The sequence below is a fragment of the Thermaerobacillus caldiproteolyticus genome (genome assembly GCF_015326725.1).
Classification (GTDB): Bacteria; Bacillota; Bacilli; order Bacillales; family Anoxybacillaceae; genus Thermaerobacillus; species Thermaerobacillus caldiproteolyticus.
In genome coordinates this window covers 1,495,404-1,726,089 of record NZ_CP064060.1, presented here as the reverse complement: position 1 = coordinate 1,726,089, position 230,686 = coordinate 1,495,404, and the positions used below count along the sequence as shown (strand labels likewise).

The following is a 230,686-nucleotide window of genomic DNA, read 5'->3' as shown; positions in this document are numbered from 1 at the left end:
GAAAGTGAAAGCAATTTTTGGCTTACATAATAAACCGGATTTACCGGTTGGAACAGTCGGTATTAAGAGAGGACCATTAATGGCGAGTGTTGATCGTTTTATCATTGAGGTTGAAGGTGTTGGAACACACGCCGCAGTGCCTCATGCAGGCATTGATTCTATTGTCGTTGCCTCACATATTGTTATTGCTTTACAAACGATTGTCAGCCGGCAATTAAGTTCGTTTGATAATGCGGTAATCAGTGTTGCTCACATTTCAGCAGGAAATACATGGAATGTGATTCCGAGAACGGTTTTCTTAGAAGGAACTGTTCGAGCGTTTTCTGCCGAAACGAGGGAAAAGATTCCGAAGTTTATCCAACAAATCATTACTGGTGTTGCCAATGCTCACGGTGCTCAAGCAACCCTTCGCTGGATGCCGGGTCCGCCTCCTGTTCTAAACGAAGAAAAGGCTACTGAGCTATCCGTTCAAACGGCTGAGCAATTGGGATTAAACGTTGTTGAGCCGACGCCATCAATGGCTGGAGAGGATTTTGCTTTCTATCAAAAGAAAATTCCGGGTTCGTTTGTTTTTATCGGGACTTCTGGAACACATGAATGGCATCACCCTGCTTTTACGTTGGATGAACGGGCTTTGCCTATCGCTGCGCGTTATTTAGCAGAAGTGGCGAAAAAGGCATTAAAGCATTTTAAATGAAACGGAGTGCTTGGGAAAATGAGAAAATTTTATGTATTGGTCTTATTCACGATTGTATTTGGTATTTTAATAGGTTGCGGTAAAAACGAAGCATCTGGTAATGGAAAGGATACAAAAGATAAAACTGAGGAGAAAACAGTAACATTAAAGATTGGAGCTTCATCGACACCACATGCGGAAATTCTTGAATTTATTAAACCAAAGCTAGAGAAAGAAGGCGTTAAGCTTGATATTAAAATCATTAACGATGGCATTCAAACGAATGAACAGACAGCAAATGGCGAGTTGGATGCAAACTATTTCCAGCATACTCCATATTTAAAACAGACAAACAAAGATAGCGGATTAAATCTCGTAAAAGTTGTTGGTGTTCATATTGAACCATTTGGTGTTTATTCAAAAAAAATCAAATCGATTGATGAGCTTTCAAAAGGAGCAAAAATTGCAATCCCAAAAGATCCTGTTAACTTCTCTCGCGCTTTGCGATTGTTTGCTGCTAACGGAATTATCGAATTAAATGAATCTTCAAATACAAATAAAAATTATACCGTACAAGACATTAAGAAAAATGATAAAAAGCTTCAATTTATTCCAGTTGATGGTCCGCTGCTAGTGCGTGCACTTGATGATGTCGAGGCTGCTGCAATCAATACGAACTATGCTTTAGAGGCCGGTCTTAAACCGAAAAAAGATGCTCTTATTATCGAGGGAGATCAATCCCCGTATGTCAACATTTTAGTAGCACGTCCAGACAATAAGGATTCAGATGCGATTCAAAAGCTTGCAAAAGCATTAACAAGTCCAGAAGTAAAGAAGTTTATTGAAGACAAATATGGTGGAGCTGTTGTTCCGGCATTTTAAGGCGGGGGGAGTAAAGTGATTGAGTTTCGGAATGCCTCGAAAATTTTTAAAAGTGAAGATCGAACGATCGAAGCGTTAAAAAATATTAATTTGACGATTGAGAAAGGGGACATTTTCGGCGTCATTGGCTTTAGTGGAGCGGGGAAAAGTACATTGATTCGAATGGTTAATTTGCTAGAAAAACCGACTTCCGGACAAGTTTTAGTCGATGGCCAGGATTTATCAAAACTATCGGAAAAGGAGTTGCGTCAAGCGAAAAAAAACATTGGAATGATTTTTCAGCATTTTAATTTACTAAGGTCCAAAACCGTTTTTGACAACGTCGCAATGCCTCTTAAGCTTAGTAAAACACCTAAATCTGTGATTGAAGAGCGCGTTCATGAATTGTTACACTTTGTCGGTCTCTCTGATAAGGCAAACAGCTATCCAGATCAGTTATCAGGCGGTCAAAAGCAGCGCGTGGGCATTGCCCGTGCATTGGCGACAAATCCATCGATTCTTCTTTGTGATGAACCGACTTCAGCACTTGACCCGCAAACGACGACGTCGATTTTACAGCTTTTAAAACGAGTGAATCAGGAATACAACGTGACGATTTTGATGATTACCCACGAAATGGAAGTGATTAAGCAAATTTGTAATCGCGTTGCCGTTATGCAGAACGGAGAGATTATCGAAGAAGGCACGATTTTAGATATTTTTTCAAAACCAAAAACAGAGACGGCACGCAATTTTGTTCGTTCGGTTTTAAGAGACGAAATTCCACAAAGTATTTTTCATATTTTACAAGCTAATGATAAGTTCAGCAAAATTTACAATATCGAGTTTATTGGAGAAAGTTCTGGCAAGCCGATTTTATCGCAAGTGGCAAAATCGTTCGCAGTGGACGTGAACATTTTATTTGGCAGCATCAATGAGTTACAAGGAGTTCCTTTTGGAAATTTGATTGTTGAGTTGCAGGGGGAAGAAGCAGAAATTGCCCGGGCCTATGATTTTATCGTACAGCAAAATGTGTTAGTGAATGAGGTGATTCGCAATGGAGGTTAGTCTGGATCTAATTTTGCAGGCGTGCTGGGAAACATTATATATGGTTAGCATATCGCTTGTATTTGGGTCACTAATTGGTCTGCCTTTAGGGATTTTATTAGTCGTTACTCGTAAAGGTCATATCTTGGAGAATGCGTTTGTCTTCTCGATTTTAAATCCGATTGTAAATATTTTACGATCGATTCCGTTCATTATTTTGCTTGTTGCGATTATTCCATTTACGAGATTTATTGTCGGTACGGCAATTGGGACAACGGCGGCGATTGTTCCGCTTGTACTTCATATTGGGCCGTACATGTCGCGCCTGATTGAAAATTCTCTCTTAGAGGTGGATAAAGGAATTATTGAAAGTGCACAAGCGATGGGTGCTACCCCATTGCAAATTATTTTTCGCTTTCTTTTGCCAGAGGCGCTGCCTTCTATTGTTTTGAGCATAACAACGGCAACTATTGGTCTCATCGGTGCCACAGCGATGGCAGGAGCAATTGGTGGCGGTGGTTTAGGCGACTTGGCGATTACGTATGGTTATCAGCGCTTCAGCACCATCACTATTGTTGTCACGGTTGTGATTCTTGTTTTACTTGTACAGGGCATACAATCACTTGGGAATTTGATCGAGCGAAAAATTAGAAGAATGTAGTCAGCATTAAATGAGAGAAGAGAGGGAATATGGTGAAAAAGGTATTTATATCTATTCTTGTTTTTATTTTATTTCTTAGTTTGATGGGGTGTGGAAAAACAACAGGGAGTGAAGCGAAAGATAAAAAAATTAAAGTCGGCATTCGTAGCTCGGAATTACGGACGTGGGAATTTATTAAAGAGAAGGCGAAAAAGGAAGGACTGGATCTTGAATTGGTTACTTTCAACGCATCGGTTGATCCTAATCAAGTACTAGCTGAAGGAGATATTGATGTCAATGCGTTTCAGCATATTGCATATTTAACAAGTTTTAACGAAAAAAACGGTACAGATATTGTCCCGATTGGAACGACGCTGATTGCCCCTTTAGGTCTTTATTCGAAGAAATACAAATCTCTTGACGAGCTTCCGAAAAATGCTAAGATCGCGGTGCCAAATGATGCATCGAACTGGGGGCGTGCCTTGTTATTACTACAAGAAGCAAAGCTAATCAAGGTAGTGGACAATTTTGATGGAAACGGTGGAGCTGACAAAATCAAAGAAAATCCAAAACACATTAAGATTGTTCCTGTTGATGGAGCGGCCACTCCACGAGTCATGGATGATGTTGATGCATCGGTTATTAATAACGGTGTAGCGGTAGAAGCAGGATTGTATCTGAAAGATGCCATTATTCATGAAAGTAAAACAGCAAAGCCTTATATCAACGTAATTGCAGCACGGAAAGAAGACGCCAATCGCCCTGAGTTAAAGAAACTGGTCAAAATCTATCAAACGGATGAAGTGGCGAATTTCATTAAGAAAACTTATAAGGGAAACTACATTCCAACGTTTATTTCGTTAAAGGAATTAAAAACATTTAAGGACGCTTATAAAAATTAAAAAAGTAATTTCATTCTTTGGGGGGGAGATGAAATTGACAAAGAAAAAGCAGATTAAATTGGCTGCTTACTTGATTGGAACGGGGATGCATATTGCTTCGTGGCGCCATCCAGACGCACAACCGACTGCAAGTATAGATGTTCAGCACTTTATCAAACTTGCACAAATTGCAGAACGAGGTAAATTTGATATGGTGTTTATCCCCGATAGCTTGGCGATTAACGAGGATTCTCATCCAAACATTTTAAATCGATTCGACCCGGTTGTTTTAATTACAGCGATTGCGACAGCAACATCAAAAATTGGTCTCGTTGCAACAGCTTCAACTTCTTACGGAGAACCGTATATCCTAGCACGGCAATTCGCCTCTGTCGACCATATTAGTAACGGACGTGTTGGCTGGAATGTCGTTACAACAGGAGATGCGACGGGCGCTACGGCACTAAACTTTAGCAGAACAGAGCACTATAAACACGATGAACGCTACCGACGAGCTGAAGAATTTGTTGATGTCGTTCAAGGGCTGTGGGATTCTTGGGAGGATGATGCCTTTGTCTTCGACAAGGAAAAAGGGGTATTTTTTGAGCCAGAGAGGCTCCATACGCTTGATTACAAAGGGCAGTATTTCTCCGTCCGTGGTCCTCTTAATATTGCGCGTTCGAAGCAAGGACATCCGGTCATCGTGCAAGCTGGATCGTCAGAACCGGGCCAGCGGTTAGCTGCAAGAACGGCAGAAGTCGTTTTTGCGCATCGCGATAATATAGAGAAAGCAAAGGAATTTTACAAAAGCTTAAAATCAAAAACGGCAGACTATGGCCGTCATCCAGATGAGCTTTCAATTTTAGTCGGCATTTCGCCAATCGTTGGCGAAACAGAAGAAATTGCGCGGCAAAAATTTGAAGAGCTGCAAAAGCTTGTTCTCCCATATGAAGCATTAAAATTCTTGTCCGGCTATATGGGAAATGTCGATTTCACGAAATATTCGCTTGATACACCGGTAAAAGAAGTGGATCTTCCAGAAGAAATAAATGGAATTCGGAGTCAGTATGAAGATATAAAACGAATTATTAACAAAGAAGACTTAACGGTTGGTGAGCTTTACTCACGCCTTTTCATCGGTGCAGGCAGACGTGACCACTTTGTTGGAACTCCAGAAAAAATTGCCGATGAATTGGAAAAATGGCTTACAGAGGAGGCGGCGGACGGCTTTATTCTTCAGGCACCGCTGTATCCAAGAGATTTAGAAGATTTTGTGAATTATGTAATTCCGATTCTTCAGAAGCGAGGTTTATTCCGACGCGAGTATGAAGGAGATACGTTGCGCGATCATTTAGGACTTCAGAAGCCTGTAAATCGCTATACGCAGGCGAGACAATCCAAACTAGCCATCCAATAGTGAGAGGGGAGAGAACAGTATGGCAGTGAGAGAGTTCGATCCCTTTATAAGGAACGAAAGAGAAGAGAAGCTTGCTCGTTATGCAGAAGCACTGGCAAGTCAAATTGCCAAAACGGCTCATGTATACGATGAAAGCGGAGCATTCCCGTTTGAACACTTTGATTTGCTGCGCAAAGAAGGCTATTTAAAGTTGACGGTACCAAAACAATATGGCGGAGACGAGATTTCCTTGTATGAAACATTGCTCGTTCAGGAAAGGCTTGCTCGCGGGGATGGTTCGACTGCGCTTGCTGTTGGTTGGCATCTTCTTACTTTTTTAAATTTGCGCAGCGTTCGCCCTTGGAAGGAAGAGGTGTTTGCGAGGCTTTGCAGAGCAGCAGTGAAAGAAGGAAAAATGCTGAATATCATTTCTTCCGAAAGAGAAACCGGCAATTTGGCAAGAGGCGGAATTCCTTCAACGATCGCCAAGCGCACATCTGGCGGTTATATGATCTCAGGAGTCAAGTCATTTGCCTCATTGGCGCCAATTCTCGATCACTTTACTATTAGTGCTTATCTGGAAGACGAAGATAAGGTAGCAGAGTTTTTGATTACGAAAAACGAAAATGTGAAGGTGATAGAATCGTGGAATACGATTGGCATGAGAAGCACAGGAAGCCATGATATCGAATTAAATGATGTCTTTGTTCCTGAAGAAGCCTTACTATCACACTTGGATGATAACCATATTAACCGTTTTACGGCAGACAGTCGCGCTTATTCACTGGAAGTACCGGCGGTTTATCTAGGAATTGCTTGGGCTGCAAGAGATTTTATCCTTGATTTTGCCGTTTCCAAATATTCTCGCAGTTTTGGCGGGGAAATTGCAGATATCCCGCACATCCGCGATAAAATCGGGAAAATTGAAATTTTGTTGAAATCTTCACGGCATACGTTGTATGCGATTGCTGAAAAGTGGGAAAACGATCCAGAGCATAAAGATCGTTTTTCAGACGAAGTTAGCATGGCGAAATATATCATATGCAACAATGCCATACGCATTGTTGAGCTTGCGATGCGCATTGCAGGAGGCCATGCATTATCAAAAAATCATAAATTAGAACGCCTTTTTCGCGACGTTCAGTGTGGCCCGTTTCATCCGCCTCAAGACGATATGGTGATTCATCAATTGACGGATTCTGTATTAGCGAAAGTAAAAGCTAAGAAAAGTAGAGTAGAAAACTGAGTTCGAAGGGACGGCATACACTGTCCCCTTTTCAGCTTCCATTCATTAAAACTGTACGTGAATTGTTCCCTAGTACCGCTTCCTGACGTTCTTTCGCATTTTTCTATTTGTCATACATGGAATCTTAAGGATTTAACCTCTGTATAACGATGGCTTATTTAATCGATAATGCTCCTAAATAGAAACGATTGAACGCCAAGAATACCCATTTTACAGCCCGGACGTTATGAAAGGAAGAACAGGAAGTCAAAGATGCCTTTTTATGCCGATGTATTGCGGTAGTTCGGTTGGTTATCGAAGGCTTCCTTGGTAAATAATAAAGCTCAAATAGTCAAACGAACTTTCAACGAAGCATGAAAAGTAGGCATTTATTGATGATTTCATTAGGGAGAGTGATTGGAACAGGGCTTTCCTAAGTTTCAGGCTATACTATAATCAAACAGAGCCCGCAGGAACGATTATTGTGTATTTAGTTGGCGGTTTTATTACGTATCTGGTTATCGTTATGCCTTTGATTCATCTATTTTGTTCATCCATTGCATAAGCATACGAACAAAAAGTGATAGAAGAAAGATGGTTATAAACGAGTGCATCCATGTCCATGTATGGTACTTAATTAAATCGGTATATTTTTCACAAAGAACCTCAATGATCGTTAGCGCAGCGGTGTACAATGCACATTGTAGAACAATGCCTAGAAATTTTGAATGATAAGTTGTTTGAAAAAAGTAAACACACATAATTGGATATAGAAAGGATTCAAAAATAATGCTGGTCTCGAAATATTTACTTAAAAACCTTACAGGGTATTCAATCATTTTTTCTGTTGCAACAAAAATGCCAATATATGTTGACAAATAAGCTTTCAATAAGAAAACTAAAATCGTGTCTTTGATTATCGGTTTTCTTTCTTTGATTAGTGGTTTTCTTAAAATGAAAAACAATAAGGCAAGTCCAATGATAAAAAATGACCATAAAATGATTCTGTCCATGGATTAATTACTCTCCCATTGTTCATTTGTTTATTATTTTTATTATACCCAAGTAAAAATTAAATATTTACCAATGCATAAAAAGAGCTTTTTTGCAGCAGCCAGATTTCAGGAACAGCAAATTATGAATTGATTAACAAATTAGAGCAAGTAGTACAGCAATTGATGAGACTCAGAAGAAATTAGCTGCTACTCAGGAAGAGAATAAGCAGAGATTAGAAAAATGAGATCAAAAACTATTAGTAAAAAATGGGAATTAACAAAAACAGGAATCAAAACGGGAACGTTTTTTCAGTTTTTTGATGCAGGAAGAGCAGCAATTAATCGTTGCTCTTTTTATATTGACTTATTAAGGTTTATTTTCGAGTGATACTATCTCTTTATAGAAAAGAAAATGCGATACTGTCTAACTATATAGAATTTTTTTAATAAACATCTGTTAAAGAATGTTGCTGATTTTTTTCAACTAACGGGCAGTAATAATTGAACAAAAGGTGTTTCAATTCCATGCTTATTGATTCCTAAATGCAATCATTCCGCAAATCATAGGAATTATCATTAACATTGCCACCGTTAGAGTAGGTATCAGTAATCGGTTCGCTAATATTGCACCTATCTCTCCAAGGAAACCGCCCATAATAAAAGGGATGGCGGTTTTTGTCTTGTCAGCATTTGGTTTTGCGTAATACCATGCGTCCCATACGCAATAAGCATAAAATCCAGGGTAAAATAACATGTATTCAAAATTGGTCGTCTCTACAGCCTGTTGGTGTAATCCGTTAAGATCAAGGTGAATGGCTTTGTTTATTTGGCCTAATGCATTATCAAAGTGTTCAGTTATTATAAAGAAGACACCTTTAATGAACTGACCATTATATATTTGTCCGAATCCAGGCATAAGTATTGAAAAGAATGCAGCAATATTCCTCATGATATCTCATTCCGTTCTCTTTTTTAGTGAAAAATGGTTACTATGTTGTTGGAAAAGATAGTTGATGGTTAAGTTATGCTATTGTTCCTTAGGTTTCTTTATTTTATTGATTTTTATGTATATGAAGTTGTGTTTCGATAAGCGATTTTCTCCATTAACGGGGCGATAGTTGAACGGAACAAGAAAAAAGACCAACTCTAAAAATCGGCGATAGCCTAAGGAAAACAGAGAAAAACTTATTCTACAAAATTTAAAATGGGCATTGTTCATAAGTACTTTTATGAGGGTTAGGGTAAAACAATTTCGTATTCATAACACGATGTTACAGAGATGGATGAATTATGATCAAAGAGAAGGAATCGATGGTCTAAAAGAAAAACGATGGAATCGAATGAAGGAAGATCGTGCAAAAATCCGGTCCAGAGGAGAAAATAAAGCCCTTGGCTTAGAGAAAGGAGCGGATGCGACAAAAAGAAACATCCTTTAGAATGTAAGATAATTCATGGATTAAGAGTTCCATTTCCAGTTGTTCTATTTATATGAGGTTACAGGTATTTCTACAGCTGGATATTATAAATGGATGAAACGTCAGACAGAATCATCGAAAAAACAATGTTGAATGAAACACAATTAAGCGATCCATTAGAGAAGGGATTGCTTTTTTATGTAATTCCATCCTCAACACCCTAATTTTGTATTATAATGATGTAGAGTTTTAATTATAGTAACGCTACATTTATCAGCGATACAGAAGGCAGTTTTAAAGGCGAATCTCACAAAGAAACGGGGGATCAACCAATGATCATTGCATTAGATATGGACGGAACGTTGTTAAATTCTGATGGCCAAATTAGCAAAAGAAATAAAGAAGCGATCATTCAGGCGCAAAGGGGAGGACATTTAGTGGCTATTGCGACGGGTAGGGCGTATAAGGATGCCTATTTGCCATTGCAGCGGGCTGGGATTGTCTGTCCGATTATAAGCTTGAATGGTGCTTCGATTACTCTTGCTGATGGGACTATCATCGACGATATTCCTTTAGATAAGCAAAAACTCGTTCCTGTTTTAGAGTGGGTTCGACAGCAACATGATTTATATTGTGAAATTTATACAAACAAGGAAGTCTACGTTGGTTTACATAATAGGGAGCATTTGGAGGCGCTAGCCGATCGTGTGGGTGAAGAGTATCCAGATTTAAAGAGGATTGTTCAGAAACAGTTTCAGCAGGCGCGCGTGACGTATGTAGACGACATTCAAGAAGTATGGTTGCAAAAGGATATCGTTTTTTATAAAGTACTTGTTTTTTCGCTGAATAAAGACATATTAAAAACTGCTGCCTCGAAGTTTGCAGAGGTTTCCAACGTAACCGTTACTTCCTCGCATCCGAATAATATCGAGATCAACCATGAACAGGCGACGAAGGGGCGTTCGCTGGCGAAACTTGCCTCTCATTACAACAACAATATGAAAGATACCGTTGCGATCGGAGATAGTCATAATGATCTTTCCATGTTTGCGGTAGCCGGATATCGTGTGGCGATGGGAAATGCAGCTTCTGAACTAAAAGAACATAGCGACTTTGTAACAGCGACAAATGATGAAGATGGAGTGGCGCTTGTTTTAGAGAAATTATTGCTACAATGAATAATTCTATATAAATTCAGTTTGAAATTCCGACATGTTTAACCAATGCCTATTCTTGTCTATACTGCTCCTAAACAGATGAATCAAAGGAGCGGATGAATGATGAAGAAAAAAGGATTACAAATTACGAACAATCATGGTTGGACCATCGAACGTCTTCAAGAACAGGAACGCAGAATGAAAAATGCGAACATGGCGAAACGAATGGCGGTGATTCGTCTGATTATGCAAGGCTATTTGGGAATCCAAGTCGCTGAGCTGTTGAACATCCATCGTGAAACCGTTTCGATTTACGTTCAAAAGTTTAATCAAGGTGGCATGGATGCGCTATTAGAACGCCATTATGCTCCCGGTAGAAAGCCGTATCTGTCTCCAGACGAAGAACGCGAATTAAGAAAGATGTTGGAAGAAAGCACCCCTGCCAATGAAGGATATGGCATCGAAACCAGCTGGAATACACGAATCATTCAACATGTGTTAGAAGAGAAATTTTCTGTCACCATGTCTCGCGGTGGGATTTGTGATATGCTCCATCGATGGGGATTTCGCTATACACACCCTACGTATACCCTCAAACGGGCGAATCCTCAAAAACAAAAAGAGTTTCAACAAGAAATGGAACTCATAAAAAAACTTGTCCGACAACACAGTCATAATCTATGAAGATGAAAGTCATATTCGCGACTACCAAGCTCTTCGTACCACATGGAGTGTCAAAGGGCGTCAAAAACAAATCCCTACGTATGGACACCACGCGACGGTTAGCTTATTAGGCGGTGTGAATATCGAAACGGGTGAATTTCTCTGTATGGAAACGGACCAATGTAATGCACAGGCTTTTCTGCAGTTTCTTCAATACACATTGGACCAGTATCCAGATCAACATGTCGTGATGGTCTTGGATAACGCAAAAATTCATCATGCCAAAGTTCTTCAGCCTTTTTTACAGGAGCACGAAGAACAGTTAACTTTTGTATTCTTACCCCCTTATTCGCCGAATTTAAATTTAGTTGAACGAATTTGGGGTTGGCTGAAAGAGAGTGTCATTGCCAATCGGTTTCATCCCAATCGAAAAGAGTTGCGAGAATCGATTGTTTCGTTCTTAGAGTACCTTTCTGAATTTCCAGAAAAAGTGCTCCAGCGCATCGGACAGGTGGTTATGTCGGAAAATTAATCTGAATCTATATAGGTACAAAATTTTATGCCAAAATCAGAAAAAAGGAAAAATTGTATCTTACTTCTGATCCAGAGCTGGTAAAAGATCGTGAGCTTGCAGGGAAGTTGACGAGTGAGTCGTCTATTCATTGTATGTTTTGTAACATGTTCAAAACTGAATTCTTCTTCGATTGCGTCATTTGTTGACAGCATTTTAAAGGTAAGATTATACTTTCTTTAATGATCTAACCATATAAATATAGATGTTTTGGTGGGGTTTCGTGTTATAGGAAGAAAGAAGCGGTCGCCTGTCACTTTGCAATAAGTGGCAGATCATGCTGGTGTATCTCGGTCGACCTGCTTTCTTAGTTATTTTGTGGCAGTGTAGAATGACAATAAAGTTATTTAATTTTAAAACCTCAAACACCCATACCCCCGTCCTGATTTTAGGAGGGGGGTAAAATAAAGTTGTTTAATTTTTAATAATAAATGCTTTACCGAACTAAAAAAATAACAATAAAGTCGTTTAAAAATCTAAGTTTTATTCCATAATAGCCCCCTTAAATGAAATAACTTAACAGGTGTTTTTAAACATTTTTATTGTTAATTAACACCTAATGCAATTTTTATAAGTAACCAATGCTTATGCCAGGAGTCAAAAACAACATAGGTAAAAAAACAGGACCAAATAGCACTCCATGACATGCTCTAGGGTTTTTAGGGGTAAAGTTTCTACACAAAAAGGAAATTGAAATAAATATTTAATTAAATGAGGTTAATTGTTTTGTTTTTTTGTTGTTTTTTATCTGTTGTTTCTAATGCTTTATAAATATTAGTGGGTTCTGTTGCAAAGTTGAAAATAGGATTTATGCTATGTAGCTATAGATGACATGTAGTTATATACTTTTAGACAGACCAGCTATCGCTGGCGATACAAGTCAGATACTTTTTAAAGCCTCTAATTTGCGTTTTAAGCCATTTTGACTATCCAGGTTGTAAAATATATAGTTGGAAATAGGTGTTGTTTAAGAACGTGTCTGAGCGGTTCTGTGAGGAGTTTTAACGACGAATGGATTTGAGGAACTTCTCTGAACGACATAATTTTTATTTTAGGAGGGAACAACATGGAAGTTTTTGCGAAATATTTAGCAGGTATCGATAACCCCGACCACCGCGACCGAACAGAGGAAATTTTGACGTGGGTTGCTAATAAATTCCCAAATTTGGAACCGCAAATCAAGTGGAACAAACCCACGTTTACCGATCACGGCACATACATCATTATGTTTGCCGCAGCAAAGAATCATTTGAGCATTTTACCCGAAGAAGAGACAATGGTGCATTTTGCCGATGAAATCGCCCGAGCTGGCTACAGCGCTTCTTCACGCTTGTTCCGAATTCAATGGACTGAACCAGTTAATTACGAATTGCTAGAGAAGATAATTGAATTTAATATCAAGGATAAGGCTGAGAATTCGAATTTTTGGCGGCAATAGCATAATATCGAAGGAGGAAGACATGGAAGTTTTTATAAAATATTTAGCAGGTATCGATAACCCCGACCACCGCGACCGAACAGAGGAAATTTTGGCGTGGGTTGCTAATAAATTCCCAAATTTGGAACCGCAAATCAAGTGGAATACGCCAATGTTTACCGATCACGGCACATTTATCATCGGCTTTTCCACAGCGAAGCATCATTTGAGCGTTTCACCCGAAGAAGAGACAATGGTGCATTTTGCCGATGAAATCGCCCAAGCTGGCTACAGCGCTACCAAAGGCTTGTTTCGAATTCCGTGGAATGAGCCGGTAAATTACGAATTGCTAGAGAAGATAATTGAATTTAATATCAAGGATAAGGCAGATTGTTCAACTTTTTGGCGGAAATAGAAAAAATAGGATATCCCTTAGAAAGCCTGTGAGGGCTTCTTAGGGCTTCTGAGAGGCTTTAAGGAGTTGATAGCTATGCAAAACTATGCCCCGCGCTTTTACATGCCCCAACACTTTTGTTGGGGACGCCCTGACATGGCGAATGTCAAAGTTTGGGGTGCGCCCTTTTTTAATAAGTGTAAATTATTACAGAAGCTAAGAAAATAATTCTCTTACTTATTCCAGAAAATGGCCCTTTAATTGAACAACCTGATGGACGTTTTTAAATAACTTTATTGTAAATGTAACAACTTTATTTGTATTTAAACGACTTTGTTGTCAATCAACAGGCAGTCCTCATATTCCCGAATCAACTTGTGAAAAAGTGCTAAAGTTCATGAGGGAGTTGGGTTACACCTATGACTGAGTTGCTGTTAATCTAAGATCGTAGCGTTTTTCAACTATAGGGCTAATTATTAGGGAAATCGGCAATCCATTTTTTTCTGAATTGTTAGTCGGTGTTCATGAAGCTTTAGATAAAGAAGGATATACGGTGATTCTGGGGACGACGTTTGACTCCCCGGAGAAACAAGATGCGCTTTTATCGACGATGCTCGAATACCGGGTAGGCGGCGTCATCATGAGCCCTGTGCCCGGATGTTCATTGGATGTGGTCGAGCGCCTAAAACAGTGGGAAATTCCAGTCGTATTAATAGCGAGGGAGTTGCCATTCGGGGAACAGTTTGATTACGTTGGAATTGATAATGTAGAAGGCGGACGATTAGCAACGGAACATCTAATTCAGCAAGGGCATCGCCGCATTGCTCTTTTAGGTGGTTTTGATGATTCATCTGTATGGAGGGACCGGAAAAAAGGCTATTGTCAAGCGCTAGAACAGGCGGGTATCGAAACGGATGAATCGTTATTCATACAAGCGCTTACAACAAGGCAGGGAGGAAAAGGAAGCGATGAAACAAGTGCTGCAACATCCTAACCCGCCAACAGCGGTATTTTGTTATAATGATGTTGTGGCGTTTGGGGCTATGCTAGGTTTAAAGGAAGCCGGAATGATGCCGGGCTGTGACATAGCTGTAGTCGGGTTTGACAATATTCAAGAATCCGCCTTATTTCATCCACCTTTAACCACGATTGCGGCGTTTCCTGAAAAAATCGGCATTCATGCGGCTGATATTTTGCATCAACGCATGACAGGCAAAATGGGCGAACCGAAACGGCTTATTTTACGACCGGAGCTTGTCGTGCGGCAGTCGAGTTCATCTAATTTTCATGATCTGTTTTAAAGGAAGGGCGTTGATATGGAGACATATTGTAACATTCCGCTTCGGGAAAGAAATATAGTGTTAATCGGCTTTATGGGAGTAGGAAAAACAACGATTGGCCAGCTTGTCGCCAAAAAGCTGTACCGGGATTTTATTGATGTAGATCAGGAAATAGAAAAAATTCATAATATGTCGATTCCGACAATATTTCAACAATTAGGGGAAGAATATTTTCGCAAAGTGGAGAAGGAGTTTATCGTTGACATTTGTACAAATACCCGCTTAAAGATTATTTCCCTAGGGGGAGGAGCTTATTTACAAGAGGAAGTCAGAAACGTTTGTTTATCTAAATGCATTGTATTTTTTTTAGACTTGTCTTGGGATTCTTGGAAAGATCGTATACCCCTCATTGTTAATAGCCGTCCTCTTTTGAAAAATAAAACGTTAGAGGAGATCGAAGAATTATTTTTTAAACGGAGAGATGCTTATTCCCTTCATAATTCCAGAGTTTCGACGAATGATCTTGATCCTGAGGCTGTAGCTGATCAGATTGTTAAATCCGTAAAATGGACTTGGGAGATTTATGAACCGAATGATTAAAAACTATATAAAAATGTGACAATTGATGGGCATTGTCGGAACAATCTCAAATAACTTTATTTGTAATATGAACGCAGTGGGATGTAAGGTTGTTTTTCATCCCACCACGTACTAGAAGTCTATGTTGTATGGTAAAACGAAACAGGTTCTTATGTTCTTTTAGATATTGATTAACAGCATAAGAAATGGAATCTTATATTTCCAATCTATGTAGTGAAGACACTTGCGAAAAACGAATAATGGTGTAAGAAACTGATTATAATTCGCTGTTTCAAAACATACGTTCATTTCCTGCTCAATGATATACATATTGTCACAAGCTGGTTATTTCAGCAAGTGATTGCTTACATTCAGGCCACTGCAAATCTAGATCTGGTTAGCTTGGTTTGAATGTCAATGTTTTGCTTCTTATTGCAATATCCCACGCCACTTTCACAAGGTAAATAAAGAAAATGACGTTCAATAGCGAAGTAAAAATTAACGTAAAATTGTAAGGGGCGCCCATCGAACGGTGAAACATAAATCGATCATAAAAAACAGAATAGGTATTTATAAAAGTCGTTGCGCTGAATCCGGCTGATAGCCAAAGCAGCCTTTTATCTTTCCGATAAATAAATGCGAGTATAGACAAGGAAGCGGCAGGGAACAAGTACCGTTCGTGCATGCTTACAGAAAAAGTAAATACGCCGGCAATTTGCAGAAGCGCTGCCAACGCTGCGAATTTGGTGTTTCTTCCTTTTATATAAATGAACCATGAAAAAGCGGTAATGATGACAATAAATATCATGCCCCATGTATGATAACTGAATAGAAACAATGTAGATGTATTCGGTACATAGTTGGCGCCGAGGAGACTGTAGAAATTAAAAGCGTTGACAGACGCGTAAGGGTACTCCCCGATTGTGCTCGAAAATAGTGTGAAAATCCAAAGCGGATCTTGCTTCAATGAAAACGGAAAGAGGATGATGAGCGCTGTAACGAAACTCGTGACGGCTGCTGTGAAAAAGCGTTTGATGCTTTTTAGCCTTACAAGTTCGAAGAAAAGAACGGGAAGAAAAATGATTCCTTGCGGTTTCATCAGTACCGCCGCTGTGAAAAGCGCAGTCGAAGCGTTCACTTTTTTCTCGGTTAACAAAAATATGGCCAACACAATGAGCAATGTAAAAAAGGAATCGACTTGTCCCCAGACGGTAGAATTCATAAAAACAGCTGGATTAAAGATGTAAAATGCAGATAGCCAAAGGCTCATTTCTCCCGATAAATATGTAACGGCCAACCTATATATGATGTATGCTGTTATGATATCCGCTAACATGGATGGAAGTTTGATGAGCAGAGTAACATAACAGCTCATGGCAGGGATCGACGCAATCTTACCGATCACAAACAAAATATAGATATAAAACGGAGGATAATCGCTCGAACTATTTCTATAAAATTGGCTAAAACCTTTGGTTGCAGAAATTGCCCAGTGTTTAAAGAGATTGACGTCTGTGTGCCCTTTTATCCATGGAGCGGCCGCAATCCTCAAGAAAAGCCCTATCGCTAATAATGTCCACAAAAGTATTTTTTTATTGCTGTCTTGAATGTTCATGTTTTTTTCAATCAACAGATAGTAAGTGAAAGCAAATAGACCGAAAAATAGCACGCTGTATACAGAAAGAAAAGGCGCATACTGTACATCTGAGTTTGCGATACCTCTGAACATCTGTCCGTTCTGTAAAGGTGGCACAGGTTTTTCTCGAAAAATGTGTTCAGAGAAAGAGCCCTTGCTGGTAGGAACTTGATTTCTATCATGGAAAAAATGATGTTCTCCTTCCCGGAAATCATGATGAAGTAAGCTGCTATGATAATTCCAAATGGAATAAAAGCTCAGTAAAACGGTCGTGAAAAGGATAAAGATTAAGCTTATTTTCAGCATATGATCTTTGAATGCGAACACTAGCACTACCTCCCCATGTAAATGTCGTTTTTCATCAACAAAAAAATTTCATGATTAGCTTTAATAAAAAACTAGTCATGAAAGAGGGGAACAAGTAACGATATTTACCATCGGTAAGTTGCACGCATTTATTTACTTTAATCTTGAATAGAGAAAAAACAGTGAAAAAACGATAAAAAAATGCTAAAAATTAAGCAGCCACAAAGCGCCTGCCCTGACGAGCAGGATTGCGATAGTTTCTGATTTTAACGTTTTAAGTTAGTTATGCAAAAGCCCTGCGGAGAGAAATTTTCCGCAGGGCTTTTTTCACTAAATTTTCACCATACTGTCGTATTCTTGAAGCAAGGCCAGAGACTGGGCAACAACGCAAGCGGCTATGCAGTTGATGAAATACAAAGAAAAGAGGAGTGTGAAGTGAAATGAAAGAGAAACGGAACGGACGTGTGGATATTTGGCTCGTCGCGATTCTTTTACTGTCTGTTTTTTTGAACTTTTATAACATAGGGAACGCCGGGTCGAACGTCTACTATACGGCGGCCGCAAAGAGCATGACGGCGAACTGGAAAGCATTTTTCTTTGCATCACTTGATCCGGAAGGATTTATTACGGTTGATAAACCTCCTGTTGCTTTATGGTTCCAGGCCTTGAGTGTTGCGATTTTGGGGGTGAGCGATTGGAGTGTATTGCTTCCAGAAGCGATCGCTGGCGTTTTGTCTACTTGGATTATTTACTTTATTGTTAAACCCATATTTGGACGTGGTGCGGCTTTATGGTCGAGTCTGATTTTTGCATGCACGCCAATATTTGTGGCAGTAACTCGGACGAATAACATCGACAGTATTTTAATTTTTACTCTTTTAGCTGCGACATGGGCGTTGATGAAATCCATACATAAGCAGAAAATATCATGGCTTTTAGTTAGCTTTGCTTTAGTCGGAGTCGGCTTTAACATGAAGATGCTGCAGGCTTATATGGTGTTACCGGCTTTTTATTTTTTCTACTTCTTGGCAAGCAAAGCAAATTGGAAAAAACGAATCAAGCACTTATCAGTGGCAACAGCTATATTAGTAGCGATTTCTGTTTCGTATGCGGCGATTGCGGATTCGATTCCGAAAGATAAGCGTCCTTATATTGGAAGCAGCCAGACGAATTCTGTCTTTGAGTTAGCATTCGGTTATAACGGAGTCGGACGTTTAACGGGTGAGGCTGGACCAGGGGGAAATCACCAATTTAATAGAAATGTGCCAAATACGAATTCTCAAACAAATGCTCAGAATGAAAAACAAGGAAATCGTCCGTCAGGTATTCCGTCGCAAGGAGTACCAAACATGAACTCTTCAAGTACCCAAGGAGGAAAAGACTCGTCAGACGTCTCACCTCGAGGAATGCCGAATATGAATCCGGAACAAATGGGGAAAAAATTCGGACCAAACGGAGGTCAGGATCCTGGAAGAATGGGAGGGATAGGAGGCGAAACGGGCGATCCGGGATTGCTTCGTCTTTTCAATAAACAAATGGCTGGGCAAATTAGCTGGCTACTCCCATTCGTTCTTTTTAGTATGATTGGACTCATCGTATCCATTCGCAAACAACGTGCATTTACTTTACCGCATCAATTTACCGTATTTTGGTTGGCTTGGCTTATTCCAATGATGGTCTTTTTCAGTATTGCTGGATTTTTCCATCGCTATTATCTCAGTATGATGGCACCGGCGATTGCCGTGCTTGTCGCCATTGGCAGTGTGATATTGTGGGAGTTTTACAAAGAGAAAAAAGATTGGAGTCAGTGGTTACTGCCGTTTGCTTTCTTGGCTACCTTTATATTTGAGGCGTATGTGTTGTTCCAACATCGTTCTTCGGTTAATATCGTCTGGATTTTGTGTATTGCTTTATTAGGATTCGCCATCTTTGCCTTTATGGTCGCTTTTCGGCATAAAGAGAAAGCATCGTATTATACAAAGATTGCTGGAATGATTGGCTTTCTCATCATGCCGTTTTATTGGTCGACGACCCCTGTTTTATATGGAGGAAATAGTGTGATACCTTATGCAGGTCCAGATTTAAAACCTTCCGGACAACACGGAGATCGAATGATGGGAAGAGGAATGGAAGGAGAAGCGGATTCAAGTCTCATTGAATATTTAGAGAAGAATTACAGCGGTGAAAAATATTTGGCTGCAACGTTTAGAGCGAACACGGCCGCGCAGATCATGCTGAAAACGGATAAAGCAGTCATGGCGATGGGGGGATTTTTAGGAAGCGACCCTGTGTTAACACCTGAAAAGTTAGAGCAAATGGTGAAAAAAGGGGAAGTGAAGTATTTTCTTATTTCTGGATTTGGTGGCGGTGGAGAAACAAATAACGAGTTAGTCCAATGGATTCAACAGAATTGTAAAGAAGTACCGCAAGAAGAATGGCAGAACAGTCAATCATCGGATGAACAGCAGCCGTTTGGAATGGACAGAGCAGAGAAACTTTATAAATACGAAGGATAGGAGGAGAGTCGTATGGTGAAGTATTCTGTCATTATTCCTGTGTATAATGAAGCGCTTGTCATTCGTGAGACGTATAAACGGTTAAAAACGGTGATGGAACAAACAGATGGACCTTATGAACTATTGTTTGTGAATGACGGCAGCGAAGATGAAACACTCTCCATTTTAAAAGAGCTTTCTGTTAAAGATGAAACGGTTAAATATTTGGATTTCTCCCGAAATTTTGGACATCAAATCGCCATTACTGCAGGCATGGATTATGCTGCAGGAGAAGCCGTTATCATTATTGATGCTGACCTGCAAGATCCTCCTGAATTGATTTTACAGATGATTCAAAAATGGAAAGAAGGTTACGAGGTCGTTTATGCGAAGCGGACAAAACGAAAAGGAGAAACAGTATTTAAAAAAGTAACCGCTCATGTATTTTATCGTCTTTTACGAGCCTCTACGGAAATCGATATTCCTTTAGATACGGGAGACTTTCGCCTAATCGATCGGAAAGTGTGCGATCAGTTAGTAAGTATGAGAGAACGAAGCCGTTTTGTCCGTGGGCTCGTTAGTTGGGTAGGGTTTAAGCAAACAGCGATTGAGTATGAACGTGATGAACGATTCGCAGGAGAAACGAAGTATCCGTTAAAGAAGATGTTGCGGTTTTCTATGGATGGGATTACTTCCTTCTCGTACAAACCTTTGAAACTAGCGAGTTTATTAGGATTTCTTCTTTCGTTTTCGAGTGTGATTTGGATGTTTGTTGTTTTATATTTGAAATTGTTTACAGATTCTACTGTGGCTGGATGGTCTTCGCTTCTGATGGCTACTCTCTTTTTTAACGGCGTTGTCCTTATTATGTTAGGTGTGATGGGGGAGTATATTGGCAGAATTTATGATGAGGTAAAACATCGTCCGCTATATATTTTGAAAGATTGTCGAGGAGTCGGACAAAAACATGAAAAGGTACCACAATATGCTGAATAAGCAAGAAAAAATAGGTACATTATTCAGGTTTTGCACGGTGGGAGTTGGAAATACACTCATTGATTTTGGAGTGTTTTTCCTTCTCGCTTCTATTGGTGTTCCGGTTTGGTTAGCACAAGGTTGTTCATATATAGCGGGAATGCTCAACAGCTATGTGTGGAATCGAGTTTGGACGTTTCGTATGAAACAACAAGCTACCATACAAGAGTTCTTTCGGTTTATTCTTACGAACTTTTTCTCGTTAGGAGCGACTTTTTTCTTTCTGTATGTATGTCAACAAATATGGGGATGGTCTTTATTGATTAGTAAAATGATTGCTACGTTCGGAGGAATCATGATCAACTTTATTGGAAGTAGACTTTGGGTGTTTCAACAATCAGCTAACGAAGGGAGTAAACAAGTATGAAAATCAGAAAAGCTGTCATTCCTGCCGCGGGATTAGGGACAAGATTTTTGCCCGCGACAAAAGCTCAACCAAAAGAAATGTTGCCGATTGTGGATAAGCCAGCGATTCAATATATTGTCGAAGAAGCGGTGCAATCAGGCATTGAAAATATAATTATCGTGACAGGGCGAAATAAGCGTTCCATTGAAGACCATTTTGATCGTTCCATCGAATTGGAACAGGCTTTGTTGGAAAAGGGCAAGTCTGATATTTTACAAGGGTTAAATGAAATTACCAATATGGCGAATATCCACTTTATTAGACAAAAGGAACCTTTAGGATTAGGACATGCGATTTTGTGTGCACGGCACTTTATCGGCGAGGAGCCTTTCGCCGTTCTTTTAGGGGATGATATTATTGTGTCTGAAAAACCGGCGTTGCGGCAACTCATGGATGTATATGAACAATATGGAACAGAAGTTATTGGCGTGCAATCTGTTCTGCTATCTGAAGTGAATCAGTATGGAATTATCGATCCTTGCCAGCAAATAGGGTCTGTTTATGAAGTTCATGATTTGGTAGAAAAGCCTTCTCCTGAAGAAGCACCATCTCGTATCGCGATTTTGGGGCGGTATATTCTAAAGCCTTCGATCTTTTCGATTTTGCAAACGGTTGAAAAAGGTGCCGGCGGTGAAATTCAATTAACCGATGCCTTGCGGAAAATTTGCGAATACCAACCGATTCATGCTTTGCAACTAGAAGGGAACCGGTTTGATATCGGTAATCAATTTGGTTACTTGAGAGCCAACATAGAGATTGGATTACAACGGAAAGAAATAAGAGAACCGTTGCTGTCATATTTAGAGAATGTATGGAAAAGAGAAATTTGCTAGTGATGAAGTTCAAAAGGATTCTAGGAGATTATATCACTATAAATTTTCTTGTATTTCACTTATTTTCTATTTAGTATAAAGGGAGAAAGACAATGGTGCTGGAGGAATAACAGTGATTCAATTATGGAGAATATTTGGAGATGTCGTTCCGCTGTTTTTTGTCATTTCTCTAATCGTTGTGACTTTATCCGTTTGGCGTTTTCGAAGTCAAAAGACTGCATGGGAGCAGAAGGTTCCTAAGATATCCTTATTACTGACAATGATCGCAATCTTATTGATTACCGTTTTTCCTTTTTATTACATACCAGATCAACCGAGGGTGCTCAATCTTGTTCCATTTGTCGGAATGTACCATTTAATTGTTTATTCGGTTGATATAGAGGTGCCGATCCGCAATATTTTGTTGAATGTATTGCTGTTTGTTCCATTTGGCTTTTTTCTTTCATGGAGTGCAAATCAGCTGTCGGTACGGAACATTACGATGACTGGATTACTGTTTTCATTCATCATTGAAGTATTTCAATATGTGCTCCCCATAGGACGGTCAGCAGATATTGACGATGTCATATTGAACACGTTAGGGGCATTTTTCGGGGCTGTTGTATGGAAAGGAATAGAAATGTATAGAAAACAGTCATCTGCGTCCTTCTAACTTGTTCCGTTTAGAGAAATGCGCCTCCGTCAAACTTTTGCTTGCGTCTTTCATTGGCAGAAAGAAATATACGTGGCTGTTGTATGGATACAAGGGAATGTGTTTGCCGGCTAAGTGTTTTTATTTGGAATCAATTATGTTGCTTTGTTCAGCTTGTTTTTACGATGTATTTGAACAGTAAAAAGTGATAATGCTGCGAGAACATGTGTCTTCTCTCATGTTGCCGAAAATTTATGCTGCCCAACATGTATCATCACCATCAGTTTAGGATCAGTCCGTTGTAAACGGATAGGATAGATTGTTGATCTGTATGGATCTTTTTAATTTCTGACGGTTTGTTATGTCTTTCTGTGCTTTTATGTTTCGTTAAGGGGGATATTTCTAGGAAATGAACGAGGGACAGCGTGTCCTTTCACAAAAAAAGATCTAGTGTGCCGCGAAAAGTGGAGACGGGAGGTTTGACAACAAGTGATGGAACGCTGAAGTTCGACAGCGATCCAAATTATCCTTTCTTCACTTTTTCAAGAAAGCCGAATCCTATGTTTGGGATTCGGCTTTTTTGCCATGGCTAATAGCGGTTGCGGGAAACTTCGTATTACGAACGAGTTTGGCCCGTACCGTAAACAAGTGATTTCGTCGTTGTAATGGCACGCAGTCCCATTGGGCCGCGGGCATGCAATTTTTGCGTACTAATGCCAATTTCTGCTCCGTAGCCAAATTGTTCACCGTCTGTAAAGCGGGTCGAGGCGTTATGGTAAAGAACAGCGGCATCCACAGTTCGGAAGAAGATGTTGACGTTTTCTTGATTTTCCGAAACAATTGCTTCGGAATGCTTTGTTCCGTATCGGTCAATATGGTGAATCGCTTCTTTTACATTTTTCACGAGTTTGACCGCTAAAATCGGTGCTAAATATTCCGTACTCCAGTCTATTTCGGTGGCTTGATGAACAAAAGAATATGAGGAGACAAGAGCATGGTCCCCGCGAAGTTCAACTCCATTGTTGTGTAATGTTTCTAATAGCTCCTGTGTATAAGGCCAGTTTTCGTGAATCAACACCGTTTCGACAGCGTTGCACACGGATGGGCGTTGTGTTTTGGCGTTTATGACAATGTCAATGGTCATTTGTTTTTGGGCGGATTCGTCAATAAAAATATGACAATTGCCGACACCGGTTTCTAAGACAGGGACGGTTGCGTTTTGGATGACAGACTGAATGAGGCTGGCTCCGCCTCGCGGAATTAATACATCTAAGTAGTTGTTCAGTTTAAACATTTGATTGGCTGTTTCGCGGCTCGTATCTTCTAAAAGCTGGATCGCATCGGCAGGAATAGGCGAATGGGTCAGCGCCTGTTGCATGACGTGAACGAGCGCTTTATTGGAATGAAGTGCCGATGAGCTCCCGCGCAACAGCACCGCGTTTCCTGCTTTTAAACAAAGGCTCGCCGCATCGACTGTTACATTTGGACGCGCTTCATATACCATACCGATGACGCCGAGGGGAACGCGAATGGTTTGAATCCGTAATCCATTTGGTCGGGTCCATTCTTCGGTAATTTCTCCAACTGGGTCAGGAAGGTTGATCACTTGATGTACGCCATCGACGATCTGCATGAGACGTTCGCTGGTTAACTGAAGGCGGTCAATCAAAGCAGGGGAAAGTCCGTTTTCTTTTCCAAGAGAGATATCTTTTTCGTTTTCCTGAAGAATCCATTCTTTTTGCTCAATCAGGGCATCAGCGATTCTGGCTAATGCTTCATTTTTTTCATTCGTGGATAGGGCCGCTAATGTTTTTGACGCTGTTTTTAATCGTTGTGCTTTTGTCAGTAACTCACTCATTTTATAGCACTCTCCTTTCTTAACGATACCCAGTTGTCGCGATGAATGACTTCTGCGCGGTGGTTGATCGAGTATGGTCTTGCTTGGTCGCTTGGACAGCCTTTTATTTTTTCTAAATCAGCCGAGGAGTAATATACTTGTCCTCTGCCAATAATGGCTCCTTTCTGATTTATGACTTCGACAACATCAAGGGCTTGAAATGTGCCGACAACACGGATGACTCCGGCTGGCAATAAGCTTTTGCCGCGTAGCAAAATTGCGGCTTCAGCTCCTTCATCAATTTCAATTTTTCCGGAAACTGGTGAATGATAGGCAATCCACTGTTTTCTCATTTGCATTTGCGATTGAAACGGAACGCCAATATACGTTCCATTTCCCTTTCCCTCTAAAATGTCATGAAGCTTTTCTTTTCCTTCACCGGTTCCAACAAACACGCTCACCCCAAACGAAAGAGCCTTTTGTGCCGCTAACAGTTTTGATTTCATTCCGCCGGTTCCGACCGCAGACCCGCTGCCTCCTGCTTTCTCAATTAAATCGTCGCTGATGTCAGGGAGGAAAGAATACTTTTTTGCATTTTTATTTGTTTTCGGATTACGGTCGTACAGACCATTAATATCGGTTAAAATAATCAGGGCATCGGCATGCAAGAAGCCGCTCACAAGAGCAGATAACATATCGTTGTCGCCGAAGGTTAGCTCTTCCACAGAAACGGAGTCATTTTCATTAATAATGGGCAGTACCCCGCATTCGAGGAGTTCAGATATAGTAGAAAATAAGTTTCGAAACCGCTCTCGGCTATAAAAATCTTCTCTTGTTAATAGAATTTGTCCTGTGACGATTCCAAATTGTTGGAAAGCAGAAATATAGCCTTGCATTAGTAAACCTTGACCAACAGCGGCAGCTGCTTGTTTTCCAGATGTTGTCTTTGGGCGCGATGGATAGCCAAGTGGACCGAACCCAGCGGCAACCGCGCCGGAAGAGATTAAAATGACCTCATGACCTAACTGCTTTAAATAGGCAAGTGCTTCAACATGATCGAAAAGTTTTTCTTGTGAAAGTGCGCCTTTTGCATCGGTTAGGGAACTGCTGCCAATTTTAACGACCACTCGCTGTTTCTTCATAACATCACCCTTTCTCAATTATTTATATACAAACATAAAAAAACGCTTTTCCTCCTTCTGTAAAAGGACGGAAAAGCGTTCCGCGGTACCACCTTTTTTGGTGCATGAGCACCCACCTTTCAACCCGTAACGAGGGTAATACGGCTTATGTTTGCATAAGCGGCCTTTTAGGGTAGGTTCAATCTACTTTCCGTGAGGAACCTTCCAGCCTATGAGTTCCACTCTCTTGCACGTTCCATAGATTTACTAGTCCCGTACCGTTTCCATATAAATGATTTTTTTGAACATTATCTATGGAAACAAAATGATTGTCAAGACCTATTGTATCGGTTTGGGGCGTAAATATGCTTCTGTTTTTCGATTTATTTTAAGAACAGAACTATTTATGAAAAAGTGGTTTGATCTCCACATTGAGGTTGGGAGCCTTTTGTTTGACGTCAAGTTTCGCCATGATCTGCATGATTGAAAGCAGTCTACCCATATTGTTCATCTTAAGTGAATTTCCAAATTAACTATGAAAGTGGATATCCCCACTTTGAGACAGTGATGTAGTGACTGTCGGGAAACGCTGTAATTCTGAATGGTGAAAAAGCGGTGAAATTGTAATATTTATTTGCCTTTGCGATCGGTGGAGAAATCCATCCGTGGTGAAGAGTCCCAAATTTGATGGAAGAAATATGATTAAAACTATAAATTTATTTTAAATAGTGTTACAATATTAAAAAAATTTAAATTAATAGAATTTTTTTGGGGGGATTCATGTTGAAAGAACTGCGCAGTAATATGATTAAAAAAGGATTTGATCGGGCACCACATCGAAGCTTGCTGCGTGCTGCCGGCGTTAAAGAAGAGGATTTTAATAAACCGTTTATTGCGGTTGTGAACTCATATATTGATATTATTCCCGGACATGTCCATCTACAAGAATTTGGGAAGATTGTAAAAGAAGCGATTCGCGAAGCAGGCGGAGTACCGTTTGAAATGAACACAATCGGTGTAGACGATGGTATTGCCATGGGGCATATTGGAATGCGCTATTCATTACCGAGCCGCGAAATTATTGCTGATTCAGTAGAAACCGTTGTATCTGCTCACTGGTTTGATGGCATGGTATGTATTCCGAACTGTGACAAAATTACTCCAGGTATGATGATGGCGGCCATGCGTTTAAACATTCCAACGATTTTCGTTAGCGGTGGCCCGATGAAAGCTGGAGTTACAAGCGATGGACGGAAAATTTCTCTTTCATCGGTGTTTGAAGGTGTAGGAGCCTATCAAGCTGGTAAAATTGATGAAAAAGGTCTTCAAGAATTAGAGCAATACGGTTGTCCAACGTGTGGTTCATGTTCGGGAATGTTCACAGCCAATTCAATGAACTGTCTTGCTGAAGCACTAGGTCTTGCTTTACCTGGAAACGGCACGATTTTAGCCATTGATCCAAAGCGTAAGGAACTAGTAAGACGTTCTGCGAAACAGCTCATGTATTTAATTGAGAATGATATAAAACCGCGTGACATCGTCACAGAGAAGGCGATCGATAATGCGTTTGCCCTTGACATGGCACTGGGTGGATCGACTAATACAGTACTACATACATTAGCGATTGCCAACGAGGCAGGGATCGACTATCCGCTTGAACGAATTAACGAAGTAGCGGCGCGTGTTCCGCATCTTGCCAAACTGGCACCGGCATCGGATGTTCATATTGAAGATTTGCATGAAGCAGGCGGGGTATCTGCTGTCTTAAACGAGCTAGCGAAAAAAGAAGGTACTCTCCATCTTGATGCGATCACAGTGACAGGAAAAACATTGGGTGAAAACATTGCTGGCTGTGAAGTAAAAGACTATCATGTCATTCGTCCAATTGACAATCCGTATTCTGAAAAAGGTGGACTTGCTGTTTTATTTGGAAACCTTGCTCCAGATGGAGCGATTATTAAGACGGGCGGGATTCAAGGAGGAATTACACGTCACGAAGGTCCGGCGATTGTGTTCGATTCCCAGGAAGAAGCGTTAGAAGGTATTGCAAGCGGAAAAGTGCAGCCGGGACATGTTGTCATCATCCGCTACGAAGGGCCAAAAGGCGGGCCAGGCATGCCGGAAATGCTTGCACCGACTTCACAAATCGTTGGGATGGGACTTGGACCAAAAGTGGCACTTGTAACGGACGGACGTTTCTCCGGTGCTTCTCGCGGTTTATCGATCGGACACGTATCACCGGAGGCAGCAGAAGGCGGACCAATCGCATTTGTTGAAGACGGTGACTATATTGTTATTGACATTAATAACCGTACGATTGATGTGCAAATTTCCCAAGAAGAATGGGAAAAACGGAAAGCAGAATGGAAAGGATTCGAACCAAAAGTGAAAACAGGATATCTTGCTCGTTACTCTAAACTTGTCACATCAGCAAGTACGGGAGGAATTATGAAAATCTGAATTTGCAAAACGATTCAAGGTCTGTAAAAAGTCTAACAGAATCAAAGACTTTTTGGCAGGCCTTTTTTGTCATATTATAATGTGTATCTTGCTTCCTTTTTGAGAAAGAACGCTCTTGTCCAAGCGCTCAATCCGCTTGTTTCTTGAATTGGCCTCAATGCAATATTTGCGTAAAGCATGACTGGAAACGAAATACTTTCGTAATACCAGGGGGAATCCGTTATCTAGGGGTGGCAAGCACCTCCACGGGGAAAGCACATGCGTCCATCACACTCCAAGGAGCATGTGTTTTTTTTTGAAAGTCATTGCTGTCCGGCGGATCTTCACACATGAGGGAAGAGACCTGTTGATTAAACGATGAAAATGCTATTACACGAATGATTTTTATTAGGACTTGAGAAAAAACGCCTGATTCATTCTACAATTTTTTAACTTAGTTTTTCGGAATAGTTTTGAAAACGTTTACACAATGAGGTTGTACAGGGGATATACTGAATATAAGGGAGGGTTTTTATGAGAGGTGCTGAAAAACAATTTGAGACGTTAGTGATTCATCATGGATATGATACAACTCAACATCTTGGGAGTCTGTCAGTCCCGATTTTTCAAACGTCGACGTTTACGTTTGATACGGCCGAACAGGGGGAAGCTCGTTTTGCAGGACAAGAGGAAGGCTATATTTATTCACGGTTAGCTAATCCGACTACACGAGCTCTTGAAGAGAAAATGGCATGTTTAGAAGGTGGAGAGGCAGCGCTAGCGTTCGGTTCGGGAATGGCGGCGGTGTCGGCTGTACTGTTTGCCTTAACGAAAGCGAATGACCATATCATTTGTTCACAAGGAGTATACGGATGTACATTCGGCTTATTGCAGTTTTTAAACAAGAAATATAACATTTCGCACGATTTTTGTTCGATGGAAACAGAAGAAGAGATTTGTCGTCTCATTCGTCCAGAAACGGTTTGTATTTATGTAGAAACTCCGATTAATCCAACAATGAAACTAATTGATTTAGAAATGATCGTAAGGACAGCTAAAGAGCATGGGATTAAAGTCGTTGTAGATAATACGTTTTGTTCTCCGTACTTGCAAAAACCGCTGTCGCTTGGATGTGATGTCGTCGTTCATAGCGCGACGAAATATATTGGCGGTCACGGTGATGTCGTTGCTGGTATTGCGGTTGGAAGGAAGGAGTTGATGGAGGAAGTTGCAAAGACAACACAAAAAGATATCGGTGGAATCATCTCCCCGTTTGATGCTTGGTTATTATTAAGAGGGATAAAAACATTGCCCGTGAGAATGGATCGTCATTGTGCAAACGCCGAAAAAATTGCACAACTATTAAAAAAGCATCCGCTTGTATCCAAAGTCTATTACCCGAACGATCCAGACAATCCAGATTATCGAATTTGCCAAAAACAAATGAAGCGTGGCGGAGGTCTCGTTGCTTTTGAAATCAAAGGAACAAAACAAGATGTTCAGCGCTTTTTAAACCGTCTTCAACTTATCAAAATTGCAGTAAGCTTGGGCGATACGGAAACACTCATTCAGCACCCCGCTACGATGACTCACGCCGTTGTGCCGGAGGAAATCAGAAAGAGCATGGGCATTAGCGATCAATTGATCCGCTTATCGGTTGGACTTGAGGCATGGGAAGATATTTGGCAAGACTTAGAGCAGGCGCTTTGTTCGATATCACAAGACACTTTTTCATAATTAGCTGTGATAGGGAGTACAAACGTTAAAGTAAATGTGAATAGACTTGAACTATCATTATCACTAAAACAAAGGGATCATGTCTTTTAACTAGCAAGGAGAAATGTTCGATAAGAAATCGGATTATGAAAAAGAGATTGATATGCTTCCAAGCGAAAGAGAGGAATAGCCCATGAATGATCTAGAAGCCAAAGATACTGGAAATAAAAATGTTTTAATGAAAGTCTGGTCCATTGAATCAAGCTCTAAATGGACTCCCGAGAACCTGGCAAAGGGACAGGGGGAGTAACTGCGTTAGTGGTTAACGATTTATTAGGTGGAGAAATGATGAAAACGAAGACTCATGAAGGCTGGCATTTTTACAATCAAGTCGACGGTCAGCGTTACGGTTTGACAGAGTCTCAATTTTCGGAAGCAATTGAGTATATGGATGTCCCTTCGAGTCGAGAAGAGGCATTCTTAGATACGAATGAAAGACAATACGTTAATTTAAAACAAAATGTATATCAAGATATTTTTAAGAATGACGAGCAATAAAAACAATGGATTTACAGGATGTAGGGATCGAATAAAAAAACGTTTGGAAATATAAAAAACCAAGCGTTTTTTATTTTGTTGATAAACATTCTTATGCGGAGCCAACTGTCCTCCTTACTTAAAAAGCTTGTCAAAACGAACACAAGCATGAAAGGGACACTTTAATGCAAGGAAACTTTCGTTGTGAAAGCATCTTTAGTTCAAGACATTTTGAAAGGTGAATTCATTGAACCTACACATTTGGTAAATAAGAATTCTCTTTTTATATGAATTAGCAATAAAACGGTTGACAATTTGGAATATTAACGATATTTTTAACTTTAGTATGATGATAAAATTTTATTACGTAATATAAACGTAATAAAATTTTATTTCTTCAAACAAAATGAAAGCGTTTTAAAAGGGGATGGGAGAATGATTTTACATGACATCGAAACGTCTTCAAGATGCGAAATGGAAACATTGCAGTTGGAGAGGCTGTGCCAAACCGTCAAACGAGTATACGAGAATGTACCGTTTTACCGGAAAAAGCTGACAGAACTTCGCGTTGAACCGGAACAAATTCGTTCGCTCGAAGATGTTCGAAAGCTTCCATTTACGACGAAAAAAGATTTGCGCGACAATTACCCGTTTGGTTTGCTGGCGGTTGATTTAAAAGCATGTGTCCGTGTCCATGCGTCCAGCGGAACGAGCGGGAAGCCGACGGTAGTAGCGTATACAAAAAACGACATTAATAACTGGGCAAATATTGTTGCGCGTGCGATTGCGATTGCCGGCGGGGAGCCGGGGAATGTATTGCATAATGCCTATGGTTATGGATTGTTTACGGGTGGGCTTGGCTTGCACTATGGCAGCGAACGATTAGGCATGGTGACGGTACCTGTATCGGGAGGAAATACCGATCGACAAGTGATGTTAATCGAAGATTTTCAGCCGGACGTCATTTGCGGCACCCCTTCTTACGTTTTAAACATTGCTGAGCGAATGAAAGAACTCGGAAAAGATCCGCGTCGTACCTCATTAAAATACGGCATTTTTGGGGCAGAACCATGGTCGGAAGAAATGCGGAGGACGTTAGAGCAAGAGCTTGCTATTAAAGCATGTGATATTTACGGGTTGAGCGAAGTGATTGGGCCCGGAGTGGCAATAGAATGTCATGAAGCGCAAAATGGGCTCCATATTGCTGAGGATCATTTCTTTGTTGAGGTCATTAACCCGCATACGCTTGAGCCGGTTGCTGATGGAGAAGAAGGAGAGTTAGTATTTACGAGCTTGACAAAGGAGGCGTTTCCGGTCATTCGTTATCGAACCGGTGATATTGCTTCCATTACGAGAGAACCATGTAAATGCGGGCGAACAACGACGAGGATGTCACGGGTCAAAGGGCGTGTCGATGATATGTTAATCGTTCGCGGCGTCAATGTGTTCCCATCCGAAATTGAACATTGCTTATTAACGGTTTCGGAGCTTGCTCCGCACTATCAAGTCCATCTTTTCCGAAAAGGGACGCTCGATGTGGTTGAATTGCAAGTGGAAGTGAACGAGCGGTTTTATCAAGAAATCGGTGGCAATTTAAACGATGAACGTATCGGTTTATTAGAAAAAAGAGTGCACCATTTATTAAAAAATTATTGTCTTGTTTCTATTGATGTGAAGGTACATGCCCCGAAAGCGCTTCCTCGTTCGGAGGGAAAGGCGATTCGTGTGGTTGATTATCGCAAAGAGAAAGCGACATTGTAGAAAATTATCACGGTCTGATGATTTTCATGATTGCAATATTTATAACATTATTTTATAATTACGTTAAATAAACGTTATATAATATAATTAGGGGGCAAGATGAAATGCCTGTTATGACATCGTTTGAGCGCTTATCAGAAGAAGAAAAATATAAACAGTTTATGGAAAGAATTGAAGCGGGAGAAAAAATTGAAGCTGATGACTGGATGCCGGAAGAGTATCGTATGACGTTAGTTAAGCTGATTGCGATGCATGGCATTAGCGAAATTATGGGAGCGCTTCCGGAGAAGGAATGGGTTCCGAAAGCGCCTTCGCTGCGGAGAAAACTTGGAATTATGGCGAAAGTACAGGATGAGATGGGGCATGGACAGCTTCTTCTCCGTGTCGCGGAAGATTTAATGGCACCGCTTGGAAAAACGCGCGAGGAAATTATGCAAGACTTATTTAAAGGAGATTTGAAGTTTCATAATGTGTTCCATATGCCTGCGCCGACTTGGGCAGATGCCGGTTTAATCGGTTGGCTTGTCGATGGGGCTGCCATCATTACGCAGACGAATATGCTTGACGCTTCTTATGGTCCCTACGCGCGCGCATTAAAGCGAATTTGTGCGGAAGAAGTCTTTCATGCCCAACACGGGGAATCGATTATTCTAGCGCTGGCAGAAGGAACAAAGGTGCAAAGAGACATGATTCAAGATGCATTAAATCGCTGGTGGGATGCATTATTAATGTTCTTTGGTCCTGATAATGCTTCCACAACAGGGACTTCGAAACAAGACATTACGATTAAATATCGCATTCGTACGAAAACAAATGAACAATTACGGCAAGATTTCTTTACAAAATATGTGCCGCGTATTTTATCGCTTGGGCTAAAGCTTCCGGATGAAACGATGTATTTTGACAAGAAACAAGGCAAATGGATTTATAAACAACCAGACTGGAATCAATTTAAAGAAATTATTCGTAACAATGGTCCAAAATCAAAAGAACGTCTTCGTTTGCGAGAATTATCGTATCGAAATAACGCTTGGGTTCGTGAAGCGTTAAGTGGTCAATCAGCAGCAGTGTGAGAAGTGGGGGAATTTCAATGAGTGATAGCGGAAAAGGTTTTTATCAAGTATTTGAAGTATTTAGCAGAAAAAATGATACAGCACCGCTCCAACATCAATTTAGCCTGCTTGCCCCAAACCATGAAATTGCGTTAGTGATGGCACAAGAAAATTTTATGCGGCGCGAACCTGTTTACGATATATGGATCGTCAAACGTTCAGATATCCGGCAAATGACTCAAGAAGAAAAAGAGTCGTTGAAGCGGTTAGATAATAAAGATTACCGCACGACAAAAGGATATGGGTATTTAAAAAAGAAATGGCGTCAATATGAACAAGAGATGCTCGATGAAAAAGAGATTCTTTCATGGAAGGGCGAGATTCAACGATGAAAATCATGAAACCAGAAGAGCTGATGCAACATCCTGAATATAAAGAGGTGCTGATTGAGCTATTGTTTCAGCTGGCAGATGATGATCTTATCATTGCGTATCGCGGATCGGAATGGCTTGGGCTTGCGCCACATATCGAAGAAGACGTCGCGTTCTCTTCGATTAGCCAGGATACGATGGGTCATGCGGCGATGTACTATCAATTGCTTGAAGAAATGGGAGTTGGAAACGCCGATGATTTAGCTCATGGCCGCAAAGCATCAGAGCGACGAAACGCGGTATTGTTAGAGGAGGTGAACGGTTCCGGTCACTATTTACACGAGCCCCGCTATGATTGGGCATTTACTGTTGTTAGGAACTATTTTTATACACAAGCGAAAAAAGTGCGCATCGATTCATTAAAGAGCTGTTCGTATGTGCCGCTTGCGCAAGTCGCAGTCAAAATCAATATGGAGCTTTACTACCACCTTATGCATTGGAAAACGTGGTTTATCCAGCTTGTAAATGCGCCAGGGGAAGCGCGTGAACGAATGAAAAACGCCGTGGCAAAAGTATTGGATGATTTCGCAGGTGTATTGACACTTGGCTCCAAAGGAAAGAAAATGGCCGAATTTGGGTTGATTGAAGATGAAGACCTGTTAAAACAGCGTTGGATTCAAGCGATGAAGCCTATTTTTGAACAGACAAATCTCAATTTGCCGAACAATTTTGGTATGAAACGTGGCAATGGCCGAAATGGCGAGCATACCGCTGATTTAGATGAAGCCATTGCTACATTATCAGAAGTGTACCGCCTCGATTCGCTAGCAAATTGGTAATCTTTTAATGAAGAAAGAAGGGATGTGAATGACCTTTGCTGGCCACATGATGGGAAAAATAAGGGAAAGGCTCGATTTCGTTAAAGATCCTGAAATTGATTCCGTCAGCGTTCTTGATTTAGGAATGGTTGAAGACGTTCAAATGAACAGTGGTGAAGTCGTTGTCAAGCTGCTTCCTACGTTTATTGGATGTCCGGCTCTTGATATCATTCGTCAACGTGTTGAAAGCGCTCTTTTAGAGTTGGATGGAATCGAGCAAGTCACAGTCAAATTTATTCACGATCCACCATGGACGTCTGACCGCATTACCGCAAAAGGGCGCGAGAAACTAAAAGAGTTTGGGATTGCTCCACCACCAAAACAAATGGGACCAAACGGAGAATGGCATGTCGAGTGCCCGTACTGCGGATCCGTCTATACAACAATCGAAAATGTATTTGGTCCTACTGCTTGCCGCAGCATTTTCTACTGCAAACAATGTAAAAATCCGTTTGAAGCCTTAAAGCCAATTTCTACGTGGATATAAAAAATAGAAAAGGAGAAGAGGAACATGGTAAAAATGATTGCCCTTTACAAACAGCCAAAAGATAAGGAGAAATTTGATGAACATTATTTTGAAACACATGCACCGATTACGGCGAAAATTCCTGGCTTACGCAAAATGGAAGTAACAAAGATCGTCGGCACACCGATGGGGGGAGATAGCGAATACTACTTATTATGCGAAATGTATTACGACAGCCATGAGGCGCTCAAAGAAGCAATGAAAACGAGCGAGGCAAAAGCCTCAGGAAAAGATTTAATGTCTTTTGCGGGCGATATCGTCACGTTAATGATTGGTGAGGAAGTCGAAAATGAATGATTTTCAGTATATTCGCATAAATATCGAAGAGCAGATCGCCGTTATCGAGCTGAATCGCCCTCACGTATTAAACGCGCTGAATCGAAACATGGTGATGGAACTTGTGCAGGCTATGGAAATGCATGACCGTGACGATGATGTGCGCGTCATTGTGCTAACCGGAAGGGGACGCGCGTTTGCAGCCGGTGCGGATATTGACGAAATGGCAAGTGACGATTCCATTACCCTTGAGCTGCTGAATCAGTTTGCAGACTGGGATCGTCTTGCACTCATAAAAAAGCCAACGATCGCGGCCGTTCACGGTTTTGCTTTAGGTGGAGGTTTTGAGCTCGCGCTTTGTTGTGACCTTTTGTTTGCTTCGGAAACGGCGGAGTTTGCTTTTCCAGAAGTCAATATCGGTGTTATGCCGGGAGCGGGGGGGACGCAACGACTGACAAAATTAATCGGCAAAACAAAGGCGCTTGAATGGCTTTGGACTGGTGAGCGCATGTCGGCCAAAGAAGCCTATGAATTAGGGATTGTCAATCGCGTTGTCGCACCGGAGTTGTTGCTTGAAGAAACGATGCGATTTGCCAGAAAATTGGCGAAGCAACCCCCTTTATCTGTCCGCTTCATTAAAGAAGCAGTTCATAAGGCTGTTGACTATTCGATTTATGAAGGCATGCAGTTTGAACGAAAAAACTTTTATCTGCTTTTTTCTTCAGAAGATCAAAAAGAAGGAATGAGAGCATTTATCGAAAAACGAAAACCGCATTTCCAAGGAAGATAAAAGGTGGGATGCTCGTTGTACGAAACAATCCGTTATGAAGTTCGCGACCGAGTTGTGTGGCTCACGTTACACCGACCTGATAAATTGAATGCGTTTACAGAACAAATGAATAAAGAGATCATCGCTGCGTTAAAACAAGTCTCGGTCGATGAAGAGGTTCGTTGTCTCGTCATTACAGGGGCAGGAAGATCGTTTTGTTCCGGTGAAGATCTTGGAGGCGTAACGGAAGAGATGAACCACGGTGAAGTTTTGCGAACACGCTATGCCCCGATGATGAAGCTTCTTCATCGTTTAGAAAAACCAGTCGTGGCTGCTGTTAATGGAGTAGCGGCTGGGGCGGGAATGAGTTTGGCGTTAGCGTGTGATTTCAGACTTGCCTCAGAGAAAGCCAGTTTCATAGAAGCGTTTATTCATGTCGGTCTCATTCCCGATGCGGGCAATCTTTATTATTTGCCGCGTTTAGTCGGTCATGCGAAAGCGCTGGAGTTGGCTGTGTTTGGAGAAAAAATCACCGCAAAGGATGCCAAGGAAATCGGGCTTGTCACCAGCGTTATTCCTGAACATTTATGGGATGAAGAGGTCCACCGCTTTGCGCAGAGATTAGCGAACATGCCAACGAAAGCAATCGGGTTAATTAAGCGTTATTTGCGTGAAAGCTGGAATTGCACATTTGAAGACTATTTAGAAAAAGAAGCGCATGGACAACGCATTGCCGGACTTACGGAAGACCATCAGGAAGGAGTTCGCGCCTTTTTTGAAAAGCGACAGCCTGTATTTAAAGGAAAGTAATCTTACTCATTGAAAAGGAGTGTGTAACGAATGTCTACGGTAAAAGAGAAAAAAATGGAAAAACTTGAAACAAAACGTGAGATGTATCATCTAATTATTAACGGTGAACGCGCCGAAAGCTCCTCTGGCGAAACATTTGCGACTTACAATCCAGCAACGGGTGAGCCGGTGGCGAAAGTAGCCAAAGGGACAAAAGAAGATGCGGAGCGCGCCGTTCAAGCAGCACGCCATGCCTTTGATTATGGGAAATGGAGACATTTCCCGGTCAACAAACGAGCGCGTATTTTAAATAAAATTGCCTCGATTATGCGCTCACGTTTTAATGAGTTAGTAGAATTAGAGATTTTAGATACAGGAAAGGCACTTTCGGCAGCACAAGGGCAAGTCATGCAGGCGATTGAAGACTTTGAGTTTTATGCAAGCGCAATCGTGAGTCATCGCGGTACCGTCAACAACATGCCCGGTGCTTTTCATAACTTTACAGAAAAAGAACCTGTCGGTGTATGTGCACAAATTATTCCATGGAACTATCCATTAATGATGGCAGCGTGGAAAATCGCCCCGGCGATTGCGGCCGGTTGCTCTGTTATTGTAAAACCGGCTTCATTAACACCATTGACGTGCATTGTGCTTGCGGAAATTTGCCATGAAGCGGGTGTTCCAGAAGGGGTTGTCAATGTTGTCACAGGTTCCGGTTCCGAAGTCGGCAATTATTTAGTAGAGCATCCGCTTGTCGATAAAGTCGCGTTTACCGGTTCTACTCCTGTCGGCAAAGACATTATGGAAAAGGCGTCAAAAACGTTAAAACGAGTCACGTTAGAGCTTGGTGGAAAATCACCGAACATTATTTTTGAAGATGCGGATCTCGATGCGGCTGTAGATGGGGCTTTATTCGGTATTTTCTATAATACGGGTCAATCTTGTGAAGCACGCTCTCGTTTATATGTACATGAAAACATTTACGATCAATTTGTGGAAAAATTTGTAGAGAAAACAAAAAAATTAAAGCTTGGTAATCCATTTGACCAAGGAACACATGTTGGTGCGATTATTAGCCGTGAGCAATTAGAAGTCATCGACGGCTATGTTCAATCGGCGATTCAAGATGGCGCAACGGTTGTCACTGGCGGAAAAGAAGCGAAAATCGAAGGATTTGAAAATGGGTATTGGTATGAACCAACGATTATTACTAATGTCCATCATGGAATGAAAGTCGTGAAAGAAGAAATTTTCGGCCCAGTTGTTGTCGTGATGAAATTCAGCGATGAAAAAGAAGTCATTAAGCTAGCGAACGATAGTGAATATGGATTAGGCTCGGCGATTTGGACAAAAGATCATGCGCGTGCACTTCGTGTTGCGAAACAAATTCAAGCCGGAATTGTCATGATTAACAGCCCATTCTCTGCCTTCCCAGGAACGCCGTTCGGTGGATATAAACAGTCTGGTTTCGGTCGCGAACTTTGTGTCGAAACACTCGATTTATATACGGAAACGAAAAGCATCCTTTCTTATTACGGAAGCCGTCCGCTCAATCCTTTCGGCGTGTAAAGAGCTTTTACGTTTGCGAGCACTTTCATCCGCGGATGGGTGCTCGTTTTCATTGATAGAACATAGAAGGAGAGGATTTTGATGATTCGTCGTATTGTAGTCATCGGTTCAGGGGTGATGGGAAGAGGCATCGCATATGTCAGCGCTGTTGGAGGATTTTTGACGACACTTGTTGATATTAAGGAAGAACAACTACAGAGCGCCAAACAAGAAATCGCTGATATTTTTGAAAAAGGCATTGCTCGCGGCAAACTGACTGAGACGCTAAAGAAAGAAGCGGAAGCGCGCTTATATTATTCAACCGATTTCATTCAGGCGGCAAAAGAAGCTGATTTAGTCATTGAAGCCGTTCCTGAAAAGCTAGAGATTAAAAAACAAATTTTTGAAACGATTGACGAACATGCACCAGAGTCGTGTTATTTTGCGACGAATACCTCGACGATGAGTCCAACAGAAATCGCTTCTTTTACGAAACGACCGGAAAAAGTCATTGCGATGCATTTTTTTAATCCCGTCCATAAAATGAAACTCGTTGAGATTGTTCGCGGGTTAGAGACAAGTGATGAAACGGCTGAAGTCATTCAGCAAGTGGCTGAACAAATGGGAAAAGAAACGGTTGTCGTCAACGAGTTTCCGGGATTTGTGACAAGTAGAATTAGTGCATTGGTCGGGAATGAGGCGTTTTATATGCTGCAGGAAGGCATAGGGACGCCGGAAGAGATTGATAAAGCGATTAGGCTTGGATTGAATTATCCGATGGGACCATTTGAATTAGCGGATTTAGTCGGACTTGACACGCGATTGAATAACTTAAAATACTTGCATGAAAAGCTAGGTGAGAAATATCGGCCAGCTCCGCTATTAGAGCAATATGTCAAAGCAGGACGGCTCGGGCGAAAAACAGGAAAAGGTGTTTACGATTACACAAACAAAGAATAGGAAGGTGCGCGTATAAATGAAAGAAGTCGTCATTATCGATGCGGTGCGAACGCCAATTGGAAAGTATAAAGGGGCGTTAAAAGATGTTCGTCCCGATGATTTAGGGGCGATTGTCATTAAAGCGTTAGTGGGGCGCAACCCAAATCTCCCATTAGAGCAAATCGAAGAAGTCGTTCTCGGAAATGCCAATCAAGCTGGAGAGGATAACCGGAATGTGGCACGTATGTCAGCGCTTTTAGCTGGATTGCCGGTTGAGGTAGCGGGAACAACCATCAACCGGTTATGCGGCTCAGGTCTTGATGCGGTGAATTACGGAGCACGGATGATTATGACAGGAGAGGCGGAGATTGTCATTGCTGGAGGAACGGAAAGTATGACGCGCGCACCGTTTGTCATGGCAAAGCCGGACGAAGAGTTTCCGCGCGGCAATTTAGAAATGTTTGATACGACGATCGGTTGGCGGTTTATTAATCCAAAGCTCCAACAAATGTACGGAACAGACAGCATGCCGCAGACAGCGGAAAATGTGGCGAAACGGTATGGAATTTCCCGGGAAGCACAAGATGAATTTGCCTATGAAAGTCAAATGAAGGCAAAAAGAGCGCTCGAACTTAATCGTTTCGCCGATGAATTAGTTCCGGTTGTGTACCATGATCGCAAAGGAAATATCGTCGTTGTAGATAAAGATGAGCATCCTCGTCCTGATACGACGCTAGAAAAACTGGCAAAATTGCGCCCGTTATTTGAAGGTGGAACCGTGACAGCTGGGAACGCTTCGGGCGTAAATGACGGTGCTTCCGCTTTGTTGCTTATGAGTGCGGAAAAAGCAAAAGAGCTTGGAATGACGCCGCTTGTGAAATATACAACATCGGCAGTGGCTGGTTTGGAGCCAGCTGTCATGGGGCTTGGTCCGATTTATGCAACGAAAAAAGCACTAAATCGGTCTGGATTAACGATCCGTGATATCGGGTTAGTCGAATTAAATGAAGCTTTTGCTTCCCAATCATTAGAGTGCATCAAACAGCTTGAACTTGATCGGGATAAAGTGAATGTGAACGGCGGAGCGATTGCATTTGGACATCCGCTAGGGGCAAGTGGTGCTCGAATTTTAACGACCCTCATTTATGAAATGAAAAGGCGCGGAGTCAAATACGGTCTTGCTACGATGTGCATTGGTGTTGGGCAAGGAATCGCTACGATTGTTGAAAATATGGATTCGTAATGAAGGGAAGAACAGGAATGGCAAACGTGTTGTTTGAAAAGCGAAATCATATTGGCTATGTCACGCTGCATCGCCCTGAAGTCATGAACTGCTTTAATTATGCCACATTGCAACAGTTAGGAGAGGTTGTTGAACAGATTCACATCGACCGTGACGTTCGGGTTGTGATTTTTACAGGATCTGGAGAAAAAGCATTCAGCGCGGGAGCGGATCTAAAAGAACGGAAAGCATTAAGTGACATGGAAGTACGACGCAACGTGAAAAAAATCCGCGATGTCTTCGATGCAATTGCCAATTTGTCGCAGCCAACGATTGCTGCGGTAAACGGTTATGCATTTGGAGGCGGTTTTGAGCTTATGCTTGCTTGCGATTTTCGCATCGCCGTAAAGGAGGCGGTGATGGGATTAACGGAAGTGAGCTGGGCGATTATTCCGGGAGCTGGAGGAACGCAACGGTTGCCGAGATTAATTGGCGAAGCGAAGGCAAAAGAATTGATTTTTACCGCGCGGAAAATTTCTGCCGAACAAGCATACGAATATGGTCTTTTAACAAAAGTGGTGACAAAAGACGAATTGTTGCCAAGCTGTGAGGCATTAGCGCATGAAATGATGAAAAACGGCCCAATCGCCTTGCAACAGGCGAAATATGCAATTCAACAAGGAATGAACGTCGACTTGCAAACAGGGCTAGCCATTGAAGCAAAAGCATACGAATTGACGATTCCAACAAAAGATCGCTTCGAAGCATTAGCGGCATTTAGTGAAAAGCGACAGCCGCGTTTTACAGGGGAATGACGAAAAGGGAGACTCATGTGTCATGGGCCTCCTTTTTTTATCCGATGAACAATTTAACGTTTTTTTACCGTTCGGGTTGTCATTGTTATAAAAATTTGTTACGATTATATCTTGAAAATGACATAAAGGGTGTCAAAAATGAGCATGAATACGCGATCAATGATTTTTACAATTTACGGGGATTACATCCGTCATTATGGCAATCAAATTTGGATCGGTAGCTTAATTCGCTTATTAAAAGAGTTTGGGCATAATGACCAAGCGGTACGCGCTGCGATTTCCCGCATGAGCAAGCAAGGATGGGTAAAAGCAGAGAAAAAGGGAAACAAAAGCTATTATTCGTTAACAGAGCGCGGCGTGAAACGCATAGAAGAAGCGGCGAAGAGGATTTATAAAATCAGACCAGAAAAATGGGATGGAAAGTGGCGGATTTTTGTCTATACGATTCCGGAAGAAAAGCGGAATTTGCGCGATGAGTTGCGCAAAGAACTTGTATGGAGCGGATTCGGGACGATTTCCAACAGCTGCTGGATCTCCCCTAATAATTTAGAGAAACAAGTGTATGACTTAATTGACAAATATGAGATCGAACCATATGTCGATTTTTTTATCGCTCAATATGACGGACCGCATACGAACGAGCGACTTGTCGAGAAATGTTGGGATTTGGATGCCATTAATCAAAAGTATGAAGAATTTATCTCTATTTACAGTCAAAAATACATCATTGATAAACACAAAATCCAGCGTGGGGAAATGTCCGATGCTGAGTGTTTTGTCGAGAGAACGAAACTTGTACACGAATATCGGAAATTTTTATTCGTCGATCCGGGGTTGCCGGAAGAATTGTTACCGAAACAGTGGATGGGAAGTCATGCCGCTTCGCTATTTAGCGAATATTATAAAGAACTAGCGAAACCAGCAAGCCGCTTCTTTGAATCGGTATTTATGGATGGGAATGAATTAGAGAAAAAAGATGCAGGGTATGATGTATATGATCATCCTTTTATTGTGGAATAACACTTTTATCGTGCAACGCGAAAAAGCACTGTAGATGTAAGCAGTGCTTTTTTTGTTAACAAGTTTTTTACTTGTTATCTTGTATTTTTTGATTGGCTAACAGCTTACGATATTCTTTTCCCTTTTGAACATAGGAGTCAATGGAGAGTTGAATGAGCGCTAAGTCTTTCTCAGTAATTTCGCGAACGACTTTTCCCGGTGCGCCCATGACAAGCGAACGAGGAGGGATTTTTTTGCCGGAAGGAATAAGTGTGTTTGCTCCAATAATGCATTCTTCACCAATTTCTGCCCCATCTAAAATCGTCGAGCCCATTCCAATAATGGAGCGTTTCCGAATCGTGCATCCGTGAAGAATCACGTTATGGCCGACCGTCACTTCATCTTCAATGATAAGCGGAAATCCCTCGTATAAATGACATGTCGAATTATCTTGAATGCTGCAACGTTCTCCTACAATAATGGGAGCCTCATCCCCTCTTAAAACAGCGTTAAACCAGACGGTTGATTCCTTTCCAATGGCGACATCGCCAATAATATGGGCACCGGGAGCGATAAACACGGTATCATCAATGCTCGGAGTCTTCCCATTATAACAATAAATCATTTTCATCCTCCTTAAAGTATGATAAGGTTATGATAAGTATAACACAATTTTAACGGGGTGGGAATTTAATGAATGATGTTTGCCGTTTACTCAATATTCGTTATCCGATTCTTCAAGGGGGTATGGGGAATATTAGTAACGCCCAGTTAACGAGTGCAGTTTCAGAAGCAGGGGGACTTGGAACGATCGGGGTGGGAACGATGCCTCCTGACGAGGTGGAAGAAATCATTGTTGAGACAAAAAGAAGAACGAATCAACCGTTTGCCGTCAATATTCCGATTCAAGTGACACCGTATGTAGAGGAAATGGTATCGTTAGTGTTGAAACATCGCGTACCTGTTGTATCGTTATCAGCAGGAAATCCGGCTCCTATCGTTCCGAGATTTGCTGAACAAGGGGTGAAAGTTATCGTTGTTACGGCTTCGGTAAAGCAGGCGAAAAAAGCAGAAGAAGCAGGAGCCGATGTACTTGTCGCGGAAGGATACGAAGCGGCAGGAATTAATTCAAGTATGGAGCTGACGACAATGACGTTGATTCCGCAAATTGTTCGGGCCGTTCATGTACCGGTGATTGCAGCTGGAGGAATTGGTGACGGACGAGGAATGCTTGCTGCCTTTGCCCTTGGTGCCCAAGGAGTACAATTAGGGACGCGATTGATCGCGACAAAAGATGCGCCATTCCATGAGGTGTACAAGCAATTAATTACAGACGCAGACGAAAATGAAACGGTCATTGTTGGCCGCTCAGTAGGAAGGGTGCGAAGAATTATGCGCACTCCTTATGCCGAGAAATTGCTGCAATATGAGAAAGCAGGAGTGACATTGGAGAAGTTCAACGAATATACGTCAGAATATTATCATCGACGCGGGGCGCTCGACGGCGACTTTGCGGAAGGATTTGTTAATGCTGGCCAAATCGCTGGACTGATCGAAGACTTACCGACCGTTGCAGAATTATTTCAGAATATGATAGAAGAAGCGAAACAGCAGCTACACCTTTTATACCATACCGCTTTTTGTCAATGACATCTTTGAATCAAAGGGAACATCTTATTAACAAGATGTTCCCTTTTTATCGTTTCATTTTTTAGAAAATTATTGACTTTTCGTTACATCAGCTGATAATATTTATTTAGTATAACGTTATTTTAACGTTATTAAATATTTTTATGATGTTAATGAGATATTTGTTTTTTGTATTTTTATGTAAGCGTTTGCAAATAAAGCGCGCCTAGTTTTGTTTGAAGTGATAGAATACTAATTTTTTATAAAAAATAAGGGGGAGTAAGGATGGTAAAAGTTATGAAAAGACTAGCAGTGCCAATGTTGGTCGGCATATTAGCGCTTTCCGGCTGTGGGAAGGAGACATCAACGAGTGATCAGAAAGAGAATGGAAGTGAAAAGCAAACCGCAACAATTGGGGTGACGCAGATTATTGAACATCCGTCACTCGATGCAGCCTTTAAAGGATTTAAAAAAGCGCTGGAGGATGGCGGATTTAAGGAAGGGAAAAATGTCAAGTACGATGTGCAAATCGCACAAGGGGATCCGAACAATAACCAAACGATTGCCAACAATTTGGTCGGAGATGGTGTTGACCTCATTTTTGCGAACTCTACACCGAGTGCTCAAAGTGCTTTAAATGCTACCAAAGACATTCCAATCGTGTTCACTTCCGTAACAGATCCTGTCGGCGCAAGCTTAGTTCCATCAATGGACCAAGCTGGTGAAAATATTACCGGAACAACGGATAGCCACCCTGATGCCATTCGTAAAATGATTCAATTTATCGATGAACAAACCGATGCGAAAGCGGTTGGACTCATTTATAACTCCGGTGAACAAAATTCTGTGGTGCAAATTCAAAAGGTAAAAGAAGCGGCCAAAAATACCGACTTAAAGTTCGTAGAAGCATCCGTTTCAACGACGGCTGAGGTGAAGCAAGCGGCAGAATCGCTTGTTGGGAAAGCAGATGTATTTTATATCGTGACAGATAATACGGTTGTATCAGCGATTGAATCGGTTGTCAGCGTGGCGAATGAAAAGAAAATCCCAGTCTTTACAGGGGAACTCGATTCGCTAAAACGCGGCTGTTTTGCTGCATACGGGTTTGATTACTACGACATCGGTTATCAAGCCGGAGAAATGGCGGTAGCCATTTTAAAAGGGGAGAAAAAGCCGTCTGAGATTAAACCAGAATATCCGAAAAAATTAAAGCTTGTCATTAATAAAACGGCAGCGAAAAAGCAAGGAATTGAGCTGAAGCCAGAGTGGGATGGAATAGCTGAATATATCGAATAACGTTCGAAAGGATGAATGCCTTTGTTTACTGCGATAGCAGGTGCAGTGGAATCGGGAATTATTTATGCGATTATGGCGTTAGGTGTGTATCTTTCATTTCGGATTTTAGACTTTCCTGATTTAACGGTAGATGGGAGTTTTGTCGCGGGGGCAGCTGTGGCAGCGACACTCATTGTGAGCGGGATAAACCCCTTCGTCGCCACATGTGTCGCTCTCGTTGTCGGATTTGCAGCTGGATGTATCACGGGGCTTCTTCATACGGTTGGGAAAATCAATGCGTTATTGTCGGGAATTTTAATGATGATTGCTCTTTATTCGATTAACCTTCGAATTATGGGGCGCTCTAATGTACCGCTTCTCAATGAAAAAACGGTATTCACGACGATTCAAGAGTGGGGAACTTCGCTCGGATTAGATCCAGCGACGTCCAAAATGTGGAGTATTTTACTAGCGATGGCGATACTTACGTTTGTTTTTAAATTTTTCACCGACTGGTTTTTGCAGACGGAAATCGGTCTTGCCATTCGTGCAACGGGGGATAACTCTCGTATGATTCGCAGTTTATCGGCTAATACAAATTTGCTCATTGTGTTAGGGCTTGGCCTTTCCAATGGGATGGTTGCTTTTTCCGGTGCGCTTATTGCGCAATATGGTTCATTTGCTGATGTCGGCATGGGAATTGGGATGATTATTATCGGATTGGCTTCTGTCATTATTGGAGAAGCGGTTTTTGGGACAAAAACAATTGCTAGAACGACATTGGCTGTCATCGGCGGCTCTATTATTTATCGCATTGTAGTGAGCCTAGCATTGCGTGCTCAGTTTCTGGAAACAGGAGATGTCAAACTGATCACTGCCTCGATCGTCATTTTAGCGCTAGTAATGCCACAAATTGTTCGTCATCAAAAAGAGAAAAAGCGAAAAGCGCAAAAGAGACTAGAGCGGGCGCAGCTTGTAGGGGTGCCAACGAGCGGAAAGGGTGAAAGCGATGTTGCAGTTAAATCGGATTTATAAAGTATTTAATGAAGGAACACCGGACGAAAAAGTCGCCCTAAATAATATTCAGCTAACGCTAAATAAAGGGGATTTTGTCACGATTATTGGCAGCAATGGAGCAGGGAAATCGACGTTAATGAATTTGATTTCTGGAGTGATGTTTCCTGACGAAGGGAGTATTTATATTGATGGTCAGGATGTGACGATGATGCCGGAATATGTTCGTTCCCGCTATATCGGGAGAGTATTTCAAGACCCGATGGCAGGAACAGCCCCGAGCATGACGATTGAAGAAAATTTGGCGATAGCCTACTCCCGCAATCAAAAACGAACGCTTCGCAACGGAGTGACAAAAAAGCGGCGCGACTATTTTCGTGAGGTGCTTGAAACCCTTCATCTCGGGTTAGAAAATCGCCTTCAAGCAAGAGTCGGTCTTCTTTCAGGGGGAGAGAGACAAGCGCTGTCTTTGCTTATGGCGACGTTTACCGAGCCTGCGATATTATTGCTTGATGAACATACCGCTGCATTAGATCCAGCAAGAGCTGAGTTGATTACGAATTTAACGAAAGAGATTGTTCAGCAGTATGGGTTAACAACATTAATGGTAACCCATAACATGCAGCAAGCCATCGATGTAGGAAACCGCCTCATTATGATGGATAAAGGGCAGATCATCCTTGAAGTGGATGAGAAGGCGAAGAAAGGATTGACGGTAGAAAAATTATTGGCAGAATTTCAGCGTATTCGTGGCGAACATTTGGTGAATGATCGCGCTGTGTTAAGTTAAGAGAGAAAATGTAGAAAATCGGATAAGTCGCCGCTTGGCTTATCCCATTTTTTCGAATAAAGATGGTGTTGCAAAACTAGAGTAAAAACTCAAAATTGTGCATAAGAATGCATAATTGTACATGCAGTAAATAGCGATTAAACCCATACCAACGTGGCTGTTCTAGTCCATCATTCTTTAATTGATTGAATGTCTGCTCAATCGAGTTACGGAAACGAAACAACCACTTTCCGAATTCTGTTTTCAAAAACGAAGGAATCACCCGGCCGTAGGCATCTTTTCGTTCATCACCATTTCGAGGATTAATCGGTGAAACGAAAAAGATCCCTGTTTGTTCCGCCATTTGACGGACTTTTTCACTGTCATAGGCAGCATCTCCAAGGGCAAACTCAATCTCCCATTCCTTTAAAGATGGAAATAATTCAAGCGCAACGGCTGCATCATTTCGATTCGCAGTCGTGAAGACATGGGATAAAATGACTCCCTCTGCCGTTGTACAAAGATGTAATTTATAACCTTTAAACCAGTTATACCGAGTGGAGATTCCCCATCTCGCTTGAGAATCATAAAGACTGCTTCGGAGCGCTGTACTGTCGATCATGACGATTTTTGGATATCGAACGCCTAAATCTTTGGGAAGTTGAGCATTAAAAGCGGAAAATCCTTGTTCTCGAAACCACTTACCTGCACGTGAAAACGTAGAAAGATGTGGAACCTCTTTAAGTCCACAAATACGCCGGAAGTAGCCAAAGCGATTCAGTGTGTCAACTAACTGACGTAAAGAATCAATGGAAAAATAGGTTTTTAAAAAGAAACATTTTAACAATGATTTTTTCGGAATCGGTGGTCGTCCTGTCACATAAGGTGTTTCTGGTAAAGAAAGTTGGTCGATGTATTGAAATAAAGCTCGTAAAAGAGGATCCATTTCGCTATTCATTGCATGTTCGATAACAAAATTGGAAATCATGATAGTGTCCACCCCTTGGAAATGTGTTTTTTAGGTCACTGTATATGATTTCCAAGACGGGTGGATTTTTTGTGTACATTTATGCATTCACTATGCGTTTTGCAACACGTTCGAATAAAAACAAATAAATATATAACGTTTTAAAAACGTATGTACTATAAATAGTTTTAAAAAGGGGTGAGAATGATGAAATCGGGGATGAAAGTGGGGGACACAGCTGTTGTGCAAGCAGTAGTCACTCCTGATATGTTTGCACAATTTGAAGGTAATGTCGTTCATCCGGCTTATTCAACCGTATCAATGGTGTATCACATGGAATGGGCCTCTAGAAAAATCATTTTACCATATCTTGAAGAAAATGAAGAAGGAATCGGTGCGGCGGTATCTGTAAAGCACATTGCCCCGACGACGGAAGGGACGACCGTCACCGTTACGGCGACACTCACGGAATTTCGTGACAATGTCGTTATTACGAAAGTCGAAGCAAAAAACGAAACGCAGGTAATCGGGGTAGGGAAAGTGAAGCAAGTGATTTTACCTAAGCAAAAAATCCAGCAAATGTTACAGCAGTCTTAATCCGTTGCTAGATTCATAGGAGGATGGGAGATATGAACACAATCACAAGCGAATGGAAATCAGTCGATATTTTTACACAAATTAAGGAACATGAACAAGTGATGTTTTGTAACGATGAAAAAACAGGATTAAAAGCGATTATTGCCATTCATAATACAACATTAGGACCAGCTCTTGGCGGATGTCGCATGCAGCCGTATCAAACGGTAGAAGAGGCTCTTTTTGACGTGCTTCGTCTTTCTAAAGGAATGACCTATAAATGCATTGCTGCTGATGTAGATTTTGGCGGCGGAAAAGCGGTCATCATTGGCGATCCACGTAAAGATAAAACACCTGAGTTGTTTCGCGCGTTCGGGCAGTTTGTGGAGTCGTTAAACGGACGATTTTATACGGGTACCGATATGGGAACGACACCGGACGATTTTGTCCATGCCATGAAAGAAACGAGCTGTATTGTCGGTGTTCCTGAGGAATACGGTGGAAGTGGCGATTCCTCTGTGCCAACTGCATTAGGAGTAATTTATGGAATTCAAGCAACGAACAAAGTGCTTTGGAGTAGCGATGATCTTCATGGGAAGACCTACGCGATTCAAGGATTGGGAAAAGTCGGTTTGAAAGTAGCTGAGCGATTGCTTGAAGAAGGGGCGGATTTATATGTATGTGACATTAATCCGTCTGCCATTGAATCGATTCTTTCCTATGCGAAGAAATTAGGAGCGGGTGTGAAAGTAGTTCAAGGAAGGGAAATTTATCAAACGGATGCTGACGTATTTGTACCATGTGCATTTGGCAATGTTGTCAACGATGATACGGTAGATGCATTGAAAGTGAAAGCGATTGTCGGTTCTGCAAACAACCAATTGTTAGACGTACGTCACGGACAACGGTTGAGGGAAAAAGGAATTTTATATGCGCCGGATTATATTGTCAATGCAGGCGGGCTCATTCAGGTGGCCGATGAGCTGTACGGCTCAAATAAAGCGAGAGTTCTTCAAAAAACAAAATCCATTTATTCGACGCTTTTAAATATTTATGCTCAAGCTGAAACCGAGAATATTACAACAGTTGAAGCGGCGAATCGTTTTTGTGAGGAACGGCTAGAGATGCGCAGCTGTCGCAATAATTTTTTTACCCGCAATAAGCGGCCAAAATGGGATGTTCGTCGGTAAACAACAAGGAGGGAGATTCGATGGAACAACAATTTCCGATGATTCAGGTGATGGATTACGAAGGATGTATTTTGATGCCGGAATATCGCAAAAAAATTACGAAAGAGCTTGTTATGGCATGCTATCGTCATTTGATTCGCACAAGAATGTTTGATCGGAAATGTGTGAGCCTGCAGCGACAGGGACGAATCGGTACGTACGCTCCGTATGAAGGGCAGGAAGCGTGTCAAGTAGGCAGCGCCCTTGCGTTAAAGGAAGGTGATTGGCTGTTTCCAACATATCGTGATCACGGAGCGACGATGACGTTTGGACATTCGTTAAAACATATTTTGCTGTATTGGAAAGGGCGAAACGAAGGGTGTATTCCGCCTAATGGAAAAAAAATCTTTCCACCAAGTGTGCCGATTGCCACGCAACTTCCACATGCAGCCGGGGCCGCGTATGCGGAAAAACGAAAAGGAACGATGAATGCTGCCATTGTATATTTTGGAGACGGGGCGACTTCCGAAGGGGATTTTCATGAAGGCTTGAATTTTGCGAGCGTATTTCATGCTCCCGTCGTCTTTTTTAATCAAAACAATCAATACGCGATTTCCGTTCCGATTACGCGGCAAATGAAAACAAAAACGATCGCACAAAAAGCATTGGCGTACGATATTGAGGGCGTTCGCATCGATGGTAACGATATTTTTGCTGTGTATTTTGAAACGGAAAAAGCGCTTGAACGAGCAAGAAATGGAGGAGGACCAACCTTAATTGAAGCGGTCACATGGCGCTATGGCGCGCATACGACAGCAGATGATCCAACAAAATACCGTGATCAGGAAGAAAGTAAACGGAGGCGCGAAACAACGGATCCAATCAGGAGACTAGAGCGTTTTATGAAACAGGAAGGCTGGTTTGACGAAGAATGGGTTCAAAACATCCAAGATGAAGTAACCGCTGAAATCGATCAAGCCATTATGGAAGTGGAACGTGTTCCCGAAGCGAATCCAGCTGATATGTTTGATTATGTGTTTGCTGAACCGACTTGGACGATAGAAGAACAGAAGAAGGCTTATTTTGCATGGGAACGGGGTGGTACAGCATGACAACGGCGGTGAACACGAAAACGTTGACCCTTGTTCAGGCTGTCAATGATGCGCTCAGGACGATGTTGCATGAACGAGAAGATGTCATTTTATTGGGAGAAGATATCGGCCAAAACGGCGGAGTATTCCGTGCCACCGATGGATTGCAAGCGGAATTCGGCGAGGAGAGAGTTATCGATACTCCTTTAAGTGAGGCAGGATTCACAGGAGCGGCGATCGGTATGGCAGTCAACGGGTTTCGTCCCGTGGTTGAAATTCAGTTCTTAGGATTTATTTATCCTGCCTATGAACAAATTATGACACATGCCGCACGGATTCGTTCACGAACGAAGGGGCATTTTACCGTACCGATGGTTATTCGCGCTCCGTATGGAGCCGGTGTGCGTGCTCCAGAAATTCACTCGGACAGTACCGAAGCGTTATTTATCCATATGCCGGGTATCAAAGTTGTTTGCCCATCTACTCCTTATGATGCAAAAGGATTATTAATCGCCGCCATTGAGGATCCAGATCCTGTATTATTTTTAGAGCCGATGAGATGTTACCGTGCTTTTCGCGAGGAAGTGCCAGAAGGAAAATATACAATCGAGATAGGAAAAGGCAAAAAACTGCGAGAAGGAGACGATGTCACTGTCATTGCGTGGGGAGCGATGGTGCCGGTGGCAGTGAAAGCGGCGGAAGAAGCCGAGAAAAAAGGAATTCATGCGGATGTCATTGATTTACGGACCCTTTATCCCTTGGATAAAGACATGATTGCCGAATCCGTGCAAAAGACAGGACGTACAGTCATTGTTCAAGAAGCACATGCGACAGGTGGATTAGCCAATGACATTATTGCTATTATCAATGATACCTCTTTCTTATATCAAAAAGCGCCGGTTGAGCGGGTAAGCGGCTTCGACACTCCTGTCCCATTTTTTGCTTATGAAGATGATTATTTGCCGACACCTGAACGCGTTCTTCGTGCAATTGATAAAGTCATTCAGTTTTAAAAAAGGAAGGGGCACAGAAAATGATAGAAGTCAAACTTCATGATATTGGCGAGGGAATGACCGAAGCAGTCGTTGTCCATTACTTAGTGAAAAAAGGCGATCGTGTGCAGGTCGATCAACCGCTTGTGGAAGTGCAAACAGATAAGATGGTCGCAGAAATCCCCTCGCCAGCAGCAGGGGTCATTCAGGACATTTTCGTTCCGGAAGGTCAAGCGATTTCAGTCGGTACGACGGTTCTTGCTTTAGAAACAGAAGAGACGCGACAACATGTGAAGAGCGCTCACATGAATCACCCGCCAGTCGCGGTTGCGCCTGAGAAAAAAACCGCTCCGTCAACTCGAACGGTCAAACAGCGTATTCTCGCTTCACCATATACACGAAAAATTGCTCGTGAGCATGGTGTAGATTTAGCAAAGATCGTTGGCACAGGGCCAGCAGGGCGAATCACAGATGACGATGTGCATCGGTTTCTCCAGTCTCAACAGGAAAAAGAGGATGTAGAATCGAAAACGAAAATCTTAACAAAAATGGATGCGTCAAAAGAAAAGAAAAATGCTATTCCATTCCGCGGCCGCCGCAAGCAAATTGCGAAAAAAATGACGCACTCATTATTTACGATTCCACATTGTACGCATTTTGAAGAAGTCGATGTGACCGAACTGATGAAGTTTCGCGAAGAATTAAAAGAGCATAACATCAGCATTTCAGCAACCGCGTTCTTTATAAAAGCCCTGTCGCTTTCACTGAAAAGATTCCCGATTTTCAACGCTAAACTCGATGAAAAGCATGAGGTTATTCATCTTGAGTGTGAACATCATATTGGGATCGCGGTTGACACGGAAGAGGGGTTGATTGTTCCGGTTATCAAACATGTCGAGAACAAATCGCTGCGGGAGATTCACGATGAAGTGAAACGCCTTACTCAAAAGGCACAAGAAAACAGATTGACACTCGAAGATGTAACAGGCGGTACGTTTACAATTAGTAATGTCGGTCCGCTCGGTGGTAGCATTGGTGCCACTCCGATTATTAATCATCCGGAAGTTGCATTAATGGCATTCCACAAAACTAAGAAACGGCCTGTTGTTACTGAGGATGACGAAATTGAGATTCGCTTGATGATGAATATCTCCATGTCGTTTGATCATCGCGTAGCGGATGGGGCAGCCGCGGTAGCCTTTACGAATTGTTTTGCTCAATTTATTGAAAATCCAAAATTGATGCTGATGGAGTTGGTATAGATTATGGTAGTAGGAGAGCTTGCTCATGAAAGAGATGTCATCATCATCGGCGGAGGACCAGGGGGATACAATGCGGCGATCCGTGCCGCGCAGCTTGGGTTGTCGATTACTCTTATAGAGAAGGAAGAATTAGGCGGTGTTTGTCTGAACAAAGGTTGTATTCCATCAAAAGTGTTTGCCCATGCTGCACAGAAAATGGCGGATATTCATCATATTGATGAACTTGGTATCGAGCTTACTGCTTCATCGTTTCAACTCGGAAAACTTCAAAACTATAAAGCGAAAGTAACTGCCCAGCTTCGACAAGGTGTGGAAGCGCTTTGCAAGGCAAATAAAATTGAACTTATCAAAGGGAGAGCTTCATTTTTAGCCGAGGATCGTATTGGAATAGAGGCGGGAGAGGCATTTGACGTCTATCAGTTTCGCTATGCGGTCATTGCTACTGGCGCAACGCTTATTCCACCAACGTGGATCGAAATCGATCATGGACGCATACTTAATGCTTATTCGATATATGGATTAGAAACGTTGCCGAGCCATTTACTTGTATATGGGAACGATTATATTGCTCTTGAAGTTGCGACGAGCTTTCGTGCTTTTGGCTCCGATGTATCGCTCATTCTTGAGGACGGAAATGAACATTTTGGCTTTGATTCATCAATTGGCCGTGAATTACAGCGGATATTGAAAAAAATGAAAATCAAAGTCTATCAAAAACATCGAATCAAGAACGTGGCATCGTCGCTAGATACGGTCGCTGTCACACTTAAAACGTTGGAAGGAGAAGCAGTGACAGTAGAAGGTTCTCATTTGTTCGTTTCCTGCAATATGAAAGCCAATATTGATGAATTAGGGATTGATCGTCTTAGCATGAAACGAACGGAACAAGGGTTTATTGATGTCAATCATAAGGCGCAAACCTCGATTCCTCATATATTTGCGGTGGGAGATGTGACGGGCGGCCCGATGCTTGCCGTAAAAGCGATCAAACAAGGAAAAGTCGCAGCGGAAACGATTGCCGGAAAAGAATCGGAAGTAGACGTGACGTTTCTACCGACGATTGTGCATTCACTTCCGCCGATTGCAAGCGTCGGCTTGACGGAAGAGGAAGCGAGAGAACAGTATAATGACATTCGTATCGGATACTTTCCATTAGCCGGAAACGGATATGCGGGCATTATCGGTCAAAAAGATGGATTAATCAAAGTGATTAGCGAAGCGAAAAGTGAAGTCATCCTCGGAGTCCATATGATAGGAGCGGGGGCGATTGAACTGATTTCAAGCGGGATTATTGGATTGGAAACAGTTGTGCGCGAGGAAGATTTCAAGTTTCCATTTTACCCGCATCCGAGCTGCAATGAAGGGCTGTTAGAAGCAACGGAAGCGTTGCAGGCAGAAGCGATTCATCTTTCACCAACAAAACAGAGAAAGAGTGAAAAAGAAGCAGTCTCACGCTGAGACTGCTTCTTTTTGAAAGATGTCTTGATGTTTGCTTTGGAGCGTCCGTTGCAATTCATGAAGGGAAGGGGATTCGTTTTTGAATGTATATAAACCGAGACAAACAAGTGAATATTCGTTGCCTGGATCAAAGACAACCTCGACGACTTCTTCTGTTCCGCAATCGATTTCTTGGAAATAATCCGCGCTGAACAGACGGACATCGGAAGTTTTATATTTTTTCAGAAGGATATGGTATCCCTTCTTTAATTGTCCAGTAAAGAGATGTTCCGTACCTATTAATTCATGAACAAGCATGATTGCACTCCCTCAATTCTACTTAAATAGAAATGTTCCGTAACAAATATACTACAAAATGAAAAAGATAGTACTCGGTTTTGATAAATGTTCAAAAACTTGTCACTTCTTTTTGTTACAAAAACGTTTTTAATAAATTAGAAACGATCAGAACAATTACGATTATGACTACAGACGTTATTTATGTAACAATCAAGAAGGAGCCGTTCAGTTTTGGACAGAGAGGGTTGCGAAAGAGAACTGGATTGGAGCGGAGCCAAAAGGAAAGGGAAACTCGCTCGTTCTTTATCCGAAATCGCTGATGTTAAATTGGCAACAACCAAAAGTGTTTATGGTATTTGATTGAGTGTGAAGATATCGAACGTACATACGAGATGATGAGAGCAAACGGAGTGAAGTTTCCAGGCGAACTAAAGCAAATGCCATGGGAAGCGTTTGTGATGTTCTTATTATGGAAGGGTAAGGCACTTTCCAAAGGAAAGGTGTTTTTTTTTACAAAAAATATAAACAATATATTAAGAAAAGTAGTGGTATAATTGGGGAACAGCGGCGTGAAGCGATGAAAGACATTGATGTATTTTGGAGGAGATAGATAGAGCAGAAGCGAGGAATTAATGATGAGAATACGGGATTGGGATCGAAATTTGAAAGTTCGTTTATTTAGCGAAGCGTTAATGAATGTAACGTTTTGGATGTTTTTTCCGTTCATGGCGATTTACTTTACGGAATCGTTCGGAAAAGATAATGCGGGATTGCTATTAATTTTTTCACAAATTTTTTCCGTGCTGGCGAGCTTAATGGGAGGTTATTACGCTGATCGGTTTGGACGGAAACGAATGATGGTGCTTGCGGCATACGGTCAAGGTGTCGCATTTTTTATGTTTGCGTTCGCAAGCTCGCCGTGGTTTACATCACCGCTTGTTGGATTTATTTGTTTTACGTTCGCGGGAATTTGCGGTTCGTTCTATTGGCCGGCAAGCCAAGCGATGATCGCTGATGTTGTGCCGGAAGAACATCGCAGCAGTGTATTCGCGGTGTTTTATACATCGATCAATATTGCGGTTGTCGTGGGGCCGATTATCGGAGGAATGTTTTATGCCGATTATCGGTTTGAATTATTGCTTGCGGTGGCATTGTCTGGTTTTGCATTAGCGACTCTTTTAGCGAAGTGGTTACGCGAAACCGTACCGATGGAGGTGGTTGTGGAACAATATAGCGGTAAATGGTACAAGGTTATATGGAAGCAAGTTCGTCAGTATGGAGTTATCGGGCGCGACCGGACATTTTTATTATTTATTGTAGCGGGAATTTTAGTCGGTCAGACGTTTATGCAGCTCGATTTATTAATTCCTGTTTATACAAAAGAGGTTATTGACAAGCAAACGTTATTTTCGATTGGCGATTGGTCCATCACACTAGGCGGGGAGAAGGCGTTTGGCTTACTCATCTCGGAAAATGGATTACTTGTTGCATTATTGACTGTTTGCGTGACAAGATGGATGGAGCGCTACCAAGAGCGTTTCGTGTTCGTCGGCTCTTCGATTGTGTACGGAGTGTCTATTTTGCTGTTTGGCCAGACGGAATCGATTTGGGGACTGATATTTATTATGGCATTGTTTACGTTTGCCGAGCTGATGACAGCAGGTATTCAGCAATCATTTATTTCAAAGCTCGCTCCAGAAGAGATGCGAGGTCAATATTTTGCTGCTGCCAGCTTGCGTTGGACGATCGGTCGAACAATCGCTCCGTTTTCCATTACCGCAACGCTTTGGATGAGTTACCAATGGACGTTTTTTCTTTTAAGCTTACTTGCCTTTGTCAGTGCATTTTTATATGTCATCATGTTCCAACGGTTTGAAAAACAGCGGGCGAAACGAGTGGGAATGCAACCATGAAGAAAGGCTGTTTTTTCAGGCACATGTTTAGGAGAAGTGGGGAGGATAAAGATGGAAATTACATTGATTCGGCATGGAAAATCTGAGTGGCAAGAACAGCGGTGGATGAGGCCTGCTGAGTTCGCCGAATGGGTGAAAGCCTATGATGAACATGGGATATGTGAAGACGATAAAATTCCTCTATTAACGCTACAAAAAGCAAAGAACGCGAACATGGTCATCACCAGTATATTGCGGAGAGCTGTTCATTCTGCGGAACGGTTACGACCATCTTGCCCAGTCGAAACTAGCGAATTGTTTCGCGAAGTAGAGATGCCAATTCCGTTTGCCCACGTTAATCTTATACGATTGCCGACCAACATATGGCTTATTTTTTCGCGGTTATGTTGGCTATGCGGCTACAATGGTAATGTTGAATCATATTGGCAAGCAAAGCAGCGGGCAGAGAAAGCTGCTATTGTATTATGCCGATATGCAAAAACGTACGGAAATGTCGTTGTTATTGGGCACGGATGGTTTCATCGGCTAGTAGGCAAACAACTAAGAAAACAAGGATGGAAACGTACAACAGCGGAAAGTGCAAAACATTGGCATGCAGTTTCTTATACGCTTTATAATAAATAGCCGAGAAAGCCCCTTCTTCCATAAAGAAAATGAAGTAACGGATTACAAATATGGTGTTTGAATTGGTGTGTACGAAGGCCGGTTGTTTCATTAACATATATTCCCTGTTTTGGTCATAAAGATGAACTAGGAAACATCAACGGAATGTCGAACAGGAGAGGGGAAGTTAGGTGAAACAACATGTGAAACTCGATACAAACACAGATGGAACCAAACAAAACGGTACAAAGGAGGTCAGTGGCGGGGAAGTCGCGGTACAGGCGCGCTATGAGCAGAGAAGGAGAGCGCGGCTTTTAGAACATGAGCGGCGAAAAGTGTATTATCGAATGGCGTGGCGCGTTGCTTTAGTCATCGCGGCGCTTTGGCTTATAGGTACTCTATTTGTTAAAGGATATGGAGCGTTGAAAAATGCTGCGGGAAAGGAAGTAGCGATGATGCGCTTTGAACAAGCGCTAAAAGAAAAAGATATCGCCGCTTTACAAACCTATATCCGAATACCTGATCCAACGATCCCAGTGAATGAAAAGACATTGGCTCCGCTGTTTGTTTATTTAGAGTCACACCCAAAGGCGTACGAAACAATTCATCATGATTTAGAAAAACAATGGAAAACGAAACACGTTTACATAAAAGGATTGACATCCCAGCCGCCCATTTTTTCGATGAAAGTGTATGAAAAACAATTTTTTTTGTTCAATCAATATGTATTTGAACCGACGTTATATTCTTTAGTGATCCATGCTGAGGGAGAAAATGTCACCATATTGGTGAACGGAAAGAAAGTTCAAGGGGAACCGCAAAAAGAACCATTTTCTAGAAAGCTCGGTTCTTATCTTCCCGGTGTGTATGAAGTGACTATTGTGAGAAAAGAAGGAGAAAAAACGACAAAAGAAACAAAAAAAATCGTTTTATTCGGCGGGAAGAGAGTGCATGAAGTCGATTTTTAGTCAGGAGATCCTTGCAAGCAATTAGGATCTCCTTTTTGTATTAATACGTAAATATCGCTTGGGCAACTGCCGAAATGATGATATCTTGCGTTTGAATAGGGGGAGCAGTTTGTTGTTCGGCAAGTACGACTGTTGATGGCAGGGAAGGAGACAGGGTGGGAGCGAGGCTTTCTTCTTTGATTTGAATCGGCATGTCATGAAGAGGAAGGCCGAGCGTGTGAGCGATGACGAACGCTTTTTCTTTGGCATTTTTTACTGCAATCGCGAGCGCCTGCTGGTAGTAAGGCTGCTCGTTGGCAAGTTTAAACTGAATATGGCGGGCGATGTTCGCTCCGTTGGCGACAGCCGTTTCGTAAATGTTGCCGACGGTTTTTGTATCTCTTACGGTAATGTCAAAAATATGTTCAACTTCGTAGCCGACTAATACAGAAATACCGTTTGTATAGTTATATTTTGGATAAATGGAAAACGAAGCGGTATCGATATCCTCTTCGTGCACTCCAATAGCCTTTAAAGCCTGAATCATGACGCCGGCCCGCTGGGCATTTTCTGAAAGCGCTTCACGAACATTCGTATGTTCAGTTCGAATACCGAGAGTGATGATGACGGTGTCCGGTTTGACTGTAACCGTTCCTTGTCCTGTCACGGTGATGGTTTGCGGCGAATGTTTTCCTCTTTGTGTGGGCAAGTAATGATGCATGTGCCAATCCTGCATAGAAGCACCCCTTTCGTTTAAGCAGCCTTATTTCGGTCGTCTTTATGGGTGACATCCCAATAATAGATGCGCGGCAAGCCAATATAGCACCAATATTCTTGTAATAATGTAATTCCGACAAAATATACCATTTGCCAGTCGATCTGTTTCATTCTTCTCATCTCCTCTGTACATTCTCTTTTTTACAGCATATTCCTCGTTCGAGTTGTCCTATGACGTACAAGAAATGAAACGAAATAGACAGTTCAAACGTATGAAATAAAGAGGACATGCTATAATGAAAGTATAAATGGGTTGACAAGGAAGGGATGAATGATGAAACGATTTTTTATGATGTTATGGCGCTTGTTCGTTTCGTGGAATGTCGGTTTGCTTGTAGCCGTTGTCACATTTTTTCTGTTTAACTATCAATTTTTTCTTTCCTTTTTATCAGGCACGGCGGCGATGGTTATTACATCAATGTATATGAAGCGAAGGGCGCATCGAATCGTGGCAGGACATCTTTTAAAAGAAGAAAAAGAGTATATTCGCTCACAGCTAGCAGAGGCGCGGAAAAAGTGGAAGCGAATCCGTCGAACGCGATTTAACGTTCGTTCGCTTGTTATGTGGCAAAAAATTTCACGCATTGCCACAACCGTTGAGAAAATGATCAGAGCAGTGGAGCAGTATCCGCACAAATTTCGAGTCGCGCAGTCGTTTTTTATTAACGAATTGGATTTGGCGGTGACCATCATTGAAAAGTACGTATATTTAGTGAATCAACCTGTTCGCAACGAAGAGATGAAAGAAGCGCTGTGGAAAACTGAGCGGCTTCTCGATGAGCTCGTCAAATCAGCGGAGCAACGATTATTGGAGCTTCTTTCAGACGATGTATTTGATTTGAATGTAGAAACGAAATTGCTGGAACAGTCGTTAGAGCAGCAAAAACAATCAGCAACGATGGAGTGGGGGAAGGAGAAGGAATATGAAACAGTCCGATAACATGCCGATGAATGAGTTTCGCGAACAAGAATGGACAAGCTCGCTCGATTCATTGTTAGAAAATCCGTTTTCTTTGCCGAGTGAGCAAGGGGAAACTCCGGTGAATGGGGAAAAGCAGCCGACGAAACTCATTGATACATTAAAGCAAGAACATCGGGAAAAAGCGCTTCAGCTTTCAAAGCAAATTGATCCGCGTAATCAACAAGCAATCGTCCAATATGGAGTAGCAGCACAGGCGGAATTATCTAAGTTTTCCCATGCGATTCTCAACCATGTGCAAGCGAAAGACGCCGGTCCGGTTGGAGAAGTCATTAGTGAGTTAATGACAAAAATCAAAGAAGTCAATCCCGACGATTTACTGCCGGCGAAAAAGGGGTTCTTTTCCCGATTGTTTGGTTCGGTATCTAAATCGCTGCAAGGCATGGTGGCGAAGTATCAAAAAATTGGCGTTGAAATTGATAAAATTGCTGACCAGCTTGAAAAGAATCGCCAATTATTGTTTCGCGATATTATGATGCTAGAAACGCTGTACGAAAAAAATAAAGAGTACTTCGATGCGCTTAATATTTATATCGCTGCCGCAGAGCTGAAATTGGAAGAATTGCGAACAACGCTTATCCCTGAGCAAAAAGCAAAAGCCGAACAGTCCGGAAACCAGATGGATATGCAAGAAGTGAGCGATTTAATGCAATTTGCTGACCGGCTAGAAAAGCGAATTCACGATTTAAAACTAAGCAGACAAGTAACGATTCAAACCGCTCCGCAAATTCGCATGATTCAACATATGAACCAAACGTTAGTCGAACGCATTCAGTCTTCCATTTTAACGGCGATTCCGCTCTGGAAAAACCAAGTGGTCATCGCTCTTACCCTGTTCCGCCAACAAAAAGCGGTAGAGGCGCAAAAGCAAGTGACCGAAACGACAAACAATTTGCTTCTTCGTAATTCGGAAATGCTAAAAACCAACAGCATTGAAGTGGCCAAAGAAAATGAGCGCGGTCTCATTGATATTGAAACGTTAAAGAAAACGCAAGAAAACTTAGTGACAACGTTGGAGGAAACATTAAAAATTCAACAAGAGGGTCGCCTGAAGCGTCAACAAGTCGAACGAGAACTCGTGAACATGGAAGAGCAGTTAAAACAAACGCTATTGTCGTTAAAACATCGAGGCTAACCTTATTGATAGGTTAGCCTCGATGTCTGTCTTTGTTTTGAGCAGTTCGCACGTCTAACTCTTCAGCCATTTCCGTCTGTAATTCGCGGGTCGTTACTGCTTGGTCATTTGTTTGTTCATCTCGATGACGAAGTACGTTTTTATCCATATAAGCATGAAACACTGCTTCACCAATAGCGACGAGCAAAGAAGAAAAGAAAGCTGCACTCCATATGGTTGTTAATTCACCGCGGTTGATTCCAATACCAACCCAAACAGCGATAAACACAAGTACAAAGTCAGCCACCGTAGCAGAGAAATTGCCGAATCTTGGCAACATGTATACATCCCCAAGCGTATAAGTTATGAGCGTCATCAACAAGCTAAAAAACAACAGTTCCGCTGATGATACTTGGAAAAATAGCGGCAGTATCGCCAAAAATATGGTGGCAAGTAACACATATTTAATAAGTAAAGCTATTAAGTGTCTCATTGGAGATTCTGTCCTTTATAGAACGATTATTCGGCAGGGCGATTTGGTCCTTCCAATTTTTTATCTCCATATCCCGGCTGTTGTTCCATATCTTTTTCTTGTTGGCGGTCTTTATATTGCTGTTCTCCGCTGCGATTTTGCTGAGTTTTTTTCATCTCTTGTCCATCCTTTCTACATAATATATGTTCTATCATTAGTTTGTCTTTTTTTTATGAGGTTATAATCTCCATAAACTTCCTCTTTTTATTTTTTTGCATTGTTTCAAATTAATTAATGAAGGTTCATGACAAGGAGGCACGATGTATGACGACTCAAGACAGTGTAAAAATCGCGGGAAGACAGTATAAGCCATCTGACTATGAATGTTCCTCTTCTTTATCTTCAGCGCTCGCAACGACGCATGAACAAGTGAGTGACGTATATACAGAAGGAACAATTGAAGCAGTGGTGGATGATGTGAATGGAAAAGACATTCCGATTCCCGTAAAAGAGAACGAATAAACATGAAGGCGTCAAGGCGTGAAGAAAAAGCCTTGACGTTGTTTTATTTAACCGATTTATAATAGAGGTTGTACAATTCATCATCAGGGAGAGGAAAGAGATGTGGCTGCTGGCTGCTGTATTGACCGCGGTTTGCTTTGGCATTAACAATACGCTGTTCAAGTGGAGTACCCGTCATTCGATGTCGAAGCAACATATTCAGCTCTATTTTTATCTTGTTGCCTTTATTATGATGGTTAGCTATGGGTGGATGAATGAAGTGCTTCATCCGAGTTTGGTTTCCGTATGTCTCGGCGCGCTTGTTGGGATTTGCAATGCAACTGGCAATCTTCAAATGTCGATCGCTTTTGAAAAAGGGCCGGCTAGTTTAACGGCTCCATTAATTGCTGTCAATGCCATTTTTCCTGTCTTAGCGGCGGGAATCGTGTTTGGCGAACATATTCCCCTTCTTCATTGGCTCGGGATTTTATGCATGCTATGTTCTGTAGCGGTCATTCAATATACACCGAATGAAAAGGGAAATCATGAATACATACCTTGGCTTGGACATATAGGAGTAGCGATCATTTCGTTTGGGGCTGTTGGGGTTTTGATGAAAGTATGCTCGACGCTTGGAATTGGTTCATTGGATGTGCTAACCGCGATGTATGGAGGAGGGAGTCTTTACTTACTGCTGCGCTACGGCAAGGAAAAGGGACAAAAGCAGGAATTTCGTTTAGGAGCGACGATCGCTCTGTTCAGTGTCATTGGATTTAGCTGCTACTTTTATGCTCTGAATGAGGGAATCGCGACGATTGTTTTTCCCGTTGTCAGCCTCAATTGTTTAGTTGTGGTAATGACAGGCTGTTATATTTTTAAAGAAAAATTAAAAGCCTATCAAATCGTGGGGATTGTGACAGCTTTATTTGGTTTAATTCTTACAAAGCTATAGGAAAAAGGAAATAAAAACGGATCGTATTTTGCTCATGTCTTGATCATACTAATGACTGTTTATTTCAACAAAGTAAGGAGCTGATGATAAGTGAAATGGCAAAAAGCACTGTTAACGTTACTAAAAGAAAGAAAAGACAGCTCAATCGCATTGGCAATTGATACATCTGCCCGTCCGGCTCACCCGCTTCTTATTCAAAATATTGTTAAATTATTCGAAACAGCGAGGCCAGATACGCTGTTAGTGCAGGCTGATTTCAAAATTCGTGACGTATCACCGATTGGAACAGCGGTGATTAAATATTTTAAGCATGGGAAATCGTCATATACGGAAGTATTAGAATGGGCAAAAGAGGAAAAAATTGATGCGCTCTTTTATATTACTGATGTGACGGGGTATTTTTACGAGGAACTTGAAGTTAATTATGAAGTGTTTTGGCTCGTTCCAGACGATTACTTGCCGCGTGTTCCATTCGGAAAACCGATTCAAGTGGCATAAAAGAACAGGATGTTCTGAAACCGTGATGTTTCAGGACATCCTTTTTTTAAAATGAAATTGGGATAGCTCCAGCGCCTAACCAGTTTGTTTCTTGAATTGATGCCGATGCAAAGCATCACTTGAAACATGATGCTTGATAGTTCGGGTCAAATCAGCCCCTGGGGGTGGCAAGCCGTTTTGTGGGTGAAGAACATTTGCCTGTAGATGTAAAAAGGGCTTGTGCTTTTCTTACTCCGGAACATTTCCCGCCGATGGGTCAGGTTGGAAGGAAGAGCGGTAGCCTTGATAGTGTACTTCGGTGACCATTCCGCTTGCGGCGTGATGCAAGTCGTGACAATGGAACATCCAATTGCCCGGGTTATCCGCTTGGAACGCAACAACATACTCTTCACCCGGTTTGATATTCAATGTATCTTTTATAACTGGATAGCCAGTTAGCGGAGTTCCGTTTTTGCTTAATACTTGGAAAAAGTGACCGTGTAAATGCATAGGATGATCGTCTGTTTTCGATGTATTAATCAGTTTTACTTTCACGAGATCTCCCTTTTTTACCTGAATGGGCTCTGTATTCGGGAATGTTTTCCCGTTAATCGTAAAGACGGTGTTGTTTCCAGCTGTAGCGGTGCCTAATTTCATTGTATATTCCAAATCATAGTGTTGATTCAATGTAAATGGCCCCGTCTCATGTTTTCCGTATGTGGTCACATCAAAAATGGGTAGCGGTTTATCAGAATTAGGGTGGTCGTTTTGAGTCGCTTTGCCTTCATATTCAATCCGCACTTTCATTCCATCGGTTCCCGCCGTTGTTCCATGGCATTCTAAGTACCATGTTCCCGGATGATTAGCCGTAAATTCAATGTCGTATCTTTCGCCTGGGGCAATCGCTAACAGTTCGTCTTTGATGAGTTTTGGCTCTTTTATTGGTTGTCCGTCGATAGCGGTGACTTGGAACTGGTGACCGTGCAAATGAAGCTTGTGAGTCATATAGCCTGCATTAATGAGGCGAAGTTTGACTCGTTCCCCTTGTTTCACTTTTAACGGTTCAACGAGATCCCCACTTTTCCCATTAATCGTGAAAATATCGTACATACTCATATCGTGTCCATTCATGTTGCTTGTGCCGTGCGCCATTTCATGCCCGCTATGTCCGCCTGTCGTTTCCGTCATTGGATGACTCATCCATTCGTCGATAATGAGCGTATAATCGCGGTCAATGTCCTCTTTTTCTTTCGGTTCAACGATAAGGGCGCCATACAGTCCTTTATCCACTTGGTTGACGCTGTTTTGATGAGAATGATACCAATATGTGCCCGGAACAGTTGCGTCGAATTCATACGTAAAGGTTTTTCCTGGCTGTACGGCGTTCATCGTTACCCCCGGAATGCCGTCCATATTGTTTGGAACAGGGTAGCCGTGCCAATGAATGGTCACTGGTTCTTTTAGTTCGTTTTTTAGATGGATTTTTACATGTTCTCCTTGTTTTACACGAATTTCGGTTCCTGGAACGGAGCCGTTATACGTGTATACAGGAAGTGTAACGTTACGATTGAGTTGATGAGTCGCTTCTTTTGCGACAATCGTAAATTCATTACCGGTTTGTCGGGCTGTTGTTTTTGTCTCGTTATGTTGGGAATGTTGTCCGTTATTGGTTGTCATATTGTGATTGCTGTGCGAGTTCTCATTGTGAGAGCAAGAAGCTAACAAGAAAACAAACAAAGCCGTTGCCACCGTCTTTTTGTTCATTCGTCATTACCTCCTTCATTTTTTAGAATAGAGAAAAAATGTGCAGAAATTATCGAGGACATGCACAAAAATTTGATACATTGGTGATAGGATAAGGACGAAAGGAACGAAGCGGTAATGAAAAACATTTCTTTTAAAATCGGTTTGTTATTTCTTGTATTTATTGTACTGATTGAAACAGTGTTGTTTTTTACCTTATATGTTCATGTAGTGGAATCTCGCGTGAAAGAAGAGTTAAATGCTTTACAGGCAAGAGGAAATAGCCATCGCGCTGTGTTGGAAAAACATTATGGTCAATCGACGATTGATCATGTGGCGCTCATGGAATCGGAAGCAGATACAGATGTCGCCATCACCGATGAAAAGAAACACATTCTTGCTTATTCTAATCGGTTACAGCCGGAGATGAAGCGAATCATTCGACATTCTTCCGCTCAGGTTCCACGCGAGGGGAAAATCATTGAATCGCACTGGAAAACAGAAAAATATATTGCCGCTATCAGTCCGATTCGTTTACACCATCACACTGTTGGCTATGTGTATATGTTTCAACCAACAGAGTCGATTAAAGAAATGATTTGGCGGATCAATCATTTGTTTATGTTGGTCGGAGCGTTATCGCTTCTGGCAACGATTTTCACTATTTTTCTATTGTCCCGGATTGTTGCTTCTCCGCTTATCCATATGAAAGAAGCAACAGAGCGCCTGAGTAGAGGGGATTTTTCCGTTCACCTACATGTAAAAAGTAATGATGAACTAGGAGCGCTTGCAAAAGCGATTCAATTGCTATCCAGAGATTTAGCGCATTTGAAAAAAACACGCAGTGAATTTTTAGCGAGCATTTCGCATGAATTGCGCACTCCGTTAACGTATGTAAAAGGGTATGCAGATATTGTAAGACGAAAAGAATTGAGCGAAGAAGAAAGGATAAAATATGCAACGATTATTTATGAGGAGGCCAATCATGTGGCTGCTCTTGTCAAAGAATTGTTTGATTTAGCTCAACTTGAACAACATTCATTTTCGATTCAAAAGGAAGCGGTGAAACTATATCCATTTATTCAACGTGTTGCGGATAAAATGGCACTAGCGTTTCAAGAAAAAGGAATTCACTTCGAGTATCGTTGTCCGTCTTCTTTGTCGCTTCAAATTGATCCCAATCGTTTTGAACAAGTGCTTGTCAATGTATTAGATAATGCGTTGAAGTATTCGAAGCGAGGGGGGCACGTTCGTTTAGATGTTGAAGAAAAATCGAAGCACGTGCTCATCACTGTTGCCGATGAAGGAATCGGCATTCCCGAGGAAGATGTGCCGTTTGTGTTTGAACGGTTTTACCGTGTTGATAAGTCGCGAGCCCGTTCCAGTGGTGGAAGTGGATTAGGATTATCGATTGTAAAAGAAATTGTAGAAGCTCATGGGGGCACCGTTAAACTGGAAAGCAAAGTAAACAAAGGAACAATGATCACGATTGAATTAGAAAGGGATATCGAGCAATGACAAGAATTGTGTTGGTCGATGATGAACAGAGAATGCTTGATTTGCTGGAACTATATTTAGCGCCAAAAGGGTATGAATGTATTAAATGTCGGTCAGGCGAGGAGGCGATGGACTATGTTCGCCATAATGTATGTGATTTAATTTTACTTGATGTCATGATGCCTTACATGGATGGCTGGGAAACGTGCCGAAATATTCGGCAGTTTTCCGATGTGCCCATTATCATGGTCACTGCAAGAGATCATAAACTGGATGTTGTAAAAGGGCTGAAAATCGGGGCTGACGATTATATTACAAAGCCGTTTGATGAAGACGAATTAGTGGCGCGAATGGAAGCTGTATTGCGCCGCACGAGAAAGAATTCCCAACTTGAAGATAGTGGTCTTGTGTGGAATGAACTGACACATGAAGTGACATATAACGGAAAAAAGATTCCGGTAACTCCAAAAGAGTTTGGATTGCTAGGGTTATTTTTACGGAACCCAAACCGCGTGTTTAGCCGGGAACAACTCATTGTTTCCCTTTGGGGATATGATGCTGAAACGGAGGGAAGAACGGTTGATTCCCATATTCGTAATTTGCGTGAAAAAATGCGTCAAGCAGGCTTTCCCATTGATGAACGATTAGAGACAGTTTGGGGAATTGGTTATAAGTGGGTTACATCATATTGAGCTGTTTCTATTTCACTATGTTTAGAAGGAAAGGAGTTTTTAACGAAGGAAGTTGCCCAAGCTCGACGAATCATTCCAACCCTGAATACGGACTTCCTATACGCTAACGTACTGCGCAGGTTTAGCTTTTCGGCCAGTATAGGAGCATGTGTTGGTTGAGAATGTTACATGGCAGGCGCTTCCCCCTTCTATCTCCAGTTTTCAAAGAGAGATTTGTGCAAAGAAACTACATGTTCATTAACTGCTACGAAAAAGGGGATTTGCACCTTGATCATTTCGACATCGTGCATTTAAATAAAAAATACCAGCTCACTCAATGAGCTGGTATTTTTTTTATGTTTGTTAGAAAACATGACAAACATTTTTTGTTGGAAATCGGTTTCAATAAAAATAACCGTTGAAAACGAGTGTTTTATGTAATATATTATAACATAAATATGTGATAATAAATAACAAACGAGAAGGGGAGATGAATATGGATCCGAAATCGTTAGCAGCAGGGCTTGATTCATTATGGGTGATGGTGAGTGCGATATTAGTCATCGGGATGCAAGTAGGATTCGCGTTGCTCGAGGCGGGGTCAACACGAATGAAAAACTCTGGCCATGTAGCGGGAAAACAAATTTTAAGCTTTGCGATTGCTTCCCTTGCATTTTGGGCGTTTGGCTTCGCCATTACGTTCGGAGCGGGCAATAGTTTCATCGGTACGGAAGGATGGTTTTTAAAAGAAGGAAAAGAAACATTTGATTCTCTTTCATGGGCAAATGTGCCGTTATCGTTCAAATTTTTGTTCCAGCTCGGATTTGCCGGAGTATCACTGGCAATCGCGTGGGGAGGATTTGCTGAACGGGCAAAACTATCCGCATACTTTGTTTTTGGAGCGATTTTTACGATTGCTATTTATCCAGTTATCGGTCACTGGGTATGGGGCGGCGGCTGGCTCGGCAAGCTAGGGATGCAAGATTTTGCTGGTTCAACCGTTGTTCATTTGCAAGGCGCGATTGCTGCTCTAATCGCCACCGTACTGCTTGGACCGCGCATTGGGAAATTTAATAAAGATAAAACGCCAAATGTGATTCCGGGGCATAATCAAGTATATACGGTCATTGGTGGCTTGATTTTATGGATCGGTTGGTTTGGATTTAACGCGGGAAGCACAATGGCGGTAGGAGATGGTTTTTTCGGATATGTTGCGTTAACGACAAACTTGGCCGCGGCAGCTGGCGCGATTGCCGCAATTGTCACTGCAAAAATTCTTGTCGGGAAAGCAGACATTCCAGCGATGGTTAACGGTGTGCTAGCAGCATTAGTCGCGATTACCGCAGCGTGTGCTTTTGTTGAACCATGGGCAGCAGTCGTCATTGGAGCGGTAGCGGGTTCATTTACATTTTGGACGTCGATTTATTTTGAACGAAAAGGGATTGATGATCCGATTTACGCATTTTCTGTACATGGAATTGCCGGAATCATTGGCACGATTTCAACTGGATTTTTCGCATCTCCTCGTTTAGTGGAAATAACGGGAGTTGGGAAAGCAGGGCTTGTTTATGGTGGAGGATTCCATCAATTAATTATACAAACAATTGGGGTGTTAGGCGCAGCTGTTTATGTTGCGATCGCATCATTCATTGTATTATTTGTATTAAAGAAAACAGTTGGATTGCGCGTCACAGCCGAACAAGAAATTTCCGGTTTAGATATTAGTGAACATGGTTCGTACGGTTATCCGGAGCAGTTGGATCCTGCGTTTATAAATCATTCAAAGACAATGGTGCAATAATTAATCATTGCGGAGAGAGCCGGATTGAATTCATTCAATCCGGTTTTTTCAAAAAAGGAAGAGATGAGCATGGAACAGTTATACGAGCTTATTCAACAAATTGACCGGGCAAAAACGGTTAGTGAACTAAGCGCATATCACCGTGAGCTTGCTTATCGGTTGCGAAATTTTATTGAACGAGACACAATTTATTCACTTTCCCATACCCTGACCGATGTGCATGATGCCCTCATGAAAAAAGCGCTTGTTTTTGCGGAAGAAGAAACTATTCATGCTGCGGTCGGTACCCCGCCTAAGAAATGGTGCTGGTATGTAATGGGGAGTATGGGGAGGGGGGAGCCGACATTATGGACGGATCAAGATAATGGCATTCTGTTTGACTGCGCCCCTGAACATGAAGCGTCTTGTTACGAGTTTATTCGTTATTTTGCAACAGTCGGAACGAACTATTTGCATGAGATTGGGTATCCGTATTGTTCCGGATATGTTATGGCGACGAATCACCGTTGGAGCAAATCGCTTCGAGATTGGGAGAGACAAATTGAAACGTATATTAACCATCATTTTCCAGATGATATCCGCTTTCTTTTCATTGCGATGGACATGCGCCCGATTTATGGATGCAACGAATTAATTGTGAGCAGTAAGCAAAATCTCATTGAATGGATTGGCAACGAGCCGCTTTTATTAAAACGAATGGGAGAACATGTCATTTTTCCGCACGTTCCTCTTGGTTGGCTTGGCAACATTCAAATCGAGCGATGGGGAGCGTATAGCGGCTCCATTCATCTAAAGCATAGCGGATATGTACAACTTGTGAATTCATTAAAGTTTTTATCATGTCTAGGAAACATTCCGGCCATGACGACGTTGGAGCGATTACAGGATATTGATGCTCGAGTGCTTTTGCCGTCACCGCTAGCGAAAAAGGCGGAAGAAGCGTTTTTGACAAGCCTGTATTTTCGATTGAAATATTCGATGGAACTAGGAAATGAGCGCGACTATGTCCCGTTGCGTGTACTTGACCGAAAGGAACGACTTCAACTAAAACGGGCGATGAAAACAGCAAAACAATTGCAGCGGTTTGTCATTCGACGGGCAGGTGAGTTGCAGGATGAATGAGCAACATCGTTTTTGGCAACGGGCGCTTCGCATGTTGTCAATGGGGGTGCCGAGAGAGCAATTGTCATCAGTGGGAGAAAATGACCATCGTGCGTTCCAGCAAGAAGTATGGGTTCGCACATTGCTTAAAGAATTACAAAAAAAGCGGATTGATATGAATACGCGCTTGGAAAACGCGACATTCATTGTCGTGGATACGGAAACAACAGGATTTTCTCCGCAACATGGTGATGAAATTTTTGCGATGGCTGCCGCGAAAACTATTAATGGGACTTTGAAAGATTTTTATTTTACACTTATTCGTCCAGATAAAGAGATTCCAGACCACATCTCGCAATTAACGGGAGTCAAGACAGAAGATGTGCAGGCTGCTCCTCGTTTAAAAGAAGAGATGAACAACTTTTTATCATTTATTGGCGATGGGATTGTAATAGGTTACCATATTGGTCACGATTTATCATTTATTAATCATTTTCTTTGGACTGAGTACCGCACAAAATGGATAGCGCGCTTTTTAGATATGCAGCAAATTCTTGAAATGATTCATCGAAATGCCGTGTTTTCCACATTGGATGCGGCACTGAGTTACTATCACATTCCGTGTGAGAAACGACATACAGCCGATGGGGACGTGCAGGCGATGGTGGAGCTATGGAAGCGGATATTAGAAGAATTAAAAAGCCAAGAAATAGAGACATTATATGATTTATATGCCGCGTTAAGCATTGCATAACAGGCTATCTCTTAGTTTGTGAGATAGCCTGTCATAATTATAATGGCTTTGTTGGTGTTGGTTCGGCATAGCCTTCTTTATATTTCGCATCAATCATACTGCGAATCTCTTTGATCGATTTTCCTTGCTCGTATTCGGAAATCGCTTCAGCGGCAATTTCTAAACAAACTCCGCATTTTGTAGCGTGGTCATCCCAAACGACAGCACCATCTTTTTTGTTTTCGTATACGAAACAATCATAGTTATTTTTATGGCCGGCTGCTTCCCCGCATCCGCAATAACATGGGATGCTTTCTAACAATTCCTTATGTTTTGCTGCCTGCTGATAAAGGACTGCCATATCTTCTTCATATTGGCTTAAAAAAGTAGGGAGATGGTCGATCGATTTTGTTGTTTCGCGTATATCTCCAGAGCTTGTTGTGTATTTCATCGAATGATGGTTTTGGTTTTCTGCTGCTTGATCACCGGAACATGCGCTCATCACTAAACTCAGCGACAGTATGCAGGCTGCCATCATTGTTGCACGCTTCATTCATCTCATCCTTTCAACCATAAGTGATGTTCAGGGTATGACGTTATTTTGAATCTAGCATATGAAAAAGAAAACAGCAACACTTTTGACAGAAAAAAGAGGCTGCCTCTTCATAGAGACAGCCTGCATTCTTATTGCTCTAAAAAGTATTTTTCGATATCATCCAACATTAAATTTGCTGCAAGCACGCCGCCAGCTGTATTCCAAATCGTATCGCTGACTTTATAGACTTTGCCTTGTTTTGACACATTTAAGTTTTTAAAGAGAGGGTCGTTAATCCATTCTTTTTCTAGTTTCGTTGCGGCACCATCACCTTGCTCATATGTGAAGTAGAAAAGGATATCTCCATCCATTGCTGGAATGCGCTCTTTCGTTACGCCTGTTTCTGCAAAATCATTGGCGTTTTGTGATTCAGGACGAGCAAAGCCCAATTGATCTAAAATCACGCCAGAGAAGGAGTCTTTATGATAAATGCGGACATCGCCTGACATAAAGCGGACGATGGATACTTTCATTTTTAATTTGTCGCCTAATTTCGCTTTTAAGTCTTCGATGCGCTGATTGTATTCAGCGATGACTTCTTTTCCTTTCTCTTCTTTATTCACCGCTTTTGCGTATAACGTAAAGTTTTCTTGCCAGTTTCCTCTTAATGTTTCTGAAAATACCGTTGGTGCAATTGCTTTGAGTTGCTCATAAATTTTTTCATGGCGCAATTTATTTCCGATAATTAAATCTGGTTTTAATGCGGCGATCGCTTCTAAGTTTGGTTCACCTTCGGTTCCTACCACTTTGACCCCATCCATTTTGTCTTTAATATGGTCGTACCAAGGGTTTCCTGTCCATGATTTTACGGCACCGACCGGTTTTACTCCTAATGCTAGCAGTGCTTCTGTTCCTTCGTTAGTTAAAATGACGACACGTTTTGGAGTTCCTTTGATTTCTGTTGTCTCCATTGCATGCTTAACTGTGTAGCTTGTTGATTTTTCCGTTTTTTCGCCGGTTTGCTTTGGCTCTGCTTCTTCCTTCGAGCCGCAACCTGCGAGGACGAGAAGAAGAGCAATCACGATCGTCGCAAGAAGCGAACATCTTGATGGTTTGAACATTATGTATTCCCCCTGTTTTTTGATAATGATTTTCATTTACAAGAAACATGATAATGGTGATGATAATCATTGTCAATAATGAATTATGAATATAGTGAAAAAACAAGAAAAAGATGATTGAAACATATTGACACTGATATTCATTATCAAATAGACTTATATCTAGATAGAATTACATATATTTCATATTAGGGGAGTAAGCGCGAATGTTAGCAACCAATCAGGCAAAAATCGCAGGGCTTTTATTATTGGTCATTCTACTTGCGACAAGCATGTGGATGAGCATTATTTACGGATATACAGATACAAGTTGGAAAGTAGCAATCGAAGCCTTAATCAATAATAATGGTTCAAATCAGCATATCGTCATTGAAACGGTCCGCTTGCCGCGTGCACTCATTGGAGCAGCAGTTGGAGCAAGCCTGGCGATGGCAGGGGCGTTAATGCAAGCATTAACGAAAAACCCGCTCGCATCGCCGGGGATTTTTGGAATCAATGCAGGAGCAGGCTTTTTCATTGTATTGTTTGTAACTTTCTTTCAAGTTAGTTCTCTTCATATGTTTACATGGCTTGCTTTTGCCGGTGCTGCATTAGCTGCTATCATCGTGTTTGTCATTAGTTCAGTCGGCAAAGAAGGAATGACACCGCTGAAGCTAACACTAGCAGGCACGGCTGTGGCCGCGTTATTCGCTTCTTTAACGCAAGGATTATTGGTAGCTAATGAGAAGGCGTTAGAAGAAGTGCTGTTTTGGTTGGCTGGGTCTGTGTCGGGACGAAAGTTGGAAATGCTAGTCGCTGTTCTTCCTTATTTTCTTATCGCGTGGACCGGCTCGCTTTTGTTGGCGCGAAAGGTGAATATCCTTATGATGGGAGATGATGTTGCCAAGGGGTTAGGGCAGCGTACAAATGTTGTGAAGTTCGGAGTGGCGCTCCTTGTGATTTTATTAGCGGGCAGCTCAGTGGCCGTAGCCGGACCAATTGGTTTTATTGGGATTATTGTTCCGCATATCGCGCGCGCATTAGTCGGTGTCGATCATCGCTGGGTCTTACCATATTGTGCCTTCATCGGCGGTATTTTATTAATCGCTGCCGATATTGGAGCGCGGTACGTGCTTATGCCGCAAGAAGTGCCTGTTGGGATTATGACGGCGTTTATCGGTGTTCCATTCTTTATTTATATTGCCCGTAGGGGGATTTTGGCCAAATGAGAAAGTACATATCACTTCGAATTGGAAAACAGATTTCATTTTTAATAGACAAAAAGGCGATGATCATAAGCTTACTATTGTTATTGATAAGTATTGTAGTATTTATTGTAAGCGTTGGAAGCGGAGAAATGTATATTTCGCCTCTCGATGTGGTAAAGACACTCGTCGGTAGCGGTTCAGCGATGAATGAGGTCGTCATTCACTCTTTTCGTTTGCCGCGCATCCTTGTTGCACTTTTGGTTGGCATGTTGTTAGCGGTAGCCGGCTCGATTTTGCAAGGAATGATCCGCAATCCGCTCGCTTCTCCGGATGTACTCGGCATTACGGGTGGTGCAGCGGTAGCGGTTGTCGCGTTTTTTGCGATGTTTAGTGATAAAAACAATTCGTTAACGATCAGCATTCATTGGTTGCCGTTAGGAGCTTTTGTCGGTGCGACGGTTGCTGCGTTTCTTGTTTACTTATTGTCATGGAAAAATGGGATTACTCCGATGCGGCTGATTTTAGTGGGTATTGGTGTATCAGCTTTCATGCAGGCGTGCACCACCTTACTGATGATTACGGGGCCGATTTATCGTGCCAGCCAAGCGAACGTTTGGATTACCGGCAGCGTCTATGGAGTTTCGTGGAAACATGTCTCGTTTCTTGTGCCTTGGGCCGTTGTTCTCTTGCTGATAAGTTTTATCTCGGCACGAAAGATGAATATTCAAGAATTAGGAGACGAACTCGCGATGGGTGTGGGAGTCTCCTTACAAAGACAGCGCCTGTTCCTTCTTTTATTGAGCACGGCGCTAACGGGCGGAGCAGTTGCATTTGCGGGTGGAATCGGGTTTGTCGGGTTAATGGCACCACATATGGCGCGGAGGCTTGTCGGTTCTTCTTTCGGTGCTCTGCTCCCGGTTGCTGCCCTGTTAGGAGCGATTTTAGTCATGCTTGCCGACTTAGCGGGACGCATGCTGTTTGCTCCTCTTGAGATTCCAGCAGGGGTGTTTACTGCGGCTATCGGTGCTCCGTACTTTATTTATTTGTTGTATAAAAGCCGACATTGATAGAGAGGTGGGGATAGGATGAATGCATTACAAACGAAAGAGCTAACCTTATCTTACGGAAACACAATTATTATTAATGAATTAAATTTAAGCATCCCAAAAGGAGAAATTACCGTTTTTATTGGCGGAAATGGTTGCGGGAAGTCGACGTTATTGCGTTCATTGGCCCGATTGCTTAAACCGACAAGCGGCACTGTATTGCTTGAAGGGGAAGCAATTGCAAAATTGCCGACAAAAGAGGTGGCAAAAAAATTGGCGATTTTGCCACAATCGCCGACCGCTCCGGAAGGGCTGACTGTTCTACAGCTTGTCAAACAAGGTCGCTACCCATATCAAACATGGTTGAAACAATGGACGGAGGAAGACGAGAAAGCGGTACAGCGCGCGCTTGAGGCGACAAGAATGATCGAATTGGCTGAGCGTCCTGTTGATTCGCTCTCCGGAGGACAGCGGCAGCGAGCATGGATTGCGATGACGTTAGCACAAGATACGGACATTATTTTGCTAGATGAACCGACGACATATTTGGATATGACGCACCAAATCGAAATTCTCGACTTGTTATTTGAGCTTAACGAAAAAGAAAAGCGCACGATTATTATGGTTCTTCATGATCTAAACCTTGCGTGCCGCTATGCTCATCATATCGTCGCGATTCGCGATAAAAGTATATATGCCCAAGGAAAGCCAGAGGAAATCATTTCATGTCAGCTTGTGAAAGATGTGTTTCAAATGGATTGCCAAGTCACGTATGATCCATTATTTGGAACACCGCTTTGCATTCCATACGGCAAGGGAAGATGCATTTTACAAAAGGAAGGCGTTTCGTAATGCTTCTCTCTCCCGATGAAATAAAAGCATTAGAAAAATTTCGCCTTTCAACAACCAGAACGGCTTCGTTATTATCGATTCGGGTTGATCGATTGTTTCATGAACGAACGCTCCTTTCCTATTTGGAAGCTGTGCAGCAGAAAATCAGAGCGGCGAACAAGACAGTCGCTGCGTCCATTTTTATGAAGCGATATAGCTTTATTGCTGTCATGTCGCTTTATGCGATGTCCGTATGGAATAAGCGGCTTTCATTGTCATTCGATCGTATATGGATCGAAACGGACGATGAGGAGAAAGCATGGTTACCGACGTTTCGATTTGAAAAGTTAGAATACGAAGTGACTGATGGCAATCGTAACGCGTGGCGGCAAGAGACGATTCGTCTGCTGTTTGCGGAACATATTTTTCCTGTTATTGAACAGTTACAGAAAATGACGAAAATTTCTCCGTTAACACTATGGGAAAATACAGCGATTTACATCTTTTGGTTATATGAAACATTGCTCAAAGACGAGGCGTTAGAGGATATTAATGCTCGACTTCGTGACGATTTTCAGTTTGTTGTTCAACAGGCAGATGGAACATTATTCGGCTCCTATCCTAAAAACCCATTAGGGCGTTTTTGGAAAGAAACAAACGGCATTCGCCAACGGACAACGTGTTGCCTTCACTATCAGACAGCAGCTCGTTCCCATTGTCGGACATGTCCAGTGCGGCGTCCATAAAGACCATCTCCTTCTTGATGGCAAGAGGGGATGGTTTTTACAGATCTGCTGCATTTCTCTGTTGATGTTTAGAGCACTAAAAAAGATTGAAATAAATTAGTCTTGCTCAACTACTGCCACCCGTTCATATAACAAGTTAAATCTGTACTTTATCTTCTTTTAATTCTTTGTATGTAAATTCAACTAGTTTGCTGTTTATAAGTACGCAGCTATGTTCATACTTCTTCGATTCAGTAAGAACTAAAGGTAAATATCTCGGTATCATTTCTCCTACGCCATCATTTTTTTCACCCAATATTCAAGGTGTATTTTTCCAATTTAAAATACCTTCATCTGTTTTTTTAGGTGTGGGATATGAATAATCATCGGGTATATCGACAAGAAAGACATACATTCCGTCAGAATAGGCATTATCCACTTTCCATGTAACAATGCCTTTGAATTCAATCTGAAAGCCGCTTATGTCAATACCTGTTTCTTCTTGCACTTCTCGAATCACACACTCTAATGGCGTTTCATTATTTTTTACCTTTCCACCTACCCCATTCCATACTCCCTTAGCCGATGCGAATTCACGATTTAACATAAGTAATTCATTACTCCTTCTAATGAAGCACAAAGTTTGTTTATACACGAAATCCCCCTCTCTAATTTGCATCATCCTCATTTTACCATTAGTAAGAAGAAATGCTCATTTTTTTAGAATTGGCTTTCTTCAACTAAACCGCCTGTTAACTGAACAAGAAAATCAACAACATTTTGTAACAAAGCCTTTATAAATATCATAAAGCAAAATCGTTGACTTATATACCGTACTGGGGTATTGTATAGGTGAAGAGGTGAAAACAATGTCTTATGATATGTGTCATCACGAACAAGAAAGGAAATTAGCCGAGCCGCGCGATGAAAAAGAGAAAGAATTATTAGTAAATCGTTTGAAGCGGATTGAAGGTCAAGTACGCGGCATTCAAAAGATGATTGAGAACGATCGGTATTGCGTTGATGTACTCATTCAACTGTCTGCGGTGACAGCGGCATTGAAAAAAGTGGGGTTCCATTTGCTCGAACGTCATACGCAACATTGTGTACGGACAGCAATCGAAGCAGGAAGCGGAGACGAGGCGATTGAAGAATTGATGAAAGTATTGGCGCAATTCTCCAAATCTTAATGGAGGGAAAGTGATGAAAAAACAAATACAAATTGGCATTACCGGAATGACGTGTGCCGCTTGTTCAGCGCGAATCGAAAAAGTGTTGAATAAGATGGACGGAGTAAAGGCGAACGTCAACTTGGCGATGGAAACGGCAACGGTTGAATACGATACGGATCGTATGAGCCCTAACGATATTGTTGGAAAAATTGAAAAGCTTGGCTACGGCGTTACGACGGAAGGTCTAGAACTCGATGTATACGGCATGACATGTGCAGCGTGTGCGTCACGTATTGAAAAAGGACTAAATCGTCTCAACGGCGTAACAAAGGCGACCGTGAACCTCGCTTCAGAATCTGCCTTCGTTGAATACCAACCGGGGGTAGTTGAACGCGAAGAGATTTTACAAAAAATCAAACAGCTTGGCTATGAGGCGAAAGTGAAAGAAGAGCGAGATCAGAAGCAGCAAGCGAAACAGAAAGAAATCAACAAGAAAAAACGACAATTATATGTTTCCGCTTTACTGTCTCTGCCGCTTCTTTATACGATGGTCGGGCATTTTGGTTTACCGGCGCCACATTTTTTAATGAATCCGTGGGTCCAGTTTGTATTAGCGACGCCGGTTCAATTTTACATCGGCTGGCCCTTTTATGTCGGGGCGTTTAAAGCATTAAGAAATAAAAGTGCCAATATGGATGTGCTCGTGGCACTTGGTACATCAGCTGCTTATGCATATAGTTTTGCTGAAAGCGTTCGGACGGTGAGCAACCCAGCTTATATGCCACATTTATATTATGAAACAAGTGCGATCCTCATTACGTTGATTTTGTTAGGGAAGTTGTTAGAAGCGTTAGCTAAAGGACGAACGACAGAGGCCATTTCAAAATTAGTCGGCTTGCAAGCGAAAGAAGCGACGGTCATTCGGAACGGTGTGGAAACGAAGGTACCGATTGAACATGTCGTCGTCGGCGACGAAATCATCGTAAAACCTGGCGAAAAAATTCCTGTCGATGGGGAAGTCATTTCCGGACGTTCGTCCGTCGATGAGTCGATGATTACCGGTGAATCGATTCCTGTGACGAAAGATCCCGGTGATCAAGTGATTGGTGCGACAATGAATCGAAACGGAACGATCACTATCAAAGCGACAAAGGTAGGAAAAGATACAGCGCTTGCGAACATTATCAAAATCGTCGAGGAAGCACAAGGTTCCAAAGCACCGATTCAACGAATGGCGGACCGCATTTCATCATATTTTGTTCCAATTGTCGTGATGATGGCAGCTGTCACGTTTTTGGTGTGGTTTTTCTTCATTCGCCCTTATGATGTGCCGGGTGCGCTTGAAGCAGCAATTTCAGTGCTTGTCATCGCTTGTCCGTGCGCACTAGGTTTAGCGACGCCGACATCGATTATGGTTGGAACAGGAAAAGGGGCAGAACATGGCATTCTTTTTAAAGGAGGTGAGCATTTAGAAACCGCTCAGCGGATCGATGCAATCTTACTTGATAAAACGGGTACCATTACGAAAGGAAAACCTGTTGTCACGGATTTTGTGGCAAACGATCCAGAAACGCTGACCTACGTCTATGCGGCAGAAAAGCGGTCGGAACACCCGCTTGCAGAAGCGATTATCGCCTATGCGAGCGAACAACAAGTCCCGCTTTATGAAGCCGAGCAATTTGAAGCTGTTCCGGGGCATGGAATTATCGCAAAAGTCAATGGGAAAACCGTACTTGTCGGAACGAGAAAATGGCTGGCAGACCATAAAGTCGATTATACAGCATTTACAGAGCAATTAATAACATATGAATCTGAAGGAAAAACGGCGATGCTTATCTCGATTGACGGTGAGGCCGTCGGTGTCATCGCCGTCGCAGATATCGTCAAAGAAACAGCGAAACAAGCGATTGAGCAACTGCAACATCTCGGTATTGACGTCTATATGGTCACTGGCGACAATAAACGAACAGCGAAAGCAATCGCCTCTCAAGTCGGTATTGATCATGTGTTTGCAGAAGTGTTGCCGGAAGACAAAGCGAATTATGTCAAGCGGCTTCAACAACAAGGAAAAATCGTTGCCATGGTCGGCGATGGGATCAATGATGCGCCGGCGCTTGCAACGGCTGATATTGGCATTGCGATTGGCACCGGTACAGATGTGGCGATTGAAACAGCGGGCATTACCATTGTTGGCGGCGATTTAACGTTAATTCCGAAAGCGATTGAATTAAGCCGCAGAACGATGAAAAACATTCGCCAAAATTTATTCTGGGCGCTTGCGTACAACTCAGCGGGGATTCCGATTGCCGCTATGGGACTGTTGGCCCCGTGGATTGCCGGGGCGGCAATGGCGTTAAGTTCTGTGTCTGTTGTAACGAACTCACTCCGTTTAAAACGAATCAAACTATAGAAAAAGAGAGGATGATCACGATGGAAAAAGTAACATTATCTGTATCAGGCATGAGTTGCGGACATTGTGAAAAGGCGGTGAAAGGAGCTCTCGAAGGGCTTAACGGTGTTCATCATGTGACGGTTTATTTACAGGAAGGAAAGGTTGATGTTGAATTTGACGCAACAAAAGTCGACATCGCTGCATTGAAACAAGCGATTGAAGAGCAAGGATACGACGTGGCATAGCTTGTATCGTGGCAAAGCGGCAAATGTCGTTTTGCCATTTTTATTGAAAAAATTTGTTGATTTTTCGTGCTATTTCCGTAAAAATGGAATTGAAGGAATATAAAATGATTCAAAGGCAGCTTTTTCATAGGAATAACGAAAATATAGCTGAGAGGTAATCGTTTATATGACAGACAAGTTTGCTGCTTTTTTTTATCATTTTAATGATGCCGTTGTCATCTTCGATACGACTGAACGAGTTGTCTATGTTAATCGAGCGTGCGAAACGTTGCTTGGCTGGAACAAGCTTGATATGGCACATGGACACTTGCCTTGGTTGCAGAAAGATGAAATAGAGATTGTTCGTCATTTGCTAAAACGAGTGAAAGCCGGAGAGTCGATCTCAAACGTAGAATGGAAAGCGAAGAGAGCATGCGGAGACGACGTACCTGTAAGTGCTGCTTTCTCCCCTATTTTTGATGAAAGTGGAAACGTTGCTTATATCGTATGCATACTGCGTGATATAACGAAACAAAAAGAAATGGAAAGGGCGTTTCAAGAGAGCGAACGGCGGTTTCGATTAATTGCCGAGCATTCATCTGACTACATTCTTATCCTTTCCAATCACGGAAAGCTCATGTATATTTCTCCTTCTTTCCAAAACACCTTTGGCGAGATCGACGAAGGAGATATACATCAATTATGGAATTATGTGTATGAGGAAGATGTACCTGTAGTCAAAGAAAAATTCAAAGAGTTATACCGTACACACGAAATACAAACAGTGGAATTTCGTAAGCGGAACAAACAAGGTGAATGGATATGGATGGAGGCACAAGGGAAAGCGATTTTAAATGAAAAGCGATCGCTTGATTATGTCATTGTGACGGCGAAAAATATTAGTGAGCGGAAAAAATATGAAGAGAAATTGCGCCAACTAGCTTATTTCGACTCGTTAACCGGAATTGCGAATCGCACTTATTTTGAAAGGCGTATCAAGCAGCTTGTCAATGACAAGACAACCTTTGCGCTATGTTATTTAGATTTTGATAAATTCAAATGGATTAACGATCATTTTTCCCATCAAGCAGGCGATTATTTTTTGCAGGAAGCGGTTAAGCGCGTGCGAAGCGTGCTACGGACAGAAGATTTTTTCGCTCGAATTGGAGGAGATGAGTTCGTTCTTCTGTTGCCGAATGTGACGAAAGAGGACGTCACAAAGCTAGCCGACGAGCTTATTCAAACGTTTCATCAACCGTTTTATTACGAAAAACAACGGATTCAGTCAACGCTTTCAATTGGTATTGCGTTTTTTCCAAAAGATAGCGAACGGATTGAGCAGGTCATGAAATATGCCGATCAAGCGCTTTACCATGTAAAAGAACGCGGAAGAAACGGATATGAATTTTATCGTCCCGCGCAAAACCGAAAAGCGATGATTGAACAAGACTTGCCCTTTGCCATTTTACAAGAGCAGCTTTATTTATGTTATCAGCCGAAAATTGAGCTTGGTAGCGGATCGACAATGGGTGTGGAAACATTGTTGCGCTGGCGGCATCCGGCGTTAGGAGAAATTCCGCCGCTTGAATTTATTCCGCTTGCTGAACAAAGTGGATTTATTTTCGAAATTACGCTATGGGTGCTCGAACAGGCATGCCGTCAAGTAAAAGAATGGCAAGCGCACTTTCCAGATTTAAACCTAGCGGTTAATTTGTCACCGTTTTTATTAAATCGAAAAGAGCTCATTGATCATGTTATACATATATTACAAGACACGGGCTTCGCGCCGGAACGTCTAATTTTGGAAGTAACAGAAAGCGGTTTAATGGAGAATATTGAGACAGGAAAACATATTTTAACGGAATTCAAAAACGTCGGTATTCAAGTGGCGATCGATGATTTTGGCACAGGTTTTTCCTCGCTAGCCTATATTCGCAATTTGCCGGTTTCACTTTTAAAAATCGACCGCAGCTTTATTCAAGGAATTGCCGAAAACTCGAAAGATGCTACGATTGTGGATACAATTATCCATTTAGCGAAAAGTTTAGACATTAAAGTGTTAGCGGAAGGAGTGGAGACGGACAATCAAGTATCTCTCCTCCAACAAATGCATTGTGATTTTGCCCAAGGATTTTATTTTAGTAAGTCGTTAGAAGCAGAAAAATTGCAGCAATGGCTGGAAGCGTATAATCAAACTGTATTTCTCCAAGAAGGCAACCACTCTAATGTTTGAGCGTTAGGGTGGTTGCTTATTATTTCTAATTGTTTTTTTTCTTACATTTCACAAACTAAGATAAACGAACGACGATGGGGGAGTAAGATGATTGGGGAATCGTTACCGCTAGATCAACCGATGAAAGAGCAAGTTCTTCGTTCTTTACATGAAATTATTGAAGAGGCAGAAGCAATGCGCCAGTCTCTGTTTGAGGAGAATTGCTGTATATTGTCGCGCTTAGAAACATTAAAAAAGCACATTGTCCGGGTACAAACGATGGCTGCTTCCTTTTATCTCCATTCATACTTATCGGCGTATACACCGCATTATGTCGATTTATCGCTTGCAGCAAAACATTTGGCAGAACGGCGACATGGTGCTTTGATCATTATCGAACGAAATGATTCAGTTGACCATTTATTACACCACGGAATCCCAATAGGGGCGAAAGTTTCCCATACGTTGTTAGAGACAATTTTTTATCCCGGCAATCCGCTTCATGATGGCGGAACATTAATCCGTTATGACGAAATCGTTTCCGCCGGTAACATTTTACCGCTAGCCCAACATGTCACTTCTGGAAAAAAGCTAGGTACCCGTCATCGTGCTGCCATCGGGTTAACAGAACAAATCGATGCCCTCGTCATCGTCGTTTCTGAAGAAACTGGAACCATTTCGTTCGCGATTAACGGGCAATTGTACGCGTTACGTTCTTGAACATAAGGAAAAGGAGCGAAAAAGATGGAATTTGTACCAAGAAGTGTGATGATCAAAGAGTTGATCGACACATTACAACCGATCATGGACATATACAACCTCGATCAAGTCGGCATTTTTGAAGAAGAAGGGGAAGGGAATCAGTATTACATGGGATATACCGTTAACAAAGATGACCACATGATCGTTCTTCACATGCCGTTTGTAAAAAATGAACGCGGTGAACTCGCTTTGCAAAAACAGGAATGGACAGTTCGTGTAAACGGCAAGGAGCAGAGCGAATACCATTCGCTCGATGAAGCATGGGCTGATATAGAGCGAATTTAGAATACATTTAGTGTTATATCAACAAAATAATAGGCTAAACAGAGAGATAGCTTTTTGCTTAACTCTGTTTAGCAACATCGCTTGTCGCATGTAGGGCTTCTTTTCTAACTTTATTTATATAATTGCTGTTTAAACCGGTTTCGGTTTCAACATTGTAAAAGTTCATCATTCTAAAAAATGATCATGTAATCAGTCCAGATGGCTTGAATTTTTATGTTAGAAATTCTATTAATAGCGCTCTCCAATAGTAGGGGATATTGAAGCAGGTAAAATTTTTGCGAATCAAGTTTTGATATGGGAACATCGTAACTATTCCGTGTTTTGAATACTTCCATGAATATGGTTGATGCTTATTTTTTAACATATAACATATCTTTTTGATTTAGGGAAAGAGCTATTCTTTCTGTAGACTGTCCATTTTTAATCATCTTTTTGTAAAAATATGCAAATTGTATATGGACTAAAATGTTGGTGGAGGATGATAAGCAAAAATAAAGAAAGAGGACTCCCTTCTTGATATAGTAATAGGTGACAAAACTAAACTCTCAAGAAAGGAAGGTCCTCTATAATGACAGATACCATGTTTTCAATGAATTGAAAAGAGCTAGAATCGGATTATTTCAGGAATTATAGGGATTATTTTCTATTTGATGGTGTAGATATGAAATCCTCTTGGTGAAATACTCGAGAAAAGCGGGACCATCGGAGATATAAAAGACAACTATTGATACTGTATTCGGTCCAGTTACATTTCGATATCGGTATGATCGGGGGCAGGAAAACAAAAAGTGGGGGTTTTGTTAGATCATCGAACTGAGTGCAGCGGTCCTTCGTATCGAATACAGCCTATCAATTAGAGATGTTTATGACGTATCAAGTCCATAGTCATAAGATGATTCGCCAACGCCTATTAGCATGTCACGTTAAGACAAAACCAGCGTATGCGGAAGCTCCTGCGATGGTGTTGTTTGTGGAGGGGGACGGAGTCGTTACCCATATGCAGCGACACGAACAGAAATATAAAGAACAGAAAGTCGCAGTCGTTCACAAAGGACGAAAATAAGAGAAAAAACAAATCCGGCTCGTACAAAAAAGAATTATCATCAAGAAGGGGGTTGAAGAGTTTTTATACCAACACTATGCGCAGGATCACCATGCATGGTTAGTCATCAACGGAGAGGGAGTTCTTTAGATTGTGACGTGTACCGGGGGATGTATACATATTGATCGATCCCATATTGCCAGGGGACTGAAAACCTATCTACAGAATCATAAAGAGATGTAAGAGATGTATCGGAAAGCATTGGTGCAATATGACGAGAAGGTCTTGCCGACCTGTTGCGTTCGCTAGAGCGGATTTTTGATCTAAGGTGCACGAATGGGAGTGATTTGTGGCATGGCTTGAAGCGAATCGATCGTATATCTATGATTACCGGGACGTGTTGAAACATGCAAATACCATGCGATGGAATCAATAGAAGCGATAATGTGGGGCTTTGCCGGACGAATGAAATCAAAATACAGTTGGATGGAAACAGGTGCCAGTGAGATGGATCGGTCTGATGAAAAACGGTGCAATTGAGCCAATGTGACGCTTCACTGAAGATATGAAAGAAACAGATATCAAGGGACATATGAAGCAATGGGGATTGAAAGAAGCGCTGAGAAATTATCGAAGTTATTCAGACAACCTTCCCCTTTTGGATATCCAACCAAGTTCTCCATGTGAATGTGGACAGGGGGGGGCGGAATCCATAAAAAGTTTTAAAAAACAAGGCGGAAAGAGAGAAATGAAAGAGGAGAAAAAGTATAGAAAACGCTTACAAACAATCCTATTTTAAAAGTAAAAAAGGGGAAGAAGCTTCCGCGAAAATTTGACTCATACTGCAATTGTTGACTTGTATAAATTCATTTTTAATATGAAACAATTACAAGGAGGTAGGCATGGGTGTTACAGGATATCACGATCTAAAGATAGTGGCTCTTTTCATGATTGTTGCTATTATTTCTTTTTGTTTATCTCTCAATGTATTGTTAAGAACCATACATGGTCAAACGAATAGAACAATATGGATATTAATTGGAGCAACAACAATAGGTTTAGGAATTTGGTCCATGCATTTTATAGGGATGTTAGGGTATCAATTGGATAATACTGCTTTAACTATTTTTTCACTTTTCTTAGCAGTGTTAGGCCCTTTTTTTGCCTTATATTTTGTAAGAAGCTCCAAAGCAAAATTTTCTGCCGTCATAATTGGCAGTATTTTTATAGGAATGTCTATGATTTTAATGCACTATATTGGGATGTCCTACCTAGAAACAGGATTATCAATCTATTGTAATAAATATTTGATTTTATTATCAATTATTGCTGCATTTTCCGTTTCCTTTCTATCTGTATTTTTTTCATTCTTTTTTATCAATCATCATTCAAAGTATAACTTTTTAAAAAAAATGGCTTGTTCCGTCATGGTGGGAAGTGGACTTTCAGCAATGCATTATACGGTGATGAAAGGAATTTCATTTTGTTACATTCAAGGGGATATGGATTTTGGGATTCGTTCTTCCGCCCTTATGGTTTCAATTAATCATTTAACTTATGTGATCGGTTTTATTATATTAATCATCTTGCTTGCGACGATATTTATTGCCTGTGCAGACCGTGATGGAGTATTAAAATTGAAAGAATTGACTGAAGTGCATTATAAATGTTTATTCGACTATAGTCCATCTCTAGTGTTATCGGTGAATCTTCGGGGAGTGATTATGAGTGTAAATCCAAAAGGGACAGAATTATTGGGGGGAAATACGGATGAATTAATTTCAACCTCTTTTTACTCTTTTTTTCCAGAGAAGGAACATAAAAAAATTAAGGAAGGATTTAGAAAAATAGAGCAAGGAAATTCTTGTAGTTTTGTTGCTTCCATTATAGATAAATATGGAAAAGAAATTCCTATGCAAATCACTTTGATTCCGATTGTTTACAATGAAAAAACAATCGGGTTATTTGCTGTTGGAAGAGATATAACAGAACTGCTCAAGTATAAAGTACGTATTGAAAAAGCACAAAGAGATTTGCAAGATACAGTTCGTCGACAGCAAGGGCTGATTTTTAAATTTGTTAAAAAAGGAGAATCATTTATCCATACATTGTGTGGCGGCGAGTTGCTTCGCAAATTAGGATTATCCTCACGTGATATTATAGGAAAAACCTTGCATGATTTTTTTCCTAAGTCTATTGCTGATCAGAAAATGGCATATTATCAGCAAGCTTGGGAGGGACAAACGTTATATTGCGAAGGTAACATAAATGGTATTAGTTATTTAGCAAGCCTTTGTCCCGTAAAAAAAAATGGCAAAGTCATTGAGGTCATTGGTTCCGCGATTGATATTACGGAACGAAAAAATATGGAGCAGGCTATTATTCGTGCAAAAGAAGAAGCAGAAAAAGCAAACGAGGCTAAGTCGGAACTGATTTCGAAAATGAGCCACGAGCTCCGGACACCATTAAATGGGATTCTAGGTTTTGCCCAATTGTTAGAAATGGATCATTCTTTAAACAGCCAACAACGGGAATTTGTACAAGAAATATTAAATGGCGCCCGGCATTTGGTGAATCTAGTAAATGAAATATTGGATCTCGCGAGAATCGAAACTGGAAAGTTAAAAATAACTTATGATGTTATTAGACCTGATTCCATTATTGATGAAAGTATCAAATTAATTCAGCCTTTGGCAAACAAGAGAAATATACAAATCATTAATCAAGTAAGACTAGATGAACATGATTACGTGTATATTGATTCCACAAGATTTAGACAAATTTTACTAAATTTATTAGATAACGCAGTAAAATATAATCGTGAAAATGGCAGAGTGATAATTACCGGGAGAAGTGAAGGAGGAAAGATATATATACATGTAAAAGACAGCGGAATCGGCATTCCTGAAGAAGAATGTGACAGGATTTTCGAACCATTTTACCGAATACAGGGGACAGGAGTCGATGGCACTGGTATTGGCTTGGCTTTTGTCAAGCAACTTATTCAATTAATGGGTGGATCCATTGGAGTAGAAAGTAAATTAGGAGTAGGCAGTGATTTTTGGATTAGTCTTCCCGCCATGAAAGATATTACTTTTTCTAGCGAACGGTTGAATTATACTCATTTGTATGTAGAGAGATTGTCGCAAATGGGACGAAAGAACATTTTATATATTGAGGACAACCTAGCGAATTTAAAATTAATGGAAAAAATATTCGAATCGTTTCCCAGCTTCTCATTATTTTCTGCGAACTGTGGAAGAGACGGCTTAGATATTGCTTTTAAGGGGAGAATAGACCTAATTCTTGTTGATATAAACCTTCCAGACATAAATGGATATGAGGTATTAGAGGAATTACAAAGGAATGAACGAACAAACAAAATTCCTGTGGTAGCCCTTAGTGCTAATGCCATGCCCATCGAAATACAAAAAGCATTAAAAAAAGGATTTAAGGAATATATTACAAAACCATTAGAAGTTGAACAATTTTTAAGAAAACTAGAACAAATTTTTACACAGGATGAAATGTAAGAGAATTGGCCTCTTCAGTTGGGGCAATTCTCTTTTTTTATCAGTTTTTGCAAGATAATGTCGTAAAATGTCGGAAAAAATGTCTAATATGTCCCGTCTCTATTCTAATAAGGAATCATAGTTGTCTGATATGCGCATAGATGATTAGACAAACAGGAAGAAAAAAATTATATTCAATTTCACACATAGGGATGTTCAAAGTAAGTGGTTGTATAAGGTGTACGTTAGCTGCTGTCGCATATCAAATTGTGAATTGAGGGAGTATCCTATGAATTTTTGTATTAGAACGTGGCTGGTTGAGGGAAAGCAATTTGAACATGTTTATCAACCGATTTGGGATTTAGATACTTGGAATATATTTGGCTATGAAGCATTAATGCGTGTTGTAAATAAAGCTGTACCAAATGTAGAGCATTTGTTTCAAAGAGCCAGGGAAGAAGGATGTTTATACGAACTTGACACTATGGCTATTGAGAATTCAATATCTAATTTTCCTTTTTCTCACTTAAATAAACAATTACTATTTTTAAATATTTATCCCTCAACGATCCTTCATGAGCATTTTGAGGATTTCTTAGATGATTTAATTAGAAAGTATCCAGTGATACGCGACCGAATCGTATTTGAGCTGAATGAAACTAGGGATGAAGAAGACATTTGGGAGACTGCTCAGTTAAAAGAGAAAATACAAATTGTAAAAAAATATGGATTTTATGTGGCGATCGATGATGTTGGAAAAGGAGTATTCACGCTTCAAAGGATCATTGAATTTCAACCAGACTATATCAAGTTGGATCGGTATTTCTCAGAAGAGCTAGCCATGAATAAAGAAAAGCAGCAAATGATTTCTTTACTAGCAAACTATTGTAAGAGAAAAATGGTGTTAGTGTTGGAAGGGATTGAAAAAGAAATTGATTTAGCTCAAGCAAAATTACTAAGAGTACCAGCGGCACAAGGTTATCTTTTAGGAGAACCTCAAAAATTATTTTAAAATAATGATTTTGGTTGAAAATAATATTAAACTTTATTACTGGCAGGTGCAAAACGGTGTTGTATTTAGCACGGAGAAGTGAATTTTCTGCAGCTCATAGTTATCGGATTGAAGGTTGGAGTGAAGAGGAAAATCAAAGAGTTTTTGGGTTATGTAGTAATCCAAACGGCCATGGTCATGATTATCAACTGGAGGTAACTGTTAAAGGAAATGTAAATCCGTTATCAGGTATCGTATTAAACATTACAGAAATTGATCGCGTTATTAAAAAATTTGTTGAAAACGAACTGGACGGAAAATTTTTGAACCGGGAACATTTTTACTTTCAAAAGCACATCCCTACTACCGAAGTAATAGCTACATATATTTGGAATTCGTTAGAACCTCGATTTAACGGTTGTAAGCTTCATAAAATCAGATTACAAGAAAATGATGATATTTACTCGGTAAAGGAGGAAGGAGAGTTGGTGCAGCTAACAAGAAAATATCATTTCAGCAGTGCGCATCGTTTGCATAGTCATCAGTTAACAGAAGAAGAAAATCAAAAATTATTCGGGAAATGCAATAATTTGTACGGCCACGGTCACAATTATTATTTAGAAGTTACCGTAATTGGTGAACCTGACCCTATTACGGGCATGGTCGTTAACTTAATGGAACTTGATGAAATCGTGGATAGAGAGGTCATAAAAAAGTTTGATCATAAACATCTCAACCTAGACACTGAAGAGTTTAAGGAAATAAACCCGACATCTGAAAATATAGCTATTGTCATTTGGGAACTTCTATCTCCACATATTTCAAACCTTTATAAAATTGGTCTTTGGGAAACACAAAGAAACTACTTTGAATATTTCGGTCCACATAAGGGGCAATAAGCATGTTCGATTTTGAAAAATTAAGAGGAAAAACGATTGTCATTACAGGAGCCAGTCGCGGCATAGGATATGAAACCGCGAGACAATTGGCTAATTTCGGTACTAACTTAGTTTTGGGGAGCCGTAATATTACAAATCTCAGTTTGGAAGGGTTCGAGCGTGCGAGTAGTGTTTCGCTTGTTGAGGTAGATGTTTCAGACGAAGATTCTGTTAAAAAATTTTTTCAGGATACAGTTGAGAAATATGGTTCGGTAGATGTACTGATTAATAGTGCTGGAACAGGGGTTTTTGCAAGTATTTTAGAGTCAGATACACAAGATTTTGACATGATGATATCTGTAAATTTAAAAGGTACTTACCTTTGTTCGAAGTATTTCGGGAAACATATGATAGAGCAAAAGAATGGGAGAATCTTGAACATTGTATCCATCGCAGGAATAACGGCCATACCCGGCTGTGGGGGATACTGTGCATCGAAATTTGGCGTATTAGGATTAACGCGAGTTCTTCAAGCTGAGCTTCGATCCCATGGTGTATATGTTTCAGCGGTGATTCCCGGGGCAGTAAACAGCAAGTTTTGGGATAATATCGAACCTAAACCGGATATCAGAAAGATGATTTCAGTAGAGACATTAGCCAAACATATCATTTATTTACTGATACAACCGGAGGACGCTTCCATTGATGAAGTAGTGATTACACCGCCTCTCGGAATATTGTAAGGAGGCGAGTGGGACAGTGGCAGGAATATTTAAAAGTTTCTTTCGTAGAACCGATCATTCAACCAATCATTCCTCCTTATTCTGTACCCCGGATTTGCCTTTATCAGAGCTATTGTATAGAACGAAAAGAGGGTTTTTGGCAAGAAAACTGGGGCAATATATTGGAATGAACTCGAAAGATACGGAACTATTTCTTTATGATTCGTTAATAAACAAGACATTCAAGAATGCCTCTACGGATGAAGCAAGATATTTACTTTATTTAAGCGAATCACTGCTCGAATGGGGGAGAAGTGGTGAAGATATTCCCGCAAAAGTAAACACATTGAACCAAAATACAGACATCATTAACGCAATGTTAAAAGCATATGACATCTACAAAGATGAATTGTTTGGTGATTTAGCTCAATCGGAGAAAGAGGAGCCGAGAACTCCTGAACAACAAGTAGTAAGTGATGAAAAGTGGGAAGTATATCGCGATGTTATATATGCGGCTACTCAAGAAAAATTTTTGCTAATAAAGGAAGAAGAAATCGAGCAATTTAAAAAGGGGAAAGTCGTTTGTGAAGAAGAGGTTAAGACGCGTTCAGATATTCCGAAATGCAGAAATTTAGTCAAAGAGATTTTTGAGGAAATGGGAATTAGCAAATCGGTTGCGATGAGCTGGTTACTAGTAGTATCTGAAGCTATTACTAACATTATCAAACATGCCGAAGAAGGAAAAATGACTTTAGTAAAAGATGAATTGACAAATGAATTGCGGTTCATTGTGGAGGATAAAGGTCCGGGTTTTTCTGTGAAAGAATTACCAAAAACTACTTTACTTGCTGGATATTCGACAAAGAAGTCATTAGGGCAAGGGTTTACGCTAATGATGAAAATTGCAAAAAAAATATTATTATTTACATCTCCGCGAGGTTCTACACTGATTTTAATTTTCGAACTGGAAGAAGGAAAGGGGGAGGGGTTAAATGCTACTGGATAAAGAAAGAAGCATGAGTACGATCGAAAAAACTCTTCTTACAGCTAAGTTCATCGATGGATTTTGGGATCGCTGGATTGTGCATGGCGTGAAACGAGAGGACATTATATTTGTTCGCTCCTCTCTTTCCAGTAAAGAAGATTGGATGAAAAGATGGGGAACACTTGCAGACTTATTGATGCAAAAAGCAGAGGCGCTTCCAAGTGTAGAAGCGGAGATCGTATTTCGGACAGCCGGTCTTTATTATCATTTAATGCAATGGCTTATACCAGAGAGAAATGACGAAAAAAAGAAGTGGTTAAACCAAAGTCTTAAAGCTGTTCGAATTGCTGATGATTTATCGCATATTGAAACACACTATGTTCAACTAGATGTAGATCAGAAAAAATGTTTTGGACGAGTTTGCATTCCTTCAGCCCCAAAAGGGATCATCATTATAATTAATCCTCTAGATTCAACAAAAGAAGAGCTTTTTACGTATGAAATGGATTTTTTAGAGAAGAGATTTGTCACAATCAGCTTCGACGGTCCAGGTCAAGGGGAGACATATGTGTTTAGCAGTTTGAAAGGAACGAAAAAACGGTGGGAAAAGTTCGTCAATTTATTAATTGAATTTGCATCTTCTAATTTCTCACTGCCTATTTATGTGTTTGGGACAAGTTCAGGGGCTTCTTGGGCCGTTTATAGTAGCTGTCATCCAAAAGTGGTGAAAGCTGTTGCGGTCTCGCCAGCATTTTTAAGCGAAGAAATCAGCCTGCCTGATTACTTTACGGAGCGAGTACGCTTTGTAAGCGAACAAGAAGATAAATGGTTACCTTGTTTTGAAAAGTTAGCATTTCGCAATCCAGTTCTATTAATACATGGCAGGCAAGATGTTATGGTATCCAGTGAAGATATCTATAACTTATATCAACATTTGCCAAATGGAAAGAAACTTTTAGAGTTCGATGACGAGGGTCATTGTTGTAACTACAAACTTCCTGAAATCCGTCAGTACGCTATGACATGGTTTCAAGAGAAATGAAGGTGAAAAAATGAGCTTTGAAGAATTTCGCCAATTGATTTCAGAAATATCGAAAATACCGGTAGAACAAATTAACAAAAATTCTTCCTTTCGAAACGATTTAGGAATTGATTCATTACAAATGGTGAATCTACTTATTGAAGTAGCAGCAAAATTAAAATTAGAGTTACATATGATTCAAAGCCGTTTAGATTTTCAAACCGTAGGTGGGTTATATGAGTCTTTCGTCAAGGAGAGGGAATGATGGGGAGCTTATATCAATGGATTTTTAATAGCGAAAACTTAGATGTAAATAAAAAAGTTTTAACAACGCAAACAGGAGATTTTTCGTTATACGATATTCAAAAAGGTGTAGAAACATATATTTCTCTTTTAAAACGAATAGGAGCAATCCGTGGGAAAAGGGTCGCATTAATTGTTCCAAGTGTACCGAGCTTTTTAAATTTATTATTGGCGGTTAACCAACTGGAAGGGATTATAGTGCCAATTAGCCCATTTTTAAGAAAAGATGATTTAACAAAAATTCTTGAATTTATCAAACCACATATCGTTTTTACGATTAAGCAATATAATGGCTTTGATTTTTCTAAAACAGTCTATGATTGGGCGCATTCTATAAAAGAAGAAACCGTTATTTTTGAATCTGATAATTGCTTGAATTGGGGCACACTGGTAGTCGAAGGACCTCCGAAACCTGTTGAAAATGAGTGTATCGATATTATAGGTTGTACATCTGGTAGCACTGGTATTCCCAAAGGAGTAATGGTTGATTTAGAATTTATTAAATTTACAGCTGAAGCATTATCAACTTCAATGGTGCTTTCAAAAGAGGATCGATTGTTTGGTATGGTTCCTGTTTCCGGATTATTCGGACTATGTTTATTACTAACAGCTATTAAAAGGCAGGTACACTTTGTTGTGACTGAATCATTTAGCTTTCCAGATATTATTCAGTTACTAAAAGAACATTCAGCTAATAAGCTCGTTACAAGCCCTTCTTTATTTAGAGCATTATATTTATTGACAAGAGACGATGAAGATACCTTTTATAAACCATTAACAATAGTTGGGCTTGGAGGTGAAAGTATTTCACCAGACTTTATCCAGACAGTGTCATCCATCAAAAATTGCAAAATGATAAATATGTACGGTCTTAGTGAGCTCGGATGTATTATGTTCAGTAAAAATGATATCCGAACAGGAATAGAGTGGGCTTTAACACCAGGAGCAGAGATTAACGTAGTAAACGTTTCTGACGAAGGAATCGGCGAGCTTACTGTTAAAACACCAAACGGATTTTTAGGCTATTATCAGCGCCCAGATTTAACGGAAGAAGTCTATAGAAATGGATGGTTTTATACAGGTGACTTGGTCCGGGTTACGAATGGAGCGAAGATTGAATTTGTTGGCCGCAAAAAGGATATGATTAAAAAAGGCGGGCAACAAGTGATTCCAGGTGAAATTGAAAAGCTACTCACTGATCACCCAAATGTTGAAAAAGCGGTAGTTGTTGGGGTTCCACATTCTATTTTTGGAGAACAAGTAGTTGCCTTTGTTGTTGGACGAGGAAAAGTAGATACGGGTGAGCTTTATTCCTTTTGCCAAGATAAAGTAGCAAGATATAAAGTACCTGATCAAATTTTTATCGTGGATGAAATTCCTGTAAGTCAAGGGAAAGTCGATAAAGTGACATTACGTCAATGGGCGTTAGAGAAGAACTATAAATAAAGCCAAACATGAGGAGCTAGCGCATGAAACACGTGACATTAAGAAGACGGTTTTTGACACAAGTATTTTCTTTATTAATCGTTATTGCTATTTTGTCGGCAGGGATTCAAGTTTACTTTATGAACCAACAAATAAAATCTAATATTTACGAAAAATCTACTCCAATTGCTAACAGTATCGAACGAGGGATAGAGGAAACGGATTTAGCTTCAAAAATGATTGAGCAGCAAATTGATTTCAAAATGATTGCTATAGCCAAACACATTGGTGATCTTCTTCAGACTCAAAAGGTCGAAAATATTAAAAATGAACAATTGCTAAAAATTAAAAAGGATTTCAATCTAGCAGGCTTAACGATTTTTGCTAGAAAAGATAACGATATTGTAGCGGTTAAATCTACAGATGTGAAAGACATCGGGTTTAGTACAAAAAGCTACGGAGAACTTGTTTATCGAAATATGAACGCCGTTTTAAAAGGGGAAGAGCCGGTAGTTCAAGAGGGATATACGGATAAAAGTATATTAGTTCTTCCAATCGTTAAATCCGGCTCCCATAAGGAGCAACCGTTATTTTTCAAGTATGCATACTATCATCCGCCTGGTTCAGACTATATCGTCAATCCATTCATAGAGGCACAGGAAGTATATAAATTTACGCAAGAAGTAGGACCGGGACGATTGATTAGTCAAATAGAACAAAGAAATCCTTATGTGAAAGAAATTTCTGTTCTTAATCCGAAAGTTTTTAAAAATCCAAGTTTAGAAATGAATTTTTATCCTCCATTACGAAAAGTGGAGCATGGTGATTTTAAATATCAAACGAAAGAAGATGTGGAAATCCTTAAACAAATGGTAGACCATCCAGTAAAACGTATCTCACTACAAAAAGTAAATGGCGAAAAACTGTACAAAGTTTTTTTACCAATTAATGATAACAGAGTCATTTATTTAGCATTAGATTACAGTAAAATGACAATACCATTTTATAAATATTCGATTATTTTAATGGTTTCAAGTTTACTATCTTTACTTGTTTTATTTTTAATCACAGTTCCGTTTTTTAATCAAATTTACGAAAACATTCAAAGAGTGAAAGAACAAATCCAGCTGTTAGCTGATGGAGATTTAACAGTGAAAAGCCGGGTGAAAGATGGCAGTGAGTTGGAGATTTTATCAAATAGCGTAAATAAAATGGTAAATAAGCTACATTCGCTGGTGTCAGATACAAGAGAACAAGCAGTAAAAACTCAACGTCTATCTGTAATGTTAGAGGCGGAAGCTTCGCAATCGGTTGAGAAGATGTATGAATTATCAACAGAAACAACGATTCAGTCAAGGGAACAGTTGCATGAAATCCACGAATTTTTAGATGAAATCGAAGAAGTGCTAAACACTTTACCGAATGACGAAAACACAAAAGCGATTTTTGACAAAATGGATGCCATGAGACAAATAGCAAATGATCGGACTGCAACAACGACTGAGATGACCATTCAGCTATCTGATTTACTGCAATCTCTACATGGACAATCTAAGGAGCTTTCAAATATCGCTAATACGCTGCTTCAGCAAATAAGCCGTTTTAAACTTTAAAAGGAGTTAGAAGATAAGCAGTTCGTTGATTTATACATTCTCGCTAAAGGGGGGAATCAATTTGACATTAGCCGTTCAAAGGGAGTATTCGAATGGGACTGTCGTCTTAAAGATCAAAGGAATTTTAGATATATCTACCGCTCATTTATTTGAAACTTATATTCAGGAAATCGAGGATATTGAAGAGTTAATCGTTGATTTTTCTAATTTAGAATTTATCGATTCTACTGGCATCGGTGCGATAATGGAAGTTATCTATTTATCAAAAGAAAAACAATTTCTAATTAAATTACGGGGGATCAACCAACAAATTTACGATATTTTGGAGACAGTCGGTTTATTCAAGGTGCTGGAAGCGGTTCAAGGGGAGGTGGTCTAATGTATTTGAATGAGTATAAACATGTACATGGACTAACCTCTTCGAATGATCACGTTATGGAGAAATGGTTAGAGCGAGAGATTAATTTAGCGAGAAATATTCAAACAAAGCTGTTAAATGGCTCAATTCCAAGTATAAGGGATGCAGAAATACAGGGAATTTCCATCCCTGCAAGGTTAATAGGCGGAGATTACTATGATTTTTATCCTTTAGAAAATGACAAAGTTCGCATTGTCATTGGCGATGTTATGGGAAAAGGGATCCCAGCGGCTATGTTGATGATTTTGACGCGTGGAGCTTTTCGTAGTGCAGCAGAAAGTACGAAAGGCCCTGCAGAAACGCTGACTGCTATGAACAAAGCTCTTTGTCAAGATTTGCGCTTATTAAAATCATTTGTCACTTTGTTTTGTGCTGATTGGAACCCAATAACGAACGTTCTTACATATGCAAGTGCAGGTCATAATATGCCTTTGCTTGTAAAAGGAAAGGAAAAAAAGGTAATGGAGCTCCCTAAAGCGTTAGGGATTATGGTTGGTGCTTTTACTGACCACGTATACGAAGAAAAGAGAGTGGAATTAGAAGAGAACGACACGGTTTTCTTTTATACAGACGGTATCGTGGAAGCTGAGAATAAAGATCGGGAACAATTTAAACGTGAACGTCTCATCAACACTTTATTACAACATTTAGATAAAAATGTGGATGAAATCGGGAAGCATGTAGTTGAAGCAATTCATACATTTACGGAAGGAGTTCCGCAAAAGGATGATATTACGATGGTAATACTGAAAGTCAATAAAAAAAGTGATATGACAAAAACAAACTTTTCCTTTATCAGCTCGAAGGAGTAGAGCAAAATGGGACAAACGATCATTTCTAAAGGACGTAATATAGAAGAAGCGATCAATATAGGATTAGAGATTCTGAAAAGTACTCGTGAGGAAGTGCTGATTGAAATTATTCAAAAGGAAACAAAAGGGATTTTACGTATTGGTTCCAAACCCGCCATTGTAAAACTTACAAAAACCCAAGAACGAAAGAAAGAAAATAAAGAGGAACTTCGTGAGTTTAATAGTGTTCACGATATTGAAGAGGTAATTAAAAATTTAGATTTTAATTCACATGTATCTATGACTGATGAAAAACAAGAAATTCAAAAGCTATGTTTACAAGATGAACTCGAAGGAAAAGTGTGGGTGAAAAATGGGAAAATTTTTTGTAAGCCCTCTCCTCTGCACTATCCAACGATTACGGTCGGACGAGGTGTTAAGCTTTTTAAAAATAATGAATTAGTCACAGGTACAACGGTAGTAACAGAAACTGACCAATTTGACATTAAAGTCGAAGAAGAAGTTACAGAGACTAAGTGGAATATAACGATCGATCGAGACAAATTAAATGTAATTTTACATATAGAACCAGGAATGAGAAAAAGTTTTACGATAAAAGACATTGAACCTGATTATCATATTGAGCTGAACGCAGAGGAACACATTGAGATTCGAAATGACCTTCAGTATGAACAAATATTACAGGAGCTCGAAACATTAAATGTTGTTCGAGGGATTGACTTTAATGAAATTAAAAATGCAGTAAATACTAAAAAGATTAGTAGCTTTATTATTGCTAGAGGCATAAAACCGAAAGAAGGAAAAAATGGATGGATAGAGTTAAAAGTAAATGTTGATATCCAACAAATGAGACCGAAGCTTCGTGAAGATGGAACAGTAGATTTTCGGGAATTAAAAAATATCCCAACAGTTCGTAAAGGACAAGTGATTGCCATTGTTCATCCCCCAGTTCCTGGGCTGCCTGGTATGACAGTAACGAATGAGCCGATTCCGGCCCAACCTACCTATCCAGTCAAAGTCCAGTTAGGGAAAGGGGTTACAACAGTAGAAAATGGAACAAAAATTGTTGCTACCGAAACAGGGCGCCCTTATTTTGAACAAAAAGGAATGTTAGTTCAAGTATCTATTATTGAAAAGTTCATTCATCAAGGGGATGTAGATATTGCTTCGGGCAACATTCGCTTTAAAGGGGATGTAGATATACTGGGCAATGTTGAAGATGGAATGAGTGTTGAAGCGGATGGAAATATTACAATATTCAAAAACGTTAACCGGGCGAATATTATATCAAAACAGGCGATTTTTATTCGGCAAAATGTCATTGGAAGTCAAATTTCCTCTGGGAAAAATAACATACTTATTTCAGAGTTAGTCCATTTATTAAGTATTATTGAAGAACATATCGAAAAATTAATTCTCTCTATTAAACAATTAATGGCTTCCTCAGCGTTTAAAGTGACTGATTTGAAGCAAAATGGCCTGTTTCCTTTAATTAAATTACTGTTAAGTCATAAATTCCGCGTACTAGTGACAACGACGAAACAATATATGGAGGTTAGCAAAAAAGGAAACCGTTTGCTAGAGCAAAGCTGGCTTGATCTTTCTGAACAATTCCGTCTCTGTTTCTTTGCTCACGTTCCAAATGAGTGGCATTCTCTTGAACAACTTACAATATTGCTAGCGAATATAAGAGAATTAGTAAATAAAAGTCAAACTGAAGACAACCAAAATAGCTATGTTGAGTTATTGTATGCATTAAATAGCACAATATATTGCAGCGGCGATGTAGCAGTGCTAGGGCAGGGATGCTATAATTGTAAAATTCATGCAGGAGGTTCTTTGAAAATCAACGGAGTAGTACGTGGAGGAGAAGTGTATGCACGGCTAGGTGCGACGATTAAAGAGACAGGCTCAGAGACAGGTGTTTTGACGCGTATCATTGTTCCGTCCGATCAAACAATTAAAATCGAACTTGCTAGGGAAGGAACGGTTATTCAAATCGGTAAGGTGAAATACACTTTTCAAAAAGAACAGCATTTTGTTGAGGCTTCTCTGAATGAAAAAGAACAAATTGTTTTTAATTAATGGAGAGCGGGGAGATACTGTATGTTTTCATATGAATTGGTTCAAGACGGACAGAGTGTAACTATTTATTTCAAAGGAGACTTAGATATCGAAGTTACCGAAATAATGGAAGAAATTATACAGGAATTACAATTTTTCGAAACGATTCATATAAACTTATCCGAAGTCCTGTTTGTAGATTCTACCGGAATTGGTTTACTTATTAATTTAGTAAATACATTAAAACAAGAAAATAAACATGTAATGATTTCCGGCACACAGCCTGAGGTAGAGGAAGTATTTAAAATCATTCAATTGAAAGAAATATTGGGTGAGGAGATATTTGTAAAGTGAGGTAGTGTTTATATGAGGAAGGAGAAGGGGGGGAGGTGGAACAATAGATGGATTCTTTGAAAATTATTATTGCAGATGACAACGTGTCTTCTAGAACTCTTTTATGTCACTTCATTCATTTATTACCACAATATAAAATTGTCGGGGAAGCAGCAAGTGGGGAAGATTTTGTTCAGTTGGTCTTGAAAGAAAAACCTGATATTGTGTTAGTGGATATAAACATGCCTGATCTAAATGGGATGGAAGCGGTAAAGTTATGCAAACAACTGCTTCCTACCTTACAGGTTATTTTTATAACTGGTTATGACGAATTTGCTGTTGAAGCTTTTGAAATCTCTGCAACAGATTATATTGTCAAACCGATTGAACGAACGCGTCTCTTTAATGCCTTAGAAAAAGCTCGCAGACTAATCCAGTTATCAAATCAAACTAACTTATCAATAAAAGCCAAAAACAAAAGGCTTGGTATCAAGTCGCAAAATTCGATTCTTTTTCTTCCTATGGAAGATATTTTGTTTGCAGAAAAAGAAAATCGAAAAACAGTGGTTCATACCTCACATGAAAGATATGAAACGACAGAGACTCTAAACGAAATTGAAAATAAATTAGACGATTATTTTTTCAAAACTCATCGTTCTTATATCGTGAATTTAGAAAAAATAGTAAAAATTGAACCAGCAGGGGAAACTTATTTAGCCTATTTTATCGACAGCAATAAGTTTGCATACATTTCCAAATTAAAGATAAATGAAGTTCAAAGGAAGATCCTTAATATTCATAAAATTAAATGACGCATGTTATTCATATCATTGTACATAATCTTGATATATAAGAAGTTTTTATCCCTAGGTTGAAGGTTCATTACCCGTGATGATAGTTGTTGTTCAACTGCACTAAGAACTACATAGGTATGAGCTAAGAAAATTACTTCTAACGCAGTTTCACACCCATGGAGATATTTATCGAACGAATGGAAGTCATCGAAACGGATCCGTTCCAATAATACTGTTTCGACGTTTTTGTTTCCGACGAACTCAATTGTTGTAGTCATTGGCTATTTTTGCGTGAGGGAGTCCATCATGGCACCACGCAGTTTGGTTTGAGATATCCCCAACGTGTAAGGATGAGGCAGTGGCTCCATGATTTCTTCTGCCACCATGACATTGTGATACGAAGCCGGCGCGATGATATTATTCATTATCGGCCTTGCTGGTGAGCCGAATCTGCACTTTCAATCCATACAGCTTGTCGACAAAGTCGACAAGCTGAGTCCTTCGCATCCAGCGAATCTTGCATAGGTAAGTCTCTGATTCTAATCAATTTGTAATCTGCTATGTCTCCAAACGCAATCCTCGTTGTGGCTCCTTCATTAGATTTTCAAAGTATACTGCTTTTGTAATATGGTCTGTCCGCATAACGATAAAATTCTTTAATAAAACCGCGGTACGTACAAATGGGTATTCTCTGTCATTGCTATCAGTACGGTTTCATTGAACGGTTTAATTCCAATGATAATAGGTTCTGTGATGAGAGGTATTTCTTCTTTACGAATCAAATACAGAAAACTATCTGCACTTGTAGGAATCCCATACTGCTTAGAAACTTTATTAGCAGTCTCTGTACTTAGGGAAAGGCAAGATGTTGGAGAAAGGTGGTCAAGCGATGGGGACGTCTAGCATAAGGAGACCACCAATCTGAAAATCGCTCCGTAAAAATACGTTGTGAACGTGCAGAATGATCACAAAAGAATTTCCTTACACGTACATGCAAAAAAACTTGTAACGATAAAATAGTTATATTCTGAATCACACGCCAGTATCGACTGTGAACAAGAGAAGAAGGCATGTCACATGATGAACAAAGATTAGATTTTTGTTGAGATTGGATATACAACTTTACGCACGAATAGTTAACAGAATAAAACAGCAACTTCCAATCCTTATAGAATGTTTGCAGTTCCAAAATAAAACCTCCCATGGTAATAGTTTATTACTATAATGACCACGAGAGGTGTTCACCAAAATTGGGGGAGAATCATTTTATTATCGCTGATTACATAATAATTTAATTTCATAAATTGAAGGGGATTTTTATTTGATTCGTAACTACATTTAAAGAACAATTTTTTATTCTACTTATATAAAAAATTCTTTATAGCTTTTTTATTTTGCTCTATATCTATATCTAGTACAGCACCAATTTGGGGATATGTTACATTTTCAAAGGATCCGTCTATAGGAATTCTAAAGAAGTCAATATTTTTTGTATTACTGGAAAGAAATGAAGTCAGTATCGATAAAACTTCTTTATATTCCATGTTTGTTAGTATATAAGGCTGTATTGTACCTATTACACCTGGTAATTTTACTATCCCTTTAATACTAATAAATTCATCGGCAATTTGTTTTAAAACTTCCTGCTGTCTCCGTACTCTGCCAAAGTCGCTTTCTGCGTCTTTTCTAAACCTTACATACCCTAGCAATTCTTTTCCATGAAGTTTTTGAACACCCGGATGTAGTGTAACTCCTATTCCTTTAGACATTTCTTTTTCTACATTAATTTCAATTCCCTCAGGGAAAGCCTTATCTATTGCTTTAGTAAATCCCTTAAAATCAACTAATACAAAATATTCAACATCAATTCCAAAGTTTTCCTTTATCGTTTTTCTAAGTAGCTCAGGTCCTCCATAAGCATGAGCTGCGTTAATTTTATCTTTTCCATGTCCTGGTATAGAAACATATGAATCCCGCATAATAGATGCGATCTTAAACTTTTTTGCCTCTGGGTCATATTGAGCTATCATAATAGTATCCGCACGAGATTTCTCTTCTCCTCTTGCATCGATACCAAATAATAAAATATTTATTTTTTTTGATTTATCTTTTACTCCCTTAAATTCAATATTTTCATGTTGTAAAGATGAACTATTTCGAGAGTTTTTTAGACTTTGTTGGTATTCAACGAAAATATATAATAGTATTCCTAAAAATAATAAAACTAAAATCAAAAAGAATATTAATAGTTTTTTTCTTTTGCGTTTTTTTAATCTATTAGCATGTCTTTTATTCTTCATATTCAACGCAACCCTCTCTATGATCGATCATGTTAATGAAACTAAGAATAAATTATCAGATTATATAGAAGAAAACAATCAAAACTAGGAGAAAAGTTAACGTATGAACGTGTTGGAAAACACAGAATGAATGCATATTCATCCTCTTGAGAGTTATCAAAACAAACTACTAAGAGGTAGACATTATTATGATTTTCAATTTGGTTATTTATATGGTCTAGCGAAAAGGTACTGTCAAGAATTTTGTGTAATGTAAGATAGATAGGGTATCTTTGAAATGGATTTAAAATAGAGTGGGGGTCTGTTTGAGAAGAGAGAATCTCCTTATTTTGTTGATTTACAATATGTGGTTAATTGTAACGTTCTTCAAACATTTGCTGGAGGGCTTCATGCGCTTCGGCAAATCCGCGTAACTTTCTCCCTGCCCATTTCTCATTAAAGTTTTGGATGGTCAAATACACGACTTTTTTAGCGGCTTCTAAACTGCTCAAACTGTTCATCGGTTTTTAGGCGTTTTCGAATCTCCTTGATCGTTTGTTCGATGGCATTGGTCGTGTCAATCACACTTTTGCCAATTTCACGCGTACTCATGCCGCTTTGATACATCTTAATGATTGCTTCCCCGAGCCAGCCGGTATGGCGTTGGTAAGGGGCGAGTAACTGCGTTTGAAAATCCGCGTTTCGGTCTCTTGAAACCAAAAGATCTTCAATCCGACCATATTGTGTATCTAGATGTCGTTGATAGTAGCCGTTTCTCATATTCGATGTTCCAGCTTGTTCAATCTCGAAGAAATTTTTCATTTCTTCTCGCATCATCAGCTCTAATTTTCCTTCACAAACTGCCGAATGACACTTTCCAGTTAATGAGCCCAGTCTACATAGACCATAGGTAGGGTACTTCTTTCTCTGGAATGTGTGATAGTTAAATCGGAGAATACCCTACCTTTTTTCTTTTGTTTTTATACATCATCGATAAAATCAGGTGACTTCTAATGTTTAATCCAAAAACCATATAAAAGTAAGACATTCATCAGAATCATATATAGTATAAACTGAACAATCATTATAGCTGCCACTTCTTTAAACTTCTCAGCCAAGAAAAAAGTAGCTAGGTACCCTACAAGAAACTCCAACATTGGAGCCCATACTATCAACCATTTCATATATTTCCTCCAGGTTCATCTTTAAGGTCTAATAGTTCAATTTCAATAATTAAAAAATATTAGTAGTTTTTTGGCGTCTTTTTAATCTACTAGCATTTCTTTTATTCTTCATATTCAACGCAACCCTCTCTATGATCGATCATGTTAATGAAACTAAGAATAAATTATCAGATTATATAGAAGAAAACAATCAAAACTAGGAGAAAAGTTAACGTATGAACGTGTTGGAAAACACAGAATGAATGCATATTCATCCTCTTGAGAGTTATCAAAACAAGCTGCCAAGAGGTAGACATTATTATGATTTCTAATTGGTTATTTATATGGTCTAACGAAAAGAAGCTTATTTGGATATATCGATTCACTATCGTTATCCGAATCAAAGTATGTGATAGGGAGGTATTCAATTCCAAAAATTCCTAATTAGCTTCAAAGTTTATTTCGAATAATGGCTACTGATTTGCTGTTGTAGTAAAGGGGTACCAGTAATATTTCTTTGATTGGACAAATGCTTGTAAGGATGGTTGCAAAATGAAACAACAAAATCATCTAAGAGGGGACTTTTTATTTTGTCGAAAGCGCTATACAAAAAGGGATGTTTGGTGTATAGATATAATTGGTATATGTATATGCTGGAGGGATAGTAATGAAAAAATGGTGGTTGTTGGTTATTAGTGCAATCATTTTTGCAGCTATTACCGGGTGTAGTGGAGGAGAAACAACTAAGGAAGAAAAGAAAGAGAATAAGCCTGCTGCAAGTCAATCTTCGGAAGAGAAAAAAACTTTTGCGGTTAATATAGACGCGACAGGACAATTAAATGAATATTTGGATACTAATTTTAGTATGACAACTTGGTATCCACACATTAAGGTTGTAGAAATTGAGGAAAATAAAGCTGTTGTACATATTGATACAAACGATCAAGAGATTGCCAAAAAAATCGCTATGAGTATTTGGGGATGGACCAACGCTCATAATAACAAGTTGAAACTGGATGTTGTCGAGTTATTAGATCCAGAAGGTCAAACTGTATTCATTGAGGAAAACCCATTAAAATAATCCTGCTCAAATGAGCAGGATTATTCGCTTCGCATAAGATGAAAAGATTACGGGGCTGAATCTAGTAGCATCTTTGTAAATTTAATAATTTCTAGCATTTACAGGGAATATTCTTAAAAAAGCGGTTATATCACGACTTTTCAGACATTCCCTTTTTCGAAGAGGTGATTCATCGGCTGTGTACATCTGCTAGGTCTATGATTAAAAAATACCCCGACTGTTAGAGTATACTGTTTTTTCTAAAAGAATTCGGAGCGATTCAGTTGTACTAATAACTGCTGCCGAGTTTTGATTGCTCTTATCTCCCGTACAGTTTATCAAAAGGGGCTAAGCCTATAGTTGTCGGGAATATTGTTTTTATTCTATTTATTAGTTTTTGTGGTAATTTATTTAATTTAAACATCTAGGACGACACTATCTTTTTGTGAGCAGCCTTGATGATCAATTTTTGGTTCTTAATGTCTGTCAACTTTATCACTTATGCATTGAGAATTACTCTAGGAGCATAAACGGATTTTTAAGCCTTCAATCTAATCCTCTCATGTGATCCGCATCTGGGAGTGTTACGAACTTGGGCGCAGTGCTAGTTCCAGTGAAATAGTGTTTTTAGTTAATACCCTCATATTTTTCTCTTCCTCTTGATGCGTGTTCCTTGATGCATGTTCCGGATCGATTATACAATTACTTACATGGAAACAAAAGTAGAAAATGACATTGGAGGTGTACGAATGAAATCTACAGGTATTGTTCGCAAAGTGGATGAATTAGGTCGCATTGTTATTCCTATGGAGTTACGTCGTACACTCAATATTAATATTAAAGACCCAATAGAAATCTTTTTAGACGGAGACTGTATTATCTTACAAAAATATAAGCCAGACATGACCTGCATGGTTACAGGTAAAGTGTCTGACGACAACTTGAAGCTTGCTGGCGGTAAAATCATTTTAAGTCGTGAAGGTGCGGAGCAACTCATGAAAGAGATTGAAAGTTTATTGCAATAAATCCCTGCCGATTGGCAGGGACTTTTTTATTGGCTATTTTCGAAAAGATTGTTGCTAAATAAAAGGAAAAAAGCGGTCTGATTTTAAATCATATAGATGGTGTTGCAAAACTAGAGTAAAAACTCGAAGTTATGCATAAGGATGCAACATAACACATGCAGTAAATATCGATGAAATCCATACCATCGGGGTTGCTCCACCCCATCACTCTTTAGCTCGTTAAATACCCGTTCAATCTCGCGGAGAAGCCCAAACAGCCATTGGCCAAATCTCGTTTTCAACAAGACAGGAAGAACCCGGCCATAGGCATCTTTTCGTTCCTTGCTATTGCGGCGGTTGATGGGGGAAATGAATAAGATTCCTGCTTGCTCAGCAGTTTGTCGAACCTTTTCGCTGTCATACGCGGCATCCCCTAACACGAACTCAATATCCCATTGCCCCAAAGAAGCAAGCAATTCTGGTGCCACTGCCGCATCATTCCGGTTCGCTGTGGTCAACACGTGAGATAAGATGATTCCCTCGGTAGTGGTACAGAGATGGAGTTTATATCCTTTAAACCAGTGATATCGGGTGGACACTCCCCACTTTGCCTGTGAATCGTAAAGACTGCTTCGAAGGGCCGTGCTGTCGATCAGCACGATTTTGGGATACCGTACTTCTAGATCTTTGAGCAGCTGTGCGTGAAAAACAGGAAATCCCTGTTCCCGAAACCACTTTGCCGCACGGGAAAACGTAGAAAGATGAGGAACTTCACTAAGCCCGCAAGCCCGCTGAAAACAGCGAAAACGCTGCAGAATGCGTACTAATTTTCGCAAGGAATCAATGGAAAAATAGGTTTTCAAAAAGAAACATTTCAATAAAGATTTTTTCGACACCGGCGGTCTTCCTGTCACATACGGTGTCTCCGGCAACGACAGCGAGTCGATATATCGAAATAAGGATGCTAAAAGTGGATCGATTTCATAAGACCATGCATGTTCTTTGTTTAAATTGGAAATCATGATAGTGTCCACCCCTTGGTAGTTGGTTTTGGTCACTGTATATGATTTCCAAGGTGGTGGATTTTTTATGTGCATTTATGCATCCATTATGCGTTTTGCAACACGTTCTCATATACTATATTAGTGAAAAAGGGGGAGAAACTTATGAATAAATATCAAAAAATTTCTGTTGGTATAATGATTGGTTTTCCAATATTTTTCTTAGCAGTGAGCCTGTTTACTGGAAAATGGGGGTTCTTTCTTTGGAGTTTAGCACCAAGTTTTATCAGCGGTATGGCAGGATTTTTTGCTTCTAAAAATGCAAATAGAACATCTACAATTAACAATGACAAACAATAACAGAGTTTATCAGAACGCTGTAAAGAAGGTGTTCTTTTTTATGTTGATCTTCTAATGTGTTTCAACAGTAGTAAAGCTTAAACATTGAGCTGAACAGCATTTCTTTCACTTTTTATTGGAATAGCAGCTTTTCATTCAAACATCTTCTCAAAGACAAATGTTCCTTCAAGAAAATGCTCCTGAAATATTCCTTTTTTCAGAGAGTTTTTTACATCATTCGACATTTTTTTAAAGGTGACTGTGATATTTTGTAAATAAAAAAGAATTAAGGTGTGGAGGAAGGACAGGTGAAAGCTGGATATTTACCGGCTTACATTTAATGAAGAATGTCAATTCATTTGTGTAAAGCGGTTATGAAAGGAGGAAGCATGTTGATTCGGCCAAAACGGTTACAGCGTGGAGATACGATTGGCATCGTTTCTCCTTCGTCTGGAATTGCGGCATTATGTCCGCGAAGGTTGGAGCGAGGAATGGAAGAGCTAAAACGATTAGGTTTTAAGGTTATGATCGGAAAGAATGCCCGAAAACGTCATGAGTACATGGCGGGAACGGTGGAGGAGCGAATCGAAGATCTTCATGAGATGTTTGCCAATCCTGAGGTCACGGCCATCATTGCGACGATTGGTGGAACATGCTCTCATCAATTATTAGAGGATTTAGATTATCACCTTATTAAACATCATCCAAAAATATTTATGGGCTACAGTGACATTACTGCGCTTCATTTAGCAATTTATAAGCAAACGGGGCTTGTTACGTTTTTAGGACCGGCGATTTTGCCACAGTTTGGCGAATACGGAGGATTGCTTGATTATACGAAAACATATTTCGAAGATGTACTAATGCAGGGGAAAGCAGTGGAAATAAAAAATTCAGATATGTGTGTTTTTGAGCGGCTGCGCTGGGACCAAGAAGATGATCGAAAACGAACGTCCTTACCCAATAAAGGAATGAGAGTGTTAAAGCCGGGGCATGTCAGGGGTAACATCATTGCTGGAAATATGGGAGTCTTACTTTTACTGGCGGGTACGCCGTATTTCCCAAATGTGGACGGTGCCATCCTTTGTATTGAGGATGATGAAGAAGAAACGCCGGCTTCGATTGATCGCTATTTGACGCAAATGCGGCAAATGGGTATTTTTGAACGAATTCAAGGGCTTGTGATCGGAAGATTTCATCCGTTAGTTGGATTCAAAGAAGATCAATCCCTTTTGGAGGAGATCTTGCTGCGCTCGACGCGCGGTTATGATTTTCCGATTGTTTATCATGCTGATTTTGGCCATACCGATCCAATGGCTATTTTACCAAACGGAATCAACGCAGAACTCAAGGCAAGTAAAGAAGGAGAGATCACCTTCCGATTTCTCGAGGCGGCAGTGGATGAATAAACAAATAAACAGAATGGAGGAGAAATAATGCTTACATTATATTTTACAAGACATGGGGAAACGGAATGGAATGTAGAAAAGCGGATGCAAGGATGGCAAGATTCGCCGTTAACCGAAAAAGGAAAAAAGGATGCGATTATGCTTGGCAAACGGCTAGAATCTATTGAATTTGCAGGGATTTATACAAGCACAAGCGGGCGTACTGTGAAAACCGCACAACTCATTCGGGGAGAACGCCTTATTCCCATTTATCAAGATGAACATTTGCGGGAAATTTATCTTGGTGACTGGGAAGGGAAAACGCATGAGGAAATTATGCAGTTCGATCCCATCGCTTTTGATCACTTTTGGAATCAGCCGCATTTATACTCGCCAAAGCGCGGAGAACGTTTTATTGACGTGCAAAACCGAGCGTTTGCAGCGATACAACGAATCATTGAACATCATCAGTCAGGAAACGTCTTGATTGTCACACATGCAGTCGTGCTAAAATCGTTAATTGCCCGTCTGAAAAACTTGCCGCTTGAACAATTATGGGCACCTCCATTTATACATGGAACAAGTGTAACGATTGTTCAAGTGGATCATGATACGTTTACATTTGTCGTGGAAGGAGATGTGTCTCACTTAGAAATGGATATGGGAGTAGTGAAGAAGAAATAGATTATATATTTATAGCTTGAAAAAAGAGATAAACCGCTCTCCTTTTAGAGAAAAGAGAGCGGTTTTGCCTCTTGGTTTGAGTTTTTCTCTTGCAGAATGATGGTTTATGTTTAGATGAGTCCGAGCCACTGTATAATGTGTGTTGTTAAAAATGTCACCGCAATCGCAATTCCGGTCGGGAGAGCAAAAGCGATAAACGTCCATTTTTTGCTCTTCGTTTCTTTGTAAATGTTGATTAATGTCGTGCCGCAAGGATAGTGAAGCAAGGAGAATAGCATCATATTCAATGCAGTTAGCCATGTCCAGCCATGATCGAGAAAAATTTGTTTCAGATCGTGAAGACTATCCACTTCGGTGAGTGCCCCTGTGGATAAATACCCCATTAACAAAATCGGCAACACGATTTCATTGGCAGGTAACCCTAAAATAAATGCCATTAAAATATATCCATCGAGCCCAAGCTGATGTGCAAACGGGTCAAGCGAATGAGCGATATAGGCAAGCACGGTAGTATTGCCGATATGAATGTTCGCTAGTATCCATGTAAGAACACCAGCAGGAGCAGCAACGGCCACCGCTCGTTTTAATACATAAACGGATTTATCCAATGTCGCACGAACAATTGTATCCCATATTTTTGGGCGCCGATATGGCGGAAGTTCTAACGTATAGTGAGTCGGTACGCCGCGCAACGCCGTTTTGGATAACACCCATGAAACGGTAAGAGTAACAACGATTCCAAATAACACCATCGCAACGACGACACCGGCTGTGACAAATGTTTTCCATCCGCCTGTATAACCGGCTGCCATGAATAAGGAAGCAAGCAAGATAAGCGTCGGCCATCTTCCATTACATGGAACGAAGTTATTGGTTAAAATCGCCAACATTCGTTCACGAGGAGATTCGATGATTCGTGTTGACATAATAGCCGCCGCATTACAGCCAAATCCCATCGCCATCGTCAACGATTGCTTTCCATGTGCTCCTGATTTTTTAAATAATCGATCCATATTAAAGGCAACACGAGGAAGATATCCATAGTTTTCTAATAAAGCAAAGATTGGGAAGAAAATGGCCATCGGCGGCAACATGACGCTGACGACCCAAGCTGTTCCGCGATATAAGCCTAATACTAAAATACCATATAGCCAATCAGGTGCATGAAGTTTTTCAAACGCGAACGTTAAATATCCTTCGATCCATCCAAAGAAATTCGCTAACATCGAAGAAGGAATATTGGCTCCAGCAATCGTTAAGTAGATAACAACCGCTAACATAGCAAGCATAATCGGGAATCCCCATAGCTTGGAGGTCACAATGCGATCCAGCCGTTCTGTCTCATATTGCTTGCTTGGTTTTGTATATGTGACGGTTTCATTGCAAATCTCTTGTGAGGTTCGAAAGATCGCCGAGACAATTTGTTCTCTCGTATCTCCGTTTGATAATGTTTGGGCATATTTCATCAGATGATCAAACGGATTTGGCGGAACGGTTACTCGCATACCTAGCCACCTCCTTGAATGAATGGTGATTTTCTTGTTTTAAAGCATCAAGAAGGGATGTGTCGCCATCTAGCAAACGGAGCGCTATCCATCGAGCAGGATACTTGTCGCCAACGATTTCTTTAACGAGAGGGAGAAGTTTTGCAATTTTTTCTTCGATCGAGCGACTATATGGAATGACAATTGGTTTTGTTTGGATTGCTCCACGAATCATAAGGTCAATGGTGTCGAGCAACTCGTCGATGCCTTCTTCATTGCGCGCAGAAATCGGCACAACAGGGACTCCTAATTTTTTCGCTAGTTTAGCAATGTCAATGCGGATGCCCTTCTTTTTTGCTTCGTCCATCAAATTGACACATACAATCACGCGATTGGTCATTTCTAGTACTTGGAGTGCCAAGTTTAAATTGCGCTCAAGCGCCGTTGCATCTAAAACAACAATGGTGACATCAGGCTTTTCAAAAATAATAAAGTCTCGCGCCACTTCTTCATCAGCCGAATTTGAATATAAGGAATACGTTCCCGGAAGGTCAATGATTTTATATTGTTTATCTTTATACGTAAAAAATCCTTCCGCATGAACAACCGTTTTTCCCGGCCAGTTTCCCGTATGTTGTCGCAATCCAGTTAACAAATTGAATAATGTGCTTTTTCCTGTATTCGGATTTCCTGCAAGCGCAATCGTATATTCATTCGTTGTCATCGCGTATCCTCTCCCCATAAATATTCGAACTTTCTTCTATTCGTAACGCAATCGTCGTATTGCTTACTTTATAAGCCGTCGGATCTCCTAACGGGCTTTTTTGCAGTACCGTCACTTCACACCCCGGCACAAATCCTAAATCAAGCAATCTCCGTTTCATCGTTCCCTCTATATCCAGCTTCTCAATGCGAAAACGTTCTCCCGGTTCTGCCTCCGACAAACGATCAAATTTTGTTGGAGCCACAATAGTTTCCTCCTTATCAATAATTTGTACAAAGATTATAATTTTTCCCTAGGCCAAATTTTAATTTTATCTTATTCAATGAATGTCATTTTGTCAATTATTTTTTATGAAGTAAAAAACCTCCCTGATTCGCTAGTAAAGAACGTAAACGAAGGGGAGGTTTTTCTCTATATGTACTTACCACTCATAATAACCAAGCAAATTCGAGATCTCTTGTCCTGCTCTGCAAACATGTTCAACAAAACGCGGAGTATCATTGGAGAGAATGCGTTGTTTCGGTCCGACAACGCTTACAGCAGCGACCACCTCACCCGAGTAATCGCGAATGGGAGCTGCGATGCTGATGACTCCTTCGTGTAATTCGTCAATGCAAACAGCATACCCTTTTTGGCGGATTTCTTCTAGGTTGTGACGAAATTGGGTAGGGGAGGTGATCGAATTAGGTCCGCAATGCGGGAGGCCCTGCTGGATAATGCCTTCGGACTGAAAGGCAATGATAACTTTTCCAGAACTTGTACAAGAGCAAGGATTATTTTTTCCAACGTGTGAAAGTAAGCGTACGGGATGTTTGCATTGCACTTTATGCAAGTAGATGGTGCTCGTTCCTTCTAAGACGGAAATGTGTGCGGCTTCTCCTAGATGATGGGAGAGCATCTCGGCTAATAATTCCACTTAAAGTTAAAAGTGAAAGCCCCAGCTGATATTCGCGCGTCTTTTGATTTCTTTCAACACGAATCCTTCTTTTTCTAAAGTTTTCATTAAACGATGAACGGTGCTTTTATTCAAGCCATCTGAATTTGAAGTTTCTGTAATTCCTAATTCAGGTTTGCTTGTGGAAAGCAGATGAAGAATTCGTAATCCGTTTTTTAGACAGCGCTGCTTCAGTTTTCATAACGAATTTCGTTAATTTAGGAATAGAGTCTCTATTTATTCATTGGATCGGAAATGGAAACAGAATATAGAACCCGATTGTTTTGGTTCAAGATCGGTGCACTAATGGAGGCAATTCTTTATGGAGCTCCTTGATGCTTAGCGCATATTCCTGCTTTTTCATTTGCTTTCATTTGTCTTGAAATATTTCAGAGGAAGTAATCGTTTTGGAAGTATAGGGAGCCAGTCCTTTGTGAATCACTTTATCAATGACGTCTTTTGGTTGAAAAGCAAGAATGAATTGATTGCCCAGAACTTGTGCAAAAATCTAGATTATTTTTCCAGCGTAGAAAAGTAGCCTGACAAGGTGCTCACATTCGATTTTATTGAGATAATTTTGTTGTTTGCACCGCTCGTTTAATGGCTGAATTTGCCGACTGAAACCGCTGTCGGTCTTGTTTTTTCAATGATTCGCAAAGATGGCATTTTGCTGTTTAATGAGGAAAATCAGGTGTTGTTGACGACGATGTCGACATTTCAGCTATTTCTTGACGTTTATCTCGCTTCCACTTACAGTGAATGCGCGGTTATCTTTTGGACGATTGCGAAGGAATTAGGGATAAGGGAGTCACTGTTATTATCAGGAAAGCAAATAATCACATCGTTTACATCTGCACTTCTGCTTTCAATGTTGTTCGGGTGATGATCGAAAATACCTACTAGATGATGCTTTGACTTTTTGAACCAAAAGCCGGAGATGAAACAATGAGTGGAAAAGCAATAAATTGTTTCAAACATAATCCGGAGAACGTCATTGTTCGCAGTGGATCTCATGTTTTTAAGATTGCCCATCTTTTGGAAGAGGTATAAAGCAGCATGGACTTATGTTTGGCATATATTTGATTATAAAAACTGAGCTGTCTCATAGACAGCTCAAGTTTTCTTCTCTATTGTCTTTGCTTTTTGATGGATTCAATGAATGCTTTTTCTGTATCATTGACAACGACTTTTGGTACAGGGGTTGGTTTTCGATTTTGATCAATCGCAACCATTGTTAGAAAGCATGTTGTTGTTAAGTGATGTTCTCCAGTAAATAAGTCTTCTGTTTCTACTTTCACAAATACTTCCATAGATGTCCTTCCAGTGGAAAAGACAAATGCTTCTAGTTTCAAAATATCTCCTACTTTTGCCGATGAAATAAAGTCTACTTTGTCAATCGATGCGGTAACTACCGCCTTTCGGGCATGGCGCATTGCAGCGATTGCCGCAATCTCGTCAATATAAGCCAAAACGGTGCCGCCGAAAATGGTCCCTAAATGATTCGTGTTGGAAGGAAGGACGAGGCGTGTTTGAACCGTTCTGGACTGTTGAATAGGAACCCCCATTTCTTTTTCCCTCCATAATTTATTGAGAGACCGTTTTGGTTACGAGTTTTTGGCGGTATATCTTTGCTGCTTCGACCATTACTTTTAAAGCAGCTATTGCTTCCTCCGCATTTCGCGTTTTTAATCCGCAGTCAGGATTTACCCAGAACTGATGATGGTCTAGTACTTGCAATGCCCGTTCTATATTTTCGCCAACTTCTTCGATTGTTGGAATGCGTGGGCTGTGGATGTCATAGACACCTAAACCGATTTCTCTTTCATACCGATAAATTTCAAAGGAATGAACGAGTTCTCCGTGGCTTCGTGAAGATTCTATTGAGATGACATCCGCGTCAAGAGCGTCAATGGCCTCGATGATATCTTCAAACTGAGAATAGCACATATGTGTATGAATTTGTGTTTCGGGCTGAACGGAACAAGTCGCTAAGCGAAATGCCTCAACGGCTGCTTCTAAATATCGTGTCCGCTTAGAGCGCTTCAACGGTAACCCTTCGCGTAATGCTGGCTCATCGACTTGAATCATGCCGATTCCGTTCTTTTCTAACGCCAGAACTTCTTCGCGAATTGCCAGAGCGAGCTGACGAAGAACATGAAATCGATCTATGTCGTTTCGTACGAACGACCAGTTTAAAATCGTCACAGGTCCTGTCAACATTCCTTTGACAGGTTTATGAGTTAATGTTTGCGCATACGCTGTTTCATCTACCGTCATTGGCTTGTTAAAAGCGACATCTCCGAAAATAATCGGGGGTCTTACACAACGAGAGCCATATGATTGCACCCATCCATTTGTCGTGCAAGCGATCCCGGTTAGCTTTTCGCCAAAAAATTCAACCATATCCGTTCGTTCAAACTCTCCGTGCACCAACACGTCAATATCTAGTTTCTCTTGAATATGGATCCAATTTTTGATTTCTTTACGGATAAATGATTGGTAGTGTTCTTCTGTCCATTCGCCTTTTTTCCATTTCAGACGAGCTTGACGAATTTCTTTCGTTTGTGGAAAACTACCGATTGTGGTTGTCGGTAGTACGGGCAAATTCCAGCGCTTCTTGTGATCATGTTTCCGTTTGGAATAGTCGATTCGTTTTGTCGGATATGTTTCGATATTCGCCAGCGCTTCTTGGACGCTTTGTACATTCCGGGATGAGGACATGACAAATGATTGATAATGGCGATCGTAATGTCGAAAATCGTCAATTGTCCGATCTCCTTTTACATATTGAGTAAGTTCGTATACCTCATCCAACTTTTCATCAGCAAACGCAAGTGCTTCTTTCAGCAGTGGCGGCAATGATTGTTCATGTTGAACTGTAACAGGAACGTGCAATAAGCTGCATGATGGCTGAATGATTAGGCGATCTACATCAATATAATGAGCGAGGTGATCGATGAAGTTTGCTTTTGCTTCAAGCGATGACTTCCATACATTTCGTCCATCAATGATTCCGGCAGCAAGAACTTTATCATCCGGGAACCCCCATTTTCTCATATGTGATACGTTTATGCCTTCGTCATGAACAAAATCTAAACCAATTCCGGCCACAGGCAATGATACGATTTCTTTATAATGAGAAATGCTTTCGTAATACGTTTGCAAAATAATGTGAAGAGAAGGAAGTGCCGCATGAAATGCATCGTATACGTCATGAAAGAAGCGAATGATCGTTTCATCTATATCCTGTACTAAAATCGGTTCGTCAATTTGAACCCATGATACTCCAGCCTCATACAATTCTTTTAACACTTGAATATAAATAGGAATTAAAGAAGACAGATGGGTTTTGAAATCGTTATGATCGTATTTTTTTGAAAGTAATAAAAATGTAATTGGACCTAACATAACTGGTTTTGTATCGATATTCAGTTCCTGTTTGGCTTCTTCGTAAAGATGCAACAGTCGGTTTTCTACCAAGATAGGAGTTGTGTTTTCAAGTTCAGGAACGATGTAATGATAGTTTGTGTTAAACCATTTCGTCATTTCCAATGCGCTTTGGTGTTTAGCTCCTCTGGCCATGGCGAAATATGTTTCCAATGAACCGCCGCTCATATGTTGGAATCTCGAAGGAATATATCCGAACATAAATGCCATATCAAGCATATGGTCGTACAATGAAAAATCACCAACAGGAATAAGATCAATTCCTTTTTTCATCTGTTTTTGTACATGACGAAGCCGAAGCCGCTTCATCGTGTCATACAATTCGGTTTCAGATATGGCTCCATTCCAAAATGATTCTAGTGTTTTTTTCCATTCACGGCGTTCACCAATTCGCGGATAACCAAGATTTGAACTAAAAACGGCCAATATGAGCACCTCCAAGTGAATTTATATCTCAACACAAATAAAAAATCCCTCTTTTCCGCAGTAAAGTAAGAGGGGTGAGAGATGACTAACTTGTGTTGAGATATGCAAAGTGCCCCAACATCATGATCCTCACTCCTCCCTATGACGCGTAGGTCGTAAGTGCATACAACAGGCAGGTCTCCTGACTTAGGATCATCGTTGGCTATCTCCTTCCCATTTCATACAAGAAACAGTGGATGATGATAGACAACTCCCCATTACAGTGGCGCGACCGTGTTGGATTTTCACCAAACTTCCCTTTTAAGCGACATAGAAGGGATTCCGACTATGTCACACCTGTTGCGTGAACTTGAACTATATGAAATTGATTTATGAAATTCAGAATAAGTGATTTTTTCTGTTTTTTCAACAAAAATTTTGTTTCAGCATTTTTCTTAAGCGGGACATTATTTCTAATCAAGGAATCAGCTCATGTTCTTTTCGGAATTGTAAATTGCTCAAGTACAGTAAATTGAATTTATCTTCTACAATCAAATGCATCTATATGCTGAGTCTAATGTTATTTAAGGATATAAAAAACTTTATTCAACAGGGGAGGGAGAGTTGAATGGATATAAAATTTTTAATTGACAAGTTTAATGATAATGATTATCATTATTTATGGTTTTGATAATTAATTTCATTTATAAAGGGGGGATAATTTGAAAAAGAGATTGTTGCTAGTATGTTCTCTCCTGCTCCTTTTGTTAATGGGAGCATGCGGTAATCAAGGGGGGCAAACTGCGTCTGGACACGAAAAACAGGCGAAGACAGAAGAAAAAGAAACAAGAACATATAAAATGGTGAATGGAAAAGAAGTTGAAATTCCCAAAAATCCAAAGAGAATTGTAACGGACTTATATTTAGGTGAAATTTTAGCTCTTGGAAAAAAACCTGTTGGGGCAACTGATTATGAGTTAAAAAACCCATTTCTTACAAAAGATCAGCTTTCTGGAATTAAAGATATTGGGACTCCTATTTCACTTGAAAAAGTTACAGAACTTAATCCAGATCTCATCATTACTTCAGATTCCGAAATATACGATAAGTTATCAAAAATTGCTCCAACAGTTCTCATTCCTTATGGTACATATAACAATGATGTTCGCGAAGATATAAGAGCATTTGGAAATCTTTTGGGCAAGAAAAAGGAAGCAGAGGAATGGATCAAGAGATTTGAGAAAAAAGCTGAAAAAGCTCGGGAAAAAATAGCAGGGGTCATTGGTAAAGATGAGACAGTAGGTATTTATGAATTGCATTCAAAAGATTTTTATGTGTTAGGTGCCAACTGGGGAAGAGGTGGACAAGTTCTCTATAATGCTCTTCAGCTGAATCCACCGAAAAAGGTTAAAGAAATGGTTAAAAAGGGAACACCGCCTAAGCAGATTTCGTTAGAAGTATTACCTGAATATGCTGCGGATCATATGTTTTTTACGGTATATGATACAGAGGATAGTGTAATCAATGAGATGAAGAACAGTCCCATCTTTAAAAATCTCGATGCTGTAAAAAACGGTCATTTCTATGAAATGGATTTAGACAAGATGTATTATTATGATCCTATTGCTATTGAAGGCCAAATCGATATTATCGTAGATACGCTGTTATCTCATAGCCAGAAATAATTCGAACTATAGTATTTTCAAAAGTAGACATAATATCCATGGCTGGACAAAGTTATATAACCAGCTGTGGAGAAAGTAGAAAATGAATGGACTTGTCAAGGAGTTTTTATTTACAATAAATAATATCAATATAATTGTGATAGGAGATGAAGCAAGTGTTCAAAAAGAAAAGATTTTTGTTTGCAGGGGTCATGTTACTTATTTTTCTCATTATGCTTGGCGCATGCGGAAACCAAGAGGGAAACAATGAGGCTGAAAAGGAAAAACAGACAAAGACAGAAGAAGCAACAACTCAAACATTTAAAATGGCGAATGGAAAGGAAGTAAAGATTCCTACTCATCCGAAACGTGTCGTTATGCCGTATGAATTTTTAGGGAATGCACTAGCGCTCGGAGTAAAACCGATTGCGGTTACAAATCCGTTGCTGAAAAATCCTTATATTACAGAAGATCAAATGAAGGGAATTGAAAATGTCGGAAATCCAATTTCGCTTGAGAAAGTAGCGGAATTAAAGCCTGATTTAATTATTGTCTATTTAGATGATCAATATGAACAGCTATCAAAAATTGCGCCAACTGTCGTGATTCCGTTTGGACATTACAAAGGCATTCAGGAAGAAATGCGTGTGTTTGGAGATGTTCTTGGAAAGAAAGAGAAAGCAGAAAATTGGATCAAACAGTTTGATAAAAAAGCGGCTGCCGCTCGTGAAAAGTTACATGGAGTTATTGGAAAAAATGAAACAGTTGGTATTTATGAATTATCAGGAAAAGATTTTGTTGTGTTTGGCTCAAATTTTGGACGAGCAGGACAAATCATCTATAATGCGTTACAATTAACTCCACCGGAAAAGACGAAAAAAGAAGTTATCGAAGGTCCACAACAATGGAAAACGATTTCTCTAGAAGCATTGCCTTCTTATGAAGCCGATCATATGTTTTGGACAGTATATCGGACAGAGGGAACGGATCAAATCGAAAAAGAAATGAAAAATAGTGCGATCTGGAAAAATTTAAAAGCTGTCAAAAATAATCACTTATACAAGATGAAACTTGAAGATGTATGGTTCACCGACGCTATTTCGCTGGAACATCAGCTTGATCTTGTCGTAGACACATTGCTTTCCCATAATAAAAAATAGTACAGTATGACATATATGAAACCAACAAGCTTTTCTGCTAATCATTCCGAATGAAGCCGGACAAATGAATTTTGTCCGCTATGGTCAGCATGCTTTCATTCGGGTCGGCAAGAAAAATCTTGCCGACCATAGCAGAAAAGCGTTCTTCTTTTTGCACTTATTATAGATGAAGAGAAAATAGGTGGAAATCATGAAAAACGATACAGTAAATCAGCATTCGCGGACGTGGGTCGCGATGATGGTGCTCGTCGTTGGAGTTTTGGCTATCGTTTTTGGAATCGCATTATCCATTTCCGTCGGTGCTGCCAATATTCATCTTTCGACGGTATGGGAAGCGATTGTTCATTATAATTCGAATCAGACGGAACATGCGATTATTCGAGATTTGCGTCTGCCACGGGCACTTGCGGATGTTTTAGTAGGTGCTAGCTTTGCGGTGGCGGGTGCGATCATGCAAGGGATGACGCGAAATCCGCTTGCTGATGCCGGACTTTTAGGTTTAAATGCTGGGTCCGCATTGATGGTAGCAGTTTGTTTTGCGTTTTTACCAGGATTATCCTATAATTCTTTGATTCTATTTTCCTTCTTAGGAACAGCTGTTGCGGCAGGACTTGTATACGGGATTAGTTCGCTTGCCCGGGGTGGCTTAACGCCGGTTCGTCTTGTGTTAGCGGGAGCAGCAGTTAGTGCATTGTTAACGGCGCTGAGCGAAGGAATTGCGATTCATTTTCAGTTAAGTCAAGAGTTAGCATTTTGGTATGCAGGCGGAGTGGCTGGTGTGAAATGGAGCCAATTGAAAGTGATGACCCCGTGGCTTGTCATTGCCTTAGTTGGAGCATTGCTTTTATCGCGTTCGATTACGCTCTTAAGCCTAGGAGATGAAGTAGCGACAGGATTGGGACAAAAAACGGTCTTGGTAAAAATGGTCGGTACAATCATTGTGCTTCTCTTAGCAGGAGTGTCTGTATCTGCGGTCGGACCGATTGGTTTTGTCGGACTTGTCGTTCCGCACTTTGCACGATTTTTCGTTGGCGTGGATTATCGCTGGATTATTCCTTGTTCGGCCGTAATCGGAGGAGGATTCATGATTATTGCTGATATTGGTGCAAGAATGATCAATCCTCCTTATGAAACACCAATTGGTGTGTTATTTGCGCTTATTGGTGTTCCGTTCTTCCTCTACGTGGCCCGAAAAGGAAGGAGGGAAATTTCATGAATGGAGTGGAGCGGCGAAAGAATCTTCAGCGTTTTTCCATACTTGCTACTTTTTCTGTTCTGATTCTTATTGTGTTTGTGATAAGTATGAACACAGGTTTCAGTCGGCTATCCCCGCTTGAAGTGTTTCAAACGCTGTTTGGAATGGGAAATGAAAAGCAACAGTTGATTTTGTTTGAATTTCGTTTGCCTCGTATTGTGATTTCCCTTCTTGCCGGAGCAGGATTGGCCGTATCGGGGTGCATTATGCAGGGCATTTCCCGCAATGCTTTAGCGGATCCGAGTATTTTAGGAATTTCGCACGGGGCTGGTTTAATGGTCGTTTTATATTTGTCATTTTTCCCAACACATTTGGATGTTCCCGTTTTGTTTTTACCAGTCCTTGCGTTTATCGGCAGTTTGTTAGCGGCTGCTCTTGTGTTTGGATTGTCTTATCAAAAATATGAAGGGCTGTTGCCAACACGTCTCGTTTTAACAGGAGTGGCAGTTGCGGCAGGATTGAGTGCGCTCATGACGGTTCTTTCTCTTCGACTAAGCCGGGAACTTTATCAATTTGTGGCGGTATGGCTAGCTGGAAGCATTTGGGGTACGACGTGGGATTACGTGTTAGCGCTTTTACCTTGGATCGTCGTCTTATTTGCTTTTGTGTATTATAAAGCACTCGTACTTGATGTGTTATCATTTGGAAACAACGTCGCCACAGGACTTGGTGCGTCTGTTTCAAAAGAACAAGTAAAACTGCTAGCAGCAGCTGCTGGACTTGCGGCTGCTTGCGTGTCTGTCAGCGGGGGCATCGGTTTTATCGGTTTAATTGGTCCGCATTTAGCACGGCGGCTCATCGGGCCAAATCATAAATATTTGCTGCCGGCCTCGGCGCTTGCAGGGGCCTTATTGTTACTGACCGCCGACACGATTGGTCGTACGATTCTACAGCCATCAGAAATTCATGCGGGCATCGTCGTGGCGATCATCGGGGCACCGTATTTCTTGTATTTGCTAGCCCGATCCAATCATTAATCGTATGGAGGAATTTCACGATGGAGAGAAACCTTGAACTCTATGATGTAACCATTGTTGGCGGAGGTCCTGTCGGGTTATTCGCTGCTTTTTACAGTGGGCTGCGCGAGCTAAAAACGAAAGTCATTGAAAGTTTGCCAGAGTTAGGCGGGAAAGTGAGAGGGTTTTTCCCCGAGAAAATTATTCGAGACATTGGTGGGATTCCTGAGATTACTGGGGAGCAGTTAATTCAAAATTTAGAGCGGCAAGCCAAAACATTCGCACCAACGATTGTCTTAGGTCAACGAATCGCCTATATGGAAAGGCAAAAGGATGGCACGTTTTTGTTGACAAGCACAAATGGCGAGCAACATCATACACGCACCGTCATTCTTGCGATCGGACATGGAACATGGGAAGTGCAGAAGCTGGAGATCGATGGTGCCGATCAGTACGAAGGGCATACGCTTCATTATAAAGTTGGATCATTAGAACATTTCCGTGGAAAGCGAGTACTTATCTCCGGAGGCGGTAATACAGCGTTAGACTGGGCCCATCAATTGGAGCCCATCGCTGAAAAAGTCACGATCGTTCATCGCCGTGAAGAATTTTCCGGATTGGAAAGCAGCGTGACGAACATGAAGCGCTCGTCAGTGGAACTGTTGACACCATATGTAGTCAAACAACTATACGGACAAGGAACCCTTCTCGAAAAAGTGCTGATCGAACATGTAGGAACGGGGGAAACGGTAGAATTACCGGTTGACGAACTCATTGTTAGTCATGGTTTTCACATCGATCTCGGGCCTATCAAAGACTGGGGACTTGATATGATGGAAGGGCGCATTGTCGTTAATGGAAAAATGGAAACAAACATCCCTGGCATATTTGCCGCAGGAGATATTGTATACTATCCTAATAAATTAACGTTAATTGCCGGAGGATTTATGGAAGGACCGACGGCGGTCAATAGCGTCAAAATGTATCTTGAGCCCAACGCTCAACCAATGGAAATGGTTTCCACCCATCATCAAGCGTTTGTCACGAATTAACCTTAGTCTTGGTCTACGTCCTGCACATGTCAAAATGGGTGTTTTCTCGCTGATTAAGATAAAACCGAAAGGAAGTGGATCGCTTGATTGTAACCGAAAATTTAGACATTGCGTACGATCAAACATTAATTGTCAAACAATTGAATGTGGAAATCCCACCCCATAAAATCACAGCGTTAGTCGGGGCGAATGGTTCAGGGAAGTCGACGATTTTGAAAACGATGGCGCGCTTGATGAAGCCAAAAAGCGGGCATGTCTTGCTTGATGGTAAAGCGATTCATCGATTAAAAACGAAAGAAGTGGCCAAGCAATTGGCGATTTTACCACAAAACCCGACAGCTCCGGAAGGGATGACGGTCATCGATTTAGTGACATATGGCCGCTTCCCGCACCAGCGCGGCTTCGGTTCGTTAACGCAAAAAGATAAAGAAGTGATCCTCTGGGCCATCGAAGCGACGGGGATGGAAGAATTCGCTTATCGTCCTGTCGATCAACTATCGGGCGGGCAACGGCAGCGAGCTTGGATTGCGATGGCGCTTGCTCAAGAAACACCCATTTTGTTTTTAGACGAGCCGACGACGTTTCTTGATATGGCTCATCAGTTAGAAGTCCTTAATCTTTTAGAGGAGCTTCATGAAAAAGAGCAGAGAACGATTGTTATGGTTGTCCACGATTTAAACCATGCAAGCCGTTACGCTCACCATATGATTGCAATTAAAAAAGGAACGGTGGTCAAAGCAGGCACTCCGATGGAAGTCATGCAACCAGATATTATCGAGGAAGTATTTGGGATTCAGTGTGATATCATCCAAGACCCGCGTACAGGCTTGCCGTTATGCTTACCGTATGCGATTAGCCGTTCCCAAAAAGAGCCGGTAATAGTATAGGTTAAGAGATAAACAAGGCTGATTTCTATATGAAAATTAGCCTTGTTTTTGTTTTGAGGAGGTGTTCCTCTCCAGTGTGTCATGAGCGTTGTTATGAGTCTTAGTTCAAACAATCACGATTAAAATTCGATTTCACCGTAATTATTTATGTGGTCTCATGATAAATTTCTTGACGATGAACGTTGTAAATGTAATCATTTTCTATTGAATCGGTTTTCTGTCCTGTGCAAGCGGGATGAAGAATGCGGTATGATGCGTTTGAACAATTTACACTACTCCCACTTTGAAGTAAGGAGTTTCTTGGGGAAATGCTTCTACTAAAGAGAAGTTGACTAAGCTCTATATTCCGTCCCGGTCCTGAATACGTGACGCATAGCTTGGTTTTCTGTTTCGTCAGCTGGGAGCATGATGGAGGAAAGAGGTTACGTGACAGTCCTCTTTCCTGTCACAACTCCCTACCTTCCGTTCTCAAAGACAATCTATACGAAATATTCCTGTTGGCACATATGTTCGGAATGACCGCAAAAAAGGTGATTTGAGCTATGCTCTGCACATGCCAAAATGAGCGTCTTCCCGCCTGTTTACCATAAAGAATACGCGAAACGGTAAATAGAAAATTGTTTTGTTGAAGTCCTTATTCTTATGTAAGACCATGCTGATTAATGAAAGATATGGGGATTGTAAAAAATATACATCACCAATCGGAGGAATGAAAAGAAGATGATTCACGTTCAACATCTGAGCAAATCTTTTCGAGTTCATGTTCGGCAAGCAGGTTGGTTCGATGCGGTACGCAGTCTGTTCAAACGGGAATATCGTATCGTTGAAGCGGTTAAAGATATTTCATTTAGCATTCAACCGGGGGAAATCGTTGGGTTTTTAGGCCCGAATGGGGCTGGAAAGACAACAACGATGAAAATGTTGGCTGGACTGCTTCATCCTACTTCAGGGGACATTACGGTAGGGGGATTTGTTCCATTTGAACAAAAAGCGGAATTTAAAAAAATGATGAGTCTGGTCATGGGGCAAAAGAGTCAACTCATTTGGGACATTCCACCGATGGAAACGTTTTTGGTCAACAAAGCGATCTATGAAATTGATGATCGTGTATTTCGTCAAACGTTAGATGAGTTGGTCGAATTGCTTGAATTGCAGCCATTGTTGACAAAACCGACACGAAGTTTATCGTTAGGGCAGCGAATGAGATGCGAGTTAGCGGCTGCTTTATTGCATCGTCCGGCAATTTTATTTTTGGATGAACCGACGATCGGTCTCGATGTACATACGCAAGAAAAGGTTCGCCGATTTATTGCCCAGTACAATCGTGAACATCAAACGACGATTTTGCTAACATCGCATTATATGGGGGATGTTACCGCGTTGTGTGACCGAGTGTTGATCATCAATTACGGAACATTAATGTATGACGGGGATTTAAAAGTATTAACGGAAACATTAACACCATACAAACTTCTGGAAATTCATTTTCCATCTGTACCCGATGTATCATGGGATGATTACGGTGAGTTGGTTGCAGTAGAGGAAGGAAAAGTGACATTGCGCGTTCCTCGTGAACAAGTTCCGGAGGTCTCGTCACAATTTTTACGGAATTTTCAAGTTTACGATTTAAATATTCAAGATCCGCCGATGGAAGAAGTGATCAAACGGGCGTTTCAGGAGGGGTCTCATGTTTCGTAAGTACATAGCCCTCATTCGGATGAAGTATGTGGAAATGTTAGCGTATCGGCTCGCCACGATTGTTTGGATGACAGGGGCGATGGTGCAACCCCTGATTACGATGGTTGTATGGACGAATATTTATCCATCGCAATCAAACTCTTTTATTTTGTATTTTATAACTCTCATTTTTGTAGAACGAATGACGAGCGCTTGGGATGTTTGGGAACTGGATCGCGAAATTCGGGAAGGGACGTTTTCGAATTATATTCTTCGTCCGTTCCATCCGATTCATTGGGCGATCGCTGAAAATATTGTTTATAAAGTCTTGTTTTTGATTGTTTTGCTGCCGATATGGGGAGTATTGGCTGTCTTTGTTCCCGCTTTGCGTCCTGATGTAAGCGGATGGCAATTTGTTTTGTTTGTCACCGCCTTGTTTTTAGGTGCTACGTTGCGATTCATGTTTAGTTACATCTGTGGACTTCTCGGTTTTTGGGTTACGAAGGTGACGGCGATCTACGGCATGTTTGAAGTGGTATCTCTGTTCTTGTCGGGGCGAATTGCTCCTTTATCTTTGTTGCCTCCTATTTTGAAACAGATAAGCATGTATCTACCGTTTCGCTACATGATTGGCTTTCCGATTGACATCGTAATGGGGACAATGACGCGTGTAGAAATAGGATACGGTTTTTTTGGCGCGATGGCTTGGGCGATTATTTTCATTAGCGTATTGAGATGGCTATGGAAAGCGGGGCTAAAGAAAAACCAAGCGGTGGGAGGTTAATATGCGGAGATATTGGCGAATTTTTCAAGAGTTTTTTCGAACTTGCTTTGTCGAAGAGCTCGAATACCGCAGTGAATTTCTTGGAAATTTGCTGTCGAGTTTCTTTGGAGTAGGCATTGCTGTTTTAACCGTTCAAATCTTTTTTTATCAAACGAATCAACTAGGCGGCTGGGCGTATGCTGATGTGTTGATTTTACTTGGCATCTTCAATACATTACAAGGGGCTATTGATTTTGCTTTGCGTCCTAATATGTCACGGCTGTTGGAGCATGTGCGAAAGGGAACATTGGATTATATTTTGACAAAACCGGTGGACAGTATGTTTTACGTCAGCTTTCGTCATTTAGTATTTTGGCGGCTGATCGATATTTTACTTGGAGTAGGACTAATCATTTACGGACTAGTTCAAAAGCATTATATTCCGTCTTTAGCGGATATTCTTATGTTTAGCGTTAGTCTATTTTCCTCTCTCGTATTAATTTATTCTCTTTGGATGATGCTGATGACGACATCGTTTTGGGTCATTCGAATCGATGATCTCTCGTTTATCTTTTATTCGTTTTTTGAGACGACGCGCTTTCCGATCGGAATGTATCGAGGGTGGCTTCGTATTTTGCTGACGTATGTTTTGCCGGCTGCCTTCATTACGAACACGCCTGCTGTAGCGCTATTAGGGAAATGGAACGGTGTCACGACATTGTTATCCATCGGGATTGCGGGGCTCTTTTTATGGTTATCGCGAAGATTTTGGCGTTATGCGCTCCGATCTTATACGAGCGCAAGCAGTTAGATAACGTTTTATTAACTTCGGGATGTGCTGTTGGAGAATACAATAAAAAGAAAGATGTGGCTGGTTACTGATTTTGATCGGGAACTAGTGAAAAACGGATATATTCGAGAGAGAACAATAAGTGAAGAAAAAGGATCAACCATCTAAGTCGTTAAGCTGCTGTCGATCTCAAAAGGCTGACTTCCAAATTATGTTGTTGTGATTTTGGGAGTCAGTCTTATTTTTTAATACATTGACTTTTACGTAAACGTAAATTAAAATAAAATTCAGAAAAATAAATCTATTCGCACAGGTGAAACAGATGAACTACTATACGATTTCGCAGTTGGCGCAGGAGTTTGATATTAGTACGAGGACAATTCGCTATTATGAGGAGAGAGGGATGATTGCGCCAATGCGCACAGAAACGGGGCAGCGTCTGTATACGAAAAAAGATCGCGCGGTGCTAAAGCTCATTTTGCGTGGGAAGCGGTTTGGTTTTTCGCTTGAAGAAATTCATGAAATGATTTCATTATTTGACAAAGACCGAACGGGACGAAAACAGTTAGAAAGAACAATTGAATACGGCGAGAAAAAGCTAAAGGAGGTGAGCGAACGAATTGAAGACTTAATGCAACTCAAACAAGAAATGGAAGCGATTTTAGAAGACTTTAAACAAAGATTAAAAGAATTGGGGGAGTCGGATGAACATTTCTGAGTTGTTGGCACGGAACGCGCGAAAGTTTCCAGAAAAAAAGGCATTTATCGATGGAGAGGCGGCCCTTTCATATCGTGAAGTGGATCAAGCCGTCAATCGTCTTGCTTCATCACTTGGGCATTTAGGAATTCAGCGAGGCGATAAAGTTGTTTTGTATATGCCGAATACGAAAGAGTTGGTGTTTGCGTATTTTGCAGTATTGCGTCTCGGAGCGATTGTCGTTCCTGTGAACGCGCGCTTAGTTGCCGAGGAAGTCAGGTATATTATCGAACATTGTGAAGCGAGAGCGGTCATTGCTCATGACTGGATTTACAAAGAGCTCGATCCGCTTGTCGGACAGGTCGATGTTTTCTGGATAAAGACAGGAAATGCTCAAGAAGGGTGGGTGCCGCTCTCTGAACTGATTTTGAGCGGAGCAGCCGATCCGATCGTTTGTCCGCTAAAAGAAGATGATGGAGCGGCAATTTTATACACATCAGGAACAACAGGTCGGCCAAAAGGAGTGTTATTTACCTACCGTAATATTTTAACGGTTGCAATTATGATGGCGATCGAAACAAAGATGGACAAAGAGAGCCGGATTTTGCATATGATGCCGCTTAGCCATTCCGCACCGCTTCATTTGTTTTTCATCGGCGGAATGTACGTCGGGGCAACACATGTGTTATCACCATCGTTTTCCCCGGAATCGTTACTTAACCTTGTGGAGAAATATAAAATTACTCATTTCTTTGGAGCACCTGTCGCTTATTTGCTCACCGCAAAACATCCTCGACTTCATGAATACGATCTTTCTTCTGTAAACTATTGGACATATGGCGGGGCACCGCTTTCGAGAAATGAAGTCCAATTCATCGCGAAACAATTCCGTACCGATCGTCTTATGTGTTTATACGGCTTAACCGAAGCAGGACCGAACGGCACGTATTTGGCGACGGAAGATCATACGACAAAAGCGGGAAGCATTGGCAAACAGGCAGCGCTAAACTGTGAAATTAAGATTGTTGATGAACATGGAAACGAAGTCCATGTCGGCGAAGTCGGAGAAATCGTTTTATCCGGAGAGGGAACGATGAAAGGCTACTATAAAGATGAAGAAAAAACAGCAGAGACATTAAAAAACGGCTGGCTGTATACCGGGGATATCGCACGCCGTGATGAAGATGGGTACATTTGGATTGTCGACCGTAAGAAAGATATCATTATTTCCGGTGGAGTGAACGTCTATCCGAAAGAAATCGAAGATGTATTGCGGACGCATCCGTACATTGCTGTTGTTGCTGTTGTGGGCGTGCCGCATCCGGAGTGGGGAGAGACGGTGAAAGCGTTCGTTGTGACAACGAAGCCGTTCAATAACCTTGATGATGAATGTAAACGTTTTCTTATGGGTAAAATTGCTGACTATAAAATTCCACGCTTATACCAAGAAATTCGTGAGCTGCCGCGAAACGCGACAGGAAAAGTGTTAAAACAAGCGCTGAGGGGGATGGACGATGAAACGATTGCGAGACGCTGATCCAAATCTATTGGCGAATTTAAAAAAATATTTAGATGATGAATTATATGGGTATGCAGAAGAACAGCTTGAGAAATTTTGGGGAATTTGCATAACCGATATTGATCGTCGGGCAGTTCATACTGATCGCGAAGGACAGCCGCGACTCATTAAGTATGATCGCTTTGGTGATGACATTTCGGAAGTATGGGTGAACGAAGGGTATAAACAAACGGTGAAACAAACGTATGAAACGGGTATTGTCGGCTATATTCATAAGCCGATTCCCGAACTTGGACGAAAAGGAAATTATATTTATTCGTATGCGCAAGGATATTTATTGTCGCAAGTTGAACCAGGTTTTTACTGCCCGGTAACGTTAACAATGGCAACGGCGTATTTGCTTGAACATTTCGCTGATGAGGAATTAAAGCGAACATATTTACCGCATGTCATTTCAACAGGGGAAGTCGAGTTATACGAGGGGGCGACGTTTTTAACGGAGCGCCAAGGCGGATCAGATGTTGGAGCCAATGAAGTGCGTGCTGTCCCGTGCGGCGACCATTACAAACTGTATGGGGAAAAATATTTTGCGAGCAATGCGGGGATGTGCGGGGTGGCGACTGTGCTAGCGCGCATTGACGGCAGCGATCCCGGAACGAAAGGGCTTAGCTTATTTCTCGTGCCATGGCGCAATGATGATGGCACGCTCAACGGCATTCATATTCGCCGTTTGAAAGATAAGCTAGGCGTTCGTGCCGTTCCATCAGCGGAAGTTGTGTTTGACGGAGCACAAGCATATGTCATTGGCGATGCAAAAAAAGGGTTTTACTATATGATGGAAGCACTTAACTTATCACGCGTCTGCAATGCCGTGGCTTCCATCGGCATTATGAAGCGCGCCTTAGATGAAGCGAAGCAATATGCAGAGAACCGCTCGGCATTCGGTCATAAACTCACTTCGTATCCGATGATAAGAGAAACGCTTGCGAATTTAACAGCACGACTGGAAGTGCAAACGAGCGCTTGCTTTGAACTCATTTCATTCTTTGACCGCGTCATGACTGCACCAAATGAAGCATCCGAAGAAGACAAAGCGTGGAACCGCCTTCTTATTGCCCTATTGAAAATGCGCACCGCCGAAGAAGCAATTGAGTTTGCCCATGAAGCAATTGAAATGCACGGCGGCAACGGCTACATCGAAGATTTCGTCACTCCACGCCTTCTTCGCGACGCCCAAGTGTTAACTGTATGGGAAGGAACTGCAAACATTTTGGGATTAGAAGTATTGCGACTCATGCGGAAATTCCGTATACACGAGCGATTTATTGAAGTGATGAGCAAAGAACTTACCAATCTCCGAGACGATGTGCGTGCATTCGCTGCACCGGTGAAAAACGGGCTTAACGAACTCATTCAGGCGCTTGGACAGCTGAGCAGACAGCCTGATGAAGTACAAACGTACCATGCGAAAAAAATCGCTAACCGCTTATGCGACATTTATTTAAGTATCATCGCGTTAAAAGGTGCGCAAGAAAGCGAACGAAACAAAACCATCGCCCGCCTCTTTTTACAGCACATTTGGAATGACGATCTTTTTGATCGCGACATGCTTTCCGTTCACTTTTTTGATGTAGTAATAAATGAGAAAAGTGAATTAGAGGTGGGTGATCAGAGATAGATAAGGTCGACTTCCATCGGCCTTGTTTTTCTTTTTCAAAACAGTACGTCATGAAAAGAGGTAGCAGGAGTATAAGAATACACGATTTTACATCATTGTATATGATGTATGAAAAGAATGGGGATTGACGAAAGCTGTGAAGGGAGTCTATTGTATAGAGACAGTATACATTCCATTGGTGATTTAGGCAAAAAAGCGTTGCCGATCGATTCAAACATTGATTACATACAATGGTGTCAATTCAGTTTCCTTGACGTACGCAATCGAAATTGTCGGTCGGATCATCGTGTTGAGTGATAAAAAGTTGTTTAATGTACGAAATGTTGTTGAAAAACTAAAAAAGTTTTCATTTTTTCTTTGTACTAACGAGCAGTAATGTAAATGAACGAGTACTTTGAATACTAGATGTAATCGTGTTACTCTACTAATTAATAATACAGTCTCATTTCAGGAGGGCAGATATGATTGATGTATCAAATCTAACAGAGGAAGCGAAGCCGATTGTTAAGCAGGCAGCTGAAGTTTATATAAAGCATACCGAAAAGGATTTTATCGGATTAATTGTTCATGGTTCGGCAATGAAGGGCGGTTTTATCTCAGGTTCCAGCGACATTGATTTTCAACTTTATTTAAAGGAATCAGCTTTTGATGAGAACGGAATGCTTCCCTTGGAACTATCTTTGGCTATTCATCGAGATTTAGCCAAAATTAATCCTTATCCATTTAGTTATATTCAATGTAGGGCACTTTCTTCAAAGCTTCCTGATGGATATGTAGGCCCTATTCCGGGTGCTTATCATTTAGTGGCTGGAAGGCTGCCAGTGAATGAAGCAACCAATGAACAATTAAAACAATCGGCTATAAATGCGTTAAGAAATTTGACACCTGTCCCAAAGTATTTAAATAATCTTCTGGATCATGGGAAAGAACGCTTATCGAGAATGATTCGGCTACTTTGTACACAAGTTTCTCCCGTAGTATATCAAGTCCTATCTATCGAACAGGAAGATGCGGTTAAAGTATGGCAAATGCCAAAAAACGAAGCAATAAAATTATTGCCTGATGAAGAAATGAAAGCCTATGCAGAACGGTTTTACGAGCATGCCAAGCGATATTATTCCAACGAAACTTCAATAGAAGATGCTTTAAAATTAATTGAAAATGGAGTAGCTTTTTTTAAATCAGTGCAACTGTGGTATAAAAGAGCAGATTGACACTAGTGCGTTAATTCAATCACAGACGGTTTTTGCTCTATTTTTTGAAACATTGAGGTACTTAATCCAAAAAATTAAACAACATTTTTAACACCATTCGGATAATCGAAAAAATGATTTTATCATAAACTGGTGAGTAGTTTCTCAATTTTAAAATATTCAAGAGGTAGAATAAATCGGAAGATGAATCACATTTTTGTAGCAATATACGAACGTATGTACTATAATTAAGGTATCACGTACATTCGGCTTTTTGGGAATAACTGAAACGCGAAGCACTGTACGGCAGCATGTTAAGTCCAGCGTACAAGGTTTTTATATTCAAGGCTAGGATAGTCTGTAGAGCTTTATCGACTAGGGATGACCGAGGAATTTGCCGCTTTAAAGCGGAGGGAACCGATTCCATTATATTTTTAGTTGCATCATAAAGAAACGTTTCGTGGAAAATTAAAGAGATCATGAATAATGTTATGAAAAGGGGCGACAAAGAAACTCGACGAAAATCGCTTTACTTATGAAATGATGACAAAAGCTACTTTAGAAAGTGCGGCACGAAAATTTCAACGGATCGAACAATTGTGCTCAAGAGAGAAGTAAATTGGAAAGCAGCGGAGAGGGGAGAAATGTGAATGAACCAAAAACGATTCATCGACTTTCTAGTGGAAGCGAAAAAACGGGCATACGCCGCCGATGAGGACAACACATCGGTACGTCCTTTGTTCAACGGATCGAAACAGTTTGAGTATCAAGACGGGAATTACGTTTATCGCGATATTTATTTCGGCTCTGCTTTTTTTGCTGGGCAGGAAACGGTAGAGTATGAGCAGCAACCGATTTGGTCCATGGTTTACTCGGGAGGCATTGCCATTCCCGATGTGTCACGGGAACAAATTGTTTCGATTTATGCGTTTTTGCGACAAGCATTACGGCTTGTCCCTGCTGCTGCTCCGTATCGCGGACCGCAGCACTTTGAAAATGGCCAATATACATATAAGAATGCTTATCATGGCACGCTTGAACGGTTTTATGGGGAAGAATGCATTTTTGTTCATGGTCAAAAAGTATACGAATTGCGATACAGCGGTGGTTTTATCTTCGTTTGATTGTACTTCATATATCGCAACATTTCATAATGATTCAAGAGTGTACTGCTAGGAAAATTGGTGGGGGTTCGTTCGTGTTGCGCTGTTTGGTTAAGTAGAAAATTAAGGTGTTCTGCGTGTTCAGCCATGCGCCCTCTAGCCGCTTGTTTTTGTCACGGTGATAGTGATTGAAGCAGGCACGATTCAAGATGCTGAATAAATAAACAAAAGTATTGTTCTGGCCTACCAATATGTCCACCCTGTCAATGTTTGATCGATGCCATTCTGAGTTGGTTGGGCTTCTGTTTACCTCCTGCCTTCTTTATTATTCTGTTTGATGAAACAGCTGTTGTTCTTCTGTTGGTAAAACACATCACAATCTCTTATAATCTAGTAAAGTGTGGTTGATCCGCAGAAAGGAGGATACCATTGGCGGAACATTCCTCGATTACATCATTATTGATCGTGATGATCGTTGCGTTTTTCACTCCGATTTTGTTGCATCGCTTTCGTCTGCAAGTGATTCCCGTAGTAGTGGCGGAAATTATTGCAGGGATTCTTATCGGAAAAACAGGATTTGATCTTGTTAAGCCGGACATGTGGCTAGAAACATTATCAACATTAGGGTTTCTGTTTCTTATGTTTTTAAGCGGGCTGGAGATCGACTTTTCTTCGTTTGCACGCAAGCCGAATTCCCGTCAGAAAGGAAACGAACCGAATCCGTTTCTTCTAGCATCATTGATTTTTGTCGCCATTTTCATTTTGTCGCTCGCGCTTTCGTATTTGTTCGTTCTCGCAGGCTATATTGATAACGCCTTTTTAATGACGTTAATTATTTCGACGATTTCTCTTGGGGTTGTTGTTCCAACATTAAAAGATGCCCAACTGATGAAAACGACGATTGGGCAAACGATTTTGCTTGTCGCTGTCATTGCTGATTTAGTGACGATGATTTTGCTGGCTGTGTTTGTATCCATGTACGAACCAAGTCATGAGAACACATGGCTCCTTCTCGTTTTGTTTGCCGCAGGTGTTGTGTTTTATTTTGTCGGCAAACATTTTCAACGTCGTTCTTTTGTCGAGACGATGGCAAAAGGGACGATTCAAATTGGCACGCGCGCGGTATTTGCATTAATTATCGTGCTTGTTGCTTTATCGGAAAAACTGGGGGCAGAAAATATTTTAGGCGCTTTTTTAGCAGGAGTGCTCGTGTCATTGTTGTCGCCGAACCAAGATTTAGTGCATAAACTCGATTCGTTTGGTTATGGATTTTTTATTCCGATTTTTTTTGTGATGGTCGGTGTCAATTTAGATTTGCGATCTCTGTTGACAGAACCGAAAATTTTAGCGTTAATCCCGCTCTTGTTTTTGGCGCTTGTCATTTCGAAAGTGGTGCCTGTCTATATGCTCCGCATTTGGTATGATGTGAAAACGACGCTCGCATCTGCCTTTTTGCTTGTGTCCACTCTTTCCCTTGTCATTGCAGCAGCAACGATTGCCGAACGGATAGGCGTGCTTAATTCCGATATGAAAGGGGCATTAATTTTAGTTGCGGTGCTTACTAGTATTGTTTCACCGATTTTGTTCAAAAAGCTGTATGAAAAACCGAATGAGGACGCTCATAAAATTACAGTCAAATTAATTGGTACGAATCAGTTTACCCTTTCTGTGACACGAGAGTTGAACGAACATCTATATGATGTCACGCTTTATCATATTAAGCAGGAGAAGTTAGAGTTGCCGGTATCGGATCACGTCTTTCCAATTGTCGATATTGAAGATTATTCACTCGAAACATTAGAAAAGCATAGTGCGTTTGCGACGGATGTGCTTGTTGTCTTCACTGGAGATGAGAAATTGAATGCTCAGCTTGCTTTATCCGCGAAAGAACGCCATGTCGAGCGGGTGATTGCATTAGCAGAGACACCGGAACAAGTAGAGCAACTAAAAGCCCAAGAAGTAGAAGTGATGTCGGTTTTACTATCGACGAAGGCTGTATTACAAGCATACATCGAATCTCCGCGTGTAGCCCGTATGCTTACGAACAAAGATGTTGCCTTTTATGAGATTACGCTGAATAATTTAGCTTATGAAGGGATTCTGCTAAGGCAGCTTCCATTTATGGGCGACTGCATTATCGTCCGTATTTTCCGCGGCAATGATTCGCTCATTCCTCATGGCGATACAGAATTGCATATGGGCGATCGCCTCATTGTCACAGGTTCGAAAGAGTACGTGGCAGAGCTGCGGGAGTTATTGGAATACTGCAAGAAGTAATGTTAGGTAGAGTAGATTCGTTTCTGTCAATTTGGAATGAACGTTAACTATTATGTTTGTTATGTTCGTTCGCATCGTCGGAGCGTATGTGTTTAATTAAAGAATCAGCAGTAGTATCATTTGTGATCGGTGTGCTTTTAGTCGCGTCGCATGGACGACAAAGAATCATTGTTGAAATCAATACAAAATGAGTGTTGTCCCCTTCTCTGCTTTGTGAAGAACCATAAAGTTGGGAAGGGGGACTTTTATCAAAAAGCTATTTCTATTAGACTGAATATTCAGATATAATAAGTATGAACGAAAGGGGGGAGAGGGTGTTATGGAACTGCAAACACAACTGGAGAGGCGAAGACGGACGCGGAGTGTGATTGCGCCATCTCTTCTTGTTTTGCTGATTCTTGCCGTTTTTGCCTGCATCGGCATTTCCATTTATGTAGGTTGGCAATTGACGCATAAGGAACGCAAGCAGATTCTCGAAATGCCAAGCGATTATGGGATGACTTGTCAAGATGCGGAATTTATAAGTAAAGACGGGAAAACGAAGTTAAAAGGATGGGTCATTGAACCGGAGAAACAAGCGAAAATGACGGTCATTTTTTCACATGGATACGGCGGCAATCGCTATGAGCCGAACGTTCCATTTCTTCCGCTGGCACAGCGTCTCGTGACCGAAGGATACCGAATTATTATGTTCGATTTCCGGGCTAGTGGCGAATCAGGTGGAGACATGATTACACTTGGAGCAAAAGAGAAATATGATTTGTTAGGGGTCATTGATTATGCGAAACACCACTATTCAGAGCCGATTGTGCTTTATGGTGTTTCGATGGGGGCAGCAACGTCGATTTTAGCTGCAGGGATGAGTGAAGATGTAAAAGGAGTCATTGCCGATAGCTCGTTTAGCGACCTAGAAGGATATTTGCGAACATATATGCCGGTTTGGACACATTTGCCGAATGTTCCGTTTACATATTTAATTTTAACACTCATTCCGATGTTGACCGAACTAGATCCGAGTGAATCGGTGCCGATGAATGCATTAGACAACGTTGCTCCACGCCCGATTTTATTCATCCACAGCAAAGCTGATCCATCTATCCCGTACGAGGAAAGTGTAAAAATGTACAAAAAACACCCAGACGTATTTGAACTATGGCTCACCAAAAAAGCGAAGCATGTGAAAAGCTTTGAAATGTACAAGAGCGAATATACAAAGAAAGTGCTAGATTTTTTGCAGAAATTACAAAAGGAGAACGAAAATGAAGCGAGTAGATGTGGTATATGTACTTTTGTATGACGAAGTGAACCAAAAAGTGCTGATGGTGTTCAACAAAAGAGGAACATGGTCATTGCCCGGAGGTGGAGTTGAGAGAGGAGAAACGCTAAAAGAAGCAGCGATTCGAGAGGTGAAAGAAGAGACGGGATACGATGTAGCTGTTAGTGACATCGTTGCACTCGATGAAGCGTTCATGGATGACAATCATGTCTTTTTTATCACTTTTCGTGGAACCATTGTTCAAGCGCCGGAAACGATGTCAGGCGATGAAAACGTTCTCGATGTTCAATGGGTCGATGTGGAAAAAGCCGAAAAGATGATGCCGTATCATCCAAATGGAATTCGTGGTTTTCTCAAGAAAACATGTGGTGCAGAGTATAAGATTCAGAGATAAAGGATTTTGATTGAAGGATGCTGCGATTCATTAGGCATCCTTTTTTGCAAGATAAGAAAGTATAAATGTGGAACAAAATTGGTCTAGCTTCAGCGCTCAACCAGCTTGCTTCTTGAATAGTCATCCCATGCAGCACTTGCGTAAAGCATGATTTGAAAGGAGATAATTTACGCAGCTCGAGGCCAAATCCGCCCCTCGGGATAGAGCCATCTAGCGGGTAAAAAACATTTGTCCATCACACTTAGAGGGTACTTGCGCTTTTCTTACTAGTGATTGTATGTTGTTGCAGAGAGAACGCTCACAAAAAAAACATAAGCGGCAGCAGGCGATCGTAAAGAAAAGGGTAAATACAAGAAATAGCCGTTTTCTTTTTGGACCTGCCGCCACTATCGCTTGGATAAGGCGAAACAAAATAAGGAGAAGAAATGTGAAAACACTGGAGCACCCGAATTAAACCGTTCGAATCGATCAAGATGAAAAATCCGGTTTTGTATTGAATGAACAGCGTAACGATGACAAACGCAACAAGCAAGACATATTTTTGTAACACCTTTAAGCAATACAAACACATCGCTAAATAGATCAACACAATCAATTCTTTGCATATAACTCCCTTTTTTGGATTATAATTCTAACTATATAATAAGCCTTCTTTATTCGTCATAATTGGAGGTGATCTCATCATGTGCGGAAGGTTTTCATTAACCGGAAATACAGAACAGTTAGCGCGATATTTCCATTTTCAATATGTTGGGAACATAGAGCCGCGATTTAACATTGCTCCGAGCCAAAATGTGTTGACAATAGTGGAAAATAGAGGGGAAAGAGTAGGAAAGATGATGAAATGGGGACTTGTACCGTATTGGGCGGATGATCCAAAAATCGGCTTTAAGATGATTAACGCAAGAGCGGAAACGGTGGATGAAAAAGCAAGTTTTAAGCATGCTTTTAAAAAGAGAAGATGTTTAATTCTCGCTGATGGTTTTTACGAGTGGAAAAAAGAAGGGAACAAAAAGATACCGCACCGATTTACGCTAAAAAGCGAACGACCTTTTGCTTTTGCGGGTCTTTGGGAGAAGTGGGACAAACATGGCGATTCAATGTATACGTGTACGATCATCACCACAAAAGCAAATGAACTTGTTAAAGAGGTTCACGAGCGAATGCCCGTCATACTCCCTAAAGAATGGGAGGAAGTTTGGCTTGATCCGGCGATAGACGATACTGAGTATTTGAAATCGTTATTGCGGCCGTATCCAGCGGAAGAAATGAAAATGTATAGAGTATCCACAGCAGTCAATTCAGCAAAAAACGATGTAGAAGAATGTGTAAAGCCGATCAACAGCCGTTAGACTCTTTCTATTCTTATTATACCAAGTGCTTGCAGATGGATTGGAGTATATAAACAAGTGACGTGGAGCACACATACTTTGTTGTAGCCCTTAGGTTAATATGTCGCTGGATTATGAAGTTTATGAAATTAAAAACGTCTGTCCGAACGAGGACAGGCGTTTGATTTTTGCCGTACAATGATAAAAAGAAATGAAAGTAGGAGGTTTTTGATGGAACTAATCATCCTGTTTGATGGGATCTGCAACTTCTGTAACGCAAGCGTTCATTTTATTATAAAACGAGACCCGCAAGCTCGGTTCCGTTTTGCACCATTGCAGAGCGAAGCAGGGAGGAAGATGTTAGCAAAGTATGGAATTCCTGAGGATATGGGCAGCTTGATAGTAATTGACGGAGAGAGGTACTATACGAAATCTAGCGCGGCGTTAAGAGTATGCAAGTATCTTAAAGGATTTTGGAAGTTGTTTTATGTATTTATTCTAGTTCCGCGTCCAATTCGTGATCGTTTTTATCATTTTATTGCTGAAAATAGATACAAGTGGTTTGGGAAAAGAGAGAGTTGTATGATTCCAACTCCGGATATTCGAAAAAGATTTTTAGAGTAGAATCTAAGATTAAGATCTTCGATACAGAAAACAGCTAATAGAAGAGGGATAAGTAATTGTACTGAGAGTGTGTAATGGTTGATTATCTAGGTGAATTCTGGCACATAGTTGCAGGGATGGCTGAACTTGTTGTTTGCTCCTTCTTTGTTTCACATTGAAACAGAGCTTTTTGACAATATGTTCTTATTTATAGGCAGAATCTTTCTCAATATGTTCATCACATTAAATTTGAGAAGGATTCTGCTTTTCATTTAAAAATTTATTCAAAACTATATTTACAATAAAGGCAAAATTATGTAACATATTAAATGAAAATAGTAATCATTACGAATTGTGTAGGTGAGAAAATGCTTCAATATGTCAAAAGCACATTGATACTTCTCATGATTTTTATGCTGGTCGGATGTTCACTATCTTCCTCTGGAGAAGAAGAGAAGGGCGGAAAGGAATTAACATTGCTTTTTAGTTTCCCGACAAATACAATCGACCCGCACTTAGACAGTAATTATACGATGGTTCGTGCGGGAGTGGGAGAGACGCTTGTAAAGATTAGTGAACAGTTAGAAATAGAGCCTTGGCTGGCCGAAGAATGGGAAAGTAAAGATGGGCAAAATTGGACTTTCAAAATTAGGAAAGGAATTACGTTTCATAATGGAAAAAAAGTTGATGCGCAGGCGGTGAAGGCGTCTTTGGAAAGAGCTATCAAAGATAGTCCAGCCGTAAAAGCTGCATTAAAAATCCGCAAGATGGAAGCGGACGGACAATTGCTAACCATTCAAACAGAAGGTGTATTTCCCCAATTTCCTTCAGAGCTAGTTCACCCTAACACAGCGATCATTGATGTTACCGAAAAAGACTTTGATAAAAAGCCAATTGGTACAGGGCCATTTAAGATATCTTCTTTCGAGCCTGGGGTGGCACTGAAAGTCGAACGTTTTGAAAAGTATTGGGATGGAAAAGTAAAGCTTGATAAAGCAACGTTTTCCTTTAATGAGGATGCCAATGCACGACTAATGGCACTTCGATCAGGAGATGCGGATATTATTTTTAGACCGCCGGTTGAAAATCTCGAACAGCTAAAAGAAGAAAAAGTAAAAGTAGAGTCTGTTCCAGGATTGCGCACACATCAGTTAATCTTTAATATGGACAGTCCATATATGAAAGATGGGAATATACGTAAAGCCATTGATGCATTAGTTGATCGCAAAGAGATTGTTGAACATATTTTAAACGGACATGCAGTTGAAGCAAAAGGTCCTTTTTTGACAGACTTTCCGTTCGCGCCGTCTTATGAAGAGAAGAAAGGCGGAATCGAAGTGGCGAAACAATATTTTACACAAGCAGGCTTTCAAGTGGAAAACGGAAAACTTACGAAAGATGGAAAATCGGTTCGGTTGAAAGTGCTCACGTACTCATCACGTCCGGAACTTCCTTTAACTGTACAAATTCTCCAATCAAAGGCGAAGGAACTCGGAATCGAGATGACGATTCAACAAGTTGAAAATATTGATGAGTATTTAGCGGACAATGATGATTGGGATTTTGCTACATACAGCAGTTTAACGGCCCCTCGTGGTGATGCGGCATACTTTTTGAACGCGACATACATGCCGAATGGAGCGCTAAACTACGCAAATATCAACCATCCGGAATTAACAGCCATCATTCATCAATTAAACCAAACGGTGGAGGCGAACGAACGGGACAAATTAGCAAAAGAAGCATTGAAAATCATTGATAAAGAGACGCTTCATTCCTTTATCGTACATCCAAATATTATGGTTGCCTATCGTGACGAAGTAAAAAATTGGGTGACTAGTAAAAGCGAGTATTACATGCTAACTAAAGATTTGGATGTGGTTAAGTAAAATGATTCAAATAACGAAAAGATTCATCGAATTCATGCTATTTTTGTTTCTGCTTTCTTTCATCAGCTTTATATTGATCAAACTAGTACCTGGTGATCCTATCAGACGGATGCTTCAGGTGGATGAAGTGTCCGTTACGAAAGAACAAATAGAAGCGCTAAGAGACGAATTGAAGTTTCATGAGCCTTTATATATTCAATATTGGTATTGGTTGAAACGATTTTTTGCATTTGATTTAGGTCATTCTTATATAACAAAGCAGCCAGTTTTGTCTGAGTTGTTATCGAGGTTTCCGGCGACGATGATGCTCACGTGCGCTTCTTTAATCGTAATGATTCTGATTTCCATCCCTTTAGGAACTTTATCTGCGCTCTATAAAAATAAATGGGTGGATCATATAAGCCGTTTGTTTGCACTTGTTGGTTCATCCATTCCTAGCTTTTGGCTGGGGCTCCTTTTCATTGAATTGTTTGCCGTTAGACTCGGTATATTGCCGAGTATGGGAAAGGGGACGGTGAAACACATCATATTGCCATCGCTTACATTAGGAATCGCAATGTCAGCAGTTTATGTAAGATTGTTGCGCTCCAGTTTATTAGAAAGCTTGAATGAGGATTATGTGAAAGCGGCAAGGGCAAGAGGAATTAGTGAAAGACGGATAGTTTTATTCCATGTTTTTCGCCGTTCCTTAATTCCCGTTGTAACCATTTTCGGGATGAGTATTGGAAGTTTAATAAGCGGTACAGTTGTTATTGAAGTGCTGTTTTCATACCCGGGGATTGGGAAGATGGTGGTTGATGCGATGATTCGCAGAGATTATCCAGTTATTCAGGGATATGTTTTGTTTATTACGATCCTTATTGTCTTGATTAATATAATTGTTGATATTGGCTACCGTTATTTAAACCCTGAGATACGTTTAAAAGGAGTAGAGAGACGTTGAAAATCATCAAACAAACGTATCAGATGAACTCGCAATCGCTTCTTTTTATTCTTGTATTTGCATATTTTCTTGCCATTGTGATAGCTCCTTTATTTACTCCACATGATCCGTTACAAATCAATATGAATGAACGTCTGCTTAAACCAAGTGAAGAACATCTTTTTGGTACGGATCATCTTGGACGGGATTTATTCTCGCGCATATTAACAGGAGGGCAAGTAACGGTAGGAACAGGCCTTCTCGTATTGATCATTGTATTGCTAGTCGGGGTTCCATTGGGAATGGTGTCAGGCTTTATTGGCGGGCGTTTTGACCGTTATTTTATGAGAATTATAGATTCTTTTATGGCGTTTCCTGACTTTATTATCGCCATTGTTCTTAGCGGCATTTTAGGTCCTAGTATGTTGAATTTAATCTTTGCAATTGTTGTTGCGAAATGGGGGAGCTATGCGCGACTCGTTCGCAGCACTGTGTTATCTGAGAAAGAAAAGGATTACGTTTTAATGGCAGTTGTCAATGGTCTAAGCGCTTTTCAAATCATTCGTAAACATTTGCTGCCCCATGTAATGGGAAATGTATTAGTTCTCGCGACGTTAGATTTTGGAAAAATCATTTTGATGATTGCTTCCCTATCTTATATTGGCTTAGGAGCACAGCCGCCAACTCCTGAATGGGGGGCCATGCTTAACGAAAGTACACCGTATGTTCAAAGCTCTCCACATTTAATGATTATTCCAGGCATAGCGATTATGTGTACAGTACTCATTTCGAATTTAGTTGGTGATGTTTTGCGAGATCGCTTTGATGTGAAAGGATAAAGGGGAGATGACATGTCATTATTAACTGTTCGTCACTTGCATATTTCTTGTCGTAATAAGCCCATCGTCAAAAATATCGATTTTACTGTCAGACAAGGGGAATGGTTTACGTTAATTGGTGAAAGCGGCAGCGGCAAAAGTATAACCGCTTCTACTATTGGAGGATTGCTTCCGAAAGAAATGTCGATAGCCGCTGGTCATGTTCTTTTTGATAACAAGGATATTACGCATTTATCTAATAAAGAATTTCAGAAATTACGCGGAAAAGAAATTTCTTATGTTTTCCAAGACTATCAAAGCTCGTTGACCCCTTTTATGAAAATAGGAAAACAAATGGATGAAATGATCCAAGCTCATTGTTCTTTAACAAAGAATGAAAGAAGAGAAATCGCATTACAGGCATTGGAAGACGTACAACTGCCCGCAAAACGTGTATATAATAGTTACCCTTTTCAGCTAAGCGGCGGACAACTGCAACGTGCCTCCATTGCCATGGCGATCATGCTGAATCCTAAATTACTCATTGCAGATGAGCCCACAACTGCTCTTGACAGCATTACCGCAGTCCATGTGTTAGAAGTGATTGCAAACATCAAAGAAAAAATAAATTGCGCGATTTTATTTATTACACATGATTTAAGGTTGGCTAGAAAATACTCCAATACCATCGCAGTAATGAAACAAGGAGAAATCGTGGAAGCGGGCACGAAAGAAAGTGTTATATACCATCCTAGCCATCCTTATACGAAGCGGTTATTGGGGGCTGTTCCGACGATCAAGAGCTCAACCTCACCTGCAAAACTTGACTTGATTTTGCAATAGAAAGGAAAAAGGCATGATGACAAATGTATTAATGGCCAGAAATATTAGAAAAACTTATGTTTCAGGTCATCAAGCGATAAATGGGGTGTCGATATCTATACAAAAAGGCGAATGTGTCGGGATTGTTGGAGAAAGCGGCAGTGGAAAAAGTACGTTGGCACGCTGTTTGCTTATGTTAGAAAAGCTGGACGAAGGAGAAATTTTTTTACATGACCAACCATTGCATCTCATGACAAAAAGAGAAATTCGAAAAATTCGTCATCGTATGCAAGCAGTGTTCCAACATCCGGCATCGGCTTTAAATCCTAAACGTAAGATCATTGATTCTACCATGGAGGTATTAGATACGTATCCAAATATCACACCCGTTTATCTGCAGGATGTAAGAGACCATCGCGAATTATGTGCGAAACGATTGTTAGAAATGGTTGGGATTGAGAGTCGCTATCTTTATTGCTATCCACACGAATTAAGTGGAGGTCAGAAACAGCGGATTGTTATTGCCCGGGCGATTAGTATCCAGCCGTCTGTCATCATTTTTGATGAGCCAACAGCAAGCTTGGATGTATATACACAAGGACAAATATTAACTCTTTTAAAGGAACTGCAGGAACAATTAGAGTTATCCTATTTGTTTATTTCTCATGATCTTCCAGCGGTCTATTTTCTAAGCGAACGCATTTTTGTGATGAAAGAAGGAATTTTTGTAGACAGTTTTAAAAAGGATGATTTGTTTTCTCAACATCGCCATCCTTACACAAAAAAACTAGTTAACTTGTTTGAAGGATGAGGGGGACAACGATGACGCATCGAACATATTTTTCTCTGGCGATCCCGCTTATTATTTCAACGATTACGACTCCGTTATTAGGAGCTGTTGATACGGCAGTAGTAGGGCAGCTTCCCGATCCGGCGTATATTGGCGGCGTGGCTGTAGGGACCATGATTTTTAACACGATGTATTGGTTGTTTGGATTTTTAAGAGTCAGTACGTCCGGTTTTGCCGCCCAAGCCCATGGTGCCCAAGATTCCAAGCAGTGTTTTTTATATTTAGTAAGGCCGTTTCTCATTGCGTTAGTCATTGGTGTTATATTTATCATCTTTCAGTGGCCGATTAAGTATATCGCATTAACGCTTATCAATCCGGATGAGAAAGTCATGACTTTCACTGATGAATATTTTTCTATCCGTATTTGGGGCGCGCCGTTTACGCTGGCGAATTACGTCGTTCTTGGATGGCTCATGGGAATGTCCCGTGTCAAAATTTCGTTATTTTTACAAGTATTTATGAATCTATTAAATGTTGTGCTTGATTTATTGTTTGTTAACATCCTTCATCAAGATGTTAAAGGTGTAGCAGCCGCCACATTGATTGCAGAAGTGACTGCATTTTTGGTTGGTATGTATATTGTTCTAAAGTCTTCCAATCTTCGTCTTTCCGACATTTCCAATAGCGAACTGTGGAATGTAGGAGAATTTAAGAAAATGGTGGCTGTCAATCGAGATTTGTTTATTCGCACGATTTGTTTATTAACGGTGTTCAATCTCTTTACAGCGAGAGGTGCATCTTTTGGCACAGAGATACTAGCAGCCAATGCCGTTCTGATTCAAATACACTATATGATGGCATATTTTTTTGACGGCTTTGCCAACGCCAGCAGTATTCTCGTTGGAAAAGCTGTCGGCGCCAACGACGAAACGTTGTATAAGCGCACTTTATCGCTGTCCTCGCAGTGGGCGATTATTTCTCCTTTGTTTATGATGCTTATTTATATATTGTTTAAAGATTCGATCATACCTGTTTTTACAAAAAATCAGGAGGTGATCGAACTGGCAAGCTCCTATAGTATTTGGATCACTATATTTCCGCTTGCAGCAAGCTTTGGTTTAATTCTTTACGGTGTTTTTACAGGAGCGACAGAGACAGGGCCGATTCGCAATTCTATGCTGATTTCTCTGGCGGTATATATTGCGTTCCTGCTCATTTTTATACCTGTGTTTCATAACCATGGATTGTGGCTTGCTTTCATTATTTTCAGTTTAGGCCGATCCTTGTTTTTAGCCATGTATGTTCCAAGGCTAAACAGGACATTATTTAGAAAATGAGGTGCTATTGATGCCATTAGCTGAATCTATGAAACTGAAAGAACAAATCATTAACCAATACAAACATGCCTACAAAATACTTATGGCTGAACATGATTTATCCCCGAATAATCCAATCATCAACCAGACGCTTTATTCACTTGTAAACAACTTGGGGCAGTTTTTTGAACATGAACTAGAAAATGAAATACTATCAGATCGCGAAATAGTAAAGATACGAAAAGATATGCTTCGAAAATTAGAAACTGCAGAAACGCTCATGGAATTTTATTATGCTGAAAAATTTATACAAGATACATCAAATATAAATAATTTGAGAAAATTTATTTATTGGGATAACTATGAAAGACTCGTTGAAATAGAATTAAATAAGCTTTTTGCGATCATAGAACGACAACAATTATCTTCTATTGCGTTTGTCGGATCAGGACCGTTGCCGCTTAGTACCATATTGCTTCAGCAACAAACAGAAAAACCGGTTGTATGCTTGGATATCAATACAGAGGCATATAAGATGGGCAAAAAATTAATTGATCAATACAGTCTGCAGCATTTGCTAGAGTATGTATTAGCAGATGGTGCATCCTATCATTACGGTAGTTGTAATTTAGTATGGATTGCCAGTCTTGTACCTAATAAAGAAGAGGTTGTCAAAAGAATATATGAGACAAATCCAAACGCGATTGTAGCAATAAGATCGGTAGATGGAATCTATCAATTGTTATATGAGCCAGTGGATGCTACCGTTTTTCAACATGTAGTTTGCAAGGAGATAGGACGTACGAAAGCAACCACATCAATTATAAATTCTACTATTTTCTATCGGTTTCAAAATGTATAGTAAGTAATAATGCTATACTGGCAGCAGTTTTTCAGTAAGGAGATGCCTGTACATACAGAGAGGCTTTTGTATGTGCAGGCTGTTTTATTTGATATGGAACACTTTATTATAAGGATTTATTTCAAAACGAAGGAAATTCTTCCAACAACCTCAAACATGTTCAAGGAGTTTAGCAAATTAGTGATTGAAGGATCGAATCTTTTTTCTAAAAAAGAAGCGAACAGAAATCTGATATACCCTCAAAGAGGGGATATTATAAACAAAATGTTCTTAATAATCTTATAGATTTGTAGAAGGCTTTCTCTATATATGGTAATATTTTTTACACTGATATGTGATGTTTGTCGTCTGTGTTTGATACAAAACTCGAGGAGGAAAACAGTGATGCGGTTAACAGATGAAGAAATACAATCTCTTTTACAAGGGGTCGAAGATTGGAATCTTCTTGAAGAGCGATGGATTGCAAGAAAGAACCGCTTTCAAGACTATTTGCAAGGAATCGAATTTGTGCGACAAATTGCGGCTATTTCTGAAGAAGCCAACCATCACCCGTTTATTTCTATTGATTATAAGTTAATCACGGTAAAAATTTCGTCTTGGCGAGAGAAAGGGCTTACGAAACTCGATTTTGAACTGGCGAAAAAATATGATGAAGTGTATGAGAAAATGAAATGATAAAAGAAAAGCAAGAGGGGAAAGCGATGCTTTTAAAATGGATTCAATGTGAAGTGGATGAAGAGAAGAAAGCCGCGTTTTCGGCTGCGCAAGAAAAATGGCGCGATTTGAAAGGATACCCGGGTTTTCTCGGACAGATAGGCGGCTGGAATGTTGCGGATCCGCAAGAAGCGTGTATATTGGCATTTTGGGAGAATCATGATTCTTATCAATCTTTTATGAGTGATCAACATGACGAAATTTTTGCGCGAAGCAGGCAAAAAGGGACGTATTACAAAATCTCAGTTGATATTGTTGAAGTAAAACAACGGATCGAATTGAATCATATGAGCATGATCGAAGTACTGCAAAGAAGCAAAATGCTGTACGTTGTTAACTCGAGAAGACTAAAAGAAAAACAAACACTTTCAGATACGATAAAACAAGATAAACATATATTGGCAACGTTCCTTTCAGAAAATCAAAAAAATCATCATTTATTTGCTGTTTTATGTGCGTCGATGGAGCTTTCTTCGAGCGAATGGAAAAACATGATTCATACACAAGTCAAGCTGGAAAAGGCGTGGCTGGTTGTTTGAAAAACAAAAGGAGTGTGAAAACATGAAGTTTTACATTGCTTCGAGTTTTGCCAACAAAAAAGCAGTTCGCGCTTTGGCAAGCCGTCTTATCAGAGAAGGTTTTACACAAACGTATGACTGGACAAAAAATGAACGCGCGGCAACGTTAGAAGATTTATCGCGAATCGGGGAGGAAGAGAAAGCCGCGGTCATGTCCGCGGACTTTTTTGTTTTATTGCTTCCAGTCGGAAAAGGGAGTCATGTGGAGCTGGGGATTGCACTTGGATTAGGAAAGAGGGTGTATATTTACTCACCTGACAGCGAAGTAAACGATCTTACGGCAACACCGACGTTTTATTACGTAACAAAAGTTGAGAGGTTTACGGGTTCGTTTGATGAATTTGTTGAAAAAAACTTATTTCCCATGAAAAAGTGAAGCGGGAGGACATATATGAAAATTAGCAGACAAAACGCTGAACATTACATCTGGGGAGAGCATTGTGACGGCTGGCATTTAGTGAAAAATAAGGATTTAAGCATTATTCACGAGCGCATGCCGCCAAACACGGCAGAAGTCAAACATTATCACGAAAAATCGCGGCAATTTTTCTTTGTGTTATCAGGAACAATTACAATTGAAGTGAACGGTAATATAATGAACATCGATAAGCATGAAGGCATCGAAGTTCCGCCGCTTGTTCCACATCAAGTGTTTAACCAATCGAAGGACGATGCTGAATTTTTAGTTATTTCGCAGCCGGCAAGCAAAGGCGATCGAATATTACTAGATTTTCATGATGAAAAGGAGAATGGTTGATGAGAAAGGTGGAAGTTGTTTCGTTTAATGAAGGCTGGTCTGTTATGTTTGAAGAAGAAGTACGAAAGATGAATACCATTTTTGGCAATGAAATCGTTGCTATTTACCACATTGGAAGTACGTCGATTCCCGGCATGTATGCTAAACCGATTATTGATATTTTAGTAGAGGTAAAAGACATTGAGAGCGTTGATCACTACAACGAGCAAATGTCAGCGATCGGTTATCGGGCGATGGGGGAGCACGGAATTTCCGGACGAAGATTTTTCTGTAAAGGTGAAGATGAGAGAACTCATCATGTTCATGTGTTCAAAACAGGAAGCGAACATATTACAAGGCATTTGGCGTTCAAAGAATATATGATTACCCATCCCAAGGAAGCAAAAGCATATAGTGAGTTGAAACAAAGGCTCGCCAAGCAGTTTCCGACCGATATGAAATCTTATATTGAAGGAAAGGATCCGTTTATTAAAGAGACTGAGAAGAAAGCATTAGAGTGGTATAGCGATCATAACGTTTAAAGGACCATTTTGACACAACCAACTTCCTTATCAAAACGCCATTTTCCTTTTCACGTTCGTCCTGCTGGCTTGGAGGAAGCAAAAATCAGATAATTTATAAGAAAATACAGAAAATTCATTGACTTTCATGGGTAAAGGTAATATCCTAATTATGAAGTTTGAAAAGCAGAGGAGAGATGAGCAATGAGTTTAGTTCAGCAAAGACGAGGTTATTTCGGAGAATTTGGTGGAAGCTTTGTGCCGCCGGAACTGCAAGAAGCGCTTGATTATTTGGAGGAACAGTTTTTAAAGTACAAAGATGATCAAGAGTTTAATGATGAATTCAAGTTTTATTTAAAAGAGTATGTCGGCCGTGAGAATCCGCTTACGTTTGCTGCCCGGCTCACAGAGCGTTTAGGCGGGGCGAAAATTTATTTGAAGCGCGAAGATTTAAACCATACAGGTTCGCATAAGATTAATAACGTCATCGGACAAATTTTGCTTGCGAAACGAATGGGAGCAAAACGCGTCATCGCTGAAACGGGTGCGGGACAGCATGGTGTTGCCACCGCGACGGCTTGCGCGATGTTTGGAATTGATTGCATCATTTATATGGGTGAGGAAGATACTAGACGTCAGGCATTAAACGTATTTCGTATGGAGCTTTTAGGCGCAAAAGTCGTTCCGGTATCAAAAGGACAAGGAAGATTGAAGGATGCGGTCGATGAAGCATTAAATGACCTTGTTGAAAATTATAAGAACACGTTTTATTTGCTTGGTTCAGCGGTTGGACCTCATCCATATCCAAGCATCGTTAAACATTTTCAGTCTGTCATAAGCGAAGAAAGCAAGCGGCAAATTTTCGAGAAAGAAGGACGGTTGCCTGATGTTGTCATCGCCTGCGTCGGCGGCGGAAGCAATGCGATTGGAGCGTTTGCTCATTATATTGATGAACCAAATGTACGTCTGATCGGCGTAGAGCCGGAAAAAGCAGCGACGCTTACAAAAGGTGTGCCAGCCGTGCTGCATGGGTTTAAATGTTTAGTGTTGCTAGATGAAGATGGAAATCCGCAGCCGACTTATTCGATTGCCGCTGGTCTTGACTACCCGGGAATCGGTCCTGAGCACAGCCATTTAAAAGTTTCTGGGCGTGCCGAGTATTATACGGTTACGAACGAGGAAGTGCTTGAAGCATTTCAAGTGCTATCGAGAACGGAAGGGATTATTCCAGCGCTTGAGAGCGCTCATGCGGTTGCTTATGCAATGAAATTAGCGCGAACGCTAGATCAAGATAAAATTATTATTGTAAACATTTCAGGACGTGGAGATAAAGACGTGGAACAAGTATTTCGTATGTTAAATCAAGCATAAACGTTTTGGAGAGAGGCTGTCTCAGGATGATGAGACAGCCGTTTTTGCATGATACTTCATACGATATAGGTCACTTTACCAAACGAACTGCTCTCACCGCTTGTTTGGCGAACTGCCCGCCACTTGACTTTATGTGAAGTGGGGTTATATGCGGCTTATATGTTACAGCTTCCGGATGAGCAACATACAAAAACCCATTTACACCTCGCTCCCGTCCTAAAGGCATTCATTTTTGATTAGAGCACAATGGTAAGTGAAATAGTCTTACATGATGTCGCAGTTATACAGCTAATGAAAAAACAAGAAGAGAAATTTAGGATTCTAATTTCTCAAGTTGATAAAATGCTTCTACGATTTTCCCGTTATTAACAGGGATATTCATAAGATGAATAGATTCATGTGGTTTGATGATTTCTTCGGCAATGTAAATGAGTTTTTCTTTTTCTGTTGCATCAAGGCCGAGTTGTTTTAGAGTATAAGGTAACTTTAAATCTCGGTAAAATGGAAGCAAACGGTGAATTTCATCCCAATTTTCTTCAAGGGCTAGCTGGACGAGAATCCCATATGCTACTTTTTCTCCATGCAACAAATGATGGGTTTCGGGAATTTTAGTTAATCCGTTATGAACGGAATGGGCACCTGCTACTCTTCCATATCGATCCCCAAATCCTCCAACCATTCCACCTGCCATAATAATCGTTTCAATTACTTTGCGAAAGGATAGGGTATCACGTTTTTCTACTAAGTCGTTTATGGCTGCTCGACCATGTTCGAGTAACTCTGTTTTGCAAAGATAGGCCATTTGATGAGCGATTTTTACGGAAAGGGGAGGGTTGTTTACTTGACGAATGATACAATCAGCTTCATACCATTTGGCAAGCGTATCAGCTATCCCTGCTCGGAGATAAGCGGCTGGTGAGTGTAACAATATTCTTGTGTCAACTAAAACCATTAACGTTGATTTTGGAAAAATATCAAAGCGAATAAATGCCCCATTTTCATCATAAATCACGCTAAGAGGTGTCCAAGCTGCACAAGTAGAAGCGAGAGTTGGGATTAATACCACATCAAGCTGGACTTGATTGGCAACTGCTTTCGCCAAATCTAGCACTTTTCCGCCGCCGATTCCAATGATTACATCAAAATGAACGCAAAGTGTAGATAACCGTTCGATTTCAGACAATGAACATTCTCCCTTATATGGGAAAAAGGAATAAGTGAATTTACGGTTTTTAGGGAAATATGGCTCGGCCACTTTCCATGACCGTTCTCCGCAAATGACAAAACCACTTCTAAAACCATGTTTTTGTAATAAAGTTTCGAGATGAGTTAAAGCTCCGCTTTCGCATACATAATAGTTAGGAGCACCGCGAACTTCGATGATGTCCATCTTTTTATTCCTCCTTTTAAAAGATTAGATAAAACGCCGCTAAAGGAGCGGCGTTTCGCAATATGGATTTAATGTTTTCGTTTTAACATCCACTCTGGCTTACCGAAGCCTTTAAATTGTTCATCGATGACTTTTTCAAACTCTTTTGACTCAACCGCCTCTTTAATATCTTTCACAAATGGCTTGTTCAGATCTTTTGTATTTACGACAACACGGTTGCGGTATTTATCAGGCATTTTTTCTAATACAAGTGCGTCAAGAAGGTTCATTTTTGCTGCTAATGCGTAGTTTCCAGGAACGGCAGCTAAATCAACACTTTGTACTGCACGAGGTAATTGACCTGCTTCGATTGGCTTAAACTGAAGTTTTTTTACATTTTCCTTTACATCTTTTTCAGAGACTGTTAATGGGTTTGCGGCTGGGTCGAGCTTAATTAATCCTGCATCTTGTAAGATTAAGAACGCTCTTGCTGCGTTTGTCGGATCGTTAGGAATAGCAATCTGACTGCCTTCTTTAATTTCGTCTAGTGACTTAAATTTATTTGAGTAAATCCCCATTGGCGCAGTTGGAACGACGATCACTTCTGAAAGGTCAAGATGATGTTGTTTTGCGAATGTCTCCATATAGATTTTGTGCTGGAATAGGTTGGCATCTAAATCACCATTAGCGAGAGCTATATTTGGTTGTATGTAATCGCTGAACTCTACAACTTTTACTTTATAGCCTTTCTTTTCAAGAATAGGCTTAATCGCTTTATTCACCATGTCGCTGTAAGGACCGGAAGTAGCCCCAATCGTAAGTTCTTTTTTCTCTGTAGAATTAGAAGTTGTTTCCTTGCTTCCGCAGGCGGCGAGAAGCCCGAAGGATAACAATAAAACTAGAAAGACTGATAATTTTTTCATCACAAATCCCCCTAATATTTGTATGTTCAACGACCTTATCGCTTATCAACAAGACGAGCAATGCGGTCGCCTGCAAACTGAATGATTTGTACAAGGCAGATTAAAATGACGATTGTTGTAATCATAACAGTATTGTCGTAGCGGTAATAGCCAAAACGAATCGCAAGGTCTCCAATTCCTCCGCCGCCGACAATTCCTGCCATCGCCGAATAACTGACTAAACTTATCGTTGTAATCGTAATTCCGTGCATAATGCCGGGACGAGCTTCAGGTAAGAGGACGTCTTTTATAATCATCCAAGGTGTGGCGCCGACAGCAACAGCGGCCTCGATCACACCTTTGTCAATCTCCCGCAAAGAAGTTTCTACAATTCTAGCAAAAAATGGGATAGCCGCAACGGACAACGAAACAGAAGCCGCTGTAGGTCCGATTGTTGTTCCCGTAATGAGTTTGGTGAGCGGCAATAGCCCAACAAGCAAAATAACAAAAGGAATGGAACGAATCATATTTACGACAAATCCAAGAACGGATTTAACGGTCGTATTTTCTAAAAACAGACCGCGGTCGGTAACGAATAACAAAATTCCTAAAGGAAGTCCAGCTATAATCGCCACTGAAAGAGAAATGGCAACCATATAAAGAGTTTCCAAGAATGCTTTGTTTAGTTCAGGAACTAGATTCATAAGCGAATTAAGCAGCACTTGCAATGACCTCCAATCCTTTTGTTCTTAGGGAAATATAATCAATAGCTCGTTCAATTTCATCAGGGTCTCCTGTAAGTTCCATAATGAAAATTCCAAGCGGCATATCTTGAATGTACTCAATTTTTCCGTGCAAAATATTTCCTTTTACATTAAATGTTTGAAGCATATCAGAAACAACTGTTTCTTCGGCAATCTCACCTTTGAACTGAATTTTTACAATCGTTCCTGTACGTTTTTTCAGCAAATGGTCAGGAAGCTCAAATTGCAGAACGCTATTAATAAACGATTTTGTCAATTCTTCTTTTGGATTCGTAAAAATGTCATACACGGTTCCTAATTCAATTACTTTTCCATCCTGCATCACCGCAATACGGTCGCATATGTCTTTGACGACTTCCATTTCATGAGTAATTAAAACAATCGTAATTCCAAGTTCGCGGTTAATCTTTTTCAATAAGGCTAAAATCGATTTCGTCGTACTTGGATCGAGCGCTGATGTTGCTTCGTCGCATAAGAGGACAGTTGGTTCATTTGCAAGTGCTCGTGCAATTCCGACTCGTTGTTTTTGGCCGCCGCTTAGTTGGGAAGGATACGCATCTCGTTTATCAGCAAGACCAACCATTTCCAGTAGTTCATTCACCCGTTTCTCAATTTCGTCTTTTGACTTTTTTGCCGCTTTTAAAGCAAATGCGACATTTTCAAATACCGTTTTTGAACTAACAAGGTGGAAATGCTGGAAAATCATTCCGATCTTTAAGCGTGCTTGGCGTAATTCCTTGTCATTTAAAGTTGTTAAATCGACCCCATCGATGATGACTTGTCCCGATGTTGGGCGTTCTAAAAGATTTAAGCATCGTAAAAGCGTGCTTTTTCCGGCACCGCTATAGCCGACAATACCGAAGATTTCACCATTTTTGATCGTTAAAGAAACATTGTCCACGCCAATTACCTTATTCTTTTTAGATGAATACACTTTTACTAAGTTCTTTACCTCAATCATCGAATCCCTCGCTCCTATTTTTGTTTTTGTAATTTATAGATGGTGCACATCTTTTCGCGAATGAAGAGAAGAAGGCAACCAAGGATTAATGTTCATCTTATACAATAAGAGACTTTACTCTCCTTATGCATGAGCATCTTTTGTTAAGAAAAAATGCCTCTTTCATTCAGAAAGAGGCATCGGGTATCTATGTACACGACTTATCTTTCAGAATGAAAGTCATTCTGCAGGATTTGGCACCGTTCCTCTTATAAGGAGGTTGCCGGACGTCATAGGGCCTGTTCCCTCGGTCACTCTCGATAAGCGGTTGATCGTATTCAATTTTTACATAAATCATAATTCTAAAAAAAATGATTGTCAATATACGTTTTTCCGACTAAAGAAAAAGAAATCGCTTACAATCTTGGTGTATCATAGAAAAAATTTTTTAAAAGGAGTTTGTTATAAAGAATGAGTACGGATTCAAAAAGAGGGAAGCGCTCATCATTGATCAGAAAGATTAAAAGAAATACTCAGTCACAAAGACAAAAACATTTTTAAGGGGTAAATAGCAATTTCTATGTTATTCACATTTTCTTTGTATTCTTTTCGAATACCTCACAGCCTTTTTGGATTCTGAATGAAACGCTCGTTGAATAAGTAAAAATGGTATATTTTTTAAAGGTGTTTTACGTATAGGCGAAGAAGAATCTTAAAATAGAAAACGCTAGATAATTAGTAACTATGCAATTAAAATGACTTATATGATGAGATTAGAGTTTTTGGTAACCGACAAAAAATTTATATGAAATAATGGGTTAAGTATATATTGATTGGGGATTAAAATTTGCGAGGTGAACGTCATGCGCGTGGTTACTGCTTCAGAAATGTACGCAATTGATCGGTATACGATTCAACAAATCGGTATGAGCGAAGAATCATTGATGGAAAATGCCGGACAAGCTGTTGCGAGAATTTTGCGGGAACGAATTCATCCTACTCAGCGCGTCGCTGTTTTAGCGGGTACGGGAAATAATGGTGGGGATGGTTTTGTCATTGCGAGAGTATTAAAAAGTTATGGTTATGCAACCGATTTATGGTTGGTACCGCCAAAGGAAAAAGTAAAAGGAGCGGCGAAAAAAGCGCTTGAAATCTATGAGAATTCGGGATATGAAGTAAAGCATTACATAGGAAATGAGAAGGAATTTACCGAACAATTAAGTCATTATGACGTTATCGTTGACGCGTTGCTTGGAATTGGCGTAAAAGGAACATTGAGATCTCCATATAAAGAAATAATTGACAAGGTTAACGAAGCAGAAAGGCTTGTCGTGTATGCGATTGATGTGCCAAGCGGGATTTTTGCTGATGGGGGAGGAGTGGAGACGGCTATTCAGGCGGATGCAACGATCACGATTCAATATCCAAAGCTAAGTGCATACACGTTCCCAACAGCTGATTACTATGGTGAATTAATGGTAGTGGATATCGGTATCCCTCCGCTTTCCTTGGAAAAAAATGCTGGGTTTCGCAAGCTATGGAGTGAAGCAGATGTGGTAAGAACGCTGCCGACAAGAAAACGCTCGTCGCATAAAGGTACTTATGGAAAAGGTCTTGTCATTGGCGGTTCTCGAAATATGACAGGCGCTGTCACTATGACTGCAAAAGCGGCTTTAAGAAGCGGAGCTGGATTGCTGACAATGGCTGTACCGGATGACATTTATTCAGTTGTAGCAACACATGTTCCAGAGGTGATGTATTATCCGTGTTCATCGATGAACGGCTGTTTTACCGGTGAAATTGATTTTGTCCACTTGGATGTTGACGCAATTGCCGTAGGACCGGGCATGGGAAGAACAGCGGGGACGAAAAGCGTTGTCCAAAAGGTGCTATGTCAGGATGTTCCGGTCGTTCTTGATGCGGATGCGTTATATTACTGGAAAGATTATGTTTCCATAGTAAGAGAACGAAAACAAGCGACGATTGTAACGCCGCATCCTGGAGAAATGGCGCGAATGATTAATGTTTCCATTCGTGATCTCGAAAAAGACCGTTTTGCCATTGCGAAACAATTTGCGATGGACTATGGTGTCTACCTTGTGTTAAAAGGTCCTTACACCATTGTCACGACTCCAGATGGAAAGCAATACGTGAACACAACGGGAAATCCTTCGTTAGCAAAAGGCGGAAGCGGTGACGTGCTGACTGGCATCATTCTTGCGTTTATGATGCAGCACGCCGACATTCAGGAAGCAATTAGCAATGCCGTGTTCGTGCATGGAAAAGCAGCGGATGTGCTCATCGAGAGGGGGCATTCACCATTGGATGTGCTTGCCACAGATGTTATCGAGGCTATTCCGCAAACGCTTTTTCACTTATACAAAAAGGAATCGCTATGAAATGCGATTCCTTTTATTTGTTAGATAACCAAACTTTTTTCAAAAGCCTCACACCATCAATGATGTCTTTTTCGTTCATTCCGCCAAACCCTAATAATACATAGCTAGGCGGGGTTCCGCTTTTACCAAACCAATATTTCGCCGCTGAATACACTTTTATACCGGCTTTCTCTGCTTTGATGACCAATTCGTCTACATTGTTATAGTTTTTTAAATTCACAAGTAGATGCAATCCTGCTTTTTCGCCTATCACTGTTGCGTTGTCCCCAAAGTATTCGCGGATAGCAGTGATGAGTGTTTGCTGTTTTTTCGCATACATATGGCGCATCTTTCGGATGTGCCGTTCGAAATAACCGTATTTCATGAAAAGGTATAGTGTTTTTTGAATAATTGTAGAGACAGGCTGATTGTAGTTATAAAATATTTGCGAAAATCTTTCTAACAAGCAATTGGGAAGTACCATGTAACTTACGCGAATCGACGGTGTCAACACTTTGGAAAACGTCCCTAAATAAATCACTCGATCTTGCATATCAAGCGCCTTTAAGGCGGGAATCGGCTTGTTTTCATAGCGAAATTCGCTGTCATAATCATCTTCAATGATCCATGCACTGTTTTTAGCAGCCCATTTTAATAGTTTTTGCCGCTTACCGATAGGCAAAACCATGCCAAGTGGCAGCTGATGCGAAGGAGTGACGTATACGACATTCGCGTTGCTTGTTTCCAATTCTTCGATATTTAATCCATCTTCCTCAAGCGAAATAGGCAAGACTTGAAAGTGATGGTTTAAAAATACGGAGCGTATTCCGTCATACGATGGGTTTTCCATGGCGATGGCACAAGTTTTAGAATCGAATAATTGGCAGATGAGACTTGTCAGCTGCTGAATTCCTGAGCCGATGATAATTTGTTCTGGTGAACAGAGAATCCCGCGTGCTTGGTACAAATAATTCTTGATTTCTCGGCGAAGGTCGAAGTCTCCTTTTCGTTCCCCGTACCATAAAATTTTTTCAGGCTCCATCTCCAAGGCTTCGTTCATGCATTTCCGCCAAGCCTTCATTGGAAAATGAGTTGTGTCAATGTGACCGTAGCGAAAATCGTAGCGCATTGATTGTTCTGCTGGCGGCACCGGGGAATGTTGTTGTGTTTCGGAAAGCGATGGCATGAGAGGTTCCTCAAGTTCTTTGACGATGAAACCGACGCGCGGTTTACTTTCGATATATCCTTCGGCAAGAAGCTGCTGATACGCGCCTTCGACCGTGTTTTTGCTGATGCCTAAATGCTTGGAAAGTGCTCGAATGGACGGCAATTTACTGCCTTTAGCAATATTTTTGTTTATGATTTCCGTTTTCAAATATTCATAGAGTTGAATGTAGAGCGGGATACGTGTTGTTGTATCGAAAACAGGGCTTAGTTCTATCATGTGCTCCTCCTCTGACACCTATATTTTTTTTAAAACTGTCACTATCCATCAGGTCAGTTTTTTTCTACAATTCATTATATCATCATGAAAGGGGAGAGAGATCGATGAGAAGAGCGATGTTAGAATGCAAAGATGAAGAAAAAATCAACCGCTTATTACAGGAGGCTTCGACAGGTTTTTTAGGCTTGGCAGATGGCGACGAACCGTATGTCGTGCCGCTCAATTTTGTTTGGTGGAACAATTGCGTTTATGTGCATGGAGCCGAAGAAGGGCGAAAAATGGAGATCATCAAGAGCAACCCGCGCGTATGCTTTACTGTAAGCGAGAATGCTGGAACGATGGTGCATCCGGTGCCGGCGAAAACGAGTACGGCTTATATGAGTGTTATCATATTTGGGCGGGCATCGGTTGTTTCTGACTTGGAAGAGGCAACAGCAGCGTTGCAGCAATTGCTTTATAAATATGTTCCGGGGTATTTTTCCACGCCGCTTTCTAAGCGGCACGTGTCCTCATACCGTTCTTCAATGGGAAGCGGTACGGTGGTGTTAAAAGTGATTCCTGATATGATGACAGCGAAAGAGAAACCGATGGACGAGCAGCGGCAATTTTACAAAGGAAGGACGGTTCAAGACGACATCGGACGTTTTTAAGCTTGAAAAAGAGCATGAACGCGAACGAATGTAGCGAAGAAAGTCGTTACTCGATTCGCGTTTTTTATTGCTGAAATATATAGAAAATTTTGTTTATTTTTATTATAATGAACATACTGATTTGATTTTTGGAATAAATGTTTCAATATTCGGAACAAAGGGAGAACATCATGAATAAAACAGTTGTCAAAACGATGGAGATGTTGCGGTTGTTTGTCGAACATGAGCGGCTAACGCTACAACAAATGGTATCGTTATTGCAGATGCCAAAGACATCGGTGTACCGGATGGCACAATCGTTATTAGAAATGGGGTTTTTACAAAAAACAGGAGATCATTACCAGTTGGGATTGGCGTTTTTATCGTTTGGCATGTTAGTTGCGGAACGATTGGATCTTCGCCAAGTGGCCTTGCCGGTGATGAGAAGGATAAAAGAAGAAACGAAAGAGGCAGTTAATTTAGTTATTCGTGATGGCGATGAGGCGATTTATATCGAAAAAGTGGAAACATCTGAACCTGTACGCGTCTATACAAAAGTAGGTCGTCGTGCTCCTTTATACGCAGGAGCGTGCCCGCGTGTGTTATTAACGTTTATGGAAAACGAAGAGCAGAAACGATATATTGACCATATTGAACTTGTAGCGATCGCAAAAAATACGATTGTTGACCGACAAACGTTACGGAATACGATTGAACAAGACCGCAAACGGCAGTATACCGTTAGCTACTCGGAATTGGAAGACTACTCCGCAGCGGTGGCAGTGCCGATTTTCAATTATGAGGGAAAAGTGGTAGCCGGGTTAAGTATTGCCGGTCCGGAGCCGCGTTTTTCTCAAGAGGCGGTCGAGCACATGGTGCCAATATTGCAAAGAGCTGCATTTGAGATTTCTAAACAGCTTGGCTTTTCAAGGAAGGGATGAATGTGAAGTATACGATGTTTCCATTAAGCGAAAATGCCCTTACGATTCGATTTTTCCATGAAGTGAGCGAACAGGTGAATGAGCGAGTTCATCAATTCACGTTGATGCTCCAAAAACAACGTTGGGAAGGAATCGTGGATATTGTGCCGACCTTTTCTTCTCTCACCATTTACTATGACCCACTTTTTGTTGGAGCGTATGAGCGAATGTGCGAAAGGCTGCAAACAGCATTAGAGCGGCTCGAACAGGAAGTGCCTCCTGTGCCAGAACGAACGATTGTTATCCCCGTTTGTTACGGCGGGAATTTTGGTCCCGATTTACCGGATGTGGCTGAGTATCACGGATTGACCGAACAAGAAGTAATCAATGTTCACTCCCATGGCACGTACAAAGTGTTTATGATTGGTTTTGCCCCGGGGTTTGCGTATTTAGGGGGACTATCTCTAGACATTGCGACACCGCGCCGGGCGACACCTCGCATAGCCGTGCCGGCTGGTTCTGTGGGAATTGCCGGGAATCAAACGGGAATTTATCCCCTTTCAACTCCCGGTGGATGGCAAATCATTGGAAGAACGCCTCTTTCTTTATTTCGTCCACACGATCCAGAACCAAGCTTATTGCGTGCGGGAGATATTGTCCGATTTCAACCTATCACTGAAGAAGATTATAGGATGTGGAATGATGAACGCGATTCATGTCATTCATAGCGGGTTGTTGACAACCATTCAAGACTTAGGGAGGTGGGGATTTCAAAAAGATGGAGTGTCTGTGAGTGGAGCGATGGACTCATTTGCCAGCCGTATTGCGAACTTCCTAGTCGGAAATGAAGCCCATGAGGCGACATTAGAAGTGACAATGCTTGGACCTACGCTTCGTTTTGAAAAAGACGCCCTCATTGCGATTTGCGGTGGCGACTTTTCCTGTACATTAAATGATGAGCAAGTTTCATTATGGAAACCTTTGTTCGTCAAAAGTGGTAGTGTCCTTTCGATTGGAGCGTGTCGGAACGGATATCGAGCTTATATTGCATTTGCAGGTGGGCTTGACATTCCGCTCATCATGAACAGCCGATCCACTTATTTACAAGCACAAATTGGCGGGTTGCATGGAAGGGCATTGCGAAAAGGAGATGTATTGTCATTGCGCTCTAGTGACCGACCTATTTTTCCACACCGTGTCAACTGGGGGATTGCTGTTTCTGCACGCGTCTATATTTATGGAAAGAAAAAGACCATTCGAGTGACAGAAGGAATAGAGTATGCCACGTTTACAAACGAAAGCATCCATTATTTTTTTACATCTCCTTATAAAATCACAACACAATCTGATCGGATGGGCTATCGTTTGCAAGGACAGGTGCTTGAACGAAACACGGAGCAGGAAATGGTGTCAGAAGCAGTCACATTTGGAACGATTCAAGTGCCGAAAGACGGTCAACCGATTATTTTAATGGCGGATCGGCAAACAACAGGGGGGTATCCGCGTATCGCCCAAGTGATTTCCGTTGACTTGCCGATATTAGCCCAGGCGCGTCCCGGGGATGTGATTCAGTTTCAAAAAGCGAAATTCGAAGAAGCGCAACAGCTGTACATTGAACGCGAGCGGGAGATGAACCGATGGAAAACAATCATTGATCAAAAATGGAGGGAGATACGTGGCGCGAATTGATATCAATTGCGATTTCGGCGAAAGTTTTGGCGCGTATCGGATTGGTGAAGAGGAAGCGATTTTGGACTATGTGACTTCCGTTAATATTGCCTGCGGATTCCATGCTGGGGACCCTATTGTGATGCGGAAAACGGTACAGATGGCGCTTTCGAGAGGAATTGCGGTCGGAGCGCATCCCGGTTTTCCCGATTTGCTTGGATTTGGTCGTAGAAACATCGATGTTACTCCAGATGAAGTATACGCGTATGTCGTGTATCAAGTGGGGGCGTTATCCGCATTTGTTAAAGCGGAAGGGGGGGAACTGACGCATGTGAAGCCGCACGGTGCTTTATACAATATGTCTGCAAAAGATGTGCCACTTGCTGAAGCCATTGCCAAGGCGGTGTATGATATTGATCCGACATTAATCTTGTATGGATTAGCGGGGAGTGAATTAATTACGGCTGGTAAGAAAATCGGTTTAAAAACAGCAAGTGAAGTATTTGCCGACCGTACGTACCAACAAGACGGTTCACTGACACAACGAAGCGATCCGAATGCGCTCATTGCCGATGAACGTGAAGCAGTTCGTCAAGTGATGAGAATGGTTCAAGAAGGACGCGTTCGTTCGTTACAAGGCATTGATGTTTCCATTGAAGCGGAGACAGTTTGCATTCATGGAGATGGAGCAAAAGCTGTTATATTTGCGAAACAACTCTATGAAACATTGCAGGACGCAGGTGTTGAGATTAGACCTTTCAGCGACTAGTAGGGGAGGATAGGAAAAGTGAGTGTCGAGCGTGAAACGGAGAAAAAGACTATATCCATTGCGAAGAAGGGCTCATCAAATATCGGAGTGTTGGCTGGGGCTGTTTTCTTAATGGCCACGTCAGCTATTGGACCAGGTTTTTTAACACAAACGACCGTATTTACACAACAGCTTGCCGCTAGTTTTGGCTTTGTCATTCTTGTTTCTATTATTCTTGATATTGGAGCGCAAGCGAACATATGGCGCATTATTGCTGTATCGGAAAAGCGGGCGCAAGACATTGCTAATGACGTTTTACCGGGATTAGGATATATGTTAGCAGGCCTGATTCTGATTGGCGGATTAGCGTTCAATATTGGCAATATCGGTGGCGCTGGATTAGGGATTAACGTCCTTTTTGGGCTGTCACCGAAAACGGGAGCGGTCATTAGTGCGGTCGTTGCTATTGCGATTTTTCTTGTTCGTGAAGCAGGAAAAATGATGGATCGCTTTACGCAATGGTTAGGCATTGTGATGATTGGATTGACGCTTTATGTCGTATGGACCGCGAAACCTCCGCTCGGTGAGGCCGCTGTTAAAACGTTCGTGCCTGAGAACATTGATTTATTGGCGATTGTCACACTTGTTGGAGGTACGGTTGGCGGCTATATTACATTTGCCGGCGGGCACCGATTGTTAGACGCCGGAATTAAGGGAAAAGACAGCTTGCGACAAGTGACGCAGAGTTCCATCTCTGCGATTGGGGTAGCTTCATTAATGAGACTTTTATTATTTCTTGCTGCTCTTGGCGTTGTCGCCCAAGGGCTAACGTTAGATGAAGCGAATCCGCCAGCTTCGGTGTTTCGTTTAGCGGCGGGTGAGGTAGGGTATAAGTTTTTTGGTATTGTTATGTGGGCAGCAGCGATTACGTCCGTTGTCGGTTCCGCTTATACATCGATGTCATTCATTCGTACCTTTCATCCGACCTTAGAAAAATATCATCGCTTGCTGATTGTTTTATTTATTGTGATTTCTACGTTTGTGTTTGTTTTCGTTGGTCGTCCGGTGAAGACGATGATTTTTGTCGGGGCATTAAACGGGCTTGTGTTACCGATTTCGTTAGGGGTTATGCTAGTAGCTGCCTATAAACGAACAATCGTCGGAGATTACAAGCATCCGCTCTGGATGACGGTGTTTGGCGGAGTAGTTGTCGCAGTGATGGCATATATGGGCATTTATACGATAGTTCACCAAATCCCCCAACTGTTTCGATAAGTGATCCGCTGGAAAGAAACCTGAATGTAGTTATTTTTATAGAAGAATAAATTGAAAATCGAGATACACGTCGTTTCTGATGATGGCGAACGATGCTTTGCTTTTCCGTCTGGTCATTGACAATAAAGTTATTTCATTTCGGTCTTATAAGTACATATACCACCATTCAAGCTTTTTAGAACGGTGGTCAAGTCGTTGTTTAATTTTTCATATCCTATACTAATTTTCTCAAATTCAACAACAATGAAGTTGTTTAAAAATTGGAGGCCAACTAACAGTTAGCTTTTTGCAAGGTTGAATTGCCATGAAGCACCATATTTATTTTTACTCCAACCATACTTTTTACTAACTGGAGGAGCAGCTAATGGCATTAGAACTTTTATCTTTTTATTGTCAGTCAACACCATTAATAAGTGAAGTTCTTGCTTTTGTCTGGGAGATGCGGCTAATTTGATAGTCTAACCGTTGATGAATGGAGATGGTGGCTTCTTTTTTTGGAAATTTCACGGCGAATACGGGCAATCTCGTGCAACATGCTGTCCTGAAGGATGTGCTGTTCAATCTGATTGTCTCGAATCGCTTTCGCCATTTTGTGTTTTCATCCATTTGCACTGGGACATTTCTTGCAGTGTACCCAACAAAACGATATGTATGTTCAATACAAAATTAGGTAAAAATGAAACTTTGTTTTGATGACAGTGTTCCGCTAGGTTACGATAGATTTAAATAGGAATACTTTGAGGTTTGCTATATGTATGCCATTTATGAAGGAAACTTTAATAAAATGCATATCCTAGCTTAAACACTATCTTTACAAAATTGATCCCCACCATTTTATGGTGGGGGTGCCATTAACCTGTATAATTTCTCTATCTATTTGATAATTAAAGGTTTATCTAAAACTTTAAAATATAATTTTAGAATTAAGTAGAAGTTCTTATGTTTGCTAATTTTTGTTGGGTTTTATTATTATAATGATGGTGTTGCAAAACTAGAGTAAAAACTCAAAATTGTGCATAAGAATGCATAATTGTACATGCAGTAAATAGCGATTAAACCCATACCAACGTGGCTGTTCTAGTCCATCATTCTTTAATTGATTGAATGTCTGCTCAATCGAGTTACGGAAACGAAACAACCACTTTCCGAATTCTGTTTTCAAAAACGAAGGAATCACCCGGCCGTAGGCATCTTTTCGTTCATCACCATTTCGAGGATTAATCGGTGAAACGAAAAAGATCCCTGTTTGTTCCGCCATTTGACGGACTTTTTCACTGTCATAGGCAGCATCTCCAAGGGCAAACTCAATCTCCCATTCCTTTAAAGATGGAAATAATTCAAGCGCAACGGCTGCATCATTTCGATTCGCAGTCGTGAAGACATGGGATAAAATGACTCCCTCTGCCGTTGTACAAAGATGTAATTTATAACCTTTAAACCAGTTATACCGAGTGGAGATTCCCCATCTCGCTTGAGAATCATAAAGACTGCTTCGGAGCGCTGTACTGTCGATCATGACGATTTTTGGATATCGAACGCCTAAATCTTTGAGAAGTTGAGCATTAAAAGCGGAAAATCCTTGTTCTCGAAACCACTTACCTGCACGTGAAAACGTAGAAAGATGTGGAACCTCTTTAAGTCCACAAATACGCCGGAAGTAGCCAAAGCGATTCAGTGTGTCAACTAACTGACGTAAAGAATCAATGGAAAAATAGGTTTTTAAAAAGAAACATTTTAACAATGATTTTTTCGGAATCGGTGGTCGTCCTGTCACATAAGGTGTTTCTGGTAAAGAAAGTTGGTCGATGTATTGAAATAAAGCTCGTAAAAGAGGATCCATTTCGCTATTCATTGCATGTTCGATAACAAAATTGGAAATCATGATAGTGTCCACCCCTTGGAAATGTGTTTTTTAGGTCACTGTATATGATTTCCAAGACGGGTGGATTTTTTGTGTACATTTATGCATTCACTATGTGTTTTGCAACACGTTCTATTATAATTATAACCCATAGGGCTAGTTGAACAATAAAGCTCAATTATATTTTCTACCATTTTTAAAATAGCCAGCATCAATAGTTCTTATTCTTAATCTTCTTGTCACGAATCTTTAGATTCCTCATTGGATTTAGGGATGATGAGATTGAGATTACCTGCTTCCTCGTTTTCCACAAAGTGTTTAAGCATTGAAATCTTGTTGTCCCAAAATTGCTCGAAAAAGGAAAGCCAATGCTTAAGTTCGAGTAGCGCCTCTGGTTGGAGTTTGTATAACTTCTCCCTTCCCGCCTTCTCCACACTGACAAGTTTCGATTCCAGTAAAATGCGCAAATGTTTAGAAACGGCTGTACGGCTCATAGGAAAATGCTTGCTTATTGCCGTAACGGGCAGTTTCTTATCAGCGAGCAGTCGAAGTATTTTCCGTCGAGTGGGATCGGCGATTGCTTGAAAAATATCATGCTTTGGCGCGGCTGACATTAAGCCTCAACTACTTTGCGCAGTTTCTCTTTAACAAGAGATTCCCAACCATTGTCCATTCGATTTCTTATTACTGAGTGTGTTTCCCCTGGTGCTGGAATAATCTCATTAGGCTCACCCCAACCAGAATGAATGAGTGTAAATTCTGTTTTTCCATCTAGTTCCTTTAATTCAAAAGAAACACGCCAACCGAATGTATCCCACGAAAAGGAAAGTCGGTTAGGTGGATCGAGTTCCAGAACTTTGCAAGGTGAGGGTCCAAAAGGTGACTGTAAAGTGAATTCATGTCCAACTTTTGGCTCAAAATCATTTGGCATAAACCATGCGGCAATACCTTCTGAAGTTGCCACTGCTTCCCACACTTTTTGAATCGGCGCATTAAATACGGCAGTTTTTCGGATGTCTGGAACTTTGCTTTGATTATTTACTTGCATATGACGTACCTCCATGTTGATTAATATGTAACCAAAAAGTTTCATATTTCAGTATATGAAACCTTTTGGTTTCGTGTCAACTCTTTTTTCCGCTATGTTGTCCGTTAGAGAAGGAATATATTATTTTATACAAAGTTACTTCTTTTAGGAGAAAAATAACTCAGGATGTTTTTGTGACTTCTTCTATTTAGTCTATTGAAATCTTGAGATATCCTACATTAGTAAACGGTTTCAGTTGTAGTGCTTAATAAAGAAATCGATGTTAATTTCAGTTGCTCCAGGACCGCATTTTGATAAAGAGTAAGTTGTCCCACGTTTGCATTTCCACAACGGTCTTATAGCCTCGTAACTTTGCGATGAACGGCATGGAGCATTAATGTTTCTGATTCCTTTTGCCATGCTGTTCTTTTGCAACGGCAATATTCACAATCTCTACTGTTTCATCGTCCTTGATGATCTGCTCACCTACTTCGGCCACACAGCATCGTCCTCTTGTTTATGTGTTGGCCAGTCTTTCAGAAGGATCGGCTAACAAGATAGTAAATACATGGAGGCTGTTTATCATTATGTTTCCTCTTTTTTCACAAAGTGTATCCGATCATTCATGTATGGCTTTTTAAAAGAAATTTTTACAAGAGACGTTGTTAAAAAAATTCATATAATCCATTCGCAAAATAATTATAGTCTTCTTCATTGATAAGTTTGTCACCATATCCTTCAAAGAATATATGGACATCGAGTTCGGAATCAAACGCTTTTCGTTTTGGACGGATTGCTAAAGACACATCATATCTAGGGTCGCCGAAGGCTCCGCCGCTCCAATCGATTACACCGACAATCATTCCGTTACGGACTAAAACGTTATCAATCGTGAAGTCGCCGTGAATAAATGTTTGTTGACATTCTTTTGGACGATTTGTCTTTAATTTATTTAAAAGCTTTGCTGTTCCATCAACGTTATAGTGCTGGAGATTGTATTCGGCTTGTGCCAACATTTCGTCAAGCCATAATGGATTTTTTACTAATTCGCGTGGGCATGGGGTGGAATGGATCTCTGACAGCGTTTTTCCGAAATAAAAAATCATCTCAAGTCTTTTATCTTCGTTATTTTTCTTCCATAGTGAGCTTCTTAATGTTTCTCCTTCAATATAATCGAATAATGCCCAAGATTGCTTTTCATTTTTTTGTTCAATAAACTGATGAACTTTTGGCACGGGAAGCTTCGTGTGAGATATGCTGTTTAATACAAGCACTTCTTGAGATAAATAAAAACAAAAACGTTCCCCTTTTGTTCGTTTTAAAGCATAACAACCGTTTTGGCTCTCGATCATTCCGACATCGGAAGTGTGGCCTTGTCTGGGAAATTGAATATTTTTAATTGTGCCTACATAATCGACGATTTCGTTAGGTATGTCATGTAATGTGAAGGGATGCAAATATCGTTCACCTCTTATATTAGTGGCATAAATTCGCTTTCAAACACAATCTGGATGAGTGTATGGCGGATCAAGACGACAGCTGTTATGCTCAAGTCTTCCGACAACTGGGTTGGAGTGGGCTTTGAACAATAAAATCCCAACGACTATTTTTTGCACTTTTAACCATACTTTAGAAGATACTCTACCGCTAAAAGCAACGATTTTAGTTTGTTGGATCATGCAGTATCTGTAAAGTTTATCAAGAGCGTTGTGTCTTTCGATGTCGGACTTTACTACAATGATTTCGGATTCACCGCAAAGCGCTGCGTTATGAACTCCGCCTATTTGTTGGAAAACGATGCTCCTGTACTGTAAGTGTTCCATGAGATAAAGCATTGCTCCACCTAATGTTTCTATTCGTCATCGCTGTTTTACATCATTGGGCAAATAAAATTGTCTGCTTTTCCTGCAGAAGGAACCGAAAAACACTGCTGGTTAATCGGTTGCTTTGCGTGTACATCAATATAGGCGAAGTTGAGATTGGCATCAGAACCAATAAGACCCTCGGAAGCAAGAAACCAATGACTAGTTAAGCGTACAAACCATTGTTTCGAATGGTTCGCCGTTTACAACAATGGTCAGTAGATATTTTTTCACAATGCCGTCTTCTTGTTCGAACCCTATGTTTTCGTAGCCTTTCATCTTGTTTTTTAGCCGTTGTCTATTTTGTTTACCTTCTTTATTTTTATGTTACAATCATATTAAATCATATTATAAGAATAAACGAATGATTTTGAAAATTGTAAACTATTCATGATGTCCGGAGCTAGGCGTATAGAGCATGATGTTATTCATTTTGCCAATATGCCGTTTTTAGGGAGGATTGATGATGGGAAAAACGAAACATACGGGGCCGATAAAATTGGACAAAAGTCCAAAACCTTCTCTTTGGGCAAGTGTTATGCCGATGGGGTTAGGAAAGGTAAAGCCGCATCATATTCGTGATACATTAAAGGTCGTCTGGGAAAATAAAGATCAGCTGTCTTATGCGTATCGCATTTTGACGCAAGGAGTATGTGACGGCTGCGCTCTCGGAGTTGCCGGATTGCGCGATCAAACGTTAACAGGTCCACATCTTTGCACGACGCGCTTAAATGTGCTTCGCCTAAATACGATGCCTGCAATTGATGGGAAATGGCTGGAAAATGTCGATAAATTGAGAGAATTAGATAGCACAGAGCTCAGAAAACTTGGGAGAATCCCGTATCCGCTTTCAAGAAAACCGGGAGAAAAGAAGTTTACGAGAATTAGCTGGGATGAAGCGTTAAACCGCATCGCCGAAAAAATTAAATCAATCAATCCAAAGCAGTTAGCGTTTTATTTAACGGCGCGCGGCATCACGAATGAGGTGTATTATACGGCGGCAAAAGTAGCGCGGTTTTTAGGAACAAACAATATTGACAATGCATCGAGAATTTGTCATTCACCAAGCAAAACGGCATTAAAGCGGTCGCTTGGAATCGGCGCATCCAGCTGCAGTTATAAAGATTGGATTGGCACAGATGTCCTTGTATTTTGGGGCTCTGTGGCGGCGAATAACCAGCCGGTTTCGACGAAGTATATGTACGCGGCAAAAAAAGCGGGTACAAAGATCATCGTCATTAATCCGTATCGCGAACCGGCGATGGAGAAATATTGGATTCCGTCAATTTGGGAAAGTGCGCTTTTTGGCACAAAAATCGCCGATGATTTTTATCAAGTGAACATTGGCGGCGATATTGCCTTTATGAATGGTGTCATAAAACATTGGTTCGAAATGGAGGAAAACAATCCGGGCTCAGCCATCGATTGGCAGTTTGTCCGTGAGCATACGAACGGAATCGATGAATTAAAGGTGCATGTCGCAAAATACGATTGGGAAACGTTAGAGAAATCTTCTGGTCTTTCTAAAGAGAAGATGTATGAGTTCGCAAAATTGCTCGCTGAAGCGAAATCGGGCGTGTTTGTCTGGAGTATGGGGCTTACTCAGCATCGCTTCGGTACGGACAATGTTTCGCAAGTGGCCAATCTCGCCATGCTTCGCGGCTTTATCGGACGCGCTCATTGCGGGCTTATGCCAATTCGCGGCCACAGCGGTGTTCAAGGCTCAGGGGAAATGGGAGCCGACCCGTTTGTATTACCGGGAGGGGAATTTGATGAAGAAAATATCGCGCGTATCGAAAATATTTGGGGATTTCCGATTCCGCGCTGGCAAGGGGATACGATCGGACAGACGCTCGAAAACATCCTGCTTCCTGATGGTCATGAACGAAAAGTGAGAGTGTTATATACGAGCGGCGGCAATTTCTTAGAAACAATGCCGAATCCAGATTTTATCCGCAAGGCGTTGGAAAGCTTGGAATTGCGTGTTCATCAAGATATTATTTTTAACACGTCGACATTGTTGGATGCCAAGGAAGAAGTGATTATCTTACCGGCAATGACGCGCTATGAACAGCCGGGCGGTGGCACATCGACAAGCACGGAGCGGATGGTGTATTTCAGTCCGGAAATCGAGGGACCGCGAATTGAAGAAGCACGGGCGGAATGGGAGATTTATATCGACCTTGCTTCACGCGTCAAACCAGAAGAAAAACATTTGATTCATTTTAGTCATGCGCAGGAAATTCGCAACGAAATTGCCATAGCGAATCGAAACTATGATGGAATCCAGCATTTAAAGAAAAAAGGTGATGTTTTTCAATGGGGCGGTGCTTGGCTTTGTGAAGGAGGGGTATGGCCGACAGCGGACGGCCGCGGTAATTTAATTCCAATTGAATTGCCGGAGCTGCGAAAAGCGGAAGGACAATTTTTTGTGACGACTCGACGCGGCAAGCAATTTAATTCGATGATTTATAGCGACAAAGATCCATTTAATGCGGCAGATCGTTATGATATTTTAATGAATCGTGAGGATGCAACGAAACTTGGCATTCGTGAAGGCGAGACGATTGTTGCTTATAATCGTCATGGAATGATGCAGGGCCGAGCAAGGTTCGCAGATGTAAAACAAGGAAACATTGCTGTCTATTGGCCGGAAGGAAACGTGTTAATTCCAAAAGGAGTCTATGAAACATACGCGAAAATCCCAGAGTACAATACTATCGCTGTCGTCGAAAAAGCTGAGACGTTCCACGCACAGAAAGATCAGAAATACGTTGAAAAGCGCATTGAAGAGATGGAAATGACCGTTGACTAACTTCATAGCTTTTAAGATGTGATTTATTTGCAAAGTATAATTTTTTATAAATTCCAATAAAATCTTTTAATCAATAGGAAAAGTGATATTATCTTTATCACTTCATGACTGTTGAAAGGGATTGAATGTGGAGATTTTTGTTTTTGGCAAATTGAAAATTAGGGGACAGGAGAGAAATATGATCGAATTAAGAAAATACAGTGATGCTTCGGTATTTAAACAAGATGTACTCCCATTTCTCGGGCAATATGAATATGAAGGAGAAAATAATTTACTGTTAGGGGTACTCATGAATTTAAATGAAGGCGATAAGCCTCTTTATATGGGAACGGTCACAAAAAACGGGGAGTTATCGCTTGTATTATTGCAAACGCACCCTCGTCAAATGATTTTATCAAAATCATTGCCGTTAACATCTGAAGAGATTGCTGATTTAGCTAAGAAGCTATACGAGGATTATCCAAATATTCCTGGATTGATCGGTGAGTCTACCCTCGTAACATCGCTCGCTGAACAAATTGCGCGTCTGAAACATAGTGACGTTCATATTCATATGAAGCAACGCATTTACGTCCTGACTGAAGTGAAAAAACCGGCTTCGGCAAGCGGAAAGCTGCGTCAAGCAGAAATGAACGATTTCGCAACTATGAAAGAGTGGATCTACCACTTCTGTCAAGACGTAGGGGAAGCCGATATCGGTTGAGGAAGCCGTACAAAAAGCGGAAGAGATGATCGAAAAAAAGAGGTTGTATGTATGGGATATTGATGGAAAGCTCGTTTCCATGGCCTGCTGGGCACGCCCGACAAAAACGAACGTAACGGTGGGGTTTGTGTATACGCCGCCGAAAGAGAGAAAAAAGGGCTATGCTTCCGATTGCGTTGCTGCTCTCACACAACATTTGTTAGATTCGGGATATAACACATTTTCCCTGTATACAGATTTAGCAAATCCCACGTCAAACAAAATTTATATGGAAATCGGCTATGAGCCGGTGATGGATTCAATGGTAGTGCTATTTCGAAAGGAGCTATGCTAATGAGCCGAATCCCCTTTGCCTTAATTTTCGATATGGATGGTACACTGTTTCAAACAGAGAAAATTCTTGTCCCAGCATTGCATAAAACGTTTGACCGGTTGCGGAATGAAGGACAATGGCAAGGAGAAACTCCCGTTCGGCAATATTTGAATATTCTCGGCGTCACTCTCCCAGAAGTGTGGCGTCAGCTTTTACCGAACGCGAGTGAAGCGGTTCGCGAAGCTGCAGATCGATGGTTTCTTGAAGATTTAGTGCAGGAAATTGAGCAAGGAAACGGGCAATTATATCCGGGAGTCGTATCTACCCTTGCCTATCTCAAGGAACAGGGAATTTCTCTTTTTGTTGCCAGCAATGGGTTGGAGCGTTATGTCGATGCTATTCGGCAATACTTTTGCTTAGAACGTTATTTCATCGATTTTTACAGTGTCGGTCGCTTTCATTCGCCGTCGAAATCCGCTTTAGTTGCTCGGTTGTTGAGAGATTATGACATTGAAAAAGCGGCGATGGTTGGCGATCGGAGTTCCGATATTCAAGCGGCTAAAGAGAACGGTTTGTTGTCCATCGGCTGCCGGTTCGGATTTGCCAACGATAATGAGCTGCGTGATGCCGATTTCATTGTACATGAATTTTCGGAGATTGTTTCAATGATCGTGGAATGGAAAAAGATATAGTAGTAGAGAAAGACTGTCTCAAACATAAACAGGCCGATTTCAATAACACATAAAAAATGGAAAATCCTCAACTCGTGTCGGTGTTCGGCGATGAGACAGTCCTTTTTGCATCATATAGGTTAGGACTTTATTTTTTATGAGCTACAACGATTTGTGAAAATGGAAAGGTGTAAAAAATTCGTTTTGTTTCAATTTGACTTGCTAAGGGTGCCAATATCTCGATATATTCAGATATTCGCTGAATGTCAGAAATGACTAATCTTCCGTTTGGACGCAAGACCCGCCACATCTCCCGAACTGCTTGTTCTCTATCTTCAGCGCTTTTAATATTATGAATAACAAAATTTGACACAACGGCATCAAAACTTTCAGCTGCAAATGGCAATTCACAGGCATCTCCATCAATAAGTTCAATATCAGCTACCTGTTCCATTTCTGCATTTTTTCTAAAAGCTTCCCTGCTGTTGCCGCTAATGTCCCACTGTGACCAACGATCAATGGCTGTTACTTTACATCCCATTTGTGCTGCTGCAATTGCAAGAAGTCCTCGACCTGTTCCTACATCTAGTACCTTATCATTCCTGTCAACTTGAGCTAGCCGTAAAATAACGTGTCGGTGCTTTATTTTGATAACTGTGGAGTACAAGAACATCCATAAACCCATAGATAACATGAACAACCCAAAGAAGAGGCCGCCTATACTTTGAGGCAATCCTTTGAGACTAACAAGAGAAAATATCAATCCGATGACGATGAGAATCCCTACCCAAAAAGGGGCATCAATTCCATATCGAAGCGTAAATCGCATCCGTTATCCTCCTAAGTTTTTATATCTGAATTATATGAATATTAATAACAGTCATTCTAATTCTATGACACTAATTTAATATATGGGCATGTGTGAATCAAGTTTTTTAGAGAGGACTGATGTTTTTGGGAAATATTAACTTTTTCTAAGCGATCATCGCATCATTTTGTCACGAGACAGTTGTTTTCCGAAGGAGCTGTTCTCGAATGTTCACAGCAGTATCAAAGAGGTTGACAATGGTTTTAAACGATTAAGGAGATTCGTTCTAAATTTGACCTGCATGTATTGTTTGAGTTTTATCTTGCTCTTTGTTTTACGAGAAAAGAACTATATTCGCTTAAGATAAGCTATCTAAAGATTCTAGGAAATGGCCCTTTTTCTTGGTATTATCTCGTTCTAGCATGTTAATCCTGACTCTTCCTCTTTTCAGAATAGAAATTCTGCTTATTGTTGTTATTTTATTAGTATGGGAAGTGTTTGCTATTTTCTAGTCAGAACGAAAAACATACGAGCAATATCTTATTGAAGACATCACATCTTATCTTTATAAACCTCTAAAAAACAATCTCTTCCTGTGAAAGGAAGAGCTTTTTTATGCATATTTTCCTTCTTATCGTTAGAAAATAAAGGGAGACAATAGGCGTCTGTTAGGACGAGGCAAAGGAGGAGAAGAGAATGGAGAAAATGGAAAAGCGATTACTGTTCTTCTCGTTCCTTGCAATTGCTGTTTTTGTATCGCCGTATTTTGTTTTTGGCGAAGATGCGCATATGCGTGTTCACGATAATCTTGATTCCAATATTGCGTGGTATAAGGTGTTAACAAGAAGCGGGGAGCTGTTTGGTCCGATTAATGCCGTCATTCCGCAAATTATTAACGGCTTACCGAGAAATGCGTATGGAACAGAATTTAGCGGAATCGTTTGGCTTCATGCGTTATTTCCATCCATTTACGCCTATGGATTAAGCCAAGCGATCACGCGCGTGTTTGCGTTTATCGGCATGTATCTTTTGCTTAAAAAACATGTGATCAAATCCCCGGAATGGTCTTGGATTCGTGTTGGTGCAGCTCTCGCTTTTGCATTGACGCCGTTTTGGCCGTCGGGCATGTTAAGCACGCTTGGAATGCCGCTTGCGTTATGGGCGTTTTTAAACATTCGTGCCGGCGAGCGTTCGTGGGTAAATTATCTTGTGCTTACGCTTTTGCCCTTTTATTCCAGTCTTGTGCTCGGTTTTTTCTTTTTCCTTAGTGCCATGGGAGTTTTTTGGCTTGTGGATGTTGTGCGCGGGAAAGGGTGGAATTGGCGATTTTTATTGGCGATTGTGTACATGACGGCTATTTATGTTGCGATTGAATACCGCCTTGTCCATTCGCTTTTATTTGCTGATGAACCGACGAGTCGTGATGAATATTTTCATGCCCGTCTTTCTTTTTGGCGTGCTATTCGATTGACGTTGAAAAATTATATTCTGGGCCACAATCACGTGATGACGGTGCACGGTCTTGTCATTTTGCCGGTGACGTTCGTCGCTTTATATATGGTTTGGAAAAAGAAATTATGGAAGCAAGAAAAAATGTTTCTGTTTCTTCATGCTTTGAACTTCGCTCTTTCGGCATGGTATGCGTTTTGGTTTTATAAAGGATGGGTCCCGTTAACTGAACGCTTTGACATTCTCGATAAATTTAACTTTGCCCGCTATCATTTTTTGCGGCCGATGGTGATTTACATGCTATTTGCGCTTTCGTTAAAAATTTTATGGCAACAAGGACAAGCGTGGAAAAAAGCATGTTTTACCGCGATTGCGGCACAACTCATCGTGCTTGCGATATTTAATGAGGAAATCTTTTATCGCCACAAACCGTCGTTTAAGCAGTTTTACGCCGAAGAACAATTTCAAGAGATTAAAGAATACATAGGCCTTCCTGTGTACAAATATCGCGTCGCCAGCATCGGAATTCATCCGGCGATCGCCCAATATAACGGGTTTTACACATTAGATACGTACAATAATTTTTATCCGTTGAGGTATAAACACCAGTTTCGAAAAATCATTGCGCGTGAGCTAGCGAAAAATAAAAAGCTGCGCGAGTATTTCGATGAATGGGGAGGACGTTGTTATATTTTCGTAGACGAGTTAGGCAAGCATTATATGTTTAAAAAACATTCAAAGAAAAAGATTACCAATTTACAGCTAAATACCGATGTGTTTCGTCAAATGGGCGGACGCTATATTTTTTCCGCCTTACCGATTACAAATGCTAAAAGCAATCAATTAGCACTGGAAAAAGTGTTTCATTCCGATGAATCCGCATGGACGATTTATCTATATAAAGTGACATCGTAAGGAGGAATAGCGATGAGCGAACCGGTTCTCACTATTGTAGTCCCTTGTTATAACGAAGAGGAGGTGCTTCCAGAAACGATTCGGCAACTTCGTGATTTGCTTCAGCAATTAATAGCCGAGCAGCTTGTTTCTGAACAAAGTAAACTATTGTTCGTTGATGATGGAAGTCACGATACTACGTGGACGATTATTTATAAAGCAAGCTTGCGATATCCAGAAGTGAAAGGATTGAAACTCGCCCGCAATGCCGGGCATCAAAATGCCCTTTTAGCCGGATTATTTGCAGCTAAAATGCTTTCTGATTGTATCGTTTCCATAGATGCCGATTTGCAAGATGATATTTCCGTCATTCGTGAGTTTATGAAAAAGTTTCATGAAGGATACGAAATTGTATACGGAGTACGGAATAAGAGAGATACGGATTCGTTTTTTAAACGCCACAGCGCCCAAGGGTTTTATAAATTAATGAAAGCGATGGGGGTGCATATCGTTTATAACCATGCCGATTATCGTCTCATGAGTCGACGCGCCGTTGAGGAGCTCGAACGGTTTGAAGAAGTGAATTTGTTTTTGCGCGGCATTGTACCGTTGCTTGGTTTCCGTTCGACAACTGTTTATTATGACCGAAAAGAGCGATTAGCGGGAGAAACGAAATACCCGCTTAAAAAAATGTTGGCGTTTGCTTTAGACGGGATTACCTCATTCAGCATTACACCGATTCGTTTCATTTCGCTCGTTGGATTTGTTTCCTTTTTTGTGAGTTTGTTTTTTGGGGCATATTTTCTATTTTTAAAATTTAACGGTTATACGCAAACGGGGTGGACATCGCTTATTACGTCGATTTGGCTTCTTGGCGGACTTCAGCTCATTGCGCTCGGCTTGATTGGGGAATACATCGGGAAAATCTATAAAGAAACAAAACGCCGTCCGCGTTATATCATTGATCTTGATTTATTCAATTTTCCGTTGCCGCTTCCGGTAAATCATGTTCCATCGCTTGGAGAAGAGCGGAAAAGCGTCGATATTCAGAAGAGGAATAGGTAACGGCGATTTTTTGCTTGCATTCCTTTTCAAGAAGGAGTAGACTGGGCTTGTAAAAATAAATAGTGAGCGGGAGCCTGTGGAATCAGGCTGAGAGTACGACTAATCCGTCGTTGACCGTTTGAACCTGTTGGGTAATGCCAGCGTAGGGAAAGTGACAAGGAGAGAAGTGTACACTTTGCTTGCGCGCAAAGTGTTTTTTATTTTTGTGTGGAAAGGAATGGAACAAGGATGGACGTGCAAGAGATTGCCAAAACATTAGAAAACGTGCGGCAGGCTAATCCGCTCGTTCATAATATCACTAATGTTGTCGTTACAAATTTTACGGCAAACGGTTTGCTTGCATTAGGCGCTTCTCCGGTTATGGCATACGCGAAAGAGGAAGTGGCTGATATGGCAAAAATCGCTGGAGCGCTTGTATTAAATATCGGCACATTAAACGAAACGGAAGTCGAAGCGATGTTGATGGCTGGAAAATCGGCGAACGAACACGGCGTTCCGGTCATTTTCGATCCGGTTGGGGCAGGAGCGACGCGCTACCGAACAGAAACGGCAAAAAAGATTGTTCGTGAAGTGAACGTTTCTGTCATTCGCGGCAATGCGGCGGAGATTGCCAATGTCATAGGAGAAAATTGGATGATTAAAGGTGTGGATGCCGGCGAAGGAAACGGTGATGTCGTTGCGTTGGCAAAAAAAGCAGCACAGCAGCTTCATACCATTGTCGCGATTACGGGCAAAGACGATGTGGTTACCGATGGGGAGACAACATACGTCATTCGTAACGGCCATCCGCTTTTAACGAAAGTCACTGGAACGGGCTGTTTATTAACATCGGTCATCGGGGCGTTTGCCGCTGTTGAATCCAATTTATTGGTAGCGGCAGCTTCTGCGCTTGTCAGTTATGGAGTTGCTGCGGAAATCGCAGCGAAAAAAGCGGGAGAAGCGGGTCCGGGAAGCTTTCAAATTGCCTTTTTAAACGAACTTGCTCGTGTAGGGGAAGAAGATATTCGTCAATATAGTCTCATAGAACAAGTGAAGTGAAAGGGAGATTGTCATGAGAAACGTGTACAAAGCGTTAACGATTGCTGGTTCTGACAGCGGCGGCGGCGCCGGCATTCAAGCAGATTTAAAGACATTTCAAGAGCTGCGAGTATTTGGAATGTCCGCATTAACAGCGGTGACGGCGCAAAATACGCTCGGCGTACAAGGAGTATATCCTTTATCCGTTGAGGCGGTTGAACAGCAAATTGAATCGATCGGGACGGATTTAGGAGCCGATGCCGTCAAAACAGGGATGTTGTTTAGCGCGGAAATTATTCAAGCGGTGGCAGCCAAAGTGAAGCAATTTGGTTGGAATCAGCTTGTCGTCGATCCAGTGATGATTGCGAAAGGTGGTGCGCCGCTTTTACAAGAAGAAGCGGTTAGCGCCTTAAAAACACACTTGCTTCCATTGGCGATGGTCATTACTCCTAATATTCCGGAAGCGGAAGTGTTAACAGGCATGACAATCCGGACAATCAATGATCGCCATGAAGCCGCAAAGCGCCTATATGAACTAGGTGTCAAGCATGTCGTCATTAAAGGCGGTCATGATGATGACGACGATGAAGCAGTCGATGTATTGTACGATGGTCATGAATTTTCATATTTTACAAGCAAACGGATCGAAACGAACCATACGCATGGGACAGGTTGTACATTTGCAGCAGCGATTACGGCGGAACTCGCGAAAGGCCGCAGCGTCAAGGAAGCGGTACAAACAGCGAAAGCATTTATTCAAGCAGCAATTGAGCATGAATTAGGCATTGGTCACGGTCATGGTCCGACGAATCATTGGGCGTACCGACAAGCGAATTTATCATGATTAGGTGATGAACGGTGACACGAATCTCAACAGAAACGATGAAAGAATTGTTACGCGTGTATTTTATTATGGGCAGCAGCAACTGTAAGAAAAATCCTTTGAACGTTTTAACCGAAGCAATCACTGGCGGGATCACATTGTTTCAATTCCGTGAAAAAGGAAAAGGGGCGTTCACAGGCGAGGAGAAGTATGCTTTCGCAAAAGAGTTGCAAAAGATTTGCCGACAACATGGCGTGCCGTTTATCGTCAACGATGACGTCGAATTAGCAATTGAGCTCGATGCGGATGGAGTGCATATTGGACAGGACGATGAAAAAGCCGATGTCGTTCGCAAGAAGATCGGCGATAAAATTCTTGGCGTTTCCGCTCACAATTTGGAAGAAGCGCGCGCGGCGATGACAGCTGGAGCTGATTACATCGGTGTCGGTCCAATTTTTCCAACGACATCGAAAGACGATGCAAAGGAGGCGCAAGGCGCTTCTATCATTCGGTTTCTTCGTGACAGCGGCATCGACATTCCGATCGTGGCGATTGGTGGAATCACGCATGAAAATGCAAGTGAAGTCATCGCTGCTGGAGCTGATGGTGTTTCTGTCATTAGCGCGATCGCCTCTGCAGAGTCGCCATTTGATGCAACAAGACAATTTGTTCAATGTGTAAAAGTTAAATAACGGGCTGTTTCAGTTACGAAACAGCCCGTTTCTTTTTTGGAAAGCGCCATTCAATTAGAGGTCGCACAAGCCGAACAATCGGTTCGCTTCCTAAAATGAACATGACGAACAATGATAAAAGGAGCAACAACGGATAGCCGTGAATGTCCATAATGAAATCAGGAAAATGGGTCACATGTAAATATTTTAAAATAAACCCGTGAAGAATATAAATATAAAACGTTCTTGTGCCCAACGTTGAAATTGGTAAGCGACGATTTGGGATGAGCGCCATAAAGCAAAACATCATGAAAGCGCTCGCTCCATAAATAATCAGTCGACCTATAGCTCCTTTTTCTTCATGAACACCTAGCGTTTCATATGATTTAGAGCCGTACAACCATTCTTGCGGCAAATCAGGAAACCCGAGATGAATACAGATAAACATGCCGATTAAGGCGATTAGTGAAAATAGGCGAACACGTCGTGTCAGCAATCGTTCAAAATGGCTTTTCTGCAAGAAAAAACCCATTAAAAAGAACGGAAAAAACGTGAATGTTCGAGATAAGCTCAACCATTTTTCCGCTTCGATCATTCCGGCCCCCACGCCGAGTAACAAGGCGATCAATAGAGAAATATGTTTAGGTATATTGGCAAAAATCCATAATAATATATTCCAGCTAAACAAACTGATTAAAAACCATAAACTCCAATGCGGTGTAAAAACATCGATTTGTACCGTATCTTTTTCATATAAAAACGAATAATAAATCGAATACAATAGTTGAAAAATAAGATAAGGAAGCAATAATTTTTTCGTGATTTTTTTCAAATACCCATGCTGACGAAATCCTTTAGCAAAGTAGCCGGAAATTAAAATAAACGCTGGCATATGAAAAAAGAAAATCCAAACGTATAAGCTATGGACAAACAACTCACTATCAATATAAGGGCGGAGAAAGTGGCCAAACACGACGAGGAGCATTAAAAAACATTTCGCATTGTCGAAATAGCAATCGCGTTCGCTCATCACACCTTCCCCCATCTCTTTTTTCTATACTAATTCGAATTTTTTTTGCTTGTTATGGGGGTGATATTGCGTTGAATATCGACAGGAGGGTAAATCATGGAACACGAAACGACAGATATGACTCAATTGCTAGAAATTATCAATGCAAAAGGAGATGCAGGAGAACTCGAGCAAATTGTTCATCCGTATGTGCAGCTTATTTGCAATGATGAATTATTCTGGAAAGAATTACGGGTAATAGCAGAAGATAGTGCAAAAGATAATGAAAAGGAGGGAAATAACGATGGAAGTCATGCGCGCTAAACAAATTGCTGAGACGGGAGAAATCATTCCCGTTATGTATGAAGGAAAACAAGTATTCATCCAGCACGTTGATGAGGAACGAAAAATGGCAAGAATTTATCTGAAAGAACGGTCCGAAGAAGAAATGGAAGTTCCTGTTCGCCTTCTTCAAGAGCGGAACTAGCTAGCTTCTATTATTAGCGTGTGATATAATGAAATAGGATATGTTGAATGTGGTGATTTAGTGGATCATTGGAAAATGGAGTGAATACGATGAATATTGGATTTGGCGAAATTGCCCTTATCGTGTTTTTTGCGTTGTTAATTTTTGGTCCAAAGAAATTGCCGGAACTTGGTCGAGCAGCAGGGAAAACGCTTCGTGAGTTTAAAAATGCGACAAAAGGAATTATCGACGACGAAGAGCAAAAGGTACAAAAATAAACATGGGCTTGGTGTAGCTGTACACCAAGCCCATGTTTATTGATATAAACAATGGTATCACAAAAGCCTGTTACAAAATGAATAGACGCTTTTTAGTTTAGAAGGAGATGCCACGGGCAGATGGTGTTCTAATTGTTATTTGAATTTACATTCATGAAGCGGAACGACTTTTGTCTTTTTCGTCCATTTATACCCTAACCAAACGATAATAAATAGTGGTAAGCCAATATAAGAAACGAGAATGCCATACCAATCGATTGTTCCACCTATAAATGCAGAATAGTTTTGTCCCAAAATAACGATCGTACAAAGAACCAACGCAAAGATTGGACCAAAAGGAAACCATTTTGCTTTATAAGGTAAATCGCGAAGATCCCGACCTTGAGCAACGTAGGCTTTTCGGAAACGGTAATGGCTGATGGCGATTCCTAACCATGCGATAAACCCCGACATTCCTGAGGCATTTAACAACCATGTATAGACAACACCGTCCCCAAATAAAGAGGCCAAAAAGGCGAGCGTTCCTAAAGATGAAGTGACGATAAGCGCATTCACAGGTACGCCGCGTTTGTTTAACTTTGCTAAAAATTTCGGTGCCTTACCTTCGCGAGCTAAGTCCCACAGCATGCGAGTAGATGCATACATCCCTGAGTTACCAGCCGATAGAACCGCTGTTAAAATGACTGCATTCATGACGGAAGCAGCAAACGCAATTCCTGCCTTATCAAATACAAGCGTAAATGGGCTCACGGTTACATCGCTATTGGCAAGTTTTTCATTCGTGTAAGGAATCAATAAACCAATCGCTAAAATAGCTAAGACATAGAATAAAAGGATGCGCCAAAATACTTGGCGAATGGCACGCGGAATGTTGCGCTTAGGATCTTCGCTTTCGCCGGCAGCTACCCCTAACAATTCTGTTCCTTGAAAGGAGAATCCTGCTGCCATGAAAATTCCAAGCATCGCCATAAACCCGCCATGAAATGGAGCGTCTCCAATCGTAAAGTTTTTGAAGCCGACTGCTTCACCGCCCATAATCCCAACAATCATCAAAAAGCTCACAATTAAAAAAATGATAACAGTTGCGACTTTAATAAGAGAAAACCAATATTCAGCTTCACCGAATCCTTTTACGGATAAATAGTTTAATAGAAACATGACGGCTAAACAAAGCGCGCTCCATAAAAGCGAAGGGCTGTTAGGGAACCAAAACTTCATAATCATCGTGACGGCAGATAATTCGGCGGCAATGGTGATTGCCCAGTTGTACCAATAGTTCCATCCTAGCGCAAATCCTAAAGCTGGGTCCACAAACTTTGTGGCATAGGTGCTAAATGAGCCGGCGACCGGCATATATGTAGCCATTTCTGCAAGGCTTGTCATTAAAAAGTACACCATAATTCCAATGGCCGCATACGCAACGAGTGCTCCGCCAGGCCCTGCTGTGTGAACGGCGCTACCGCTTGCTAGGAATAAACCTGTGCCAATCGTTCCTCCTAAGGAAATCATTGTTAAATGCCGAGCCTTTAATTTTCGGTGTAACTCATTCGAGGACAGAGAATCGGAAGCAGACATTGCTTCTTTTTTCGTGACTGTCTCCATTGGTTCAATCACTCCTTTTCATTAGAATAATTGAGGAATAAAAAAGCCGTCGAAGGAGATTCGACGGCAGTGTACTCAATACCCGCACGCATCAAACCTTCCATGAAGATAGCGCTCCACGTCTGCTCCATGCAAACGTGACAGTGCTGTTCCTATTCGGCAACAGCCCCAGCTTAAGCATCCAGAGAAATGCCCAAGCTTCGGCAGCTTTTCCTTTCCAGTGAAGTCTTTGACGTCTCTGCGTCTCGTTCACCGTACTCATAAAAGCTGCGACCTCTACCTCATTGGTCTAATGAGCGTCCTATTCAGTTGTACCAATCATATTGTAAATGATTTTTGTAGTCGCGGCAATATAAAAATATTAAGAGACAAGTCTTTAAAAACAGTGCCATATATATTGAAATAGAGCGAAAAAAATGAGGTGTGGCACAAATGTTCAAAAAGATGGTTGCAATCGGTGTCGGCAGCGTTTTACTAGCCATTGGCATTAACGTTTTTTTGGTTCCCCATCACTTGTTAGACGGGGGAATCATTGGAATCGGCTTAATCGCGAAATACATTTGGCAAGTTAAAGTAGGGTTGACGACCATGTTGGTAAGCGTACCGCTTTATATTATTGCATGGTTTTACTATCGACCGTTTTTTTACAATAGTTTGCATGGACTGTTATTTTCCTCACTAATGATCGATGTATGTTCGGTGTTGCGTGGGACGGTATCGGTTGATCCGATGATCAGCTCGATTATTGGCGGAATTTTTGTCGGGACAGGCATCGGTATGATGTTACGGGAAGAGACAAGCACGGGCGGAACAGATTTATTAGCCCAATTTATCGCTAGAATCACAAATTGGAATGTAGGGATTATCATTTTTATAATGGATGCGTTGATTATTACAGTAGGGAGTTTTCTAATCGGTTCGACGTCATTTCTTCACTCGTTCATCGTTGTGACAGTCGTTGGTATTGTGACTACAATATTGACCGAAACAAAAAGATGGAGTCGCCCCATCATTTGACGTCTCCATCCTTTAATATAAGCGTTGAATCGCTGCTAGTTTTCTTGTGCCAAACTAGCGCTTGGGAAGTGACAAGCACTTCTGCCGGCGAAGAGCATTTAGCTTTGAGAGAGCTGGGATGGCGATATTTCGTCATTTATTCACAGGACGTGGTCAAGTATATAGAAGAAATTGGACGCTTCCGCTTTTCTTGTCATCGCAAGTCATTGGCAAGTTCAAGGGCGCGATATACGTTAATTAATCCGTGACCAAAATATGCATCTTTTCCGATTGGGCCTAAATCAACGGTTGTTCTTGTGATGATTTGCATAACTTGTTTGTTCGTTAGTTTCGGATTCAAAGAGCGAATAAGTCCTGCCAGAGCGGACACATGCGGAGCGGCCATTGATGTGCCAGAAAGAGCTGCATAGCGATGCCCGAGAAATGTGCTTGGAATATTCGTTCCCGGAGCCACAACATCTAAATAAGTTCCATAATTGGAATATTCAGCAGATGAGCCATCAGGATTGATTGCACCGACGCTTAATACTTCAGGATAAGCGGCGGGAAAGCTAGGCTGTGATGAGCGATCATTTCCGGAAGCAGCCACTAAGACGACATCGTGGTCATAGGCGTAGCGTACAGCTTCTTGTAATAATGTCGATGTCTGATAGTTGCCAAGGCTTAAATTAATCACTTTAGCTCCATGATCTACCGCCCAGCGAATTCCTTTTGCGACGTCAAAGGATGTGCCGTATCCTTCATTATTTAATGCTTTAATCGGCATAATGGGGTTAAACCACGTAATACCGGCGATACCTTCGTGATTGTTCGGTTCTGAAGCAATAATGCCCGCCACATGTGTACCATGTCCGTTATCGTCTTGAGGGATGTCATTATCTGCTAGCACGTTATATCCTTTTTGAAGGCGATGAACTAAATCGGGATGGTCAAGATCGACACCGCTGTCAATGACGGCAATCGTAACGCTTTTCTTCCCGTGGGAAAGCTGCCATCCTTCCTCCGTTTGAATGGCTGGCAAATTCCATTGATAGCGCGAATACAGTAAGTCGTTTGGCTGTTCATTTTGCAAAAAAATATAATTCGGTTCGGCATAGGCAGCATTCGGATGTTGGCGAAAGTAGTTGATTAATTCGTTATACGTTTTGCTGTTGGAGCGAAAGATGAAAAAATGGTCAAAACGGTTGACTGCTGTTCCGTCAATCTCTTGTTCGATGCGCGCTATATCCCGCTCCGTCGGCATCCGGTGAAATCGAACGGTAATTTCGTGATTGTAATAATGGCTTTGGTCGCGGCCATTATGATTGATTTTCACAATCCTTGGATGGCGATTTAATTTGGTTTTGATCGTCTCGTTCATCGCTAAGCTATTAAGGGTAATGATGGTCGGATGGGAACGAGGCGCTGGCTCATAAGGGGCTGGGGCGGTTTTTAACTGTTGAGCTTGTTGTTCGTTTACTGCGGGACGATACAAAGCAATGATTCCTGCAACGGTAACGAAGACAATGGCAAGTCCAGTGACAATGATCAAAAATGATGTTTTTTTCATACGTTTCACCTCATTCATTAGAATGAATCAATCGCAAAAAAATATGAAAAATGGGATTCCGGCTGTCGCGGCCGAATCCCATAGTTGAAACATTGCGGAGAGGGAAGGTGAGAATTATCGTTCGTTGTTTGTAAAGGGGGTTAAGACGCCTGCGTGTCTACGTGTATCTTCTTTTGCGCGTTCGTGGGATAATCGTAGACTTTATTCATATATTGGCTAGTTTGCCCTTGAAATTGAATCACAGCGTTTAAATGCTGTTTTAATGTATTGCATATTTCCGGAGCGATGCTTCGTCACATCGTATAGACTTTTACATCGTTTTTCTTGGTGATGACAAAATCCGTAGCAATCGGTTAAGAACGCTGGTTGTTTTGCTCATAAGCTAAAAGATTTTGTAAGCCATGGTGTGTAGTTGTGTTTTTTGAAGTCGTGATTGGAGTTCTAAAGCAGATACCGCTCGTTGCATTGCGACACTTTTGATTTTTAAACGCCAAAAGTTCATGAAGTTCTAATGTTTCATATGCTCTCAATTGCTTTCATTGTCTCTCATCACCTTACGAGAAATAGTGTGTACTGGAAGGGAATTTGTACGCATGGAAAATATATAGAAAGAAGGCTAACTCCGATTAAGGAGTTAGCCTTCTTATTCCATCATACGTACAAGTTTTTTCGTCAACAGCAATAAAATAAGTCCTAATCCAATCGTTAGGCCGCCAATTAAGCTGAAGATTTCTAAATAACCTAATGATTCGGTCAACGCGGCTAATTGACCACCTAAAACTTGAGCAACTCCTGTTCCTGCTAACCAAACGCCCATTAATAGTGATGCTAAACGAATTGGAGCAAGTCGGCTTACCATAGACAATCCTACTGGTGATAAGCAAAGCTCACCAAGCGTATGAAGGAAATAGGTCAAAATGATAAACATAACATTTGCTTTTTCGACAATGTGATGTTCATTGCTGCCAGTTTGTAGTACAGCAGGAATTAAAACAGCAAATCCAAGACCAAGTAAAATCATACCAATCGCCATTTTGGCTGGAATTGGTAAGTCACCACGTTTTGTATTCGAAAGTTTCACCCATAAGGCCGAAAGAATCGGTGCTAACACAACGATAAAGAATGGGTTCAATGATTGGAACCAAGACGTTGGGATTGCCCAACCACCGATGGATTTATCAACAAATTTATTTGTATATAATGTTAATGAGCTTCCGGCTTGTTCAAATCCAGCCCAGAAGAAAATGATAAAACATGCTAGAATTAAAATTACTGCGGTACGTTGCTTTTCTTTTTTCGTTAATGGAGTTTTTGGAACAGTTGCTCCAGTTTCCGTTTTCCCAACTGGTTTTTTTCCAATTTCCCCTAAATAACGATTTCCAAAGACATTAAAAATGATTTGACCGATAATCATACCGATCGATGCAGCAAGGAAACCGTATTTAAATCCGTATTGGACAACACCATTGACAGTTGTTTTAAAGTAATCTTCTGCTAAGAAGCCGCAAACAAGTGGTGCGAAGAAAGCACCGATATTAATACCCATGTAGAAAATAGTAAATGCTGCATCCCGACGCTTATCGTTTGGCCCGTAAAGTTCTCCAACAAGCGTTGAAATATTTGGTTTAAAGAAACCGTTACCAATAATTAGTAAAGCAAGTCCGAGATATAGACCTGTATGGTTGTTGATGGCAAAAAGTAAAAAGTTCCCAAGCGCCATCGTAATACCACCAATTGTAATCGCTAGCCTTCTACCTAAAAAGCGGTCAGATAGATAGCCACCGATAATTGGGGTAAAGTAGACAGCTCCTCCGAAGAAGCCGTAAATGCTCATCGCGACGCTTTCTTTAAATCCTAAGCCACCGCTAACGAGCTCTGTTGTTAAATAAAGAACAAGAATGGCTCTCATTCCATAATAACTGAAACGTTCCCAAAGCTCTGTAAAGAATAATAAATAAAGCCCGGGAGGATGCTTCTTTTTTGAATGATGATCGTTCATCACTTGAGTTTCTGCTAGTGCCCCCATGATGTTTCCTCCTCGTAAAAATGATGACATGTCCTATTTTAATTTACAAAATATTTATAAGTCAATAAAATTATATAGAAATAAAAAATTCTAAAAGTTTTGATGTTTATTTTTGGTTAAGACAGAAAATATAAATTTTTTAAAATATATATATAAATTATTTTAGTAAATAATTGTGTAAGTGCATAGTCGGGCATGGATGCTTACAAATTATTAAAGATGGAGGATTACTAATCCATGAGGAGGAAAGAGCGATGGGACCATATAAAAAGCCGTTTGTCGCTTCACATATTGCGAAATTGCGTACGTATATCGTCAATGTCTATTTCATTCAAATACCGGATCAGCGGGCATGGGTGCTTGTAGATGCGGGAACTGCGTTTTCTGCCTCTTTGATTCGGCGTATGGTAGAACGATTATTCGGTAAGCACTGCCGCCCCAAAGCGATCATTTTAACGCATGGACATTTTGACCATGTCGGAGCGTTAGCAGATTTGCTGAGCGATTGGGATGTTCCTGTATATGCTCATCGGTTCGAGATGCCGTATTTAACAGGAAAGCAAATTATTTGCCACCTGATCCGACCGTTGGTGGTGGACTTATAGCATGGCTTTCCCCGCTTTACCCACATGAAGGAATCAACCTAGGAGAAAAGGTGAAGCCGCTATCGGAAGACGGAGCTATTCCGTTTTTACCAGGATGGCGAGCGATTCATACGCCGGGGCATACACGGGGACACATTTCTTTATTCCGTGAAGAAGACCGTGTCTTACTTACAGGTGATGCGTTCATTACGGTGAAACAGGAGTCATTGTGGGCGGTGTTAATGCAACAGAAGGGAATTCACGGTCCGCCGATGTATTTTACGCCAGATTGGGAGCAAGCAAGACAGTCGGTCATCCAATTGTATCACTTGCAACCAACTATTGCGCTTCCCGGTCATGGTATGCCGATGTATGGAGAACAGTTACAAAACAGTCTAGAACAACTCGTAAGACAATTTGACGAGCTTGCTATTCCTGATCATGGCCGCTATGTTCGTGAGTAGATAAAGAAAAAGAGTGCCATCCCTCTTGTACAGACAGGAGCCGTCTTGTTACAAGAGGGATTGTTTATGAGTAGGAAAAGTAATAGGGAGTTGACAACGTCGTTATAATGAAGGAGAAGAAAGGAGGATAAACTTTGAATTTAATAAGAAAGAAATCATTACGAACATACATAGCGATTTTGCTTTGTTTTGCGTTTCTTGTTGGTTGCCAATCCTCTTCCCATCGAATTCCTGCTGAAGTAGTAAAAGTCGTTGATGGAGATACGCTAAGGGTCAAAGTGGGAAAAAAGGAAGAGACGGTACGAATGTTGCTCATTGATACACCGGAATCCGTACATCCAACGAAACCGGTACAGCCATTTGGTCTGGAAGCGAGTCGCTACGTCAAATCGTTATTACCGAAAGGAACGAATATCGAGCTTGAACTTGATGTAAGAGAGCGTGATAAATATGGTCGTCTTCTTGCTTACGTATGGTTCGGAAATACAATGGTGAATGAATTGTTACTAAAAAAAGGATATGCACGCGTCGCTTATGTATTTGAGCCGAATACGAAGTATGTCGATGAGTTTCGCAAGATTCAAGATGAGGCAAGAAAAAACGGTTGAAGATTTGGTCGATCGAAAATTATGCAACAGACCATGGATTTAATGATCAAGTTAGTGCAGAACATCAAACGTGCCAAAAACCAATGATTAAAGGGAACATTGCGAAAAACGGTAGGAAAATTTATCATGTGCCCGGCAGTCCGCAATATAAAGTGACAAAAGCAGAAGTGATGTTTTGTACAGAACAAGAAGCAAGGGCTGCGGGATTCCGTCCGCCGTCCCGTTAGTGATGAGTTTTGCACAAGCGACTAACGGAACAGAGAGAAGGATACAATATGCTTGGTGAAATTCTTCTCTATGGACGGTGGTTGCGATGCGAAAGAGGTATGTCGCTATAATAGTGGTGCTCCTATTGCTCATTGGAGGGGGAGTGCTATACCATTCGAACTTTGAGTACGCTCTATTGCCGGAGGAAAACGATATAAAGCAATATAAAGCGAATGAACAGAAAGGGTTTGATATTTGGGGAAAATGGATCAGTCAGCATGAAAGTAATACTCAAAAGTCGTCAACAAACGAAAAGAAAACTCTCTTTTCTCCAGAGCAAGGAGCTATCCCTATCGATGAACGCCTTTTAAAATTAGGGCGCGAAGTATTTTATAAGGAAACGTTTGGGAACGAAGTGTTTTTGACTGATATTATGGGGATTATCGATGGCCCGCTTACCATCGGGAATATGGCAAAAGCGATTCTTGACTTGAAAGGGAAGGGGACAACGAATTTAAAAGTCGAATTAGCAGAAGATATTACAATTGGAGACCGAACGTATAAAAAAGGCGAGAAAATTGATACAGGTATTGATGTTCCAAAAGGAGCTTATTCCCCGCTAGGAATGCCGGTTGTTTGGAGAGATGGAAAAATTCGCATCGGCATTAGCTGTGCAGCTTGCCATGCGACTGTTGATCCACATACGAAAAAGGTTATTGAAGGTGCTCCGAATAACGATTTAAATGCGGGGTTATTAATGGCTTTAGCAACGAACTCCTCCGCCTATTTTACACATGCCCATATAGAAGGATTGCAAAAATATATTCGTTCGCTTGATCGGAAAGTCATTGATTCGAAGGGAAAGGAAGCTATTTTACCTGACCCGGAAGCGCTTGAGAAAGAGGTAGATCGAATTTTTGCCAGTTGGCCAAGGGGAAATTTCGATTCAACGATTGATATGAAAGCCAATCCTTCACAAATTCCTGATTCTTTCACTTTAGGTGATCATCCGTATGGATGGAGCGGTTTTGCCGCGGCAGGGTCGTTTAACGGATTGACCGTTTTCAGCAATAATGTGCATGCACAAAACGCTGATTCTCTTGCGCAATCGGAAATTAGTGAACCATTATTTGGAATAGACGAGGAAGTGTATTTAGGGACGATATTGCAAAATGCAGCGAATCCAAAATTGCGATATAAGCCGACCACTGAAAGAAAACCGTCGGAATTTTTTCAATCCGTTGACCCGACCCCTGGTGTAGTGGGAGTCAATCAATTAGTGGCGCCTCCGCAATTTCCAAAAGTATCACTAGTCGCACCGGATGGCCTTATTGTGAGTGAAAAAGGCTTTCGTTTTAACGAGCAAAATAATGCGGTAGCTGCTTGGCAAAATACGTTAAATCCCCCAGATCCAAAGAAGCGTCCGACGGCTGAACAAATCGAGCGCGGTCGCGAAGTGTTTGTAAAAGCAGGATGCGTAAGCTGTCACGCCGGAGCGCATTTAACCAATCATCGCGTTGTTTCCTCGCAATTCATTGGCACAGAACCTTCGCGTGCCCAAGCGTTAAAGAAAACGGAAAAGGTATTTGGCGAAGCAGTTTTATATGCTCCAGATACACCTGTTCCGATTCCAAAAAATGCAAAAGTGTTAAAAGTGCCGACGGATCATTTAGATAAAGAACAAATTCGATTGGCGTTTGCTCATGGCAACTCTCCTGGAGGATATAAAGTGCCAAGTCTCATCGGACTTTACTGGACAGCCCCTTATCTCCATGACGGTGGCGTAGCAGTAGGACGAAATGGGGAGATCGGCATATCAGGTACAGTATTAAAAGGAATCGTCCCAGATCCACGCAATAGTTTGCGAGCACTGATGGATCGGAAGTTGCGGGAGCAGGTGATTAACGCGAACAAATCAAGTAAGCAACTTCAAGATGTGCATGTAAGCGGTGAAGGCCACCGCTATTGGATTGATGAAGCAAGTGGGTTTACAAAAGAAGAACAAGAAGCGGTCATTGACTATTTATTTTCCGTTACTTCGCCGTAACAGCGTCTTTTAGGGATTAGTTAACATGAAAAAATATGCTTCTTCCTGTCCAAACTAATGGGTAAAGGGGGGAGAAGCATGGGCGAAAAATGTTTTTACTGCGAATGTGAGTGCGAAGAGTCAAAAATGCACTATGTTTCTTTTTACACTTCTAACGAAGAACGAGAGGAAGTGTTATGCCCTGAATGCTATAAGGAATGGTTACATGGAATGAAAGGATGATGGAAACGCCGCCCCGTTGTTACATGGGGGCGGCGTTTTGTGTAAGAAGAGGCGGGACTTTTACAATGTTGTCAAGACTGCTTTTTTCATCGTAGGAGCGATAGACCATCGGAGAGGCATGAGCCGAAGAAATACAGATGAACAAAATGTGTTCTTTTTTCGTTTCCTCGCCGATCAGTCTTGTTTCCATCGACAATGTTGTGTTGCCTATTTTGAGAAAATAGAATCGGTATGTTAAACCAAGCCATGTGCGTTCCGTCACCGAAGTGTCCGAATGTTGTTGAATTAACTTCGCAATATCAGAAAAGGATCGTTTTTCTTGTTGTAGCCAATCGGTAATCGCTGTTGTTGCTTGTTTCATCCATTCTTTCCACGTTTCAAACATTTCGCTCACCTTTTTTTATTCTTAGTATGGCTTGGTCATATTTATACGATTCTCTTTTTTTCGAGCGGCAAGGAAATCGAGAAAGAAGTCGCTTGTTCATTGGAGGTACACGTGATATGCCCTCCATGCTTTTCGATAATTTTCTTACAAACATAAAGACCAATTCCTGTCCCCAATTTTTTTGTCGTAAAAAATGGTTCAAAAATAGTTTTTACAATTTCTGGTGGGATAGCTGGGCCGTTGTTGGAAATGTGAATGTGAGTGAAATTTCCTGAGACAGATGCACAAATGTGAATTCGTCGTGGCTTTGGTTTTTCTTTTACCGCTTCAATGGAGTTCAGCAAAATGTTGATAAATACTTGCCGCAATTGATCTTTATAGGCGAATACTCTTATATTTTTGTCAATCGCTGTTGATACTTCAGCATCTCCATCGACAAAGCTTGGATATAAAAATTCAATAATTTCCTCGAATAGTTCGTACAGAAAAAAGGTTTCTTTTTCACTTTCTAAAATATCTTTTCTCGATGCATGAAGGAACTGGGAAATTCGAAATTTTAACTGTTCGAGCTCATGTTCGATGATATCGAGATACTTTAAATCTGGGTGTTCAAATTTCAATAGTTGAATAAATCCCATAATCGAGGTGAGCGGATTGCGAAATTCGTGAACAAAGCTCGAAGACATTTGTCCAAGAAGTGTTAAGCGATCTTTGTGAGACTGAGTAATCAATAAGTTTTTCTCTTGCAGTTCCGCTTCTTTTAACTCCGTATATTTCGTAACCGCATAAAACGAAAAGTGATCGAACAAATAATTAATATCATCGATAAGTGGTTGCAATTCCTCAATCGGCAGGCCGGATTGGAGCGAGTATTTAATGACCAAACTCCGTCCGAGATTGGTGTTATAAACAAAGTCCCCAATATTGATATTCGCCTCTGCTCGTTCTTTCGCAATTTTGTAAGCTAATTGCTGGATTTCGTCGATGCATAAGCGGCGTCCCATCGCTGTTTTGACTAATTGAAACACGGCCAATCCATTATGTTCGACGCAGCCAATATATTTATCATGATTGGCGATATACATATGATTTTTCCAATGTTGGAGAAAATGGGAGAGATTCTGTTCTAAAAATTCGATCAATTTTTTGACAGAGGATTTCAAGCAATTCACCCCGTTTTCTATTCACCGTGACAATGGTTCTGTGATACAGTCATATGTAGTTGGTTTCTTATTTCTTATTATAAATGATAAAAGAAAAACATGAATAGAAGCAAAATAATATTTTTTATATAGGAGTCACGTGAAAAGTTAACAATACTTCACAAATCTTTCACAATATTCGTTTATAATCAACTTGTTTTTGAAAAAAAGGGGGAAATTATGAGACTCGTTTGTGCGTTAATCGTTAGTTTTTGTGTGTTATTAGCAGGGTGTGAAAGCGAGACGCTCCCCTCCATTTCGCGACAGATAGAAACGTTGATTAGCGTGAATGTAAAAGATGGAAGCGTTACATTTTTCGATTTGTACAAAGGAACTACAGTAGCGCAATGGAACTTGAAGCAACCTGTGAAAGGCGGGGCACTGTTTCCCGATGGAAATACGTTGTTATTGTATGGAGACGAATTGGACAGAGTGTATGCATACGATGTAGTGACCGGAAAGCTGAAAAACGAGTGGAAGACAGGAAAAGGAATTGTGAGCGCTCTTGTTTCGAACGATGGAAACCGTATTTTTCTTGCTGATGGGCGGCGAAAAGCGATACGAATGTTTCAAATGAACGGGAAGGAAAGCGGTGAAATCAAAGTCGGGAGTCAGCCGCTTACGTTGCTGCAAAATCGTACAGGAACGAGGTTATATGTCATCGATTTTTATGATGAAAAAGCCTATGTCATCGATGTGGACAAGCGGCAAGTGATGGATACATTCTCCGTTCCGAAATTTGCATTCGGGGGATTGCTTCGCGAACATGAACAAGAGCTTTGGGTTGGGGGGCATGGCAGCGGCAGTACGGTCGAAACAAAAATACACGTGTATTCATTAAAAACCGGTAAGCTTTTGAAATTAATTGACGCCCCAGATATGCCAGTGAGTTTTGTGGAAACAAACGAAGGCGTTTTTGGATTAAGCCATGGCTCGAACATGGTTCGAAAATGGAGCAAATCGGGGCAACAAGAGGCTTCATTAACCGTTGGAGCGAACCCTTTCACGATGATAGGAGCAAATGGGCGTTTATATGTCGCTAGCTATGATAGTGATGAGATTTATGTGATAGATGAGCGCACATTACGAATCGTCGCCCGCTGGAAAACCGGAAAAGGACCGTTTCAATTACTTATTCGAGGAGAGGATGTGCTTGGAAAAGAAAACAGTGTTAATCGTTGACGACGAGGAAGATATGCGATTTTTAGTGAGCATGTACTTAGAAAATTCAGGATTTGCTTGTTTGCAGGCAAAAGACGGTGAAGAGGCATTGCAAATCATAAGGAGAGAACAAGTGGATTTGATTTTGCTTGATATTATGATGCCGAAGATGGACGGGTTTACGTTGTGCGCGCGCATTCGCGAACAATCTGATGTGCCGGTGCTGTTTTTAACAGCAAGAGGAGACGAATGGGACAAAGTAAAGGGATTAAAGCTTGGCGGGGATGATTACATTGTTAAACCGTTTAGCCCAGGTGAGCTCATTGCCCGAATTGAAGCGGTCATGCGGCGTGTATATCAGGAGAAGCATCGAAACGGAGGACTTTCTTTCGGACCGCTTTGTATTGATGAAAAAGGAAGAAAAGTAACAGTGGATGGAGAAACAATCGTGTTAACGTTAAAAGAATTTGACTTACTTCTCTTTCTTGCCAAACATCATGGACAAGTATTCAGCCGGGATGATTTGCTTGTACGCGTATGGGGATATGATTATACAGGCAATGCAAGAACAGTCGATACGCATATTAAAACATTGCGCATCAAGTTGAAGCAAGGAAGCCATTTCATTAAAACGGTATGGGGAATTGGCTATAAGTTTGAGGTGTAACGAATGCGACCAAGGTCGATGACATTAATGCAAAAAATTTGGCTTACGATTAGTATGGGTGTAATTGTCACCGTATCGTTTTCTTATTTTCTTTTAAATTATTTTTATCAAAAATTATATGTAGATAAAGTTGAGCAGACATTAATTGAAGAAGGGAAAAACTTAGCGGGCGATTATCACGGCGGACCGATTACAGCAAGTTATCGAAAGCAAGTGGAATGGTATAATGAAAAATCGACAGCGGAAGTGTTGTTAGTCAATAACCCGCGAGAATTAAGCGCGTGTTTGCCGTTTCAAATTGATTACGATTCGTTAATTAGCGAGTCAGACCGCGCCAAACTGTTAAACGGTGACATTGTAACAAAGATCGGTTATGAAAAGCGATTTGGCCACAAAATTATGGGCATCATTGTTCCGCTTTTAGATGAACATCGGTTAGAAGGGGTGCTTTATCTCTATATTCCTCTAGCGAGCATTCAAGATATGACAAAAGAAGTCGCTGATATTTGGATTCCGCTGGCGCTCGTGTTTGTAGTGATGTTGCTTGCTGTGGGAAAAAGAATGGCTCGTCACATCGCTGGACCGTTAAAAGAAATGGAAGAAGTGGCGTACAAAATGTCACAAGGGGATTATAAAGCACAAATTCCGATTCGTACGGATGATGAAGTGGGAAGGTTAGCAAAAGCCTTCAACGTGATGGCTAGATCGATTGATGAAGAAGATATGAGAAAGCGGGAATTTTTAGCGAATGTCTCTCATGAGTTGCGAACGCCATTAAGTTATGTCAAAGGATATAGTGAAGCCATTCTTGAAGGAATGGTGAAAACGAAAGACGATGAAGAGAAGTATGTAAGATTGATTCACCGTGAAGCGAGCCGAATGGAGCGGCTTGTCCGCGACTTGCTCGATTTAGCACAGCTGGAAGGAAAAAGTGTTCCGCTGCGGAAAGTTCCTCTTGTGTTTTCCCAAGTGATTGAAGATACATTAGCTAAGTATGAACCATTTTTGTGCGAAAAACAATTGTCTCTGACGACGGATTTAAACCCGGACATTATCATTGAAGGTGATGGTGACCGAATAGAACAAGTCATCCATAATCTTCTGGATAACGCAATTCGCTATACGCCAAACGGTGGAACGATTCATGTACAGCTTGAGCAAACCGATCCTCGCCATTGTCAGCTGATGATTCGTGATTCAGGGAAAGGTATTCCAAAAGAGAAACTTCCATTCCTTGGTCAAAGATTTTTCCGCGTTGATGAGGCGCGGACAAGAAAAGAAGGAGGAACGGGATTAGGATTAGCGATTGTCAAGCAAATTATTTACCTTCATGGCGGAACGGTGTCGTTTTCAAGTGAGGAAGGGAAAGGGACAGCTGTTTTCATTCATCTGCCTATATGGACAGAATAAACGAAAAGGGGACGGACCGTGAGGGGAGGTCCTCTTGATTTTTAGGCGGCTATTGTTTCTGTTTCTTTTTCGATTATGCACGCAGCATTTTTGCCGCTAAGAAAATACCCGTCCAAATGCTAATCGAGGTGAGCTTGTTTGCTTCTTTACTCATTGCGTACCATCTGAAGCAATAGTTACGATTGTTTCTTTTTCGTCGTTCAGTTTGACGATGTACATTCCATGATTCGTGACCCCCTACATCATTTAAGTCGAAAGCACATGTTTCACCGTCTTTTTCCACGGCATCGAACATGGAAATATGTTCGCCATGTCCATCACGATGATGCGAGTGATGGTTAATGCTCCCATGAGCCACCGCTCCGTTAATAATAAACCTGCTCCTGTTTCGATAAAATGTACTTTTTCATAGTCTTCCTCCCATTTCTAATGCTTCATGATAAAGGCAAGATGTGTGCCGAATACGATAATGATGACAAATGTGTGAAGCATTGAAAGGAAATGATGAAAGTCATATAATCAAGTAAGAATGAGCGAATAAAGGTTGGAGATGCCGATGAAACGATACGAATCAATCCTAGATTTAATCGGGAATACGCCGGTTGTAAAACTAAACCGAATTCCTGACCCGCATGGAGCAGATGTATATATAAAATTGGAATCTTTTAATCCGGGAGGAAGTGTCAAAGACAGGGCTGCGCTCAATATGATTCGCCGGGCCGAAATGGCAGGAAAGATTATTCCCGGAAAAAGCACGATTATTGAGCCGACTTCAGGGAATACCGGAATTGGTCTGGCGATGGTATGTGCTGCAAAAGGCTACCGATGCATCATTACGATGCCGGATAATGCGACAGTGGAGCGGGTCAAAATTTTAAAAGCGTATGGGGCAGAAGTGTATTTGACTCCAGCTGAGCTGCGCATGCAAGGAGCGATTGATGAAGCAAATCGGCTTGCTGCGCAAATTCCGAATAGTTTTATCCCGATGCAATTTGAGAATGCGGCCAATCCGGATGCGCACCGTCACAGTACAGCGATAGAAATTTTGGAGGCGTTTGATGGGAAGCTCGATGCGTTTGTCTTAACAGCCGGTACGGGCGGAACGGTAACGGGAACAGGAGAGGAATTGAAGAAACATATTCCCCACTTACGAATTTATGTTGTCGAACCATATGGCTCGCCTGTGTTGTCAGGTGGAAAACCGGGCCCGCATAAAATTCCCGGAACCGGTCCAGGTTTTATTCCGAAAATATTAAATCGTAATATTTACGATGACATTTTTTTAATTAAGGATGAAGATGCGCAAATGATGTCGCGCCGTCTTGCTGCCGAGGAAGGAATTCTCGTTGGCGCTTCAGCAGGTGCCGCAGCCTATTACGCCATCGAAGTAGCCAAACGCCTTCCTAAGGAAGCACGTGTTCTTTGTATGGTCCCAGATTCCGGGGAGCGATATTTGTCTTCGGATTTATTTGCGGATTAATTTCTAAATGTCAAAAAGCTCGCATGATCGCGAGCTTTTTATCGTATCAGATATGTATGTATATCTTGCTTCCTTTTTGTAGAGAATGGTCTAGCGTAACTAAAAATCCCATTTGTATTCGTATCGAGTCATTTGTGTACGGATGAATGCAAAGGTTTCAAAAGCATTCCGTGGATAATGGCCATGTAAAATGGAATTTTTCACAGTCAATCTTTCAGGTTGTAATAAACACCGATCAATACGACGAATGGAAAAGTAAGTATCATTGTTGTCAATGGTAGTTAGAAACACAGGGGAAAATACGGTGCGGATACGAAAAAAATCTCGCTTGACAAAGATATAACAAGGAATATTTCCAATGACGACAGCTAGCAAAAATAACGATCTACAGCCTTTTTAGTTGATACGTAAAAAGGAATTACCTCAATATTGTTCCTAAAGAAAAAATCGTTTATAAAAATGCTACTCCACTTTAAGCTTCTTTTTGGATTAGCATAGAGTAAAAAAACGGTTCAGTAACGGCAGAGTTTTCGATAGCCGATTTATAATCACGTTGATATCCATTAGACATTTCATTTTTCTTCTTTTATAACAAAAAAGATCCAACAAACCAATGACCAATAAGCCGCAATATGATAAACTGAGTAAAAAAGGGGGAATGAATGGTGAATTATTCATCAACGTATTCATCGAGTCCAATTGCGAAATTAGTGTTTACGTTTTTGGTTGCATTAGCGGTAGCTACAGGGGGATTATACGTCGGTCAATGGATTCCCGCAACAATGTACTTTCCACTCCTCGTACTAGAATTGATTTTACTGATTGTGATGATATTCGCAAGAAGCAAAAGAGCAGTCGGCTATCCACTTATGTATAGTTTTATGTTTGTTTCTGGTGCGACGTTATTTCCGCTCATTGCACAGTATATTGCGATCATTGGCGCGGCTGCGGTGTTAAAAGGGTTTGCATTAGCGGTTGTATCCTTTACGGGAGTAGCGCTTTATGCAGCGAAAACGAAAGAGGACTTCTCCTTTCTTGGCAGCTTTTTAATGATGGGAGCATTTGCTTTACTCGGCTTACTCCTCATTCAATTTTTTATTCCGTTTTCTAGTGTCGGGCAAATGGGCATTTCCGCATTAGGGATTTTGATTTTTCTTGGATTTACGATTTACGACATCAATCGGTTAGCACGTTACGGATTTTCTGAAGCGGACATTCCGATGATTGTCGTCAATATCTATCTCGATTTTATTAACTTATTTACTTACATTTTACGTTTTTTCGCAAGCGATGAAGATTGATCGAACCTTTATACAAAAAGGACTGTTTCCTCTATTGGTTAGGGAACAGTCCTTTTTCATTGTACACAAGCTATTTGATTGCAAGAAGTCAGATCGCTAAATCGCGCTTCGAAAAGATAAGGATGGCCATTATATAGCTGATCATACCTAACGCAAATAAAAGAATGCATACAGGAAGAAGATCTGCATTTCCTTGAGCAATTTCTGCTGGCTGAAACGTCGCAAATAGAGAGATGTTTCTTAGCCATTCTACTTTCTCAGCCAATTTACCGACTAAATCGAAGCAGTAGAATAAGAAAGTGACACCTGCTGATAAAGACAATGCCTGTTTTTCGTCATTGACAATGGCTGAAAAGAAAAAAGAATAGCCACTGATGGCAAAAAATAGTAGAAGGCCGACAAGATTCATTTGGATAAATAACGAGCGATCAAGTGAGTAGTCAGAAACGAGCCACTCGGCACCAGCGATTCCAGCTATTGTTGTGATAAAAACAATTGTTACTATACCTGTTAAAAGGACAAGTGCTTGGGTAAAAGCGATTTTTTGCCGGGAATTCGGCGTTGCAAGCAAATACGCTATCGACCCGCGATCGATTAACCGCGCCATGAGCTGATTGGCTGTCATGATGCAGTAAATCGAAAGGATTAAAATGAAAAGTAAGCTATAATATTCTCCGGCGACAAATTCGGTCAGATTTCCCATGCCGGTATTCAAGCCAAATGCTTTGAGCCATTGCTCTGGCATTTGTTTTAATAACTTTTCCATTGCTTGTGAATCGGCAATGGACGGATATATCCCGACAATTAATAACAGATAAAAGGCAGAGCCGATGGAGTAACTCAATATGGTTTTGCCATGAACTTTTAGCATTTGCTTGTATAAGGCGAAATTCATCGCTCATCACCTCGCCGATCGTAATAATTCATAAAGATGTCTTCCAGACTTTGCACATGCACATCCATACTTTGAACGTTGTATTTGGCAAGTTCGCGGATAAATGTATCATAATTTCCTTGCACAGCGATCCGCACACGATTGCCGTTATGGCTGATAATGTCTAATGGTGATTGCAAAAGATCTTGAACCTCTGACTCAGATGTTAAGACGACATCAAATAGTTTTCGTTGCATCGATTGAAGTTCGTGAATATTTTTCACGGCAATGATTCGCCCATCTTTGATAATGGCAGCCCGGTCGCATGTTCTTTCAATCTCAGGAAAACTATGCGATGACATGAAAAACGTCTTTCCTTTTTTCTTTTCTTCAAGAACAATCTCAATAAACGTTTGTTGCATAAGCGGATCGAGACCGGATGTCGGCTCGTCAAGAATAATCACTTCGGGATCGTGCATAAACGCGGCAACGATTCCAACTTTTTGCTTCATTCCTTTTGACATTTTTCGTATTGGCGTGTGAACATCAAATTGAAGTCTTTCGATAAGTTCATCGCGGTATTTGAAGTTTTTCATTCCGCGCATTCCAGCTAGTAAGTTTAAAAATTCGAATCCTGTCATTCCTTCGAGGAACGAGATTTCACCGGGCAAGTATCCTATATGTTTCTGAACCGAGGATGCTTCGTTCCAACAATTGAAATTGTTAATTGATGCCGTCCCTTTTGTCGGCTTCATAAAGCCCATTAAATGTCTAATGGTTGTTGATTTGCCTGCACCGTTTGGTCCTAAAAAACCAAACACTTCACCTTTTTCGACAGTAAAGGTGACATCAAAAATTCCTTTGCCATTCGGAAAAACTTTTGTTAATCCTTGCAGTTGAATCATAATGTTCCACCTCCGAGGTGAAAATGAAATTTTTTATGATGAATATTTCATTTTTCATCATACGCTTTTATTATTTCATCGTCAATGAGTTTTGAAATATTTATTTATAATTATTTCATTAAATGTCATAATAGAAGTATAAAAAGGAGGAAGGTGGTACGATGAGCGGCTTTGCCAAGCGGACAGAAAGAAAAAAACAAGATATTAAACGAGCGACTTTAGAAATGTTAAAAGATACAGATCCGAAAAATATTAAAATCAGCGATATTGCCAAAAAAGCAAATGTGTCGCAAGTGACGATTTACAATCATTTTCACAGTAAGGAACAGCTGATCAGAGAAGTCATCATTGAATATCTCATTGAGCAAGTGGAGCAACGTGAACAATTTTTAAAAGCGGACCGTCCATTTCAAGAAAAAGTCGAATATATTATTTTTGAAAAGAAAAGGGCGATTCGACAAATTCGTGTAGATCTTTTTCAAAACTTGATGAAAGAAGATGAACAAATTCGGAACGTCGTAGAATCTTTATATCAAACCCGGCTCATTCCGCTGTTTATCGAAATGGTCAAGGAGGCACAACAAAAACGAGAAATCGCCCCGAATATTTCGATCGACACACTGTTATTTTATTTAAAAATATGGAGAGAAATGGGGGATCGACTCCATCCATCTTTGTATGATGAACGGTTTACGGAAGAACTTGCTCGTTTATTTTTCTATGGGGTGAAGGGGGCGGACTGTCATGAGTGCTGAACTCCTAGCCAAGCAACAACAATATTTTCGCACCGGAGAAACGACGAGTGTTAAATTTCGCCTAAAGCAGCTGAAAAAGCTAAAAGAGGCAATTGAATCATACGAAGAACAAATCATGGAAACATTGTATGAGGAATTGCGAAAATCACCGCTTGAAGCATATAGCATGGAAATTGGTTTCGTATATAAGGAAATCCGCTTTATGATGAAGCACTTGCGAAAATGGACAAAGCCGAAGCGGGTAAAAACGCCGCTGACGCATTTGGGGGCGAAAAGTTTTCTTTACCCGGAACCATATGGAGTGAGCCTCATTATCGCTCCTTGGAATTATCCGTTTCAGCTTGCAATCGCTCCGTTAGTGGGAGCCATCGCTGCAGGAAATTGTGCAATTGTGAAGCCATCAGAGTATACGCCGAAGATGTCGGCACTTTTGAAAAAAATCATTTCTAAGGCGTTTGATGAGCAGTATGTGGCGGTCGTGGAAGGGGGAGTTGACGTCAGTACGGAACTATTAAAGTTGCGCTTTGATCATATTTTTTTCACCGGAAGCGTTCCGGTTGGAAAAATCGTGATGGAAGCGGCGAGTCGACATCTCACTCCGCTAACGCTTGAATTAGGGGGAAAGAGTCCTGCGATTGTCGATGAAACGGCGAACCTTGAACGGGCGGCAAAACGGCTTGTTTGGGGAAAGTTCGCGAATGCTGGGCAGACGTGTATCGCCCCTGATTATTTATTGGTGCACGAAGCGGTAAAAGAGCAGCTTCTTGAAAAGATGAAGCATTATATTCGGGAGTTTTACGGAGAACAGCCAGAAACAAGCGAGCATTATGCGAAAATCGTGAGCGAACGTCACACAAAACGGCTGGTTTCTTTTTTGCACCAAGGAACGATCGTACACGGTGGACGATATGAGATCGAACAGCGATGGATCGAACCGACCATCATCGCAGGGGTCTCATGGGATGATCCAATCATGCAAGAAGAAATTTTCGGACCGATTTTACCTGTATTTGCTTTTACGTCCATTGATGAAGTGATTGCGAGCATTCATCGTTATGAAAAGCCGCTTGCTTTGTATATATTTTCCGAAAATCACCGCGTTCAACAACACATAATCGAGCGCGTGAGCTTTGGCGGTGGCTGCATTAACGATACGCTTATGCATATTGCAACACCATACTTACCGTTTGGCGGCGTTGGTCAAAGCGGGTTTGGCGCTTATCATGGAAAGGCGAGTTTTGATGCATTTTCCCATTATAAAAGCGTTCTGAAACAAACGACAGCGTTAGATTTGTCAATTCGGTACCCGAATCATCCGAATGCGTTAAAATGGATGAAGCGGTTGTTAAAATAGTATGGAAAAAAGTTGGGCTCACTTTGTTTTAGAGAGAAGAAGACGCCCTTGAATGAGGAAACCGATAGATGGAAACATCTCTAGGGATTGTCGGGTGATACTCACAGCCGTTCTTTTGCCCATCAGCGCTTTCTTCAAATGTTTTATTCATTAGGGGACTAATATGAGCTTTGCCTAAAAACAAACTAAACCATGTTCTCACCGCATAATCCGAAAATAACCCTCCGGCTGATCCCGGTGTTATAACGGGGGATAATATTATTTTTATAGAAAGCATGATAGATTTTTGATTAAAATAAGAGTTGGATTGAATGAGGTGAGGAAATGATGAAGAAAAAAAGCCTTTCTGAATTGATAGAAGAATTGAGAGGCAATCCAAATGTCGTATATTGGTATGAAATTGAACCACAAGAGGCGAAAACGGTTCCTATGCCGGACACGATCGATCAACGTCTTCGAAAAGCCTTAGAACAAAGAGGAATTGCTGCACTTTATACGCATCAATATTCTGCTTACGAAGCGATTCAAGAAGGGAAAAATATTGTAGCAGTTACCCCAACGGCTTCTGGGAAGACTCTTTGTTATAACTTGCCAGTTCTGCAGGCGATTGCTGAAGATGAGAACAGCCGAGCGCTTTACTTATTTCCGACAAAAGCACTTGCGCAAGATCAAAAAAGTGAGTTAAACGAAATTATTGAGGAAATGGGAATTCCAATTAATAGTTATACGTATGATGGAGATACAGCACCAAGTATCCGCCAAAAAATTCGTAAGGCAGGCCATATTGTTATTACAAATCCAGATATGCTTCATTCTGCGATTTTACCGCATCATACAAAATGGGTATCATTATTTGAAAATCTAAAATATGTGGTGATTGATGAGCTTCACACGTATCGCGGGGTATTTGGGAGTCATGTTGCCAATGTGATTAGGCGCTTAAAACGCATTTGTCGCTTTTATGGAAGCAATCCTCAGTTTATTTGCACATCAGCAACAATTGCCAATCCAAAAGAGCTTGCAGAAAATTTAACTGGAGAACCGATGGCTCTTATTGATAATAATGGGGCTCCTAGAGGGCGGAAGCATTTTGTTTTCTATAACCCACCTGTAATAAACAAGCCGTTAAACATTCGGAAAAGCGCCACAGTAGAGGTCAATCACCTCGCCAAAGAATTTTTGAAAAATCATGTCCAGACCATTGTTTTTGCGCGTAGCCGTGTGCGTGTAGAAGTCATTTTGAGCCATATTCAGGAACTTGTTAAGGATGAGCTAGGCCCTAAAACGATTCGTGGTTACCGTGGCGGGTATTTGCCAAAACAGAGGAGAGAAATTGAAAAAGGCTTGCGGAGTGGCGAGATTATAGGAGTCGTTAGCACAAATGCCTTAGAGCTTGGAGTCGATATTGGACAACTTCAAGTATGTATTATGACAGGATATCCGGGAACGGTCGCCAGTACATGGCAACAAGCTGGACGGGCTGGGCGAAGACATGGAGATTCGCTCATTATTATGGTGGCGAGTTCTGCCCCCATGGACCAATATATTGTACAGCATCCTGAGTACTTTTTTAATCGCTCCCCGGAATCGGCGCGAATTAATCCGGATAATTTAATTATTCTTGTTGATCATTTGAAATGTGCAGCATATGAATTACCCTTTCGCAAAGGGGAAAAATTCGGTCATATCGAAGTTGATGAAATCATGGAATTTCTTGCTGAGCAACGAGTGCTTCACTACAGTGGTGGGAAATGGCATTGGATGAACGAATCGTTTCCAGCGCATAATATTAGTTTACGTTCAGCATCGCAGGAAAATGTGGTCATTATTGATATTTCGAATACTGCAAATCATAAAGTGATAGGGGAAATGGACCGTTTTAGTGCGATGACTCTATTGCATGAGGAAGCGATTTACCTTCATGAAGGTGTGCAGTATCAAGTAGAGAAGCTGGATTGGGAAGAGAAAAAAGCGTATGTAAGAGAAGTGAATGTAGAATATTTCACTGATGCAAACCTCGCTGTCCAACTAAAGGTTCTCGAGGAAGATAAAGCAGAGGAAAGGAATTTTGTGCGTTTACATTATGGTGATGTTACTGTAAACGCTCTTCCGACGATATTCAAGAAGATCAAGTTAAGCACGTTCGAAAATATAGGCTCCGGCCCGATCCATTTACCTGAAGAGGAACTGCATACTAGTTCTACATGGATTGATTTTTCCGAAGAGGTATTTCCTTTAGGTACTCAAACGATAGAACAAGTGCTAATGGGAATTTCGAATGTTTTAAGTAATTTAGTTCCTGTATTTGTCATGTGTGATCGTGGAGATGTACATGTCGTACCGCAAATCAAAGCAGCTCATTCTGGTTTGCCAACGATCTTTTTGTATGACCGCTATCCGGGCGGTATTGGGTTATCAGAAGAAGTGTTTAAGCGTTATGATGAAATCATGAGGGAAGTTAAAAAAGTGATTGAAAGCTGTCCATGTGATAAGGGATGCCCTTCCTGCATTGGGGTTATAGAAGAAGCAACTGATAATATTAAGCAAACCATTTTAGCGTTTTTGGATAAGCTTGTATAAAAGAGCAATACGTGTGTTTGTGCTATACCTCATCCATAAACAGATGTGTTACATTTGTTGACTGCTTTAAATTAAGCAATGAGAGGGTTAGATGATGTCGATTAAACATAAGTTAGCAAGATTGAAAGGGCATATAGCTAGAAATGAGCCAACTCATCAAGATGAAACACAAGTGTCATCTCCCGCAAAAACGGGAGATGAGACCATTCCATATTTTGAGCGTTGGCTCGATTTTGGCGTTAAGCCGTTCTTTTTTGATGGTGAATATTGTCTTATTCGCGAAGTCGTCTATCCGCTAGACTACCGACATGGTCAATATCATCTCGGTGAATTACATGATGTTTGTAGTATGTGGCAGCAGGCTCCCTTTACTCACCCGCTTTCAAGCAAAGGGCACGAAGTCAGTGACTTATTTTTCTTTGATACAGAAACGACCGGACTTGGAAGCGGGACAGGGCATGTCATTTTTTTGCTTGGCCATGCCCGCGTTTATTTCGATCGTGTAGTTGTTCGTCAGCATTTTTTGCCAAATCCGGGGGCGGAGATCGCTCTCTATCAAAGTTTTTTATCGGAAGTCGATTATACGACATTGGTCACGTATAATGGAAAAGCGTTCGATTGGCCGAAACTGAAAACGCGCCATACGCTCATTCGTGACACGGTACCGAAATTGCCGGCATTTGGCCATTTTGACTTATACCACGCGGCACGAAGAATGTGGAAACAGAAGCTTGAATCGGTTCGATTAGCGAATGTGGAAAAAGAAATTCTTGGGATTGAACGCGAACGTGATATTCCGGGCTTTTTAGCGCCGATGATGTATTTTGATTTTCTCTCCACACCACATCCAGAGCGAATTTTCGGAGTGCTCCAACATAATGAGATGGATATATTGTCGTTAATAACCCTCTATATTCATCTTTCTAAACAAATTTTAGAAGCGAACGAGATGGGGGGCACGCTTGAACAATTCGAGACAGCTCGCTGGTTTGCTGCTTTAGGTGAAATAAATGCGGCGAAGGAAGTGTACGAACACGTCGCCGAAAGTGATATGCAAGAATCCATAAAAGCGAAATGGAATTTATCGCTTCTTTACAAAAAGGAAAAAAGATACGAAGAGGCGGTGGAAATCTGGAAGGATTTATTCCAACATAGCAACGACTCGCTGAAAATGAAGGCAGCAACCGAATTAGCGAAAGCGTATGAACATTATTTCCGCAAGATAGAAGAAGCGTACAACTATGCCATCCAGTCTTATGAGATATGGAAATCGCTCGTTCGCACTTATAAACAAAAAGATGAGGAGCAAGAATACGAGTTGATCAAGCGAATCAATAGGCTCAAACGGAAAATGAAAACATAACTATTTCCTCGGAAAGCGCAAAATACGACAGAAAATAGAGAAAATTTTGTTTTTATAGATGAAACTTGTAGAAAAAACAAAAAATATGTACAATTATGTTTTGGGAATAGAACGTGAAAACGAAAGCAATGGACGGAGAGAAGAACGATGAGGAGCATGTATAAGAAAATTTTCTACTTGTTTTTTGTTGTCGTTTGCCTAACTGCGGTTGTATTTACAAATTTAACGTGAAGGAAGCTTGGATTTGGCACTTGGGATGCCCATTCATAGACATCTATGGGAAAAATGGGTATCTATACTAGTACGAGTCCGCTCCTTTCATCATAGGCTAGTATTGTAAAGAACAGCTTATGATAAAGAAAGGAGAAATCGATATGCATTGCAGACCACATGTTGTGGCACCGATTGTTCATCCACCAAAATGTTGTGAACAACATTATTTCGATGCAACGGTTGTGCCACATATTCATCCATCTCACACAACCCATGTGAACCATCATATTTTTCAACATCAACATTATTTCCCGCACACCGAATCGGTTGTGAATGAGGTAGCGAACCAACATTTCCATTGCGGTGTCCCTGCTCCGTTTCCATGGGGATACTAAACCGCGATAAAACAGGAACTGAATCATCAGTTCCTGTTTTACTATATGTTATAAATAAAAGGAGAGACACCTTTGGTTAAAGTGCTTGCCGTGACAGGTTATAAACCATATGAATTGGGTATTTTTACAAATGATCATCCTGCCGTTTTTTACATAAAAAAAGCGGTCGAAAAGCGTCTTCATTCACTTATCGACGAAGGTTTGGAGTGGGTGGTAATCAGCGGACAATTGGGCGTTGAGCTTTGGACAGCAGAGGTCGTGTATGACTTACAAGCGACATATTCGCATTTACAATTGGCTGTACTTACGCCATTTCTAAATCAAGAAGAACGATGGAGCGAAACAAATCGAGAATATTATGAATGGATTGTTTCGCAAGCTGATTTTGTTGACAGTATTACAAAGCGACCGTACGAAAGTCCTGCTCAGTTTCGGATGAAAAATGAATGGATGGTGCGAAAAAGCGATGGGTTACTCATCGTCTATGACGAGGAAAAAGAAGGAACGCCGAGATATATGCTAGAAGTTGCAAAGAAAAAAGAAAAATACGTCATTTTTCCCATTACTTTTGCGGATTTGCAAGCTATCATAGAAGAAGCGCAAGCAGATGAGTCGCAAATTGACAATCGTTTTGATTTCTGAAAAAATAAAGAAAAAGATAGCGGAACTGGAATTGGGGTGAAGAACTATGTTAGCGGGTCGCATTAAGTTAACAGCGAAAGACATTTTAGAAAAAGAGTTTAAAGTGAGCATGAGGGGGTACAATCAAGACGAGGTTGATCAATTTTTAGATATCATTATTAAAGACTATGAAACGTTTCAGCAGGAAATCGAGGAACTGCAGCAAGAAAATATGCGCTTAAAACGTCAAATCGAAGAGCTGCAAAAGCGCCCATCGACACAAGCGGGGACAACGAATTTTGATATTTTACAGCGGTTGTCCAATTTAGAAAAGCATGTGTTTGGCAACAAACTTTATGATTGACGGTACATAGTCGGAAAATTTCCCATTGAACTGAACGGAAAAATCGACTATACTACAATATGCAGACGGCGTTAATAATGTTCGGGTAATCGCTGCGACAATTGTTTGTCGTAGAGGAAAGTCCATGCTCGCACGGTGCTGAGATGCCCGTAGTGTTCGTGCCTAGCGAAACAATAAGCTAGGGCAGTCTGGCGCAAGGCTGGGCTGACGGCGGGGAAAGAACCTACGTCCTTAACAGGATATGGTTCGATTACCCTGAAAGTGCCACAGTGACGGAGCTCTAAGGGAAACCTTAGAGGTGGAACGCGGTAAACCCCACGAGCGAGAAACCCAAATGATGGTAGGGGCACCTTCCCGAAGGAAATGAACGGAGGGAAGGACAGATGAAGTTTTCATCTGTAGATAGATGATTACCGCCGGAGTACGAGGTGATAAGCCGCTTGCAGTACGAAGGTACAAAACATGGCTTACAGAACATTATTAACGGCCGATATAGTATGATGAAAAGCTCTCCTGCATAGAGGGAGAGCTTTTCGCATTTTTATTACATCAACGGGGAAACATGTTTATACTACATATAGACAACATGAAGGATTAGGTGACGAATATGGGAAATATAACATTGGTCGCGACAGCAGCAATGGGAATCGAGTCGATTGTAGCCGACGAAGTACGCCGCCTCGGTTACGAATGTCAGGTGGAGAACGGAAAAGTGACGTTTGAAGCCGATGAGTTAGCGATTTGTCGCGCTAATTTGTGGCTTCGTACCGCCGACCGCATCAAGCTCAAGGTCGGAGAATTTAAGGCAACATCGTTTGACGAGTTGTTTGAACAGACTAAAGCGCTTCCTTGGGTGGATTATATTCCGGTCAATGCCGAGTTTCCGGTCATCGGAAAGTCCGTGAAATCGCAATTATTTAGCGTTTCGGATTGTCAAGCCATCGTCAAAAAAGCGATTGTAGAAAGCTTAAAGCAGCAGTATCGGGTATCATGGTTTGAAGAAAACGGTCCACTCTATCGCGTTGAAGTGGCGTTGCATAAAGATATTGCGACACTTACGATCGACACAAGCGGCGCCGGCTTGCATAAGCGAGGCTACCGCGTTGCTCAAGGGGAAGCTCCGTTAAAAGAGACGTTGGCTGCCGCTCTTATTCAATTAACGAATTGGACGCCGGATCGTCCATTTGTCGATCCGTTTTGCGGCTCTGGAACGATTCCGATCGAAGCAGCACTCATCGGTCAAAACATCGCCCCAGGGTTTAATCGCGAGTTTGCTTCCGAACAGTGGGAGTGGATCGGCAAGCGAACGTGGGAACAAGCGCGAGAGGAAGTGGAAGATTTAGCAAATTACGACCAGCCTCTCGACATTTACGGTTTTGATATCGACCACCGTATGGTAGATGTCGCCAAAGAAAATGCGCTTGAGGCAGGATTAAGCGATCTCATTACGTTTAAGCAAATGCAGGTGAAAGATTTTACCTCAAAAAAACAATATGGTGTTATTGTCGGCAATCCGCCGTATGGCGAGCGTCTAGGAGAACGGAAAGAAGTGGAACAAATGTATAAAGACATGGGAAAGACGTTCGCGAAATTGGATACATGGTCGATTTACATTTTAACGTCTCATAAAGAGTTCGAGAAGCATTACGGCAAAACAGCAACGAAACGTCGCAAACTGTTTAACGGTTTTATTGAAACACATTACTATCAATACTGGGGACCGCGGCCTCCAAAACATGATTATTGATTCATAAAAATGGACCACACTTGCCTGCAAGGAAGTGTGGTTTTTTTGTTGAATCGAAAAATACAAGAATGATCTCTCATTTCTTCGCATAGAATACAAATATTGTAAAGATGTTATTTTTCTGGAGAGGTGGTTTACGATGAGGCAACCGTCTGTTGATTTATTAAAGATCTCCCAAGCGCTCGACAACACCTATACTCTCTTAGAGCAGCATGATGTCGAAACGGAAAGGCTAAAACAAATTAAAGTTGCTAAAGATGTATGGAAACAGGCATTTACATATGTATTGTCAAGTACATTTAGGGTATAACCGCTCGACATGATTAACGTGACGGTTCGTTGTTTGAAAAACCTTCTATGTTTTTAAGTACCGAGTCAAGCGGTTCGTTCCTTTTTTATTGACTTCTGAGAAAATATCGATGATAATAATAATTTGTGACTCTTATTATTTTGGAGGTTTTTCAGACGATGAGCCGTGAGCGCTATCCTTTTACGTTAGAGAAAAACGAGAACTTTTTTGATAAATTAAACGAATGGATCGGTGATGTCTTTTACGACATTTTACCGGAAGCAGGATTCGAATTGCGGGACGAGCAAGTATATATGGCGTTTCAGTTAGAGCGTGCTTTTAAAGAGAAAAAGGTTATGTTTGCTGAAGCAGGAGTAGGGACTGGAAAAACAATTGTGTATTTGCTATATGCCATTTGTTATGCGCGTTATACGGGAAAACCGGCGATTATTGCCTGTGCCGATGAAACTCTCATTGAACAGTTAGTGAAAAAAGAAGGGGATATTGCAAAACTATCGCGAATTTTGAATTTACATATCGATGTGCGTTTAGCCAAATCACCAGACCAATACTTATGTTTAAATAAGCTCGATGAAGCCTTGCTTCACGATGACGACATTGAGCTTTATGAACAGATTTTTGACGAGCTCCCTGCCTTTGTTCATGATAACAAAACGTTGCAGGCGTTCCACCATTACGGCGATCGAAAGGAATATGCCCATTTAAGTGACGAACAATGGAAAAAAATCGCGTGGGATCCGTTTCAAGATTGCTTTACATGTGAAAAGAGACATCGCTGCGGACAAACGTTGTCGCGTGAACATTACCGAAAAGCAGCTGACTTAATTGTTTGTTCGCATGATTTTTACATGGAACACGTCTGGACCTATGAAGCGCGCAAACGGGAAGGACAACTTCCACTCTTGCCGGAAGCGAGCTGTGTCGTGTTTGACGAAGGGCATTTATTAGAGTTTGCCGCGCAAAAAGCGTTGACGTATCGCATGAAAGAAGCGACGTTAGAGACGTTATTAACGCGCTTATTAGAAAACGATATCCGAGAAGAGCTTGCTTATTTAATTGAAGACACGTTACAAATCAGCGACCGCTTTTTTGCTGAGCTTTTAGCATGTTCTACCGAGGTAGCCGGGTCGAACCGTCAGGAAATTACATTTTCTCCGGAACTTGTTCGCCTTGCGAAACAGCTGCATGGAAAAATCGGCGAGATTGGTAACGAGCTTGTGTTTGAAAGCGAGACGTATACGATCGATCATTACCAGCTAAATATTGTCGATGAATATTTAGATCAAATCGAACATTCATTGCATCTTTTCATCCATAACCGTGAAGCGATTACGTGGTTAGAAGCGTCTGACGAAGGAAAGACGCTTGTCATTATGCCGCGTACTGTACAAGAAGTATTGCGCGAAAAAGTATTCAGCAAGCGAATGCCGTTTATTTTCTCATCAGCGACATTATCGAATCGCAAATCATTTACATACATTGCCGAAAGCTTAGGGATTGATGAGTATTTATCGTTTAGCGTCGATTCACCGTTTGATTATGACGAGCAAATGACGATTTATATGCCGACGTTTTCAAATGACGAGACGCTATTTTCGCAAAAATATAACTACGCTTTACAAAAAATACGCGAAACACAAGGCCGAGCGCTTATTTTGTTCCCATCGAGACAAGAATTACAACAATTCAAGGCAGTCGCTTCTCAAGAGAGCGAATTTTCCTTTTTGTTTGAAGGAGACCGCGAAATTAGTGAACTCGTGGCTACGTTCCAAGCTGAAGAAGAAACGATTTTATGTGCTGAGCATTTATGGGAAGGACTCGATATCCCAGGACCGTCGCTATCGAACGTCATCATTTGGTCGCTTCCATATCCGCCGAATGATCCAGTATTTCAGGCGAAACGAAAAGCGTATGACAACCCGTTTTGGGATGTTGACGTTCCGTATATGTTATTGCGGTTACGCCAAGGGGTGGGCCGCCTCATCCGCACTCATGAAGACCGTGGAATCGTTTCGATTTTTATCACAAATGATGAACATGAAAAAGTCATTGAAGCGGTAAAAGATGTGTTGCCGACGGATGTTAGGGAAGAATAATATTCTTCCCTCTTTTTGTCATAAAAAAAGAGGAGATTGGCGTTTTCAATGGAATTATATATGTGGCGAACGAAGCGATAGGGGGATGAGTCATGATCAAAAATATAGAGCAGCAATTTTTACATTATGTGAAAAAAATGATGAGTTACAATGAAGCCATTCAATTGATGTATTGGGATATGCGAACAGGAGCGCCGAAAAAAGGAATTGAGCAACGCTCCGAAGTAATCGGTGTTCTTTCCCACGAAGTGTTTAAAATGTCGACATCTGAAGAGATGGCAGCATATATTGCGAAACTTTCGCCAAGAGATGTGCAAGAACAACTATCTGAAGTTGCTCGCTATACGCTTGCGGAATGCAAAAAAGAATATGAACGAAATAAAAAAATTCCGGCGGACGAATATAAAGAGTATGTCGTGTTACAATCGAAAGCGGAGAGCGTGTGGGAAGAGGCGAAAGCGGCGTCCGATTTTGCGATGTTTCGCCCGTATTTAGAGAAACTAGTGGAGTTTAATAAAAAATTTGTTGAATATTGGGGATACAATGGAAATCCGTACAATACGCTGTTAGATTTATATGAACCTGGAATCACCGTTGATGTGTTAGATGAGGTATTTGCGAAATTACGGGAGCGCATTGTCCCGCTTGTGAAAGCGGTAGTTGCTTCACCGCACAAACCGGAAACGTCGTTTTTATTTCACCCGTTTCCGAAAGAGAAGCAGCGGGCGTTTAGCCTGAAATTGTTGCGCGAACTCGGTTATGATTTTGCGGCGGGCCGCTTAGATGAAACCGTCCATCCGTTTGCGATTGGGCTTAATCCAAACGATGTTCGCATTACGACTAGATACGATGAGCGCGATTTCCGCACAGCGCTGTTTGGAACGATTCATGAGTGCGGTCATGCTTTGTATGAGCAGCATATTTCTAAAGAGCTCATCGGTACCCCGTTATGTACAGGAACATCAATGGGCATTCACGAGTCACAGTCATTATTTTATGAAAACTTCATCGGCCGCCATTATTCATATTGGAAACGAAATTATCCGCTTTTACAGCAATATGCGCCAGAACAATTTGCGAACGTACCGCTCGATGAGTTTTATCGCGCGATTAATGAAGCGAAACCGTCGCTCATTCGCATTGAAGCCGACGAATTAACATATCCGTTACATATTATGATTCGTTACGAAATTGAAAAAGGGCTATTCAATGGAACGATTGAAGTGAAAGACTTGCCAGATATTTGGAATGATAAGTATGAAGAATATCTCGGCATTCGTCCCGGCAATGATGCGGTTGGCGTCTTGCAGGATGTGCATTGGTCGGGAGGAAGCTTCGGTTATTTTCCTTCCTATGCTCTTGGCTATATATATGCCGCGCAATTAAAAAACGCGATGATTAAAGACCTTACTCATTTTGATGAGTTACTAGAAAGAGGGGAGTTGCTCCCGATTCGCGAATGGCTAACGGCCAACGTTCATCGCTTTGGCAAAACAAAAAAGCCGCTTGATATTTTGCAAGAAGCGACCGGTGAAGGATTGAATGCCGACTATCTTATTCAATACTTAGAAGAAAAATATAAAGCGATTTATCGGTTATAAACGAAATCCCCTCCTTGTTCGGGAGGGGATTCACTTCTACCATAGCTTATAACCTTTTGAACCCGGAGGAGCGTTTTGAATCATATCGATAAACGGAATGGTGTAAGCAATTAAAATAAGTACGACAGTAATACCGATCCAAAGCTTCCAGTTTTCTAACACAAGCGGTGTACGTTCTGTGCTTTCAGCGGCTTCGCCAACAGGGAACTCTGTTTCTCCTTTTGGTGCAAAGAATGCCAAGTTGGTTACAATGACAAGTACTAAGATAATACCGATGAATAAAATTGTTCCACCGACTGCTTGTGCAATCTGATATGGAATCCATTCAAGCGCTTGTGGCGAGTTTCCGTATGTGGAAAACGCGGAACGACGCGGCGCGCCAAGCAGACCAGCAAAGTGCATCGAACCGGACATAAAGCACATCCCAACAGCCCATACTACCGTTTGGATGATTGCTAATCGATTCATTGCTTTTGTCATCACTCGTCCACTTAAATGCGGAATGAGCCAATATGCTGCACCGAAGAAGGTGAGAACGACCGTTGTTGCTATTGTTAAGTGGAAATGCCCAGTAACCCAAACCGTATTATGCACGACTTGGTCTAACTGGTGAGAAGCATTGATAATTCCGCCGGCACCGGCAGGAATAAAGAATACCATTCCTACAAACGGTGCGAAGAAACGCGCATCTCCCCAAGGAAGTTTACGCAACCATCCGAAAAGTCCTGTAGTACCTTTTGAACGACCGTACATTTCAAAAGTCGCAAACATTGAGAAAGCGGTCATTAAAGATGGAATTACGACCATAAACGTTAAAACAACCTGTACATATTTCCAAAAAGGCTCAATTCCTGGCTCCAATAATTGATGGTGGAATCCGACTGGAATTGAGAAAATCAAGAATAAAATGAACGCTAAACGAGCTAGTGAGTCAGAGAAAATTTTTCCACCTATGACTTTTGGAATGACCACATACCATATCATATAAGCCGGCAGTAACCAGAAATAGACAAGCGGATGTCCAAAATACCAGAACAATGTCCGGCTGACTAATATGTTAATTCGATCGACAAGACCTAAAGACCAAGGTAATAATTGAATAAGAACAGTTGCCGCAACGCCTAATGTGCAGACTAGCCATAAAACCATGTTCACAACAGCCATAAAGGTGAGAAGAGGGCTTACTTGGCCTGGATGTTCTTTTTTCCATTTCATATAATGCGCGAACATCGCAAAGCCGCTCATCCAGCTTCCGACAACGACAAGTGTTAAACCAAGATAAAAGCCAGGATGTGCTTGTAAGGGTGCATAAAATGTGTAAAGAACAGAAGCTTGACCTGTTAAAATGAAGAAAGCGGTCATTGCCGTACCAAACGTCATTGTCCAAAAGCCGATCCAACCCCAAAAACGGACGCGATCGGAAAACGTACCGGCTGTTCGGCTTATCGCGGCAAATTGGAAGCCGATAATAAAGAATGTTGTTAATACAAGCCCAAGCAATACACCATGTGTTGTTAAAATCGTATAGTAGCTAATGTTGGCTGGAAGCGTAAACTTTCCAGAACGCACTAACGTTTGTAATAAACCGGCTAATCCCCCTAATCCTAATGCGATAAATGCGACGTAAATATGTGCCAATGCTAATCTCGCATCGCGACGATCCACTTTCAATGTTTCATTCATTGTTTATCCACCACCTTAATTCTTGCCGTCATCATATGGTGGCCGGCACCGCAATATTCGTTGCATAAAATGGTATATTCCCCGGTTTTATCAAAGGTTTTTGTGAATGAATTCACATATCCGGGCTCAACCATCATATTAATATTTGTTCCTACGACTTCAAAGCCGTGAATGACGTCTTTTGATGTGACATTGATCGTAACTTTTGCTCCTTTTGGGATTTCCACTTGGTTCGGTGTATAAGCAAATGCGGAAGCAACAATGTTAAGCTGGTATTCATTATCCCCTGTTTTTACTAACCCCGGCTTGTTAAATGGCGGAGTTTGATCTACTTTCTCAGGGTCGATCGTTGTTAAACAGCTTGGAGGCTGGTTGCCTTCGGCGAATGCGCTTACTCCAACAATTGTTAGAAACACAAATAAGCAGCCAATTCCGAACACGAGCCAAACTTTTTCATATTTATGCATATGCATATCGCCTTTTCTCTCCTTTCATTTATAGACGATGTAAAAACAAGAAATAGACGCTAACCCATGTGAAAATAAGGAAAAAACCGAGTAAAAAAACAGAGGTGAGTGTTCCTTTTAATGATGTTTGTTCTTCTGATACTCTGACGTTTGTCTTTGAGTGGTGTAGCTCTGTTTTTGACATCCTCCCATACCCTCCTTTCTGAATCCCCCAGAACTTTCTACACTTTTATCATACAAAACTAGTTAGAAAATGGTAGGAGCGTTTTACCATTTCACAAATTGTTCATTCCTTACTTTGTCACTATCATAACAGTAAAAAATTGATACGACAGTGATTTTCGCCGCATGAAGCCGCAAAAACTTGTGAAAATATTGTGAACGTCTGTCTTAGGAAAGGAATGATGATGAGGAGATAGAAAACGAACTATGATGTGTTTTTTTATATAATTGTTCGTGTTTTTTGAAAAAACTCTTTCCAAATTCAGAAAACCATGCTATACTGCTAGTAACTTTATATAGCTGACTCACTCATATAATTGCAGGAATATGGCCTGCAAGTCTCTACCGGTCGACCGTAAATCGACCGACTATGAGTGGCAATGTCAGAAACGGTTGGGTGAGGTTGACGTTTATGGCCCCAGTGTCTCAGTGAAGTGGCGTCAATCATTGCCCGTTTACGGCTTAAAAGACATTGCCTGACTCATGCATGAGTGAGGTCGGTGTTTTTTAAGCTTTTTTATTTTTAAAGGAGGAACAACATGCGTGAACTGATTGAAAAAATTGTAGAAGAAGGGGAAGTTCTTTCCGAGCACGTTCTCAAAGTGGATCGCTTTTTAAATCATCAAGTTGATCCGGTGCTGATGAAGCGGATTGGGGAAACATTTGCAAAAACGTTTCAGAACGAGAGTGTTACGAAAGTCTTGACGCTTGAATCATCGGGTATTAGTCCAGCGCTGATGACAGCGTATGCGTTAAGGGTGCCTCTTTTGATTGCCCGAAAACGGAAGTCATTAACGCTACAAAACGACTTATATACAGCGAAGGTTTATTCGTTTACGAAACAGGAAGAAACAGAAATTTCTGTTTCGCGATCATTGCTTCATGAAGATGACCACGTCGTTATCATTGATGATTTTTTAGCTAATGGCCAAGCGGCTTTAGGGTTAACAGAAATAGTAAAACAAGCGAATGCAAAAGTGGCTGGCATTGGGATTGTTATTGAAAAAGCGTTCCAAGACGGGGGAACATTATTACGGAATCGCGGTTTTCGCGTTGTATCACTTGCGCGCATTGCTTCCCTGCAAGGTGGAAAGGTGCAATTTGCAGAAGAGGTGGTGTGCCCATGAACCCGATGAAGCTATTCTCTTTAGGACTTCAGCATGTCCTTGCCATGTACGCGGGAGCGATTATTGTTCCTCTTATCGTCGGCAGCGCACTAAAACTGTCGACAGAACAACTTACATATCTTGTGGCAATTGATTTGTTCATGTGCGGAATCGCGACATTGCTTCAAGTGTGGAAAAATCAGTTTTTTGGCATTGGTCTTCCGATTGTGCTGGGTTGTACGTTTACCGCTGTAGGTCCGATTATTGCCATTGGTCAACACTATGGGATGTCCGCTGTATACGGAGCGATTATCGCTGCAGGAGTATTTGTTGTTATCGTCGCAAAATATTTTAGTAAGCTGCGTATGTTTTTCCCGCCGATTGTGACCGGTTCTGTCGTGACCGTGATTGGGCTTACTCTCATTCCTGCGGCGATGAATAATATGGCAGGAGGACAAGGGGCAAAAGATTTTGGAGATATCAGCAATATTGCTCTTTCGTTCGGTGTGTTGTTATTTATTATCTTTTTATACCGCTTTTTTACTGGATTTATTCGTTCGATTGCAATTTTACTCGGCATGGTGGCGGGGACGATTGTAGCAGCGTGGATGGGAAAAGTGGATCTAAGCGCCGTAAGTGAAGCTTCGTGGTTCCATATGCCTCGATTATTTTATTTTGGCATGCCGACGTTTAATATAACCGCCATATTAACGATGATTTTAGTCGCAACAGTCAGTCTCGTCGAGTCAACAGGTGTTTATTTTGCCTTGAGCGATATTTGTAAACGTCCGTTGACGGACAAGGATTTAGCGAACGGTTACCGTGCGGAAGGATTAGCGATTATCTTGGGCGGATTATTCAATGCATTTCCGTACACGACGTATTCGCAAAACGTCGGCCTTCTTCAGCTATCCGGAGTAAAGACGCGCCAAGTGATTTATGTTGCCGGAGCCATGCTCGTCGTGCTTGGATTGATTCCGAAAATCGCGGCGATGACAACGATCATCCCGGCTCCGGTACTAGGCGGAGCGATGGTAGCAATGTTCGGGATGGTCATCGCATACGGAATAAAAATGTTAAGCTGCGTTGAATTTACATCTCAGGAAAACTTATTTATCATTGCTTGTTCGGTCGGCATGGGGCTTGGGGTGACAGCTGTTCCTAATTTATTTGCGGAGTTACCGTCAAGCATAAGAATTTTAACAGATAATGGCATTGTTGCAGGCAGTGTCACCGCGATCCTCCTTAACATTGTCTTTAACGTGTTACCGGCGAAAAAAAGAGTGCAATCTGTTCCATCGCTTCATGAACAACAGGTTTCATAATGATCTATATATCCGTTTTCTTTTGGTGTGCCAAAAGAAAACGGATTTTTTCTTTGTATCATGAACTAATGGAAGTATTTGCATAACTGTGATGATAAAGGGAATATTAGCTGTAAGCAGTGATTGGAAAGAATTGAGGTGTTATTATGCCAGCTATTGTTTCTGTTGGAACGGCGTCATTGCCTTACAAAGTGAAGCAGGAAGACGTTCGCGGATATACGAAACAACTATTTGAGCACTCATTTCCACATATTGATCGATTGCTCAACATCTTTGAAAACGGTGAAATTGAATCGCGATATTTCGTTCAACCGCTTGAGTGGTATCAAGAAAAACATCGGTTTTCCGAAAAAAATGATTTATATATAAAAAGCGCCGTTCACTACAGTTGTGAAGCGATACAACGCTGTTTGCAAAATACAACGCTTTTAGTGAGACCTATTTCTTACGATGAAATTGAAGCGATCTTTTACATATCGACAACCGGGTTGGCAACTCCCAGCATTGAAGCACGAATTATGAATATGCTCCCTTTTTCACCGCATACAAAGCGAATCCCGATTTGGGGATTAGGGTGTGCAGGGGGAGCGGCTGGATTAGCGCGTGCGTATGAGTATTGTCTCGCCTTTCCAAATGCCAAAGTGCTTGTGATCGCAGCAGAGTTTTGCAGTTTAACGTTTCAGCCCCAGGACGATTCGAAAAGCAATTTGATTGGCACGTCGCTGTTTGCTGACGGAGTAGCGTGTCTTTGTGTTGCCGGAGATGCAGCATTGGACGAGCGCATTCGACCGCGCATTGTAGCGACGCAATCAGTGCTGATGCCCGACTCAGAAGATGTGATGGGATGGGACATCCGCGATGACGGATTGTTCGTCGTTTTTTCGAAAGACATTCCGTCGCTTATTTGCTCGTGGCTCAAACCGAACGTAGAATCGTTTTTACAGCAATACAACCTAGCGATGAGCGATATCGCTCACTTTATTGCTCATCCCGGTGGAAAAAAAGTGATTGCTGCTTATCAAGATGCATTTGGAATTGATGAGCAAAAAACAAAGGCATCATTTCAAGTTTTACGAATGTTCGGAAATATGTCGTCAGCCACGGTATATGTTGTGCTTGAACAGTTTATGAAAGCGTCAATTCAGCGTGGTGAATACGGGCTTATGGTCGCGCTCGGACCAGGATTTAGCGCTGAGCTCATTTTATTGCGATGGGAGTGAGGATGATTGGTCTTTTATGCCTTTTTCTTTTTTATTGTTGGTGAGCGGCTTGTTGAGCTAGCGATCGCTAAGCGGAATGAGCGTGTATTGAAAGCAACGGGAGCAAAAGAATTTGGTGCTCGTCACTATCCGTGGATCGTGGCCATGCACGCATTGTTTTTCGTTTCGTTTTGGATCGAAGCCACATTAAAAGGGGGACAGCTTTCGCCATGGTGGCCGTTTCTTTTTAGTTTCTTTACCGCTGTTCAAGGGTTACGCATATGGACACTTTGGTCGTTAGGGCGACTTTGGAATACGAAAATTCTAGTGCTGCCAAATGCTCATGTCGTCGTTAAAGGACCATATCGCTGGTTACGTCATCCGAATTATCTCATTGTCACCTTGGAAATGATTCTGATTCCCTTGTTATTTGAAGCGTATTGGACGGCGCTCATCTTTTCGGTGTTGAACGCCTTTTTATTATCGATTCGGATTTCTACCGAAGAACAAGCGCTTTCAGCGATGACCAATTACAAACATAAATTTCGTGATCGTCCACGTTTCTTTCCATTTCGTCCCGTCAAATAATTGACGGGATTTTTGCAATTTTTTGTATTGGGAAATGTGCGTAAATACAGTAAAATGATTGTATACGATGCAAACATAAGGGGTTTTGGATATGGTCCATGTTACGCAACAATCATCATTGCGACAATGGTTAAAAAAATTAACGTATATTCATGAAGAATTTGCAAACCGAGGTGATGAAGCGAATGTGAAAAAAGCGCGCCAGCTGTTGCAAAAAGCGGCGAATGAAGAGTTTGCCATCGCTTTTTGCGGCCATTTTTCTGCTGGAAAATCAAGCATCATCAATGCATTGCTTGGCGAGCCTCTCCTGCCATCAAGTCCGATTCCGACGAGCGCGAACCTTGTAAAAGTGAAATCAGGACGAGAGTATGTTCGTGTGTTTTATAAACATGAGCCGCCCGTTGAATATGCAGCGCCGTATGACTATGAGCAAATTCGCGCACATTGCAAAAACGGAGATGCGATTGAAGCGATCGAAATTAGCCGATATACCTCGCGCATTCCAAAAGGAATTGTGATGATGGATACACCGGGAATTGATTCGACTGATGATGCGCATCGACTTGCAACGGAATCCGCGCTTCATTTAGCCGATGTCGTGTTTTATATGATGGATTATAATCATGTTCAGTCTGAACTTAATTTTCAATTCACAAAAGAGCTAACGAGTTATGGAAAAACGCTGTATCTTATTGTGAATCAGATTGATAAGCATCGCGATCAGGAACTGTCGTTTTTGCAGTTTCGGCAAACCGTTTATGACGCGTTTCGTGATTGGAGAGTGCCGGTTGAACGCATGTTCTTTACTTCTCTAAAGGAACAGAACCATCCGTATAATGAATTCAATGAACTCGTACAATGTTTACAAACGTTGTTTCATGAAAAAGAAGAACGGTTCATGTATGGTGTGGAGATTGCTGCGAAACGGCTTATTGATGATCACCTTGCATGGTTGCAACATCGCGATGCGGAAGCAGAAGAAGCAATTCACGTTCGCCTTGCTGAAAGGCAAAGCCATGAAACAGAAGAGAACGTTGTATGTGAACGCCTAGCCAACATGAAAAATGAGCTGCAGGCGCTTGAAGCGGCTTGTTCTGAAGCAGAAGCGCAATTTCGAAAAGAACTAGATGATATCCTTGAGCATGCCTATATCATGCCGTTTGAAACGCGCGAACTCGCCAAAGCATACTTAGAATCTATTCAATCTGATTTTAAGGTAGGTCTTTTCTTCACAAAATCAAAAACAGAACAAGAACGGACGAATCGATTGCGAGCTTTTTACGAAAATCTGAAAGAAAAAGCGATTTCGCAAATGGAGTGGCACCTTCGCGAACTGCTCGTGCGTTTTTTAAAGCAGCATGGTCTTGCTGATGCAAGGCTCATAGGCGAATGTCAACAATGGACAGTAGCGTGGAAGGAAGAAGTATTGCGTAACCTCGTTAAAAAAGGAGCAGGCCTAACAGGGGAGTATGTGTTGAACTATACCCATGATGTAGCAAATGAGTTGAAAAAGCGATACCGTGATGAAGCAATGCGCTTGTTTGCTATTTTATTGTCTAAATGGCAAGAGAAAACAAATGAACAACGTCAGCACTTATTAAGCGAAATCGAAAAAGAAACAGCGAAATATAAGCTTATTCAACAGTTGAATGCGCTCAAACAAAAACGAGAACAGATTTATGTGCAGCTGCTCCACGTTGTAGAGACAGACGAATCATTTCCGGAAATCGATGAGGAGCGCATAGCTGCGCTTATATCGGAAACGTTACCAGTGAAAATTGAGGAGAATGATCACAAACAGCCTCAAGTCCCTTCGCGTAACGAAAAAGCGGAAACAAAACATGAACGAGCGATCGGTCGCCATGAACAAACGGGACAAAAAGTACAACGGGCGATTGAACATTTACGGAAAGCGGCTCATTTTATCGACGGAATAGCGGGGATGAATCGTCTTGTTCATGAGTTAACAGAAAAAGCAAAACGATTAGAACATCGTACGTTTACAGTGGCGTTATTTGGAGCGTTTAGCGCAGGGAAATCGTCGTTTGCAAATGCCCTAATGGGAGAGCGAGTGCTGCCATCGTCACCGAATCCGACAACCGCAACGATTAATAAAATCGTTCCGCCGACTCATGAGTGTCCACACGGTACCGTGATCGTGCAGCTAAAAACATCACAACAATTGCTCAAAGATTTGCAAGCCTCGCTGCGCTATTTCCACATGAAAGCCGAAACGCTAGAAGAGGCGCTAGCGCTGAGTGAAAAAGCATTGCAAATTGAAAAGGTCGATGCTCGGGAAAAACCTCATTATTCGTTTATTCAATCTGTTGTTTCTGGCTATGTTCGCATGGAACAGCAGCTCGGTCGCACCTTACAGATTGATCTAGAACAGTTTGAACAATATGTTGCGGATGAGGCGACCGCTTGCTTTGTCGAATGGATTGAGCTCCATTATGACTGTGCTCTCACCCGGCAAGGAATCACCATTGTTGATACACCGGGGGCCGACTCCATTAACGCTCGCCATACGGGAGTCGCTTTTGAATATATCAAAAACGCTGACGCTGTTTTATTCGTAACGTATTATAATCATGCTTTTTCCAAAGCAGACCGTGAATTTCTTATCCAGCTTGGTCGTGTGAAAGATACGTTTACGATGGATAAAATGTTCTTTGTTGTCAATGCGGCTGATTTAGCCCATTCTCATGAAGAATTACAGACGGTTCTTGCATACATTGAAGATCAGCTTGCGCGTTTTGGTATTCGCTCTCCGCGGCTTTATGCTCTCTCAAGCCGCTTCGCTCTCGATGAGAAAACAGGGGCAAAAGCAGAAAGCGGATACGGTATTTTAACTGAATCTGGGATTCGCCAGTTTGAAGAAGATTTTACCCGTTTTATGATGGATGAATTAGCAGAAGTGGCGGTGGCAGGGGCGTACGCGGAAATGGAGCGCGCGAAAATGACGCTTCGGGACTATATCAAAGAAGCTGAACAGAGCAACGAGGAAAAAGCTGCAAAGCTCAAAACGTTAGCAAGCGCCCAAGCGATGATCCAACAGCTGTTACCTTCGCTCAGCATTGATCATGATCTTCAAGCTTTAAAGCAAGAAATTTCTGAGTTGGTGTATTATGTGAAGCAGCGCATTTCATTTCGTTTGAACGACTGGTTTAAAGAGGCATTCAATCCAGCTTCCTTGCGCGATGATGGCCGCGATGTAACTCAGGCGTTGCAAAATTGTTTACAAGAGTTGCTTCATTCCGTCGGCTTTGATTTAGCTCAGGAAATGCGAGCGACAAGTTTGCGGATTGAACGTTTTTTGATCTCTAAGGTAGAAGAGCACTTTGCTGAGCTTACCAACAGCATTTACCGCATTCATGAAGGCATCCCGCTTTCTAAAATGGAGCAAGAACCGTTTATGACAATGGAATTTGCGATAGGTTTGGAACATATTGATGCCACACGGTTTAAAAAAGCCTTATCGCTTTATAAAAACGCGAAATCGTTTTTTGAACGGGACGAAAAACGATTGATGAAGGAAGAAATAGAAAAACAATTGCAACAGCCGATCAACGAATATGTCGCGGAACATGAACAACGCCTCTTTGCATTTTATAAAGAGGAATACGAGAAAGCTATTGCCCGTCTCTCTGCTTTCATCGAACAACAAGTCGACGATTACTTTGCCGGTCTTATGACGACGTTAACCGAGCGGGTCGATATGGAACGGTTGCGCGAGTGTGAAAATCAACTGGCTCATTTGTTAGGGGAGAGAGCATGAACGAGTACATTCACAAACGGATTACGACGCTACAGCAAGAACAAAACGTGCGCATTTTGTACGCTTGTGAAGCGGGAAGCCGAGCCTATGGAATCGCTGCTCCCGGAAGCGATTATGATGTTCGGCTTATTACGATAAAGCCCGTACGCTCGTATTTGTCCGTTTCGAGCGTACGCGAAACGTGGAGCGAATCGCTTCCGCCTGTCGAGTTGCATAGTTGGGATGTATTTAAAGCACTCAAACTGTTCACAAAATCGAATCCGTCGCTTTACGAGTGGTTTCTCTCTCCTATTATTTATAACAAAGACGATTTCTTTTATAATAAAATGAACGCGATGATACAGCGGTACTACTCGTTGCGGCGATTAGCGCATCATTATCATTCACTGGCAAAAAGAAATAGTAAGGAATTGGCAAGAAAAGAACAAGGGAGTAGGGCGTATATCAAAACGTATGTGCAAGCATTGCGCGGAGCATTAGCCGTCCGTTGGATCGTTCAAAATCGGACACTCCCCCCGCTTTCGCTTCTACATTTAAGCGATGGGGATGAAACAATGAGCGAACTCGTCTGTTTGTTACAAAAAGCCAAACAAGGCGAGCGAATTGCTCTCCGCTTTTTTTCTGTCGATCGGTTATTACCGCTTATTAACATCGAGCCAACGATGATCGACTCATTGCCTTCCGGCGAAACGATCGACGCTCGTGTGCTTGATGAGTTCGTCTGGGCGTTATTAGGGGTATAAAAGGAGCGATAAGATGAGCCGTTTTCATGCTTGCGCTACATGTATTCATTACGGCATTCGCAAAAGCGACCAAGGTCTTTATACGTATTGCCAGCGGCTTGGTTATGAAACAAAACCGTATTACCAATTTCGCTGTTGGACGCCAAAGCCACACGTTCAAGCATTAATGGAAAAAGAGCAACAACGAAAGGAGAACCAAAATGAGTGAAGTTCATCAAGCGATTACCGCACATTCACAGAAACAACATGCGATCGTCAAGCAATTTTTACAGCTTGAGGCGAAACGAGAACAATATATTGACGAGGCAGTAGCGCTTTGCCAAAACGGTCAACCGTTTACGGTTGAAAAAATTAATGAAATAACCAAACAAATGAACGAGCTTGCCAAACAAGGCATCGTTCCACAGCGAAAATATGTCACCGTCGACATGGTTAAAGAATATGTCAAACGGCTAAAAAAGTGAGGGGAAACAAAATGAATTATATTGTCTCGCACGAATGGCTGGCTGAGCGCTTGCACGATGACAATGTGCGTATCATTGATTGCCGTTTTTACCTTGGGGATGCCTCCCGTGGAATTAACGAATACATCCGCGATCATATCCCGGGTGCCTTATACTTTGATTTAGAGAAGGATTTATCAGGGCCTGTTCAAGAACATGGGGGGCGGCATCCGCTCCCATCCATCGACGATCTTGTGACGAAACTATCGTCAGCCGGAATTGATGGAACGATGACCGTCGTTGCGTATGATGAACAAGATGGTGCCATGGCTGCTCGTTTTTGGTGGCTGCTTCGCTATCTTGGGCACGAGCGGGTATACGTATTAGACGGGGGCTATACAAGATGGAAAGAAGCAGGCTACTCAACAACATCAGACATCATCACAGTGAAAAAACGTTCCTTTCTTCCTGCCCTTCAACCATCTCTTTTGGCGACTGTAGACGACGTACGGCATGCAGTTCATGAATCCTCAGCTATTTTAATCGATTCGCGCGAACGAAAGCGTTATTTAGGCATCGAAGAACCGATTGACCGAATCGCTGGCCATATCCCGGGAGCACAAAACATCTTTTGGCGCGAAAGTGTCACGAGCGAGGGAAAGTGGAAACAACCGAGCGAACAAGAAAAACGGTTTGCTTCTTTCCGAAAGAAAGATCCGATCATTGTGTATTGCGGTTCAGGTGTAACAGCCTGCCCGAATGTTCTCGCCCTGTATGAAGCTGGATATACGAACGTGCGCTTATATGTCGGAAGCTGGAGTGATTGGATTTCTTATCCTGACAACCCTATCGCCACAGGAGAAAAATAACAGCATATTTTTTTGTGATTCACTGAGACTATCCATATACCCTTTTGTAAAGGAGTGAATCATGTGGGACGAACAAAGCTTGGAAATGCTAACGCACAACGCAACAATAACGCAAAACAAAAAAACGGTTTTAACAATGAATTCGCTTCATATGCTGAGGTTGAAGCGAAAAAAATGAAAAATGAACATAAAAATATTCGTTAACGAACAAAGGCTGGTCGTTTTGACAGCCTTTTCTCTTTTTTTCATGCTCTTTTTATGATTAAATAAAACATAGTGGGAGGGAAAAGGAAATGAAAAAACTAGTAGCGATCATATTGCTGCTTGGCCTCACTGGGTACGGAATTTGGCAGGCGCTCGCGGCAGGGCAAAGCAAGGAAGTAGGTCTTTCGGTTCGGGATACCGCACCCGATTTCGCTTTGAAAACCATCGACGGCCAATCGATTCACTTATCCGATTTTCGTGGCAAGCCGGTTATCGTTAACTTTTGGACAACTTGGTGTCCACCTTGTCGTGAAGAAATGCCAGCAATGCAGAAATTTTACCAAGAATACAAAAACGAGGTTCAATTGTTAGCCGTTCATTTAACATCGCAAGACGAACGTCAAAAAGTGGAACCTTTTATCCAAAAATATGGAATCACTTTTCCGGTTGTGCTTGACGAGAAAGGGAAAATATTGAAGTTATATAACATTCAAACGCTCCCAACATCTTATCTCATTGACTCTAATGGCGTCATTCGCAAAAAAATCGTCGGCCCGATGACATACAAACAAATGGTGGAAATTACAGCTAAACTCCGCTAACGAAAGCATCTGTCCGCATGGAAGATGCTTTTTTTATTTTTTGAAAAGTTGTAATAAATTTTATCTATTTTGGTAATTACTAAAATTATAATAAGTAGAGAGGGAGGGCGCGAACATGAGAAAAATCCGGAAGTTTACATTTGAAGAACTCGTTATGGAAAACAAACGCCAATTATTAAATGACGAAAAAGCAATGGAAAAAATTGAACAGAAACTTGAAGAGCGTATTTTGGAAAAAGCAGAATAAGCCATGTATAGCATAAAACGAAGCGGATAGACTAGATGGTGAGGAGGCGAGGTACATGAGTAATCCGAAAGGAAGCCGTAAGCATTTCGTCCCGAACCATCTAGGCACCCAACCTCGTGCCGCTGGAGGAAATAAAGGGAAACAAATGCAAGATCAATCTGGACAACACGCCCAAGTCATTCAGACAAAGGGTGAGTAACCTTTTGTTAACATAATATAATTATTAGAAATTAAAAATAAGAAGTAAACATCGATTTTGAAGGAGGAACGACGATGGCTTACCAGCGACCGAATCCAGACGACCGTAGCGATAATGTCGAAAAATTACAAGACATGGTGCAAAATACGATAGAAAATATTGAGAAAGCACATGAAACGATGCAGTTTTCTTCACCGGAAGAACGTGAACAAATTGCTGCAAAAAACAAACGACGTGAAGAAGCCATCGCTGCTATGCGTGCGGAAATTAAAGACGAAGCAGCGTCACGCGAAAACAGTTATCAATAACAAATTTGTGAAAGCCATAAAATATAGCATACCGGGGTTATCCTGTTTACAGGGTAACTCTTTTTTATTGTTGGCTTTCTGGATTAGTGTGATAAGATATAAAAGTGATACATTTGTATGGAAAAGTGAGGATAACGGAGGTGAACAATGATGAAAATTGCTGAAAAGCAAATCGAAGTCCGTTATGCAGAAACGGATCAAATGGGAGTAGTATATCATGCCAACTATCTTATTTGGATGGAAGTGGGGCGAACAGAGTTAATTAAACAGTTAGGATTTCATTATGCTGATATGGAAAAAGAAGGGATTATTTCTCCTGTGATTGACCTTCACGTTTCCTATAAAAAGCCGCTTCATTATGGGGAAACGGCCACCATTAAAACATGGATTGAGGCATATGACGGAATTCGTGTAACATATGGATACGAAATTTTTACTCCTGACGGCGAGCTTGCTGTAACTGGAAGATCGCAACATGTTTGTGTCAAGCGCGATTCATTTCGCCCAATTGTAATTCGCAAATATTTTCCAGACTGGCACGAAGCTTATGAACGGGCGAAAAAGTAAGGTGATACATATGGCATTTGGCATTCGCAAGCAGGAATTAGATGCATGGAAAGAGAAAGTACAAAATGGTGAAATTGCTTTTCTCACCCATTTTTGGTATGATCCCCGATTTCCCGAGTATACGACAGTGACGAAAGTGGGCTGTGGCGATGTAAACAAGCTGGCTGCATGGGGGATAAAATATGGATTACGAAAAGAATGGATCCATCAGCGCAATTCGTTTCCTCATTTTGATTTATTAGGGGAGAAACAAAAAAACATTTTACAACAAGAAGGACTAATCGACCATATTGAACGATTTCACTTACGGTAAACGAAGGGAAGAGGAAAATGAATGTAAAAGAAATGGCAAAAGGCACATTGCTGGAGGCGTTAGGTATTGAGATTACCGAATTAGCGGAAGGACACATTGTCGCGACAATGCCGGTCGACCATCGCACCCATCAACCATTCGGCTTGCTTCATGGCGGCGCTTCTGTGGCGTTAGCGGAAACGGTTGCAAGCATTGGTGCCTATGCACTTGTCAATCATGAAACGGAAAGTGTCGTTGGCCTTGAAATTAATGCGAATCACATTCGTGCTGTACGAAGCGGCATCGTCACCGCTACAGGAACGGTTCTTCACCGCGGCAAAACGACGATGGTATGGGACATTAAAATCGTTGACGAACAGCAAAGACTCGTCTGTGTTTCCCGCTGTACGATTGCCGTAATTAAAAAGAAAGCTAGCTCTTAAATCGGATGAGCTAGCTCCTTCTATGTTATTGGACTAAAAACACCGGTTCGTTTGCTTGTTCGTTAAAATCGACGATTAAATCGTGGTTGTCAAAATACCATATATCATTATCCTCGATAAAAAAGGTTACCCCATCCACCGTCGTTTGCGCCTTCGGATGAATAGGAGTTTCTTTCGTAATTCCGAGAGAAAAACCTTTTTGCACGGTGCCGCATCCGCCATAACGGGCAAAAAAGCGAACAAAATCACCTTCGTGCAAATCTAACTCTTCTTTGTACCACTCAAATGCTTTTGGTTTAATGACAATTTCCATTTGTATACCCTCCTTATCCCTTATTATAAGTTAATGAGCAGCAATATGTAAAAATATTCATGAACATCTCATGACATTTTTGACTAAATCATTCCATTTTTACATAAAGTAAAGATATGGACAACGAAAAGGGAGGGCGGCAATATGGACAAAAAGTCAACGTTTCGTTTAAGCTACGAATCCGATGGTGTGATGGGAAAGCGAGAGTCAAAACAGCCATCCGCAAAAAAAGAGAAAAAAAATCAACACGATTTTTTTAACACAACGCAATCGAGTGAATAAAGTAGCCAGTAGGCTGCTTTTTCTTTTGAAAAACACTATACAAATCATCGTTTCGACGTTATTATTAATCGAGGATAGAAATTTTTGTGAAAGGAGTGACGTTTTCGTCTATGAGTAGTCGAAGTTCGGCTGAACCAGAACCGGAATATAGCGGGGAAGTCGCGTCTTCTTTTCCGATGAACGAGCTACTCATCATTCGAAAACGAGCTCCGTTCGGAAAGGAAGAATGACAAACTTCCTCGCGTCGAAAAGGAGGAAGTGTTCATATGATGAAAATGTATTTATCAAACGCAAATGGAAAAATCGAAGAAATTCATGAAGTAAAAAATGGGTGCTGGATTAATCTTGTCGCTCCGACGGAAGAGGAAATTCGGTATATTGCCAATCATCTCGATATTCCGATCGATTCTATCAAAGATGCACTGGATGATGAGGAACGGTCGCGTGTCGAAAAAGAAGACAATCATGTGCTAATTATCGTCGATATTCCGATTATCACTCATGATGAAGTCGATGGCCCGATTTATGAAACGATTCCGATCGGTATGATTATTACAAACACGTGCTTTATTACGGTTTGTCTTCAAGAAAACCCGATTTTTGAAGAATTTTCCAATAATAAAATTAAAAACTTCTATACGTTTATGAAAACGAGATTTGCGCTGCAAATGCTTTATATGATTTCGACGTATTATTTGCGCTATTTAAAACAAATTAACCGGAGAACAAGCGAAATCGAAAAAGAATTGCACCAGTCCATGAAAAATAAAGAATTGTTTTCGTTATTAAGCATGGAAAAAAGCTTAGTGTATTTTATGACTTCACTGAAGGCAAACAATATTGTGATGGAACGACTTATGCGCCTCAATTATTTACGCATGTACGAAGATGATCAAGACTTGCTGCAGGATGTCATTATCGAAAATAAACAAGCGATTGAAATGGCCGAAGTTTACAGCAGCATTTTAAGCGGGATGATGGACGCATTTGCTTCTGTCATCTCGAATAACTTAAACATCGTTATGAAATTTTTAACAGCAATTACAATCGTCATCTCCTTGCCGACAATGGTCGCTAGTTTTTACGGCATGAACGTGCCG

General features: G+C 41.1%; 235 protein-coding genes, 1 other RNA gene, 5 pseudogenes and 5 riboswitches (2 of these 246 only partly in view). Of the genes and pseudogenes, 188 read left to right on the top strand and 53 right to left on the bottom strand.

Going from position 1 to position 230,686, the window contains the following annotated elements; all coding sequences use genetic code 11:
* From ISX45_RS08450 to ISX45_RS19585, 8 genes and pseudogenes are all read left to right on the top strand, one after another.
* Positions 1-697: the 3' portion of an amidohydrolase gene (locus ISX45_RS08450; protein ID WP_194520504.1), read on the top strand. The gene continues 443 nt to the left of window position 1, outside the view; 697 of the gene's 1,140 nt are visible here — the last part of the coding sequence; its start codon lies off the left edge, out of view; the stop codon is at positions 695-697.
* Between the two features lie 18 nt (positions 698-715).
* Positions 716-1,558, top strand: a complete 843-nt coding sequence (locus ISX45_RS08445; protein WP_194520503.1) for a MetQ/NlpA family ABC transporter substrate-binding protein — start codon at positions 716-718, stop codon at positions 1,556-1,558.
* Between the two features lie 15 nt (positions 1,559-1,573).
* A complete protein-coding gene (locus tag ISX45_RS08440) occupies positions 1,574-2,605 on the top strand; it encodes a methionine ABC transporter ATP-binding protein (RefSeq protein WP_181555986.1) in 1,032 nt (343 codons plus the stop codon).
* Entirely contained in the window at positions 2,595-3,245 is a 651-nt protein-coding gene (locus ISX45_RS08435; RefSeq protein ID WP_194520502.1) for a methionine ABC transporter permease, read from the top strand. Before ISX45_RS08440 ends, ISX45_RS08435 begins: the two co-directional genes overlap by 11 nt.
* Before the next feature lie 29 nt (positions 3,246-3,274).
* The gene (locus tag ISX45_RS08430) at positions 3,275-4,126 is read left to right on the top strand and encodes a MetQ/NlpA family ABC transporter substrate-binding protein (protein ID WP_194520501.1); all 852 of its coding nucleotides are present in this window, start codon (positions 3,275-3,277) and stop codon (positions 4,124-4,126) included.
* A gap of 28 nt (positions 4,127-4,154) precedes the next feature.
* Positions 4,155-5,522, top strand: coding sequence for an LLM class flavin-dependent oxidoreductase (locus ISX45_RS08425; RefSeq protein WP_407649733.1), 1,368 nt, complete (start codon positions 4,155-4,157; stop codon positions 5,520-5,522).
* 19 nt (positions 5,523-5,541) lie between these two features.
* Positions 5,542-6,747, top strand: a complete 1,206-nt coding sequence (locus ISX45_RS08420) for an acyl-CoA dehydrogenase family protein (RefSeq protein ID WP_194520499.1) — start codon at positions 5,542-5,544, stop codon at positions 6,745-6,747.
* 353 nt (positions 6,748-7,100) lie between these two features.
* Positions 7,101-7,252, top strand: a pseudogene (locus ISX45_RS19585) (amino acid permease); the annotation flags it as partial.
* On the opposite strand, the gene ISX45_RS19580 reads toward ISX45_RS19585, so the two are convergent.
* Positions 7,251-7,739 (bottom strand): CBO0543 family protein, encoded by a 489-nt coding sequence (locus ISX45_RS19580; protein WP_228485678.1) that lies wholly within the window; start codon positions 7,737-7,739, stop codon positions 7,251-7,253. The pseudogene ISX45_RS19585 and the gene ISX45_RS19580 overlap by 2 nt on opposite strands.
* A gap of 223 nt (positions 7,740-7,962) precedes the next feature.
* Between ISX45_RS19580 and ISX45_RS08415 the strand changes: the two genes are divergently transcribed.
* A complete protein-coding gene (locus ISX45_RS08415; protein WP_194520498.1) occupies positions 7,963-8,109 on the top strand; it encodes a hypothetical protein in 147 nt (48 codons plus the stop codon).
* 141 nt (positions 8,110-8,250) lie between these two features.
* On the opposite strand, the gene ISX45_RS08410 is transcribed toward ISX45_RS08415, so the two are convergent.
* Positions 8,251-8,670 (bottom strand): hypothetical protein, encoded by a 420-nt coding sequence (locus tag ISX45_RS08410; RefSeq protein ID WP_194520497.1) that lies wholly within the window; start codon positions 8,668-8,670, stop codon positions 8,251-8,253.
* Positions 8,671-9,468: 798 nt separating this feature from the next.
* On the opposite strand from ISX45_RS08410, the gene ISX45_RS08405 reads away from it, so the two are divergent.
* The 7 genes and pseudogenes from ISX45_RS08405 to ISX45_RS08375 all read left to right on the top strand — a co-directional run bounded on the left by ISX45_RS08405 (position 9,469) and on the right by ISX45_RS08375 (position 15,218).
* On the top strand, positions 9,469-10,314 hold the full coding sequence (locus tag ISX45_RS08405; RefSeq protein WP_194520496.1) for a Cof-type HAD-IIB family hydrolase: 846 nt from the start codon (positions 9,469-9,471) through the stop codon (positions 10,312-10,314).
* A gap of 99 nt (positions 10,315-10,413) precedes the next feature.
* The gene (locus ISX45_RS08400) at positions 10,414-10,977 is read left to right on the top strand and encodes a helix-turn-helix domain-containing protein (RefSeq protein ID WP_228485677.1); all 564 of its coding nucleotides are present in this window, start codon (positions 10,414-10,416) and stop codon (positions 10,975-10,977) included.
* Positions 10,949-11,488 carry an IS630 family transposase gene (locus ISX45_RS08395; protein ID WP_194520495.1) on the top strand — a complete coding sequence of 180 codons (540 nt, stop codon included), beginning with the start codon at positions 10,949-10,951 and terminating at the stop codon, positions 11,486-11,488. Before ISX45_RS08400 ends, ISX45_RS08395 begins: the two co-directional genes overlap by 29 nt.
* A 1,105-nt stretch (positions 11,489-12,593) precedes the next feature.
* The gene (locus ISX45_RS08390; RefSeq protein WP_194520494.1) at positions 12,594-12,965 is read left to right on the top strand and encodes an iron chaperone; all 372 of its coding nucleotides are present in this window, start codon (positions 12,594-12,596) and stop codon (positions 12,963-12,965) included.
* A 22-nt stretch (positions 12,966-12,987) separates the two neighbouring features.
* Positions 12,988-13,359, top strand: a complete 372-nt coding sequence (locus tag ISX45_RS08385; protein WP_194520493.1) for an iron chaperone — start codon at positions 12,988-12,990, stop codon at positions 13,357-13,359.
* Positions 13,360-13,846: 487 nt separating this feature from the next.
* Positions 13,847-14,639, top strand: a pseudogene (locus ISX45_RS20260) (substrate-binding domain-containing protein).
* A 15-nt stretch (positions 14,640-14,654) separates the two neighbouring features.
* A complete protein-coding gene (locus tag ISX45_RS08375) occupies positions 14,655-15,218 on the top strand; it encodes a shikimate kinase (protein ID WP_181555996.1) in 564 nt (187 codons plus the stop codon).
* Positions 15,219-15,594: 376 nt separating this feature from the next.
* On the opposite strand, the gene ISX45_RS08370 is transcribed toward ISX45_RS08375, so the two are convergent.
* A complete protein-coding gene (locus tag ISX45_RS08370) occupies positions 15,595-16,812 on the bottom strand; it encodes an MptA/MptB family glycosyltransferase (protein WP_228485716.1) in 1,218 nt (405 codons plus the stop codon).
* A gap of 767 nt (positions 16,813-17,579) precedes the next feature.
* On the opposite strand from ISX45_RS08370, the gene ISX45_RS08365 reads away from it, so the two are divergent.
* From ISX45_RS08365 to ISX45_RS08345, 5 genes are all read left to right on the top strand, one after another.
* A complete protein-coding gene (locus ISX45_RS08365) occupies positions 17,580-19,655 on the top strand; it encodes an ArnT family glycosyltransferase (protein ID WP_194520492.1) in 2,076 nt (691 codons plus the stop codon).
* Between the two features lie 12 nt (positions 19,656-19,667).
* Positions 19,668-20,630: a glycosyltransferase family 2 protein gene (locus ISX45_RS08360; RefSeq protein WP_194520491.1), complete on the top strand. Its 963-nt coding sequence runs from the start codon at positions 19,668-19,670 to the stop codon at positions 20,628-20,630.
* Positions 20,602-21,036, top strand: a complete 435-nt coding sequence (locus tag ISX45_RS08355; RefSeq protein ID WP_373367377.1) for a GtrA family protein — start codon at positions 20,602-20,604, stop codon at positions 21,034-21,036. Before ISX45_RS08360 ends, ISX45_RS08355 begins: the two co-directional genes overlap by 29 nt.
* Entirely contained in the window at positions 21,033-21,908 is an 876-nt protein-coding gene (galU, locus tag ISX45_RS08350) for a UTP--glucose-1-phosphate uridylyltransferase GalU (RefSeq protein WP_194520490.1), read from the top strand. Before ISX45_RS08355 ends, galU begins: the two co-directional genes overlap by 4 nt.
* Before the next feature lie 112 nt (positions 21,909-22,020).
* Entirely contained in the window at positions 22,021-22,560 is a 540-nt protein-coding gene (locus ISX45_RS08345) for a VanZ family protein (protein ID WP_194520489.1), read from the top strand.
* 595 nt (positions 22,561-23,155) lie between these two features.
* Here ISX45_RS08345 and ISX45_RS08340 read toward each other — a convergent pair.
* Positions 23,156-24,397: a glutamate-5-semialdehyde dehydrogenase gene (locus ISX45_RS08340; protein WP_194520488.1), complete on the bottom strand. Its 1,242-nt coding sequence runs from the start codon at positions 24,395-24,397 to the stop codon at positions 23,156-23,158.
* Complete coding sequence (proB, locus tag ISX45_RS08335; protein ID WP_181556002.1) at positions 24,394-25,518, bottom strand: glutamate 5-kinase; 1,125 nt, start codon at positions 25,516-25,518, stop codon at positions 24,394-24,396. The genes ISX45_RS08340 and proB overlap by 4 nt, the downstream gene beginning before the upstream one ends.
* A 759-nt stretch (positions 25,519-26,277) precedes the next feature.
* Here proB and ilvD point away from each other — a divergent pair.
* From ilvD to paaX, 16 genes and pseudogenes are all read left to right on the top strand, one after another.
* Positions 26,278-27,957: a dihydroxy-acid dehydratase gene (gene ilvD / locus ISX45_RS08330; RefSeq protein ID WP_228485676.1), complete on the top strand. Its 1,680-nt coding sequence runs from the start codon at positions 26,278-26,280 to the stop codon at positions 27,955-27,957.
* 513 nt (positions 27,958-28,470) lie between these two features.
* Positions 28,471-29,673 carry a methionine gamma-lyase gene (gene megL / locus ISX45_RS08325; RefSeq protein ID WP_194520487.1) on the top strand — a complete coding sequence of 401 codons (1,203 nt, stop codon included), beginning with the start codon at positions 28,471-28,473 and terminating at the stop codon, positions 29,671-29,673.
* Between the two features lie 172 nt (positions 29,674-29,845).
* Positions 29,846-30,210, top strand: a pseudogene (locus ISX45_RS08320) (YunG family protein).
* Positions 30,211-30,624: 414 nt separating this feature from the next.
* Positions 30,625-31,950 carry a phenylacetate--CoA ligase PaaK gene (gene paaK / locus ISX45_RS08315; protein ID WP_181556004.1) on the top strand — a complete coding sequence of 442 codons (1,326 nt, stop codon included), beginning with the start codon at positions 30,625-30,627 and terminating at the stop codon, positions 31,948-31,950.
* Between the two features lie 104 nt (positions 31,951-32,054).
* Positions 32,055-33,023 (top strand): 1,2-phenylacetyl-CoA epoxidase subunit PaaA, encoded by a 969-nt coding sequence (gene paaA / locus ISX45_RS08310; RefSeq protein WP_181556005.1) that lies wholly within the window; start codon positions 32,055-32,057, stop codon positions 33,021-33,023.
* A gap of 17 nt (positions 33,024-33,040) precedes the next feature.
* Complete coding sequence (gene paaB, locus ISX45_RS08305) at positions 33,041-33,394, top strand: 1,2-phenylacetyl-CoA epoxidase subunit PaaB (protein ID WP_181556006.1); 354 nt, start codon at positions 33,041-33,043, stop codon at positions 33,392-33,394.
* Complete coding sequence (gene paaC / locus ISX45_RS08300) at positions 33,370-34,212, top strand: 1,2-phenylacetyl-CoA epoxidase subunit PaaC (protein WP_181556007.1); 843 nt, start codon at positions 33,370-33,372, stop codon at positions 34,210-34,212. Before paaB ends, paaC begins: the two co-directional genes overlap by 25 nt.
* A gap of 28 nt (positions 34,213-34,240) precedes the next feature.
* A complete protein-coding gene (gene paaD, locus ISX45_RS08295; RefSeq protein WP_228485675.1) occupies positions 34,241-34,738 on the top strand; it encodes a 1,2-phenylacetyl-CoA epoxidase subunit PaaD in 498 nt (165 codons plus the stop codon).
* Between the two features lie 24 nt (positions 34,739-34,762).
* Complete coding sequence (locus ISX45_RS08290; RefSeq protein WP_181556008.1) at positions 34,763-35,074, top strand: EthD family reductase; 312 nt, start codon at positions 34,763-34,765, stop codon at positions 35,072-35,074.
* Positions 35,067-35,843, top strand: a complete 777-nt coding sequence (locus ISX45_RS08285) for an enoyl-CoA hydratase/isomerase family protein (RefSeq protein ID WP_181556009.1) — start codon at positions 35,067-35,069, stop codon at positions 35,841-35,843. The genes ISX45_RS08290 and ISX45_RS08285 overlap by 8 nt, the downstream gene beginning before the upstream one ends.
* A 15-nt stretch (positions 35,844-35,858) precedes the next feature.
* Entirely contained in the window at positions 35,859-36,632 is a 774-nt protein-coding gene (locus ISX45_RS08280) for an enoyl-CoA hydratase-related protein (protein ID WP_194520486.1), read from the top strand.
* Between the two features lie 30 nt (positions 36,633-36,662).
* Positions 36,663-38,180, top strand: coding sequence for an aldehyde dehydrogenase family protein (locus ISX45_RS08275; RefSeq protein ID WP_194520485.1), 1,518 nt, complete (start codon positions 36,663-36,665; stop codon positions 38,178-38,180).
* Positions 38,181-38,261: 81 nt separating this feature from the next.
* On the top strand, positions 38,262-39,119 hold the full coding sequence (locus ISX45_RS08270) for a 3-hydroxyacyl-CoA dehydrogenase (RefSeq protein WP_194520484.1): 858 nt from the start codon (positions 38,262-38,264) through the stop codon (positions 39,117-39,119).
* Between the two features lie 16 nt (positions 39,120-39,135).
* A complete protein-coding gene (locus ISX45_RS08265; RefSeq protein ID WP_194520483.1) occupies positions 39,136-40,341 on the top strand; it encodes a thiolase family protein in 1,206 nt (401 codons plus the stop codon).
* Positions 40,342-40,358: 17 nt separating this feature from the next.
* Positions 40,359-41,135 (top strand): enoyl-CoA hydratase-related protein, encoded by a 777-nt coding sequence (locus ISX45_RS08260; protein ID WP_181556014.1) that lies wholly within the window; start codon positions 40,359-40,361, stop codon positions 41,133-41,135.
* A gap of 144 nt (positions 41,136-41,279) precedes the next feature.
* The gene (gene paaX / locus ISX45_RS08255) at positions 41,280-42,155 is read left to right on the top strand and encodes a phenylacetic acid degradation operon negative regulatory protein PaaX (RefSeq protein WP_181556120.1); all 876 of its coding nucleotides are present in this window, start codon (positions 41,280-41,282) and stop codon (positions 42,153-42,155) included.
* Positions 42,156-42,222: 67 nt separating this feature from the next.
* Here the strand turns inward: paaX and ISX45_RS08250 are convergent, their stop codons facing one another.
* Entirely contained in the window at positions 42,223-42,759 is a 537-nt protein-coding gene (locus ISX45_RS08250) for a gamma carbonic anhydrase family protein (protein WP_181556015.1), read from the bottom strand.
* 68 nt (positions 42,760-42,827) lie between these two features.
* On the opposite strand from ISX45_RS08250, the gene ISX45_RS08245 reads away from it, so the two are divergent.
* The 4 genes from ISX45_RS08245 (at position 42,828) to ISX45_RS08230 (ending at position 46,842) form a co-directional block, all read left to right on the top strand.
* Entirely contained in the window at positions 42,828-43,784 is a 957-nt protein-coding gene (locus ISX45_RS08245; RefSeq protein WP_194520482.1) for an NAD(P)H-dependent flavin oxidoreductase, read from the top strand.
* Positions 43,785-44,048: 264 nt separating this feature from the next.
* Positions 44,049-45,059: an ABC transporter substrate-binding protein gene (locus tag ISX45_RS08240; protein WP_194520481.1), complete on the top strand. Its 1,011-nt coding sequence runs from the start codon at positions 44,049-44,051 to the stop codon at positions 45,057-45,059.
* A gap of 21 nt (positions 45,060-45,080) precedes the next feature.
* On the top strand, positions 45,081-46,073 hold the full coding sequence (locus ISX45_RS08235; RefSeq protein WP_194520480.1) for an ABC transporter permease: 993 nt from the start codon (positions 45,081-45,083) through the stop codon (positions 46,071-46,073).
* Positions 46,048-46,842 (top strand): ABC transporter ATP-binding protein, encoded by a 795-nt coding sequence (locus ISX45_RS08230; protein ID WP_181556019.1) that lies wholly within the window; start codon positions 46,048-46,050, stop codon positions 46,840-46,842. Before ISX45_RS08235 ends, ISX45_RS08230 begins: the two co-directional genes overlap by 26 nt.
* A 76-nt stretch (positions 46,843-46,918) precedes the next feature.
* Here the strand turns inward: ISX45_RS08230 and ISX45_RS08225 are convergent, their stop codons facing one another.
* Positions 46,919-47,809, bottom strand: a complete 891-nt coding sequence (locus ISX45_RS08225) for a transposase (protein ID WP_407649730.1) — start codon at positions 47,807-47,809, stop codon at positions 46,919-46,921.
* 186 nt (positions 47,810-47,995) lie between these two features.
* On the opposite strand from ISX45_RS08225, the gene ISX45_RS08220 reads away from it, so the two are divergent.
* From ISX45_RS08220 to lpdA, 6 genes are read left to right on the top strand one after another with little or no spacing between them, the layout of a single operon-like run.
* Positions 47,996-48,385, top strand: coding sequence for a thioesterase family protein (locus ISX45_RS08220; protein ID WP_181556020.1), 390 nt, complete (start codon positions 47,996-47,998; stop codon positions 48,383-48,385).
* 32 nt (positions 48,386-48,417) lie between these two features.
* Positions 48,418-49,554 carry a Leu/Phe/Val dehydrogenase gene (locus ISX45_RS08215; protein WP_194520479.1) on the top strand — a complete coding sequence of 379 codons (1,137 nt, stop codon included), beginning with the start codon at positions 48,418-48,420 and terminating at the stop codon, positions 49,552-49,554.
* Between the two features lie 20 nt (positions 49,555-49,574).
* Positions 49,575-50,645 (top strand): pyruvate dehydrogenase (acetyl-transferring) E1 component subunit alpha, encoded by a 1,071-nt coding sequence (gene pdhA, locus ISX45_RS08210; protein ID WP_181556022.1) that lies wholly within the window; start codon positions 49,575-49,577, stop codon positions 50,643-50,645.
* Positions 50,642-51,637, top strand: a complete 996-nt coding sequence (locus ISX45_RS08205; RefSeq protein ID WP_194520478.1) for an alpha-ketoacid dehydrogenase subunit beta — start codon at positions 50,642-50,644, stop codon at positions 51,635-51,637. The genes pdhA and ISX45_RS08205 overlap by 4 nt, the downstream gene beginning before the upstream one ends.
* A 23-nt stretch (positions 51,638-51,660) precedes the next feature.
* Positions 51,661-52,878, top strand: a complete 1,218-nt coding sequence (locus ISX45_RS08200; protein ID WP_194520656.1) for a dihydrolipoamide acetyltransferase family protein — start codon at positions 51,661-51,663, stop codon at positions 52,876-52,878.
* Between the two features lie 3 nt (positions 52,879-52,881).
* Positions 52,882-54,336 carry a dihydrolipoyl dehydrogenase gene (gene lpdA, locus ISX45_RS08195; protein ID WP_194520477.1) on the top strand — a complete coding sequence of 485 codons (1,455 nt, stop codon included), beginning with the start codon at positions 52,882-52,884 and terminating at the stop codon, positions 54,334-54,336.
* Here lpdA and ISX45_RS08190 read toward each other — a convergent pair.
* The gene (locus ISX45_RS08190; RefSeq protein ID WP_181556025.1) at positions 54,328-54,633 is read right to left on the bottom strand and encodes a hypothetical protein; all 306 of its coding nucleotides are present in this window, start codon (positions 54,631-54,633) and stop codon (positions 54,328-54,330) included. The genes lpdA and ISX45_RS08190 overlap by 9 nt on opposite strands.
* A 374-nt stretch (positions 54,634-55,007) precedes the next feature.
* Between ISX45_RS08190 and ISX45_RS20070 the strand changes: the two genes are divergently transcribed.
* The 4 genes from ISX45_RS20070 to ISX45_RS08175 all read left to right on the top strand — a co-directional run bounded on the left by ISX45_RS20070 (position 55,008) and on the right by ISX45_RS08175 (position 58,099).
* A complete protein-coding gene (locus tag ISX45_RS20070) occupies positions 55,008-55,169 on the top strand; it encodes a hypothetical protein (RefSeq protein WP_407649758.1) in 162 nt (53 codons plus the stop codon).
* Between the two features lie 81 nt (positions 55,170-55,250).
* Entirely contained in the window at positions 55,251-56,528 is a 1,278-nt protein-coding gene (locus ISX45_RS08185) for an MDR family MFS transporter (protein WP_194520655.1), read from the top strand.
* Positions 56,529-56,579: 51 nt separating this feature from the next.
* Positions 56,580-57,152, top strand: coding sequence for a histidine phosphatase family protein (locus tag ISX45_RS08180; protein ID WP_181556026.1), 573 nt, complete (start codon positions 56,580-56,582; stop codon positions 57,150-57,152).
* Positions 57,153-57,322: 170 nt separating this feature from the next.
* Entirely contained in the window at positions 57,323-58,099 is a 777-nt protein-coding gene (locus ISX45_RS08175) for a TcaA second domain-containing protein (RefSeq protein ID WP_194520476.1), read from the top strand.
* A gap of 40 nt (positions 58,100-58,139) precedes the next feature.
* On the opposite strand, the gene ISX45_RS08170 is transcribed toward ISX45_RS08175, so the two are convergent.
* Together ISX45_RS08170 and ISX45_RS19915 are read right to left on the bottom strand one after the other, a co-directional pair.
* On the bottom strand, positions 58,140-58,814 hold the full coding sequence (locus ISX45_RS08170) for an SIMPL domain-containing protein (protein WP_194520475.1): 675 nt from the start codon (positions 58,812-58,814) through the stop codon (positions 58,140-58,142).
* Positions 58,815-58,831: 17 nt separating this feature from the next.
* On the bottom strand, positions 58,832-58,966 hold the full coding sequence (locus ISX45_RS19915; protein WP_258561044.1) for a hypothetical protein: 135 nt from the start codon (positions 58,964-58,966) through the stop codon (positions 58,832-58,834).
* 160 nt (positions 58,967-59,126) lie between these two features.
* Here ISX45_RS19915 and ISX45_RS08165 point away from each other — a divergent pair, with 160 nt between their 5' ends.
* Complete coding sequence (locus tag ISX45_RS08165; RefSeq protein WP_374058303.1) at positions 59,127-59,795, top strand: 5-bromo-4-chloroindolyl phosphate hydrolysis family protein; 669 nt, start codon at positions 59,127-59,129, stop codon at positions 59,793-59,795.
* The gene (locus tag ISX45_RS08160) at positions 59,779-60,969 is read left to right on the top strand and encodes a toxic anion resistance protein (RefSeq protein ID WP_194520474.1); all 1,191 of its coding nucleotides are present in this window, start codon (positions 59,779-59,781) and stop codon (positions 60,967-60,969) included. The genes ISX45_RS08165 and ISX45_RS08160 overlap by 17 nt, the downstream gene beginning before the upstream one ends.
* Before the next feature lie 13 nt (positions 60,970-60,982).
* On the opposite strand, the gene ISX45_RS08155 is transcribed toward ISX45_RS08160, so the two are convergent.
* Positions 60,983-61,441, bottom strand: a complete 459-nt coding sequence (locus tag ISX45_RS08155) for a YndM family protein (protein WP_194520473.1) — start codon at positions 61,439-61,441, stop codon at positions 60,983-60,985.
* Between the two features lie 26 nt (positions 61,442-61,467).
* Positions 61,468-61,596: a hypothetical protein gene (locus ISX45_RS19910; RefSeq protein WP_258561045.1), complete on the bottom strand. Its 129-nt coding sequence runs from the start codon at positions 61,594-61,596 to the stop codon at positions 61,468-61,470.
* A 148-nt stretch (positions 61,597-61,744) separates the two neighbouring features.
* Here ISX45_RS19910 and ISX45_RS08150 point away from each other — a divergent pair, with 148 nt between their 5' ends.
* The 3 genes from ISX45_RS08150 to ISX45_RS08140 all read left to right on the top strand — a co-directional run bounded on the left by ISX45_RS08150 (position 61,745) and on the right by ISX45_RS08140 (position 63,371).
* A complete protein-coding gene (locus ISX45_RS08150; protein ID WP_181556032.1) occupies positions 61,745-61,942 on the top strand; it encodes a YozQ family protein in 198 nt (65 codons plus the stop codon).
* A 100-nt stretch (positions 61,943-62,042) separates the two neighbouring features.
* Positions 62,043-62,873 carry a DMT family transporter gene (locus tag ISX45_RS08145; RefSeq protein ID WP_194520472.1) on the top strand — a complete coding sequence of 277 codons (831 nt, stop codon included), beginning with the start codon at positions 62,043-62,045 and terminating at the stop codon, positions 62,871-62,873.
* A gap of 90 nt (positions 62,874-62,963) precedes the next feature.
* Positions 62,964-63,371 (top strand): vWA domain-containing protein, encoded by a 408-nt coding sequence (locus ISX45_RS08140; protein ID WP_194520471.1) that lies wholly within the window; start codon positions 62,964-62,966, stop codon positions 63,369-63,371.
* 228 nt (positions 63,372-63,599) lie between these two features.
* Here ISX45_RS08140 and ISX45_RS08135 read toward each other — a convergent pair whose 3' ends face one another.
* Positions 63,600-65,114 carry a multicopper oxidase family protein gene (locus tag ISX45_RS08135; RefSeq protein WP_194520470.1) on the bottom strand — a complete coding sequence of 505 codons (1,515 nt, stop codon included), beginning with the start codon at positions 65,112-65,114 and terminating at the stop codon, positions 63,600-63,602.
* A 117-nt stretch (positions 65,115-65,231) separates the two neighbouring features.
* On the opposite strand from ISX45_RS08135, the gene ISX45_RS08130 reads away from it, so the two are divergent.
* The 5 genes from ISX45_RS08130 to ISX45_RS08110 all read left to right on the top strand — a co-directional run bounded on the left by ISX45_RS08130 (position 65,232) and on the right by ISX45_RS08110 (position 70,917).
* A complete protein-coding gene (locus ISX45_RS08130; RefSeq protein WP_194520469.1) occupies positions 65,232-66,611 on the top strand; it encodes a sensor histidine kinase in 1,380 nt (459 codons plus the stop codon).
* On the top strand, positions 66,608-67,282 hold the full coding sequence (locus tag ISX45_RS08125) for a response regulator transcription factor (protein ID WP_194520468.1): 675 nt from the start codon (positions 66,608-66,610) through the stop codon (positions 67,280-67,282). The genes ISX45_RS08130 and ISX45_RS08125 overlap by 4 nt, the downstream gene beginning before the upstream one ends.
* A 475-nt stretch (positions 67,283-67,757) precedes the next feature.
* On the top strand, positions 67,758-69,062 hold the full coding sequence (locus tag ISX45_RS08120) for an ammonium transporter (RefSeq protein WP_194520467.1): 1,305 nt from the start codon (positions 67,758-67,760) through the stop codon (positions 69,060-69,062).
* A 24-nt stretch (positions 69,063-69,086) separates the two neighbouring features.
* Entirely contained in the window at positions 69,087-70,184 is a 1,098-nt protein-coding gene (locus ISX45_RS08115; protein ID WP_323744664.1) for a DUF294 nucleotidyltransferase-like domain-containing protein, read from the top strand.
* Positions 70,177-70,917: an exonuclease domain-containing protein gene (locus ISX45_RS08110; RefSeq protein WP_194520466.1), complete on the top strand. Its 741-nt coding sequence runs from the start codon at positions 70,177-70,179 to the stop codon at positions 70,915-70,917. Before ISX45_RS08115 ends, ISX45_RS08110 begins: the two co-directional genes overlap by 8 nt.
* Positions 70,918-70,954: 37 nt before the next feature.
* Here the strand turns inward: ISX45_RS08110 and ISX45_RS08105 are convergent, their stop codons facing one another.
* Together ISX45_RS08105 and ISX45_RS08100 are read right to left on the bottom strand one after the other, a co-directional pair.
* Positions 70,955-71,449, bottom strand: coding sequence for a PCYCGC motif-containing (lipo)protein (locus tag ISX45_RS08105; RefSeq protein ID WP_181556040.1), 495 nt, complete (start codon positions 71,447-71,449; stop codon positions 70,955-70,957).
* A gap of 131 nt (positions 71,450-71,580) precedes the next feature.
* The gene (locus ISX45_RS08100) at positions 71,581-72,552 is read right to left on the bottom strand and encodes an ABC transporter substrate-binding protein (protein ID WP_181556041.1); all 972 of its coding nucleotides are present in this window, start codon (positions 72,550-72,552) and stop codon (positions 71,581-71,583) included.
* Positions 72,553-72,758: 206 nt separating this feature from the next.
* Between ISX45_RS08100 and ISX45_RS08095 the strand changes: the two genes are divergently transcribed.
* The 4 genes from ISX45_RS08095 to fhuF are packed head-to-tail and all read left to right on the top strand — an operon-like array spanning position 72,759 to position 76,362.
* Positions 72,759-73,760, top strand: coding sequence for a FecCD family ABC transporter permease (locus ISX45_RS08095; RefSeq protein WP_181556042.1), 1,002 nt, complete (start codon positions 72,759-72,761; stop codon positions 73,758-73,760).
* Entirely contained in the window at positions 73,757-74,806 is a 1,050-nt protein-coding gene (locus ISX45_RS08090; protein WP_194520465.1) for a FecCD family ABC transporter permease, read from the top strand. Before ISX45_RS08095 ends, ISX45_RS08090 begins: the two co-directional genes overlap by 4 nt.
* 18 nt (positions 74,807-74,824) lie before the next feature.
* Positions 74,825-75,637 carry an ABC transporter ATP-binding protein gene (locus ISX45_RS08085; RefSeq protein ID WP_181556044.1) on the top strand — a complete coding sequence of 271 codons (813 nt, stop codon included), beginning with the start codon at positions 74,825-74,827 and terminating at the stop codon, positions 75,635-75,637.
* Complete coding sequence (gene fhuF / locus ISX45_RS08080; protein WP_194520464.1) at positions 75,637-76,362, top strand: siderophore-iron reductase FhuF; 726 nt, start codon at positions 75,637-75,639, stop codon at positions 76,360-76,362. Before ISX45_RS08085 ends, fhuF begins: the two co-directional genes overlap by 1 nt.
* Positions 76,363-76,498: 136 nt before the next feature.
* Here fhuF and ISX45_RS08075 read toward each other — a convergent pair.
* Positions 76,499-76,996 (bottom strand): annotated as a pseudogene (locus ISX45_RS08075) (NUDIX hydrolase).
* Positions 76,997-77,222: 226 nt separating this feature from the next.
* On the opposite strand from ISX45_RS08075, the gene ISX45_RS08070 reads away from it, so the two are divergent.
* From ISX45_RS08070 to ISX45_RS08040, 7 genes are all read left to right on the top strand, one after another.
* Positions 77,223-77,531 (top strand): metal-sensing transcriptional repressor, encoded by a 309-nt coding sequence (locus tag ISX45_RS08070; RefSeq protein ID WP_181556124.1) that lies wholly within the window; start codon positions 77,223-77,225, stop codon positions 77,529-77,531.
* Positions 77,532-77,544: 13 nt separating this feature from the next.
* Positions 77,545-79,923 (top strand): heavy metal translocating P-type ATPase, encoded by a 2,379-nt coding sequence (locus ISX45_RS08065; RefSeq protein WP_194520463.1) that lies wholly within the window; start codon positions 77,545-77,547, stop codon positions 79,921-79,923.
* A gap of 20 nt (positions 79,924-79,943) precedes the next feature.
* Positions 79,944-80,150: a copper chaperone CopZ gene (copZ, locus tag ISX45_RS08060; protein ID WP_194520462.1), complete on the top strand. Its 207-nt coding sequence runs from the start codon at positions 79,944-79,946 to the stop codon at positions 80,148-80,150.
* Between the two features lie 166 nt (positions 80,151-80,316).
* Entirely contained in the window at positions 80,317-82,362 is a 2,046-nt protein-coding gene (locus tag ISX45_RS08055; protein WP_181556048.1) for a sensor domain-containing protein, read from the top strand.
* Positions 82,363-82,449: 87 nt separating this feature from the next.
* Positions 82,450-83,061, top strand: coding sequence for a sporulation-specific diadenylate cyclase CdaS (cdaS, locus tag ISX45_RS08050; RefSeq protein WP_194520461.1), 612 nt, complete (start codon positions 82,450-82,452; stop codon positions 83,059-83,061).
* A gap of 24 nt (positions 83,062-83,085) precedes the next feature.
* Positions 83,086-83,388 carry a DUF5634 family protein gene (locus ISX45_RS08045; RefSeq protein ID WP_194520460.1) on the top strand — a complete coding sequence of 101 codons (303 nt, stop codon included), beginning with the start codon at positions 83,086-83,088 and terminating at the stop codon, positions 83,386-83,388.
* An 865-nt stretch (positions 83,389-84,253) separates the two neighbouring features.
* Positions 84,254-84,451, top strand: a complete 198-nt coding sequence (locus tag ISX45_RS08040) for a hypothetical protein (RefSeq protein ID WP_194520459.1) — start codon at positions 84,254-84,256, stop codon at positions 84,449-84,451.
* 302 nt (positions 84,452-84,753) lie between these two features.
* Here the strand turns inward: ISX45_RS08040 and ISX45_RS08035 are convergent, their stop codons facing one another.
* The gene (locus tag ISX45_RS08035; protein WP_194520458.1) at positions 84,754-84,975 is read right to left on the bottom strand and encodes a hypothetical protein; all 222 of its coding nucleotides are present in this window, start codon (positions 84,973-84,975) and stop codon (positions 84,754-84,756) included.
* A gap of 20 nt (positions 84,976-84,995) precedes the next feature.
* On the opposite strand from ISX45_RS08035, the gene ISX45_RS08030 reads away from it, so the two are divergent.
* From ISX45_RS08030 to ISX45_RS07960, 15 genes are all read left to right on the top strand, one after another.
* Positions 84,996-85,229: a hypothetical protein gene (locus ISX45_RS08030; RefSeq protein WP_194520457.1), complete on the top strand. Its 234-nt coding sequence runs from the start codon at positions 84,996-84,998 to the stop codon at positions 85,227-85,229.
* 103 nt (positions 85,230-85,332) lie between these two features.
* Positions 85,333-87,963 (top strand): ATP-binding protein, encoded by a 2,631-nt coding sequence (locus ISX45_RS08025; protein ID WP_194520456.1) that lies wholly within the window; start codon positions 85,333-85,335, stop codon positions 87,961-87,963.
* Positions 87,964-88,231: 268 nt separating this feature from the next.
* Positions 88,232-88,954: an EAL domain-containing protein gene (locus tag ISX45_RS08020; RefSeq protein WP_194520455.1), complete on the top strand. Its 723-nt coding sequence runs from the start codon at positions 88,232-88,234 to the stop codon at positions 88,952-88,954.
* A gap of 56 nt (positions 88,955-89,010) precedes the next feature.
* Complete coding sequence (locus ISX45_RS08015; protein WP_181556054.1) at positions 89,011-89,832, top strand: 6-carboxytetrahydropterin synthase; 822 nt, start codon at positions 89,011-89,013, stop codon at positions 89,830-89,832.
* A gap of 2 nt (positions 89,833-89,834) precedes the next feature.
* Positions 89,835-90,554, top strand: a complete 720-nt coding sequence (locus ISX45_RS08010; protein ID WP_181556055.1) for an SDR family oxidoreductase — start codon at positions 89,835-89,837, stop codon at positions 90,552-90,554.
* Positions 90,555-90,690: 136 nt separating this feature from the next.
* Entirely contained in the window at positions 90,691-91,539 is an 849-nt protein-coding gene (locus ISX45_RS08005; protein WP_228485674.1) for an ATP-binding protein, read from the top strand.
* Entirely contained in the window at positions 91,526-92,560 is a 1,035-nt protein-coding gene (locus tag ISX45_RS08000; protein ID WP_194520453.1) for an alpha/beta hydrolase, read from the top strand. The genes ISX45_RS08005 and ISX45_RS08000 overlap by 14 nt, the downstream gene beginning before the upstream one ends.
* Before the next feature lie 10 nt (positions 92,561-92,570).
* Positions 92,571-92,804, top strand: a complete 234-nt coding sequence (locus ISX45_RS07995; RefSeq protein WP_181556057.1) for an acyl carrier protein — start codon at positions 92,571-92,573, stop codon at positions 92,802-92,804.
* Positions 92,801-94,288, top strand: coding sequence for a class I adenylate-forming enzyme family protein (locus ISX45_RS07990; protein ID WP_228485673.1), 1,488 nt, complete (start codon positions 92,801-92,803; stop codon positions 94,286-94,288). The genes ISX45_RS07995 and ISX45_RS07990 overlap by 4 nt, the downstream gene beginning before the upstream one ends.
* Positions 94,289-94,311: 23 nt before the next feature.
* Positions 94,312-95,880 (top strand): methyl-accepting chemotaxis protein, encoded by a 1,569-nt coding sequence (locus ISX45_RS07985; RefSeq protein ID WP_194520452.1) that lies wholly within the window; start codon positions 94,312-94,314, stop codon positions 95,878-95,880.
* Positions 95,881-95,941: 61 nt separating this feature from the next.
* Entirely contained in the window at positions 95,942-96,259 is a 318-nt protein-coding gene (locus ISX45_RS07980; protein ID WP_181556060.1) for an STAS domain-containing protein, read from the top strand.
* The gene (locus ISX45_RS07975; protein ID WP_181556061.1) at positions 96,259-97,110 is read left to right on the top strand and encodes a PP2C family protein-serine/threonine phosphatase; all 852 of its coding nucleotides are present in this window, start codon (positions 96,259-96,261) and stop codon (positions 97,108-97,110) included. The genes ISX45_RS07980 and ISX45_RS07975 overlap by 1 nt, the downstream gene beginning before the upstream one ends.
* Positions 97,111-97,116: 6 nt before the next feature.
* Positions 97,117-99,195 (top strand): FapA family protein, encoded by a 2,079-nt coding sequence (locus tag ISX45_RS07970; protein WP_181556062.1) that lies wholly within the window; start codon positions 97,117-97,119, stop codon positions 99,193-99,195.
* A 21-nt stretch (positions 99,196-99,216) separates the two neighbouring features.
* Positions 99,217-99,528, top strand: coding sequence for an STAS domain-containing protein (locus ISX45_RS07965; protein ID WP_181556063.1), 312 nt, complete (start codon positions 99,217-99,219; stop codon positions 99,526-99,528).
* A 47-nt stretch (positions 99,529-99,575) separates the two neighbouring features.
* Complete coding sequence (locus ISX45_RS07960; protein WP_181556064.1) at positions 99,576-100,319, top strand: LytR/AlgR family response regulator transcription factor; 744 nt, start codon at positions 99,576-99,578, stop codon at positions 100,317-100,319.
* An 832-nt stretch (positions 100,320-101,151) separates the two neighbouring features.
* On the opposite strand, the gene ISX45_RS20255 is transcribed toward ISX45_RS07960, so the two are convergent.
* The 4 genes and pseudogenes from ISX45_RS20255 to ISX45_RS07945 all read right to left on the bottom strand — a co-directional run bounded on the left by ISX45_RS20255 (position 101,152) and on the right by ISX45_RS07945 (position 103,764).
* Entirely contained in the window at positions 101,152-101,505 is a 354-nt protein-coding gene (locus tag ISX45_RS20255) for a transposase family protein (RefSeq protein ID WP_373367376.1), read from the bottom strand.
* A gap of 154 nt (positions 101,506-101,659) precedes the next feature.
* A complete protein-coding gene (locus tag ISX45_RS07955) occupies positions 101,660-102,601 on the bottom strand; it encodes an LCP family protein (RefSeq protein WP_181556126.1) in 942 nt (313 codons plus the stop codon).
* Positions 102,602-102,951: 350 nt separating this feature from the next.
* Positions 102,952-103,461: pseudogene (locus ISX45_RS07950) on the bottom strand (transposase).
* Positions 103,462-103,590: 129 nt separating this feature from the next.
* Positions 103,591-103,764, bottom strand: a complete 174-nt coding sequence (locus ISX45_RS07945) for a hypothetical protein (protein ID WP_194520451.1) — start codon at positions 103,762-103,764, stop codon at positions 103,591-103,593.
* 646 nt (positions 103,765-104,410) lie between these two features.
* Here ISX45_RS07945 and ISX45_RS07940 point away from each other — a divergent pair.
* On the top strand, positions 104,411-104,824 hold the full coding sequence (locus tag ISX45_RS07940) for a hypothetical protein (RefSeq protein ID WP_181556065.1): 414 nt from the start codon (positions 104,411-104,413) through the stop codon (positions 104,822-104,824).
* A gap of 728 nt (positions 104,825-105,552) precedes the next feature.
* A complete protein-coding gene (locus ISX45_RS07935) occupies positions 105,553-105,828 on the top strand; it encodes a transition state genes transcriptional regulator AbrB (protein WP_181556066.1) in 276 nt (91 codons plus the stop codon).
* Between the two features lie 110 nt (positions 105,829-105,938).
* On the opposite strand, the gene ISX45_RS07930 is transcribed toward ISX45_RS07935, so the two are convergent.
* Positions 105,939-106,829 (bottom strand): transposase, encoded by an 891-nt coding sequence (locus ISX45_RS07930; RefSeq protein WP_194519539.1) that lies wholly within the window; start codon positions 106,827-106,829, stop codon positions 105,939-105,941.
* Positions 106,830-106,973: 144 nt separating this feature from the next.
* Here ISX45_RS07930 and ISX45_RS07925 point away from each other — a divergent pair, with 144 nt between their 5' ends.
* The 3 genes from ISX45_RS07925 (at position 106,974) to ISX45_RS07915 (ending at position 109,219) form a co-directional block, all read left to right on the top strand.
* A complete protein-coding gene (locus tag ISX45_RS07925; protein WP_181556067.1) occupies positions 106,974-107,168 on the top strand; it encodes a hypothetical protein in 195 nt (64 codons plus the stop codon).
* A 368-nt stretch (positions 107,169-107,536) separates the two neighbouring features.
* Positions 107,537-108,556 (top strand): S66 peptidase family protein, encoded by a 1,020-nt coding sequence (locus tag ISX45_RS07920; protein ID WP_194520450.1) that lies wholly within the window; start codon positions 107,537-107,539, stop codon positions 108,554-108,556.
* Positions 108,557-108,583: 27 nt separating this feature from the next.
* On the top strand, positions 108,584-109,219 hold the full coding sequence (locus ISX45_RS07915) for a histidine phosphatase family protein (protein WP_194520449.1): 636 nt from the start codon (positions 108,584-108,586) through the stop codon (positions 109,217-109,219).
* Positions 109,220-109,329: 110 nt separating this feature from the next.
* Here ISX45_RS07915 and ISX45_RS07910 read toward each other — a convergent pair whose 3' ends face one another.
* The 5 genes from ISX45_RS07910 to ISX45_RS20065 form a co-directional block, all read right to left on the bottom strand.
* Complete coding sequence (locus tag ISX45_RS07910) at positions 109,330-110,724, bottom strand: ferrous iron transporter B (protein ID WP_181556070.1); 1,395 nt, start codon at positions 110,722-110,724, stop codon at positions 109,330-109,332.
* Positions 110,693-111,427: a FeoB small GTPase domain-containing protein gene (locus ISX45_RS07905; protein WP_181556071.1), complete on the bottom strand. Its 735-nt coding sequence runs from the start codon at positions 111,425-111,427 to the stop codon at positions 110,693-110,695. Before ISX45_RS07905 ends, ISX45_RS07910 begins: the two co-directional genes overlap by 32 nt.
* Complete coding sequence (locus ISX45_RS07900) at positions 111,414-111,671, bottom strand: FeoA family protein (protein WP_181556072.1); 258 nt, start codon at positions 111,669-111,671, stop codon at positions 111,414-111,416. Before ISX45_RS07900 ends, ISX45_RS07905 begins: the two co-directional genes overlap by 14 nt.
* A 177-nt stretch (positions 111,672-111,848) precedes the next feature.
* Positions 111,849-112,325: an IclR family transcriptional regulator gene (locus ISX45_RS07895; RefSeq protein ID WP_309505665.1), complete on the bottom strand. Its 477-nt coding sequence runs from the start codon at positions 112,323-112,325 to the stop codon at positions 111,849-111,851.
* Between the two features lie 24 nt (positions 112,326-112,349).
* Positions 112,350-112,556: a helix-turn-helix domain-containing protein gene (locus ISX45_RS20065; protein ID WP_309505671.1), complete on the bottom strand. Its 207-nt coding sequence runs from the start codon at positions 112,554-112,556 to the stop codon at positions 112,350-112,352.
* A gap of 415 nt (positions 112,557-112,971) precedes the next feature.
* Between ISX45_RS20065 and ISX45_RS07890 the strand changes: the two genes are divergently transcribed.
* Positions 112,972-113,244 (top strand): hypothetical protein, encoded by a 273-nt coding sequence (locus ISX45_RS07890; protein ID WP_181556073.1) that lies wholly within the window; start codon positions 112,972-112,974, stop codon positions 113,242-113,244.
* Positions 113,245-113,488: 244 nt separating this feature from the next.
* Here ISX45_RS07890 and ISX45_RS07885 read toward each other — a convergent pair whose 3' ends face one another.
* On the bottom strand, positions 113,489-113,926 hold the full coding sequence (locus ISX45_RS07885; protein ID WP_181556074.1) for an acyl-CoA thioesterase: 438 nt from the start codon (positions 113,924-113,926) through the stop codon (positions 113,489-113,491).
* 19 nt (positions 113,927-113,945) lie between these two features.
* Positions 113,946-116,234, bottom strand: coding sequence for a 5-methyltetrahydropteroyltriglutamate--homocysteine S-methyltransferase (gene metE / locus ISX45_RS07880; protein ID WP_194520448.1), 2,289 nt, complete (start codon positions 116,232-116,234; stop codon positions 113,946-113,948).
* Positions 116,235-116,388: 154 nt separating this feature from the next.
* Positions 116,389-116,589: riboswitch (cobalamin riboswitch) on the bottom strand.
* Positions 116,590-116,935: 346 nt separating this feature from the next.
* Here metE and ISX45_RS07875 point away from each other — a divergent pair.
* The 32 genes from ISX45_RS07875 to trpB all read left to right on the top strand — a co-directional run bounded on the left by ISX45_RS07875 (position 116,936) and on the right by trpB (position 149,827).
* Positions 116,936-117,898 (top strand): iron-hydroxamate ABC transporter substrate-binding protein, encoded by a 963-nt coding sequence (locus ISX45_RS07875; RefSeq protein ID WP_181556076.1) that lies wholly within the window; start codon positions 116,936-116,938, stop codon positions 117,896-117,898.
* A gap of 155 nt (positions 117,899-118,053) precedes the next feature.
* The gene (locus tag ISX45_RS07870) at positions 118,054-119,037 is read left to right on the top strand and encodes an iron-hydroxamate ABC transporter substrate-binding protein (protein ID WP_194520447.1); all 984 of its coding nucleotides are present in this window, start codon (positions 118,054-118,056) and stop codon (positions 119,035-119,037) included.
* Positions 119,038-119,272: 235 nt separating this feature from the next.
* Positions 119,273-120,253 carry a FecCD family ABC transporter permease gene (locus tag ISX45_RS07865; protein WP_407649757.1) on the top strand — a complete coding sequence of 327 codons (981 nt, stop codon included), beginning with the start codon at positions 119,273-119,275 and terminating at the stop codon, positions 120,251-120,253.
* The gene (locus ISX45_RS07860) at positions 120,250-121,269 is read left to right on the top strand and encodes a FecCD family ABC transporter permease (protein ID WP_181556079.1); all 1,020 of its coding nucleotides are present in this window, start codon (positions 120,250-120,252) and stop codon (positions 121,267-121,269) included. Before ISX45_RS07865 ends, ISX45_RS07860 begins: the two co-directional genes overlap by 4 nt.
* Before the next feature lie 20 nt (positions 121,270-121,289).
* Positions 121,290-122,300, top strand: a complete 1,011-nt coding sequence (locus ISX45_RS07855; RefSeq protein ID WP_194520445.1) for an NAD(P)/FAD-dependent oxidoreductase — start codon at positions 121,290-121,292, stop codon at positions 122,298-122,300.
* Between the two features lie 74 nt (positions 122,301-122,374).
* The gene (locus tag ISX45_RS07850; protein ID WP_181556081.1) at positions 122,375-123,187 is read left to right on the top strand and encodes an ABC transporter ATP-binding protein; all 813 of its coding nucleotides are present in this window, start codon (positions 122,375-122,377) and stop codon (positions 123,185-123,187) included.
* 720 nt (positions 123,188-123,907) lie between these two features.
* On the top strand, positions 123,908-124,885 hold the full coding sequence (locus ISX45_RS07845; RefSeq protein WP_194520444.1) for an ABC transporter ATP-binding protein: 978 nt from the start codon (positions 123,908-123,910) through the stop codon (positions 124,883-124,885).
* The gene (locus tag ISX45_RS07840) at positions 124,875-125,648 is read left to right on the top strand and encodes an ABC transporter permease (protein ID WP_181556083.1); all 774 of its coding nucleotides are present in this window, start codon (positions 124,875-124,877) and stop codon (positions 125,646-125,648) included. Before ISX45_RS07845 ends, ISX45_RS07840 begins: the two co-directional genes overlap by 11 nt.
* A 1-nt stretch (position 125,649) precedes the next feature.
* The gene (locus ISX45_RS07835) at positions 125,650-126,438 is read left to right on the top strand and encodes an ABC transporter permease (protein WP_181556084.1); all 789 of its coding nucleotides are present in this window, start codon (positions 125,650-125,652) and stop codon (positions 126,436-126,438) included.
* Between the two features lie 301 nt (positions 126,439-126,739).
* On the top strand, positions 126,740-127,135 hold the full coding sequence (locus tag ISX45_RS07830; protein ID WP_181556085.1) for a MerR family transcriptional regulator: 396 nt from the start codon (positions 126,740-126,742) through the stop codon (positions 127,133-127,135).
* Entirely contained in the window at positions 127,122-128,651 is a 1,530-nt protein-coding gene (locus ISX45_RS07825) for a class I adenylate-forming enzyme family protein (RefSeq protein WP_194520443.1), read from the top strand. Before ISX45_RS07830 ends, ISX45_RS07825 begins: the two co-directional genes overlap by 14 nt.
* Positions 128,629-130,311 (top strand): acyl-CoA dehydrogenase family protein, encoded by a 1,683-nt coding sequence (locus ISX45_RS07820; protein WP_194520442.1) that lies wholly within the window; start codon positions 128,629-128,631, stop codon positions 130,309-130,311. The genes ISX45_RS07825 and ISX45_RS07820 overlap by 23 nt, the downstream gene beginning before the upstream one ends.
* A gap of 461 nt (positions 130,312-130,772) precedes the next feature.
* Positions 130,773-131,525 (top strand): hypothetical protein, encoded by a 753-nt coding sequence (locus ISX45_RS07815; protein WP_194520441.1) that lies wholly within the window; start codon positions 130,773-130,775, stop codon positions 131,523-131,525.
* A 629-nt stretch (positions 131,526-132,154) separates the two neighbouring features.
* Entirely contained in the window at positions 132,155-132,628 is a 474-nt protein-coding gene (locus ISX45_RS07810) for a DUF5680 domain-containing protein (protein ID WP_194520440.1), read from the top strand.
* 408 nt (positions 132,629-133,036) lie between these two features.
* Entirely contained in the window at positions 133,037-134,884 is a 1,848-nt protein-coding gene (locus ISX45_RS07805) for a monovalent cation:proton antiporter family protein (protein ID WP_194520439.1), read from the top strand.
* Between the two features lie 319 nt (positions 134,885-135,203).
* On the top strand, positions 135,204-136,181 hold the full coding sequence (locus ISX45_RS07800; protein ID WP_194520438.1) for an alpha/beta hydrolase: 978 nt from the start codon (positions 135,204-135,206) through the stop codon (positions 136,179-136,181).
* The gene (locus tag ISX45_RS07795) at positions 136,144-136,554 is read left to right on the top strand and encodes an NUDIX hydrolase (protein ID WP_194520437.1); all 411 of its coding nucleotides are present in this window, start codon (positions 136,144-136,146) and stop codon (positions 136,552-136,554) included. The genes ISX45_RS07800 and ISX45_RS07795 overlap by 38 nt, the downstream gene beginning before the upstream one ends.
* 683 nt (positions 136,555-137,237) lie before the next feature.
* Entirely contained in the window at positions 137,238-137,906 is a 669-nt protein-coding gene (locus ISX45_RS07790) for an SOS response-associated peptidase (RefSeq protein WP_181556093.1), read from the top strand.
* A gap of 210 nt (positions 137,907-138,116) precedes the next feature.
* On the top strand, positions 138,117-138,509 hold the full coding sequence (locus ISX45_RS07785) for a thiol-disulfide oxidoreductase DCC family protein (protein WP_194520436.1): 393 nt from the start codon (positions 138,117-138,119) through the stop codon (positions 138,507-138,509).
* A gap of 347 nt (positions 138,510-138,856) precedes the next feature.
* Positions 138,857-140,377, top strand: a complete 1,521-nt coding sequence (nikA, locus tag ISX45_RS07780; protein ID WP_194520435.1) for a nickel ABC transporter substrate-binding protein — start codon at positions 138,857-138,859, stop codon at positions 140,375-140,377.
* 1 nt (position 140,378) lies between these two features.
* Positions 140,379-141,320 carry a nickel ABC transporter permease gene (nikB, locus tag ISX45_RS07775; protein WP_194520434.1) on the top strand — a complete coding sequence of 314 codons (942 nt, stop codon included), beginning with the start codon at positions 140,379-140,381 and terminating at the stop codon, positions 141,318-141,320.
* A gap of 23 nt (positions 141,321-141,343) precedes the next feature.
* Positions 141,344-142,138, top strand: coding sequence for a nickel transporter permease (gene nikC, locus ISX45_RS07770; RefSeq protein WP_181556127.1), 795 nt, complete (start codon positions 141,344-141,346; stop codon positions 142,136-142,138).
* 12 nt (positions 142,139-142,150) lie between these two features.
* The gene (locus tag ISX45_RS07765) at positions 142,151-142,960 is read left to right on the top strand and encodes an ABC transporter ATP-binding protein (protein ID WP_194520433.1); all 810 of its coding nucleotides are present in this window, start codon (positions 142,151-142,153) and stop codon (positions 142,958-142,960) included.
* A gap of 16 nt (positions 142,961-142,976) precedes the next feature.
* Positions 142,977-143,750 carry an ABC transporter ATP-binding protein gene (locus ISX45_RS07760; protein ID WP_181556098.1) on the top strand — a complete coding sequence of 258 codons (774 nt, stop codon included), beginning with the start codon at positions 142,977-142,979 and terminating at the stop codon, positions 143,748-143,750.
* Between the two features lie 11 nt (positions 143,751-143,761).
* Positions 143,762-145,066, top strand: a complete 1,305-nt coding sequence (locus tag ISX45_RS07755) for an MATE family efflux transporter (RefSeq protein WP_194520432.1) — start codon at positions 143,762-143,764, stop codon at positions 145,064-145,066.
* A 10-nt stretch (positions 145,067-145,076) separates the two neighbouring features.
* Entirely contained in the window at positions 145,077-145,907 is an 831-nt protein-coding gene (locus ISX45_RS07750) for a nicotianamine synthase family protein (RefSeq protein ID WP_181556100.1), read from the top strand.
* Positions 145,908-146,291: 384 nt separating this feature from the next.
* Entirely contained in the window at positions 146,292-146,582 is a 291-nt protein-coding gene (locus ISX45_RS07745) for a 4a-hydroxytetrahydrobiopterin dehydratase (protein ID WP_194520653.1), read from the top strand.
* Between the two features lie 26 nt (positions 146,583-146,608).
* A complete protein-coding gene (locus tag ISX45_RS07740) occupies positions 146,609-147,160 on the top strand; it encodes a YdbC family protein (RefSeq protein ID WP_194520431.1) in 552 nt (183 codons plus the stop codon).
* Positions 147,161-147,182: 22 nt separating this feature from the next.
* Entirely contained in the window at positions 147,183-147,575 is a 393-nt protein-coding gene (locus tag ISX45_RS07735; protein WP_194520430.1) for a nucleoside 2-deoxyribosyltransferase, read from the top strand.
* 15 nt (positions 147,576-147,590) lie between these two features.
* The gene (locus ISX45_RS07730) at positions 147,591-147,956 is read left to right on the top strand and encodes a cupin domain-containing protein (RefSeq protein WP_194520429.1); all 366 of its coding nucleotides are present in this window, start codon (positions 147,591-147,593) and stop codon (positions 147,954-147,956) included.
* Positions 147,956-148,477 carry a GrpB family protein gene (locus ISX45_RS07725; protein ID WP_194520428.1) on the top strand — a complete coding sequence of 174 codons (522 nt, stop codon included), beginning with the start codon at positions 147,956-147,958 and terminating at the stop codon, positions 148,475-148,477. The genes ISX45_RS07730 and ISX45_RS07725 overlap by 1 nt, the downstream gene beginning before the upstream one ends.
* 183 nt (positions 148,478-148,660) lie before the next feature.
* Positions 148,661-149,827, top strand: coding sequence for a tryptophan synthase subunit beta (trpB, locus tag ISX45_RS07720; protein ID WP_194520427.1), 1,167 nt, complete (start codon positions 148,661-148,663; stop codon positions 149,825-149,827).
* Positions 149,828-150,140: 313 nt separating this feature from the next.
* On the opposite strand, the gene ISX45_RS07715 is transcribed toward trpB, so the two are convergent.
* From ISX45_RS07715 to ISX45_RS07700, 4 genes are all read right to left on the bottom strand, one after another.
* Positions 150,141-151,217, bottom strand: coding sequence for an iron-containing alcohol dehydrogenase family protein (locus ISX45_RS07715; RefSeq protein WP_194520426.1), 1,077 nt, complete (start codon positions 151,215-151,217; stop codon positions 150,141-150,143).
* Positions 151,218-151,285: 68 nt separating this feature from the next.
* Positions 151,286-152,119 carry a MetQ/NlpA family ABC transporter substrate-binding protein gene (locus ISX45_RS07710; RefSeq protein ID WP_194520425.1) on the bottom strand — a complete coding sequence of 278 codons (834 nt, stop codon included), beginning with the start codon at positions 152,117-152,119 and terminating at the stop codon, positions 151,286-151,288.
* Positions 152,120-152,154: 35 nt separating this feature from the next.
* Positions 152,155-152,820: a methionine ABC transporter permease gene (locus ISX45_RS07705; RefSeq protein ID WP_194520424.1), complete on the bottom strand. Its 666-nt coding sequence runs from the start codon at positions 152,818-152,820 to the stop codon at positions 152,155-152,157.
* Positions 152,810-153,823, bottom strand: coding sequence for a methionine ABC transporter ATP-binding protein (locus ISX45_RS07700; RefSeq protein ID WP_194520423.1), 1,014 nt, complete (start codon positions 153,821-153,823; stop codon positions 152,810-152,812). Before ISX45_RS07700 ends, ISX45_RS07705 begins: the two co-directional genes overlap by 11 nt.
* A 197-nt stretch (positions 153,824-154,020) precedes the next feature.
* Positions 154,021-154,129, bottom strand: a riboswitch (SAM riboswitch).
* 536 nt (positions 154,130-154,665) lie between these two features.
* Here ISX45_RS07700 and ISX45_RS07695 point away from each other — a divergent pair.
* On the top strand, positions 154,666-156,201 hold the full coding sequence (locus ISX45_RS07695; protein WP_194520422.1) for an NAD(P)H-hydrate dehydratase: 1,536 nt from the start codon (positions 154,666-154,668) through the stop codon (positions 156,199-156,201).
* 13 nt (positions 156,202-156,214) lie between these two features.
* Here ISX45_RS07695 and pdxR read toward each other — a convergent pair whose 3' ends face one another.
* Complete coding sequence (gene pdxR, locus ISX45_RS07690; protein WP_228485671.1) at positions 156,215-157,624, bottom strand: MocR-like pyridoxine biosynthesis transcription factor PdxR; 1,410 nt, start codon at positions 157,622-157,624, stop codon at positions 156,215-156,217.
* 104 nt (positions 157,625-157,728) lie between these two features.
* Here pdxR and ISX45_RS07685 point away from each other — a divergent pair, with 104 nt between their 5' ends.
* The 6 genes from ISX45_RS07685 to ISX45_RS07660 all read left to right on the top strand — a co-directional run bounded on the left by ISX45_RS07685 (position 157,729) and on the right by ISX45_RS07660 (position 162,864).
* Positions 157,729-158,274, top strand: a complete 546-nt coding sequence (locus ISX45_RS07685) for a pyridoxamine 5'-phosphate oxidase family protein (RefSeq protein ID WP_181556334.1) — start codon at positions 157,729-157,731, stop codon at positions 158,272-158,274.
* A gap of 170 nt (positions 158,275-158,444) precedes the next feature.
* Positions 158,445-159,194, top strand: coding sequence for an IclR family transcriptional regulator (locus tag ISX45_RS07680; protein ID WP_194520421.1), 750 nt, complete (start codon positions 158,445-158,447; stop codon positions 159,192-159,194).
* Positions 159,191-159,901, top strand: a complete 711-nt coding sequence (pxpB, locus tag ISX45_RS07675) for a 5-oxoprolinase subunit PxpB (protein WP_181556332.1) — start codon at positions 159,191-159,193, stop codon at positions 159,899-159,901. Before ISX45_RS07680 ends, pxpB begins: the two co-directional genes overlap by 4 nt.
* On the top strand, positions 159,876-160,862 hold the full coding sequence (locus ISX45_RS07670; protein ID WP_194520651.1) for a 5-oxoprolinase subunit C family protein: 987 nt from the start codon (positions 159,876-159,878) through the stop codon (positions 160,860-160,862). Before pxpB ends, ISX45_RS07670 begins: the two co-directional genes overlap by 26 nt.
* Positions 160,849-161,610 carry a LamB/YcsF family protein gene (locus ISX45_RS07665; protein ID WP_181556330.1) on the top strand — a complete coding sequence of 254 codons (762 nt, stop codon included), beginning with the start codon at positions 160,849-160,851 and terminating at the stop codon, positions 161,608-161,610. Before ISX45_RS07670 ends, ISX45_RS07665 begins: the two co-directional genes overlap by 14 nt.
* Positions 161,611-161,721: 111 nt before the next feature.
* The gene (locus ISX45_RS07660; RefSeq protein ID WP_181556356.1) at positions 161,722-162,864 is read left to right on the top strand and encodes an NRAMP family divalent metal transporter; all 1,143 of its coding nucleotides are present in this window, start codon (positions 161,722-161,724) and stop codon (positions 162,862-162,864) included.
* A gap of 991 nt (positions 162,865-163,855) precedes the next feature.
* Here the strand turns inward: ISX45_RS07660 and ISX45_RS07655 are convergent.
* The 5 genes from ISX45_RS07655 to ISX45_RS19575 form a co-directional block, all read right to left on the bottom strand.
* Positions 163,856-164,746 carry a transposase gene (locus ISX45_RS07655; protein WP_407649661.1) on the bottom strand — a complete coding sequence of 297 codons (891 nt, stop codon included), beginning with the start codon at positions 164,744-164,746 and terminating at the stop codon, positions 163,856-163,858.
* Positions 164,747-164,964: 218 nt separating this feature from the next.
* Entirely contained in the window at positions 164,965-165,339 is a 375-nt protein-coding gene (locus tag ISX45_RS07650; protein ID WP_194520420.1) for an ArsR/SmtB family transcription factor, read from the bottom strand.
* Positions 165,339-165,773: an SRPBCC family protein gene (locus ISX45_RS07645; RefSeq protein WP_181556327.1), complete on the bottom strand. Its 435-nt coding sequence runs from the start codon at positions 165,771-165,773 to the stop codon at positions 165,339-165,341. Before ISX45_RS07645 ends, ISX45_RS07650 begins: the two co-directional genes overlap by 1 nt.
* Positions 165,774-166,417: 644 nt before the next feature.
* Complete coding sequence (locus ISX45_RS07640) at positions 166,418-167,104, bottom strand: phosphotransferase (RefSeq protein ID WP_306465187.1); 687 nt, start codon at positions 167,102-167,104, stop codon at positions 166,418-166,420.
* Positions 167,105-167,248: 144 nt separating this feature from the next.
* Positions 167,249-167,575, bottom strand: coding sequence for a formate dehydrogenase accessory sulfurtransferase FdhD (locus ISX45_RS19575; RefSeq protein ID WP_228485670.1), 327 nt, complete (start codon positions 167,573-167,575; stop codon positions 167,249-167,251).
* A 505-nt stretch (positions 167,576-168,080) separates the two neighbouring features.
* Here ISX45_RS19575 and ISX45_RS07630 point away from each other — a divergent pair.
* From ISX45_RS07630 to ISX45_RS07620, 4 genes are all read left to right on the top strand, one after another.
* On the top strand, positions 168,081-170,429 hold the full coding sequence (locus ISX45_RS07630) for an FdhF/YdeP family oxidoreductase (RefSeq protein ID WP_194520650.1): 2,349 nt from the start codon (positions 168,081-168,083) through the stop codon (positions 170,427-170,429).
* A 178-nt stretch (positions 170,430-170,607) separates the two neighbouring features.
* Positions 170,608-171,132: a hypothetical protein gene (locus ISX45_RS20250; protein ID WP_228485669.1), complete on the top strand. Its 525-nt coding sequence runs from the start codon at positions 170,608-170,610 to the stop codon at positions 171,130-171,132.
* A 25-nt stretch (positions 171,133-171,157) separates the two neighbouring features.
* Complete coding sequence (locus tag ISX45_RS20245) at positions 171,158-171,466, top strand: GNAT family N-acetyltransferase (RefSeq protein WP_228485668.1); 309 nt, start codon at positions 171,158-171,160, stop codon at positions 171,464-171,466.
* The gene (locus ISX45_RS07620; RefSeq protein ID WP_194520418.1) at positions 171,466-172,137 is read left to right on the top strand and encodes an HAD-IA family hydrolase; all 672 of its coding nucleotides are present in this window, start codon (positions 171,466-171,468) and stop codon (positions 172,135-172,137) included. The genes ISX45_RS20245 and ISX45_RS07620 overlap by 1 nt, the downstream gene beginning before the upstream one ends.
* Positions 172,138-172,264: 127 nt before the next feature.
* On the opposite strand, the gene ISX45_RS07615 is transcribed toward ISX45_RS07620, so the two are convergent.
* On the bottom strand, positions 172,265-172,945 hold the full coding sequence (locus ISX45_RS07615) for a class I SAM-dependent methyltransferase (RefSeq protein WP_194520417.1): 681 nt from the start codon (positions 172,943-172,945) through the stop codon (positions 172,265-172,267).
* Between the two features lie 675 nt (positions 172,946-173,620).
* Between ISX45_RS07615 and ISX45_RS07610 the strand changes: the two genes are divergently transcribed.
* The 5 genes from ISX45_RS07610 (at position 173,621) to thiE (ending at position 178,864) form a co-directional block, all read left to right on the top strand.
* On the top strand, positions 173,621-175,288 hold the full coding sequence (locus ISX45_RS07610; protein ID WP_194520416.1) for a DUF6044 family protein: 1,668 nt from the start codon (positions 173,621-173,623) through the stop codon (positions 175,286-175,288).
* Between the two features lie 12 nt (positions 175,289-175,300).
* A complete protein-coding gene (locus ISX45_RS07605) occupies positions 175,301-176,332 on the top strand; it encodes a glycosyltransferase family 2 protein (RefSeq protein ID WP_194520415.1) in 1,032 nt (343 codons plus the stop codon).
* A gap of 56 nt (positions 176,333-176,388) precedes the next feature.
* Positions 176,389-176,498: riboswitch (TPP riboswitch) on the top strand.
* A gap of 62 nt (positions 176,499-176,560) precedes the next feature.
* Complete coding sequence (gene thiM, locus ISX45_RS07600; RefSeq protein ID WP_194520414.1) at positions 176,561-177,370, top strand: hydroxyethylthiazole kinase; 810 nt, start codon at positions 176,561-176,563, stop codon at positions 177,368-177,370.
* A 13-nt stretch (positions 177,371-177,383) separates the two neighbouring features.
* Positions 177,384-178,193: a bifunctional hydroxymethylpyrimidine kinase/phosphomethylpyrimidine kinase gene (thiD, locus tag ISX45_RS07595; RefSeq protein ID WP_181556318.1), complete on the top strand. Its 810-nt coding sequence runs from the start codon at positions 177,384-177,386 to the stop codon at positions 178,191-178,193.
* A 14-nt stretch (positions 178,194-178,207) separates the two neighbouring features.
* A complete protein-coding gene (gene thiE, locus ISX45_RS07590) occupies positions 178,208-178,864 on the top strand; it encodes a thiamine phosphate synthase (RefSeq protein ID WP_194520413.1) in 657 nt (218 codons plus the stop codon).
* Between the two features lie 13 nt (positions 178,865-178,877).
* On the opposite strand, the gene ISX45_RS07585 is transcribed toward thiE, so the two are convergent.
* Positions 178,878-179,873: an acyltransferase family protein gene (locus ISX45_RS07585; RefSeq protein WP_194520412.1), complete on the bottom strand. Its 996-nt coding sequence runs from the start codon at positions 179,871-179,873 to the stop codon at positions 178,878-178,880.
* A gap of 96 nt (positions 179,874-179,969) precedes the next feature.
* Here ISX45_RS07585 and ISX45_RS07580 point away from each other — a divergent pair, with 96 nt between their 5' ends.
* The 3 genes from ISX45_RS07580 (at position 179,970) to ISX45_RS07570 (ending at position 180,596) form a co-directional block, all read left to right on the top strand.
* On the top strand, positions 179,970-180,176 hold the full coding sequence (locus ISX45_RS07580; RefSeq protein WP_194520411.1) for a hypothetical protein: 207 nt from the start codon (positions 179,970-179,972) through the stop codon (positions 180,174-180,176).
* Positions 180,157-180,339, top strand: coding sequence for an H-type small acid-soluble spore protein (locus ISX45_RS07575; RefSeq protein ID WP_181556314.1), 183 nt, complete (start codon positions 180,157-180,159; stop codon positions 180,337-180,339). Before ISX45_RS07580 ends, ISX45_RS07575 begins: the two co-directional genes overlap by 20 nt.
* Before the next feature lie 89 nt (positions 180,340-180,428).
* Entirely contained in the window at positions 180,429-180,596 is a 168-nt protein-coding gene (locus tag ISX45_RS07570; protein WP_181556313.1) for a twin-arginine translocase TatA/TatE family subunit, read from the top strand.
* 135 nt (positions 180,597-180,731) lie between these two features.
* On the opposite strand, the gene ISX45_RS07565 is transcribed toward ISX45_RS07570, so the two are convergent.
* Positions 180,732-182,198: an amino acid permease gene (locus ISX45_RS07565; protein WP_181556312.1), complete on the bottom strand. Its 1,467-nt coding sequence runs from the start codon at positions 182,196-182,198 to the stop codon at positions 180,732-180,734.
* A 101-nt stretch (positions 182,199-182,299) separates the two neighbouring features.
* Positions 182,300-182,485, bottom strand: a riboswitch (Lysine riboswitch).
* A gap of 145 nt (positions 182,486-182,630) precedes the next feature.
* On the opposite strand from ISX45_RS07565, the gene ISX45_RS07560 reads away from it, so the two are divergent.
* Positions 182,631-183,215, top strand: coding sequence for a YitT family protein (locus ISX45_RS07560; RefSeq protein ID WP_181556311.1), 585 nt, complete (start codon positions 182,631-182,633; stop codon positions 183,213-183,215).
* 193 nt (positions 183,216-183,408) lie between these two features.
* Here the strand turns inward: ISX45_RS07560 and ISX45_RS07555 are convergent, their stop codons facing one another.
* Positions 183,409-184,764 carry a S8 family peptidase gene (locus tag ISX45_RS07555; protein ID WP_194520410.1) on the bottom strand — a complete coding sequence of 452 codons (1,356 nt, stop codon included), beginning with the start codon at positions 184,762-184,764 and terminating at the stop codon, positions 183,409-183,411.
* A 643-nt stretch (positions 184,765-185,407) separates the two neighbouring features.
* Entirely contained in the window at positions 185,408-186,790 is a 1,383-nt protein-coding gene (locus ISX45_RS07550; protein ID WP_181556309.1) for a peptide MFS transporter, read from the bottom strand.
* 254 nt (positions 186,791-187,044) lie between these two features.
* On the opposite strand from ISX45_RS07550, the gene ISX45_RS19905 reads away from it, so the two are divergent.
* The 6 genes from ISX45_RS19905 to ISX45_RS07530 all read left to right on the top strand — a co-directional run bounded on the left by ISX45_RS19905 (position 187,045) and on the right by ISX45_RS07530 (position 190,922).
* Positions 187,045-187,395 carry an MBL fold metallo-hydrolase gene (locus ISX45_RS19905; RefSeq protein ID WP_267240208.1) on the top strand — a complete coding sequence of 117 codons (351 nt, stop codon included), beginning with the start codon at positions 187,045-187,047 and terminating at the stop codon, positions 187,393-187,395.
* On the top strand, positions 187,359-187,838 hold the full coding sequence (locus ISX45_RS19900; RefSeq protein ID WP_267240207.1) for an MBL fold metallo-hydrolase: 480 nt from the start codon (positions 187,359-187,361) through the stop codon (positions 187,836-187,838). Before ISX45_RS19905 ends, ISX45_RS19900 begins: the two co-directional genes overlap by 37 nt.
* A gap of 134 nt (positions 187,839-187,972) precedes the next feature.
* Positions 187,973-188,446, top strand: a complete 474-nt coding sequence (locus tag ISX45_RS19560; RefSeq protein ID WP_228485667.1) for a thermonuclease family protein — start codon at positions 187,973-187,975, stop codon at positions 188,444-188,446.
* Positions 188,443-188,673 carry a sunset domain-containing protein gene (locus ISX45_RS19555; protein WP_228485666.1) on the top strand — a complete coding sequence of 77 codons (231 nt, stop codon included), beginning with the start codon at positions 188,443-188,445 and terminating at the stop codon, positions 188,671-188,673. Before ISX45_RS19560 ends, ISX45_RS19555 begins: the two co-directional genes overlap by 4 nt.
* Positions 188,674-188,759: 86 nt before the next feature.
* The gene (locus tag ISX45_RS07535; RefSeq protein WP_194520409.1) at positions 188,760-190,700 is read left to right on the top strand and encodes an electron transport protein; all 1,941 of its coding nucleotides are present in this window, start codon (positions 188,760-188,762) and stop codon (positions 190,698-190,700) included.
* Positions 190,701-190,778: 78 nt separating this feature from the next.
* Positions 190,779-190,922: a hypothetical protein gene (locus ISX45_RS07530; protein ID WP_194520408.1), complete on the top strand. Its 144-nt coding sequence runs from the start codon at positions 190,779-190,781 to the stop codon at positions 190,920-190,922.
* A 19-nt stretch (positions 190,923-190,941) separates the two neighbouring features.
* Here ISX45_RS07530 and ISX45_RS07525 read toward each other — a convergent pair whose 3' ends face one another.
* Together ISX45_RS07525 and ISX45_RS07520 are read right to left on the bottom strand one after the other, a co-directional pair.
* Complete coding sequence (locus tag ISX45_RS07525; RefSeq protein ID WP_194520407.1) at positions 190,942-191,307, bottom strand: hypothetical protein; 366 nt, start codon at positions 191,305-191,307, stop codon at positions 190,942-190,944.
* Between the two features lie 41 nt (positions 191,308-191,348).
* Positions 191,349-192,470: a histidine kinase N-terminal domain-containing protein gene (locus ISX45_RS07520; RefSeq protein WP_194520406.1), complete on the bottom strand. Its 1,122-nt coding sequence runs from the start codon at positions 192,468-192,470 to the stop codon at positions 191,349-191,351.
* A gap of 219 nt (positions 192,471-192,689) precedes the next feature.
* On the opposite strand from ISX45_RS07520, the gene ISX45_RS07515 reads away from it, so the two are divergent.
* The 3 genes from ISX45_RS07515 to ISX45_RS07505 are packed head-to-tail and all read left to right on the top strand — an operon-like array spanning position 192,690 to position 195,747.
* Positions 192,690-193,691 carry a YncE family protein gene (locus ISX45_RS07515; RefSeq protein ID WP_194520405.1) on the top strand — a complete coding sequence of 334 codons (1,002 nt, stop codon included), beginning with the start codon at positions 192,690-192,692 and terminating at the stop codon, positions 193,689-193,691.
* A complete protein-coding gene (locus tag ISX45_RS07510; protein ID WP_181556303.1) occupies positions 193,663-194,337 on the top strand; it encodes a response regulator transcription factor in 675 nt (224 codons plus the stop codon). Before ISX45_RS07515 ends, ISX45_RS07510 begins: the two co-directional genes overlap by 29 nt.
* 3 nt (positions 194,338-194,340) lie before the next feature.
* Positions 194,341-195,747 (top strand): sensor histidine kinase, encoded by a 1,407-nt coding sequence (locus tag ISX45_RS07505; protein WP_194520404.1) that lies wholly within the window; start codon positions 194,341-194,343, stop codon positions 195,745-195,747.
* 73 nt (positions 195,748-195,820) lie between these two features.
* Here ISX45_RS07505 and ISX45_RS07500 read toward each other — a convergent pair whose 3' ends face one another.
* Entirely contained in the window at positions 195,821-196,105 is a 285-nt protein-coding gene (locus ISX45_RS07500; RefSeq protein WP_194520403.1) for a hypothetical protein, read from the bottom strand.
* A 198-nt stretch (positions 196,106-196,303) separates the two neighbouring features.
* Here ISX45_RS07500 and cysK point away from each other — a divergent pair, with 198 nt between their 5' ends.
* Together cysK and ISX45_RS07490 are read left to right on the top strand one after the other, a co-directional pair.
* Positions 196,304-197,227, top strand: a complete 924-nt coding sequence (gene cysK, locus ISX45_RS07495) for a cysteine synthase A (protein WP_194520402.1) — start codon at positions 196,304-196,306, stop codon at positions 197,225-197,227.
* Between the two features lie 662 nt (positions 197,228-197,889).
* Positions 197,890-198,528: a Bax inhibitor-1/YccA family protein gene (locus ISX45_RS07490; protein ID WP_228485665.1), complete on the top strand. Its 639-nt coding sequence runs from the start codon at positions 197,890-197,892 to the stop codon at positions 198,526-198,528.
* An 88-nt stretch (positions 198,529-198,616) separates the two neighbouring features.
* Here the strand turns inward: ISX45_RS07490 and ISX45_RS07485 are convergent, their stop codons facing one another.
* Both ISX45_RS07485 and ISX45_RS07480 read right to left on the bottom strand, forming a co-directional pair.
* Positions 198,617-199,423, bottom strand: coding sequence for an ABC transporter permease subunit (locus ISX45_RS07485; protein ID WP_194520401.1), 807 nt, complete (start codon positions 199,421-199,423; stop codon positions 198,617-198,619).
* Complete coding sequence (locus ISX45_RS07480) at positions 199,420-200,307, bottom strand: ABC transporter ATP-binding protein (RefSeq protein WP_194520400.1); 888 nt, start codon at positions 200,305-200,307, stop codon at positions 199,420-199,422. Before ISX45_RS07480 ends, ISX45_RS07485 begins: the two co-directional genes overlap by 4 nt.
* Positions 200,308-200,468: 161 nt before the next feature.
* Between ISX45_RS07480 and ISX45_RS07475 the strand changes: the two genes are divergently transcribed.
* The 13 genes from ISX45_RS07475 (at position 200,469) to ISX45_RS07420 (ending at position 213,706) form a co-directional block, all read left to right on the top strand.
* The gene (locus ISX45_RS07475; protein WP_194520399.1) at positions 200,469-201,062 is read left to right on the top strand and encodes a TetR/AcrR family transcriptional regulator; all 594 of its coding nucleotides are present in this window, start codon (positions 200,469-200,471) and stop codon (positions 201,060-201,062) included.
* Positions 201,052-202,416, top strand: a complete 1,365-nt coding sequence (locus ISX45_RS07470; RefSeq protein ID WP_194520398.1) for an aldehyde dehydrogenase — start codon at positions 201,052-201,054, stop codon at positions 202,414-202,416. Before ISX45_RS07475 ends, ISX45_RS07470 begins: the two co-directional genes overlap by 11 nt.
* A gap of 327 nt (positions 202,417-202,743) precedes the next feature.
* Positions 202,744-204,996, top strand: a complete 2,253-nt coding sequence (locus ISX45_RS07465; RefSeq protein ID WP_194520648.1) for a DEAD/DEAH box helicase — start codon at positions 202,744-202,746, stop codon at positions 204,994-204,996.
* Between the two features lie 100 nt (positions 204,997-205,096).
* Positions 205,097-206,359, top strand: coding sequence for a ribonuclease H-like domain-containing protein (locus ISX45_RS07460; protein WP_407649754.1), 1,263 nt, complete (start codon positions 205,097-205,099; stop codon positions 206,357-206,359).
* A gap of 156 nt (positions 206,360-206,515) precedes the next feature.
* Positions 206,516-206,590: a hypothetical protein gene (locus ISX45_RS19550; protein WP_228485713.1), complete on the top strand. Its 75-nt coding sequence runs from the start codon at positions 206,516-206,518 to the stop codon at positions 206,588-206,590.
* A gap of 143 nt (positions 206,591-206,733) precedes the next feature.
* Complete coding sequence (locus tag ISX45_RS07455) at positions 206,734-206,967, top strand: CotD family spore coat protein (protein ID WP_181556293.1); 234 nt, start codon at positions 206,734-206,736, stop codon at positions 206,965-206,967.
* A 72-nt stretch (positions 206,968-207,039) separates the two neighbouring features.
* Positions 207,040-207,609, top strand: a complete 570-nt coding sequence (locus ISX45_RS07450; protein WP_194520397.1) for an SLOG family protein — start codon at positions 207,040-207,042, stop codon at positions 207,607-207,609.
* Between the two features lie 46 nt (positions 207,610-207,655).
* Positions 207,656-207,952 carry a cell division regulator GpsB gene (gpsB, locus tag ISX45_RS07445; protein WP_181556291.1) on the top strand — a complete coding sequence of 99 codons (297 nt, stop codon included), beginning with the start codon at positions 207,656-207,658 and terminating at the stop codon, positions 207,950-207,952.
* 77 nt (positions 207,953-208,029) lie between these two features.
* Positions 208,030-208,427, top strand: an RNA gene (gene rnpB / locus ISX45_RS07440) — RNase P RNA component class B.
* A 132-nt stretch (positions 208,428-208,559) separates the two neighbouring features.
* Positions 208,560-209,699 carry a THUMP domain-containing class I SAM-dependent RNA methyltransferase gene (locus ISX45_RS07435; protein WP_194520646.1) on the top strand — a complete coding sequence of 380 codons (1,140 nt, stop codon included), beginning with the start codon at positions 208,560-208,562 and terminating at the stop codon, positions 209,697-209,699.
* Positions 209,700-209,838: 139 nt separating this feature from the next.
* Complete coding sequence (locus ISX45_RS07430; protein ID WP_194520396.1) at positions 209,839-210,009, top strand: hypothetical protein; 171 nt, start codon at positions 209,839-209,841, stop codon at positions 210,007-210,009.
* A gap of 158 nt (positions 210,010-210,167) precedes the next feature.
* Positions 210,168-212,105 carry an ATP-dependent DNA helicase gene (locus ISX45_RS07425; protein ID WP_181556289.1) on the top strand — a complete coding sequence of 646 codons (1,938 nt, stop codon included), beginning with the start codon at positions 210,168-210,170 and terminating at the stop codon, positions 212,103-212,105.
* Between the two features lie 92 nt (positions 212,106-212,197).
* Positions 212,198-213,706: a carboxypeptidase M32 gene (locus ISX45_RS07420; RefSeq protein WP_194520395.1), complete on the top strand. Its 1,509-nt coding sequence runs from the start codon at positions 212,198-212,200 to the stop codon at positions 213,704-213,706.
* Positions 213,707-213,742: 36 nt separating this feature from the next.
* On the opposite strand, the gene ISX45_RS07415 is transcribed toward ISX45_RS07420, so the two are convergent.
* From ISX45_RS07415 to ISX45_RS07405, 3 genes are read right to left on the bottom strand one after another with little or no spacing between them, the layout of a single operon-like run.
* Positions 213,743-215,389 carry a b(o/a)3-type cytochrome-c oxidase subunit 1 gene (locus ISX45_RS07415; protein ID WP_181556287.1) on the bottom strand — a complete coding sequence of 549 codons (1,647 nt, stop codon included), beginning with the start codon at positions 215,387-215,389 and terminating at the stop codon, positions 213,743-213,745.
* Positions 215,386-215,862: a cytochrome c oxidase subunit II gene (locus tag ISX45_RS07410; protein ID WP_181556286.1), complete on the bottom strand. Its 477-nt coding sequence runs from the start codon at positions 215,860-215,862 to the stop codon at positions 215,386-215,388. Before ISX45_RS07410 ends, ISX45_RS07415 begins: the two co-directional genes overlap by 4 nt.
* 22 nt (positions 215,863-215,884) lie before the next feature.
* Positions 215,885-216,040, bottom strand: a complete 156-nt coding sequence (locus ISX45_RS07405; protein WP_194520394.1) for a cytochrome c oxidase subunit 2A — start codon at positions 216,038-216,040, stop codon at positions 215,885-215,887.
* A 327-nt stretch (positions 216,041-216,367) separates the two neighbouring features.
* Positions 216,368-216,469: riboswitch (purine riboswitch) on the top strand.
* 148 nt (positions 216,470-216,617) lie between these two features.
* Between ISX45_RS07405 and ISX45_RS07400 the strand changes: the two genes are divergently transcribed.
* The 17 genes from ISX45_RS07400 to ISX45_RS07320 all read left to right on the top strand — a co-directional run bounded on the left by ISX45_RS07400 (position 216,618) and on the right by ISX45_RS07320 (position 228,991).
* Entirely contained in the window at positions 216,618-217,205 is a 588-nt protein-coding gene (locus tag ISX45_RS07400; RefSeq protein ID WP_194520393.1) for a xanthine phosphoribosyltransferase, read from the top strand.
* Complete coding sequence (locus tag ISX45_RS07395) at positions 217,202-218,509, top strand: nucleobase:cation symporter-2 family protein (RefSeq protein WP_194520392.1); 1,308 nt, start codon at positions 217,202-217,204, stop codon at positions 218,507-218,509. The genes ISX45_RS07400 and ISX45_RS07395 overlap by 4 nt, the downstream gene beginning before the upstream one ends.
* A gap of 146 nt (positions 218,510-218,655) precedes the next feature.
* Entirely contained in the window at positions 218,656-219,729 is a 1,074-nt protein-coding gene (locus tag ISX45_RS07390; RefSeq protein WP_194520391.1) for a type III polyketide synthase, read from the top strand.
* Between the two features lie 6 nt (positions 219,730-219,735).
* The gene (locus ISX45_RS07385) at positions 219,736-220,296 is read left to right on the top strand and encodes an isoprenylcysteine carboxyl methyltransferase family protein (RefSeq protein WP_194520390.1); all 561 of its coding nucleotides are present in this window, start codon (positions 219,736-219,738) and stop codon (positions 220,294-220,296) included.
* 91 nt (positions 220,297-220,387) lie between these two features.
* A complete protein-coding gene (locus tag ISX45_RS07380; protein ID WP_194520389.1) occupies positions 220,388-224,074 on the top strand; it encodes a dynamin family protein in 3,687 nt (1,228 codons plus the stop codon).
* Positions 224,071-224,817, top strand: coding sequence for a nucleotidyltransferase domain-containing protein (locus tag ISX45_RS07375; protein WP_194520388.1), 747 nt, complete (start codon positions 224,071-224,073; stop codon positions 224,815-224,817). Before ISX45_RS07380 ends, ISX45_RS07375 begins: the two co-directional genes overlap by 4 nt.
* Positions 224,818-224,830: 13 nt before the next feature.
* On the top strand, positions 224,831-225,025 hold the full coding sequence (locus ISX45_RS07370) for a hypothetical protein (RefSeq protein ID WP_181556279.1): 195 nt from the start codon (positions 224,831-224,833) through the stop codon (positions 225,023-225,025).
* The gene (locus ISX45_RS07365) at positions 225,018-225,281 is read left to right on the top strand and encodes a YpbS family protein (protein ID WP_181556278.1); all 264 of its coding nucleotides are present in this window, start codon (positions 225,018-225,020) and stop codon (positions 225,279-225,281) included. The genes ISX45_RS07370 and ISX45_RS07365 overlap by 8 nt, the downstream gene beginning before the upstream one ends.
* A gap of 11 nt (positions 225,282-225,292) precedes the next feature.
* Entirely contained in the window at positions 225,293-226,129 is an 837-nt protein-coding gene (locus tag ISX45_RS07360) for a sulfurtransferase (protein WP_194520387.1), read from the top strand.
* A 63-nt stretch (positions 226,130-226,192) separates the two neighbouring features.
* Positions 226,193-226,333: a hypothetical protein gene (locus tag ISX45_RS07355; protein WP_015864064.1), complete on the top strand. Its 141-nt coding sequence runs from the start codon at positions 226,193-226,195 to the stop codon at positions 226,331-226,333.
* Positions 226,334-226,422: 89 nt separating this feature from the next.
* On the top strand, positions 226,423-226,935 hold the full coding sequence (locus ISX45_RS07350) for a TlpA disulfide reductase family protein (RefSeq protein WP_194520386.1): 513 nt from the start codon (positions 226,423-226,425) through the stop codon (positions 226,933-226,935).
* A 115-nt stretch (positions 226,936-227,050) separates the two neighbouring features.
* Positions 227,051-227,182: an FbpB family small basic protein gene (locus ISX45_RS07345; RefSeq protein WP_181556275.1), complete on the top strand. Its 132-nt coding sequence runs from the start codon at positions 227,051-227,053 to the stop codon at positions 227,180-227,182.
* 55 nt (positions 227,183-227,237) lie between these two features.
* Positions 227,238-227,381, top strand: a complete 144-nt coding sequence (locus tag ISX45_RS07340; RefSeq protein WP_017437393.1) for an acid-soluble spore protein N — start codon at positions 227,238-227,240, stop codon at positions 227,379-227,381.
* Between the two features lie 74 nt (positions 227,382-227,455).
* Positions 227,456-227,689 (top strand): small acid-soluble spore protein Tlp, encoded by a 234-nt coding sequence (gene tlp, locus ISX45_RS07335; protein WP_194520385.1) that lies wholly within the window; start codon positions 227,456-227,458, stop codon positions 227,687-227,689.
* Positions 227,690-227,839: 150 nt separating this feature from the next.
* Positions 227,840-228,256 carry an acyl-CoA thioesterase gene (locus ISX45_RS07330; RefSeq protein WP_194520645.1) on the top strand — a complete coding sequence of 139 codons (417 nt, stop codon included), beginning with the start codon at positions 227,840-227,842 and terminating at the stop codon, positions 228,254-228,256.
* 10 nt (positions 228,257-228,266) lie between these two features.
* A complete protein-coding gene (locus ISX45_RS07325; RefSeq protein WP_181556273.1) occupies positions 228,267-228,569 on the top strand; it encodes a hypothetical protein in 303 nt (100 codons plus the stop codon).
* A 17-nt stretch (positions 228,570-228,586) separates the two neighbouring features.
* Entirely contained in the window at positions 228,587-228,991 is a 405-nt protein-coding gene (locus tag ISX45_RS07320) for a hotdog fold thioesterase (protein ID WP_194520384.1), read from the top strand.
* 25 nt (positions 228,992-229,016) lie between these two features.
* On the opposite strand, the gene ISX45_RS07315 is transcribed toward ISX45_RS07320, so the two are convergent.
* Positions 229,017-229,304 (bottom strand): HesB/YadR/YfhF family protein, encoded by a 288-nt coding sequence (locus tag ISX45_RS07315; RefSeq protein ID WP_181556271.1) that lies wholly within the window; start codon positions 229,302-229,304, stop codon positions 229,017-229,019.
* Between the two features lie 144 nt (positions 229,305-229,448).
* Between ISX45_RS07315 and ISX45_RS07310 the strand changes: the two genes are divergently transcribed.
* Both ISX45_RS07310 and ISX45_RS07305 read left to right on the top strand, forming a co-directional pair.
* Positions 229,449-229,586: a hypothetical protein gene (locus tag ISX45_RS07310; protein ID WP_181556270.1), complete on the top strand. Its 138-nt coding sequence runs from the start codon at positions 229,449-229,451 to the stop codon at positions 229,584-229,586.
* Between the two features lie 266 nt (positions 229,587-229,852).
* Positions 229,853-230,686 carry the 5' portion of a magnesium transporter CorA family protein gene (locus ISX45_RS07305; RefSeq protein WP_181556269.1) on the top strand. It continues 105 nt past the right edge of the window, so the window shows 834 of its 939 coding nt (coding positions 1-834); it begins with the start codon at positions 229,853-229,855; its stop codon lies off the right edge, out of view.

Excerpts from the sequence above, each read along its gene's own strand:
- ISX45_RS19575 (WP_228485670.1), bottom strand. The coding sequence starts at position 167,575 with ATGGAACACTTACAGTACAGGAGCATCGTTTTCCAACAAATAGGCGGA.
- ISX45_RS07370 (WP_181556279.1), top strand. The coding sequence starts at position 224,831 with ATGAGCCGTTTTCATGCTTGCGCTACATGTATTCATTACGGCATTCGC.
- ISX45_RS08405 (WP_194520496.1), top strand. The coding sequence starts at position 9,469 with ATGATCATTGCATTAGATATGGACGGAACGTTGTTAAATTCTGATGGC.
- ISX45_RS07935 (WP_181556066.1), top strand. The coding sequence starts at position 105,553 with ATGAAATCTACAGGTATTGTTCGCAAAGTGGATGAATTAGGTCGCATT.
- ISX45_RS08010 (WP_181556055.1), top strand. The coding sequence starts at position 89,835 with ATGTTCGATTTTGAAAAATTAAGAGGAAAAACGATTGTCATTACAGGA.
- ISX45_RS07670 (WP_194520651.1), top strand. The coding sequence starts at position 159,876 with ATGAACGCGATTCATGTCATTCATAGCGGGTTGTTGACAACCATTCAA.
- ISX45_RS07525 (WP_194520407.1), bottom strand. The coding sequence starts at position 191,307 with ATGTTTGAAACGTGGAAAGAATGGATGAAACAAGCAACAACAGCGATT.
- ISX45_RS08120 (WP_194520467.1), top strand. The coding sequence starts at position 67,758 with ATGGATCCGAAATCGTTAGCAGCAGGGCTTGATTCATTATGGGTGATG.
- ISX45_RS07560 (WP_181556311.1), top strand. The coding sequence starts at position 182,631 with ATGTTCAAAAAGATGGTTGCAATCGGTGTCGGCAGCGTTTTACTAGCC.
- ISX45_RS08130 (WP_194520469.1), top strand. The coding sequence starts at position 65,232 with ATGAAAAACATTTCTTTTAAAATCGGTTTGTTATTTCTTGTATTTATT.
- ISX45_RS08245 (WP_194520482.1), top strand. The coding sequence starts at position 42,828 with ATGAATGATGTTTGCCGTTTACTCAATATTCGTTATCCGATTCTTCAA.
- ISX45_RS08070 (WP_181556124.1), top strand. The coding sequence starts at position 77,223 with ATGTGTCATCACGAACAAGAAAGGAAATTAGCCGAGCCGCGCGATGAA.
- ISX45_RS07640 (WP_306465187.1), bottom strand. The coding sequence starts at position 167,104 with ATGATCGAGAGCCAAAACGGTTGTTATGCTTTAAAACGAACAAAAGGG.
- ISX45_RS07685 (WP_181556334.1), top strand. The coding sequence starts at position 157,729 with ATGAGAAGAGCGATGTTAGAATGCAAAGATGAAGAAAAAATCAACCGC.
- ISX45_RS07735 (WP_194520430.1), top strand. The coding sequence starts at position 147,183 with ATGAAGTTTTACATTGCTTCGAGTTTTGCCAACAAAAAAGCAGTTCGC.
- ISX45_RS07745 (WP_194520653.1), top strand. The coding sequence starts at position 146,292 with ATGCGGTTAACAGATGAAGAAATACAATCTCTTTTACAAGGGGTCGAA.
- ISX45_RS20250 (WP_228485669.1), top strand. The coding sequence starts at position 170,608 with ATGATCGAATTAAGAAAATACAGTGATGCTTCGGTATTTAAACAAGAT.
- ISX45_RS07320 (WP_194520384.1), top strand. The coding sequence starts at position 228,587 with ATGAATGTAAAAGAAATGGCAAAAGGCACATTGCTGGAGGCGTTAGGT.
- ISX45_RS07585 (WP_194520412.1), bottom strand. The coding sequence starts at position 179,873 with ATGAGCGAACGCGATTGCTATTTCGACAATGCGAAATGTTTTTTAATG.
- ISX45_RS07840 (WP_181556083.1), top strand. The coding sequence starts at position 124,875 with ATGTTTCGTAAGTACATAGCCCTCATTCGGATGAAGTATGTGGAAATG.
- ISX45_RS07430 (WP_194520396.1), top strand. The coding sequence starts at position 209,839 with ATGAGGCAACCGTCTGTTGATTTATTAAAGATCTCCCAAGCGCTCGAC.
- ISX45_RS08260 (WP_181556014.1), top strand. The coding sequence starts at position 40,359 with ATGGCAAACGTGTTGTTTGAAAAGCGAAATCATATTGGCTATGTCACG.
- ISX45_RS08180 (WP_181556026.1), top strand. The coding sequence starts at position 56,580 with ATGGAAATTACATTGATTCGGCATGGAAAATCTGAGTGGCAAGAACAG.
- ISX45_RS07730 (WP_194520429.1), top strand. The coding sequence starts at position 147,591 with ATGAAAATTAGCAGACAAAACGCTGAACATTACATCTGGGGAGAGCAT.
- ISX45_RS07815 (WP_194520441.1), top strand. The coding sequence starts at position 130,773 with ATGATTGATGTATCAAATCTAACAGAGGAAGCGAAGCCGATTGTTAAG.
- ISX45_RS07940 (WP_181556065.1), top strand. The coding sequence starts at position 104,411 with ATGAAAAAATGGTGGTTGTTGGTTATTAGTGCAATCATTTTTGCAGCT.
- ISX45_RS07615 (WP_194520417.1), bottom strand. The coding sequence starts at position 172,945 with ATGCGATTTACGCTTCGATATGGAATTGATGCCCCTTTTTGGGTAGGG.
- paaK (WP_181556004.1), top strand. The coding sequence starts at position 30,625 with ATGATTTTACATGACATCGAAACGTCTTCAAGATGCGAAATGGAAACA.
- ISX45_RS07380 (WP_194520389.1), top strand. The coding sequence starts at position 220,388 with ATGGTCCATGTTACGCAACAATCATCATTGCGACAATGGTTAAAAAAA.
- ISX45_RS08285 (WP_181556009.1), top strand. The coding sequence starts at position 35,067 with ATGAATGATTTTCAGTATATTCGCATAAATATCGAAGAGCAGATCGCC.
- ISX45_RS07575 (WP_181556314.1), top strand. The coding sequence starts at position 180,157 with ATGGAAGTCATGCGCGCTAAACAAATTGCTGAGACGGGAGAAATCATT.
- ISX45_RS07760 (WP_181556098.1), top strand. The coding sequence starts at position 142,977 with ATGACAAATGTATTAATGGCCAGAAATATTAGAAAAACTTATGTTTCA.
- nikA (WP_194520435.1), top strand. The coding sequence starts at position 138,857 with ATGCTTCAATATGTCAAAAGCACATTGATACTTCTCATGATTTTTATG.
- ISX45_RS08155 (WP_194520473.1), bottom strand. The coding sequence starts at position 61,441 with ATGAGACACTTAATAGCTTTACTTATTAAATATGTGTTACTTGCCACC.
- ISX45_RS07530 (WP_194520408.1), top strand. The coding sequence starts at position 190,779 with ATGGGCGAAAAATGTTTTTACTGCGAATGTGAGTGCGAAGAGTCAAAA.
- ISX45_RS08145 (WP_194520472.1), top strand. The coding sequence starts at position 62,043 with ATGTGGCTGCTGGCTGCTGTATTGACCGCGGTTTGCTTTGGCATTAAC.
- ISX45_RS07835 (WP_181556084.1), top strand. The coding sequence starts at position 125,650 with ATGCGGAGATATTGGCGAATTTTTCAAGAGTTTTTTCGAACTTGCTTT.
- ISX45_RS07655 (WP_407649661.1), bottom strand. The coding sequence starts at position 164,746 with ATGATTTCCAATTTTGTTATCGAACATGCAATGAATAGCGAAATGGAT.
- trpB (WP_194520427.1), top strand. The coding sequence starts at position 148,661 with ATGAGTTTAGTTCAGCAAAGACGAGGTTATTTCGGAGAATTTGGTGGA.
- ISX45_RS07975 (WP_181556061.1), top strand. The coding sequence starts at position 96,259 with ATGTATTTGAATGAGTATAAACATGTACATGGACTAACCTCTTCGAAT.
- ISX45_RS07660 (WP_181556356.1), top strand. The coding sequence starts at position 161,722 with ATGGCCACGTCAGCTATTGGACCAGGTTTTTTAACACAAACGACCGTA.
- ISX45_RS07420 (WP_194520395.1), top strand. The coding sequence starts at position 212,198 with ATGATCAAAAATATAGAGCAGCAATTTTTACATTATGTGAAAAAAATG.
- ISX45_RS08205 (WP_194520478.1), top strand. The coding sequence starts at position 50,642 with ATGACAACGGCGGTGAACACGAAAACGTTGACCCTTGTTCAGGCTGTC.
- ISX45_RS07945 (WP_194520451.1), bottom strand. The coding sequence starts at position 103,764 with ATGAAATGGTTGATAGTATGGGCTCCAATGTTGGAGTTTCTTGTAGGG.
- ISX45_RS07425 (WP_181556289.1), top strand. The coding sequence starts at position 210,168 with ATGAGCCGTGAGCGCTATCCTTTTACGTTAGAGAAAAACGAGAACTTT.
- ISX45_RS07330 (WP_194520645.1), top strand. The coding sequence starts at position 227,840 with ATGAAAATTGCTGAAAAGCAAATCGAAGTCCGTTATGCAGAAACGGAT.
- ISX45_RS08000 (WP_194520453.1), top strand. The coding sequence starts at position 91,526 with ATGCTACTGGATAAAGAAAGAAGCATGAGTACGATCGAAAAAACTCTT.
- ISX45_RS07865 (WP_407649757.1), top strand. The coding sequence starts at position 119,273 with ATGATGGTGCTCGTCGTTGGAGTTTTGGCTATCGTTTTTGGAATCGCA.
- tlp (WP_194520385.1), top strand. The coding sequence starts at position 227,456 with ATGGCTTACCAGCGACCGAATCCAGACGACCGTAGCGATAATGTCGAA.
- ISX45_RS07925 (WP_181556067.1), top strand. The coding sequence starts at position 106,974 with ATGAATAAATATCAAAAAATTTCTGTTGGTATAATGATTGGTTTTCCA.
- ISX45_RS07555 (WP_194520410.1), bottom strand. The coding sequence starts at position 184,764 with ATGAAAAAAACATCATTTTTGATCATTGTCACTGGACTTGCCATTGTC.
- ISX45_RS08020 (WP_194520455.1), top strand. The coding sequence starts at position 88,232 with ATGAATTTTTGTATTAGAACGTGGCTGGTTGAGGGAAAGCAATTTGAA.
- ISX45_RS07650 (WP_194520420.1), bottom strand. The coding sequence starts at position 165,339 with ATGTCAGCCGCGCCAAAGCATGATATTTTTCAAGCAATCGCCGATCCC.
- ISX45_RS07885 (WP_181556074.1), bottom strand. The coding sequence starts at position 113,926 with ATGGGGGTTCCTATTCAACAGTCCAGAACGGTTCAAACACGCCTCGTC.
- ISX45_RS08040 (WP_194520459.1), top strand. The coding sequence starts at position 84,254 with ATGACGTATCAAGTCCATAGTCATAAGATGATTCGCCAACGCCTATTA.
- ISX45_RS07375 (WP_194520388.1), top strand. The coding sequence starts at position 224,071 with ATGAACGAGTACATTCACAAACGGATTACGACGCTACAGCAAGAACAA.
- ISX45_RS08170 (WP_194520475.1), bottom strand. The coding sequence starts at position 58,814 with ATGCAGGATTGGCACATGCATCATTACTTGCCCACACAAAGAGGAAAA.
- ISX45_RS07930 (WP_194519539.1), bottom strand. The coding sequence starts at position 106,829 with ATGATTTCCAATTTAAACAAAGAACATGCATGGTCTTATGAAATCGAT.
- ISX45_RS07505 (WP_194520404.1), top strand. The coding sequence starts at position 194,341 with ATGCGACCAAGGTCGATGACATTAATGCAAAAAATTTGGCTTACGATT.
- ISX45_RS07550 (WP_181556309.1), bottom strand. The coding sequence starts at position 186,790 with ATGGGGGCACTAGCAGAAACTCAAGTGATGAACGATCATCATTCAAAA.
- ISX45_RS08370 (WP_228485716.1), bottom strand. The coding sequence starts at position 16,812 with ATGAACATTCAAGACAGCAATAAAAAAATACTTTTGTGGACATTATTA.
- ISX45_RS07765 (WP_194520433.1), top strand. The coding sequence starts at position 142,151 with ATGTCATTATTAACTGTTCGTCACTTGCATATTTCTTGTCGTAATAAG.
- lpdA (WP_194520477.1), top strand. The coding sequence starts at position 52,882 with ATGGTAGTAGGAGAGCTTGCTCATGAAAGAGATGTCATCATCATCGGC.
- ISX45_RS07970 (WP_181556062.1), top strand. The coding sequence starts at position 97,117 with ATGGGACAAACGATCATTTCTAAAGGACGTAATATAGAAGAAGCGATC.
- ISX45_RS07895 (WP_309505665.1), bottom strand. The coding sequence starts at position 112,325 with ATGCTCTCCCATCATCTAGGAGAAGCCGCACACATTTCCGTCTTAGAA.
- paaC (WP_181556007.1), top strand. The coding sequence starts at position 33,370 with ATGGAAGGGCGAGATTCAACGATGAAAATCATGAAACCAGAAGAGCTG.
- ISX45_RS19915 (WP_258561044.1), bottom strand. The coding sequence starts at position 58,966 with ATGAAACAGATCGACTGGCAAATGGTATATTTTGTCGGAATTACATTA.
- ISX45_RS07345 (WP_181556275.1), top strand. The coding sequence starts at position 227,051 with ATGAGAAAAATCCGGAAGTTTACATTTGAAGAACTCGTTATGGAAAAC.
- ISX45_RS07605 (WP_194520415.1), top strand. The coding sequence starts at position 175,301 with ATGAGCGAACCGGTTCTCACTATTGTAGTCCCTTGTTATAACGAAGAG.
- ISX45_RS08415 (WP_194520498.1), top strand. The coding sequence starts at position 7,963 with ATGAGATCAAAAACTATTAGTAAAAAATGGGAATTAACAAAAACAGGA.
- ISX45_RS08445 (WP_194520503.1), top strand. The coding sequence starts at position 716 with ATGAGAAAATTTTATGTATTGGTCTTATTCACGATTGTATTTGGTATT.
- paaX (WP_181556120.1), top strand. The coding sequence starts at position 41,280 with ATGAATACGCGATCAATGATTTTTACAATTTACGGGGATTACATCCGT.
- ISX45_RS07465 (WP_194520648.1), top strand. The coding sequence starts at position 202,744 with ATGAAGAAAAAAAGCCTTTCTGAATTGATAGAAGAATTGAGAGGCAAT.
- ISX45_RS08290 (WP_181556008.1), top strand. The coding sequence starts at position 34,763 with ATGGTAAAAATGATTGCCCTTTACAAACAGCCAAAAGATAAGGAGAAA.
- ISX45_RS08095 (WP_181556042.1), top strand. The coding sequence starts at position 72,759 with ATGTTAGCAACCAATCAGGCAAAAATCGCAGGGCTTTTATTATTGGTC.
- ISX45_RS07800 (WP_194520438.1), top strand. The coding sequence starts at position 135,204 with ATGGAACTGCAAACACAACTGGAGAGGCGAAGACGGACGCGGAGTGTG.
- ISX45_RS08355 (WP_373367377.1), top strand. The coding sequence starts at position 20,602 with ATGAAAAGGTACCACAATATGCTGAATAAGCAAGAAAAAATAGGTACA.
- ISX45_RS08190 (WP_181556025.1), bottom strand. The coding sequence starts at position 54,633 with ATGCTTGTTCATGAATTAATAGGTACGGAACATCTCTTTACTGGACAA.
- ISX45_RS08105 (WP_181556040.1), bottom strand. The coding sequence starts at position 71,449 with ATGAAGCGTGCAACAATGATGGCAGCCTGCATACTGTCGCTGAGTTTA.
- ISX45_RS07435 (WP_194520646.1), top strand. The coding sequence starts at position 208,560 with ATGGGAAATATAACATTGGTCGCGACAGCAGCAATGGGAATCGAGTCG.
- ISX45_RS07405 (WP_194520394.1), bottom strand. The coding sequence starts at position 216,040 with ATGTCAAAAACAGAGCTACACCACTCAAAGACAAACGTCAGAGTATCA.
- ISX45_RS08400 (WP_228485677.1), top strand. The coding sequence starts at position 10,414 with ATGATGAAGAAAAAAGGATTACAAATTACGAACAATCATGGTTGGACC.
- ISX45_RS07785 (WP_194520436.1), top strand. The coding sequence starts at position 138,117 with ATGGAACTAATCATCCTGTTTGATGGGATCTGCAACTTCTGTAACGCA.
- ISX45_RS07750 (WP_181556100.1), top strand. The coding sequence starts at position 145,077 with ATGCCATTAGCTGAATCTATGAAACTGAAAGAACAAATCATTAACCAA.
- ISX45_RS20070 (WP_407649758.1), top strand. The coding sequence starts at position 55,008 with ATGATGAGAGCAAACGGAGTGAAGTTTCCAGGCGAACTAAAGCAAATG.
- cdaS (WP_194520461.1), top strand. The coding sequence starts at position 82,450 with ATGATTGGGGAATCGTTACCGCTAGATCAACCGATGAAAGAGCAAGTT.
- galU (WP_194520490.1), top strand. The coding sequence starts at position 21,033 with ATGAAAATCAGAAAAGCTGTCATTCCTGCCGCGGGATTAGGGACAAGA.
- ISX45_RS08375 (WP_181555996.1), top strand. The coding sequence starts at position 14,655 with ATGGAGACATATTGTAACATTCCGCTTCGGGAAAGAAATATAGTGTTA.
- ISX45_RS07855 (WP_194520445.1), top strand. The coding sequence starts at position 121,290 with ATGGAGAGAAACCTTGAACTCTATGATGTAACCATTGTTGGCGGAGGT.
- ISX45_RS08135 (WP_194520470.1), bottom strand. The coding sequence starts at position 65,114 with ATGAACAAAAAGACGGTGGCAACGGCTTTGTTTGTTTTCTTGTTAGCT.
- ISX45_RS07470 (WP_194520398.1), top strand. The coding sequence starts at position 201,052 with ATGAGTGCTGAACTCCTAGCCAAGCAACAACAATATTTTCGCACCGGA.
- ISX45_RS07990 (WP_228485673.1), top strand. The coding sequence starts at position 92,801 with ATGATGGGGAGCTTATATCAATGGATTTTTAATAGCGAAAACTTAGAT.
- ISX45_RS07455 (WP_181556293.1), top strand. The coding sequence starts at position 206,734 with ATGCATTGCAGACCACATGTTGTGGCACCGATTGTTCATCCACCAAAA.
- ISX45_RS07515 (WP_194520405.1), top strand. The coding sequence starts at position 192,690 with ATGAGACTCGTTTGTGCGTTAATCGTTAGTTTTTGTGTGTTATTAGCA.
- ISX45_RS07490 (WP_228485665.1), top strand. The coding sequence starts at position 197,890 with ATGGTGAATTATTCATCAACGTATTCATCGAGTCCAATTGCGAAATTA.
- ISX45_RS07390 (WP_194520391.1), top strand. The coding sequence starts at position 218,656 with ATGCCAGCTATTGTTTCTGTTGGAACGGCGTCATTGCCTTACAAAGTG.
- ISX45_RS08100 (WP_181556041.1), bottom strand. The coding sequence starts at position 72,552 with ATGTTCAAACCATCAAGATGTTCGCTTCTTGCGACGATCGTGATTGCT.
- ISX45_RS07995 (WP_181556057.1), top strand. The coding sequence starts at position 92,571 with ATGAGCTTTGAAGAATTTCGCCAATTGATTTCAGAAATATCGAAAATA.
- paaA (WP_181556005.1), top strand. The coding sequence starts at position 32,055 with ATGCCTGTTATGACATCGTTTGAGCGCTTATCAGAAGAAGAAAAATAT.
- ISX45_RS07830 (WP_181556085.1), top strand. The coding sequence starts at position 126,740 with ATGAACTACTATACGATTTCGCAGTTGGCGCAGGAGTTTGATATTAGT.
- ISX45_RS07680 (WP_194520421.1), top strand. The coding sequence starts at position 158,445 with ATGAATAAAACAGTTGTCAAAACGATGGAGATGTTGCGGTTGTTTGTC.
- ISX45_RS08265 (WP_194520483.1), top strand. The coding sequence starts at position 39,136 with ATGAAAGAAGTCGTCATTATCGATGCGGTGCGAACGCCAATTGGAAAG.
- ISX45_RS08220 (WP_181556020.1), top strand. The coding sequence starts at position 47,996 with ATGAAATCGGGGATGAAAGTGGGGGACACAGCTGTTGTGCAAGCAGTA.
- ISX45_RS07960 (WP_181556064.1), top strand. The coding sequence starts at position 99,576 with ATGGATTCTTTGAAAATTATTATTGCAGATGACAACGTGTCTTCTAGA.
- ISX45_RS07610 (WP_194520416.1), top strand. The coding sequence starts at position 173,621 with ATGGAGAAAATGGAAAAGCGATTACTGTTCTTCTCGTTCCTTGCAATT.
- ISX45_RS08230 (WP_181556019.1), top strand. The coding sequence starts at position 46,048 with ATGTTGCAGTTAAATCGGATTTATAAAGTATTTAATGAAGGAACACCG.
- ISX45_RS08385 (WP_194520493.1), top strand. The coding sequence starts at position 12,988 with ATGGAAGTTTTTATAAAATATTTAGCAGGTATCGATAACCCCGACCAC.
- ISX45_RS08150 (WP_181556032.1), top strand. The coding sequence starts at position 61,745 with ATGACGACTCAAGACAGTGTAAAAATCGCGGGAAGACAGTATAAGCCA.
- ISX45_RS07620 (WP_194520418.1), top strand. The coding sequence starts at position 171,466 with ATGAGCCGAATCCCCTTTGCCTTAATTTTCGATATGGATGGTACACTG.
- ISX45_RS07810 (WP_194520440.1), top strand. The coding sequence starts at position 132,155 with ATGAACCAAAAACGATTCATCGACTTTCTAGTGGAAGCGAAAAAACGG.
- ISX45_RS07910 (WP_181556070.1), bottom strand. The coding sequence starts at position 110,724 with ATGCGAGTAACCGTTCCGCCAAATCCGTTTGATCATCTGATGAAATAT.
- thiD (WP_181556318.1), top strand. The coding sequence starts at position 177,384 with ATGAGAAACGTGTACAAAGCGTTAACGATTGCTGGTTCTGACAGCGGC.
- ISX45_RS07920 (WP_194520450.1), top strand. The coding sequence starts at position 107,537 with ATGTTGATTCGGCCAAAACGGTTACAGCGTGGAGATACGATTGGCATC.
- ISX45_RS07400 (WP_194520393.1), top strand. The coding sequence starts at position 216,618 with ATGCGTGAACTGATTGAAAAAATTGTAGAAGAAGGGGAAGTTCTTTCC.
- ISX45_RS07740 (WP_194520431.1), top strand. The coding sequence starts at position 146,609 with ATGCTTTTAAAATGGATTCAATGTGAAGTGGATGAAGAGAAGAAAGCC.
- ISX45_RS20245 (WP_228485668.1), top strand. The coding sequence starts at position 171,158 with ATGATCGAAAAAAAGAGGTTGTATGTATGGGATATTGATGGAAAGCTC.
- ISX45_RS08045 (WP_194520460.1), top strand. The coding sequence starts at position 83,086 with ATGGAATTTGTACCAAGAAGTGTGATGATCAAAGAGTTGATCGACACA.
- pdhA (WP_181556022.1), top strand. The coding sequence starts at position 49,575 with ATGGAACAACAATTTCCGATGATTCAGGTGATGGATTACGAAGGATGT.
- ISX45_RS19910 (WP_258561045.1), bottom strand. The coding sequence starts at position 61,596 with ATGAAAAAAACTCAGCAAAATCGCAGCGGAGAACAGCAATATAAAGAC.
- ISX45_RS08435 (WP_194520502.1), top strand. The coding sequence starts at position 2,595 with ATGGAGGTTAGTCTGGATCTAATTTTGCAGGCGTGCTGGGAAACATTA.
- ISX45_RS08270 (WP_194520484.1), top strand. The coding sequence starts at position 38,262 with ATGATTCGTCGTATTGTAGTCATCGGTTCAGGGGTGATGGGAAGAGGC.
- ISX45_RS08125 (WP_194520468.1), top strand. The coding sequence starts at position 66,608 with ATGACAAGAATTGTGTTGGTCGATGATGAACAGAGAATGCTTGATTTG.
- ISX45_RS08065 (WP_194520463.1), top strand. The coding sequence starts at position 77,545 with ATGAAAAAACAAATACAAATTGGCATTACCGGAATGACGTGTGCCGCT.
- ISX45_RS19905 (WP_267240208.1), top strand. The coding sequence starts at position 187,045 with ATGGGACCATATAAAAAGCCGTTTGTCGCTTCACATATTGCGAAATTG.
- ISX45_RS08340 (WP_194520488.1), bottom strand. The coding sequence starts at position 24,397 with ATGAGTGAGTTACTGACAAAAGCACAACGATTAAAAACAGCGTCAAAA.
- ISX45_RS08085 (WP_181556044.1), top strand. The coding sequence starts at position 74,825 with ATGAATGCATTACAAACGAAAGAGCTAACCTTATCTTACGGAAACACA.
- ISX45_RS08165 (WP_374058303.1), top strand. The coding sequence starts at position 59,127 with ATGATGAAACGATTTTTTATGATGTTATGGCGCTTGTTCGTTTCGTGG.
- ISX45_RS07955 (WP_181556126.1), bottom strand. The coding sequence starts at position 102,601 with ATGAAGAATAAAAGACATGCTAATAGATTAAAAAAACGCAAAAGAAAA.
- ISX45_RS07700 (WP_194520423.1), bottom strand. The coding sequence starts at position 153,823 with ATGATTGAGGTAAAGAACTTAGTAAAAGTGTATTCATCTAAAAAGAAT.
- ISX45_RS07415 (WP_181556287.1), bottom strand. The coding sequence starts at position 215,389 with ATGAATGAAACATTGAAAGTGGATCGTCGCGATGCGAGATTAGCATTG.
- ISX45_RS07965 (WP_181556063.1), top strand. The coding sequence starts at position 99,217 with ATGTTTTCATATGAATTGGTTCAAGACGGACAGAGTGTAACTATTTAT.
- ISX45_RS07755 (WP_194520432.1), top strand. The coding sequence starts at position 143,762 with ATGACGCATCGAACATATTTTTCTCTGGCGATCCCGCTTATTATTTCA.
- ISX45_RS07985 (WP_194520452.1), top strand. The coding sequence starts at position 94,312 with ATGAAACACGTGACATTAAGAAGACGGTTTTTGACACAAGTATTTTCT.
- ISX45_RS08420 (WP_194520499.1), top strand. The coding sequence starts at position 5,542 with ATGGCAGTGAGAGAGTTCGATCCCTTTATAAGGAACGAAAGAGAAGAG.
- ISX45_RS08030 (WP_194520457.1), top strand. The coding sequence starts at position 84,996 with ATGAAAGAAACAGATATCAAGGGACATATGAAGCAATGGGGATTGAAA.
- ISX45_RS08185 (WP_194520655.1), top strand. The coding sequence starts at position 55,251 with ATGAGAATACGGGATTGGGATCGAAATTTGAAAGTTCGTTTATTTAGC.
- paaB (WP_181556006.1), top strand. The coding sequence starts at position 33,041 with ATGAGTGATAGCGGAAAAGGTTTTTATCAAGTATTTGAAGTATTTAGC.
- copZ (WP_194520462.1), top strand. The coding sequence starts at position 79,944 with ATGGAAAAAGTAACATTATCTGTATCAGGCATGAGTTGCGGACATTGT.
- ISX45_RS07905 (WP_181556071.1), bottom strand. The coding sequence starts at position 111,427 with ATGACAACGAATGAATATACGATTGCGCTTGCAGGAAATCCGAATACA.
- ISX45_RS07480 (WP_194520400.1), bottom strand. The coding sequence starts at position 200,307 with ATGATTCAACTGCAAGGATTAACAAAAGTTTTTCCGAATGGCAAAGGA.
- fhuF (WP_194520464.1), top strand. The coding sequence starts at position 75,637 with ATGCTTCTCTCTCCCGATGAAATAAAAGCATTAGAAAAATTTCGCCTT.
- ISX45_RS07820 (WP_194520442.1), top strand. The coding sequence starts at position 128,629 with ATGAAACGATTGCGAGACGCTGATCCAAATCTATTGGCGAATTTAAAA.
- cysK (WP_194520402.1), top strand. The coding sequence starts at position 196,304 with ATGAAACGATACGAATCAATCCTAGATTTAATCGGGAATACGCCGGTT.
- gpsB (WP_181556291.1), top strand. The coding sequence starts at position 207,656 with ATGTTAGCGGGTCGCATTAAGTTAACAGCGAAAGACATTTTAGAAAAA.
- ISX45_RS07845 (WP_194520444.1), top strand. The coding sequence starts at position 123,908 with ATGATTCACGTTCAACATCTGAGCAAATCTTTTCGAGTTCATGTTCGG.
- ISX45_RS08425 (WP_407649733.1), top strand. The coding sequence starts at position 4,155 with ATGAAATTGACAAAGAAAAAGCAGATTAAATTGGCTGCTTACTTGATT.
- ISX45_RS08390 (WP_194520494.1), top strand. The coding sequence starts at position 12,594 with ATGGAAGTTTTTGCGAAATATTTAGCAGGTATCGATAACCCCGACCAC.
- ISX45_RS07310 (WP_181556270.1), top strand. The coding sequence starts at position 229,449 with ATGGACAAAAAGTCAACGTTTCGTTTAAGCTACGAATCCGATGGTGTG.
- ISX45_RS08090 (WP_194520465.1), top strand. The coding sequence starts at position 73,757 with ATGAGAAAGTACATATCACTTCGAATTGGAAAACAGATTTCATTTTTA.
- ISX45_RS08365 (WP_194520492.1), top strand. The coding sequence starts at position 17,580 with ATGAAAGAGAAACGGAACGGACGTGTGGATATTTGGCTCGTCGCGATT.
- nikC (WP_181556127.1), top strand. The coding sequence starts at position 141,344 with ATGAACTCGCAATCGCTTCTTTTTATTCTTGTATTTGCATATTTTCTT.
- ISX45_RS08110 (WP_194520466.1), top strand. The coding sequence starts at position 70,177 with ATGAATGAGCAACATCGTTTTTGGCAACGGGCGCTTCGCATGTTGTCA.
- ISX45_RS08160 (WP_194520474.1), top strand. The coding sequence starts at position 59,779 with ATGAAACAGTCCGATAACATGCCGATGAATGAGTTTCGCGAACAAGAA.
- ISX45_RS07365 (WP_181556278.1), top strand. The coding sequence starts at position 225,018 with ATGAGTGAAGTTCATCAAGCGATTACCGCACATTCACAGAAACAACAT.
- proB (WP_181556002.1), bottom strand. The coding sequence starts at position 25,518 with ATGAAGAAACAGCGAGTGGTCGTTAAAATTGGCAGCAGTTCCCTAACC.
- ISX45_RS20255 (WP_373367376.1), bottom strand. The coding sequence starts at position 101,505 with ATGGGAGGTTTTATTTTGGAACTGCAAACATTCTATAAGGATTGGAAG.
- ISX45_RS07630 (WP_194520650.1), top strand. The coding sequence starts at position 168,081 with ATGGGAAAAACGAAACATACGGGGCCGATAAAATTGGACAAAAGTCCA.
- ISX45_RS07350 (WP_194520386.1), top strand. The coding sequence starts at position 226,423 with ATGAAAAAACTAGTAGCGATCATATTGCTGCTTGGCCTCACTGGGTAC.
- ISX45_RS07725 (WP_194520428.1), top strand. The coding sequence starts at position 147,956 with ATGAGAAAGGTGGAAGTTGTTTCGTTTAATGAAGGCTGGTCTGTTATG.
- ISX45_RS07360 (WP_194520387.1), top strand. The coding sequence starts at position 225,293 with ATGAATTATATTGTCTCGCACGAATGGCTGGCTGAGCGCTTGCACGAT.
- ilvD (WP_228485676.1), top strand. The coding sequence starts at position 26,278 with ATGTTGAAAGAACTGCGCAGTAATATGATTAAAAAAGGATTTGATCGG.
- ISX45_RS07915 (WP_194520449.1), top strand. The coding sequence starts at position 108,584 with ATGCTTACATTATATTTTACAAGACATGGGGAAACGGAATGGAATGTA.
- ISX45_RS07475 (WP_194520399.1), top strand. The coding sequence starts at position 200,469 with ATGAGCGGCTTTGCCAAGCGGACAGAAAGAAAAAAACAAGATATTAAA.
- megL (WP_194520487.1), top strand. The coding sequence starts at position 28,471 with ATGAGAGGTGCTGAAAAACAATTTGAGACGTTAGTGATTCATCATGGA.
- ISX45_RS07710 (WP_194520425.1), bottom strand. The coding sequence starts at position 152,119 with ATGAAAAAATTATCAGTCTTTCTAGTTTTATTGTTATCCTTCGGGCTT.
- ISX45_RS08025 (WP_194520456.1), top strand. The coding sequence starts at position 85,333 with ATGGGTGTTACAGGATATCACGATCTAAAGATAGTGGCTCTTTTCATG.
- ISX45_RS08430 (WP_194520501.1), top strand. The coding sequence starts at position 3,275 with ATGGTGAAAAAGGTATTTATATCTATTCTTGTTTTTATTTTATTTCTT.
- ISX45_RS07315 (WP_181556271.1), bottom strand. The coding sequence starts at position 229,304 with ATGGAAATTGTCATTAAACCAAAAGCATTTGAGTGGTACAAAGAAGAG.
- ISX45_RS07795 (WP_194520437.1), top strand. The coding sequence starts at position 136,144 with ATGAAGCGAGTAGATGTGGTATATGTACTTTTGTATGACGAAGTGAAC.
- ISX45_RS07790 (WP_181556093.1), top strand. The coding sequence starts at position 137,238 with ATGTGCGGAAGGTTTTCATTAACCGGAAATACAGAACAGTTAGCGCGA.
- ISX45_RS08275 (WP_194520485.1), top strand. The coding sequence starts at position 36,663 with ATGTCTACGGTAAAAGAGAAAAAAATGGAAAAACTTGAAACAAAACGT.
- ISX45_RS07580 (WP_194520411.1), top strand. The coding sequence starts at position 179,970 with ATGGAACACGAAACGACAGATATGACTCAATTGCTAGAAATTATCAAT.
- ISX45_RS07340 (WP_017437393.1), top strand. The coding sequence starts at position 227,238 with ATGAGTAATCCGAAAGGAAGCCGTAAGCATTTCGTCCCGAACCATCTA.
- ISX45_RS08410 (WP_194520497.1), bottom strand. The coding sequence starts at position 8,670 with ATGAGGAATATTGCTGCATTCTTTTCAATACTTATGCCTGGATTCGGA.
- ISX45_RS08240 (WP_194520481.1), top strand. The coding sequence starts at position 44,049 with ATGGTAAAAGTTATGAAAAGACTAGCAGTGCCAATGTTGGTCGGCATA.
- ISX45_RS07325 (WP_181556273.1), top strand. The coding sequence starts at position 228,267 with ATGGCATTTGGCATTCGCAAGCAGGAATTAGATGCATGGAAAGAGAAA.
- ISX45_RS07410 (WP_181556286.1), bottom strand. The coding sequence starts at position 215,862 with ATGCATATGCATAAATATGAAAAAGTTTGGCTCGTGTTCGGAATTGGC.
- ISX45_RS08225 (WP_407649730.1), bottom strand. The coding sequence starts at position 47,809 with ATGATTTCCAATTTTGTTATCGAACATGCAATGAATAGCGAAATGGAT.
- ISX45_RS08360 (WP_194520491.1), top strand. The coding sequence starts at position 19,668 with ATGGTGAAGTATTCTGTCATTATTCCTGTGTATAATGAAGCGCTTGTC.
- ISX45_RS19580 (WP_228485678.1), bottom strand. The coding sequence starts at position 7,739 with ATGGACAGAATCATTTTATGGTCATTTTTTATCATTGGACTTGCCTTA.
- ISX45_RS08055 (WP_181556048.1), top strand. The coding sequence starts at position 80,317 with ATGACAGACAAGTTTGCTGCTTTTTTTTATCATTTTAATGATGCCGTT.
- ISX45_RS07570 (WP_181556313.1), top strand. The coding sequence starts at position 180,429 with ATGAATATTGGATTTGGCGAAATTGCCCTTATCGTGTTTTTTGCGTTG.
- ISX45_RS07395 (WP_194520392.1), top strand. The coding sequence starts at position 217,202 with ATGAACCCGATGAAGCTATTCTCTTTAGGACTTCAGCATGTCCTTGCC.
- ISX45_RS07565 (WP_181556312.1), bottom strand. The coding sequence starts at position 182,198 with ATGGAGACAGTCACGAAAAAAGAAGCAATGTCTGCTTCCGATTCTCTG.
- ISX45_RS08215 (WP_194520479.1), top strand. The coding sequence starts at position 48,418 with ATGAACACAATCACAAGCGAATGGAAATCAGTCGATATTTTTACACAA.
- ISX45_RS07860 (WP_181556079.1), top strand. The coding sequence starts at position 120,250 with ATGAATGGAGTGGAGCGGCGAAAGAATCTTCAGCGTTTTTCCATACTT.
- ISX45_RS07485 (WP_194520401.1), bottom strand. The coding sequence starts at position 199,423 with ATGAATTTCGCCTTATACAAGCAAATGCTAAAAGTTCATGGCAAAACC.
- nikB (WP_194520434.1), top strand. The coding sequence starts at position 140,379 with ATGATTCAAATAACGAAAAGATTCATCGAATTCATGCTATTTTTGTTT.
- paaD (WP_228485675.1), top strand. The coding sequence starts at position 34,241 with ATGACCTTTGCTGGCCACATGATGGGAAAAATAAGGGAAAGGCTCGAT.
- ISX45_RS07695 (WP_194520422.1), top strand. The coding sequence starts at position 154,666 with ATGCGCGTGGTTACTGCTTCAGAAATGTACGCAATTGATCGGTATACG.
- thiM (WP_194520414.1), top strand. The coding sequence starts at position 176,561 with ATGGACGTGCAAGAGATTGCCAAAACATTAGAAAACGTGCGGCAGGCT.
- ISX45_RS07715 (WP_194520426.1), bottom strand. The coding sequence starts at position 151,217 with ATGGACATCATCGAAGTTCGCGGTGCTCCTAACTATTATGTATGCGAA.
- ISX45_RS08250 (WP_181556015.1), bottom strand. The coding sequence starts at position 42,759 with ATGATTTATTGTTATAATGGGAAGACTCCGAGCATTGATGATACCGTG.
- ISX45_RS07825 (WP_194520443.1), top strand. The coding sequence starts at position 127,122 with ATGAACATTTCTGAGTTGTTGGCACGGAACGCGCGAAAGTTTCCAGAA.
- pdxR (WP_228485671.1), bottom strand. The coding sequence starts at position 157,624 with ATGATAGAACTAAGCCCTGTTTTCGATACAACAACACGTATCCCGCTC.
- ISX45_RS07535 (WP_194520409.1), top strand. The coding sequence starts at position 188,760 with ATGCGAAAGAGGTATGTCGCTATAATAGTGGTGCTCCTATTGCTCATT.
- pxpB (WP_181556332.1), top strand. The coding sequence starts at position 159,191 with ATGAATGTGAAGTATACGATGTTTCCATTAAGCGAAAATGCCCTTACG.
- ISX45_RS07645 (WP_181556327.1), bottom strand. The coding sequence starts at position 165,773 with ATGCAAGTAAATAATCAAAGCAAAGTTCCAGACATCCGAAAAACTGCC.